Source organism: Agrococcus sp. ARC_14, assembly GCF_022436485.1.
In the GTDB taxonomy this organism is placed as follows: Bacteria; Actinomycetota; Actinomycetes; order Actinomycetales; family Microbacteriaceae; genus Agrococcus.
This window is the reverse complement of sequence record NZ_JAKUDO010000001.1, coordinates 1-223819: the sequence shown is the minus strand read 5'-3', so window position 1 is coordinate 223819 and position 223819 is coordinate 1. Positions and strand designations below refer to the sequence as shown.

At 70.2% G+C, this 223819-nt stretch carries 223 protein-coding genes and 1 pseudogene (1 of these 224 cut by a window edge); 142 read left to right on the top strand and 82 right to left on the bottom strand.

All coding sequences use genetic code 11. The features are described from left to right. The 10 genes from MKD51_RS01120 to MKD51_RS01075 all read left to right on the top strand — a co-directional run. Positions 1-474 carry the 3' end of a metal ABC transporter substrate-binding protein gene (locus tag MKD51_RS01120; protein ID WP_240237195.1) on the top strand. Its footprint begins 588 nt before the window's first position, so the window shows 474 of its 1062 coding nt (coding positions 589-1062); its start codon lies off the left edge, out of view; its stop codon occupies positions 472-474. Further along, positions 471-1286, top strand: a complete 816-nt coding sequence (locus MKD51_RS01115) for a metal ABC transporter ATP-binding protein (protein ID WP_240237193.1) — start codon at positions 471-473, stop codon at positions 1284-1286. The genes MKD51_RS01120 and MKD51_RS01115 overlap by 4 nt, the downstream gene beginning before the upstream one ends. Next, positions 1283-2176: a metal ABC transporter permease gene (locus MKD51_RS01110; protein ID WP_240237191.1), complete on the top strand. Its 894-nt coding sequence runs from the start codon at positions 1283-1285 to the stop codon at positions 2174-2176. The genes MKD51_RS01115 and MKD51_RS01110 overlap by 4 nt, the downstream gene beginning before the upstream one ends. After that, positions 2176-3045 (top strand): metal ABC transporter permease, encoded by an 870-nt coding sequence (locus MKD51_RS01105; RefSeq protein WP_240237189.1) that lies wholly within the window; start codon positions 2176-2178, stop codon positions 3043-3045. Before MKD51_RS01110 ends, MKD51_RS01105 begins: the two co-directional genes overlap by 1 nt. Further along, complete coding sequence (locus tag MKD51_RS01100; protein ID WP_240237187.1) at positions 3042-3452, top strand: transcriptional repressor; 411 nt, start codon at positions 3042-3044, stop codon at positions 3450-3452. Before MKD51_RS01105 ends, MKD51_RS01100 begins: the two co-directional genes overlap by 4 nt. Before the next feature lie 121 nt (positions 3453-3573). Then, positions 3574-4644, top strand: a complete 1071-nt coding sequence (locus MKD51_RS01095; RefSeq protein WP_240237185.1) for a hypothetical protein — start codon at positions 3574-3576, stop codon at positions 4642-4644. A 224-nt stretch (positions 4645-4868) separates the two neighbouring features. Further along, entirely contained in the window at positions 4869-5105 is a 237-nt protein-coding gene (gene rpmB / locus MKD51_RS01090) for a 50S ribosomal protein L28 (RefSeq protein WP_240237183.1), read from the top strand. Then, positions 5105-5275, top strand: coding sequence for a 50S ribosomal protein L33 (gene rpmG, locus MKD51_RS01085; RefSeq protein WP_072314797.1), 171 nt, complete (start codon positions 5105-5107; stop codon positions 5273-5275). Before rpmB ends, rpmG begins: the two co-directional genes overlap by 1 nt. Next, positions 5276-5581 carry a 30S ribosomal protein S14 gene (gene rpsN / locus MKD51_RS01080; RefSeq protein WP_240237178.1) on the top strand — a complete coding sequence of 102 codons (306 nt, stop codon included), beginning with the start codon at positions 5276-5278 and terminating at the stop codon, positions 5579-5581. A gap of 94 nt (positions 5582-5675) precedes the next feature. After that, positions 5676-5873 (top strand): hypothetical protein, encoded by a 198-nt coding sequence (locus tag MKD51_RS01075; protein ID WP_240237176.1) that lies wholly within the window; start codon positions 5676-5678, stop codon positions 5871-5873. 40 nt (positions 5874-5913) lie between these two features. Here MKD51_RS01075 and MKD51_RS01070 read toward each other — a convergent pair whose 3' ends face one another. From MKD51_RS01070 to MKD51_RS01060, 3 genes are read right to left on the bottom strand one after another with little or no spacing between them, the layout of a single operon-like run. Then, entirely contained in the window at positions 5914-7596 is a 1683-nt protein-coding gene (locus tag MKD51_RS01070; RefSeq protein ID WP_240237174.1) for an alpha-amylase family glycosyl hydrolase, read from the bottom strand. Next, positions 7593-8585 carry a TIGR03885 family FMN-dependent LLM class oxidoreductase gene (locus tag MKD51_RS01065; protein ID WP_240237172.1) on the bottom strand — a complete coding sequence of 331 codons (993 nt, stop codon included), beginning with the start codon at positions 8583-8585 and terminating at the stop codon, positions 7593-7595. The genes MKD51_RS01070 and MKD51_RS01065 overlap by 4 nt, the downstream gene beginning before the upstream one ends. A 55-nt stretch (positions 8586-8640) precedes the next feature. Continuing rightward, on the bottom strand, positions 8641-10062 hold the full coding sequence (locus MKD51_RS01060; protein WP_240237171.1) for a PLP-dependent aminotransferase family protein: 1422 nt from the start codon (positions 10060-10062) through the stop codon (positions 8641-8643). Positions 10063-10156: 94 nt separating this feature from the next. On the opposite strand from MKD51_RS01060, the gene MKD51_RS01055 reads away from it, so the two are divergent. From MKD51_RS01055 to MKD51_RS01035, 5 genes are all read left to right on the top strand, one after another. Continuing rightward, complete coding sequence (locus MKD51_RS01055; protein ID WP_240237169.1) at positions 10157-10849, top strand: hypothetical protein; 693 nt, start codon at positions 10157-10159, stop codon at positions 10847-10849. Positions 10850-11035: 186 nt separating this feature from the next. Then, the gene (locus tag MKD51_RS01050; RefSeq protein ID WP_146795563.1) at positions 11036-11320 is read left to right on the top strand and encodes an HU family DNA-binding protein; all 285 of its coding nucleotides are present in this window, start codon (positions 11036-11038) and stop codon (positions 11318-11320) included. A gap of 230 nt (positions 11321-11550) precedes the next feature. Beyond that, a complete protein-coding gene (locus MKD51_RS01045) occupies positions 11551-13569 on the top strand; it encodes a bifunctional copper resistance protein CopD/cytochrome c oxidase assembly protein (protein ID WP_240237167.1) in 2019 nt (672 codons plus the stop codon). Further along, complete coding sequence (locus MKD51_RS01040; RefSeq protein ID WP_240237165.1) at positions 13566-14387, top strand: histidine phosphatase family protein; 822 nt, start codon at positions 13566-13568, stop codon at positions 14385-14387. The genes MKD51_RS01045 and MKD51_RS01040 overlap by 4 nt, the downstream gene beginning before the upstream one ends. Positions 14388-14391: 4 nt before the next feature. Next, on the top strand, positions 14392-14805 hold the full coding sequence (locus MKD51_RS01035) for a PPOX class F420-dependent oxidoreductase (RefSeq protein ID WP_240237163.1): 414 nt from the start codon (positions 14392-14394) through the stop codon (positions 14803-14805). On the opposite strand, the gene MKD51_RS01030 is transcribed toward MKD51_RS01035, so the two are convergent. Together MKD51_RS01030 and MKD51_RS01025 are read right to left on the bottom strand one after the other, a co-directional pair. After that, a complete protein-coding gene (locus MKD51_RS01030) occupies positions 14806-15291 on the bottom strand; it encodes a GNAT family N-acetyltransferase (RefSeq protein ID WP_240237161.1) in 486 nt (161 codons plus the stop codon). Between the two features lie 108 nt (positions 15292-15399). Beyond that, entirely contained in the window at positions 15400-16263 is an 864-nt protein-coding gene (locus tag MKD51_RS01025; RefSeq protein ID WP_240237159.1) for a rhodanese-related sulfurtransferase, read from the bottom strand. Positions 16264-16328: 65 nt separating this feature from the next. On the opposite strand from MKD51_RS01025, the gene MKD51_RS01020 reads away from it, so the two are divergent. After that, positions 16329-16898 (top strand): acyl-CoA thioesterase, encoded by a 570-nt coding sequence (locus MKD51_RS01020; protein ID WP_240240788.1) that lies wholly within the window; start codon positions 16329-16331, stop codon positions 16896-16898. A gap of 211 nt (positions 16899-17109) precedes the next feature. On the opposite strand, the gene MKD51_RS01015 is transcribed toward MKD51_RS01020, so the two are convergent. After that, on the bottom strand, positions 17110-18702 hold the full coding sequence (locus MKD51_RS01015; RefSeq protein ID WP_240237157.1) for an NAD(P)/FAD-dependent oxidoreductase: 1593 nt from the start codon (positions 18700-18702) through the stop codon (positions 17110-17112). Positions 18703-18782: 80 nt separating this feature from the next. Between MKD51_RS01015 and MKD51_RS01010 the strand changes: the two genes are divergently transcribed. After that, the gene (locus MKD51_RS01010) at positions 18783-23012 is read left to right on the top strand and encodes a bifunctional proline dehydrogenase/L-glutamate gamma-semialdehyde dehydrogenase (RefSeq protein WP_240237155.1); all 4230 of its coding nucleotides are present in this window, start codon (positions 18783-18785) and stop codon (positions 23010-23012) included. A gap of 73 nt (positions 23013-23085) precedes the next feature. Continuing rightward, entirely contained in the window at positions 23086-24078 is a 993-nt protein-coding gene (gene fgd, locus MKD51_RS01005; protein WP_240237154.1) for a glucose-6-phosphate dehydrogenase (coenzyme-F420), read from the top strand. A gap of 107 nt (positions 24079-24185) precedes the next feature. Here the strand turns inward: fgd (MKD51_RS01005) and MKD51_RS01000 are convergent, their stop codons facing one another. Together MKD51_RS01000 and MKD51_RS00995 are read right to left on the bottom strand one after the other, a co-directional pair. After that, on the bottom strand, positions 24186-25493 hold the full coding sequence (locus MKD51_RS01000) for an FtsX-like permease family protein (RefSeq protein WP_240237152.1): 1308 nt from the start codon (positions 25491-25493) through the stop codon (positions 24186-24188). After that, entirely contained in the window at positions 25490-26482 is a 993-nt protein-coding gene (locus MKD51_RS00995) for an ABC transporter ATP-binding protein (protein WP_240237150.1), read from the bottom strand. Before MKD51_RS00995 ends, MKD51_RS01000 begins: the two co-directional genes overlap by 4 nt. A 139-nt stretch (positions 26483-26621) precedes the next feature. On the opposite strand from MKD51_RS00995, the gene MKD51_RS00990 reads away from it, so the two are divergent. Both MKD51_RS00990 and MKD51_RS00985 read left to right on the top strand, forming a co-directional pair. Continuing rightward, a complete protein-coding gene (locus MKD51_RS00990) occupies positions 26622-27455 on the top strand; it encodes a CPBP family glutamic-type intramembrane protease (protein WP_240237148.1) in 834 nt (277 codons plus the stop codon). Positions 27456-27556: 101 nt separating this feature from the next. After that, the gene (locus MKD51_RS00985; protein WP_240237146.1) at positions 27557-27934 is read left to right on the top strand and encodes a VOC family protein; all 378 of its coding nucleotides are present in this window, start codon (positions 27557-27559) and stop codon (positions 27932-27934) included. Positions 27935-27983: 49 nt separating this feature from the next. Here the strand turns inward: MKD51_RS00985 and MKD51_RS00980 are convergent, their stop codons facing one another. From MKD51_RS00980 to MKD51_RS00970, 3 genes are all read right to left on the bottom strand, one after another. Further along, complete coding sequence (locus MKD51_RS00980; RefSeq protein ID WP_240237144.1) at positions 27984-28532, bottom strand: VOC family protein; 549 nt, start codon at positions 28530-28532, stop codon at positions 27984-27986. Positions 28533-28596: 64 nt separating this feature from the next. Beyond that, on the bottom strand, positions 28597-29277 hold the full coding sequence (locus tag MKD51_RS16265) for an AraC family transcriptional regulator (protein WP_240237142.1): 681 nt from the start codon (positions 29275-29277) through the stop codon (positions 28597-28599). Between the two features lie 53 nt (positions 29278-29330). Next, entirely contained in the window at positions 29331-30029 is a 699-nt protein-coding gene (locus tag MKD51_RS00970; RefSeq protein WP_240237140.1) for a GNAT family N-acetyltransferase, read from the bottom strand. A gap of 62 nt (positions 30030-30091) precedes the next feature. On the opposite strand from MKD51_RS00970, the gene MKD51_RS00965 reads away from it, so the two are divergent. After that, the gene (locus MKD51_RS00965; RefSeq protein WP_240237139.1) at positions 30092-31069 is read left to right on the top strand and encodes a nucleoside hydrolase; all 978 of its coding nucleotides are present in this window, start codon (positions 30092-30094) and stop codon (positions 31067-31069) included. 37 nt (positions 31070-31106) lie between these two features. Here MKD51_RS00965 and MKD51_RS00960 read toward each other — a convergent pair whose 3' ends face one another. Both MKD51_RS00960 and MKD51_RS00955 read right to left on the bottom strand, forming a co-directional pair. Next, on the bottom strand, positions 31107-32276 hold the full coding sequence (locus MKD51_RS00960) for an aminotransferase class I/II-fold pyridoxal phosphate-dependent enzyme (RefSeq protein ID WP_240237137.1): 1170 nt from the start codon (positions 32274-32276) through the stop codon (positions 31107-31109). Positions 32277-32352: 76 nt separating this feature from the next. Continuing rightward, complete coding sequence (locus tag MKD51_RS00955; protein WP_240237135.1) at positions 32353-32850, bottom strand: carbonic anhydrase; 498 nt, start codon at positions 32848-32850, stop codon at positions 32353-32355. A 36-nt stretch (positions 32851-32886) separates the two neighbouring features. Between MKD51_RS00955 and MKD51_RS00950 the strand changes: the two genes are divergently transcribed. Both MKD51_RS00950 and MKD51_RS00945 read left to right on the top strand, forming a co-directional pair. Continuing rightward, positions 32887-33237: a hypothetical protein gene (locus MKD51_RS00950; protein ID WP_240237133.1), complete on the top strand. Its 351-nt coding sequence runs from the start codon at positions 32887-32889 to the stop codon at positions 33235-33237. 43 nt (positions 33238-33280) lie between these two features. After that, the gene (locus tag MKD51_RS00945) at positions 33281-34597 is read left to right on the top strand and encodes an FAD-dependent monooxygenase (RefSeq protein ID WP_240237131.1); all 1317 of its coding nucleotides are present in this window, start codon (positions 33281-33283) and stop codon (positions 34595-34597) included. Between the two features lie 278 nt (positions 34598-34875). Here the strand turns inward: MKD51_RS00945 and MKD51_RS00940 are convergent, their stop codons facing one another. Then, entirely contained in the window at positions 34876-35289 is a 414-nt protein-coding gene (locus MKD51_RS00940) for an NUDIX domain-containing protein (RefSeq protein WP_240237129.1), read from the bottom strand. Between the two features lie 159 nt (positions 35290-35448). Between MKD51_RS00940 and MKD51_RS00935 the strand changes: the two genes are divergently transcribed. The 7 genes from MKD51_RS00935 (at position 35449) to MKD51_RS00905 (ending at position 40000) form a co-directional block, all read left to right on the top strand. Further along, positions 35449-35736 carry a WXG100 family type VII secretion target gene (locus tag MKD51_RS00935; RefSeq protein ID WP_083587280.1) on the top strand — a complete coding sequence of 96 codons (288 nt, stop codon included), beginning with the start codon at positions 35449-35451 and terminating at the stop codon, positions 35734-35736. Positions 35737-35820: 84 nt separating this feature from the next. Next, a complete protein-coding gene (locus tag MKD51_RS00930; RefSeq protein ID WP_240237127.1) occupies positions 35821-36123 on the top strand; it encodes a hypothetical protein in 303 nt (100 codons plus the stop codon). A gap of 4 nt (positions 36124-36127) precedes the next feature. Then, on the top strand, positions 36128-37438 hold the full coding sequence (locus MKD51_RS00925; protein ID WP_240237126.1) for a hypothetical protein: 1311 nt from the start codon (positions 36128-36130) through the stop codon (positions 37436-37438). 44 nt (positions 37439-37482) lie between these two features. Beyond that, positions 37483-37929, top strand: a complete 447-nt coding sequence (locus MKD51_RS00920) for a hypothetical protein (protein ID WP_240237125.1) — start codon at positions 37483-37485, stop codon at positions 37927-37929. 31 nt (positions 37930-37960) lie between these two features. Next, a complete protein-coding gene (locus tag MKD51_RS00915) occupies positions 37961-38557 on the top strand; it encodes a hypothetical protein (protein WP_240237123.1) in 597 nt (198 codons plus the stop codon). Further along, positions 38548-39135 (top strand): hypothetical protein, encoded by a 588-nt coding sequence (locus MKD51_RS00910; RefSeq protein WP_240237121.1) that lies wholly within the window; start codon positions 38548-38550, stop codon positions 39133-39135. The genes MKD51_RS00915 and MKD51_RS00910 overlap by 10 nt, the downstream gene beginning before the upstream one ends. A gap of 10 nt (positions 39136-39145) precedes the next feature. Further along, on the top strand, positions 39146-40000 hold the full coding sequence (locus MKD51_RS00905) for a hypothetical protein (RefSeq protein WP_240237119.1): 855 nt from the start codon (positions 39146-39148) through the stop codon (positions 39998-40000). A gap of 163 nt (positions 40001-40163) precedes the next feature. Here MKD51_RS00905 and MKD51_RS00900 read toward each other — a convergent pair whose 3' ends face one another. Then, entirely contained in the window at positions 40164-40601 is a 438-nt protein-coding gene (locus MKD51_RS00900; RefSeq protein WP_240237117.1) for an Lrp/AsnC family transcriptional regulator, read from the bottom strand. Positions 40602-40746: 145 nt separating this feature from the next. Between MKD51_RS00900 and ddaH the strand changes: the two genes are divergently transcribed. Then, positions 40747-41580 (top strand): dimethylargininase, encoded by an 834-nt coding sequence (ddaH, locus tag MKD51_RS00895; protein ID WP_240240786.1) that lies wholly within the window; start codon positions 40747-40749, stop codon positions 41578-41580. Beyond that, the gene (rocD, locus tag MKD51_RS00890) at positions 41577-42893 is read left to right on the top strand and encodes an ornithine--oxo-acid transaminase (RefSeq protein ID WP_241428844.1); all 1317 of its coding nucleotides are present in this window, start codon (positions 41577-41579) and stop codon (positions 42891-42893) included. Before ddaH ends, rocD begins: the two co-directional genes overlap by 4 nt. 205 nt (positions 42894-43098) lie before the next feature. On the opposite strand, the gene MKD51_RS00885 is transcribed toward rocD, so the two are convergent. Next, a complete protein-coding gene (locus MKD51_RS00885; protein ID WP_240237115.1) occupies positions 43099-43389 on the bottom strand; it encodes a transcriptional regulator in 291 nt (96 codons plus the stop codon). A gap of 2 nt (positions 43390-43391) precedes the next feature. Further along, the gene (locus tag MKD51_RS00880) at positions 43392-44081 is read right to left on the bottom strand and encodes a hypothetical protein (RefSeq protein ID WP_240237113.1); all 690 of its coding nucleotides are present in this window, start codon (positions 44079-44081) and stop codon (positions 43392-43394) included. A gap of 45 nt (positions 44082-44126) precedes the next feature. Between MKD51_RS00880 and MKD51_RS00875 the strand changes: the two genes are divergently transcribed. The 6 genes from MKD51_RS00875 (at position 44127) to MKD51_RS00850 (ending at position 49629) form a co-directional block, all read left to right on the top strand. Then, positions 44127-44747 (top strand): hypothetical protein, encoded by a 621-nt coding sequence (locus MKD51_RS00875; RefSeq protein WP_240237111.1) that lies wholly within the window; start codon positions 44127-44129, stop codon positions 44745-44747. A gap of 170 nt (positions 44748-44917) precedes the next feature. Continuing rightward, positions 44918-46201, top strand: coding sequence for a histidine kinase (locus MKD51_RS00870; protein ID WP_240237109.1), 1284 nt, complete (start codon positions 44918-44920; stop codon positions 46199-46201). Beyond that, positions 46198-46941, top strand: a complete 744-nt coding sequence (locus MKD51_RS00865; RefSeq protein WP_346986678.1) for a response regulator transcription factor — start codon at positions 46198-46200, stop codon at positions 46939-46941. Before MKD51_RS00870 ends, MKD51_RS00865 begins: the two co-directional genes overlap by 4 nt. Before the next feature lie 204 nt (positions 46942-47145). Continuing rightward, positions 47146-48255 carry a hypothetical protein gene (locus MKD51_RS00860; RefSeq protein ID WP_240237107.1) on the top strand — a complete coding sequence of 370 codons (1110 nt, stop codon included), beginning with the start codon at positions 47146-47148 and terminating at the stop codon, positions 48253-48255. 22 nt (positions 48256-48277) lie between these two features. Then, positions 48278-48724 (top strand): SRPBCC family protein, encoded by a 447-nt coding sequence (locus MKD51_RS00855; protein WP_240237105.1) that lies wholly within the window; start codon positions 48278-48280, stop codon positions 48722-48724. A 65-nt stretch (positions 48725-48789) separates the two neighbouring features. After that, complete coding sequence (locus MKD51_RS00850) at positions 48790-49629, top strand: hypothetical protein (RefSeq protein ID WP_240237103.1); 840 nt, start codon at positions 48790-48792, stop codon at positions 49627-49629. A gap of 13 nt (positions 49630-49642) precedes the next feature. Here MKD51_RS00850 and MKD51_RS00845 read toward each other — a convergent pair whose 3' ends face one another. Beyond that, positions 49643-50554 carry a phosphodiesterase gene (locus tag MKD51_RS00845; RefSeq protein ID WP_346986677.1) on the bottom strand — a complete coding sequence of 304 codons (912 nt, stop codon included), beginning with the start codon at positions 50552-50554 and terminating at the stop codon, positions 49643-49645. 201 nt (positions 50555-50755) lie between these two features. On the opposite strand from MKD51_RS00845, the gene MKD51_RS00840 reads away from it, so the two are divergent. Beyond that, positions 50756-52432, top strand: coding sequence for a stealth conserved region 3 domain-containing protein (locus tag MKD51_RS00840; protein WP_346986676.1), 1677 nt, complete (start codon positions 50756-50758; stop codon positions 52430-52432). 51 nt (positions 52433-52483) lie between these two features. Here MKD51_RS00840 and MKD51_RS00835 read toward each other — a convergent pair whose 3' ends face one another. The 11 genes from MKD51_RS00835 to rhaI form a co-directional block, all read right to left on the bottom strand. Next, positions 52484-53437: a ribokinase gene (locus MKD51_RS00835; RefSeq protein WP_240237099.1), complete on the bottom strand. Its 954-nt coding sequence runs from the start codon at positions 53435-53437 to the stop codon at positions 52484-52486. A gap of 37 nt (positions 53438-53474) precedes the next feature. Beyond that, complete coding sequence (locus tag MKD51_RS00830; protein ID WP_240237097.1) at positions 53475-54230, bottom strand: glucose 1-dehydrogenase; 756 nt, start codon at positions 54228-54230, stop codon at positions 53475-53477. 87 nt (positions 54231-54317) lie between these two features. Beyond that, positions 54318-55553 carry an alpha-hydroxy acid oxidase gene (locus MKD51_RS00825; protein ID WP_240237095.1) on the bottom strand — a complete coding sequence of 412 codons (1236 nt, stop codon included), beginning with the start codon at positions 55551-55553 and terminating at the stop codon, positions 54318-54320. Between the two features lie 47 nt (positions 55554-55600). Continuing rightward, positions 55601-56455, bottom strand: coding sequence for a fumarylacetoacetate hydrolase family protein (locus MKD51_RS00820; RefSeq protein WP_240237093.1), 855 nt, complete (start codon positions 56453-56455; stop codon positions 55601-55603). A 66-nt stretch (positions 56456-56521) separates the two neighbouring features. Then, a complete protein-coding gene (rhmD, locus tag MKD51_RS00815) occupies positions 56522-57697 on the bottom strand; it encodes an L-rhamnonate dehydratase (protein ID WP_240237091.1) in 1176 nt (391 codons plus the stop codon). Next, a complete protein-coding gene (locus tag MKD51_RS00810) occupies positions 57694-58773 on the bottom strand; it encodes a zinc-binding dehydrogenase (RefSeq protein ID WP_240237089.1) in 1080 nt (359 codons plus the stop codon). Before MKD51_RS00810 ends, rhmD begins: the two co-directional genes overlap by 4 nt. Next, positions 58770-60110, bottom strand: coding sequence for an MFS transporter (locus tag MKD51_RS00805; RefSeq protein WP_240237087.1), 1341 nt, complete (start codon positions 60108-60110; stop codon positions 58770-58772). Before MKD51_RS00805 ends, MKD51_RS00810 begins: the two co-directional genes overlap by 4 nt. Before the next feature lie 126 nt (positions 60111-60236). Next, entirely contained in the window at positions 60237-61013 is a 777-nt protein-coding gene (locus MKD51_RS00800; RefSeq protein WP_240237085.1) for an IclR family transcriptional regulator, read from the bottom strand. A gap of 144 nt (positions 61014-61157) precedes the next feature. Next, entirely contained in the window at positions 61158-62588 is a 1431-nt protein-coding gene (locus MKD51_RS00795; protein WP_240237083.1) for a rhamnulokinase family protein, read from the bottom strand. After that, entirely contained in the window at positions 62585-64618 is a 2034-nt protein-coding gene (locus MKD51_RS00790; RefSeq protein WP_240237081.1) for a bifunctional aldolase/short-chain dehydrogenase, read from the bottom strand. The genes MKD51_RS00795 and MKD51_RS00790 overlap by 4 nt, the downstream gene beginning before the upstream one ends. 23 nt (positions 64619-64641) lie before the next feature. Further along, entirely contained in the window at positions 64642-65802 is a 1161-nt protein-coding gene (gene rhaI, locus MKD51_RS00785; protein ID WP_240237079.1) for an L-rhamnose isomerase, read from the bottom strand. Between the two features lie 184 nt (positions 65803-65986). On the opposite strand from rhaI, the gene MKD51_RS00780 reads away from it, so the two are divergent. From MKD51_RS00780 to MKD51_RS00740, 9 genes are all read left to right on the top strand, one after another. Next, positions 65987-66826, top strand: a complete 840-nt coding sequence (locus tag MKD51_RS00780; RefSeq protein WP_240237077.1) for a DeoR/GlpR family DNA-binding transcription regulator — start codon at positions 65987-65989, stop codon at positions 66824-66826. Next, complete coding sequence (locus MKD51_RS00775) at positions 66823-67866, top strand: autoinducer 2 ABC transporter substrate-binding protein (protein ID WP_240237075.1); 1044 nt, start codon at positions 66823-66825, stop codon at positions 67864-67866. The genes MKD51_RS00780 and MKD51_RS00775 overlap by 4 nt, the downstream gene beginning before the upstream one ends. A 123-nt stretch (positions 67867-67989) precedes the next feature. Next, positions 67990-69516 carry a sugar ABC transporter ATP-binding protein gene (locus MKD51_RS00770; RefSeq protein WP_240237073.1) on the top strand — a complete coding sequence of 509 codons (1527 nt, stop codon included), beginning with the start codon at positions 67990-67992 and terminating at the stop codon, positions 69514-69516. Continuing rightward, on the top strand, positions 69513-70550 hold the full coding sequence (locus MKD51_RS00765) for an ABC transporter permease (RefSeq protein WP_240237071.1): 1038 nt from the start codon (positions 69513-69515) through the stop codon (positions 70548-70550). The genes MKD51_RS00770 and MKD51_RS00765 overlap by 4 nt, the downstream gene beginning before the upstream one ends. After that, on the top strand, positions 70547-71683 hold the full coding sequence (locus MKD51_RS00760; protein ID WP_240237069.1) for an ABC transporter permease: 1137 nt from the start codon (positions 70547-70549) through the stop codon (positions 71681-71683). Before MKD51_RS00765 ends, MKD51_RS00760 begins: the two co-directional genes overlap by 4 nt. Beyond that, positions 71680-73320 (top strand): ribulokinase, encoded by a 1641-nt coding sequence (araB, locus tag MKD51_RS00755; protein WP_240237067.1) that lies wholly within the window; start codon positions 71680-71682, stop codon positions 73318-73320. The genes MKD51_RS00760 and araB overlap by 4 nt, the downstream gene beginning before the upstream one ends. A 31-nt stretch (positions 73321-73351) precedes the next feature. After that, complete coding sequence (locus MKD51_RS00750; protein ID WP_240237065.1) at positions 73352-74026, top strand: L-ribulose-5-phosphate 4-epimerase; 675 nt, start codon at positions 73352-73354, stop codon at positions 74024-74026. Further along, on the top strand, positions 74023-74895 hold the full coding sequence (locus MKD51_RS00745; protein ID WP_240237063.1) for a class II aldolase/adducin family protein: 873 nt from the start codon (positions 74023-74025) through the stop codon (positions 74893-74895). Before MKD51_RS00750 ends, MKD51_RS00745 begins: the two co-directional genes overlap by 4 nt. Positions 74896-74899: 4 nt before the next feature. Further along, positions 74900-75769, top strand: a complete 870-nt coding sequence (locus MKD51_RS00740; RefSeq protein WP_240237061.1) for a sugar phosphate isomerase/epimerase — start codon at positions 74900-74902, stop codon at positions 75767-75769. 97 nt (positions 75770-75866) lie between these two features. Here MKD51_RS00740 and MKD51_RS00735 read toward each other — a convergent pair whose 3' ends face one another. The 4 genes from MKD51_RS00735 to MKD51_RS00720 form a co-directional block, all read right to left on the bottom strand. Beyond that, positions 75867-77384, bottom strand: coding sequence for a prolyl oligopeptidase family serine peptidase (locus MKD51_RS00735; RefSeq protein WP_240237060.1), 1518 nt, complete (start codon positions 77382-77384; stop codon positions 75867-75869). 546 nt (positions 77385-77930) lie between these two features. Continuing rightward, the gene (locus MKD51_RS00730; RefSeq protein WP_240237058.1) at positions 77931-78455 is read right to left on the bottom strand and encodes an adenine phosphoribosyltransferase; all 525 of its coding nucleotides are present in this window, start codon (positions 78453-78455) and stop codon (positions 77931-77933) included. Positions 78456-78514: 59 nt separating this feature from the next. Next, positions 78515-79300, bottom strand: a complete 786-nt coding sequence (locus MKD51_RS00725) for an SDR family oxidoreductase (RefSeq protein WP_240237056.1) — start codon at positions 79298-79300, stop codon at positions 78515-78517. Next, a complete protein-coding gene (locus MKD51_RS00720; protein ID WP_240237054.1) occupies positions 79297-79875 on the bottom strand; it encodes a TetR/AcrR family transcriptional regulator in 579 nt (192 codons plus the stop codon). The genes MKD51_RS00725 and MKD51_RS00720 overlap by 4 nt, the downstream gene beginning before the upstream one ends. A gap of 101 nt (positions 79876-79976) precedes the next feature. On the opposite strand from MKD51_RS00720, the gene MKD51_RS00715 reads away from it, so the two are divergent. Then, positions 79977-80792 (top strand): endo alpha-1,4 polygalactosaminidase, encoded by an 816-nt coding sequence (locus MKD51_RS00715; RefSeq protein WP_240237052.1) that lies wholly within the window; start codon positions 79977-79979, stop codon positions 80790-80792. Positions 80793-80880: 88 nt separating this feature from the next. Here the strand turns inward: MKD51_RS00715 and MKD51_RS00710 are convergent, their stop codons facing one another. From MKD51_RS00710 to MKD51_RS00700, 3 genes are read right to left on the bottom strand one after another with little or no spacing between them, the layout of a single operon-like run. Then, the gene (locus MKD51_RS00710; RefSeq protein WP_240237050.1) at positions 80881-82326 is read right to left on the bottom strand and encodes a gluconate:H+ symporter; all 1446 of its coding nucleotides are present in this window, start codon (positions 82324-82326) and stop codon (positions 80881-80883) included. 2 nt (positions 82327-82328) lie between these two features. Continuing rightward, positions 82329-83228, bottom strand: coding sequence for a phosphogluconate dehydrogenase C-terminal domain-containing protein (locus MKD51_RS00705; protein WP_346986675.1), 900 nt, complete (start codon positions 83226-83228; stop codon positions 82329-82331). Positions 83229-83266: 38 nt separating this feature from the next. After that, on the bottom strand, positions 83267-84064 hold the full coding sequence (locus MKD51_RS00700; protein ID WP_240237048.1) for a sugar phosphate isomerase/epimerase family protein: 798 nt from the start codon (positions 84062-84064) through the stop codon (positions 83267-83269). Positions 84065-84199: 135 nt separating this feature from the next. On the opposite strand from MKD51_RS00700, the gene MKD51_RS00695 reads away from it, so the two are divergent. The 4 genes from MKD51_RS00695 (at position 84200) to MKD51_RS00680 (ending at position 88462) form a co-directional block, all read left to right on the top strand. Continuing rightward, entirely contained in the window at positions 84200-84922 is a 723-nt protein-coding gene (locus MKD51_RS00695; RefSeq protein WP_240237046.1) for an FCD domain-containing protein, read from the top strand. Between the two features lie 68 nt (positions 84923-84990). Beyond that, on the top strand, positions 84991-86691 hold the full coding sequence (locus MKD51_RS00690; protein WP_240237044.1) for a circularly permuted type 2 ATP-grasp protein: 1701 nt from the start codon (positions 84991-84993) through the stop codon (positions 86689-86691). Continuing rightward, on the top strand, positions 86691-87620 hold the full coding sequence (locus MKD51_RS00685) for an alpha-E domain-containing protein (protein WP_240240776.1): 930 nt from the start codon (positions 86691-86693) through the stop codon (positions 87618-87620). The genes MKD51_RS00690 and MKD51_RS00685 overlap by 1 nt, the downstream gene beginning before the upstream one ends. Continuing rightward, entirely contained in the window at positions 87617-88462 is an 846-nt protein-coding gene (locus MKD51_RS00680) for a transglutaminase family protein (RefSeq protein WP_240237042.1), read from the top strand. Before MKD51_RS00685 ends, MKD51_RS00680 begins: the two co-directional genes overlap by 4 nt. A gap of 177 nt (positions 88463-88639) precedes the next feature. On the opposite strand, the gene MKD51_RS00675 is transcribed toward MKD51_RS00680, so the two are convergent. Then, the gene (locus MKD51_RS00675) at positions 88640-90352 is read right to left on the bottom strand and encodes an HNH endonuclease signature motif containing protein (RefSeq protein WP_240237040.1); all 1713 of its coding nucleotides are present in this window, start codon (positions 90350-90352) and stop codon (positions 88640-88642) included. A gap of 236 nt (positions 90353-90588) precedes the next feature. Between MKD51_RS00675 and MKD51_RS00670 the strand changes: the two genes are divergently transcribed. Beyond that, positions 90589-90873 carry a DUF2277 domain-containing protein gene (locus tag MKD51_RS00670; protein WP_240237037.1) on the top strand — a complete coding sequence of 95 codons (285 nt, stop codon included), beginning with the start codon at positions 90589-90591 and terminating at the stop codon, positions 90871-90873. Positions 90874-90880: 7 nt separating this feature from the next. Here the strand turns inward: MKD51_RS00670 and MKD51_RS00665 are convergent, their stop codons facing one another. From MKD51_RS00665 to MKD51_RS00640, 6 genes are all read right to left on the bottom strand, one after another. After that, positions 90881-92614 carry a cell wall-binding repeat-containing protein gene (locus tag MKD51_RS00665; protein ID WP_240237035.1) on the bottom strand — a complete coding sequence of 578 codons (1734 nt, stop codon included), beginning with the start codon at positions 92612-92614 and terminating at the stop codon, positions 90881-90883. 118 nt (positions 92615-92732) lie between these two features. Next, positions 92733-92972 (bottom strand): helix-turn-helix domain-containing protein, encoded by a 240-nt coding sequence (locus MKD51_RS00660; protein ID WP_240237033.1) that lies wholly within the window; start codon positions 92970-92972, stop codon positions 92733-92735. Continuing rightward, positions 92972-93634 (bottom strand): hypothetical protein, encoded by a 663-nt coding sequence (locus MKD51_RS00655; protein ID WP_240237031.1) that lies wholly within the window; start codon positions 93632-93634, stop codon positions 92972-92974. The genes MKD51_RS00660 and MKD51_RS00655 overlap by 1 nt, the downstream gene beginning before the upstream one ends. 106 nt (positions 93635-93740) lie before the next feature. Further along, positions 93741-94718, bottom strand: a complete 978-nt coding sequence (locus MKD51_RS00650) for a Gfo/Idh/MocA family oxidoreductase (RefSeq protein ID WP_240237029.1) — start codon at positions 94716-94718, stop codon at positions 93741-93743. Positions 94719-94773: 55 nt separating this feature from the next. Then, the gene (locus tag MKD51_RS00645; RefSeq protein WP_240237026.1) at positions 94774-95280 is read right to left on the bottom strand and encodes a hypothetical protein; all 507 of its coding nucleotides are present in this window, start codon (positions 95278-95280) and stop codon (positions 94774-94776) included. A gap of 353 nt (positions 95281-95633) precedes the next feature. Continuing rightward, on the bottom strand, positions 95634-96125 hold the full coding sequence (locus MKD51_RS00640) for a hypothetical protein (RefSeq protein ID WP_240237024.1): 492 nt from the start codon (positions 96123-96125) through the stop codon (positions 95634-95636). Positions 96126-96652: 527 nt separating this feature from the next. On the opposite strand from MKD51_RS00640, the gene MKD51_RS00635 reads away from it, so the two are divergent. The 8 genes from MKD51_RS00635 to MKD51_RS16260 all read left to right on the top strand — a co-directional run bounded on the left by MKD51_RS00635 (position 96653) and on the right by MKD51_RS16260 (position 105004). Continuing rightward, positions 96653-96844: a hypothetical protein gene (locus MKD51_RS00635; protein ID WP_240237022.1), complete on the top strand. Its 192-nt coding sequence runs from the start codon at positions 96653-96655 to the stop codon at positions 96842-96844. 71 nt (positions 96845-96915) lie between these two features. Next, on the top strand, positions 96916-98097 hold the full coding sequence (locus tag MKD51_RS00630) for a hypothetical protein (protein ID WP_240237019.1): 1182 nt from the start codon (positions 96916-96918) through the stop codon (positions 98095-98097). A gap of 157 nt (positions 98098-98254) precedes the next feature. Beyond that, positions 98255-99616: a Gfo/Idh/MocA family oxidoreductase gene (locus MKD51_RS00625; protein WP_240237017.1), complete on the top strand. Its 1362-nt coding sequence runs from the start codon at positions 98255-98257 to the stop codon at positions 99614-99616. 86 nt (positions 99617-99702) lie between these two features. After that, the gene (locus MKD51_RS00620; protein ID WP_240237015.1) at positions 99703-100257 is read left to right on the top strand and encodes a TRAP transporter small permease; all 555 of its coding nucleotides are present in this window, start codon (positions 99703-99705) and stop codon (positions 100255-100257) included. Next, complete coding sequence (locus MKD51_RS00615; RefSeq protein WP_240237013.1) at positions 100257-101585, top strand: TRAP transporter large permease; 1329 nt, start codon at positions 100257-100259, stop codon at positions 101583-101585. Before MKD51_RS00620 ends, MKD51_RS00615 begins: the two co-directional genes overlap by 1 nt. 28 nt (positions 101586-101613) lie before the next feature. Further along, a complete protein-coding gene (locus MKD51_RS00610; protein WP_240237011.1) occupies positions 101614-102624 on the top strand; it encodes a TRAP transporter substrate-binding protein in 1011 nt (336 codons plus the stop codon). A 148-nt stretch (positions 102625-102772) separates the two neighbouring features. Beyond that, positions 102773-104116 carry a Gfo/Idh/MocA family oxidoreductase gene (locus MKD51_RS00605; RefSeq protein WP_240237009.1) on the top strand — a complete coding sequence of 448 codons (1344 nt, stop codon included), beginning with the start codon at positions 102773-102775 and terminating at the stop codon, positions 104114-104116. Between the two features lie 6 nt (positions 104117-104122). Then, complete coding sequence (locus tag MKD51_RS16260) at positions 104123-105004, top strand: NAD(P)-dependent oxidoreductase (protein ID WP_240237008.1); 882 nt, start codon at positions 104123-104125, stop codon at positions 105002-105004. 9 nt (positions 105005-105013) lie between these two features. On the opposite strand, the gene MKD51_RS00595 is transcribed toward MKD51_RS16260, so the two are convergent. From MKD51_RS00595 to MKD51_RS00525, 15 genes are all read right to left on the bottom strand, one after another. Continuing rightward, complete coding sequence (locus tag MKD51_RS00595; RefSeq protein ID WP_240237006.1) at positions 105014-105706, bottom strand: GntR family transcriptional regulator; 693 nt, start codon at positions 105704-105706, stop codon at positions 105014-105016. Positions 105707-105758: 52 nt separating this feature from the next. After that, positions 105759-106547, bottom strand: a complete 789-nt coding sequence (locus MKD51_RS00590) for an SDR family NAD(P)-dependent oxidoreductase (RefSeq protein WP_240237004.1) — start codon at positions 106545-106547, stop codon at positions 105759-105761. A 19-nt stretch (positions 106548-106566) separates the two neighbouring features. Next, positions 106567-107445: a sugar phosphate isomerase/epimerase gene (locus MKD51_RS00585; RefSeq protein ID WP_240237002.1), complete on the bottom strand. Its 879-nt coding sequence runs from the start codon at positions 107443-107445 to the stop codon at positions 106567-106569. 152 nt (positions 107446-107597) lie between these two features. Continuing rightward, entirely contained in the window at positions 107598-107936 is a 339-nt protein-coding gene (locus tag MKD51_RS00580) for an antibiotic biosynthesis monooxygenase (RefSeq protein WP_240236999.1), read from the bottom strand. Positions 107937-107950: 14 nt separating this feature from the next. After that, positions 107951-108961 carry a transketolase C-terminal domain-containing protein gene (locus tag MKD51_RS00575; RefSeq protein WP_240236997.1) on the bottom strand — a complete coding sequence of 337 codons (1011 nt, stop codon included), beginning with the start codon at positions 108959-108961 and terminating at the stop codon, positions 107951-107953. Continuing rightward, positions 108958-109869, bottom strand: coding sequence for a transketolase (locus MKD51_RS00570; RefSeq protein ID WP_240240774.1), 912 nt, complete (start codon positions 109867-109869; stop codon positions 108958-108960). Before MKD51_RS00570 ends, MKD51_RS00575 begins: the two co-directional genes overlap by 4 nt. 68 nt (positions 109870-109937) lie before the next feature. Further along, positions 109938-111299, bottom strand: coding sequence for an MFS transporter (locus tag MKD51_RS00565; RefSeq protein ID WP_240236995.1), 1362 nt, complete (start codon positions 111297-111299; stop codon positions 109938-109940). A 103-nt stretch (positions 111300-111402) separates the two neighbouring features. Then, a complete protein-coding gene (locus tag MKD51_RS00560; protein ID WP_240236993.1) occupies positions 111403-112281 on the bottom strand; it encodes an NAD(P)-dependent oxidoreductase in 879 nt (292 codons plus the stop codon). Further along, positions 112278-112991: an FCD domain-containing protein gene (locus MKD51_RS00555; RefSeq protein ID WP_240236991.1), complete on the bottom strand. Its 714-nt coding sequence runs from the start codon at positions 112989-112991 to the stop codon at positions 112278-112280. Before MKD51_RS00555 ends, MKD51_RS00560 begins: the two co-directional genes overlap by 4 nt. A gap of 125 nt (positions 112992-113116) precedes the next feature. Beyond that, a complete protein-coding gene (locus MKD51_RS00550) occupies positions 113117-114898 on the bottom strand; it encodes a cell wall-binding repeat-containing protein (protein ID WP_240236989.1) in 1782 nt (593 codons plus the stop codon). 177 nt (positions 114899-115075) lie between these two features. Beyond that, the gene (locus tag MKD51_RS00545) at positions 115076-115468 is read right to left on the bottom strand and encodes a DUF779 domain-containing protein (RefSeq protein ID WP_240236987.1); all 393 of its coding nucleotides are present in this window, start codon (positions 115466-115468) and stop codon (positions 115076-115078) included. 76 nt (positions 115469-115544) lie between these two features. Beyond that, a complete protein-coding gene (locus tag MKD51_RS00540) occupies positions 115545-117128 on the bottom strand; it encodes an aldehyde dehydrogenase family protein (protein WP_240236985.1) in 1584 nt (527 codons plus the stop codon). Positions 117129-117304: 176 nt separating this feature from the next. Continuing rightward, entirely contained in the window at positions 117305-118621 is a 1317-nt protein-coding gene (locus tag MKD51_RS00535) for a GAF domain-containing protein (RefSeq protein ID WP_240236983.1), read from the bottom strand. A 135-nt stretch (positions 118622-118756) separates the two neighbouring features. After that, positions 118757-119977 (bottom strand): hypothetical protein, encoded by a 1221-nt coding sequence (locus MKD51_RS00530; RefSeq protein ID WP_240236981.1) that lies wholly within the window; start codon positions 119975-119977, stop codon positions 118757-118759. Between the two features lie 8 nt (positions 119978-119985). Beyond that, a complete protein-coding gene (locus MKD51_RS00525) occupies positions 119986-120996 on the bottom strand; it encodes a helix-turn-helix domain-containing protein (protein ID WP_240236979.1) in 1011 nt (336 codons plus the stop codon). A 77-nt stretch (positions 120997-121073) separates the two neighbouring features. Between MKD51_RS00525 and MKD51_RS00520 the strand changes: the two genes are divergently transcribed. Continuing rightward, positions 121074-121718 carry an isochorismatase family protein gene (locus tag MKD51_RS00520; RefSeq protein ID WP_240236977.1) on the top strand — a complete coding sequence of 215 codons (645 nt, stop codon included), beginning with the start codon at positions 121074-121076 and terminating at the stop codon, positions 121716-121718. A gap of 38 nt (positions 121719-121756) precedes the next feature. Here the strand turns inward: MKD51_RS00520 and MKD51_RS00515 are convergent, their stop codons facing one another. From MKD51_RS00515 to MKD51_RS00500, 4 genes are all read right to left on the bottom strand, one after another. Further along, a complete protein-coding gene (locus MKD51_RS00515; RefSeq protein ID WP_240236975.1) occupies positions 121757-123220 on the bottom strand; it encodes a lipase maturation factor family protein in 1464 nt (487 codons plus the stop codon). Between the two features lie 360 nt (positions 123221-123580). Beyond that, entirely contained in the window at positions 123581-123799 is a 219-nt protein-coding gene (locus tag MKD51_RS00510) for an antitoxin (protein ID WP_240236973.1), read from the bottom strand. A 125-nt stretch (positions 123800-123924) separates the two neighbouring features. Beyond that, complete coding sequence (locus MKD51_RS00505; RefSeq protein ID WP_240236971.1) at positions 123925-125346, bottom strand: NAD(P)/FAD-dependent oxidoreductase; 1422 nt, start codon at positions 125344-125346, stop codon at positions 123925-123927. Continuing rightward, positions 125343-125855: a hypothetical protein gene (locus MKD51_RS00500; RefSeq protein ID WP_240236969.1), complete on the bottom strand. Its 513-nt coding sequence runs from the start codon at positions 125853-125855 to the stop codon at positions 125343-125345. Before MKD51_RS00500 ends, MKD51_RS00505 begins: the two co-directional genes overlap by 4 nt. Before the next feature lie 332 nt (positions 125856-126187). Here MKD51_RS00500 and MKD51_RS00495 point away from each other — a divergent pair, with 332 nt between their 5' ends. The 17 genes from MKD51_RS00495 (at position 126188) to MKD51_RS00415 (ending at position 146595) form a co-directional block, all read left to right on the top strand. After that, on the top strand, positions 126188-127231 hold the full coding sequence (locus MKD51_RS00495) for a galactitol-1-phosphate 5-dehydrogenase (RefSeq protein ID WP_240236967.1): 1044 nt from the start codon (positions 126188-126190) through the stop codon (positions 127229-127231). A gap of 168 nt (positions 127232-127399) precedes the next feature. Further along, entirely contained in the window at positions 127400-128350 is a 951-nt protein-coding gene (locus tag MKD51_RS00490; protein WP_240236965.1) for a sugar-binding domain-containing protein, read from the top strand. Between the two features lie 98 nt (positions 128351-128448). Beyond that, a complete protein-coding gene (gene deoC, locus MKD51_RS00485; RefSeq protein WP_240236964.1) occupies positions 128449-129456 on the top strand; it encodes a deoxyribose-phosphate aldolase in 1008 nt (335 codons plus the stop codon). 11 nt (positions 129457-129467) lie between these two features. Further along, entirely contained in the window at positions 129468-131015 is a 1548-nt protein-coding gene (locus tag MKD51_RS00480; RefSeq protein WP_240236962.1) for an aldehyde dehydrogenase family protein, read from the top strand. Next, complete coding sequence (locus MKD51_RS00475; RefSeq protein ID WP_240236960.1) at positions 131012-131872, top strand: aldehyde dehydrogenase family protein; 861 nt, start codon at positions 131012-131014, stop codon at positions 131870-131872. Before MKD51_RS00480 ends, MKD51_RS00475 begins: the two co-directional genes overlap by 4 nt. Before the next feature lie 195 nt (positions 131873-132067). Beyond that, a complete protein-coding gene (locus MKD51_RS00470; protein ID WP_240236958.1) occupies positions 132068-133078 on the top strand; it encodes an alcohol dehydrogenase catalytic domain-containing protein in 1011 nt (336 codons plus the stop codon). Then, entirely contained in the window at positions 133075-134613 is a 1539-nt protein-coding gene (locus MKD51_RS16255; RefSeq protein ID WP_240236956.1) for an FGGY family carbohydrate kinase, read from the top strand. Before MKD51_RS00470 ends, MKD51_RS16255 begins: the two co-directional genes overlap by 4 nt. Positions 134614-134653: 40 nt before the next feature. After that, the gene (locus MKD51_RS00460; protein ID WP_240236954.1) at positions 134654-135622 is read left to right on the top strand and encodes a substrate-binding domain-containing protein; all 969 of its coding nucleotides are present in this window, start codon (positions 134654-134656) and stop codon (positions 135620-135622) included. 4 nt (positions 135623-135626) lie between these two features. Further along, positions 135627-137216 (top strand): sugar ABC transporter ATP-binding protein, encoded by a 1590-nt coding sequence (locus MKD51_RS00455; RefSeq protein WP_240236952.1) that lies wholly within the window; start codon positions 135627-135629, stop codon positions 137214-137216. Next, a complete protein-coding gene (locus MKD51_RS00450) occupies positions 137213-138208 on the top strand; it encodes a ribose ABC transporter permease (protein WP_240236950.1) in 996 nt (331 codons plus the stop codon). Before MKD51_RS00455 ends, MKD51_RS00450 begins: the two co-directional genes overlap by 4 nt. Positions 138209-138259: 51 nt before the next feature. After that, positions 138260-139201: a sugar-binding domain-containing protein gene (locus MKD51_RS00445; RefSeq protein WP_240236948.1), complete on the top strand. Its 942-nt coding sequence runs from the start codon at positions 138260-138262 to the stop codon at positions 139199-139201. A 214-nt stretch (positions 139202-139415) separates the two neighbouring features. Next, positions 139416-140849 (top strand): MFS transporter, encoded by a 1434-nt coding sequence (locus MKD51_RS00440; RefSeq protein WP_240236946.1) that lies wholly within the window; start codon positions 139416-139418, stop codon positions 140847-140849. An 11-nt stretch (positions 140850-140860) separates the two neighbouring features. Next, entirely contained in the window at positions 140861-142396 is a 1536-nt protein-coding gene (locus MKD51_RS00435) for an FGGY family carbohydrate kinase (protein WP_240236944.1), read from the top strand. Position 142397: 1 nt separating this feature from the next. Further along, positions 142398-144158, top strand: coding sequence for a glycerol-3-phosphate dehydrogenase/oxidase (locus MKD51_RS00430; protein WP_240236942.1), 1761 nt, complete (start codon positions 142398-142400; stop codon positions 144156-144158). After that, on the top strand, positions 144155-145687 hold the full coding sequence (locus MKD51_RS00425) for an FAD-binding oxidoreductase (RefSeq protein ID WP_240236940.1): 1533 nt from the start codon (positions 144155-144157) through the stop codon (positions 145685-145687). Before MKD51_RS00430 ends, MKD51_RS00425 begins: the two co-directional genes overlap by 4 nt. A 9-nt stretch (positions 145688-145696) precedes the next feature. Beyond that, positions 145697-146293, top strand: a complete 597-nt coding sequence (locus tag MKD51_RS00420; RefSeq protein WP_240236938.1) for a glycerol-3-phosphate responsive antiterminator — start codon at positions 145697-145699, stop codon at positions 146291-146293. Then, positions 146290-146595 carry a putative quinol monooxygenase gene (locus MKD51_RS00415; protein ID WP_240236937.1) on the top strand — a complete coding sequence of 102 codons (306 nt, stop codon included), beginning with the start codon at positions 146290-146292 and terminating at the stop codon, positions 146593-146595. The genes MKD51_RS00420 and MKD51_RS00415 overlap by 4 nt, the downstream gene beginning before the upstream one ends. 130 nt (positions 146596-146725) lie before the next feature. Here the strand turns inward: MKD51_RS00415 and MKD51_RS00410 are convergent, their stop codons facing one another. Continuing rightward, entirely contained in the window at positions 146726-147583 is an 858-nt protein-coding gene (locus MKD51_RS00410; protein ID WP_240236936.1) for an LLM class F420-dependent oxidoreductase, read from the bottom strand. Between the two features lie 108 nt (positions 147584-147691). Between MKD51_RS00410 and MKD51_RS00405 the strand changes: the two genes are divergently transcribed. After that, positions 147692-148102, top strand: coding sequence for a nuclear transport factor 2 family protein (locus tag MKD51_RS00405; protein WP_240236935.1), 411 nt, complete (start codon positions 147692-147694; stop codon positions 148100-148102). Here MKD51_RS00405 and MKD51_RS00400 read toward each other — a convergent pair. Then, positions 148080-148784 carry a DUF4286 family protein gene (locus MKD51_RS00400; RefSeq protein WP_240236934.1) on the bottom strand — a complete coding sequence of 235 codons (705 nt, stop codon included), beginning with the start codon at positions 148782-148784 and terminating at the stop codon, positions 148080-148082. The genes MKD51_RS00405 and MKD51_RS00400 overlap by 23 nt on opposite strands. A 163-nt stretch (positions 148785-148947) precedes the next feature. Here MKD51_RS00400 and MKD51_RS00395 point away from each other — a divergent pair. Continuing rightward, positions 148948-150516, top strand: a pseudogene (locus MKD51_RS00395) (FAD-binding protein); the annotation flags it as partial. 135 nt (positions 150517-150651) lie between these two features. Next, positions 150652-151425 carry an FCD domain-containing protein gene (locus MKD51_RS00390; RefSeq protein WP_240236933.1) on the top strand — a complete coding sequence of 258 codons (774 nt, stop codon included), beginning with the start codon at positions 150652-150654 and terminating at the stop codon, positions 151423-151425. On the opposite strand, the gene MKD51_RS00385 is transcribed toward MKD51_RS00390, so the two are convergent. The 3 genes from MKD51_RS00385 to MKD51_RS00375 all read right to left on the bottom strand — a co-directional run bounded on the left by MKD51_RS00385 (position 151422) and on the right by MKD51_RS00375 (position 153795). Continuing rightward, positions 151422-152759, bottom strand: coding sequence for an FAD-dependent oxidoreductase (locus tag MKD51_RS00385; protein ID WP_240236932.1), 1338 nt, complete (start codon positions 152757-152759; stop codon positions 151422-151424). The genes MKD51_RS00390 and MKD51_RS00385 overlap by 4 nt on opposite strands. 14 nt (positions 152760-152773) lie before the next feature. Next, entirely contained in the window at positions 152774-153409 is a 636-nt protein-coding gene (locus MKD51_RS00380) for a hypothetical protein (RefSeq protein WP_240236931.1), read from the bottom strand. A 107-nt stretch (positions 153410-153516) separates the two neighbouring features. Further along, positions 153517-153795, bottom strand: a complete 279-nt coding sequence (locus tag MKD51_RS00375; RefSeq protein WP_240236930.1) for a hypothetical protein — start codon at positions 153793-153795, stop codon at positions 153517-153519. 168 nt (positions 153796-153963) lie between these two features. On the opposite strand from MKD51_RS00375, the gene MKD51_RS00370 reads away from it, so the two are divergent. The 21 genes from MKD51_RS00370 (at position 153964) to fgd (MKD51_RS00270) (ending at position 174245) form a co-directional block, all read left to right on the top strand. After that, complete coding sequence (locus MKD51_RS00370; protein ID WP_240236923.1) at positions 153964-155481, top strand: AMP-binding protein; 1518 nt, start codon at positions 153964-153966, stop codon at positions 155479-155481. Between the two features lie 77 nt (positions 155482-155558). Beyond that, positions 155559-156779, top strand: a complete 1221-nt coding sequence (locus tag MKD51_RS00365; RefSeq protein WP_240236921.1) for an ABC transporter substrate-binding protein — start codon at positions 155559-155561, stop codon at positions 156777-156779. After that, complete coding sequence (locus MKD51_RS00360; protein WP_240236919.1) at positions 156776-157567, top strand: ABC transporter ATP-binding protein; 792 nt, start codon at positions 156776-156778, stop codon at positions 157565-157567. Before MKD51_RS00365 ends, MKD51_RS00360 begins: the two co-directional genes overlap by 4 nt. A gap of 31 nt (positions 157568-157598) precedes the next feature. Next, a complete protein-coding gene (locus MKD51_RS00355; protein WP_240236917.1) occupies positions 157599-158276 on the top strand; it encodes an ABC transporter ATP-binding protein in 678 nt (225 codons plus the stop codon). Beyond that, positions 158277-159167: a branched-chain amino acid ABC transporter permease gene (locus MKD51_RS00350; RefSeq protein WP_240236915.1), complete on the top strand. Its 891-nt coding sequence runs from the start codon at positions 158277-158279 to the stop codon at positions 159165-159167. Further along, entirely contained in the window at positions 159164-160234 is a 1071-nt protein-coding gene (locus MKD51_RS00345) for a branched-chain amino acid ABC transporter permease (RefSeq protein WP_240236913.1), read from the top strand. Before MKD51_RS00350 ends, MKD51_RS00345 begins: the two co-directional genes overlap by 4 nt. Continuing rightward, positions 160231-160749 (top strand): thioesterase family protein, encoded by a 519-nt coding sequence (locus MKD51_RS00340; RefSeq protein ID WP_240236911.1) that lies wholly within the window; start codon positions 160231-160233, stop codon positions 160747-160749. Before MKD51_RS00345 ends, MKD51_RS00340 begins: the two co-directional genes overlap by 4 nt. Positions 160750-160848: 99 nt before the next feature. Continuing rightward, positions 160849-162003: an acyl-CoA dehydrogenase family protein gene (locus MKD51_RS00335; RefSeq protein WP_240236908.1), complete on the top strand. Its 1155-nt coding sequence runs from the start codon at positions 160849-160851 to the stop codon at positions 162001-162003. Further along, positions 162000-162767: an SDR family oxidoreductase gene (locus MKD51_RS00330; protein WP_240236906.1), complete on the top strand. Its 768-nt coding sequence runs from the start codon at positions 162000-162002 to the stop codon at positions 162765-162767. The genes MKD51_RS00335 and MKD51_RS00330 overlap by 4 nt, the downstream gene beginning before the upstream one ends. Then, positions 162764-163591, top strand: a complete 828-nt coding sequence (locus MKD51_RS00325; protein ID WP_240236904.1) for an SDR family NAD(P)-dependent oxidoreductase — start codon at positions 162764-162766, stop codon at positions 163589-163591. The genes MKD51_RS00330 and MKD51_RS00325 overlap by 4 nt, the downstream gene beginning before the upstream one ends. Next, positions 163588-164487, top strand: a complete 900-nt coding sequence (locus MKD51_RS00320) for a CoA-transferase (RefSeq protein WP_240236903.1) — start codon at positions 163588-163590, stop codon at positions 164485-164487. The genes MKD51_RS00325 and MKD51_RS00320 overlap by 4 nt, the downstream gene beginning before the upstream one ends. A 7-nt stretch (positions 164488-164494) precedes the next feature. Further along, positions 164495-165283: a CoA-transferase gene (locus tag MKD51_RS00315; protein ID WP_240236901.1), complete on the top strand. Its 789-nt coding sequence runs from the start codon at positions 164495-164497 to the stop codon at positions 165281-165283. Between the two features lie 35 nt (positions 165284-165318). After that, positions 165319-166851 carry an AMP-binding protein gene (locus MKD51_RS00310; RefSeq protein WP_240236899.1) on the top strand — a complete coding sequence of 511 codons (1533 nt, stop codon included), beginning with the start codon at positions 165319-165321 and terminating at the stop codon, positions 166849-166851. A gap of 1 nt (position 166852) precedes the next feature. Then, positions 166853-167644 carry a citryl-CoA lyase gene (locus MKD51_RS00305; RefSeq protein WP_240236897.1) on the top strand — a complete coding sequence of 264 codons (792 nt, stop codon included), beginning with the start codon at positions 166853-166855 and terminating at the stop codon, positions 167642-167644. Beyond that, a complete protein-coding gene (locus MKD51_RS00300; RefSeq protein ID WP_240236895.1) occupies positions 167641-168684 on the top strand; it encodes a 3-keto-5-aminohexanoate cleavage protein in 1044 nt (347 codons plus the stop codon). Before MKD51_RS00305 ends, MKD51_RS00300 begins: the two co-directional genes overlap by 4 nt. A gap of 18 nt (positions 168685-168702) precedes the next feature. Then, entirely contained in the window at positions 168703-169473 is a 771-nt protein-coding gene (locus tag MKD51_RS00295; RefSeq protein ID WP_240236893.1) for an electron transfer flavoprotein subunit beta/FixA family protein, read from the top strand. A gap of 10 nt (positions 169474-169483) precedes the next feature. Then, positions 169484-170458 carry an electron transfer flavoprotein subunit alpha/FixB family protein gene (locus MKD51_RS00290; RefSeq protein WP_240236891.1) on the top strand — a complete coding sequence of 325 codons (975 nt, stop codon included), beginning with the start codon at positions 169484-169486 and terminating at the stop codon, positions 170456-170458. Positions 170459-170730: 272 nt separating this feature from the next. After that, complete coding sequence (locus MKD51_RS00285) at positions 170731-171732, top strand: cytochrome b/b6 domain-containing protein (RefSeq protein ID WP_240236889.1); 1002 nt, start codon at positions 170731-170733, stop codon at positions 171730-171732. 44 nt (positions 171733-171776) lie between these two features. Next, positions 171777-172556 (top strand): CoA transferase subunit A, encoded by a 780-nt coding sequence (locus MKD51_RS00280; RefSeq protein WP_240236887.1) that lies wholly within the window; start codon positions 171777-171779, stop codon positions 172554-172556. Position 172557: 1 nt separating this feature from the next. Continuing rightward, positions 172558-173238, top strand: coding sequence for a CoA transferase subunit B (locus MKD51_RS00275; protein WP_240236885.1), 681 nt, complete (start codon positions 172558-172560; stop codon positions 173236-173238). Then, positions 173235-174245, top strand: coding sequence for a glucose-6-phosphate dehydrogenase (coenzyme-F420) (gene fgd / locus MKD51_RS00270; RefSeq protein ID WP_240236883.1), 1011 nt, complete (start codon positions 173235-173237; stop codon positions 174243-174245). The genes MKD51_RS00275 and fgd (MKD51_RS00270) overlap by 4 nt, the downstream gene beginning before the upstream one ends. A gap of 31 nt (positions 174246-174276) precedes the next feature. On the opposite strand, the gene MKD51_RS00265 is transcribed toward fgd (MKD51_RS00270), so the two are convergent. After that, on the bottom strand, positions 174277-174993 hold the full coding sequence (locus MKD51_RS00265) for an SDR family NAD(P)-dependent oxidoreductase (RefSeq protein ID WP_240236881.1): 717 nt from the start codon (positions 174991-174993) through the stop codon (positions 174277-174279). A gap of 44 nt (positions 174994-175037) precedes the next feature. Then, the gene (locus tag MKD51_RS00260; protein WP_240236879.1) at positions 175038-175841 is read right to left on the bottom strand and encodes an SDR family oxidoreductase; all 804 of its coding nucleotides are present in this window, start codon (positions 175839-175841) and stop codon (positions 175038-175040) included. A gap of 213 nt (positions 175842-176054) precedes the next feature. On the opposite strand from MKD51_RS00260, the gene MKD51_RS00255 reads away from it, so the two are divergent. The 5 genes from MKD51_RS00255 (at position 176055) to MKD51_RS00235 (ending at position 180709) form a co-directional block, all read left to right on the top strand. Then, on the top strand, positions 176055-176279 hold the full coding sequence (locus MKD51_RS00255; protein WP_346986718.1) for an antibiotic biosynthesis monooxygenase: 225 nt from the start codon (positions 176055-176057) through the stop codon (positions 176277-176279). 121 nt (positions 176280-176400) lie between these two features. Beyond that, positions 176401-177429 carry a 2-keto-3-deoxygluconate permease gene (locus tag MKD51_RS00250; protein ID WP_240236875.1) on the top strand — a complete coding sequence of 343 codons (1029 nt, stop codon included), beginning with the start codon at positions 176401-176403 and terminating at the stop codon, positions 177427-177429. Between the two features lie 3 nt (positions 177430-177432). Beyond that, positions 177433-178716, top strand: a complete 1284-nt coding sequence (locus MKD51_RS00245; RefSeq protein WP_240236873.1) for a four-carbon acid sugar kinase family protein — start codon at positions 177433-177435, stop codon at positions 178714-178716. Positions 178717-178768: 52 nt separating this feature from the next. Beyond that, positions 178769-179809, top strand: coding sequence for a 4-hydroxythreonine-4-phosphate dehydrogenase PdxA (gene pdxA, locus MKD51_RS00240; protein WP_240236871.1), 1041 nt, complete (start codon positions 178769-178771; stop codon positions 179807-179809). 51 nt (positions 179810-179860) lie between these two features. Beyond that, the gene (locus tag MKD51_RS00235; protein WP_240236868.1) at positions 179861-180709 is read left to right on the top strand and encodes a GntR family transcriptional regulator; all 849 of its coding nucleotides are present in this window, start codon (positions 179861-179863) and stop codon (positions 180707-180709) included. Here MKD51_RS00235 and MKD51_RS00230 read toward each other — a convergent pair. The 11 genes from MKD51_RS00230 to MKD51_RS00180 all read right to left on the bottom strand — a co-directional run bounded on the left by MKD51_RS00230 (position 180702) and on the right by MKD51_RS00180 (position 190627). Beyond that, positions 180702-181475, bottom strand: coding sequence for a carboxymuconolactone decarboxylase family protein (locus MKD51_RS00230; RefSeq protein ID WP_240236866.1), 774 nt, complete (start codon positions 181473-181475; stop codon positions 180702-180704). The two genes, MKD51_RS00235 and MKD51_RS00230, sit on opposite strands and share 8 nt — an antisense overlap. Before the next feature lie 64 nt (positions 181476-181539). Further along, the gene (locus tag MKD51_RS00225; RefSeq protein WP_240236864.1) at positions 181540-182235 is read right to left on the bottom strand and encodes a GntR family transcriptional regulator; all 696 of its coding nucleotides are present in this window, start codon (positions 182233-182235) and stop codon (positions 181540-181542) included. Between the two features lie 10 nt (positions 182236-182245). Next, positions 182246-183148 (bottom strand): NAD(P)-dependent oxidoreductase, encoded by a 903-nt coding sequence (locus MKD51_RS16250; protein ID WP_240236863.1) that lies wholly within the window; start codon positions 183146-183148, stop codon positions 182246-182248. Next, complete coding sequence (locus MKD51_RS00215) at positions 183145-183579, bottom strand: carboxymuconolactone decarboxylase family protein (protein ID WP_240236862.1); 435 nt, start codon at positions 183577-183579, stop codon at positions 183145-183147. The genes MKD51_RS16250 and MKD51_RS00215 overlap by 4 nt, the downstream gene beginning before the upstream one ends. Then, positions 183569-183982: a cupin domain-containing protein gene (locus MKD51_RS00210; protein ID WP_240236860.1), complete on the bottom strand. Its 414-nt coding sequence runs from the start codon at positions 183980-183982 to the stop codon at positions 183569-183571. Before MKD51_RS00210 ends, MKD51_RS00215 begins: the two co-directional genes overlap by 11 nt. Further along, positions 183979-184884: an NAD(P)-dependent oxidoreductase gene (locus tag MKD51_RS00205; protein WP_240236858.1), complete on the bottom strand. Its 906-nt coding sequence runs from the start codon at positions 184882-184884 to the stop codon at positions 183979-183981. The genes MKD51_RS00210 and MKD51_RS00205 overlap by 4 nt, the downstream gene beginning before the upstream one ends. Next, complete coding sequence (locus tag MKD51_RS00200; RefSeq protein WP_240236856.1) at positions 184877-185809, bottom strand: SDR family oxidoreductase; 933 nt, start codon at positions 185807-185809, stop codon at positions 184877-184879. Before MKD51_RS00200 ends, MKD51_RS00205 begins: the two co-directional genes overlap by 8 nt. A gap of 52 nt (positions 185810-185861) precedes the next feature. Beyond that, entirely contained in the window at positions 185862-186668 is an 807-nt protein-coding gene (locus tag MKD51_RS00195; RefSeq protein WP_240236853.1) for an N-acyl homoserine lactonase family protein, read from the bottom strand. A gap of 8 nt (positions 186669-186676) precedes the next feature. Next, positions 186677-188068 carry an MFS transporter gene (locus tag MKD51_RS00190; protein WP_240236851.1) on the bottom strand — a complete coding sequence of 464 codons (1392 nt, stop codon included), beginning with the start codon at positions 188066-188068 and terminating at the stop codon, positions 186677-186679. 91 nt (positions 188069-188159) lie between these two features. Beyond that, positions 188160-189305, bottom strand: coding sequence for a zinc-binding dehydrogenase (locus MKD51_RS00185; protein ID WP_240236849.1), 1146 nt, complete (start codon positions 189303-189305; stop codon positions 188160-188162). Further along, the gene (locus MKD51_RS00180; RefSeq protein ID WP_240236847.1) at positions 189302-190627 is read right to left on the bottom strand and encodes an MFS transporter; all 1326 of its coding nucleotides are present in this window, start codon (positions 190625-190627) and stop codon (positions 189302-189304) included. The genes MKD51_RS00185 and MKD51_RS00180 overlap by 4 nt, the downstream gene beginning before the upstream one ends. A gap of 285 nt (positions 190628-190912) precedes the next feature. On the opposite strand from MKD51_RS00180, the gene MKD51_RS00175 reads away from it, so the two are divergent. Then, positions 190913-192223 (top strand): MFS transporter, encoded by a 1311-nt coding sequence (locus MKD51_RS00175; protein WP_240236846.1) that lies wholly within the window; start codon positions 190913-190915, stop codon positions 192221-192223. A gap of 61 nt (positions 192224-192284) precedes the next feature. Here the strand turns inward: MKD51_RS00175 and MKD51_RS00170 are convergent, their stop codons facing one another. Further along, positions 192285-192800 (bottom strand): DoxX family protein, encoded by a 516-nt coding sequence (locus MKD51_RS00170; protein ID WP_240236844.1) that lies wholly within the window; start codon positions 192798-192800, stop codon positions 192285-192287. Positions 192801-192923: 123 nt separating this feature from the next. On the opposite strand from MKD51_RS00170, the gene MKD51_RS00165 reads away from it, so the two are divergent. The 29 genes from MKD51_RS00165 to MKD51_RS00025 all read left to right on the top strand — a co-directional run bounded on the left by MKD51_RS00165 (position 192924) and on the right by MKD51_RS00025 (position 220155). Next, a complete protein-coding gene (locus tag MKD51_RS00165) occupies positions 192924-193715 on the top strand; it encodes an IclR family transcriptional regulator C-terminal domain-containing protein (protein WP_240236842.1) in 792 nt (263 codons plus the stop codon). Between the two features lie 147 nt (positions 193716-193862). Further along, entirely contained in the window at positions 193863-195119 is a 1257-nt protein-coding gene (locus MKD51_RS00160) for an MFS transporter (RefSeq protein ID WP_240236840.1), read from the top strand. Next, positions 195116-196306 (top strand): CoA transferase, encoded by a 1191-nt coding sequence (locus tag MKD51_RS00155; protein WP_240236838.1) that lies wholly within the window; start codon positions 195116-195118, stop codon positions 196304-196306. The genes MKD51_RS00160 and MKD51_RS00155 overlap by 4 nt, the downstream gene beginning before the upstream one ends. Next, positions 196303-197097 (top strand): citryl-CoA lyase, encoded by a 795-nt coding sequence (locus MKD51_RS00150; RefSeq protein ID WP_240236836.1) that lies wholly within the window; start codon positions 196303-196305, stop codon positions 197095-197097. Before MKD51_RS00155 ends, MKD51_RS00150 begins: the two co-directional genes overlap by 4 nt. Positions 197098-197130: 33 nt before the next feature. Then, positions 197131-198006 (top strand): hypothetical protein, encoded by an 876-nt coding sequence (locus MKD51_RS00145; protein ID WP_240236834.1) that lies wholly within the window; start codon positions 197131-197133, stop codon positions 198004-198006. Then, a complete protein-coding gene (locus tag MKD51_RS00140) occupies positions 198006-198383 on the top strand; it encodes a hypothetical protein (protein ID WP_240236832.1) in 378 nt (125 codons plus the stop codon). Before MKD51_RS00145 ends, MKD51_RS00140 begins: the two co-directional genes overlap by 1 nt. A gap of 59 nt (positions 198384-198442) precedes the next feature. Further along, positions 198443-199939: an amidohydrolase family protein gene (locus tag MKD51_RS00135; RefSeq protein ID WP_240236830.1), complete on the top strand. Its 1497-nt coding sequence runs from the start codon at positions 198443-198445 to the stop codon at positions 199937-199939. A gap of 191 nt (positions 199940-200130) precedes the next feature. After that, the gene (locus MKD51_RS00130) at positions 200131-201039 is read left to right on the top strand and encodes a DUF6282 family protein (protein WP_240236828.1); all 909 of its coding nucleotides are present in this window, start codon (positions 200131-200133) and stop codon (positions 201037-201039) included. Beyond that, entirely contained in the window at positions 201036-201965 is a 930-nt protein-coding gene (locus MKD51_RS00125; RefSeq protein WP_240236826.1) for a hypothetical protein, read from the top strand. The genes MKD51_RS00130 and MKD51_RS00125 overlap by 4 nt, the downstream gene beginning before the upstream one ends. Beyond that, positions 201965-202717, top strand: coding sequence for an aldolase/citrate lyase family protein (locus MKD51_RS00120; protein ID WP_240236824.1), 753 nt, complete (start codon positions 201965-201967; stop codon positions 202715-202717). The genes MKD51_RS00125 and MKD51_RS00120 overlap by 1 nt, the downstream gene beginning before the upstream one ends. Further along, complete coding sequence (locus MKD51_RS00115; protein WP_240236822.1) at positions 202710-203498, top strand: ABC transporter ATP-binding protein; 789 nt, start codon at positions 202710-202712, stop codon at positions 203496-203498. The genes MKD51_RS00120 and MKD51_RS00115 overlap by 8 nt, the downstream gene beginning before the upstream one ends. Further along, complete coding sequence (locus MKD51_RS00110) at positions 203495-204361, top strand: ABC transporter permease (protein ID WP_240236820.1); 867 nt, start codon at positions 203495-203497, stop codon at positions 204359-204361. Before MKD51_RS00115 ends, MKD51_RS00110 begins: the two co-directional genes overlap by 4 nt. A gap of 162 nt (positions 204362-204523) precedes the next feature. After that, the gene (locus tag MKD51_RS00105) at positions 204524-205501 is read left to right on the top strand and encodes an ABC transporter substrate-binding protein (RefSeq protein WP_240236818.1); all 978 of its coding nucleotides are present in this window, start codon (positions 204524-204526) and stop codon (positions 205499-205501) included. Further along, positions 205491-206135 carry a flavin reductase family protein gene (locus MKD51_RS00100; protein ID WP_240236817.1) on the top strand — a complete coding sequence of 215 codons (645 nt, stop codon included), beginning with the start codon at positions 205491-205493 and terminating at the stop codon, positions 206133-206135. The genes MKD51_RS00105 and MKD51_RS00100 overlap by 11 nt, the downstream gene beginning before the upstream one ends. A gap of 30 nt (positions 206136-206165) precedes the next feature. Then, positions 206166-206906, top strand: coding sequence for a helix-turn-helix domain-containing protein (locus tag MKD51_RS00095; protein ID WP_240236815.1), 741 nt, complete (start codon positions 206166-206168; stop codon positions 206904-206906). A gap of 88 nt (positions 206907-206994) precedes the next feature. Further along, a complete protein-coding gene (locus MKD51_RS00090; RefSeq protein ID WP_240236813.1) occupies positions 206995-207744 on the top strand; it encodes a 3-oxoacid CoA-transferase subunit A in 750 nt (249 codons plus the stop codon). Further along, positions 207741-208415 carry a 3-oxoacid CoA-transferase subunit B gene (locus MKD51_RS00085; protein ID WP_240236811.1) on the top strand — a complete coding sequence of 225 codons (675 nt, stop codon included), beginning with the start codon at positions 207741-207743 and terminating at the stop codon, positions 208413-208415. Before MKD51_RS00090 ends, MKD51_RS00085 begins: the two co-directional genes overlap by 4 nt. Next, on the top strand, positions 208412-209581 hold the full coding sequence (locus MKD51_RS00080) for a thiolase family protein (RefSeq protein ID WP_240236809.1): 1170 nt from the start codon (positions 208412-208414) through the stop codon (positions 209579-209581). Before MKD51_RS00085 ends, MKD51_RS00080 begins: the two co-directional genes overlap by 4 nt. 142 nt (positions 209582-209723) lie before the next feature. Then, positions 209724-210527, top strand: coding sequence for a DUF1932 domain-containing protein (locus tag MKD51_RS00075; RefSeq protein ID WP_240236807.1), 804 nt, complete (start codon positions 209724-209726; stop codon positions 210525-210527). Positions 210528-210568: 41 nt separating this feature from the next. Further along, on the top strand, positions 210569-211285 hold the full coding sequence (locus MKD51_RS00070) for a PIG-L deacetylase family protein (protein ID WP_240236805.1): 717 nt from the start codon (positions 210569-210571) through the stop codon (positions 211283-211285). Next, on the top strand, positions 211282-211935 hold the full coding sequence (locus tag MKD51_RS00065) for a dimethylmenaquinone methyltransferase (protein ID WP_240236803.1): 654 nt from the start codon (positions 211282-211284) through the stop codon (positions 211933-211935). Before MKD51_RS00070 ends, MKD51_RS00065 begins: the two co-directional genes overlap by 4 nt. After that, positions 211935-213056: an ABC transporter ATP-binding protein gene (locus MKD51_RS00060; RefSeq protein WP_240236801.1), complete on the top strand. Its 1122-nt coding sequence runs from the start codon at positions 211935-211937 to the stop codon at positions 213054-213056. The genes MKD51_RS00065 and MKD51_RS00060 overlap by 1 nt, the downstream gene beginning before the upstream one ends. Next, complete coding sequence (locus MKD51_RS00055; protein ID WP_240236799.1) at positions 213056-214819, top strand: iron ABC transporter permease; 1764 nt, start codon at positions 213056-213058, stop codon at positions 214817-214819. Before MKD51_RS00060 ends, MKD51_RS00055 begins: the two co-directional genes overlap by 1 nt. 55 nt (positions 214820-214874) lie before the next feature. Continuing rightward, positions 214875-215978 carry an extracellular solute-binding protein gene (locus tag MKD51_RS00050; protein WP_240236798.1) on the top strand — a complete coding sequence of 368 codons (1104 nt, stop codon included), beginning with the start codon at positions 214875-214877 and terminating at the stop codon, positions 215976-215978. A gap of 73 nt (positions 215979-216051) precedes the next feature. Then, on the top strand, positions 216052-216711 hold the full coding sequence (locus MKD51_RS00045; protein WP_240236797.1) for a GntR family transcriptional regulator: 660 nt from the start codon (positions 216052-216054) through the stop codon (positions 216709-216711). A 29-nt stretch (positions 216712-216740) separates the two neighbouring features. After that, complete coding sequence (locus MKD51_RS00040; RefSeq protein ID WP_240236795.1) at positions 216741-217784, top strand: 4-oxalomesaconate tautomerase; 1044 nt, start codon at positions 216741-216743, stop codon at positions 217782-217784. 1 nt (position 217785) lies between these two features. Then, a complete protein-coding gene (locus MKD51_RS00035) occupies positions 217786-218970 on the top strand; it encodes an MFS transporter (protein ID WP_240236793.1) in 1185 nt (394 codons plus the stop codon). A gap of 106 nt (positions 218971-219076) precedes the next feature. Next, complete coding sequence (locus tag MKD51_RS00030; protein WP_240236791.1) at positions 219077-219577, top strand: helix-turn-helix domain-containing protein; 501 nt, start codon at positions 219077-219079, stop codon at positions 219575-219577. Continuing rightward, on the top strand, positions 219574-220155 hold the full coding sequence (locus MKD51_RS00025; RefSeq protein ID WP_240236789.1) for a DUF6036 family nucleotidyltransferase: 582 nt from the start codon (positions 219574-219576) through the stop codon (positions 220153-220155). The genes MKD51_RS00030 and MKD51_RS00025 overlap by 4 nt, the downstream gene beginning before the upstream one ends. A 205-nt stretch (positions 220156-220360) precedes the next feature. On the opposite strand, the gene denD is transcribed toward MKD51_RS00025, so the two are convergent. Continuing rightward, a complete protein-coding gene (gene denD / locus MKD51_RS00020) occupies positions 220361-221338 on the bottom strand; it encodes a D-erythronate dehydrogenase (protein ID WP_240236787.1) in 978 nt (325 codons plus the stop codon). Positions 221339-221430: 92 nt separating this feature from the next. Here denD and MKD51_RS00015 point away from each other — a divergent pair, with 92 nt between their 5' ends. Genes MKD51_RS00015 through MKD51_RS00005 form a run of 3 tightly spaced genes read left to right on the top strand, consistent with a single transcriptional unit; the run spans position 221431 to position 223627 of the window. Continuing rightward, a complete protein-coding gene (locus MKD51_RS00015; RefSeq protein WP_240236785.1) occupies positions 221431-222420 on the top strand; it encodes a DUF6282 family protein in 990 nt (329 codons plus the stop codon). Next, on the top strand, positions 222417-223202 hold the full coding sequence (locus tag MKD51_RS00010) for an ABC transporter ATP-binding protein (RefSeq protein ID WP_240236783.1): 786 nt from the start codon (positions 222417-222419) through the stop codon (positions 223200-223202). The genes MKD51_RS00015 and MKD51_RS00010 overlap by 4 nt, the downstream gene beginning before the upstream one ends. After that, positions 223199-223627, top strand: coding sequence for a hypothetical protein (locus MKD51_RS00005; protein WP_240236781.1), 429 nt, complete (start codon positions 223199-223201; stop codon positions 223625-223627). The genes MKD51_RS00010 and MKD51_RS00005 overlap by 4 nt, the downstream gene beginning before the upstream one ends. Positions 223628-223819 lie beyond the last annotated feature (192 nt).

Genomic DNA, 223819 nt, shown 5'->3' with positions numbered 1-223819 from the left:
GACATCGACGCATCCGCCACTGCCTACCTCGCGCAGCTCGCCGATCTGGACGAGTGGATGCGCGGATCGATCGACCAGGTGCCGGTCGAGGAGCGCCTGGTGGTCACGACGCACGACACCTTCGGCTACCTGGAGCGCGCCTTCGACGTGCAGGTGGTCGGCACCGTGCTGCCGAGCCTCGATGACAGCGCCGATGCGAGCGCAGCGCACATCGACGAGCTGGTCGCGGAGATCCGCGCGACGGGCACGCCGGTGGTCTTCAGCGAGAACGCCATCGACCCGCAGCTGGCAGCGACGATCGCCCGCGAGGCCGACGTCGAGCTGCGCCAGGGCGAGGATGCGCTCGCGGCCGACGCGCTCGGGCCGGACGGCAGCGCGACGAGCACCTACATCGGCGCGCAGATCCACAACACCACCGCGATCGTCACCGCGTGGGGGGCGGAGCCGCTGCAGGTGCCAGAATCGCTCTCGTGAGCGAGCAGCGGGACACGATCGTCGAGATCGGGGATGCCTCCTTCGGCTACGGGGGGGCACCCGTGCTCACCGACGTCTCCTTCACGGTGCGGCCGGGGGAGGCCGTCGCCCTGATCGGGCCGAACGGCGCGGGCAAGTCGACGCTGCTCTCCGGCATCCTCGGCATCGCGCAGCACGACGCCGCGGTCTTCCGCGTGCCGACCGGCAGGGGAGAGATCGGCACGCTGCCGCAGTCGAGCGAGATCGACCCGTCGTTCCCGGTCACGCTCGAGCAGGTGGTCTCGATGGGCCGCACGCCCAGGCTCGGCCTGCGCTGGCCGGGCGGCGGCGACCGCCGGATCATCGCCGACGCGCTCGAGGCCGTCGGGCTCGCGCAGCACCGTCGCACCCGCTTCGGCGACCTCTCCGGCGGGCAGCGACAGCGCGGCCTGCTGGCGCGGGCGCTCGCGAGCGAGCCGGTGCTGCTGCTGCTCGACGAGCCCTTCAACGGCCTCGACCAGGGCTCCCGCGACGCGCTCGTGGAGACCATCCGCACCCTGAAGGCGCGGGGCGTCGCCCTGCTCATCACCACCCACGACCTCGAGCTCGCCCGCGCCGTCTGCGATCGCACCCTGCTCGTCAACGAGCGGCAGATCGCGTTCGACGACACCGCCTGCGTGCTCACGCTCGAGCAGGTCGAGGCGGCGTTCGCGAGCCACGTGATGGAGATCGACGGGCACACGCTCGCCACCACCGAGCACCACGCGGTCGAGCACGCCGTGCACCACCACCTGCTCGCCGCCGACGATCCGGCCGAGCGCGACGCCGGATGACGCCGCTGCAGGCAGCGCTGCTCGACCCGTTCACGCCCTTCGCGGCGCCGTTCATGGGCCGGCCGCTGCTGCTGCTGATCGCGCTCGCCGTCGCCGCGGGCACCGTCGGCGTGCTCGTGCACCTGCGCCGACTCGAGTTCTCGACCGACGGCCTCACGCATGCTGTCTTCCCCGGGCTCGCGATCGGCGCGGCCCTCGGCGGCACCGCGGGCCTGCTGCCCGGCGCGGTCGGCGCGGCGCTCGCCGCCGCCGTCGTGCTCGCGCTCATCTCGCGCCGCGGTCAGCCGCGCGACACGGCCGTGGCGATCGTGCTCACCACCTTCTTCTCCTTCGGGGTCGTGCTCGTCTCGGTCTCGCGCGGCTCGGGCAGCAGCATCTCCGACTTCTTCTTCGGCCGCCTCCTCACGATCACCTGGAGCGATCTGGGCGTCGCGCTCACGCTCATCGCGGTCGCCGTTGCGCTCATCGTCGTGACCGGCAGGCAGCAGCTCTTCGCCGCCTTCGACCCCGCGGGCGCCCGCCGCGCCGGGCTGCCGGTGCTCGCGCTGGAGGTGGTCGGCACGGTCGCGATCGCCCTGGTCGTGGTCGCTGCCTCCGCTTCGGTCGGCACGCTCCTCGCGCTCGCCGTCGTCATCGTGCCGACGGCCGCGGCCCGCGCCCTCACTCGCTCGCTGCCCACCGCGATCGCGATCTCGATCCTGTTCGGCGCCGTCACCGGCTGGCTCGGCCTCTGGCTCGTGGTGCAGCTGGCGGAGGCGGGGGTGGATGCGGCCCCCGGCGCGACCGTGGCCCTCACGATGATCGCGGGGTATCTGGTGGCGCTCGGCGTCGGCGCCCTGCGGGGGCGCCCGACGCGGGCAGCCGAACCCGTCGTGGTTGGCGTGCGCTGATGGACTTCTTCCAGTCGGCCATGCTCGAGGTCGTGCTCGCCGGTGCCCTCGCGGGCGTCGTTGGCGTGCTGGTCGTGCTGCGCGAGCGCGCCTTCTTCACCATGTCGCTCACGCACGCGACGTTCCCCGGCGCCGTCGCGGCAGCGATCCTCGGCGTCTCGATCCCACTCGGCGCCGCGGCCGCCGCGATCGCGCTCATCGCCATCGCACTCGGCATCGGCCGCATCCGCTCCCAGGGCCCCGCCGTCGCATCCGGCGTCATGCTGACCGCCGGCTTCGCGCTCGGCGCATTCCTGCAGTCGGTGACGCCGCTCGCGATCGACGTCGAGTCGTTCCTGGTCGGGCAGGTGCTCGCCGTGACCGCGGCAGACCTCGCGCTCACCGCTGCGGTGCTCGCCGCAGCGATCGGCATCTGGGCGATCTTCGGCCGCCACCTGCTCTTCTCGAGCGCCGACGAGGCCGGCTATCGCCGTGCGGGGCTCGCGCCCTGGCTGCCGGAGGTGCTCTCGCTCGCGCTCATCGCCGGCACCGTGGTCGCGATCATGCCCGTGGTCGGCGCGATCCTCGGCGTCGCGCTCATCGTCGCTCCCGCAGCCGCGGCTCGACTCGTGGTGCGGGACTGGCGATGGATGCTGGTGCTGGCCCCCGCGGTCGGGATCGTCTCGGGGGTGCTCGGCCTGCTGGCATCGCGCTGGCTCGACATCGCCGCGGGCGGTGCGATCGCGCTCGTGGCCGCGTTCGCCTACGGCCTCGCGTGGCTCATCAACTCGTTGCGCGCCCGACCGGCGATCCGCAGTCGGCCGCCTGCGCAGCGCTCCGGCATGCACGCGGGCCACTCGCATGCCACCATCGAGGTGAGGACCCCATGACCGACACCGACACCGACGCCGCACCCCGCCGCACCACGCGCCAGCGCGAAGCTGTGCGCGAGGCGCTCTCGGCGAGCGACGAGTTCGTCTCGGCGCAGTCGCTGCACCAGTCGCTGCGCACCGGCGGCTCCACGGTCGGGCTGGCCACCGTCTACCGGGCGCTCGCGGCGCTCGCGGAGGACGGCGAGGCGGATGCGCTGCAGGCCGGCGGCGAGGTGCTCTACCGCGCCTGCACGCCCACCCACCACCATCACCTCATCTGCCGCAGCTGCGGCCGCACCGTCGAGCTCGAGGCCGCGGCGGTCGAGCGCTGGGCGAGGCAGGTCGCGGCCCAGCACGGGTTCGTCGAGCCCGAGCACGTGGTCGACATCTTCGGCCTCTGCGCCGAGTGTGCGGCCAAGCGCTGATCGTTCCCGCCCCGCCGGCCGGGCGCGCCGCTGCGCCCGCTCTCCACAGCCGACCGGCTGCTGGCGGCACACGCCCAGGCGCTGCTGTGAGACTGAGCTCACCCGACCGAGGAGGCCGTCCGTGACGAACCCGCCCAGCTCATACGGCGAGCAGCACACCAGCGTGCCTGACACGCAGACCGTGCGGCGCCCGCACGGCGACCCCGCGCAGCAGCCGGCTGCGGCAGGCACCCCGGCGCCGCGCCGCATCATGGGCATCCAGCCGGTGCTGTTCGTCGGCATGTGCCTGCTGGCGATCGTCTCGATCGTCACGGTCGTGCTCATCTTCATCGGCGACTTCGAGAGCCAGGCGCCGCGCGTGGTCTGGACGGTCGTCGTCTTCCTGGCGTTCACGGGCCTGCTGGCGCTCGACCTCGTGCTGGCGCGGCGCTCTGCCACGCCGCTGGTGATCGGGGTGGCGGCGAACACCTACCTGCTGGCCGTGCTGATGATCGCGATCTGGGTGCGCGGCGGCCGCTCGGGAGGTGAGGTCGACGACTATGACTTCGGCTCCGGCTGGCTGTTTGCCGAGCTGCTCGGCATCGTCCTGCTCACGCTGCTGGTCGTGCGCGCCGCGGCCGCCGGTTCCTGGGGCCTCATCACCCTGGGCAAGGCATCCGGCAGCCAGTTCGGGCGGGTGCTGGGGCTCGTCGCGGCCGGGCTGCTCGGGCTCGTCGGCGTGCTGCTGACCCTGCACTTCGCCATCGACGCCTTCGGCATAGACGTGGGCGAGTGGTACTGGCGCTCGACCGTCGCGGCGATCGTCGTCACCGCACTGGCCGCCTCGGTGACGGTGCTGCTGTTCTGGAACCGCCGCAACCTCGACTGGCAGGAGGCTGAGGCCCGCGGGGAGCACGTGCGACCGGCGGTCCAGCAGGGCGCCGTGCCGGCACCGTCGGCGCAGTGGCCGCAGGCCGCGGCGGGCTCGGCGTCGAACCCCGTCGCGCAGCAGTGGCCGGCGGCCCCGGCAGCGACGCAGGCCTCGACACAGTGGCCCGCAGCTCCCGCCGCCACGCAGTGGCCCGGCCAGCCGCCACAGCAGGCGGCGCAGCCCGACGCCAACGGCTTGCTGCCGTGGCCGACCCACGCAGACGGCACGCCCTACCCGGTGGGCCACGACGGGCAGCCGGTCTTCCCGCCCAACGCGCGCTGACGCATCCGCCACCTACCCGGCACGAGGCATGCGGTGACGCTTCCTCCACCCCGCCCGGAACTCGGGATTGCCGGGCGGGCCGCGCGTGCCGTACGATAGATCCTTGGTGCGGCTTCGGCCGCGCAGCACACGCCCCCTCCATCACCCGCAAGGGCACGGCAGCGGCGTGGGCAGGCAAGTGATCTTGGGTGGGCTCAGGCCCACGGTAACCATATGGAGGAACCATGGCAGCGGTATGCCAGGTGACCGGAGCCGTTCCCGGCTTCGGGCACGCTATCTCGCACTCGCACCGGCGCACGAAGCGACGCTTCGACCCGAACGTGCAGCGCAAGACCTATTTCGTCCCGTCGCTCAAGCGCAACGTGACGCTCAACGTCTCGGCCAAGGGCATGAAGGTCATCGATGCCCGTGGCATCGAGGCCGTCGTCCGTGACATGCAGACTCGGGGGGTGAAGCTCTGATGGCGAAGAAGTCCCAGGACGTCCGTCCGATCATCAAGCTGCGCTCGACTGCCGGCACCGGCTACACCTACGTGACGAAGAAGAACCGTCGCAACAACCCTGACCGCCTTGTGCTGAAGAAGTACGACCCCGTCGTCCGCCAGCACGTCGAGTTCCGAGAGGAGCGATAAATGGCTAAGAAGAGCATGATCGCCAAGAACGAGCAGCGGAAGGTCATCGTCGCGCGCTACGCCGAGAAGCGTCTTGTGCTGAAGAAGGCCCTCGTCGACCCGAAGAGCACCGACGAGGAGCGCGAGGCCGCCCGTCTCGGCCTGCAGAAGCTTCCCCGCAACGCTTCGCCGGTCCGCGTGCGCAAGCGCGACGCCATCGACGGCCGCCCCCGCGGCCACGTCGGTGCGTTCGGCGTCTCGCGTGTGCGCTTCCGCGACATGGCGCACCGAGGCGAGCTGCCCGGTGTGACCAAGTCGAGCTGGTAAGCACCCGCTTCGCACGAAGGCCCCGACCCTGTGGATCCGTCCACGGTGGTCGGGGCCTTCGTCGTCCGCCCTGCGGTCTGCCAGAGTGAGCGCCATGGACTTCGGATTCGGCCCCCACGTTCCCTTTCTGCTGCTCGGCGCGCTGCCGTGGCTGCTGCTGATCGCGGGTGCCGTGACCATCGCGGTGCTCGGCCTGCGCGCGCTCTTCAGCATCAGCCGCTCGCTCAAGCAGATCGTGGAGCAGGGCGTCGCCCGCGGCGAAGGCCCGTTCCTCACGCCCTCGACCTCGTAGGCGCGCGCCGCTCCGGTGCGGCGCACGGCACGCCGAGACGCTACACGCGCCGGATCGTCGCGTCCGGCGGCACGACCTGCAGCCAGCGCCAGCCGTAGGGATCCAGATCGAGCTCGAGCGTGCCGTCGATCGTCATCGACGAGTCGTCGAAGCGGTCGACGAGCGTGACGGGCCCGGCATCGGATCGCACCTCGAGCCGCACCGACTCGCGGCGGTCTCCGAGGTTGTGCAGCGCGAGCATCGCCCAGTCGTCTGCGCGGCAGACGTGCGCGAGCACCGCCTTCCGGCGCACCCCGACGACCTCCAGCGCCGACCACGCCAGCTCGGGCGCATCGTGGTACATCGTGGTCAACCGCTGGATGTGCCGCCACAGCGACATCGGGTCGCGCCGCTGATCGGCGACGTTCACCCGATCGGGACCCAGGTCGCCGCCCGGCAGCGGCCGCGACCAGCGTCCCCGCGGCGCCGTGGAGAAGCCGGCCGAGGCATCCGCCTCCCACTGCATCGGCGTGCGCACCGCGTAGCGGCCAGGCACCTCGAGCGCCTCGCCCATGCCGATCTCCTCGCCGTAGAACAGCACCGGGCAGCCCGGCAGCGAGAACATCAGCGTGTAGACGAGCCGCACCGCGCGGTCGTCGCCGAGCATCGTCGGCAGCCGACGCCGGATCCCGCGGCCGTAGAGCCGCATCCCCTCCTCCGGCGCGAACGCCTCGAAGACCTCCTCGAGCTCGGCGGGTGCGAGCTTGTCGAGCGTCAGCTCGTCGTGGTTGCGCACGAAGTTGGCCCACTGCGCCGTCGGCGGCAGCTGCGGGCGGTCGCGCAGCGCTGCGGCGAGCGGATGCGCGTCCTTGCGCGCGAGCGAGAGGAAGAGCTGCTGCATGGACACGAAGTCGAACTGCACCTGCAGCCCCGCCGCCTTCCCGTCGGCCGCGAACCACGCCAGCTGCTGCTCGTGCGGCAGGTTCACCTCGCCCAGCAGCATCGCCTCGCCCTGCCGCTGCGAGACGAACGTCTCGATCCAGCGGAGGTGCGCGGCGCCGTCGTAGTCGGTGCCGGCCGCCTCGGTCGAATGCGGGTCGGCACCGCTGAAGAGGAACGGCACGGCGTCGATGCGGAAGCCGGAGACACCCAGCTCGAGCCACAGGCCCAGGTTGCGCTCGATCTGCTGCTGCACGGGCGGATGCGCGATGTTGAGATCGGGCTGATGCGCGCGGAAGTGGTGCAGGTAGTACTGCCCCGTGCGCTCGTCCTTCGTCCAGGTGGAGTCCTCCTCGCCCGGGAAGACGGGCGGATCCGGGTACGCCGGCGGCTCGTCGCGCCACACGTACCAGTCGCGATGCGGAGACTCCTTCGACGAGCGCGATGACCGGAACCAGGGGTGCTCGGCAGAGGTGTGGTTCATGACGAAGTCGACGATCACGCGCATGCCGTTCGCCCGCGCGACGCGCACGAGCTCGACGAGATCCCCGAGGGTGCCGAGCCGGGGGTCGACGGCGAAGAAGTCGGTGATGTCGTAGCCGTCATCGCGATCGGCGGTGGGGAAGAAGGGCATCAGCCACAGGCACGTCACACCCAGGTCGGCGAGGTAGCGGATGCGGGAGATGAGGCCCTGGATGTCGCCGTCGCCATCGCCGTCGGAGTCCTGGAAGACCTGGATGTCGAGGCAGTAGTAGACGGCGTTGCGCCACCAGAGGTCGGCGGACTCGATCGGCCGCGGCGTCATGCGTCACCTGCTGCCGTCGTGCCGGGCAGCGTTCGATCCAGCGCGGGCAGCACCCGCTCGCCGAACGCGTCGATGAACGCCGACTGCTCCTGGCCGACGTGGTGGAGGTAGACGGCGTCGTAGCCGGCGTCGAGGATCTCGGCGACGCGCGCCACGTGCACGGCGAGATCGCTCGAGATCGTGACCGCCCGCCGGATCGCCTCCTCGTCGACGTCGACGCTGCGGCGATCGAACTCCGCAGGCGTCGCGATGTCCCAGGTCGCGGGCGGGCCGAGCGTGCCGTAGGCCCATTGGTCGAGCGCGATCGCCAGGGCGTCCCGCTCGTCGGGAGCCCACGACAGGTGCAGCTGCGCGGACACCGGCCCGCGCCCTCCGGCGTCGCGGTAGGCGGTGAGCACATCCCGCAGGGCCGGGCCGTCGGCGGCCACCGTGATCAGCCCATCCGCCCATCGCGCATGCGAGGCGGCCGAGACGGGCGAGACCGCCGCGCCGATCAGCGGCGGCGGCTCCGGGGGCCGCGACCAGACGCGCGCGCCGTCGACCACGATCTCGCCGCTGTGCGAGACCTCCTCGCCGGCCAGCAGCCGCCGCATCACGTCGGCGCTCTCGATCAGCCGCCGCTCGCGCGTCGCCTTGTCGGGCCACGGCTCTCCCGTGACGTGCTCGTTGACGTTCTCGCCCGAGCCGAGCGCCGCCCAGAATCGGCCGGGGAACATCTCGCCGAGCGTCGCGATCGCCTGCGCGACGACCGCCGGATGGGCGCGCTGGCCGGGTGCGGTGACCACCCCGAACGGCAGCGACGTCGATGCGAGCGCTGCCCCGAGCCATGCCCAGCTGTGGCCGCTGTGCCCCTGCCGCAGGCTCCAGGGTGCGAGGTGGTCGGAGCACATCGCGGCCGCGAAGCCCGCCTGCTCGGCGTGCTGCACGTGCTGCAGCAGCGCGCTCGGCGGGATCTGCTCGTGCGAGGCATGGAAGCCGATGATCGCCATGCCGCCAACGCAAGCGCGAAAGGCGCCCGCGCGCAAGGGTCCCTCGGCGCGCGAGTCAGACGACGGCGGATGCCGCCAGTCGCGTCGAGTCGGGCAGCTCACCAGCGTGCAGGGCGCGCCAGGCACTGCCGAGCCGCTCCAGCGCTGCGTTCGTGACCTCCGGCTCCCACGTGATCGGGATGCGCGCGTAGCGGTCGAGCACGCCAGAGGGCGAGAAGCGCGGCCCGGGCGGCAGCAGCAGCCCGCGGTCGCGCGCGCCGAGCGAGAGCGACGTCGACCACGGACCGCCGAGGTCGATCCAGGCGGCCAGGCCGCCCGGCACCCTCGGCATCGCGACACCCGGCAGGTGCGCGGCGAGCCCTGCCGCCACCGCCGCCCGCCCTGCTGACAACCGCTCGCGCGCCCGCTCGAGCAGCGCATCCATGTCGTCCAGCAGCTCGATCGCGATGCACTGCTCGAGCAGTGGCGTGCCGAGATCGATCGATGGCCGCGTCGCCAGCAGTCGTGCCGTCTGCTCGGCGCTCGTCGCCCGGATCCAGCCGATGCGCATGCCGCCCCATGCGATCTTCGACATCGAGCCGATCAGGATCGCCGGGCCGTGCGCCGCGAACGGCCTCGGGGTCCAGCCGCGGTCGATGTCGAGCTCCGCGCAGGTCTCGTCGACCACCAGCAGCGTGCCGGTCGAGCGCGCGACGGCCGCGAGCCTGGCGCGCTCGAGCTCCGGCATCGTCGCGCCGGTGGGGTTGTGGAAGTCGGCGATCAGGTAGGCGAGCGCCGGTCGTTGGCTGCGCAGCGTCTCGATCAGGTGCGCGGCGTCCCAGCCGGTCGAATCCTCATCCTCGGGCGAGACCGGCGTCGGCACGAGTCGGTGCCCGGTGCGGCGCAGCGCCTCGAGCGCGTGCGGGAACGATGGCTGCTCGACGAGCGCCGGCCTGCCGCGCTCGCCGAAGGCGGCGAGCACCAGCGTCAGCGCGTGCATGGCGCCGCTCGTCACGACGATCTGGTCGGGGTCGGTCGGCAGGCCGCGCGCCGCGAATCGCGCCGCGATGCGCTCGCGCAGCTCCGGCAGGCCGTCGAGCGAGTAACCGGGGGTGCCCAGCAGCCCCGCGACCCGGTCGAGCGCGCGCACGGTCGCCGCGTACATGCCCGGCGCCGAGCCGACGGAGGCCATCGTGAAGTCGATCACGCCCTCGCCGGCGGGCGCGGGTCGATGGATGCGCTGGGTCGGCAGCGCCGCCCGGGTGCCGGAGCCGTGCGTGCGGGTGACGTAGCCGCGCGTCTCGAGCAGCTCGTAGGCGCGCGCGATGGTGGCCCGGGAGCGGTCGAGCTCTGCGGCGAGGGCGCGCTCGCTCGGGAGCCGCTCGCCGACGGTGATGCGACCGTCGAGCAGCAGCATGCGGATGCGGTCGGCGAGCGACTGCGCGACGCCGCTCGTCGCCTGCCACTCGCCGAGCTGGGTGCCGAGCCGGGATGCCATGCTGCAATCCTGCCGCACAGTGGACTGCTTGTCGCGAGCCACTTCTGCAGGAGTGGCCCGTGCGCCCACCCGCGTGAGGCGATGGAATGGGGCTGTGCACCGCATCCGCCGCCTCTTCCTCCCCATCGACGCGCTCGGCCCCGCTGACACCGCCGCCCGCGTCGCGCAGCTGCTGGTCGGCCTCTTCCTCTACGGCATCTCGCTCTCGCTGCTCGTGCGCGCGACGCTCGGCGTCGGTCCGTGGGACGTGTTCTCGCTCGGCATCGCCAACCACCTGCCGATGAGCTACGGCACCGCGACCGTGGTGGTGTCGGGCATCGTGCTGCTGCTGTGGATCCCGCTGCGGCAGCGGCCGGGCATCGGCACGCTGCTCAATGCGCTGCTCGTGGGACCCGCCGCCGACCTGGGGCTGTGGCTCATCCCGGCGCCGACCGAGCTGTGGGCGCAGATCCTGATGCTCGTCGGCAGCATCGTGCTGCTCGCGATCGCGACCGGCATCTACATCGCGCCGCAGCTCGGGCCCGGCCCGCGCGACGGGCTCATGACCGGCCTGGTGCGCATCACCGGTTGGCGCATCTGGATCGTGCGCACCCTCATCGAGGGCACGGCGCTGCTGATCGGCTGGCTGCTGGGCGGCCCGGTGGGCGTCGGCACCGTCATCTTCGCCTTCGGCGTCGGCCCGCTGATCGGCGTCTTCCTTCCCTTCTTCGAGCGCCGCAGAGCGGCTCGCGCGTCGACGCTCCGTGCCCGACGGCTGGCCTCGGTGAGCGCCGCAGAGCGGCCCTGAACAGCGATTTGTCCCCCAAACCCGTTCGCGATCCGCGAAAAGACGCGGAAATCGCGGCGTGTCGGGGTGTTTCTCCAAAGGATTCGGGGCCTCGCGGCTACGTTCGGGGGTGGTCGGAGCCCCACCAGGCCCCGGCGAAATGCCCGCCCCTAGGCGGGACGGACATGCCACCACCAGGAGGACATCATGGCTGAGACCATCAACAAGACCACGCTCGCATCGAAGATCGCTGCGTCGACCGACCTCTCGCAGGCCAAGGTCAGCGCCGTGCTCGACGCGCTCTTCGACGAGGTCTCGACCGCCGTCGCCGCTGGCGACAAGGTCTCGATCCCCGGCTTCTTCAGCGCAGAGCGCACCGCGACTGCTGCCCGCACGGGCCGCAACCCGCAGACGGGCGCCGAGATCAAGATCGCTGCCGGCCACCGCGTCAAGCTGACCGCTGGCTCGAAGCTCAAGGCAGCCGTCAAGTAAGACCGCTCCACACAGCACGCGAGGGGCCCCGCCACGACGGCGGGGCCTTTTGCGTGTTCCAACCCCCATCCGCATCCCGATCCCCATCCTGCGCTCGGCGCACAGCGCAAGCTCGCGAACTGCAACCAGCGAGGAATCCGCCGTGGCGACGGATGCGCAGCGAGATCCGGGCAGAGAGCTTGCGTTGTGCGGCGGGGCGGGCCGGTGGCCACGGCGACTACCCTGAATGGGTGCAGCGCCTCCGTCTTCTCGCGCCAGCGCTCGCGATCCTCGCGGGGCTGGTGGCGCTCTGGGCGGCGCTCGATCTCGGCGGCGGCGCCGACCCGCTCGCGATCGAGGATCCCGGCGCTGCTGTGCGCTACGGCATCCCGATCGCCAGCATGCTGCGCAACCTCGCGATCGCCGCTGCCTTCGGTGGCCTGGTGCTCGCCTGCTTCGCGCTCCGCCCCGGCAGCCGCGACTGGCATCGCACGCTCGACATCGCCGCGGCCTCCACGGGCGTCGCCGCGGTCGCGCAGGGCTTCATGGCATGGGGCAACTTCCGCACCCTGGTGACCAACCCGGTCACGGCGACCAACGACTTCGGCCGTCTGCTGCAGTTCTTCTTCACCGAGGTCGAGACCGGCCGACTGCTGCTCGGCACGCTGCTGGCGCTCGCCGTCCTCACCGTCGTGCTGCTCGTCGCGCGCGGGCCGGTGGCGGCTGCGTGCAGCGTCGTCGCCTGGGCCGTGCCGTTCTGGTTCATCGCGTCCGGCGGCCACGCGGGCGGCACGGCGGGCCACGACGTCGCCGTCTCGGCGCTGCTGCTGCACCTGGTGTTCGTCTCGATCTGGCTCGGGGGCCTCTTCCACGTGGGGCTGCTGAGCGCGCGGTGGGGCTCAGAGAAGAGGCCCGTTCGGGCCTCTGCCGCGACCCCAGCGCCGACGCTCGTCTCGGAGGTCGGCAACGCCTCGTTGAGCGATGTGCTGCTGCGCTACTCGAGCCTCGCGGCCGCCAGCTTCGGCGTCGTCGCCTTCACCGGCATCGCCTCTTCCTGGGTGCGCATGGAGGGCGACTGGTTCAGCGACTACGGCGTGCTCTCGATCGCCAAGGCTGTGCTGCTCGTCGTGCTCGGCGGCTTCGGTGCGTGGCAGCGGATGCGTCTGCTCACGCCCGCGAAGACCCTCGGCCAGCGGTTGGGCGGCAGGGCGATCGCGACGGTGCTCACGCTCGAGCTCGTGGTGATGGGCGTCACGGCCGGCGTCGCAGCGGGCCTCGCGCGCACGGCGACGCCCGTGCCGGAGGTGCCGCCCGGTCTCGAGGCGACCCCTGCCGAGATCCTGACGGGCAAGCTGCTGCCGCCGCCGTTCGACATCGGCCGGCTGTTCACGACCTGGGCGCTCGACCCGCTCTGGACGGTCGTCTGCGCGCTGCTGCTGTTCTTCTACCTCGCCGCCGTGCGGCGGCTGGCGAAGCGCGGCGACCGCTGGCCGGTGCTGCGCACGGTCTCGTGGACGGCGGGCGTGCTGCTGCTGTGGTGGTGCACGAGCGGCGCGCTGAACCTCTATCAGGAGTTCCAGTTCTCGCTGCACATGCTCGTGCACATGCTGCTCGGCATGGCGGTGCCGGTGCTGCTGGTGCCGGGCGCGCCGATCACGCTCGCGATGCGCGCGATCGCCAAGCGTCGGGACGGCAGCCGCGGCGGCCGTGAGTGGATGCTCGCGATCGTGCACTCGAGGTACATGCAGGTGGTCGGGCATCCGATCGTCTCTGCCGGCATCTTCGTCGTCAGCCTGTGGGTGTTCTACTACACGCCGATCTTCGACTGGGCGATGCACGACCACCTCGGGCACATCTGGATGGTGCTGCACTTCGTGGGCTCCGGTTACCTGTTCGTGCAGGCGATCATCGGCACCGACCCGGGGCCAGCGCGCCCGCCGTATGCGCTGCGACTGCTGCTGCTGCTGGGCGCGATGGTGTTCCACGCCTTCTTCGGCCTCACGCTCATGACGGGCGAGGTGTTGCTGCTGGCCGACTGGTTCGGCGCGATGGGCAACGGCGTCGACGCGCTCGAGGATCAGCGGGTGGGCGGTGGCATCGCCTGGTCGATCGGCGAGATCCCGACGGTGATCCTGGCGATCATCACGACCGTCAAGTGGTCGCGCAGCGACAAGAAGGAGCAGGTGCGCACCGACCGCGCGGCCGCCCGCACCAACGACGCAGAGCTCGACGCGTACAACGACATGCTCGACAAGATGGGGAAGCGATGACCGACGACCAGCACACAGCGCAGGCCGACACCGCGCAGGCCGACGCAGCGCAGGCCGAGGCAGCCCAGGCCGACGCCGGGCAGCACCTGCCCGAGGAGCTCGCGGCCTTCGCGGCCGGCCGAGCCGTGCGGCTGCGCATCGTGCGGCACGCCGAGACCGAGCACAACATCAACCACCTCATGCAGGGCTGGTCAGACTCGCCGATCACCGAGCCCGGGCACCGGCAGATCGCGGCCGTCGCCCGGCACCTGGCGCAGCACCGCTTCGACCTCGCCTTCTCCTCCGACCTGCAGCGCACCCGCACGACGGCAGAGGGCATCCTCGCCGCCCTCGACCCCCAGCCGCCGATCGAGTACAGCGAGCTGCTGCGCGAGTGGAACTTCGGTGCCCACGAGGAGCGCCCCGCCGCCGACGTGTGGCAGGAGGTCATCGTCGAGCACGGCTTCGAGGTCGACCGCGAGCTCAGCGCGCTGCGCGCCATCGGCGAGCAGGTGGGCTGGCGCGGGCTGTTCGACACGATCGCGAAGCTCGACTCGTCGGGGCAGGCCGAGCAGGCAGCCGCCACGGTGATGCGGGCGGATGCGGCACTCGAGCACGTCATCCGCGCGGCCGGGTCGGCGGCGGGAGAGGGCGAGGTGGAGGTGCTGATCGTGTCGCACGGCGGCTTCATCACGTCGCTGCTGCGCCAGCTGGTGCCGGAGCTCACGCCCGACGTCATCCTGCCGAACTGCTCGATCTCGACCGTCTCGCTGCCCGCGGGCACGCTCGTGTGGCAGCTCGACGGCCTCGGCGAGGTCGCAGCCGACCTGGCAGGCTGAGGGCATGGCGACGATCCCCGAGCAGTACCGCTACCTCCTCGAGCAGCCGCTCTTCGCGCACCTCGCGACGCTGCGGCCCGACGGCACCCCGCAGGTGAACCCGATGTGGTTCGGCTACGACGGCGAGCACCTCCTCTTCACGCACACGAACACGCGGCAGAAGTTCAAGAATCTGCAGGCCAACCCGGCGATGGCGGTCTCGATGACCGACCCCGAGAAGCCCTACCTCTACGTCGAGGTGCGCGGCCACCTCGCCGAGGTGATCGACGACCCCACCGGCGCCTACTACGTCGAGCTGCAGCAGCGCTACGGCAGCACCTCGGCGACGCCGCCGCCGGATGCCGCCAGTCGCGTCATCCTGAAGATGGCGGTCGACAAGGTCTCCGGCCGGGTGGAGACGCCGCAGCACCTGGAGTAGCTACTGCCGCTTCGGCAGGTGCACTTCGATCTCGTACAGCGCTCGCGGGTCGGCCTCGTCGACGCGCTCGCCCGAGAGGCCGAGCTTCCGGTAGAACTCGGCGGCCACCTCGAGCGACTGCCACTCGAGCACGCGGATGCGCGTCTGCTGCTCGGCCCAGTCGCGCACCGCCTGGAACAGCGCGGTGCCCGCACCGCGGCCGCGAGCATCTGGAGTGACCCACAGGTCGTGCATGCGCGCGATCGACCAGTCGCGCTGCGGCGCGGGGCCGTAGTCCTGGGCGGCGGCGTAGCCGAGCAGCTGGCCGTCGGCCTCGGCGACCACGATGTGGTGGGCGTCGTTCATCACGAGGGCACCGAGGCGCTCGCGGTAGCGATCGACCTTCTCGTCTTCCTCGTCGGCGTGCCGATGGGCGGCGAGGAGCGACTGCAGCGCGACCGCGTCAGCGGGGGTCGCGCGTCGGGTGTGCATGTCGCCGTCGGCCATGCGGCCAGCGTAGCGGCGCGTCTGCTCGACAGATGTGCCGCTGAGCGACCCGCGAGCTGCAATGCGCAGCCGACCCCCCCTGGCGAGCACATCTGCCGAGCATCCGGCTCAGGCCGCCGCGACGTGCTCGGCGCAGGCCGGCTCGCACGCCTCGCACACCGGCACCTGCTTGCGGCACGACCAGAGCCGGCAGTTGCCCATGCCGCCCGTGGGGGCACCGCAGCTCGCGCACGCACCCAGCACCGCCGCATCCGCCCCGAAGTCGACCGTCTGCCGCTGGTCGAAGACGTAGAGCGAACCCTCCCACAGGCCCGTGTTGCCGAAGCTCTCGCCGTAGCGCACGATGCCGCCGTCGAGCTGGTAGACGTCCTGGAAGCCGCGCTTCTGCATGAGTGAGCTCAGCACCTCGCAGCGCACGCCGCCGGTGCAGTAGGTCACGATCGGCGTGTCCTTCAGGTGGTCGTAGGCGCCCGAGTCGAGCAGCTCGACGAAGTCGCGGGTGGTCTCGACGTCGGGCACGATGGCGCCCTTGAAGCGACCGACCTCCGCCTCGAAGCGGTTGCGGCCGTCGAAGAACACCACATCGGAGCGTTCCTCGACCAGCTCGTGCAGCTCGCCCGGCGTGAGGTGCCGGCCGCCGCCCACCACGCCATCCGCGTCGACCTCGAGCTCATCGGGCGCCCCGAACGTGACGATCTCGTCGCGCACCTTCACGCTCAGCCGCGGGAAGTCGGCACCGGTGCCGGTCGACCACTTGATGTCCATCCCCCGGAACCCCGAGTACTCCCGGGTCGCGCGCGCGTATCGCTTGCACGCATCCAGGTCGCCCCCGACCGTGCCGTTGATGCCGTGGGGCGAGATGAGGATGCGCCCGGTCAGCCCCAGCCGCTCGCAGAGCGCGCGCTGCCACAGCCGCACGGCCTCGGGGTCGGCGATGGGCGTGAAGCGGTAGTAGAGCAGCACCTTGTGCATTGTTCGATTCTCCCAAACGCGAGCGGATGCGGTGTGCACGTCGGGCAGGATGGCTCCTCGTGAACATGTGGTTGCAGTGGCTGATGGCGATGACGGTGAAGAGCAAGGGGCGCCCGGCGCTCGGGATCGATGGGGTGGCGCGGACGCCGTTCATGGTGCTGCCGACCGACATCGATCTGCTGGGCCACATGAACAACGGCCGCTACCTCTCGTACATGGATCTCGCGCGCGTCGACATGACCAATCGCACGGGCATGTCGGCGGTGCTCGACAAGGCCGGCATCTACGCGGTGGTGGGGCAATCGACGATGGTCTATCGGCGCAGCCTCGACCTGTGGCAGCGCTTCGACATCGAGACGGCGGTGCAGGGCGCCGACGAGCGGGCGATCTATCTGCAGCAGCGCTTCGTCGTCGACGGCGAGGTGCACGCCCGCGGCGTCGTGCAGGGCCGCTTCATCGAGCGGGGCGTCGGCACGGCGACGATCGCGCGCGTCGTCGAGGTGCTCGAGGCAGCAGGGCTGTCGGTGCCGCTGCCGGCGCTCGACCAGCGCGTGCACGACTGGGCCGAGATGAACCGGCTGCCGTCGAACCGCGTGTCGGCGCCCTCGACGTGGGGCAGCCGCACGCCGGTCTGAGCGCTGGTGCTCGGCGGTGCTGTTGCGCTCGCCGGCTCTTTGTCTTGCCGGTGCGCATGCCGGCGCGGGCGCTTGCGTGCACTCGGCGTGGCCGCTCGCGACGGGCGATCTTCAACCGGTCTTGCGGTGGGCCGCCGCGATTATCCCGCCGGCTGGCCACCTGGCCGGTTGACGGTGCGGGTGGGGTCGAGCGCGGGCAGGATGGGCCGGGCTACAGCCGGCCCGCCAGCAGCTCCAGCGCCGCGTGCGCCGCGTTGTGGCCGCCGACGCCAGAGACGGCGCCGCCGCGCCGGGCGCCCGCACCGGCCATCAGGATCCGAGCGTGCGACGTCTCGACGCCCCACGCCTCCGCTGGCCCGGTCGGCTCCGCCTCGAGCCACGGCCACGACAGCGGGCCGTGGAAGATGTTGCCGCCCGGCATCGCGAGCGCGTCCTCGATGTCGAGCGTCGTCTTGGTCTCGAGCGCCGGCCCGTCACGCCCCTCGAGCAGCAGCGGCTCGATCGGCTCGGCGAGCACCGAGTCGAGCGAGGCCAGCACGGCCCGCTCGAGCTCTCCGCGCATCCGTTCGTTCGTCTCCGGTGTCAGCAGCCGGTCGGGCACTTGCAGCCCGAAGACGGTGAGGGTGTGGGCGCCGGATGCGCGCAGCTCGTCACCGAGGATCGTCGGGTCGGTGAGCGAGTGGCAGTAGATCTCGCACGGCAGCGGCTCTGGCACGCTGCCGCCCGCCGCCGCGCGGAAGGCCGCGCCGAGCTGCGTGTAGGTCTCGTTGATGTGGAAGGTGCCGCCGAAGGCAGCCTCGGCAGCGACGCTGTCGCGCAGCCGAGGCAGGCGCCGCAGCAGCATGTTGACCTTCACCTGCGCGCCCTCGGGCCGAGGCGCCTCCTCGCCGAGCAGCCCCGCGAGCACGTGCGGCGCGACGGCCGAGAGCACCAGATCGAAGCCCGCGGTCAGCTCGATGCCGGTCGGCAGGCCGTCCGAGCCGGTCGGTAGGCCGCCGACGCGCTCCTCCCACGTCACCTCGCCATCGGGCGTCACCCGCGTCACGGTCACGCCCGTGAGGATCGTCGCTCCAGCAGCGCGCGCCGCCTGCTCGAGCCCGCCAGAGACGCGGCCCATGCCGCCGATCGGCACATCCCAGTCCCCGGTGCCGCCGCCGATCACGTGGTACAGCAGGCAGCGGTTCTGCTCGAGGCCCGGATCGTCGAGCGACGCGAAGGTGCCGATCAGCGCATCGGTCGCGATCACACCGCGCACGAGATCGTGCGCCGCGGCCGCCTCGACGGCCTCGGCGATCGGCGCATCGACGATCTCGGACCACGCGGATGCGGCGCCAGCGGCCGTGCGCGCGGACTCCGCCGTGGGGAGGGGCTGCGTGAGCGTCGGGAACAGCGCGCCCGCCAGTCGTGTCGTGCGCTGGTAGAAGCGGGCGAACCCATCCGCATCGTCCGCCGCCCCGATCGCCGCGAAGGAGGCGCGCGTGGCCGCCTCGTCGCCCGCGTCGATCAGCAGGCCGCGGTCGGTGCCCGGCTCCGGCGTGTAGGAGGAGTAGCGGCGGCGCGCGAGCCGCACGTCGAGCCCCAGGTCGCCGATGATCTGCTGCGGCAGCAGGCTCACCAGGTAGGAGTAGCGCGACAGGCTCGCGTCAAGCCCGACGAACCCGCTCGTCGACACGGCCGCGCCGCCCACGTGCGGCAGGCGCTCGAGCACCGTCACGTCGACGCCGGCGCGGGCGAGGTAGGCGGCGGCGGTCAGGCCGTTGTGGCCTCCGCCGATGATGACGACGCTGGCTCGGCCACTGGGCATGCGGTGCCTCCTCGTGCGGGATCCTTGGCCCGCCTCCACGCAACGTCGCGGGTGGGGCCTGCACGCATACGATATGCGGCATGACCGATCTGCCGAGGGATGACGATTTCGACGCCCTGATCAAGGAGGGCATCGAGCGGGCGGACCAGGAGCACCCGCTCATCGCACCCGATGCCGGGCAGCGGTTCGAGAGCGCAGAGGACATTCGGCAGCTCGGTCTCGACGAGCCGCTCGAGGTGGTCGATGAGCAGGATGCCGACGAGGCAGACGCCGACGCACCGGTGGCGTTCGAGCGGGTCCTCGACTCCGGCCCCGCGTTCGAGATCGACGATGCCACCTGGGCGGCCGCGGTCTCGCCCTACGAGCCGGTCGAGGTGCCGCGCATCCCGCGCTCGGCCGAGGAGCCGCCCGCTGCGGGCTGGTCGCTCTCGAGCGAGGTCGGCGACGTGCCGACGGTGCAGATGGATGCGCTGGCGCTGCAGGAGGAGCTGAAGGCGGCCTCGGTCGTCCCGGAGCGCGAGGACACGCCGACCGAGCTCATCGAGGCGGTCGTGGTGGCGCCGGCGGTTGCTGCTGCGCCCGACCCGGAGCCCGAGCCCGAGCCGGAGCCTGAGCCTGAGCCTGAGCCTGAGCCTGAGCCTGAGCCTGAGCCCGAGCCCGAGCCTGAGCCGGCGCCCGAGCCGGAGCCGGCGCCCGAGCCCGAGCCCGAGCCCGAGCCTGAGCCTGAGCCGGAGCCCGTACCGATCCCCGCATCCGCTGATCCGACGCCGCCCCTCGCCCAGCTCACCGCACCCGACAGCGACGACCCCTTCGCGCTCGCCGCGGTCGAGCGCGTGCGCGGCTGGGTCGCCCGCCCCATGGAGGGCAAGCGCGACAAGGCCGAGGAGCGCCTGGCCGGTCTGCTGAAGGACCCGCAGGGACTCGAGTTCGCGGTCGGCTTCGTCGACAAGGTCGTGCGGCCCGAGGATCCGAAGGTCAGCGCCCGCAACTTCGAGGAGCTCAGCCGCGATATCCCCGGCTTCCTGGACTGGTACCTCAAGCTCGGCGTCACCCTCGGCGGCGGCTTCGGCATCGTGACGCCGAAGCTCATCATCCCGATGGTCAAGAAGGCGATGCGCGAGATGGTCTCGCACCTCGTCATCGACGCATCCCCCGCCAAGCTCGCGAAGCCGCTCGCGAGGCTGCGCGAGGAGGGCAACCGCCTCAACATCAACCTGCTCGGCGAGGCCGTGCTGGGCGATCAGGAGGCCGCGGGTCGCCTCGAGGGCATCATGGAGCTGCTGCGTCGCGACGACGTCGACTACGTCTCGGTGAAGGTGTCGTCCATGGCGCCGCAGCTGCAGCTGTGGGCGTTCGACGAGACGGTCGACACGGTGGTCGAGCGGCTGCTGCCGCTGTTCCGCCTTGCCGCCGATCCTGCGCATCCGAAGTTCATCAACCTCGACATGGAGGAGTACCGCGACCTCGATCTCACGATCGCGGTCTTCGAGCGCCTCCTCACCAGGCCCGAGCTCGCGAAGCTCGAGGCCGGCATCGTGCTGCAGGCCTACCTGCCCGACGCCCTCGGCGCCTACCGCCGTCTCGCCGCGTTCGCCAAGGAGCGCCGGGCGCACGGCGGCGCCGGCATCAAGGTGCGGCTCGTCAAGGGCGCCAACATCGCCATGGAGCGCGTCGACGCAGCCCTGCACGGCTGGCCGCTCGCCGTGCTGCCCTCGAAGGAGTCGAGCGACGCCAACTACAAGCGCGTGCTGCGCGAGGCGCTGCTGCCCGAGAACGCCTTCGCGGTGCGCGTCGGCATCGCGAGCCACAACCTCTTCGACCTCGCCTATGCCGCCGAGCTCGCGCGCCACCACGGCACGCACCAGCGGGTCGACGCCGAGATGCTGCTCGGCATGGCCGCCGACCACCGCGCCGCGGTGCGCGAGCTCTTCCCCAACCTCGTGCTCTACACGCCGGTCGTGCGGCCCGAGCAGTTCGACGCCGCGGTCGCCTACCTGATCCGCCGACTCGAGGAGAACGCGGCGGGCACGAACTTCATGTCGAGCATGTTCGAGCTCGCCGACCCCGTGGCGCTGGAGCGCGAGCGCGACCGCTTCCTCGGCTCGCTCGAGCTGCTGCGCCGGGAGGACGCCGCCGCGGCCGGTGCCGCGCCGAAGCCCAACCGCACCCAGGATCGCCTCGGCGACCTGCAGGCGTCGATGACGCATCCGACCGCCTTCGCCAACGAGCCCGACACCGACCCATCGCTCGCGGCCAACCGCGACTGGGCGCGGCAGATCGTGCAGCGCGCCGCGAGCAGCGAGCTCGGCATCCGCACGCTCGAGATGAACCACATCGAGGACTGGCCGACCCTCGAGCGCCGCATCGACCGCGCGGCACAAGCGTCGGACGGATGGGCGGCTCGGGGTGCAGAGGCACGGGCGAAGGTGCTGCGCGACGCCGCAGAGACGCTCGGCGCCTATCGAGGCAGGCTCATCGAGGTCATGATGGCCGAGACCGGCAAGACCCTCGCGGAGGCCGACCCCGAGGTGTCGGAGGCGATCGACTTCGCGCGCGCCTATGCCGAGCAGGCGATCCTGCTCGAGCAGGTCGAGGACGCCACGCCGAGGCCCGTCGCGCTCACGGTCGTGACCCCGCCGTGGAACTTCCCGGTCGCCATCGCCACCGGTGGCGTGGCCGCGGCGCTCGCGACCGGCTCCGCCGTCATCCTCAAGCCCGCGCCGCAGGCCCGCCGCAGCGCTGCCGTGATGGCCGAGGCGCTCTGGGAGGCCGGCGTGCCGCGCGACGTGCTCGTGCTGTGCGACGTGCCGGAGGGCGAGGTCTCGCGGCAGCTCATCGCCCACCCGGCGGTCGGTCGCGTGATCCTCACCGGCTCCGCCGAGACGGCGGCGCTGTTCACCTCCTGGCGACCAGACCTGCCGCTGCTGGCCGAGACCAGCGGCAAGAACGCGATCATCGTCACACCCTCCGCCGACCTCGAGCTCGCGGCAGCCGACATCGTGCAGAGCGCCTTCGGCCACGCCGGTCAGAAGTGCTCCGCCGCATCCGTCGTCATCATGGTCGACACGGTGGGCGACTCGCAGCGCTTCCGCCGCCAGCTGATCGACGCCGCCACCACGCTGCGAGTGGGGTCGCCGCTCGACGCGCGCACGCACGTCGGTCCGCTCATCGAGCCCGCCCAGGGGACGCTGCTGCGCGCGCTGACGACCCTCGAGCAGGGGGAGGAGTGGCTGCTGGAGCCGAGGAAGCTGGATGCCTCGGGTCGGCTCTGGTCGCCCGGCATCCGCGACGCGGTCGAGCCGGGCTCGTTCACGCACCTCACCGAGTTCTTCGGGCCGCACCTCTCGCTCATCGAGGTCGACACGCTCGACGAGGCGATCGACGTGCAGAACGCCACCGAGTTCGGCCTGACGGCCGGCATCCACTCGCTCGATCCGGTCGAGGTGCGGCAGTGGCTCGACGAGGCGCGGGCCGGCAACCTGTACGTCAACCGCGGCATCACGGGGGCCATCGTGCGGCGGCAGCCGTTCGGCGGCTGGAAGCGCTCGCAGGTCGGCCCGGGCGCCAAGGCCGGCGGGCCGAACTACCTGGCGACGCTGGTCGACTGGGAGCCGGTCGAGCGCGGCCCGCGCGAGTCGGTGCGCCTGCACGGGCTCGACAAGCGCGTCTCCGAGCTCATCGAGGCGGCGACGCCCGCGCTCGACTTCCTCGCCTTCGACCGCGTGCGTGCCGGCGCCAACAGCGACCAGACCGTGTGGGAGGACGAGTTCGGCACCGCCCGCGACGTCTCCGGGCTCGGCGTCGAGCGCAACGTGCTGCGCTATCGCCCGGCCGACGTGCTCATCCGCGTGGCCGAGGACGGCACGGTCGGCGACCTGGTGCGGCTGCTCGCCGCCGCGGCCCGCACGCGCGCGATCGTGCGCATCTCCACCGCGACCGAGGTGCCGAGCGGCATCGTGAAGCTCTCGAGGCAGCCCATCCCGCACGTGCGGATCGAGGAGCTCGTGGAGGAGACGGATGCGGCGTTCCGCGCGCGCATCGCCGACGGCTCGGTGCTGCAATCGGTCGAGAACGAGGATGCGCTCGGGTTGACGCGCGTGACCGAGCCGCTCCGACGCATCCGTCTGATCGGCACCGACGATGGGCTGCGCGCGGCGCTCGCGGGCAACCCGGCGGTGGCGGTCTACGACGGGCCGATCACGACCGAGGGGCGCATCGAGCTGCTGCCGTTCCTGCGCGAGCAGGCGGTCTCGATCACGGCGCACCGCTTCGGCACGCCCGATGCGGCGATGCTGGGGCTGCCGCTGTAGCGGCGGGGCGCGTGCCGTGCCAGGCTCGCGCAGAGCCTCCTCCGTCGCATCGCGGAGTGCTTGACTGAGTGGCATGCGGTACGGATACAAGGCCAGCGCCGAGCAGTTCACCCCCGCCGAGCTGCTCGAGCTCGTGCAGCTCGCCGAGCAGGTGGGTCTCGACAGCGCGTTCATCAGCGATCACCTGCAGCCCTGGCGGCACGACCAGGGGCACGCGCCCAACGCCGTCGCCTGGCTCGGCATGGCGCTCGAGCGCACGGAGCGCATCACCCTCGGCACCTCGGTGCTCACCCCCACGCTGCGCTACCACCCGGCGGTCGTCGCGCAGCAGTTCGCGACGCTCGGGCAGGTTCACGCGGGGCGCCTGATCCTCGGCATCGGCACGGGCGAGGCGCTCAACGAGCAGATCATCGGCGTCGAGTGGCCAGAGCTCAAGGAGCGCTTCGCGCGGCTCCGCGAGGCGGTGCGGCTGATCCGCAGGCTCTGGACGGAGGAGCGCGTCGAGTTCGAGGGCGACTACTACTCGACCGCCGGCGCGACCATCTACGACCGGCCAGACCAGCCCATCCCCATCTACGTCGCCGGCGGCGGCCCCGCGACCACGCGCTACGCGGCGCGCTTCGCCGACGGCCACATCTGCACCTCGGGCAAGGGCGACGAGTACTACCGCGACACGATCGTCGCGAATCTCGAAGAGGGCCTCGCGAAGGCCGAGCGCGACTCTGGGGAGGTCGATCGCATGATCGAGATCAAGGTCTCCTACGACCGCGATGCCGATGCCGCGCTGCAGAACACCCGCTTCTGGGGCGCGCTGTCGCTCACGCAGGAGCAGAAGCACTCGGTGCACGACCCGATCGAGATGCAGCGCCTGGCCGACGAGCTGCCGATCGAGCAGGTCGCGAAGCGGTGGATCGTGGGCTCGGATGCGGCTGCGGTCGCGGGTGCGATCGGTCACTACGCAGAGCTCGGGTTCACGCACCTCGTGTTCCACGGCCCCGGAGGCGACCAGCGCCGCTTCCTGGAGCAGTTCTCGGAGGACGTGCTGCCGCTGCTGCCCGCGCGCTGACGCGGCCCGCCCTCCGTTCGCGGACCCGTTCCGCCCACCTGGACCCGGTACACCGGGTCTCCGACGGTGGAACGGGTCCGAAGCGTAGGTGCGCGTCAGCCCCCAGCTCAGGCGGGCACCGCCTCCGTCGCCACCCGCCGCACGAGCGGCAGCGCGCACGCGGTCGCGCCGAGCGTGACGACCACGGCGCCGACCGCCATCAGCATCCAGGTGAGCACCGACTCGGGGTTCCGCGCCCAGAGCATGATGCTCGGCAGGATGAGCAGCAGCGCCATGCCGGCGGCTCCGCCGACGCCGACCAGCAGCGGCAGCGCCACCTGTCGCACGATGGCCCCGCGCATCACCGGCAGGTCGACACCCATGCGGTGCATCGCCTGGTGCTCGCGGCGCTGGTCGAGCACCTTGGCCGACTGCGCGATGCCCGCGAGCACCGCGCCGAGCACACCGGCGATCGCGATCGTCAGCGCCGCCCCGGTGGCCATGTCGACGCTCATCGGGTCGTCGCCGCCTGCCATCGCCGGCGCGAGCGACGCGAAGCCGCCTGCCATCACCGCGATCGACATCGCGCCGACGATGTTGAACGCGCCGCGCGGGTCGTCGACCACACGCCGGGCGGCGAGCAGCGTCGCCGGGCTGCGCGCGCCCTTCGCGACCAGCCATGCGATCCCCTGGATCACGAGCGGTCCGATGAGGGCGTACGAGAGCACCACGATCGAGATGAGCGCGATCGAGACCGACAGCTCCACCGGGATGAGGTTCATCACCGAGATCGCGATGTAGGCCGCGACTGCGAGGCCGAAGCCGCCGATCCGCCAGAGCGAGAGCCGCTTGGCGCCCACCCGCTGCGCGACGCCGAGCGGTGTCACGTGCACGCGCTGCAGCGAGGCGAGCGCGGCGACGAGCGCGATGGCGACCACGGCGCCGGCGGCCGCGAGCCAGACCCACACGGGCGGCAGCAGCTCGGCCACCGTGAAGGGCAGGCCCTGGAACTCGATCTGCGCGATGCCCGGCGTCACGGCCAGCGCCAGCATCGCGCCGACGACCACGCCGACGAGCGCCTGCGAGACCGCGTCGAGCACGGCCATCGCGGTCACCTGGCTGCGGGTCGCGCCGGCCAGCCGCAAGGCGGCGAGCCGGTCGTCGCGGCGGGCGATCGCCAGCCGCACGGCAGCCTGCGCGAGCGTCCAGACGGCGGGCAGCAGCAGCGCGGCCGCCACGAACGCCAGGGTCAGCACGAAGCCGCCGCTCGCCGCGTCGACGGCGCCGGTCTCGAGCCGCAGCCGGAAGGCGTTCACGCCGCCCAGCACCGCCAGCAGCGCCGCGGTCGCGAAGGCGAAGGCGATCGCGCTCAGCACGTCGGTCGCGCGGGGGCCGGTGGCGCGCAGCAGGCGCGCCCAGAGTCGAATGGCGGTCATCGCGATGCCTCCCGGCTGCTCGAGTCGATCCACTGCTGCATGGGGTTCGCGACGCGCTGGTCGCCGCGGGCCGCGCCGTAGGAGCCGGGTGCCTCCTGCGGGACGACGGCGCCGGATGCGCTCTGCGGCGCCGCGTAGGACGGCGCACCGTAGGGCGCGGGGTGCGCGGGCACCGGTGCCGCGGCCCATCGCACGGGCTCGGCCGGCGCGATGGCCTGCGCGACGGGAGCGGGCCCGGCCATCTGCTCGACGAATCCCTGCCCACCAGCGTGCGCAGCGGCATCCGCCACCGGCTCGCTCGGGCCGTCGCTGACGACGCGGCCATCCTCGAGGCGGATGATGCGCGAGCAGGCGGCGGCGACCTCCGGGTCGTGCGTGACGACCACGAGCGAGGCGCCGTGGCCGAGGGTCGCGCCGATCAGCAGCGCCATGACGGCGGTGCCGGTGGAGCGGTCGAGCGCGCCGGTCGGCTCGTCGGCGAAGACGAGGCCGGGGTTGCCGACGAGTGAGCGGGCGATCGCCACGCGCTGCGCCTGGCCGCCCGAGAGCTCGCCGGGGCGGCGGTGCAGCATGCCTCCGAGGCCGAGCCGGTTGAGCAGGGCGCCCGCCTGGGCCTCAGCCGCCCCGCGGGCGCCGCCGCCGAGCATGAGCGGCAGGGCGACGTTCTCGATCGCCGGCAGCTCGGGCAGCAGCTGCCCCGACTGGAAGACGAAGCCGAAGTCGCTGCGGCGAAGCCGCGTGCGCTGGCCGTCGCGCATGGTGGCGAGATCCTGCCCGCGCCAGACGACGCGGCCGTCTGCGGGGGCGATGATGCCGGCGAGCACGTGGAGGAGCGTCGACTTGCCGGAGCCTGATGGCCCCATGATCGCGACGGCCTCCGGCCCCTCTGCGCCGATCGTCAGGTTGACGTTGGCGAGCGCCGGGGCCGCCGAGTTGCCCTCGCCGTAGGTGTGGGTGAGCTGGTGTGCGTCGAGTCGATTGGTCTGCATGCTCCCATCTGACCGGCAGCCGAGCCCCCGTGGGTGGCCTTTGCATCGCCCGGGGGAGGCACGATCATCCGCTCGGATGACGGCGTCCGCCTTCCCTGCATACGGCGGATGCGTCCGAGCCGTTCCGTAGGCTGGTCCCGTGACGATCGCAGCCGAGGGCACCGCAACCCGTCCGATCGCGATCGTGCCCGCGGCACTCGTCACGATCGGCGCGATCCTGCTGTTCTGGGTGCTGACCGACTGGGGCTATCTGCCGCTGGTCGCGGGCGTCATCGGCGGCATCCTCACCGACCGCGCCGGCGCCTCCCGCAAGCTGGGTCAGGATCTCGCGATCATCGCGATCGCTCTCACCTGGATCAGCTTCATCTCGCTCCACGCCGACATCTCGAACGCCGGCATCCTCCGCTTCACGGTCGCGCTCGGCGGCGCTGTGCTCATCCCGTACGCGATCACCCGCTGGGGGTTCAAGGATCACGCGATCCGCTTCCCCTGGAAGGGCGGCCGCTGGTCCCGTCGCATGTGGACCTACATCGTCATCGTCGTGCTCGCCGCCTACCTGATCCTGCCGTTCTACTTCCTCACCTCCGGCGTCTACCGCAATTGGCCGCCCGTCGAGGAGTGGGACATGATCGCGCGGCTGTTCCTCGGCGTGAACGCGGTGGGCCTGTGGGACGAGCTGTTCTTCATCTGCACCGTCTACACGCTGCTGCTGCGCCACTTCCGGCCCTGGCTGGCCAACATCCTGCAGGCGGGCATCTTCGTGTCGTTCCTGTGGGAGCTCGGCTACCAGTCGTGGGGCCCGCTGCTGACGATCCCGTTCGCGCTCGTGCAGGGCGCGATCTTCTCCTGGACGAAGAACCTCTTCTACGTCGTCACCGTGCACCTGCTCTTCGACGCGGTGGTCTTCCTCGTCATCGTGCACGCGCACCACCCCGCCGCGCTGCCGATCTTCCCGCTCATCCACGGCTTCTGACGCGGGCTCCCCGGTCGTCGAGCAGCCGCGCGGAGCACGGCATCGAGACGGGCGGATGTGTGGGGTTCCGTCGGTCGGCGGGCTCGCGTAGCGTGCGGGCCATGGCTATTGCACGCAACCCCATGACCGTGATCGACTGCCCAGATCCGCAGGCCCTCGCGCAGTTCTACGCCTCGCTGCTCGACTGGAAGGTCGACCCCGGCTCCGACGAGGGCTGGGCGACGATCGGCGACGGCGGTGGCCGAGAGCTCAGCTTCCAGCGCGTCGACGACGACTACCGTGCCCCCGACTGGCCCGGCCAGACGGTGCCGCAGCAGCTGCACATCGACGTCGACGTCGACGACCTCGACAAGGCTGAGGAGGCGGTGCTCGAGCTCGGCGCGACGAAGCACCAGCACCAGCCCGGCCAGTCGTTCCGCGTCTTCCTCGACCCGGCCGGGCATCCGTTCTGCCTCGTCAAGCCGAGCGAGCTCACGTAGGGCAGGCCACGCCTTCGACACGCTCTGCCGCCTGCGGCGCCGCAGCGGCTCAGGCAGCGCCCGCTTGCCGTGGGTCTCGCAGACCCGCCAGCGCGCTCACCAGGGTGTCGTGGATGTAGCCCAGCTCCGGCGTGACCTCCCACTGCTCGTCGCCCTGGCCGTCTGCCCAGTCGGCGTCGCCATCAGCGGCGTCGCCCTCGCCCCACGAGCCGGCGTCGTCGCTCGGAATGCTGAAGAGCCACCAGAGGTTGCCGGCCGGGTCGAGGAATCGCGCCAGCTGCGAGCCGAAGAACTCGGTCGGCGTCGTCACGACGGTCGCGCCCGCCGAGGCGGCGCGTTCGAGGGTTGCCGCGACGTCGTCGACGTAGACCTGCAACAGCGACGGCGTGAAGGGCCAGTCGGGCTTGCGCTCGGCGAGCTGCACGGTCGTGCCGCCGATCTGCAGCTCTGCCTGCAGCAGCAGCCCGTCCTGGTCGATCGTCCTGGCGTCGGGGTGCTCGACGCCGTCGAAGACGCCGGTCAGGAAGACGATCAGCTGCGCTGCGCCGTCGGTGACGATGAACGGGTTGATGGTCGAGAATCCAGGGGGGATCGGCATGGTGGGCTCCTTTGGTCGGGACCAGTCCACCAGCGGGCATCCGCGTCCGTCTTGAAGAAAAGCGTCAGTCTCGCGCCGGCCGCACCCGAGCCGCCGCCAGGATCGATGCGGGCGTGCGCCCGCGGATCAGTCGCAGGCTGCGCGTGAGGTGCGATTGGTCGGCGAAGCCGCAGGCGGCCGCAGCCTCGGCGGGGGTGCTGCCGGCCTGCAGCAGCGCGTAGGCCTGCTCTGCCCGCCGCACCTGCTCGACCTGCTTGCCGGTGAGTCCCACGCTGCTACGGAACCTGCGCTGCCAGGTGCGGCCAGAAGCGCCGACGCGCACACCGTCGGAGAGCGCCGCACGGATGTCGTCGTCGATGCGCAGCGCTTCCGAGTCGACGAGCCCCTGCACCCAGTCCTCCAGCTCGTCGAAGGCCGGCACGAGCACCGCACGCTCGCCGACCCGCACGCGCCCGGCGGCGACCCGCAACGGCTGCGTCTCGCCCAGCATCGTCTGCTTCGAGGCGCCGGGCACCACGACGAAGGGCGCAAGCTCGACGCCCCAGTACTCCTCGCCCTCGACGCTCACGACCGAGCGCGCGTCGAGCCGCGGGCCGTCGAGCTCCGCGCTGAGCGCACCCGCGCGGCGTACGAACGAGATGCCCCAATGCTCCGAGCCGGCCACCACATACGTGCTCGACTCCTCAACCCGCGCGCGCCAGACCGTGCGGACCGCCGCCCCTCGACCGTCCCGGCTCTCCCACACGGCGACAGGCTATGCCTGCCCTCTGACGCGCGATCGCTGTGGCTGCATCTGCGTCAGCCGTCGTGCAGCACCACCGCTGATTGCGTTCCGAGGCGAGTGAACCCAAGCCGGTCGGCCAGCCGCAGCGACGCCTCGTTGCCCACACGGCAGCGCCACTGCGCGACGAAGCCGGCGTCGATCGCGGCGCTCACGGCACCGGCTGCGGCGGAGGAGGCGTAGCCCCGCCTACGGTGCTCCGGCACCGCTGCGACGCCGACGTGCGCGATCGTGCCATGCCAGCGCTGGTAGCCGGCGACGGCCGCCGCATGCTGCTCATCGTGCACGGCCCAGCGGCGCTCCATCCCCTGCACGCCCGCCTCCGCCCACTCGTCCTCGTCCATCGCAGCTCCCACCGCGGCGACGTCGAGTGACGTGGCGGGCACGACGGCGTGCGCCGGATGCGCGGGGCGCGTCCCCGTGAACAGCAGGTGTGCGGTGCCGATCGCGCGCGAGCCGGGCAGCGCAGCCGCGATCGCCTCGACGTCGTGCAGCGCCGCCAGCGGCAGCGCCGCGATCGCGCGCTTGGCACTCGGCGGAGCCGCGACGACCGTCGCCGCTCCCAGCACCAGCACGATCACGGCTCCGAGGTCGGCCCGCTCGACGCGCGTGATGCCCGTGCCCTCCAGCGCCGACGGTGTCGCACCGAGCGCCTCGGCCCACGCGGAGCGCAGGCGCGCGCCCTCGCGCTGCGGCAGATCGGGATCGCCGAACATGCCCCCAGTGTCGTCCCCTCCCACTGCGCGCCGGGCTGCCACGCCAGCCCTAGGCTCGATCCGTGACCACCACATCCTCCCTGACGACCGTGCTCCTCGACGTCGACACGGGCATCGACGACGCTCTCGCCCTCTTCACCGCCGCGCTCTCGAACGAGATCGACCTCGTCGGCTGCACCATCGTGTGGGGCAACGTCGATGTCGAGCAGGGCGCCCGCAACACCTCAGAGGTGCTGCAGCTGGCGGGCCACGGCGACGTGCCCATCGCGCTCGGCGCGGCCGGCCCCCGCGACGGCTCGCGCGCGGTCTTCTCGCCGGAGGTGCACGGTGCAGACGGGCTGGGCGGATGCGCAGATCGGGCACACGCGCCGGTGCTGTCCCGCGACGGAGCCGCTGACGAGACTGCGGTCGAGATGATGCTGCGCCTCAGCCACGCGCACGCAGGCTCGCTCGAGATCGTCGCGGTCGGCCCGCTCACCAACCTCGCAGCGGCGCTGGACGCCGACCCGACGCTGCCGGAGCGCATCCGCCAGGTCACGATCATGGGCGGCGCAGCGCTCGCACCCGGCAACGTCAGCGAGACGGCGGAGGCCAACATCTGGCACGACCCTGAGGCCGCCCAGGTCGTCTTCGACGCCCCGTGGGAGCTCACGATGGTGGGGCTCGACGTGACGATGACCTCGCTCATCACCGACGAGCATCGTGCCCGACTGGCGGCAGGCGGAGCGATCGGTCGGTTCTCGTCGGCGATCCTCGACTACTACCTGGCCTACTACGAGAGCTTCTCGGGGGAGCGCGCCTCCGGCAACCACGACGCGCTCGCGCTCGCCGTGGCGACCGGGCTCGTCAAGACCACGTTCTCGCCGATCGTCGATGTGACGGTCGACTGCTCCGACGGCCCGGCGCGCGGCCGCACGGTCACGACCCTCGAGGGCGAGTGGGGGCAGTGGCCCGAGCGCGACGGCGCACGCCACCGGGTCGTGATGGAGGTCGAGCCCGGCTTCGAGGAGCGCATGATCGAGCTGCTCGCAACCGCGTAGCGGCTGCTCCTGTGCCGCTCGCCCTCCGCCGTCTCGCTCAGGCGACCGTGCCCATCCGCCGCACCGCATCCTCGATGACGTCTGGCCGGGTGCCGAGGTTGAAGCGCACGTGGTTCTCGCCGCCGGTGCCGAAGGCCTCGCCCGCGTTGAGCCCGACGCGCGCCCGCTCGAGGAACGCCTTCGAGGGGCCGGTCGAGAGACCGATGTAGCCGGCGTCGGCGCGCGAGCCGGGATCGGCGACGCGGGTGTCGCGACAGTCGAGCCAGGCGAGGAAGGTCGCCTCGCCCGGCTGCCAGCGGATGCGCGGCGCGTGCTCGGCGAGCATGCTGGCGAGCAGCGCGCGGTTGTCCCGCAGACCCTGCAGCACCTCGTCGAGCCACTCGCGGCCGTCGTCGAAGGCGGCGACGTGCGCGATCGACGCGATGTGCGAAGGGCCGTGGCTGACGACCTCCGCGATGCGGCCGAGATCCTCGCCGGCCTCGCTGCCGCCGACGATCAGGGCGGTGCGCAGGCCCGCGAGGTTCCATGCCTTCGACGCGCTCGCGAGCGAGAAGCCGCGCGGATCGACCGTCCAGTAGGGCGTGAACTCGGCATCGAAGATCAGCGGCGCGTGCACCTCGTCCGAGATCACGCGCACGTTGAAGCGGGCGGCGAGCTGCGCGACCGCCTCCAGCTCGGCGCGCGTGTGCACCGTGCCGGTCGGGTTGTGCGGGTTGCAGAGCAGCAGCACGGCGCCGGCGTCACCGACCCGCGCGCAGGCTTCCTCGACGGCGGCGAGGTCGAGCCGCAGGTCGGCGCCCAGCGCTGCCTCCACGACCTTGCGCTCCGCATGCCGCGAATACGCGTGGAACGGCGGGTAGACCGGGCTCGTCACGATCACCGAGCCGCTCGGCGGCGTGAGCAGGCGGATGAGCTCGAAGGCGCCCATCATCACGTCGCTCACCAGGGCGGTGCGCGGCACGTCGACCTGCGCGCCCCAGCGCGCCTCGGCGAAGCGCGCGAAGGCCTCCGCGTACGCATCGCCGTGGGGGTAGCCCGTGTCGCCGCGCGTCATCGCGTCGGTGACGGCACGCGTCACGGCCTCGGCAGGCACCACATCCATCTCTGCCACCCACATCGGCAGCACGTCGGGCTCGAAGAACCGCCACTTGATGCTGGTGCGCTGCCGCAGGTCGGCCAGGGGCACGCGCTCGAAGGGATTCGCCATGCCTTCATCCTGCCCGCCGCGGTCGCGGATGGCGAGGGGGTCGGATGCGGCACAGCCGCAGGTGGGCGGGCGGCGGTCAGGCGACCTGCTGCATGACGCCAGTGTCGACGTCGTAGAGGAAGCCGCCGACGCTCACCCGCTCGCCGATCAGGGGGTGCGAGAGCACGCGCTGCACGTCCTCCGCCAGGGCGACCCGCTGGTTGTCGATCGCGCCCAGGTCGAGCCACGACGCATCCGCCCCGTGCGAGCGCGAGATGTCGGCGAGCAGCTCGTGCTCCGACTTCGAGGCCATGGCGCAGCGCGTGTGCTCGACGACGAGCACCCGGTCGACGCCCAGCAGGTGCGCACCCAGCACGAGCGCGACGAGCACGCGGTCGGTGACGCGGCCGCCGGGATTGCGCAGGATCTTCGCGTCGCCGGGGGCCAGGCCGATCATGCCAAGGGGGTCGAGCCGCGAATCCATGCACGTCACCATCGCGACGCCCGCGCGTGCGACGCCGTCGAAGCCCTGCAGGTCGAACGAGGCGGCGAAGTCACGGTTGTGCGCGAGCAGGTCGTCGAAGGCGGTGTCCATGCCTCAAATCTACGTCGCTCTGCCAGCATGGGCGGCATGGAGATCCGCGCCACCGCCCAGCAGATCGATGCGATCTCGCGCCGCTACGCCGAGATCTACGGCTTCGAGCGCGACGCCGACTGGCTGGTGCTGAAGCTGCAGGAGGAGGTCGGCGAGCTCGTGCAGGCCTACCTCGCCAAGACCGGCAGGCAGCGCGACAAGGGCCACACCCCCGAGGAGATCGAGCGCCGCTTCGCGCTCGAGCTGGCGGATGCGCTGGGCATGATCCTGGCGCTGGCCGAGGCCACTGGGGTCGACATCGAGCAGGCGATCGACGACAAGTGGCTGGTGTGGGACCGGCGGGTCTCGCAGCGCGCCGGCGAGGCCGACGCCCCCGCTGCCGACTGACGGCGGGGTGTGCGCTCCAAGGCGCCACCGTTACCCTCGGGGCATGACGCAGACCGCCATCATCGTCGGAGCAGGACTCGGCGGGCTCGCCGCCGCTCGCGGGCTCGAGGCCGCAGGCTGGCAGGTGCGCGTGCTCGAGGCGGCACCGCAGGTGCGTGCGCTGGGCGCCGGCATCACCATCACCGAGAACGGCGTCGCCGCCCTCGACGAGCTCGGCGTGGGCGATGCGGTGCGCGCCGCCGCCGTGCGGGCGCTGCCGGAGGGCATCTTCACCGATCAGGGAACGCCGCTGCAGCAGGGCATCCGTGCCGACTCCAGCGCCGTCCACGCCATCCACCGCGCCACGTTGCTCGAGATCCTGCAGGGCGACCGCGAGGTCGAGACCGGCATGCGCGTCGTGAGCGCCTCCGACGCCACCGACGGCCGCCCGAGCGTCACGATCGAGCACGGCGCCGCCGACCCCGACTCATCCGATGCCCGCTCCGAGCGCGAGCGCCGCAAGGATCGCGGCCGCGGCACGAAGCTCGGTCGCCGCCTGCACCGCGTGCTCGAGCCCGGCGACGACCCCATCGACAGCAAGGCCGAGGCACGCGCCTCGAAGCAGCAGGTGCGCGCCGTCGAGGCCGCCCGCTTCGAGACCATCGAGGCCGACCTGATCGTCGGCGCCGACGGCATCGACTCGGCGGTCCGCGGGGCGCTCTGGCCCAAGGCCCGCACCGACTACTCGGGCGCCACCACGTGGTTCGGCGTCGTGCAGGCAGAGGCAGATTCGCCCGCCGGCCCGCGCATGTACCTCGGTCGCGGCGCCGAGTTCGGCATGGAGCCCATCGACGGCGGCCGCATCTACTGGTGGGGGATGGCCTTCGCCCGCATGGGTCGACGTGCCGACGACGAGATCCAGGCGGCGGTCGAGCAGTTCGACGACTGGGCGCCCGAGGTGCGCGACCACATCGCCGCGACCCCGCTGCAGGGCATCGTCCGCCGCGACCTCTGGTCGCTCGCGACCCGCCTGCGCTCCTACCACCGCCCCGGCGTCGTGCTCATCGGCGACGCCGCGCACGCCATGCTCCCCACGTTCGGCCAGGGAGGCAACAGCACCTTCGAGGATGCCGCGACGCTGGGCATCCTGCTCGAGGACCACTCGCTCGAGCAGGCGCTCGTCGAGTACGACCGTGAGCGCATCGGCCGCACGCAGCGCTTCCAGCGCATCTCGGAGCGGCTCGCCCGCACCAACACGCGCATGCGCAGCCCGCTGCTCGTCGCGGCGCGCAACGGCCTGCTCAACCTGACGCCGGCGCTCGCCAGCGAGATCGCGGGCGACTGGATGCTCGCCTGGCGCTCGCCCCGTCACACCAGCTGAGCCACGCGGGGCGGATGGGTCTGCCCCGACTGGGGGACAGATGCTGTCAGCAGATGGGGAGTTCTCCCCATCGACGGCACCTAGATTGTCGGCGTACCGTCATGGACAAGCCCGGCTGGGGCCCCGCAAGGGGAATCGGGCGTTTGACAGGGTTCCGACGCTTCGGCGGAGGGATGCAGAGGGAGTCCCGCTCCATGGACGGGACACATGCGCGGCACTTCGGTGCTGTCCTACTTGCAAGGTGGGCTCGACCGTCTGGTCGAGCCCCCTTCGCGTCTCTAGGCCCGGCGAGCCCGTTCGGCCAGCAGGAGCGGGAACACCAGCTCGCGATTCAGCGGCGCCTCCGCCGCGTCGTCGATGCCCACGGCGGGGTCGATCCAGCGCACCGCCTCGATCTCGGCCAGTGCCCGTGGCTCGATAGCGTCGCGCGTGCGGAACACGCTGGCGCGCAGGGCGAAGCCGGCCTCGTTCGCGGCGCGCGTGGAGAAGTCGCCCATCGGCTCGATCCGGTCGAGCGCGATCTCGACGCCCAGCTCCTCGTGCACCTCGCGCACGGCGCACTCCGCCGCCGTCTCGCCGCCCTCGGGCTTGCCCCCCGGCAGCATCCACGCCGTCGTGCCGCGCTTGCGGACCGTCAGCACGGCGCCGTCCTCACGCTCGAAGCAGATCGCCGACACGGTGATGACGTCCATGCCTCCAGGCTAGGCGTCGGCTGCCCAAGCAGTGCCGCTCCGCGCAGCACGTCGCGCGGGCGGGGCAGTTCTCCCCATCGCGCGCTCAGTGGAGCCGCCTTACGCTGATGACAGTGGTGCGGCATCGCTCACTGAGGATTTGACCAAGGGAGAGATCGCATGAGCGACTTCGGAGCTTCTTATTCTGAGATGGAGTCTGTGGCGGGCAAGCTCGACACGGGCAAGGAGGACATCTCGGGTGTGCTCAAGGACCTGAAGAGCCAGGTCGACACGCTGCTGGGTGAGGACTTCAAGACGCAGCACGCGTCTGGCAAGTTCGGTGAGGGCTATGAGGAGCTCACGACTGGTCTTGACCAGGCGATCGAGGGCATCTCTGACATGGGTGAGGCGCTGCGCGGCATGATGCAGGCCATCCAGTCGCTCGACGAGCAGCTCGCCGGCAGCTGATCAGCTGACGATCGAGCGAATGGCGGGCGCTGAGCGCCCGCCATTCGCTCTGCCATCTCCGCACCGAAGTTAGGAAGTCACGCAGTGGACATCATGCTCGACCTGCAGAGGCTGACGGCCGCTCGCACGAGCCTCAAGAGCGCGACCGACGGATTCAAGGCCGCGAGCTCGTTCAACAATGACCTGGAGCGCGCTGTCGCGAAGCCTGACGACCGCGACGAGCTGCGCGACAAGGTCGGCGACTTCGAGTCTGACTGGAACGACCGCCGCGAAGACCTCACCAAGGTGCTCGATGAGATCCACACGGGCATCGACAAGATCATCACGGAGTGGGAGCGATGGGATACCGAGACGGCCACCGAGCTCTCGGCACGCGAGGAAGGCTGACCCGATGACGTATCGATCCCCCGAGAAGGACTACGAGCTCCGCGAGCTCGAGGGCAACCCCGACAAGATCGCGGAGGACGCCGCGAGCTTCATCACGCTCGCCGCCGGCCTCGACGCGCTCTCGACGGAGCTCGCGGCCATCGGCGACTCCAGCATCCACAAGTCCAAGGGTACGGATGCGCTCGCCGAGGCCGCCAGGAAGGCGAAGCCCGAGGTCGACAAGGCCGCGAAGCGCTATCGAGGCACCGGCGAGACGCTCGAGATCTACGCGCCCGCCCTGCGGTCGGCGAAGACGTGGATCGATGACAACAAGGCGTCGATCGAGACTGCAGAGCGCGAGTACCAGGACGCCGTGGAGGCCGCAGAGAACGCGCGCGACGATCAGGGCGACCTCAACCGCGTGTGGCTGTGGGAGGAGGACCCGACCGACGAGCAGACGACCGCGGCAGCGACCGCTGTGTCTGAGGCGGAGTCCGCAGAGAGCTCGGCGAAGGCATTGCGGGATCGCAAGTGGCAGGCGTTCGAGACCACGTTCACGACCTGGTCGAACGCCTATGACGAAGCCGTCGCCGGCGTCGACGGCGCGATCGACGCGGCCGACAACAACGACGGATTCTGGGAGGGGCTTGCCGACTTCCTCGACATCCTCGGCTGGATCGTGACCGTGCTCGCCGTCGTCGCGCTGTTTGTCTCCGGCCCGATCGGCGCGCTGATCATGGCGCTCGTCATCATCGGCTCGCTCGTGATCCTCGCGGGCAAGATCGCGCAGTACTCGACGGGCAGGACCACGCTGATGGACCTCGGGCTCGCGATCTTCTCGGTGGTCACGCTCGGCGCCGGCGGTGCGATCGCGCGCGTCGCGAGCAAGGGCGCGCCCACGCTGAGCGCTGCCATCAGCACCACGCGCTCGACGGCCAGCACCGCGATCCGGGGCACGATGCGCGGGCCGACGCTGAACCCGTTCACCTGGCACCGGCCGCTGTCGAACCGGATCAGCTCCTGGTCGCAGGCCCGCGGAGCGACGCCCAAGCCGGGCTGGGTGGGGTCGCAGGGCTTCTTCGGCACGGCCGGCAACTCGATCCGCTTCGGTGGCGCCGACACCGGTCGCACGCTGACCTTCCTCAACACGGCGAGGGGCAATCTCGGCCAGTATCCTGCTGTGGTGACCCACATCGACGACATGATCGCCAGGGTGACCCCCGGTGTCGGCTCGCAGATCGCCCAGACCACGCTCTGGGGCGCAGGAACCGCAGCAGACGTGGGGGACAAGCTCGGCCTCATCCCGAAGTCGTCGCCCCTCGTGCCCAACCTGTGAGCATCGCGCCCCAGCGTCCCGGTCCTCGCACACTCTGGCGCACGGTGTTCCGCGCCGCAGCGATGGTCGGGGCCGCGCAGCTCGTCTGGGTGTTCGCCATGGGGCTCATCGCCGGCGGCCAGTTCCTTGAAGACGAGTGGCCGGATTGGGATCCGCTCGTGGCGTGGCCGGTGCTCGCGATCCCGGCGTGGGTGTCCATCCTGATCTCCGCCGTCGGCGCGGTCGGTGCCGTCGGCACCGCGATCGAGCGGCCGCGGCCGCAGGAGCTGCCCGTCATCGTCAGCGACATCGCGATCGCGATCATCGTGCTCGGCGTGATCCCGGTCGGGCTCGCTCGGGTCTACAGCGATCCGACCGGCCTGCCTGCCCCCGCGTTCGGCCCGGATGCGCACTTCGGCTGGCATTGGCTGGCGGCGCTGACGCTTGTGGTCACGCTCGCCGCATTCGCGGTCAGACTCGTGCGTGAACGACGCGCGAGCCGGACGGCGTGAGCGGATGCGCAGCGTGCGAGAGGATGGCGGCATGAGCTTGCGCGAAGAGCTGGGCGGCGGCGCACCGCGCGGCTTCCGGATCGCATTCCCGCCCGGCTGGCGGCACTACTCCGTCGACGATCGCGGCCAGGCTGCGATGCTGCGCGACGTTTCCGAGCGCTCGAAGGCGGCGGGGCGGCCCGACCTCGATGCCGCGCTGCGGCGCAAGGTCAAGGATCAGTTCGCCGCCCTGCGCCGCACCCGAGGGGTCGCCATGTACCTGCCGGGCGAGGAGGCGTCGACCGAGAGCGGCATGCCGATGTCGGTCGTCGCCTCGCGCTGGCACACCGAGGGCGGCCGCGCGTTCGAAGAGGACGTGCGTCAGCGCGCTGGCGTCGAGGTGCTGCGCATCGAGATGCCGCACGGCACGGTGCTGCGATGGGTGCAGGAGCGCGACGCGGAGAGCACCCGAGAGGGTGTCCTCACCCGCACGGTCTCATACGTCTATCCGGAGCCGGGCGAGGAGCCGCGCCGTGGCATGCTGCTGACTGCCGGCATCCTGCACCAGGGCACGGAGGTGACCGAGCCGGCGACCGCCGGCATGGTCGAGCTGGCCGATGCGATCGTGGAGACGTTCCGATGGAGCTGAGTGCTGGTGAGGCCGCCTTCGACGCGGATGTCGACCGCTGGGTGCCGGTGCCGCTCGCGTTCCCGGCGGGCGACTGGCCGACCGCGAGCTCGTGGGCGGAGGACGTGACGGCGGAGCTCGCGCCGTACTGGAGTCTCTCCGATCTGCAGCGCGCGGATCTCGCGCATACGGCTCTCACCGTCGCGTCGACCGAGCCGCCGCTGCCCGGCGCGATCGCACGTTTCTGGCACCTGCCGGTCGTGCCTGATGTCTCGCGCGTCGTGCATGCCTACGCTGAGCCGCTCGAGCCGGGCTGGTCTGAACGGCTCGAGGAATGGGCGACCGACGGCTATGAGGGCGCCGTCTTCCAGCGCGCCGAGGCGGTCGAGTCGTCGGTGTACGCGCGGCTGTTCCGCACCTCGGCGCTCTGGCCGCTCCCTGGCGCGGCCGACGGCGGCGCCGCGGCGGTGCTGCGGGTGCTCGGAGAGATCGAGGACATGATCGTCGTGATCGAGATCATCGACATGGACATCAGGATCGCCGCACGACTGTTCGACGCCGCCGTCGAGCTGGCGGAATCCGTCCGACTCGGGCGGTGAGCGCCGCACCGTGAGCGCGGTCGTGCGTCTCCACGGCGAGGACTGCAGGGTCGTCGCGGTCGCGGATGCGGCGCTCCGGTCGATCGGCACGGAGCACGCGAAGTGGATGGCCGACGCTCGTCGTCTGCACCTCGCGCGTCGTGCGCTGATGTCTCAGCTCGGTTCGCGGCCGTCCTCCGCTCGCGTGCGGGAGCCGAGCGGGAAGGCGAGGCCCACCGCGTGGTCACGCATCTGGTGGATCGGGCTCTCGATCGGCACCGCGGCGTCGTTCGTGGGCAGCGCGCCGATGCTGCCGCCGCGACATCCGCAGGACCCCGAGCTGACCATGATGATCACGCCGCCGGCGATCTTCGCGGCCGCAGTGCTGCTGCTGGTCGCAGCCGCCACCGTGCCGCGCAGCGGCCGCAGCCCCACGGCGGTCGGGCTCGCGGCGATGAGCGGCGTCATTGTGCTGGCTGCTCTGCTGTTCAGCCTGTTCCGCGCCGACGTCCTCACCGATGCGGGCGGACCGATGGGCGTGGCGGCGTGGGCCGTCGGCGCTGCCGGTGCGCTCGTGGGCAGCACCGTGCTCGTGCTGCGGACGCGCTCGCGAACGCGCGGCTCGCGTGCCGATCGGGCCGCTGCCGAGACCGGCAAGGCCTGGCGCCGCGCTGCGGTCGAGCTGCGCGGCGAGGCGAAGCGGCTGCTGCGGCGCGCGCCCGCCGACGCGGCGGTGCTCGAGCGATGGGCGGACGAGCTCGCATGGCTGGAAGGCGAGGTGTCTGCCGAACAGCTCGCGCAGGCTCGCGAGCTCGGCCCCTGGGGATGGCTGGTCTGGAGCGCCTACGACGGCGAGACTGCGCTGCCGGCGCTGCTCGCCCGCTGAGTCGACGCCCCGCGACGAGCTGCAGGTTCGATCACGGCTGCGACCCGCTCCTGCGCCGACCGGGGCGCTTGCGCCCGACTGGGGCTCGCACGCGGGTCCCAGTCGTGCGGAACTGCCCCAGTGGAACGGGTGAGTCGGCGGAGCGCAGCGTCGCGACGGCCCGCTACCCCGCGTGCCGGCTGATGAGCTTCGAGAGCAGGATCGCCGAGGTCGTGTGGTCGACCGAGGCGGCCGCGCGCACCTTCTCGAGCGCCTCCTCGAAGGCGATCACATCGCGCGCGCGCATCATGACGATCGCGTCGGCCGTGCCGGTGACGGTGCTCGCCTCGATCACCTCGGGCACGCCGGAGAGCATGCGCTTGAGGTCGGAGGGAGAGACGGTGCCGCGGCAGAACAGCTCGACGTACGCCTCCGTGGCGAGCCCCTCGACCTTGGGGTCGATCTGCACGGTGAAGCCGCGGATGACGCCGTCGGCGATGAGCCGATCGATGCGGCGCTTCACCGCGGAGGCCGACAGGCCGACCTCCGCCCCGATGTCGGCGTAGCCCGCGCGGGCATTGAGGCGCAGCTGATCGATGATGCCGTGGTCGATGCGGTCCATATGCACGAATCTACGGTCAGTCCCGAGCGATCTGCAAGAAATCCGCGTTCCGGCCCGCGCAATTGCGTCGATTCGTTGCGACCATCGAAGCATGCAGCAAGAGACGACCGCCGCGCGCCCCGAGACCACGGCCCACACTGAGACCATGGCGAGCACCGTGACAGCGACCGATTCGAACCGCACCGCACAGCACCAGACCGTGCTGATGTGCCGCCCAGAGCACTTCACCGTCACCTCCACCATCAACGTGTGGATGGATCCGACGAAGCCGACGCGCACCGACGTCGCCATCGCGCAGTGGCAGACGCTGCACGACGCCTATGTCGAGCTCGGCTACGACGTCGAGCTGATCGACCCGATCGACGGCCTCGACGACATGGTCTATGCGGCCAACGGCGGCTTCACGCTCGATGGCAAGGCCTACGGCGCCAAGTTCACCTACGACGAGCGCATCCCCGAGGGACCCGCCTACATGGCGTGGTTCGGCGCGAACGGCTTCGAGGTGCACGAGCCCGAGCATGTCAACGAGGGCGAGGGCGACATGCTGCTCTCGCGTGGCGCGATCCTGGCCGGCCACGGCTTCCGCACCAGCCTCGAGTCGCACGACGAGCTGCGCGGCATCTTCGATCGCGAGGTCGTCAGCCTGCGCCTGGTCGACCCGCGCTTCTACCACCTCGACACCGCGATGGCGATCCTCGACGACGAGAGCATCGCCTACATGCCCGCCGCCTTCGACCAAGCGGGTCAGGCCGAGCTCGCGCGCCGCTATCCCGACGCCATCCTCGTCGACGAGGCCGACGCATCCGTCTTGGGCCTCAACTCCTTCGGCGACGGCCGCACCATGGTGATCGCGCAGCGCGCCACCGGCTTCGAGCGCCAGCTGCGATCGCGCGGCTACGAGACGATCGGCCTCGACCTGTCTGAGCTGCTGCTGGGCGGCGGCGGCATCAAGTGCTGCACCCTGGAGCTGCGCCGATGACGAACCGCACCGACGCCGGCACCGAGACGACCGTGGAGGCGAGCATGAACCAGAGCGAGACCGATGTGGGGACCGATGTGACCACGGATGCGTCGGCGCACGAGGGCGTGTCGGCGACGACCGCCGCTGCGATCGAGCAGGTCGAGGCGCACGCAGCGCACAACTATCACCCGCTGCCGGTGGTGGTGGAGACGGCGGAGGGCGCGTGGGTGACCGACGTCGACGGCCGCCGCTACCTCGACTGCCTGGCTGCCTACTCTGCGGTCAACTTCGGGCACAGCAACCGCCGCCTGCTCGACGCGGCCCACGCGCAGCTCGATCGGGTCACGCTCACGAGCCGCGCCTTCCACTCGGCGGCGCTCGGTCCCTTCGTGGAGGCGCTCGCGGCGCTCGCGAAGAAGGACATGGTGCTGCCGATGAACACCGGCGCCGAGGCGGTCGAGTCGGCCATCAAGGTGGCCCGCCGCTGGGGCTACCAGGTGGGCGGCGTGCCAGAGGGCAAGGCCGAGATCATCGTGATGGAGGGCAACTTCCACGGTCGCACGACGACGATCGTCTCGTTCTCGGACGACCCGGATGCGCGCGAGGGCTACGCGCCCTTCACGCCGGGCTTCGTGCGCGTGCCCTACGGCGACATCGCTGCCCTCGAGGCCGCGATCGGGCCCAACACGGCCGCCGTGCTGCTCGAGCCCATCCAGGGAGAGGCCGGCATCAACGTGCCGCCGGCCGGCTACCTGCAGGCGGTGCGCGAGCTGACCGAGCGCGAGCACGTGCTCTTCATCGCCGACGAGATCCAGTCGGGCCTGGGCCGCACGGGCGCCACCTTCCAGTGCGACAACGAGGGCGTCGTGCCCGACATGTACCTGCTGGGCAAGGCGCTCGGCGGCGGCGTCGTGCCGGTGTCTGCCGTGGTCGCGAACGCCGACGTGCTCGGCGTGCTGACGCCTGGCTCGCACGGCTCGACCTTCGGCGGCAACCCGCTCGCGGCGGCCGTCGGGCTCGAGGTCGTGCGGATGCTGGAGGAGGGTGAGATGCAGGCTCGCGCCCGCGAGCTCGGCGCCCGCCTGCACGAGGGCCTTCGCGCGCTCATCGGCAACGGGGTCACCGCGGTGCGCGGCGTGGGGCTGTGGGCCGGCATCGACATCGATCCTGCCGTGGGCACCGCCCGCGACGTCTGCCTGCGACTGCTGGAGCGCGGCATCCTGGCGAAGGACACGCACGGCCAGACGGTGCGCCTCGCCCCGCCGATCGTGATCGACGAGGCCGACCTCGACATGCTGGTGCGCAGCTTCCGCGAGGCGGTCGGCGCGTAGCGCCGAGCACCGAGCGGGTCGAGGAGCCGGCCCTTCCGGCCGGCGTCGCGAGACCAGAGGCGGTCGGCGCGTAGCGTTGGCGCGCCGCGGATCCGCTCGTGGACCCGTTCCACCCACGTGGACCCGGTGTACCAGGTCCACGTCGGTGGAAAGGGTCCACCTGCCGCTGCGGGCCGCGGGCCGCGGTGCAGGCGGTCAGAGGCGCTCAGCCCAGCAGCTCCAGCAGCGCCCTGCGGTAGTCGCGGAACGCCGCCCTGCCTTCGAGCGTGATGCCGATCGAGGTCACGGGCCGCTTGCCCTCGAACGCCTTCGCGACCGTCACGTAGCCGGCGGCCTCGAGCTTCGCGAGGTGCGTGGTCAGGTTGCCGGCGGTCATCGCCAGCAGCTCCTGCAGCCGCGGGAAGGTGACGGTGTCGCCGTCGTCGAGCAGGTCGTTGAGCGTCGTCACGATGCGCAGCCGACTGGGGGCGTGGATGACGGGGTCGAGCTCGGCCATCGTCATGCCTCGCGCCGGTGCTCGGCGTCGATCGATCGGCCGATGACCCAGGTGTAGGCAAGCATGAGCCCGCCGCCGACGATCGCGTAGGCCAGCAGGTGGTGCGGTGCGCCGAGCAGCGTCGCACCGATCGCGAGCACCATGATCGCGAGCCCGAAGAAGAACTGCGTGTGCGAGCCGTGCATCGCCGAACCCGTGGCGTAGACGACGCCGACCACGAAGACGAAGGCGCCAACGTAGAGCAGCGCCGCGGTCGACCCGTCGATCTCGACGTGCACGCGCAGGGCGCTCAGCAGCAGCCACATGCCGACGAACGCAGCCGCGGCAGACAGGCCGAACAGCTTGCCGGCGGTCGTCGACCTGCCCTGCACGCCCCGACCCATCCGCACCCCCGTGATGGTGGAGACGACGACGCCGGCGGCCATGGCTGCGGCGAAGACCCACCACGCGAGCGCGCCCGGCAGGGTGAAGAAGGGGTTGCCGCCGCCCTCGCCGCTCCAGAGCGCGAGGAAGCCGACGATCCAGGCGAGTGCCCAGCCGCCGAGGATGATGCGGATGCCCCCGACCTGCGAGCGCTGGACGGTGGTGCGCTGCGCCGACATGAGGTCGGCCATGCCGCGCGGGTCGAGGGGCTGCTCGTCGTCGGGGAGCCCGTCGCCTGAGGAGGTGGTGCGATCCTGGTTGGTGCTCATGCAGGTTAGTTTGCAACGCAAAGTAGTTTGTGTCAAGGTCGGGGCATGAGCACCGACGGAACGACCGCCCAGGAGCCCGCATGGCTCCAGCGCCTGCCGGCGGCTCAGCGCCGCAGCATGGCAGCGGGCAGGCACCGCGCCGACCCCCGCCGCATCGGCTCGATGATCGCCGTCATCGGCGGCCTCGTCTTCGTCTTCTCCTCCGGCGATGGCGCACTGCCGCTGCCGTGGCTGCTCGCCGCACGCATCGTGGCGGTGGCGCTCGCGGCGCTCTGCGTCTGGTGCCTGCTCGTTGCACCCCGAGCGCTCGGCGCGCCAGCGACGCCGCATCGCTTCGCCTGGCTGCTCTATCTGGGCTCGGTCGCCGCGATGCTCGGCGCGATCGCGCTCGGCCGCGCGCTGCTGGTGAGCGCGGGAGCCGCGCAGGCCGGGCCTTCGTGGATCGCCGTGTGCGTCGGCCTGCACTTCATCCCCTTCGCGCTCGCGTTCGGCGAGCGGATGCTCACCCGGCTCGGGCTCACGGTGACCGTCGCGGGGGTGGCCGGCGTGGTGCTCGCGCTCGTCATCGGCGAGCCGTGGGGTGAGCTGGGCGCGATCGTCGCCGGGCTGGCGCAGCTGACGACGCTCGCGGTCTGGGCGGTGCGCGCGCGTCCGACGCACGCGTGAGCTGCTGGGCGTGACGGCGGTGCGCGCGCGGCCGACGCGCGCGTGAGCTGCTGGGCGTGACGACCACGCGCCGGTGAGCCGGGCGTAGGTGACCACGCGCTCGTGAGACCGCTGCGGCCTCGCTCGATCGGGTGATGCCGCCTCCAGCGGGCCGTGCCACGCTGGGGCGCATGCCCACTCGTGCCGCCCGCAGCCTCGCGCTCACCGCGCCTGGGCGCGCGCCGGCCGGCGAGCGCCCGGCGACCGGCGAGCGCATGCAGGCCGCCGAGCGCCGACCGCCGGAGCGCCCCCGCAGGCTCGGCCTCGTGCTCGCGCTGCTCGTCGCCGTCACGATGCTGCCGGTGTCGGTGGTGGCGCTCCTGCAGCCAGCCGCGGGGCTCACTCCGAGCCCGGCGATCCTGGCCGCCGTGCTGGTGGCGCTCGCGGTGCTGCACACCGCATCCGTCGCCGCCCACCGCGTGCCGCGCACCGCCTTCGCGGTGGGCACCGCGGCGATGCTCGCCCTCGCCCTGCTGCCGCTCGCCGGTGGTGTGGCGGCGGCGATGCTGCCGTCGTCGCTCGCGTTCCTGCTGCTCATCGCGCACGCCGCGGGGTCTCCGAATGCGGCCGCCGGCTGGGGGAGGCTCTTGCGGTGGGGCGCGCTGGCCGTCGGCCTCGCCGGCAGTGCGCTGATCACCGCGGTGCACCTGCTGCGCGCCGGTCGCGACGATCCGCTCGTGTCGCTCGGCGAGCTGCTGGGCCTCGCGGCGATGGTCAGCGCGGCCTGGCTCGTCGGCGCGCTCGACCGCGCCCGCCGCGAGCAGGCGGCCGAGGCGGAGGACGTGCGGCTGCGGCACGCGATCGACGCGGAGCGCACGCGCATCGGCCGCGACCTGCACGACGTGGTCTCGCACTCGCTCACGGTGATGGTCGCGCAGGCCGAGGCGGCGCGGCTGCTGGCCGAGACGGAGCCTGCCCGCAGCATCGCGGCGATCGAGCGCGTCGCCAGCACCGGCCGCGACGCGATGCACGGGCTGCGCGGCATGGTGCGGCTGCTCGACGACGGCGGGCCTGCCGAGCGCGAGCCGACGCCGGGCCTCGCCGGGCTCGCCGCACTCGTCGCCGGCACCGCGAGCCCGCAGCACGACACCGCCTTCGCCGAGCGCGGGCAGCGCAGGCCGCTGCCGCCCGACGCCGAGCTCGCGCTCTACCGCGCGGTGCAGGAGGCGCTCACGAACGCCGTGCGGCACGTCGCCCCGCCCGTGCGCATCCGCGTCGAGCTCGTGTGGGGCGAGGCGGATGTGGTGGTGACGGTGCTCGACGACGGTGGCGGCGGGCGCGCGAGCACGCGCGAGGGAGCCGGCACCGGTCTCATCGGGCTCGCCGAGCGGCTGCGCCAGGCAGGCGGAGACCTCGCCATCTGGCGCGACCGCGGCTGGAGCGTGCGCGCCTCCCTGCCCATCGAGGCGCCGTGACTGGCGCCACCGATCGAGGCGGCGAGACCGACGCCGCCGAAGGAGGCATCGTGACCGGCGCCGCCGATCGATCGATGACGGGCGGCGTCGCCGCGCGCGTGCGCGTGTTGGTCGTCGACGACCAGGAGCTGATGCGCGACGCCCTCGCGACCGTGATCGAGACGGATGCGCGCCTCGAGCTCGCCGGCACCGCATCCGACGGAGCGCAGGCCGTCGAGGCCGTGCGGCGCGGGCTCGTCGATGTGGTGCTGATGGACATCCGCATGCCGGTGCTCGACGGCATCGCCGCCACCGAGCAGGTGCTGCGGATGCGTACGGGCGTCAGGGTGCTGGTGCTGACCACCTTCGACCTCGACGAGTACGTGCTGGCAGCCGTGCGAGCGGGCGCGAGCGGCTTCCTGACGAAGGACGCGCGCCCCGCAGCGCTGGTGGACGCGATCCTCGCGGTCGCGGCCGGCGATGCGGCGGTCTCGCCACGAGCGACGCGCACGCTGCTGCGGCACGTGCACGAGCAGCCGGTCGCCGACGCCGACGAGGCGCTCGCGCCGCTGAGCCCGCGCGAGCGCGACGTGGTGCGCGAGCTCGCCGCCGGTGCCTCGAATGACGAGATCGGCCGCCGGCTCTACCTGACGACGAACACGGTCAAGACGCACGTGAAGGCGATCCTCGCGAAGCTCGGGCTGCCCGACCGCATCCATGTGGTCATCTGGGCGTACGAGCACGGCGTCGCCGGCCGCTGAGTCGCCTGGCGAGCCCGGCGTCGCCACTGCGGGCGACCGGGCGGGCCGGGCTCGGCAGATGTGCACCTGAGCGGGCCCTCGGCTGCAGAGTGCAAGCGAGCCCGCGCTCAGCGGTACATCTGCCGACCAGGTCACCCGCGCGGGCGATGCCAGCCGCCCCGTCGGGCGAGGCGGCGCCCGACGGGGCGAACCTAGCGTCGGGGCATGATCACCGAACCCCGCCAGACACCCATCCACCTGCCGCGACTCGCGGGCGCTGCCGACCCGCGCATCCGCCGCCTCGCCCTGCCGGCAGCCGCCGTCGGCGCGGCAGCCGTCGCCGGTGCAGGCCTCCTCGCGCTGCTGCTGCCGCAGCTCTCGCCCTTCGACAGCGACATGCCGGGCCTGCTCGGCTTCCTCGGGCAGCAGGCCGCGCTCGCCGAGATCGGCATCGGCTTGCTCGCGCTGCTGGTCGTGGCGCTGCACCGGGTGCTGCCGGCCGGCCCCGCGCACCTCGCGGCCGGCCTGCTCGGGCTCGCGGCCGCGATCACCATGCCGGGCTCGGCCATCGCGGGCGCCGGCTATGTGCTGGCGATGACGGTGCTCGTCGCGGTGCCGCTGCTGCTCGTGGTGCTCTCGTTCCGCCGCCCCGCCGTCGGCATCCCGCTGCTCGGTGTCGTCGCAGCCGGCCTGGCGGCGGGCGAGCTCTCCGGTGCCTTCGCCGTCAGCCGATTCGTCGCGATCTTCGCCGACGGCATGGGTGGTGTGTGGCTGACGCTGCTGGCGACCTTCGCCCACGCGCTCGCAGGCCTCGCCATGCTCGCGCTCGCGGTGCCCGGCGCGAGCAGCAGGGTGGCGGATGCCGTGCGTCGTGCCCGCGTGCCCGTCACGATCGCCGCGGCCGCCTGCGCGCTGCCGTACCTGGTCGCGCGCGCCTCGTGGCTGACCCCATGGCCGCTGCTCGGTCCTGGTCGCGAGGTGCTCGACGCCTCGCCCGACACCGTCGTGACGGGGCTGCTGCTCGGCACCGCGATGCTGGTCGGTGCGCTGCTGACGCTCGGGCTGATCCTGCCGTGGGGCGAGCGCTTCCCGCGCTGGGTGCCGCGCGTCGGCGGCAGGCCGGTGCCGGTGCAGCTCGCGGTCGTGCCCGCGCTGCTCGTGGCGGTGCTGTTCACGGTCGGCGGCATCGGCATCATGGGGCTCGGCAGCGTCGACCGGGAGGGCGTCCCGGCGCTCGACCAGCTGACGCTGGGGCTCGTGCTGCCGTTCTGGCTCTGGGGTCCGCTGCTGGCGATCGCCGCCTGGGGCTACGCGCTGCACCGGCGGTCCGCATAGCCGGCATCGGCAGAATGGCGGCATGCGCACCCACTACCGCTTCGGCCACCAGTGGCAGGTGCAGGCGTCGGCGGATGCGGTGCGTGCGCTGCTCGAGGACGTCCGGGGCTACGGCGACTGGTGGCCGGGCGTGCGCGTCGTCGCCGACGCGTCGACGCCCGGCCGCCGCGCCGCCGACCTGGAGGTGCGCGCCCCGCTCGGATACCGCATCCGCATCACCATCACCGAGGCGCCCGGCAGGCCCGATGCGCTGCGGGCGCGCATCACCGGAGACCTCGAGGGCTGGTGCACGTGGCGCATCGCCGCGACGCCGACCGGCAGCCGGATCGTGTTCGGGCAGCAGGTCGAGGCGCGCTCGCGGCTGCTGCGGCTGCTGAGCCCGCTGCTGCACCACCGGCTGAGCGGCCAGCACGCCCGTGTCATGCGGGGCGCCGCCGACGGCATGCGTCGCGCGCTGCTGGTGCGCTGAACTCCCAGCCAGCGTGTCGCGGGCGCTGGCTGGACTCTTGGCAGAACCAGCGTAGGCTCGCGGGCGTGGCTGAAAGCATCCTCCTCGGGCACGCACCCAGGCCGACCTCCGGTTCACAGCTGGAGAAGCGCATCCGCACCCTCGTGGTGGCGGCTGAGCCGGCTGGCATCGCATGCACCTCCATGATCGACGCAGAGCTCGACGGTCCAGACGTCCAGCACCTGCATCTCGATCTCACCGACTTCACGCTCGCCGGCGAGCATGACCGCGATCGCGCGCGGCTCGAGCCGCAGGGGGCACCGGTCTCTGCGGAGGACGCCGTGCTGCGTGAGCTGCGGGTGAAGGCCGACCCGATGTTCATCTCGGGCGCGGCCGTGCGGCTCGACGCGCAGCTGATGGATGTGCCGTTCCGCTGGATCGAGACCGACAACCGCGAGCTGGCCGTCGAGCTCTCGCCTCCCGACGACGAGCATCCGCTGCACGGGCACGCCCGCGTCGCGGTGCCGAAGGAGCAGCTGGGCAAGGCCGTGCTCGGGCTCGCCGAGTCGGCGCTGCTCGACCGCGGCATCACGGTCTCGCGCTTCGACCTCGACGTCGAGCAGGCTGGGCCGAAGCAGCTGCGCGTGGCGTTCGACGCCAAGGTGCGCAAGGGGCTGCTGGGCGCGCACGTCACCGGCTCTGCCGACGCCTCGATCGACGACACCATGGGCGTGACGCTCTCGGGCATCCGGGTCGAGAGCGGCAACCCGCTGCTCTCGGCGATGCTCGGTGCGATCCGCGGCAAGATCGCGCGCTTCGAGGGCAGGCGCATCGACCTCGCGTCGGAGCTGCCGCCGGGGATCCGCGTCGCCGACGTGCAGGTGGAGGTCACCGACGAGGTGACCATCGAGGCGCGCCTGGTCTGACGCCGCCGCGTCCCTACGCGCCGATGAGCTGCGTCGCTACGCGCGCGCTCGCCGCGATCGCCACGCCGGCGCGCTCGAGGCGACGGGCCGACTCCTCGGCGTCGATCCAATCGAGCGATGCGAAGCTGCCCAGCGGCACGACCGAGTGCAGCACCGTCGTCGGGTAGACGTGCACGAGGTTGAAGGCTCGCGCGCCGTCGCGCCCGCGGGTGCCGCCGACAGGCACGTTGAGATCCTGCGTGTAGCAGGTGGCCGATGCGACCGAGACGGGGATGCCGGCGAAGGTCGCGGTCGACGAGTAGTGCAGGTGGCCGGCGAGGATCGCACGCACATCGGTGCCGACGAGCGCCTCGGCGAGGCTCGCCTGGTCGCGCAGCTCGACGCTCACCGCGAGGTCGAGCACGCTCGGCACCGGCGGATGGTGCATCGCCAGGATCGTGCCGTGCGGCGCGGGGGTGGCGAGCACCGCGCGCAGCCAGTCGCGCTGCTCGGCGCTCACCATGCCGTGGTGGTGGCCGGGCACCGTCGAGTCGAGCGTGATGATGCGCAGCCCGTCGAGGTCGAGCACGGCGTCGACGGGCGCGTTGGAGGCGGGCTCGTCGAGGAGCGCCGTGCGGAAGGCGCTGCGGTCGTCGTGATTGCCCATCACCCACACGACGCGGGAGCACAGCTCGGCCGCGACCGGGTCGACGATCTCGCGCAGCCGCCGGTAGGCATCCGGCTCGCCGCGGTCGGCGAGGTCGCCGGTGAACACGATCGCGTCGGGCCGGGCGCCGGATGCCTCGAACTCGGCGAACAGCCGGCGCAGGTGCTCCTCGCTCGGCACGCGGTCGTAGAGCCGCCCGCCGCCCGCGAGCAGATGGGTGTCGGAGATGTGGAGGAGGAAGTGATCCGGCCGGGGATGCTCGGCCGAGCGGGTCGTCACGATTCGTCCCATCCGATCTCTCGGGGCGTGCACGGTACCGGGCACTGCTCGAACGCTAGCCCAGCAGGTGCGCGCGAACGCGCCGTGAACTCGGCGTGTACTCAGGCCGAACGCCAGCAGTGGCCGAGCGATCTCGCCCCGGCTGGTGCGGGTTACCATGGGGCGACACCCAGCACCCCGCAGGCAGGAGCCGACCCAGCAGTGAGCGACGTTCGAGAGCATGGCATCGACGGCCAGCGCAGCGCGTTCGCGCCAGCGCGCCAGGAGCCGCCCGGCATCCGGGTCTCCGACGCCCACGAACCGGTGCTGGTGCCCTCCGGTGGCCGCTTCAACCGCTTCGATCGCCCCGACGTCGTGCTGCGCAACGGCCGCTACTCGCTCACGAACGGCCACATGACCCCGCGCGAGTCGATGGTCGAGGATCTGCTGGCGATCGGGGGCGCGATCGAGCGAGCGGGCATCCCCTGCCTGCTGGTGCGCGACGACCGGGGCTGGCCGATCATCGCCGTGGATCGCGCCCGTCGCAAGGAGCTCGCGGCGGCGCTCGCGGCGGCGTTCGCGGACGAGCCCTTCTACGCCGAGGCGGTCGCGCCGGAGAAGGCGGCTCGCCGAGGTCCCATCCTGCTGGCCGACGGCGAGCTCGCCGGCCACAAGAAGGCATCGGTGATGCGCATCCACCGACCTCGCGTCGAGCCCGCCGGGCGGCTGCGCTACGGCCCGGAGACGGCAGTGCAGCTCGAGCTGTGGCGCTTCGGCGAGGAGACCCTCGTCGCTCCGCTGCCGAACGCCCTCATGCGCGCATCCATGCCGCGGCACGAGGCGGTGCGCGAGACCGTCGTGCGCTACGGCCGCGAGTGGCAGACGATCCAGCACATGTGGGAGCCGCTCGCCAGCGACGTCACCTTCGAGATCGACATGGTCTTCTCCTGGGTCGACGGCTCGGCCAGCGAGTTCCAGCGCGAGCGGGCAGAGCAGATGCGCTCCTACGTCGTGGGCGAGGGCGACGACTCCGAGGCCCGCTACCGGCAGATCGACGAGCTGAAGTACGCGCTCCGCTCCGTGCACATGTACGCGCCCTGGGTGCGCCGCATCTTCATCGCGACCGACTCGCCGGCGCCCGCCTGGCTCGCCGCGCATCCGAAGGTGACGATCGTGCGCGCGGAGGACATGTTCGCGGACCGCTCGGCGCTCCCCACCTACAACTCGCACGCGGTCGAGGCGCAGCTGCACAACATCGAGGGGCTCAGCGAGCACTTCCTCTACTCGAACGACGACATGTTCTTCGGCAGGCAGCTCGAGCCCGACCTGTTCTTCTCGGCGGGCGGGGTGACGAAGTTCGTCGAGGCGACGACGCGCATCGGGCTGGGCGAGACCGACCCGGCGCGCTCCGGTCACGACAACGCCGCCCGCTACAACCGGCGACTGCTGCGCGAGCGCTTCGGCGCGGTCACGACGCGGCACCTCGAGCACTGCGCCGCCCCGCTGCGCCGCAGCGTCATCGCCGAGCTCGAGACGGCGTTCCCCGAGGACTTCCGCCGCACCGCGGCCGCCCGCTTCCGCTCGGCGACCGACATCTCGGTGACGAACTCGCTCTACCACTACTACGCGCTCATGACCGGGCGCGCGGTGCAGCAGACGACCGCCAAGGTGCAGTACGTCGAGACCACGCTGCGCAAGTCGCTGCCGGCGATGGAGCGGCTGCTGCGCAAGCGCGACCAGGACATGTTCTGCCTCAACGACGGCAGCCAGCCGGAGCTCACGACTGAGGAGCGCAACCGCGCGGTCACCGACTTCCTCGAGGCCTACTTCCCGATCCCTGCGCCATGGGAGCGGGTGCCGACCGGCCAGGCTCGCCCTCGGCGACCGCGACCGGCCTGAGCCGCTGCTCGCCTGAGCAGCGCTCCGGCTGTGCGCTCGACCTGAGCCGCCTCAGCCCTGCAGCAGCGCGTCGACCTCTGCGGCGCTCGCGAGGCTCGCGGATGCGCCGCGACGCGTGACGGTCACCGCGCCGGCAGCGCTCGCGCGCCGGATGGCCTCGTCGATGCCGAGGCCGGCGGCGATGGATGCGGCCAGGTGCCCCGCGTAGGCGTCTCCCGCAGCCGTCGTGTCGACGACCTCGACCGCGATGGGCGCGTGCTCGCTGACACCCTCCGCGGTGACGAGCACGCTGCCGGCGCCGGCCATCGTGATGATGGCTGCGTCCACGCCGCGCTCGACGAACCAGCGACCGGCCACGGCAGCTGATGCCGCGGAGTCGACCGCGAGGCCGGTGAGCAGCGCCGCCTCGGTCTCGTTGGGCTTGATGATGTCGACGAGCGGCCAGATCTCCTCGGGGAGCGCCCGTGCGGGGGCCGGGTCGAGGATCACCGTGATCCCCGCGTCGTGCGCGCGCCGCACCGCGGCGAGCGTGATCTCGAGCGGCGTCTCCAGCTGCGTCAGCATGACGGCGACGCGATCGCCGAGCGCCGCGAACGCCGCGTCGAGCTGCGCCTCGTCGAGCGACGCGTTGGCGCCGGCCACGATGACGATGTCGTTCTCACCGCCCGCGACGCGGATGTGGGCGATGCCGGTGTGCGTGCTGCCAGCGTCGCCATCGGCGCTGTCGCCAGCCACCGTGCGCACGTGCTCGAGCCGCACCCCGTGCTCACCGAGGCTCGACGTGACGAGACTGCCGAACCGGTCGTCGCCGACGCATCCGACCATGTGCGCCGCTGCTCCTGCCTTCGCCACGGCGACGGCCTGGTTGGCCCCCTTGCCGCCGAGGCCGAGCGCGAAGGCGTCACCCGTGAAGGTCTCGCCGGGCTGCGGGAGGCGGCTGGAGTAGGCGGTGAGGTCGGCGTTGATCGATCCGACGATCAACACGCCGTCGCGCGGTGCTGGCATGCGTCGAGGCTAACGCGCCTGCTCGCCAGCAGCGCCGTCAGACCGCCGTGTAGCCGCCGTCCACCAGGTGGTACGAGCCGGTGATGAAGCTCGCGTCGTCCGAGAGCAGGAACACGGTGAGCGCCGCGACCTCCTCCGGCGTGCCGAGGCGGCCGAGCACGTGCTTGGCGGCGATGGCGTCGCGGGCGTCCTGGTCGAGGTTGTCCTCGAGCAGCGGTGTGAGGATGTAGCCGGGGCCGACCGCGTTGATGCGCAGGCCCTCGGGGCCATACTCGGCGGCAGCGTTCTTGGTGAGGCCGACGACCGCGTGCTTGGTCGCCGTGTAGGCGCTCGACATGGGCGCGGCGACCGATCCGTGGACCGACGCCATGTTGACGATCGCCGACTCCTTCGGGTGCTCGAGCATCGCTGCGATCTGCTCCCGCATGCCGTGGAGCACGCCCGTGAGGTTGACGTCGATGACCTGCTGCCACGCATCCGGCTCGATGTCGCCGGTGCGGGCGGGAGCGCCGCCGATCCCCGCGTTGTTGACCGCGAGGTGCAGGGCGCCGTAGGTCTCCTTGGCCGCGGCCACGACGCGCGCGGCATCCTCGGCCGAGGCGACATCCTGCTGCACGGCGAGCGCGGTGCCGCCCGCGGCCTCGATCTCGCCGACGACGCGCTGCGCGGCATCGAGTGCGATGTCGGTGACGACGACCTTCGCGCCCTCGCTCGCGAGCCGCTTGCTCACTGCTTCGCCGATGCCGGAGCCGCCGCCCGTCACCAGTGCCACCTTGCCGTCGAACCGTGCCATCGTCTGCTCCTCCGCATCGTGTCGAGGAGCCGTCGGCGCCTCCACGAGGTCCAACGCTACGCCGCGGCCAGGCTTCCCGCTCTCCGCCTAGCCCTGCAGCGCTCGCGGTGCGAGGCGCTGCAGCTGCGTGACGTGCTGCGGTCCGAGCTCCTCGAGCGAGGCGACGCCCAGCAGGCGCATCGTGCGCTGCACCTCGCCGGTCAGGATCGACAGCGCGCGGTTGACGCCTGCACGGCCGCCGGCCATCAGCCCATAGAGGTAGGCCCGGCCGACCATCGTCGTGCGGGCGCCGAGGGCCACCGCCGCCACGATGTCGGTGCCCGACATGATGCCCGTGTCGAGGTGGATCTCGAGATCCTTGCCGACCTCGCGCGCGACCTCCGGCAGCAGCAGGAACGGCACGGGCGCACGGTCGAGCTGGCGACCGCCGTGGTTCGACAGCGTGATCGCGTCGACGCCCAGGTCGGCGAGCGTGCGGGCGTCGGCGACCGACTGCACGCCCTTCACGATGAGCTTGCCCGGCCAGGCTGCGCGCACCTCGGCCAACGCCTCGTAGTCGACGGAGGGGTCGAACATCGAGTCGAGCAGCTCGCCGACCGTGCCGTCCCACTTCGAGATCGCGGCGAACGTGACGGGCTCGGTGGTGAGGAAGTTCCACCACCACTCGACCTTCGGCGCCGCGTCGACGAGGGTCGACAGCGACAGCTGCGGCGGGAACGCCATGCCGTTGCGGGCGTCCCGGTGGCGAGCGCCGGCGACGGGCGTGTCCACCGTGATCATGAGGGTGTCGTAGCCGGCCTTCCGCGCGCGCTCGACGAGCTCGAGCGAGCGGTGCCGCTCCTTCATCATGTAGAGCTGCATCCACAGCCGGCCGTCGGGCGATGCCTCGCGCACCCGCTCGATCGAGGTGGTGCCGAGCGTCGAGAGGGTGAAGGGGATGTCGTAGGCCGCGGCCGCCTGCGCCCCAGCGGTCTCGCCCGCGGCATGCATCAGCCGGGTGAAGCCCGTCGGCGCGATGGCAAGCGGGAACGCGCTCGGCGTGCCCAGCACATCCCACGACGTGGAGACATCCGTCACATCCTTCAGCACCGCGGGGTGCAGCTCGACATCCTCGAACGCCTGCCGCGCGCGGGCGATGCCGATCTCGCCCTCGGCGGCGCCGTCGGTGTAGTCGAACGGTCCCTTCGGCGTGCGCGCCTTCGCGATCGTGCGCAGATCCCCGATCGTCTGCGCGAGCCCGAGCCGCATGGCCGCCGGGTTGCCCGGCTTGCGGAAGTTCAGGGTCGCGCGCAGATCGGTCAGGGTGGGGATGCGTCGTTCCACGGTGTCGTGCTCCTCAGGTCGGATGCGTGCGGGCGGTGCTGGTGCGTTCAGATCACGGCGGGGACGAGGCGCTGCCGCTGCTGGCCGAGGCCCTCGATGCCGATCTCCATCACATCACCTGCGACGAGATACGGGAAGCGGCCGGAGAGCGCCACGCCCTGCGGCGTGCCCGTGTTGATGAGGTCGCCCGGCTCGAGCACGAGGTACTGCGAGAGGTGCCGCACGATCTCTGCGACGGGGAAGATCATGTCGGCGGTCGAGGAGTCCTGGCGGGGCTCGCCGTTGACCTTCGACCACAGGCGCAGCGACTGCACCTCGACCTCGTCGGCCGTCACGAGCTCCGGGCCGAGCGGGTTGAAGGTCTCGGCGCACTTGCCCTTCGACCACTGGCCGCCCGAGTGCTTGGTCTGGAACTCGCGCTCGGAGACGTCGTTCGAGACGACGAAGCCGGCGATCGACGCGAGCGCCTCCTCGTCGGAGGCCAGGTAGCGGGCGCGCGTGCCGATCACGATGCCCAGCTCGACCTCCCAGTCGACGGTCGCGGCGTTCGGCGGGATGGCGACGTCGTCCTCGGGGCCGACCACCGTGTTCGGGTGCTTGAAGAACAGGATCGGCACCTCTGGAGCCGCGTCGCCCGACTCGGCGGCGTGCGCGGCGTAGTTCTGGCCGATGCACAGCACCGCCGTCGGGCGGGCGATGGGGGCGCCGACGCGCATCGCGGCCGCGCCCTCGAGCTCGGGCAGCTCGCCGGTCGCGAGCGCTGCCTTCGCGCGCTCGACGCCGCCGCCCGCGAGGAAGGTGCCGTCGATGTCGGTCGTGATGCCGCGCAGGTCGAGGCGGCGCTCGCCGTCGACGAGCACCGGGATCTCGGCACCCGGCTCACCAAGTCGCTGGAATCGCATGGGGTTCTCCTGTTCGTGGATGCGTGAGGTCGGCGGATGCGCCGGTCGTCGGTGGGCGCCCGTCGGTCAGTGGGTGAACGGCCGGTCGCGCGGGACCTCGGGGTTGAGCTCGACGCCGAAGCCGGGCGTCTCGGGCACGACGAGCCGGCCGTTGACCGGCACCGGCTCGTTCAGCAGCAGCGGCGAGAACATCGGCACGACCTCCTCGGCGGTCTCGTGCATCATCAGGAACTCGGCGAACGGGCTGTTCGTGCGGGTGACGACGAAGTGGTACGAGTACACCGAGGAGCCGTGCGGGACGACCATGGTGCCGTGGCTGTCGGCGAGCGCCGAGATCTTGATGAGCTCCGTGATGCCGCCGCACCAGCCGACGTCGGGCTGGATGATGTCGACGCCGGTCTCGAGCAGCTGGCGGAAGCCCCAGCGGGTGGCCTCGTGCTCGCCGGTGGTGATGAGCATGCCTGCGGGCGCCTGCTGCTTGAGCTGCGCGTAGCCCCAGTAGTCGTCGGGGATGAGCGCCTCCTCCATCCACTTGAGGCCGTGCTCGTTCGCGGCGTGCGCGAGGCGTGTGGCGTACTCGACGTCGAGCGACATCCAGCAGTCCCACATGAGCCAGAAGTCGTCGCCGACCCGCTCGCGCATCTCGGCGAGCTCTGCGATGTTCTTGTTGAAGCCCTCCTGGCCCTCCGAGGGGCTGAAGTGCAGCGGCATCTTGCCGCCGATGAAGCCGAGCTCCTTGGCGCGATCCGGCCGGGCGCCGGTGGCGTAGAACTGCAGCTCGTCGCGCACCGTGCCGCCCAGCAGCGCGTAGACGGGCTCGCCGCGCAGGCGGCCGAGCAGGTCATAGAGCGCCAGGTCGATGCCGCTGATGGTGTTGAGCACGACGCCGCGGCGGCCGTAGTAGAGGGTCGAGCGGTACATCTGATCCCAGATGCGCTCGATGTCGGTGACGGGGCGGCCCTCGAGGAAGCGCGCGAGGTGCTTCTCGACGATCCAGGCGCCGATCTCACCCGCGGTGGTGACCGCGAAGCCCACGGTGCCGTCATCGGCCTCGATCTCGACCACGAGCGTGCCGAGCACGTTGATGCCGAACGACTGGCGCGACTGCCGGAACTCCGGGTAGACCGACATCGGCGTCGCGATGTGGTCATCGATCCAGTGGTAGCCGTCCTGGTCGTGGTAGTCGGCGCCCTTGCCGCGAACGGTGTAGGCGCGGACCTCCTTGATGGTGCGCTGCGTCATCGCTGCTCCTCGTCGGTGTCTCGGCTCGGGTCGGGGGTGCGGATGGGCTCAGTCTCGTCGATGCGGATGAGGACCTTGCCGGGTATGTCGGCGTGCGCCGCCAGCTCGGCGAAGGCCGCGTGGCCCTCGGCGAGCGGCACGGTCTTGGTGATGAGCGCCGCCGCCTGCGCCGGCGCCTGCCCGATCCACGCCGCCGCGTCGCGGAAGTCCTGCGCGGAGTAGGTGAAGCTGCCGACGATCGTGCGCTCCTGCGTCGAGACCAGGAAGGCGTCGAGGCCCAGCTTCGGCGCACCCATGCCGACGAGGCAGACGGTGCCGCCGATGCGGGTCGCCTGGAGGCTCGTGCGCAGCGTCGGCTCGACGCCGACCGCGTCGATCGCGACATCGGCCTCGCCGCCGAGCGCGGCGTGGATGCGCTCGACGACGTCGTCGCCCGCGGCATCGAGCGCCGTCGCGCCCAGCTGGGAGACGAGCTCGCGGCGCGAGGCGCTCAGCTCGGTGACGGCGATGCGCTCGACGCCCGCCATCTGCAGCGCCAGCACGACCGACTGGCCGATCGGGCCGCCGCCGGCGACGAGCACGCGGTCTCCGGCCCCGACGCCCGAGCGGCGCACCGCATGCACCGAGACCGCGAGCGGCTCGATGAGCGCGCCGAGCTCGACCGGCATCGACGCCGGCAGCGGCACCACGTTGCGCGCAGGCACGACGATGAGCTGCGCGAACGAGGAGACCACCTCGCGGGCCACACCGATCACGTGCTTGCCGGGGGCCATCTGCTCGCGCCCCCGGAATGCATCCGCCTCTGCCTCCGGCACGACGACGGGATTGAAGGTGGCGATGTCGCCGAGCGTGAGCCCTTCGACCCCGGCGCCGAGCGCGTCGATGCGGGCGACGCTCTCGTGGCCCATCACCTGCCCGGGGAAGCGGCGGCCGTTCTCACCCGTGAAGCCGTGGATGTCGGAGCCGCAGATGCCGGTGGCGATGATGCGCAGGCGCACCTCGCCGGCACCGGGCTCGGGGTCCGGCAGGTCGACGACCTCGAGCCGGCCAAGCTCCTCGAGTCGCAGCGCCTTCATCGAGCCTCCTCCGCGACGACGGCGCTCGCCTCGGTGCGCTCGCCGATCGTGCGCACGGCACGCGAGACCAGGTGGCTGCACGCGATGAGGATCGCGCCGGCTGCGGCGATCGCGGCGAGCGCGTACGAGCCGCCCGCTGCGCCGAAGGCCTCGTCTGCGGCGTTCTTCACGATCGGTGCCAGGAAGCCGCCGAGGCTGCCGATGGAGTTGATGAGCGCGATGCCGGATGCTGCGGCGCCGCCCACGAGGAAGGAGGTCGGGAGCGTCCAGAACACCGGCTGCACCGCGATGAAGCCGGCCGCGCCGAGGGCGAGTGCGAGGAGCACGAGCACCGGCTGCTCGACGAGGACGGAGAGCAGGATGCCGATGGCCGACAGTCCCAGCGTGACCGCTGCCACGACCCGCCGCTGCCCTGTGCGATCGGCGATGCGAGTCGCGATGATCACGCCGACGATCGCGAAGCTCCAGACGGCAGCGGTGAGCAGGCCCACCATGAGTCCGACGTCTTCGCCGACGACCGTGCCGATGGTCGACGGCAGATAGAAGGTGATGCCGTAGACGGCCATCTGGATCGTCAGGTAGGCGACCGCGAAGTAGAGCACGGCGGGGTTCGCCAGCGCTCGCAGGGCACCTCGGGGCGAGTGGTCGGCCTTCGAGGCGTCCTCGCGCTCGAGCGCGGCGATCAGCAGGTCCTTCTGCTGTTGCGTGAGCCACTTCGCGTCGCGCGGGCCGTTGTCGAGGTAGCCGATGCACACCAATCCGACGATCACGGTGAGCACACCGGTGACGAGGAACATGATCTGCCAGCCGTGCATGCCGCCGAGGCCGTCGAGGTCGAGCAGCAGGCCGGAGAGCGGGCCGCCGAAGATGAAGGCGAGCGGGGCGCCGAAGTAGAACAGGCCGTTGACGCGGGCGCGGTGCTCGACCGGGATCCACTTCGTCAGGTACCAGATGACACCGGGGAAGAAGCCGGCCTCGGCGATGCCCAGCAGCACGCGCAGCAGGTAGAACATCGGCTCGTTGACGGCGAACATCATGAGGGCCGAGACGATGCCCCAGCTGATCATGATGCGGGCGAGCCAGACCTTGGCACCCACGCGCTGCATGAGCATGTTGCTCGGCACCTCGAAGACGGCGTAGCCGAGGAAGAAGATGCCGGCGCCGAGCGCATAGGCGGCGTTGGAGATGCCGGTGTCGGCCTGGAAGGCATCCTTCGCGAACCCGAGGTTCGAGCGGTCGAGGAACGCCAGGATGTACATGAGCAGCAGGATCGGGATGAGTCGCGCGGTGACCTTGCGGATCACCGGTGCCAGGGCTGCGGAGCGAGTGTCGGTCAAGGGAATCTCCATCGATCACCAGAGTCGTTCACGTATGTGAATCGGGGTTCACGTGTGTGAAGCCGCCAGATGATGCCACGGACCTCCCGGCGGCGCAACCCGTGCGGGGCGCGGGACCACGCGCGATCACGGGGAGAGCGCGCCGCGCAGCCCCATCTCGCCCCGGATGGCCTGGGCGGCGTCGCGCAGCGGCCCGTAGAGCGCGTGCTGCCAGCCCTCGGCGGTGCGGCTCTTGGGCATCGTGATGCTCATCGCCGCAGCGATCCCCGTCTCGGCGACGGTCGTGAGCGGCACCGCGACGCAGCGGCAGCCGGCGACGAACTCCTCGTCGTCGGTCGCGAAGCCGAGCTGCTTGGCGCGCGAGACGATGCGCATGATCTGCGGCACATCCGTCACGGTGCGGGGCGTGAGCTGCGGCAGCACGACCGAGTCCAGGCGCGTGCGCGCCTCCCCCTCTTCGAGCACGCTCAGCAGCGCCTTGCCGATCCCGGTCGCGTGCGCGTGCAGCCGCATGCCGACCGTCGAGGCCATGCGCATCGGGTTGGGGGAGAGGCTGATGCCGATGTACACGTTCTCGATGCCGTCGAGGCGCGCGAGCTGCACCGTCTCGCCCGTCGCCTGCACGAGCCGATCCATGTGCGGCTTCGCGGTCTCGAGCAGCAGCCGGTGCCCGTCGTACCGCTGCCCCAGCTGCCACACGTGCAGGCCCAGCCGGTAGCGGCGGTCGGAGAGCTCGAGCCAGCCGGCGGCGACGAGCGTGGCGAGGAGTCCGTGGGCGCTCGAGCGCGGCATCGCGAGCGACTCGGAGATCTCGGCGAAGGTCGCGGCGCCGCGCTCGCCGACGAGGTCGATCACGGCGAGCGCGCGCTCGGCCGACTTCACCGGACCCCGTGCCTGACTCATGCGCGCTCCCTCGGTCGTGCTCGCGCATCCATCTTCTCGTGACCGGCAGCGACTGGGGCACCTGCGCGCGACTGGGGCTTGCGCGCCGGCCCCGGTCGTGCGCAGCTGCCCCAGTCGCGCGCTGGGTGCCGAGCGAGCGCACCGCTATCGGGCTGATGGGCGCGGCCGATACTCCACCAGCTCGTGCGTCGCGCGCACGAGCGCCCGCAGCTCCTCGAGCGTCTCCGGCGCCGCACCGAGCGTGCGCGCCTGCACGAGCACGTTGCCGATCGCGGTCGCCTCCACCGGGCCAGCCACCACCGGCAGCCCCGTGCGGTCGGCCGTCAGCTGGCACAGCAGCGCGTTGCGCGAGCCGCCGCCGACGATGTGCACGCGCTCGATGCGCTGGCCGCTGATGCGCTCGGCGTCGCGCAGCGTCACCGCGTAGCCCTCGGCGAGCGACTCGAGGATGCAGCGCACCACCTCAGCGTGCCCCTGCGGCGCGCGCAGCCCGCGCTCGCCCAGCCAGGTGGCGATGCGCGCCGGCATGTCGCCCGGCGGGTAGAAGACGTCGTCGACCGGGTCGAAGACCGGCACCGGCCAGTCGACGCGGGCCGCTGCCTCGAGCAGCTCCGGCAGGCCGAGGCGCTCGCCGCCCGCCTCCCAGCTGCGCTGCGTCTCCGACAGGATCCACAGGCCCATGACGTTCTTCAGGAAGCGGTTGCGGCCGTCCACGCCGCCCTCGTTCGTGAACTGCGCCTCGAGCGCCTCCGTCGTCGCGATCGGCGCGGCCGTCTCGATGCCGACGAGCGACCACGTGCCGCTGGAGATGTAGGCGGCGTCGGGCTCCATCGGCACGCCGACGACGGCGGATGCGGTGTCGTGCGATCCGACGGCGAGCACCTCGGGCGCGCCCTCGATGCCGAAGTGGCTGCGGGTCGGCTCGTCGATCGCGCCGATCCGCGTGCCGGGCTCGACGACCTCGGCCATCAGCGTCTCAGGGATGCCGAACATCGCCATCAGCTCGGTGTCCCAGCTGCCGTCCAGCCGCATGAACCCGGTGGTCGAGGCGTTCGTCGCCTCGGCGACCATGCGGCCGGTCATCCAGTAGCCGAACAGATCGGGCAGCATCAGCAGCCGGTCTGCCGCCTCGAGCAGCCCGCGCTCGCGATCGACGGCGAGCTGGTTGATGGTGGTGAACGGCATGCGCTGCAGCCCGCAGCGCGCGTAGAGCTCGGGCTGCGAGATCACAGCGTCGACCAGCTCGAGACCGCGCGCGGTGCGGCTGTCGCGGTAGGAGTAGGGGATGCCGAGCAGGCTGCCGCGCCGAAGCAGGCCGTAGTCCTCCGCCCACGAGTCGACGGCGACGGAGGCGAGCGCGGCCCCGCCCGACGGACCCCGCGACGCGACGGCGACGCCCCGCATCGCCTGGTCATAGAGCCCGAGCACCGACCAGTGCAGCCCGTCGCCCACGCGCACCGGCCGGTTCTCGAAGCGCGCGATCTCCTCGAGCCGCAGCGACGTGTGGCCGACCTCGGCGCGCACGACGCGCCCGCTGGTCGCGCCGAGGTCGATCGCGGCGACGGTGGCAGTCATCGCAGGAATGCCGCCGCGACGCCCGAGTCGACGGGCACGTGCAGGCCGGTCGTGTGGCTGAGCTCCGGCCCCGTGAGCGCGGCGACCGCGTTGGCCACGTGCTCGGGCAGCACCTCGAGCCCCAGCAGCGTGCGGCCGGCGTAGTACTTGCCGAGCTCTGCCTCGCTCACCCCGTAGACCTTTGCGCGCGATGCGCCCCAGCCGCCGGCGAAGATGCCGGAGCCGCGCACGACGCCGTCGGGGTTGATGCCGTTCACGCGCACGCCGTGCTGGCCGAGCTCGGCCGCCAGCAGCCGCACCTGGTGCGCCTGATCGGCCTTCGTCGCCGAGTAGGCGATGTTGTTGGGCCCGGCGAACACCGCGTTCTTGGACGAGATGTAGACGATGTCGCCGCCCAGCCCCTGGTCGATGAGCGCTCGCGCTGCCGCGCGCGAGACGAGGAACGACCCCTTCGCCATCACGTCGTGCTGCAGATCCCAGTCGGCCTCGCTCGTCTCGAGCAGCGAGCGCGAGAGCGACAGCCCCGCGTTGTTCACGACCAGGTCGAGGCCGCCGAAGGCCAGCAGCGTCGCGTCGACCGCCGCCTGCACCTGCGCCGCCTGCGTCACGTCGCACTGCACGCCGATCGCCACGTCGGTCGAGCCGAGCTCCGCGGCGGCAGCCTGCGCCTTCTCGAGCGAGAGGTCGGCGATCACGACGCACGCGCCGTCGGCGGCGAGCCGGGTGGCGATGGCCTTGCCGATGCCGGATGCGGCACCCGTCACGAGCGCGACGCGGCCGGCATGCGAGCGCGGCTTCGGCTGCCGCTGCAGCTTGGCCTCCTCGAGCGCCCAGTACTCGATGCGGAACTTCTCGGCATCCGAGATCGGCGTGTACGTCGAGATCGACTCGGCGCCGCGCATGACGTTGATCGCGTTGATGTAGAACTCGCCGGCCACCCTGGCCGTCTGCTTGTCCTTGCCGAAGGAGAACATGCCGACGCCCGGCACCAGCACGATCGCCGGGTCGGCACCGCGCATCGCGGGGGACTCCTTGGTCGCGTGGGCGTCGTAGTACGCGGCGTAGTCGGCCCGGTACTGCTCGTGCAGCTCGCCGAGTCGCTTGACGACCTTCTCGACCGGCGCATCGGCCGGCAGGTCGAGCACGAGCGGCTTGACCTTCGTGCGCAGGAAGTGATCGGGGCAGGAGGTGCCGAGCGCGGTGAGCCTGCGGTGGCCGGCGCGCTCCAGGAAGTCGGTGACGACCTTCGCGTCGCTGAAGTGACCGACCATCGGTCGGTCGGCCGAGGCGATCGCGCGCACGTGGGCGGCGATGGCCGCAGCCTTGGCCCGCCGCTTGGCGGGCGTCAGGGCGCCATAGCCCTTGAGCGCCCTCCCGAAGGGCTCGGCCTTGCCGTGCTCCTTGAGGAAGGCGGATGCGGTGCGGATGATCCACTTCGAGCTGCGCTCGGCCTCCGCGCTCGTGTCGCCCCACGCGGTGATGCCGTGCCCGCCCAGGATGCAGCCGAGGGCATCCGGATTCGCACGCTGGATCTCGCGGATGTCGAGCCCGAGCTGGAAGCCCGGTCGGCGCCACGGCACCCACACGACCTTGTCGCCGAAGATGCGCTCGGTGAGCTCGGGTCCGTCGGCGGCGGTCGCGATGGCGATGCCCGCGTCGGGGTGCAGGTGGTCGACGTGCGGCTTCTCGACCAGCGCGTGCATCGCCGTGTCGATCGAGGGTGCAGCGCCTCCCGCGCCGTGCAGGCAGTAGTCGAACGCGGCCACCATCTCGTCCTCGCGCTCGACGCCTGCGTAGACCGCCTCGAGGCCGCGCACGCGGTCGAGGCGCAGCGCCGCGAGGCCCGATGCGGTGAGCGTGCCGAGGTCGCCGCCGGAGCCCTTCACCCAGATGAGCTCCACGAGCTCGCCGGAGGCGGGATCCTTCGCACGCCCCTTCGCCGAGGTGTTGCCGCCCGCATAGTTGGTGTTGCGCGGGTCGGATCCGAGCCGGTTGCTGCGCTCGATGAGCTGCTCGACTGCCTTCGTCATGCCCGTCTCCCTGTGCATCCCGCTCACGCTCCCCAGCTGGCCTGGGCGCCGCCGACGCGCTCGTCGGCGATCCGCTCCTGGTAGCCGGATGCCAGGAAGTGTCGCATCGGGTCTTCCGGGAGGCCCTGCGACGCCCGGAACTCGGCGAGCAGCGGGCGCACGTCGGTCTGGAACGCATCCATCACGATCTCGTTGGCCAGCAGCACGTCGGTGTCGGCGCGAGCGGCGGCGAGCGCCTCGGTGTCGAGCGAGAGCACCCTCGCGACCGCCTCCTGCACGTTGAGCACGCTGCGGATCTGTCCGGGGATCTTGGCCTCGATGTTGTGGCACTGGTCGAGCACGAGCTGCACGTCGGGATCGCCGTAGCCGCCACCCGAGACCAGCTCCATGACGATGCGGAAGAGCTGGAACGGGTCGGCGAGCCCGACGATCAGGTCGTCGTCGGCGTAGAAGCGCGAGTTGAGGTCGAAGGCGCCGAGCTTCCCGAGCCGCAGCAGCTGCGCGACGATGAACTCGATGTTGGTGCCGGGCGCGTGGTGGCCGGTGTCGAGCACCACCTTCGCCTGCTCGCCGAGCGCGATCGTGTGGGCGAAGCTCGTCCCCCAGTCGGGCACATCCGTGTGGTAGAACGCCGGCTCGAAGAACTTGTACTCGAGCAGCAGCCGCTGGTCGGCGTCGAGCTCGGCGTAGATCGCGGCGAGGCCCGCTGCCAGGCGGTCCTGGCGCTCGCGGATGGAATCCTGGCCGGGATAGTTCGTGCCGTCGGCGAGCCAGATCTTCAGATCGCGCACCCCGGTCGCCCGCATGATGTCGAGGCATTCGAGGTGATGGTCGACCGCCTTGCGCCGCACGCGCGCATCGGGGTGGCAGAGCGAGCCGAACTTGTAGTCCTCCTCCTGGAAGGTGTTCGAGTTCACGGTGCCGACCTCGACGCCCAGATCCTCCGCGTGGCGGCGGAGCGCGCCGTAGTCGTCGACCCGATCCCAGGGGATGTGGATGGCGACGCGGGGCGCGAGCCCGGTGGCGGCGTGCACCTGCGCGGCGTCGGCGATCTTCTCGAACGGGTCGCGCGGGGTGCCGGGCGTGCCGAACACGCGGAATCGGGTGCCGGAGTTCCCGTATGCCCAGCTGGGCACTTCGATCTGCAGCTTCGCGAGCTGCTCCTGCGAGGGCGCGATGGCCATGGTCGCTCCTGTCGTCATCGACATCTGGCGGTCCCCGCGCATCGATCGACGGGGAGCTCGTGCCTGCCAGCATGCCGGTCGATGGTTTCGAACGCAAGCGCAAATGTTGCGTTTCGGTATCGAAGGCTTGCGTTAGGGGTTTCGGATGCGTACTGTCGCCAGCAACACCGACGAAGGAGTCCACGTGGTCACTCGCGATTCGCGCATCCTCGATGCGCTGGATCAGCACGGCGCCGTCCAGGTCGCCGACCTGGCCAGGGATCTCGGTGTCTCGGAGGTCACGATCCGCAAGGATCTCGACGCGCTCGCCGAGCGCGACCTGCTCCGCAGGACCCGTGGCGGCGCGCTGCCGCCCGTGCGCGGCGACGAGGGCGCCTTCGCCGACCGCATGCGTCGCGAGGCCGAGGCCAAGCGACTCGTCGCCGAGCACGCCGCGTCGCTCGTCGACGACGGCGACGTCATCGCGCTCGACACCTCGAGCACCGCGCACTTCCTCGCGCTCGAGCTCGTGCACCGCACGGGGCTCGTCGTGGTGACGCAGTCGCTGCGCACCGCCGTCGTGCTCATGGAGCGCTCCGACGCCCGCGTCATCATCCCCGGCGGCACCCTGCGCCGCGAGAGCTCGGGCCTCGTCGGCCCGATCACGGACGCGCTCGTCGGTCGGGGTCGCATCGACAAGGCCTTCGTCGGCGTCGTGGGCCTCTCGCCGGAGCGCGGCCTGCTCGAGCTCGCCACCGACGAGGCCATCTCGAAGCAGGGCCTGGTCGACGCCAGCGACGAGGTCCACGCGCTGTTCGACAGCAGCAAGACCACCGGCTTCGCGCTGCACTCGTTCGCGAGCGCCGGGCAGGTGACGAGCCTCATCACCGATGAGCGCGCATCCGACGACTTCGTCGAGCAGTGGGAAGCGGCCGGCGTCAGCGTCGCGCGCGTCCCCCTCGGCACCCAGACGACCGGCACCGAGCCGGTCCCGGCGCGGGCGGGAAGGGCCTCCCGTCGCCTCATCCAGAAGGAGCATCGATGAAGATCTCACGCAGGATCACGGGCGCACTGGCGCTCACGGCGGCCGCTGCCGTCGTGCTCGCCGGCTGCACCTCGCGAAACGACACCGGCTCGACCCCCGAGCCGGGTGCCACGGAAGGCGGCGACGAGCAGATCACGATCGCCTTCGTGCCCAAGCTGCAGGGCATCCCCTACTTCGAGGCCATGAACACCGGCGGCCAGCAGGCCGCAGAGGAGCTCGGCTTCGAGTGGCTCTACCAGGGGCCCACGACCGCCGACGCCGCCGCGCAGGCCGACATCGTGCGCTCGTTCATCCAGCAGGGCGTCGACGTGCTGTTCGTGGCACCGAACGACCCGAACTCCATGGCGCCGCTGCTGCAGGAGGCGCAGGACGCCGGCATCCACGTCGCCACCACCGACACCGATGCACCGGACTCGGTGCGCGAGCTCTTCGTCAGCCAGGCATCCGTGCAGGGCATCGGCGAGCAGCTCACCGACTCGCTGCTCGAGGCGATGGGCGGCTCCGGCCAGTACGCGATCGTCTCGTGCGGCGAGACGGCGGCGAACCTCAACGCCTGGATCGAGGTGCAGGAGGCCCACACCGCGTCCGAGTACCCGGACGCCGAGATCGTCGACATCGTCTACGCGGGTGAGGATCAGGCCGCTGCGACGCAGATGGCGCTCGACCTCATGAACTCCAACCCGGAGCTCACCGGCCTCATCGGCGAGTGCACCTCGAGCGCCCCGGGCGTCGCGCAGGCGGTCGAGGATGCGGGCCGCACCGGCGAGGTCTTCACGGTGGGCCTCGGCACGCCGCGGGCGATGCTGCCCTACCTGGAGTCGGGCTCGTCGAGCGCCTCGATCCTGTGGGACGTCGAGGGCCTCGGCTGGCTGACCGGCTGGGCAGGCATGCAGCTGGCGAACGACGGCGACCTCGCCGACACCTCCAGCATCACCAACGAGGCGATCCCGGATGTGTCGTACGACGAGGCGACGGCAGAGCTGCTGCTCGGCCCGCCGACCATCTTCACCGCTGAGAACGCCGGCGACTACGACTACTGATCGCCCCCTGGGCGGGTCGCGCGCGTCGTGACCCGCCCTCGCCGGGGCGCGGCCCAGCCGTGCCCCGGCACCCCACACACCCCATCCGTCGACCACACGGCAGCGACGCCGTTCGGGAGCACCATGACCGACACCGCACCGGCCAGCGACACCGCACCCAGGCTCGAGATGCGCGACCTCTCGAAGCGCTACGGCGGCGTCCGCGCCATCCGCCACGCAGACCTCACCGTCATGCCGGGCACCGTGCACGCCCTGGTGGGCGAGAACGGCGCAGGCAAGTCCACGCTCATCAAGATCCTCGCGGGCGCCGAGCAGCCCGACACCGGCACCATCACCATCGACGGCCAGCAGGTCTCCATCGGCTCCACCTCCGACGCCATCGCGCTCGGCGTGCAGACCGTCTACCAGGAGCCGCAGCTCTTCCCAGAGCTCACCGTCGCCGAGAACTTCTTCGTGGGCCGCGAGATCACCCGCGGCCCCGCCATCGACTGGCGCGCGCAGGCGCCGCGCATGCTCGAGCTGCTCGACACCGTCGGCCTCGACCGCGGTCTCGCCTCGCAGCCGCTCGGCACGCTCTCGATCGCCAAGCAGCAGCAGGTCTCGATCGCGAAGGCGCTGCTCGAGCGGGCGAGCGTGCTCATCCTCGACGAGCCCAGCGCCATCCTCACCGACAGCGAGATCGAGGTGCTCTTCGGGGTGGTGCGGCGGCTGGCCGCCGAGGGCGTCTCCATCATCTACATCAGCCACCGCCTCGACGAGCTGTTCCGCATCGCCGACGAGGTGACGATCATGCGCGACGGCGAGACCGTCTCGTCGCAGCCGATCGGCGAGCTGACGGTGCGCGAGATCGCCGAGCGCATGGTCGGCGGCACCCTCGCGGAGGGCGTGCGAGCGGCCAGCGAGCCCGGCGCGCCGGTGCTCGAGCTCGAGGGGCTCTCGCTCGCCGGCGCCTTCGACGACGTCTCGTTCAGCGTGCGCGAGGGCGAGATCGTCGGGCTCTACGGCCTGGTCGGCTGCGGCGCGGCAGAGGTGGGCGAGGTCGTCTACGGCATGCGCCGCGCGACCGGGGGGCGGATGCGCTCCGTCGGCTCCGACAGGCACGTCACGAATCCCTCGGCAGCCAAGCGCCGCGGCATCCGCATGCTGCCTGCCAACCGCGCGTCGCAGGGCGCGTTCGCCTTCCAGCCGATCGCCTTCAACATCACGATCGGCTCGCTCTCGCTGCTGGGGAAGGTGCCCGGCTGGGTCTCCCCGAAGGTCGAGCAGCGCATCGCGCGCGATCTCATCACGAAGCTCTCGGTGAAGACCCCGTCCGAGCGGCAGCCGATCGGCGCCATGTCGGGCGGCAACGCGCAGAAGGTGGTGCTCGCGCGTCAGATCGTCGAGCACCCGAAGCTGCTGGTGCTCGCCGAGCCGACCCAGGGCGTCGACGTCGGCGCCAAGGAGGAGATCCACGGCATCGTCGCCGACCTCGCCGACAAGGGCGCTGCCGTGCTCGTCATCACGACCGACCTGGCGGAGGTGCTGCGCGTCTCGGATCGCATCCTCGTGTTCCGCGCCGGCCGCCTCGCCAAGGAGTTCCCGCCCACCGCCAGCCAGGCGTCGCTGCTCGCGGCCGCCGCCGGCGCGATCGAGGAGGACGCCGCATGAGCGTCGACACCGCACCGGGCGGCCCGGCACCCGGCCCCGCACCCGCGAAGCTCGCGCAGCTCAGCATGCGCCGCATCCTGCCGCCGGTGGTGACCGGCCAGGAGATCGTGCTGCTCGCCGTCATCGTCGTGCTGTGGGTGCTGCTGGGCGTGTTCACGCCCGCGTTCCTGACACCCGGCTCGATCGGGCCCCTGCTCGTGCAGGTGGCGCCCATCGCGCTCGTCGGCGTCGGCATGACCTTCGTCATCATCACCGCGGGCATCGACGTCTCGGTCGCGGCGATGATCATGGTCTCCGCCGTCGTGACGGCGCGCATGATGGTGAGCCTCGACATCCCGGCACCGCTCGCGGTGCTCGTCGCGATCGCCATCGGCCTGGCCCTCGGCGCGCTCAACGGCCTGCTCATCGCCTACGGCCGCGTGCATCCGATCATCATCACCTTCGGCACCGCCAACGTGTTCCAGTGGCTGGGGCTGCGGGTCTTCGACTCGTCGACCGTGAACGGCATCCCCGGCACGCTCGACTTCCTCGGTCGCGGCAGCGGCGGCTCGACGCTCGGCGTGCCCCACTCGTTCGCCATCGCGGTCGTCGCGGTCGCCGCCGCCTGGTGGTTCCTGCGCTACGCGAAGGCCGGCCGCAGCCTGTACGCGATCGGCGGCAACGCGAACGCCGCGCGGCTCGCGGGCATCAAGGTGCAGCCGCGGCTCGTCTGGGTCTACGCGATCACCGGAGCGCTCGCCGGGCTCGCCGCGTGCATCATGATCGCCACCGGAACCTCGTCGCTCGACCAGTCGGTCGGCTCCGGCAAGGAGCTGCAGGTCATCGCAGCCGTCGTCATCGGCGGCACCTCGATCCTGGGTGGCCGCGGCAGCGTCGTCGGCACCCTGCTCGGCGCCATCCTCGTGCAGACGGTGGTCTCGGGCGTCACGCAGCTCGGCTGGCCCACCCAGCTGGGCTTCCTGTTCGTCGGCATCTTCATCGTGATCGCCGTCGGCACCGATCTCATCCGCGAGCGAGCGAGGAGGCGCGCATGACCGCCGTCAAGCCGGGTGTCCGGCACCAGACCGATGCCTCCGTCGGCCCCATGGATCGCGTGCGCGACTGGTTCGCGAACGGCGGCCTCAAGGATCGCGCGGTGCTGCTGCTGACGCTCATCATCCTGCTCGTCGTCGTGCTGTCGATCCTCGACGCCGCGGGCCAGACGAGCGGCGAGTTCAACAGCGACTACCTCGCATCGACACTCATCGCCTACGTGCCGCTGGCGCTGCTGGCGATCGCCGAGCTGTTCGTCATCACCTCCGGCCGCGGCGGCATCGACCTCTCGGTCGGCTCGATGGTGTCGCTCTCCGGCATCGTCTTCGCGATGCTCTTCCAGCAGGCGGGGCTGCCGATGGTCGTCTCGATCGTGCTGGCCGTGGTCTTCGGGGCGCTGCTGGGCGCCGTCAACGGCTTCCTCTCGGCCTACCTCGGCTTCCCACCGCTCATCGCGACGCTCGCGACCTTCTACGGCTACCGCTCGATCGCGCTGGTCGTGAGCGAGCAGCGCCCGATCTCGGGCCCCGAGATCTCCGAGTTCTACAACGCGGCCAAGGCGATCGAGCTGCCCCTCATCGGGCAGTCGCTGCCGCTCGTGCCGCTGGGCGTGTTCACCTTCCTGCTGCCGGTCGCGGTGGTGGCGTGGTTCGTGCTGAACCGCACCGCCTACGGCCGCTCGCTCTACGCGATCGGCACGAACGACACGGCTGCGCAGTGGGCGGGCATCGACACCCGTCGCACCAGGATGGGCGCGTTCGTCGCCGCTGGTGCCATCTCGGGCCTCGTGGGCGTCTACACCGTCGCGCAGTTCGCCTCGGCCCGGCCGGATGCGGGCACGAGCGGCAGCGGCATGGCGCTGCCCGCGATCACGATCGCGGTGCTCGGCGGCGTCGCCATCACCGGCGGCATCGGCAAGCTCAGCGGCGTGCTGCTCGCGGCGCTGCTGATCGTCTGGCTCAACGCGTCGATCCTGCTCGTGGTGCCCGGCAACGACGGAGCCCAGGCGCAGCTGCTGGCGCTCGGCCTCGTGCTGCTGGGGGCCGCGCTCTTCGGCCAGCTCTCGCTGCGCAGGCGACGATTGACGCCCGTGCCACCGGTCACCGGTGCTGTGCCAGCGGTGCGGTCGCAGTGAGCGTCGTCATCGGCATCGACTTCGGCACGCTCAGCGGTCGCGCGCTCGTCGTGCGCACCTCGGATGGCGCAGAGCTCGGCACCGCCGTGCACGACTACGGCCACGGCGTCATCGACGAGCAGCTCGGCGAGACGCGGCTGCCGCCGGAGTGGGCGCTGCAGCACCCGCTCGACTGGCTCGAGGTGCTGCGCATCGCGGTGCCCGCGGCGCTGGCCGACGCCGGTGTGGACGCGCACGACGTGATCGGCATCGGCTGCGACTTCACCGCATCCACCCCCCTGCCCGCACTCGCCGACGGCACCCCGCTGTGCCTCGTCGACGGCTGGCAGCAGCGCCCGCACGCCTACCCGAAGCTGTGGAAGCATCACGCCGCGCAGGAGCAGGCCGACCGCATCAACGCCGTCGCCGCCGAGCGCGGCGAGCCCTGGCTCGCGCGCTATGGCGGCGCCATCTCGAGCGAGTGGCAGGTCGCCAAGGCGCTGCAGGTGTTCGAGGAGGATCGCGCGGCCTTCGACGCCGCCGAGCGCTGGATCGAGGCGAGCGACTGGATCGTGCAGCAGCTCAGCGGCGTCCACCTGCGCAACGCCTCTGCGGCCGGCTACAAGGGGATGCTGCAGGACGGCGCGCTGCCGTCGGCGGCGTACTTCGAGGCGCTCGCCCCCGGCTTCTCGGCCGTCGCGGCGAAGCTCGAGGGGCCGGTCGGCGAGCTCGGCGCGGCCGCCGGCGGCCTCACCGCCGCGATGGCCGTCGTGACCGGGCTGCCGGAGGGCATCGCGGTGGCCGTCGGCAACGTCGACGCGCACGTCACGGCGCCCGCGGTCAAGGCGACCGGCACCGGCTCGCTGGTCGCGATCATGGGCACCAGCACGTGCCACATCCTCAACGCCGAGCGGCTCGTCGACGTCGCCGGCATGTGCGGTGCGGTCGACGGCGGCATCACCGCAGGCCTGTGGGGCTACGAGGCGGGGCAGTCCGGCGTGGGCGACATCCTCGCCTGGTTCGTCGAGCACCAGGTGCCCGCGAGCGTGCAGCGCGAAGCCTCGGAGCGCGGCGTGAGCGTGCACGCGCTGCTCACCGAGCGAGGCTGGGCGAAGCCCATCGGCGCGCACGGCCTCGTGGCGCTCGACTGGCACGGCGGCAATCGCTCGGTGCTCGTCGACGCCCGGCTGTCGGGGCTCGTGGTCGGCATGACGCTCGCCACCAGGGCAGACGACATCTACCGAGCGCTGGTCGAGGCCACGGCCTACGGCGCCCGTCGCATCGTCGAGGCGTTCCGCGAGGCGGGCGTGCCGGTCGAGCGCTTCGTGGCGGCCGGCGGCCTGCTGCGCAACGAGCACCTCATGCAGACCTACGCCGACGTGCTCGGCATGCCCATCGACGTCGCGGTGAGCGAGCAGGCTCCGGCGCTCGGCGCCGCGATCCACGCTGCCGTCGCCGCGGGCGCGCATCCCGACATCACGGTCGCGGCGGATGCCATGGGTGCCGTCGAGCGCGACCGGTACCGGCCGGCGGCGGCCGCGGTCGCCGCCTACGACGAGGGCTACCGCGACTACCTGGCGCTGCACGACGCCTTCGGTCGCGGCGACGACCTGCTCATGCATCGGCTCAAGCGCCGCCGCGCAGAGGCCCTCGCATGAGCGCGATCGAGCGCCGCGTCGAGGTCTCCGCATGAGCGCCGTCGACCGCATCCGCGCCGAGGTCTGCGCCCTGCACGCCTGGCTCACGCGCGCCGGCCTCGTGCAGTGGACCGGCGGCAACGTCTCGGCCAGGGTGCCGGGGGAGGAGCTGTTCGTGATCAAGCCCAGCGGCGTCGACTACGACGACCTGACGCCCGAGCGCATGGTGCTGTGCACGCTCGACGGCGAGGTCGTGCCGGGCTCCGGCGAGCTGCGACCGTCGAGCGACACGGCCGCGCACGCCTACGTCTACCGGCACATGCCGCAGGTGGGCGGCGTCGTGCACACCCACTCGCCCTACGCGACCGCGTGGGCGGCGCGCGGGGAGCCCATCCCCTGCCACCTCACGGCGATGGCCGACGAGTTCGGCGGGCCGATCCCGGTGGGACCCTTCGCCCGCATCGGCGACGACGCGATCGGCCGCGGCATCGTCGAGACGCTGCAGGGCCATCGCTCGCGCGCCGTGCTCATGCGCAGCCACGGCCCGTTCACGATCGGGGCGGATGCGCGGGAGGCCGTGCAGGCGGCCGTGATGCTCGAGGATGTCGCGCGCACGATGCATCTCGCGCGGCAGCTCGGCCCGACCGTGCCGATCGACCAGGCCGACGTCGATGCGCTCTTCGCCCGGTATCAGGGTGTCTACGGCCAGCAGGAGGGCGAGGCATGAGCGCCGCCGACGCGCAGCAGGCGCGCGACGCGCTGCTGGCGCTGTGCCACGCCCTCGGTGAGCCGCATCGCGAGCTCGCCATCCTCGGCGAGGGGAACGTGAGCGTCGCGCTCGGCGGGGCTGACGCCAGCCCTGACGACAGCGCCACCGCCAGCGCCGACACGAGCGCCGACCGAGGCGCCCGGATGCTCGTGAAGGCCTCGGGCTCGACGCTCGGGTCTGCGGGCGCCGACGACCTCGTCGAGTGCGAGCTCGCGCCCATCCTCGCGGTGCTCGACGCGCCGGTCGCTGACGGGCACGGCACCGACGGGCACGGCACCGACGGGCTGGACGCGGATGATGCGGTGACCGCAGCGCTCATGGCCAGTCGCGTCGACCCGCAGGCGAAGCGGCCGAGCGTCGAGGCGCTGCTGCACGCGGTCGTGCTCTCCGCCGGCGCGGGCGCCGCGTGCCATACGCATCCGGTCGCCGCCAACGGCATCCTCTGCTCCGATCGGGCCGAGCTCATCGCCGCAGGGGCGCTGTTCCCCGACCATGTCGTCGTGCTCGGCCAGCACGCGCTGTTCGTGCCCTACCTCGACCCCGGCCTGCAGCTTGCGCTGCACATGCGCGATGCGCTGCGGGCCTTCGCCGAGGAGCACGGGCGGCTGCCGAAGATCGCCTATCTGCAGAACCACGGCATCTTCGCCATCGGTGATGACCCGGCCGAGTGCCTGCGGATCACCGAGATGGCCGACAAGCACGCCCGGATCCTGACCGCGGCGCTCGCGATCGGGGAGCCGGCCTTCCTCGACGAGGCCGTGCTCGATCGGATCGAGAATCGCGCGGACGAGCACCACCGCCGCCGCGTCCTGCAAGGAAAGAGGTAACACCATGCGCATCGGCTGCCACGGCTTCGTGTTCTCCGGCACCTTCGACGAGGCGGGCATCCGCACCGCCATCGAGGGGGTGCAGCGCGCGGGCTTCGACTTCATCGAGATGCCGCTGATGGATCCGCACTCCTTCGACGAGCAGGTCGCGGCACAGGTTCTCGCCGACACGGGCATCACCATGACCTCCTCGCTCGGCCTCACCGCCGAGACCGACATCTCGAGCGAGGATCCCGCGGTCGTCCAGCGCGGTGAAGACCTGCTCATGCGCGCCATCGACATCGTCGCCCACGTCGAGGGCACCGATCTCTGCGGCGTCATCTACTCGGCGCTGCAGAAGTACGCGCAGGTCGCGAGCGAGTCCAGCCGCGAGCACAGCGCGGCCGCCTTGCGCAGGCTGGGCGACTACGCGGCAGAGCGCAACGTGCAGCTCTCGCTCGAGGTCGTCAACCGCTACGAGACCAACATCGCCAACACCGCGCGCGAGGGCCTGCGGTTCCTCGACCTGGTCGGCCACGACAACGTGCACCTGCACCTCGACACGTACCACATGAACATCGAGGAGTCGGGGATGCTCGAGCCGGTGCTCGACGCCGGCGACCGGCTGCGCTACGTGCACATCGGCGAGAGCCACCGCGGCTATCTGGGCTCCGGCTCCGTCGACTTCGACGGGCTGTTCCGCGGCCTCGCGCGGGCGAAGTACGACGGTCCGGTGGTCTTCGAGTCGTTCTCGAGCGCCGTCGTCGACGAGCAGCTGACGCGCTCGCTCGGCATCTGGCGCAACCTCTGGGATGACTCCGACGACCTCGCCGCGCACGCCAACCGCTTCATCCGCGACGGCCTGCGCGCGGTCGAGACCATCGCGATGCACTGAGCCTCACCAGGGGCCGCGCGCTCGGCATCGAGTGGGGCACTTCCGCACGACCGGGGCCGGCACGCGGGCCCCGGTCGTGCGCAACCGCCCCACTGGGCTACCAGGGCAGGGCGTCCGGCACCGGGTCCGCGCCGAGCACGTGCTGATCGCAGAACGCCAGCACCGTCTCGTTCCATGTGCGAGCGTTCGACGGCCGCAGCACCCAGTGGTTCTCATCGGTGAGCTGCAGGAATCGGTGCGGCATCGTGCCCGGCGCGCCCGGCCAGGCCGAGACGAGATCCCACCACGCGCGCAGCGCCTCGCTCACCGGCACGCGGTAGTCGCGGTTGCCGTGCGTGATGAGCATCGGGGTGGTGATGGCGGATGCGTGGTGGTGCGGCGAGTACGAGCGGTACCAGTCGGGCAGCAGGTCGGGGTGGCCGTGCACGCGCACCTTCTGCGCGGCGGCGTCGGTCGTCGCGTGCTGCTGGTCGAGCGCCCAGAGGCCGGCGTGGGTGACGATCGCGCCGAAGCGGTCGGAGTGCCCGGCGATCCAGTTGGTCATGTAGCCGCCGAAGGAGGCGCCCAGCAGCGCCGTGCGGCCGCCGTCGAGCGTGCCCCGCTCGAGCACGCGGTCGAGCAGCGCCTCGCACTCGCGCCAGACCACATCGGCCAGGCGCGGCCAGCCGCGGTTGAGCCCCGCGTGGCCGTAGCCGGTCGACATCGCGGGGTCGGGCAGCAGCACCGCGTAGCCGCGCGCGACCGCCAGCCACGGGTTCCAGCGCCAGCTCCACGAGTTGTAGGAGCCGTGCGGGCCGCCGTGGATCCACAGCATCACCGGCGCGGGCGCCTTCGTGCTCGCCGACCTCGGCGTGCACAGCCAGCCGCCCACCGTCACGCCGTCGATCTCGGTCTCGACCCACTCGAGCCTGCCTGGCAGCGCGCCGACCGCGCCGGGCGCGGGCAGCTCGAGCGGCTCGGCACGGCCGCGCTTCCGCAGCGGGATCCGCACCGGTCGGGCAGGCGTCGTCATGTCGGAGCGCAGCGCGAAGAGCACCGTGCCGTCCGCGGCGGGCGCGAGCGCGCCGTAGGGCGCGTCGTCGACGAGGGTCCGCACCGCGCCCGTGCGCGCATCCACCACCAGCACCGCTCCACGCGAGTGCAGGTCGCCGGCGACGAGCAGGGTGTCGGCGTCGAGCCAGCGGTAGTCGCCGATGGTCACGTCGCCCACGTCGACCGTCACAGGCTCGCCGCTGCCGAGCGGGTGGATCTCGAGGAAGTCGTAGCTCGTGTCGGTGGGGGTGGATGCCGTCACGCGCGTCACCGCGATGCGGTCGCCGTCGGGCGAGAAGCGCGGCGCCGCCCACTGGTGGCCGGCGACGGCGCGCAGCAGCGTGCGCCGGCGGCGCGGCTGCACGTCGATGAGGGCGATCGCGGTGCGGGTCTCACCGCCGGTGACGCGGGTGGTCCAGGTGGTGACGACGCGGCGGCCGTCGGGCGAGAGGTCGGCGGATGCGTTGAGCAGGCTCACGGTGTCGGCACCCGGGGTGAGCTCGCGCAGCGCGCCGTCGGGCGCGACGAGCACGAGCCGCGGGCTGACATCCGAGACCTCGTGATCCCAATAGCGGATCGGCATGCCGGTGTGCCAGATGGCGGTGCGCTTCTCGCGCTTGCGCGCGGCGCGCGCCTCCGCGTCGGCCTCGAGCGGTGAGCGCGAGGAGCGTGCCGTCGGCGGCGATGCCGGTGACGGTCAGCCCGCCGGGCGCCGAGGCGAGCACGTGCGCCTCGCCGCGCTCGGGCAGCCGCCAGATCGCGGCCACATCCTCATCGGCACCGCCCGTCGGATCGGGGCGGGCGGAGGTGAACAGCAGCGAGCCGTCTGGCGAGAAGCGCGGAGCGCTCTCACCCTTCTCCGAGTGCGTCAGTCGCTGCGCGTCGCGCTCGCCTGCCGGGTCGAGCTCCCAGAGCGATGAGACCATGCGCGAGCCGTGCTCGTCGGCCTGCTGGAAGGCCGCGACCAGCCGCCCGCCCGGCGAGGCGGCCAGGCTCGCGAGCCGCGGCACCCGCAGCAGGCCGTCGATGTCGGTGAAGTCGTCGAATCGCGCGTCGTCGGGCATGCCCCGACGCTATCGGCCGGAGCCACCGCCGTGCGGCGGTCGCGGCGGCCGGGTCGAGCGCGAGCTCAGGCCACGAAGACCGCATGCGTCGCGGGCACCTTCGCGCGGCCACCGAGCTCGGCGAGCTCGAGCACGACGGCGACGCCGGCGACGGTCCCGCCGAGCTGCTCGACGAGCGAGATGGCCGCGGCGAGCGTGCCGCCGGTCGCGAGCACGTCGTCGACGAGCAGCACGCGACGGCCGGTGAGATCGCCCGATGCCTCGATCGTGGCGATGCCGTACTCGAGCGCGTAGTCGACAGCAGCCGTCGGCCGCGGCGTCTTGCCCGCCTTGCGGATCGGCAGCAGGCCGGTTCCCGACGTCGCGGCGACGGTGCCCGCGAGCAGGAAGCCGCGCGCCTCGACGCCGGCGACGAGGTCGAAGCCGTCGTCGAACGGCGCTGCCAGTGCCTGCGTGACCGCGCGCAGCGCATCCGCGTCGGTCAGCATCGGCCCGATGTCGCGGAACAGCACCCCGGGCTGCGGGAAGTCGGCCGTGTCCGTGATGAGCGACTCGGCGCGCGAGAGCGCTGCGGGGGTGGGTGTCGGCACCGGTCAACCCTACGCGCGGTGGGGTCGGAGCCCGGCGTCTGCGCACCGGGCTCCGACGCTCAGACGAGCGCTGGCCGACGGATGCTCTCGGCGCCGCCGTCGATGAAGATCACCTGGCCGGTCACGTAGAGGTTCTCCTCGCTGGTCAGCCAGGCCAGCAGGTTCGCCACCGCGCTCGGGTCGGCGGCCGGCCCGCCGTAGGGTGCGGGAGCTCCGGCATCGAGCGCGGCTCGACCCTCCTCGGTCTCGAGCGCGGCCGCGGTCATCGGCGTGAGGATGACGCCCGGAGCGACGGCGTTCAGCGCGATGCCGGCCTTCGCCCAGTCGGCGCTCGGCGCGTGCGTGCGCACCCAGCGCGCCACCGACAGCTTCGAGGTCGTGTAGAGCACGCTCGAGCCCGCGGCGTTCGCGGTCGCGCCGAGCGACTCGGCGTGGGCGAGCGCGGCGGCCTCGTCGCCCGACTCGATCAGCTCGAGCAGTCGCGCGTCGACCTCCTCCAGCGCAGCGAGCGAGGCGACGACCGCTGCTCGCGGCCGCTCCGCCGCTGCCAGCAGCGGGCGAAGGCCCTCGAGGGTGGCCACCGCTCCGAAGTGGTTGACGGCGACGGTGACCGGAGCGGGCACGACGAGCCCGGCGATGGCCAGCACGCCGTCGAGGCTGCCGCCGCTCAACCGGGTCGCCTCCTCGACCAGGCGGGTGCGGCCCTCTGCGGTGGTCAGGTCGACGTCGATGTCGGCATCCCGCAGATCGACGCCGATCACTCGGTGGCCGTCTGCGCGCAGTCGTGCTGCGGTCGCCTTGCCGATGCCGGATGCTGATCCGGTCACGAGGTAGGTGCGAGTCATGCTGTGTGGTCCCTTTCGTCGATGAGCATCCAGGAGGGCAGGAGTGCGAGCAGCTGACGCTGCACATGCTCGGTGGTCGCGGGTTCGTCGCTGAGGAGCCAGGCCGTGATGACCGCGAGCGAGCCGCCTGCGATGTAGTCGGCGGCGACCTCCGGGTCGACGCCACCGGGTGCCGTCGCGCGCATCGTCTCGAGCGCTTCTGCTGCGAAGGCGTCCTGCACCGCGCGGTGCGCCTCGGTGGTCGTCCGGCTCCCGAGCACGCCGGCATAGAGCGATCGTCGGCGTGCGAACTCTGCGACCAGTCGCGCGGTGGTGGCCCGCGCGGTCTCGACGGGGCTCGTCGTCTGACGGAGCGAGAGGTCGAGGGCCTCGACCTCTCGGAAGGCGTCGCTGAGGATCGCGACGGCGAGCGCATCGAGGTCGCGGTACTGGGTGTAGAAGGTCGAGCGGCTGATGCCGGCCTCGGCGACGATCGACAGCACGGTGACATCGTCATCCCGCTCGCTGAGCGAGGCGACGGCCGCCAGGATCGCGGCCCGGGTGCGGGCTGGGCGAGGGTCCTCGGCGCGGCTCATGCTGGCACGCTAGCAGGGATTCTGGACGACTGTCCGAAATATTCCGACAGAGGATGGTGGCCGCGCGATCGCCGACACCGGCGGTGCGGGAAGATGCACCCGTGCGATCGATCCTGCTGCTGGCGGCACTCCTGCTCGGCCTCACCGCCTGCCAGGCGGCACCCGTCGACGAGACTGACTGGCGGCTGCCGAGCACCGACGGGGCCGTCGACTACCAGCTCGGCGGCGCCTCCGAGCCGCCGCAGGGCGTGACGATCGTCGTGCGCGACAGCACCGCCCTGCCGGCAGCGGGCCGCTACAGCATCTGCTACATCAACGGCTTCCAGACGCAGCCGGCAGAGCGCGGGCTGTGGCTCGAGGAGCATCCGGATGCGGTGCTGACGGGAGACGGCGGCGTGCCGGTCGTGGATCCCGGCTGGCCGGACGAGCTCGTGCTCGACACCCGCACCGAGGCGGCGCGCGCCGAGATCGCCGGCGTGCTGGCCGCATCGATCGACCGCTGCGCGGAGGTCGGCTTCGATGCGGTCGAGCTCGACAACCTCGACACCTGGACGCGCTTCGACGCCCTCACGGTGGAGGGCAATCTGGCGCTGGCCGCTCTGCTCGTCGAGCACGCGCACGTCGCGGGGCTCGCGGTGGCGCAGAAGAACGCGCCGGAGCTCGCGGAGCGGGGGCCGGCGGTCGGCTTCGATCTCGCGATCAGCGAGGAGTGCGCGGCGTGGGCCGAGTGCGGCGCCTACGCCGAGCAGTACGGCGAGCTGCACATCGACATCGAGTACGAGGGGGCCCTGCCGGAGGGCACCACCTTCCAGGAGCTCTGCGAGCGGCCGGAGTCGCCGCACCTGATGGTGCTGCGCGACCTGCAGCTGGTCGCGCCGACCGAGCCCGGCTACGTCTTCGAGCGCTGCGCAGGGTGACGAGCAGGGGCTCCGGCGCCGTGTGGCGAGCCGGAGCCCCTGCTTGATCAAGGCTGCTCGATCAGGCAGCCAGGTCAGTCGAGCGCGATCAGAACAGCCCTGCCGTGGCGAACCAGGCGATCGCGATGATGGCCATGCCCAGGAATCCGACGATCGTGCACATCAGCGTCCAGGTCTTGAGGCCGCCGCCGACCGAGAGGCCGAGGAACTTCGTGGCGATCCAGAAGCCCGAGTCGTTGATGTGCGAGAGCGAGACGGAGCCCATGGCGATCGCGAGGATGATGAGCGCCACCTGGAAGTCGGCGTAGCCGGCGGCGACGACGGTCGACTGCACGAGTCCTGCGGCGGTGAGCGTCGCGACGGTGCCGGAGCCCTGCGCCACCTTGAAGATGAGCGCGAGCAGGAAGGCGAGCAGCACGATCGGCACACCGGCCGAGACGAGCATGCCGGAGACCGCGTCGCCGATGCCCGACTCCGTCATCACACGGGCGAACACGCCGCCCGCACCGGTCACGAAGACGACGATCGCGGCGGGCGCGAGCGCCGAGTCCATGATGTCGCCCATGTCCTGCTTGCCCCAGCCGTGGCGGATGCCGAGGATGTACATCGCGAGGATGCACGCCACGAGCAGCGCGAAGCCGGGTGCACCGATGAAGGCGAGCACGTTTGCCACCGGGGTCTCGGGCTCGACGATCAGCTTGCCGACCGTGCCGATCGCGATCATCAGGATCGGCAGCAGGATGAGCGCGATCACGGTGCCTGCGCTGGGCTTCGTGATCTGCCGGGTGCCCGTGGCCGTGGTCGTGGCGGTCGAGGTGGCTGCGCCGCCGCCCCCGGCAGTCGGCCTTCCCTCCTCGAAGTCGGCAGCGCCGGCCTCGTTGTACTTCTCGGCGATCTCGGGCGACATCTCCCAGACGCCGCTGGCCATCAGGCGCTGGTTCACGAACCAGACGACGAAGCCCATCGGCACCGAGAGCGCGAGCCCCAGGATCGTGACGAGACCCATGACATCCGGGTTCAGCAGCGTCGTCGAGCCGACGATGCCCGGGTGCGGCGGCACCGAGTTGTGGATGAACACCATGAAGACGGCCACGGGGGCACCGAAGGCGATGGGGCTCTTGTGGCCGGCCGCCTTCGCGAAGCTGAAGATGATCGGCACGAGGATGATGAACGCGACGTCGAAGAAGATCGGGATCGCGACGAGCCCGGATGCGATGAGCAGAGCGGGCCCGAGCCGGTGCTTGCCAAGCAGCTTCGCCGCGCGATTGGCGATGAGCGCTGCGCCGCCGGTCTTCTCGATGATGCCGCCGAGCATGGCGCCGAGCCCGACCAGCAGCGCGACGCTGCCGAGCGTGCCGCCCATGCCGGCGATGACGGTCGGGATGACCTCCTGCACCGGGATGCCGCCGAAGAGCGCGGTGAGCACCGCGACGGCGAGCAGCGCGAGGTAGGCGGGCCACTTGAGCTTCATCACCAGGAACAGCAGGACGGCGATCGAGACGACCGCCAGGATGATCAGGTAGACGGGATCCATGGTCAGCTCCGCTCGATCTTCTCGAGCTTCAGCATCTTGGCGAGCACGACGTCGAGGTCCTCGTCATCCCAGATGCGCTTCCAGTCATCCTTGATGATGGCGTCGCGGCCGTAGTCCATCGCCTCGAGGCAGGCCTCCGAGAACGGGTTCGATCCGCGCAGCGCGTTGGTGAGCGCGATGCCGATGTGGCCGTAGAAGAGCGCCTTGACGGCACCCTCGGGGATGCCGACCTCGGTGATCGCGTGATCCATCGAGTCCTTCAGGAACTGCCCGATCATGCACGCGGTGGTCTCGACCAGCGTCGGCTCGAGCTGCGCGAGCTGCTTGACGGTGACCCAGTGCACGTCGATCACGGGCGCGTAGATCGCGCGCACGACAGCCTCGACGCGCGCCTTGGCGGCCTCGTCGTCGCCCTCGAAGGCCGCGACGACCTCCTGCTCGGCCGCGATGCCGCCGAAGGTGTCTGCATACTCCTCGACCGTGGTGCGCTCGAGGAAGATCGACGGGTGCGCCGGGTGCGCGCAGGCCTGGTGCACGTCGTCGCGCGAGGCGAGCAGGCCGGCGTAGGCGGCCGCCGGGTCGAGCGTCAGCAGCACGGCGCCCGACTGCATGAGCGGCACCACCTGCTCCGAGACCGTGCCGAGCACCACATCCGGCACCGCCAGGATCACGACGTCAGCGGCGGGGACGGCGTCGTCCACGGTCGATGCCACGCGGCCGAGCTCCTGCAGGCGGGCCTGACCGGCCTCGGATGCCTCGGTGTAGAACACCGTCGCGTCGGTCAGGTTCAGATTGTTGGACACGCGCATGCCCATCTTGCCCGCGGCGCCGATGACGGCGACGGTGAGGCTCGCGTCGAGCTCGACGCGCTTGCCGAACAGCGGATTGAGTTCCTTGCTCACTGAGTGCTCCTTTGCTGGATGTGTCGGGGGAGGAAGAGTCAGGCGGCGGATGCGCGCAGGGCCGCGAGCGTCGCGTCGGTCCAGTCGCGCTCGAGGCCGACCGTCGTCTCGCTGTCGCCCTGCCAGGGCAGCCAGTGCTCGACGATCGCGGCGGGGGAGCGGCCGTCGGCGTAGACGGCGGCGAGCTCGTGCTCGAGGTCGAGCAGGCCGTCGCCCATGCGAGCGCCGGAGAGCGTGAAGCCCACCCATCCCTGCTGGCGGGCGAACGCGAAGTCCTTCACGTGCAGGTCGACCGTGTGCCTCGCGGCGGCGGCGATGGCGTCGACGGGGAGCTCGAGCGCGGCGACGACGTTCGCGGGGTCGAGGCAGATGCCGACCTGGGGCGTGTCGAGCAGCTCGACCGCCTCGACGAGCATCGTCGTCGGGATCTGCTCGTAGGTCTCGAGCGCGAGCGTCACGCCGGCGGCGGCGAGCGCGGGGGTCGACTGCCGCAGCCGGCCGACGACGTGGTCGAGGCCTCGGTCGGCGTCGTCGCGCTCGACCATCGAGCGCAGCACGCGCGCCTCGAGCGCCTGCGCGATCACGATCGAGCGGGCGAGGTGGTCGGGTGCGATGCCGCGCGTGCCGAGCTGCAGCTGCACGCCCTGGTCGTGGGCGCGATCGCGGAGGCTGCGGAGCGCGCTCGCGTCGTAGGCGAGGATGCGTGGGTCGTCGCAGATCTCGAAGACGTCGCAGCCGAGCTCGGCCGCGCGGTCGATCATCGCGTCGATCGGCAGCGGCTGCGGATGCTCGTGCCACTCCCAGAACAGCGCGTAGGAGCCGATCCCGATGTCCATGTCGAAAACCTCGTCGTCCAGAGATGGAGCGGGCGCCTGCATCGTCGTCCGCCGTTCGCGAAACGCTAGCGCGCAGGAACCCAATTGCGCAACCGGTTGACCAATTATTGCGGTGCGGCGGGCTACGCTCATCTCGTGAACCACGACTCGCTGCTCGACTCGCTGCGCAAGGCAGAGGTGGTGCCGTCCGTCAGCGGTTCGGTCGCGCAACAGCTGCTGGGCATGCTGCTGGGCGAGCACATGAGCGCCGGCGACCGGCTGCCGTCGGAGCGCAAGCTCACCGAGGCGCTGGGCGTCGGCCGCTCTGCTGTGCGCGAGGCGATCGCGGCGCTCGAGGTGCTCGGCATCGTGGTGACGAGGGCGGGCTCCGGCACCTACCTGCGCTCCTCCACCTCCGAGCTGCTGCCGCAGACCCTCTCCTGGTCGATGCTGATCGATCAGGATCAGATGGAGGAGCTGGCCGTCGTGCGCTCAGTGCTCGAGCGGGCTGCGGCCGAGCGCGCCGCGGAGGTCGCCACCGTGAAGGACGCCGATCGGCTGCACGCGATCCTGCAGGCGCAGCGCGACACCGCCAGCTCTCGTGCCTATGTCGACCACGACATCGCCTTCCATCAGCACATCGCGAGCCTGGCGCAGAACCCCATCCTCGACGATCTGCTCTCGACGACGCGCGCGCTGCTGCGCGTCTGGTTCGAGCACGCGGTCGACCGCGCCGAGGATGTCGAGACGGCCATCCGCGAGCACACCGAGATCGCGGATGCGATCGCTGCGGGCGATGCGGTCGCTGCCGAGGGTGCGATGCGGCGCCACATGGCGACCGCGACCGCGCGCATCCTGCGTGTCGCCGGCGACCGCTGAGCCGCGCACGGGGACTGCGCAGACCGGTCGACACGGCCGGGGAACGAACCGCCACTAGGCTCGCCCCCATGGGCGATCTGTTCGAGGACTACGACAAGCCCTTCGAGAATCCGCGCAAGCGCCAGGGGGAACCCTGGGATGAGATGTTCGAAGAGCACGGGGCGCCCCGCGCCTCATACAAGCCGCTCCACGACGCGCTCTCGGAGCTGACGAAGGACGACCTGCGCGCTCGCGCCGACGCGCTCGCCACCTCCTATCTTGCGCAGGGCGTCACCTTCGACTTCGCCGGCGAGGAGCGCCCGTTCCCGCTCGACGCGATCCCGCGCATCATCACCGCGGATGATTGGAAGCACGTGGAGTCCGGCGTGCAGCAGCGCGTGCGCGCCCTCGAGGCCTTCCTGGCCGACATGTACGGCCCGCAGCGCGCCGTCGAAGACGGCATCATCCCCGCCAAGCTGATCAGCACATCCACCCACTTCCATCGCCAGGCAGCCGGCGTGGTGGGCGCGAACGGCGTGCGGATCCACGTCTCGGGCATCGACCTGATCCGCGATCAGGAGGGCGAGTGGCGGGTGCTCGAGGACAACGTGCGCGTGCCATCGGGCGTCTCCTACGTGATGTCGAACCGACGCGTGATCGCGCAGACGCTGCCCGAGATGTTCTCGTCGATGCGCGTGCGCCCCGTCGGCGACTACTGCGACAAGCTGCTGCATGCGCTGCGCGCCGCCGCCCCCGCGGGCGTCGACGACCCGCGCGTCGTGGTGCTCACGCCCGGCGTCTACAACTCGGCCTACTTCGAGCACACGCTGCTGGCGCGCCTGATGGGTGTCGAGCTCGTCGAGGGCCGCGACCTGTTCACGAGTGGCGGCCGCGTCTACATGCGCACCACCGAGGGTCCGGCGCGCGTCGACGTCATCTACCGCCGCGTCGACGACGACTACCTCGACCCGCTGCAGTTCCGCGCCGACTCGATGCTCGGCAGCCCCGGGCTCATGCTCGCTGCGCGGCTCGGCAACGTCACCATCGCGAACGCGGTCGGCAACGGCATCGCCGACGACAAGCTCGTCTACACCTACGTGCCAGAGCTCATCCGCTACTACCTGGCGGAGGAGCCGATCCTCAAGAACGTCGACACCTGGCGGCTCGAGGAGCCCGGTGTGCTCGAGGAGGTGCTGCCGCGGCTCAACGAGCTGGTGGTCAAGCCCGTCGACGGCTCTGGCGGCAAGGGCCTCGTCGTGGGCCCCGACGCCACGGCGGAGGAGCTCACGGCGCTCGAGCAGCGGTTGCGCGACGACCCGCGCGGCTGGATCGCGCAGCCCGTGGTGCAGCTGAGCACCATCCCGACCCTCGTCGAGGACGGCGTGCGCCCCCGCCACGTCGATCTGCGCCCCTTCGCCGTCAACGACGGCAAGGATGTGTGGGTGCTCCCGGGCGGGCTCACCCGCGTCGCGCTCCCTGAGGGGCAGCTGGTCGTGAACTCCTCGCAGGGCGGCGGGTCGAAGGACACCTGGGTGCTCGCGGGCGCTCGCGAGCAGATCCCGGTGGTCGACCACGACGCCGAGTTCGGCGCGTCCGGTGAGCCGCAGACCCGTCCCGTCAGCATCGTCACCGGCAGCGAGCATCCGCAGGACCAGTCGCCGCAGGACGCCCCGAGGCGCAGCGGCCAGGCGGAGCAGCAGCAGCAGCAGCAGAGCTCGCTCGTCGGTCGAGGAGTCGCCGAAGGCGGCGTCACGAGACCAGCGAGCGCAGCGAGGGAGGGCGCAGCATGATGCTCAGCCGCATCGCCGAGAGCCTGTTCTGGATCGGCCGCTACATCGAGCGCGCAGACGGCACCGCCCGCATCCTCGACGTCTACCTCCAGCTGCTGCTCGAGGATGTCGCGGTCGACGAGGACACCGCATGCCGCGCCCTGCTGGGCGTCATGGGCCACGAGGCGCCGCCTGAGCGCACGCTGACCCGCAACGACGTCGTCAACATCCTCGCGATCGACCGCACCAACACCGCATCCATCGCCTACTCGGTCAACGCGGCCCGCGAGAACGCCCGCCGTGCTCGCGAGACCATCTCGACCGAGCTGTGGGAGGTGCTCAACGCCACCTACGCCAACATGCCCCGGCGCGTGAACAACGAGCAGGTGCACCAGATGTTCGGCTGGGTGCGTGAGCGTGCGGCGCTCGCGAGCGGCATGGCCGACGCCACCTCGAGCCGCGACGACGCGTGGAGCTTCTTCACGCTCGGCCGCTACATCGAGCGCGCCGACATGGTCGCGCGGCTGCTGGCCACCAGGGCGTTGACCGAGGCTTCCGGCCCCTCGTGGACCACGATCCTCCGTTCGGTGGGCGCCTACGAGGCCTACCTCCGCACCTACCGCGGCGTGCCATCCAGCACGAACGCGGCCGAGTTCCTGCTGCTCGACCGGCTCTTCCCGCGATCGATCCTGTTCTCGGTGCGGGGGGCAGAGCAGTGCCTCGACGACATCGAGCCGCGACGCGAACGCGTTGGCTACGTCGGGGCGGCAGAGCGGATGCTGGGCCAGATCCGCGCGGAGCTCGAGTTCCGGCCGATCCAGGAGATCATCGACGACCTGCCGACGGTCATGGACAAGGTCCAGACGACCACCACCGCCGTCTCGCATGCGGTCAGGGAGCGCTACTTCCCGACCCACAACATGCCCGCTTGGACCAGGGAGGCATCGTGAGCCGCATCCGCATCCGTCACACCACCGGGTACCGGTACGAGCAGCCGGCGGTCGCGAGCTACAACGAGTCGCGCATGCTGCCGTCGACGAGCGACGGCCAGTTCGTCATCTACTCGAACCTGGACATCCGCCCGAACACCTCGGTGAACACCTACGAGGACTACTGGGGCACGACGGTCGTCTCGTTCGACGTGCTCGCCCCGCACACCGAGCTGCAGCTCACCGCGACGAGCCTCGTCGAGGTGCGGCCCAGGCTCACCGGCGGGCGCGATCTCACCTGGGAGCAGCTCGAGAAGGTGTCGCTGCGCGCGACGCAGTACGTCGAGCAGCTCGGCCAGACCCTGCGCACCCGCCCGACCGACGATCTCGTGCGCGCGGCGCAGGAGATCAAGGATGCGTCGGAGTCGCCGGGCACCGCCGCGGCGGCCATCGCACGCATGGTCGGCGAGGAGATGGAGTACATGTCGGGCGTCACGCACGTGCACACGCTCGCCTCGGAGGCCTGGCCGAATCGCAAGGGCGTCTGCCAGGACATCGCGCACATCACCATCGGCGCGCTGCGCGCTGTGGGGATCCCGGCGCGCTACGCCTCCGGCTATCTGCACCCGAAGGCGGATGCGCAGATCGGCGAGACGATCCGCGGGGAGTCGCATGCGTGGGTCGAGTGGTTCACCGGCGAGTGGAACGCGTGGGACCCGACGAACCTCATCGACATCGGCGAGCGGCACGTGAAGGTCGGCCTCGGGCGCGACTACAACGATGTCCCACCGCTGCGCGGCGTCTACGCGGGTGCGGGCAAGAGCCAGCTCTTCGTGTCGGTGGAGATCACGAAGGAGAGCTGAGCGCGCGCGGCCCCGGCTCGCGCCGCTGCCCGCGGCAGGTGTGCGCGGTGGCAACTGGCAGGCGGCCGGTGTGCGCGTTGACGGGTGGTCGGCCGCACTTACGTGCGCCGACGGATGGCAGCTTGCAGGTGCGGGCGCCGGCCGGAGTGCGCCATGGCGCGTCACGACCCGCGCCCCTCAGGTTCGCAGCACGACCTGCTGCAGGGGTCGTCGGTCGACGGCGGGCGGGCGGCATCGCGGTCGCCGGCGGGCGGGGAACCGCTGCCGCAGTCGGGCTTCAATCGGCCCCGTCGTGCGGGGTGTCCGGCGCAGGTGGGGCACGAGCTGCCCGTCGGGCGGCTCGATATCGCGGACCGCTGGCGGTGGCGAGGGGTCTGGCAGTCTCACCGCGAGCGCGGCGGGTGCGGCATGTGCGAGCGCGGCGGATGCGGACGCGGCGGGTGCGGCATGCGCGAGCGCGGCGGGCGCGGATGCGGGTGCGGCATCTGCGGCCGCAGTGCTCGCGACGACCCCGGTGCGGCGGTTGCGCGCGTACCGGTCAGCCGGGCGCAGCTGTGCGATGACGCGCCAGGCCCCGGGTGTGCCGACGACGAGCAGCCGCCGGGCATGCACTTCGTGGTGGCAGTAGCTGCAGAGCAGGATGCCGTTCTCGACATCGGTGGGGCCTCCGTGCCGCCACCAGACCGCGTGATGCGCTTCGGTCCAGGCGACCGGCATGCTGCAGCCGGGGGTGGCGCAGCCGCCGTACTGCACGGCGAGCGCGCGGCGCTGGGCCCGGTTGAACGTGCGCTGCTCGCGGCCCAGCTGGAGCACGTGCCCCTCGTCATCGACGACCGCACGCTGCACGACGCCGTCGCACAGCAGTCGGTCGGCTGTCTCAATCGGCACGACTGAGCCGGTGTGCTCGATCGTCAGCGAGCGGTCACGGTGGTCGTCGCCTCGCAGATAGGCGCTGAAGGCCTCCATCGTGCCGGTCAGCACCAGCCGGGGGACCTCGCTGCCCGCGATGGGAGCGTCGCCGGATGCAGCGTGCGCCTCGACGAGCGCGATCAGCACGTCGTGCCGCTTCTGCTCGGGCGTGCGGTCGTCCGCATCGACCTCGACCTCGACCTCAACCGCCGCGTCGCTCTCGGCGTCGTCGTCGTCGTCGGTGAACGCCACCGGCCTGCGCGGCGAGGTGTACGCATCGAGCAGTGCCTTGAGCGCCGAGCCCTTCTCCGGCGGGCTGCACCCATCGAATCGCCAGATGCCGTCGGGCCGCTGCCACAGGCGCAGCGACCGCATCGCGTGCTGGCGCTCGCTGTTCGGCAGCACTCCGTCGGGATCGAGCACGGCTACGTAGGCGCGGGCCTGCATCACCAGCAGCTCGGGTGCCAGCGGCGCTTCCGGAGCGGTCGCGGCATCGACCAGACAGCCTTCCGCCCAGGCCAGCTGGGACAGGTCTGCGCGTGGTGCGGCGGGCGCGAGGGTGGTCACGATCGCGCGCGCCTGCGCGAGAGACAGCTCACCCTCGTCGAGTGCTGCCGCGACCCGTGGGTACTTGATCGCGATGTCCTGCCCGGTGAGGCCGACCGCGGCGGCCGTGGCGGTGGCCAACGAGAGCAGCTCGCCCGCGTCACGGCCGCGGATCCCGAAGGCGGAGGCGACCGCCTCCTTCGGATTCCGCGCACCGAGCAGGCGGCAGACCGACTCGTCGTCTGCGCCGGTCGAGCGCTCGGCGATGGCACCCGCCAGCCGCACCTGCTGCGCATCCACCACTCGGGCGAGCTCTGCCGTGAGCGCGAGCAGGTCGACGATGTCCTGGCGGGAGGCGGTGGCGAGCGAGTCGGCGTCGGCGTACGCCGCGCGGGCAGCGGCGACGACCGCTGCTGCCTGCTCGATCTTCGTCACCGTCGACTCCTCACCGTGCGACCACGGTAGGTGGGGCCACCCACACGCGATCGAATCTCTGTTGGGAAAGAATATGCGATGCCGCCCACACGCCGTCGACCGATCGGGCGACCTGTGGAGAACCGGCACCGCGGCCGTTTTCGGCATCGCGCGCCGCGGGCGCGCGAGCGCAGCGCGCACCAGTCCCGGCTCTCCGGCTCTAGCGCGTGTCGCCGGTCAGGCCTACCGTGGCTGGCATGTGCAGGAACATCACCATCCTCCGCGGCCTCGAGCCCGCGGCCGACGAGACCGAGGTCGAAGCCGCAGCGCGTCAGTACGTGCGGAAGGTCTCCGGCATCACGCATCCGACCGAGCGCACCCACGACGCCTTCGAGCGCGCCGTCGCAGAGATCGCGCACATCACGCGGCACCTGCTCGACGACCTGCCGGAGCGACGGCAGCCGCCGAAGACGGTGCCGCCGCTGCGCAGGCCAGAGGTGCAGGCGCGCATCACGGCGCGTGAGGCTGCCGCCGCCAGCTGAGACCCGACTACGGCGTCAAGATGAGATCGAAGTTCCAGGTCGGACGCTCGGTGCCCGGCTGGATCACGACGAGCTGTGGACCAGGCGGGATGTTGGCGCTCGCGTAGCCGTGCGCAACCTCTGTGCGACGTGCGGGTGAGGTCGTCCACAGCCACTGGTGCTGCACCGAGAGCACCATGCCGGGGCGGTCGCGGAACGCGAGCATCGCATACGTCCGTCCGTCCCAGAGCGCGACGTGGTCGCCGGCGCCGCTGCCTGCTCGCAGGAGGGGCAGGTGCCTGGCGTCGCGCACCTCGAGGGACCAGGGACCGGATGCGCGCACCTCGAGGTAGACGATCGGCTCGTTTGCGGTCACGAATCCGGTGCCGCGATAGTCGCCGATGCCCTGTGTCACCTGCCCGATGCGCTCACCGTCTCCGTTGAACGCCGTCACCCTGAACCAGCCACCCCCAGCGTTTGACTGACCACCCGTGACGACGGCGCGGTACACGCCCATCGGAAGCCCGACCATCGCGTTCGACGTGCCGCTGCCGGGACCTGAGGCACGCACGTTCGGGAACGTGCCGAAGCGGCGACCCGCGTCCTGCTGGATCGAGGCGAAGTTGCTGTTCGGCGCGATCCGCTCTGCGATCACGGTTCCCGGCGCGTACTCGAACTGCCAGTCCTCCCAGTACCCGCCGCCGCACATCCGCAACCGCAGCGCATCCGCCGTGATCCAGAACTTCGTGCCGATGCCGATCACGCGGGATGCCTCGAACCAGTCGACCTGCGAGGGGATGGCCTCGTGGTCGTGGCAGTAGCGGCCCGAGAGCATCATGATCGAGTCCTGCCGCGCGGCCAGCACCGATGCGCCGACCGTGTCACCGTGCCCGTTGCCGGCCACGAGGTAGACGTGCTCGGCGCTGATGCCGCCGACGAACGCCTCGATCACGCGTGCGTTGGTCGCGTAGCGGTCGGGCCCCGCGATGCGATCCATCGCCACGTTGAGGCCGAGGACGCGGTCGAGCGCCGTCCAGTACGACTGCGACAGCACGCTCGTGGCGCCCACGAAGACGACCTCACGGGTGCTGTTGAGCAGCGGCGCGACGCGCCTGGCCCAGGCGTTCGCGTCGCCCATCGCGGGCACGATCGCGCCGCCGATGCGCGCGGCGACGTTGCCGCTGGCGAGGCCGTCGGAGTAGCCGTTGCGGCCGATGACGAACACGGTGTCGAGGCGGCCGTTGTCGCGCTTGATGTGGGCGGCCAGCGCGAGCGCGCTGTCGACACGATCACCGGCGTTCGGGCCGACGCGGTAGATGGATGCGCGCGGCAGGATGCTGCGCACGTCGCGCCAGAGGGCATCGCTCAGCACGGTGCGCGCGCCGACGACGTTCACGTAGCGCGGGTTGAGCTGGCGCAGCCGCGCCTCGACCACGCCGGGCACGGAGTCGCGGCGCACCATGAGCACGTGCGCGCCGGCCGCGACGGCTGCCGGCGGCACGGCGAGGGCGTCGCCGCCGGATTCGCCGGACGTCAGGTAGACGGTGCTGCTGCGCGGCAGCTGCTGCGACATGAGCGCGCTCGTCGCATAGTGATCCTTGCCGCCGATCCACGACGGGGCGGCGGTCACCGCGGCCTGCGCGGCCTCCGGCGGAGCGAGCACGACGCCGGTGACGGCCGTCGCGAGCGCGGCGACGCCGGCGAGCAGAGCGCGCGCGATGCGAGTGGAGCGGGGGCGTGCAGAGCGGGATGCGGTGGTCATCATCGACACCTCGTGGACAGATCCGGGGATGCTGGGGACGACCGCCGGCCGGATCCGTCGATGGACGTCGTCGGGCTGAGAGTAGCAAGCCTTCAACTTCAAGTTGAGACTTCTTTGGTCACGATTCGGTATCGGGACGCAGCACCAGCAGCTCGCCGATCTCGCAGCCGAGCGCCTGGCAGATCGCCGTCAGCGTCGAGAAGCGGATCGCTCGGCCACGGTCGTTCTTCAGCGCCGACAGGTTCGCGAACGTGATGTCGACGGTGCGGCTGAGCTCTGTCAGCGTCATCCCGCGAGCTTCGAGCAGCTCATCGAGCCGACAGTGCACCCCGGTGGGTGCTTCTGACTTCTTCGCCATCAGATGAGACCCTCTGCCTCGTCCTGCAGCTTCGAGGCGCGCCTCAGCAGCAGCGAGCAGAAGCCGGTGACGACGCCGAGCGCGAGCAGCGAGAAGTCGAAGCCCTGCCAGTGCGGTGTCGGTGGGATGACCCAGGTCTCGTCGGATTCCCCGAACGTCGGCGTCGACGGCTCCGTCGGCAAGCCGGCCGCCTCGACTGCGAGCGCGACGGCCTGTGCCTCGAGCATCGGCGAGATGATCGCGACCGCGAGCATGCCGGCGGCGAGCACTCCGAGCATCACCGCAGTGCCGATGCCGAAGCTGCGCTTGCGCAGCAGCTGCACCGCCAGCCAGATGATCATCAGGCCCGCGAGCATCCCCACGGCGTATCGGGAGCCGACGCCCACCGACTCGAGCAGCACGGCGGTCGCGTCGGGGATGGCCGGCACGAAGTTGATCGTCGCGTACTGGATCTCGGCATCGGCGACGAGATCCGGGCGCACGTCGAGCGGGCTGGCGACCAGCACGTCGTAAGCGGCGTGGTTGCCGATCGAGATGTTCACGTGCAGCGCCGCGATCGCGAGCGTCCACACCAGTCCGATCGCGGTGGCGACGATCACGGCGATGAGGCCGCCGCGACCGAGCACCAGCCCGGCAGTGCGGCCGAGATCAACCTTGCTCATGCTTGCCCCTATCGTTCATCGCTATATCGAATAACGAGAGGCTATGTCACTGTGACGGCCTGCGCAAGCATCAGTTCGGCCATCCACCGGCGGTCGGCCGCAGGCGTCAGTCGCGCATCCGCTCCGCGATCTCGTCCATCACCCGCAGGATCGCCACCGACTCGTCGAGCCGCAGCAGCGCGCTCTCGAGCAGGCCGGCCGCGATGCAGCGCTCGACCTCGGCTGCCTGGAACTGCATCCCGCGGCCGTCCACCTGAGGCTCGTACGCCTCCACCACGGTCTGTCGTTCGGCGTTGGAGCGTCGCGAGAAGCCGATCCACTGGTAGAACGACGGGCTCAGCTCGATGACGCCCTCGGTGCCCGCGATCACGGCGCGGTTGGAGCCGAGCGCCTCCATCGAGAACGTCAGCGAGGAGATCCCGCCGCCCGCGTGCTCGAGGATCGCCGCGCCACGATGGTCGACACCGGCGTCGTCGACGACGCCAGAGGCCTGGATGCGCGCGACCGGCCCGAGGAACGCATGCGCGAGCGAGACGCAGTAGACGCCGAGGTCGAGCAGCGCGCCGCCGCCGAGCGAGGGCTCGATGAGCCGGCTGCCGGGGGAGAGGTCGAGCACCTGCGAGTGGTCGGCGGTGATGCTGACGATCTCGCCCAGCTCGCCCGCGGCGATGCGCTCGCGCACGGCCACCATGGTGGGCAGGAAGCGCGTCCACATCGCCTCCATCACGAACACGCCCTTCGCCCTCGCCGCGTCGACGAGCGTCTGGGCGTCGTCGCCGGAGGTCGTGAAGGCCTTCTCGATCAGCAGGTGCTTGCCTGCCTCGATCGCCAGCAGCGCGTGCTCGAGGTGGTGCGAGTGCGGGGTGGCGATGTAGATGATGTCGACCTCGGGGTCGGCGACGAGCGCCTCGTAGCCCTCGTGCACGTTCGGGATGCTGTGCTCGCCGGCGAAGGCGCGGGCGCGGCCCCCGTCGCGGCTGCCGACGGCGGCGATGCGGTGCCCGCCGGTGGCGAGGTCGCTGGCGAACATGTGGGCGATGCGGCCGGCGCCGAGGATGCCCCAGCCGAGGGAGGAGGTCGTCATGCCGAGACTCTACGGCGATCGCCTGTCGCAGAGATGCAGCCGGCTCGAGGCTTGATCAGCCGCACCCTGCCGCACTCGGATTGGCCATGCAGTCCCCGTTTGTCAGCACGGTGTCGACCTCGAACACCTTCACGCTCACCTCTGGCGCCTGCACTGGCAGCGAGCCAGGCACGGCGAACCAGCCGCTGCCGGCGTTGACCTCGGCGGTGAAGACGACAGTGACGGATGCGGTCACATCCTCCGTCGACGCATACGTGTGGCTCGTGGCGGTCTCCATCCAGGACTCCTCGGTGCCGCGCCATGCAGAGCCGGAGGCCTCGGTCTCCTCGACCGTGCCGTCGCCGTAGTCGAAGCGGTACGCGCTGGGAGTCCAGCGCACTTGGATCGCGGTGTCGAACAGCTCGCCGTCCATCGTGTGCGACTCCGCGGTCGCGTAGAAGTTCGTCGGCGTGCCAACGACACCCCACCCGTCGGGCTCGACCACGAGCTCTCCGACGATGGGCGTGAACCGCGCGACGTCGTCGATGGTGATCGGGCGGGTCTCCTCTGCAGGCGCCGCCACTGCAGCAGGATCTGCAGGCTCTGCAGGGTCTGCAGGGGCCACGCCGGGCTCGTCGATCGACGTCTGAAAGCAGAGCCCGGCAACGTCAGTCCACCGCTGGCACCCGTCACCGAGGGTCGGGGTCGCGCCGACACCGCTGATCGGGCGGTACTCGTCCTCAGGGCGCGAGCCCCCGCTTGGTGGCGACGGTGCTGCGACGCCTGCGGACGACGATCCAGCAACCACCAGTTCACCGGTCGCGGCGTTCAGCTCGCAGAGGTTCAGGCGCAGATGTGCTGCGGTGCAGAGTCCGCCGCCCTGCGCAGCCGGCACATTTAGACACGCGTAGGCGACGAACAAGCCAAGTGCGACTGCTATGCGCCACATACGGACCTATCTGGGATGGGATCAAGCGAACTCATTAGGAGGGGCGCGTCCGGTGATGTGCGTATGAAGCCTGCCTGCCATGCCGTCAGCCCAACCGGTTCGAGCTCAGTCCCGTCAGCATTGATCGTCACGATCTGGCTCTGGTCCGTGCAAAGCTGCAGCCGGACGTTGTCGGCTGTGTATTCCTGCAGCTCGGAGTTGGTGATGACTGGCACGCCTGAGCTCGAAACGCCTGAATCGAGGATGGGCTGTAGGTCGGCCACCCATGTTCTCGCCAGCTCCGGGGTTGCAAACTCCTCGAGCTCGCTCGCGCGAACTTCTCCGCGCGCAACCTGCTGATCTATCACTCGTTGGAACGCGTTGAACGTCGTCCGCGCTTCAGTCGTCAACTCCTCCTCGCTCGGCTCAGGCGCGCAGCCGACGAGCACCAGCACCGCCGACGCAGCGAGCGCGACACCTGATCCGAGCCTCCCGAGCATGGGGGCAGGTTACGCGACCGATCCGGATGCGCTCCGGCGCTCTCCACAGGAGCAGCCATCGGGGTACATATCGACACATCTCGAAACTCGTCGAAGAAATCTTGTGGATCGGCTTGCAATTCGCTCGGCGTTCGATATACCTTCGTGACTGCGAACTTCCGCGCCACGAGAAAGGAGGAGCTCGCAATGATGACGAAGATCACCAAGACTGCTGGAGCCCTTCTTCCGGGCGGGGTCTCCTAGCGGCAGAACGCAGCGGCTGAACGTCGGCGGTGCTCACGCAGCACCGCTACTGCCGGGCCAGGACTGGCTTGCACCCCCTGCGTTGTCCACCACCGCCACTCGCTGACACGCGACTCGCGCTCGCTCCGACCTGACTGCAGGTCGTGACGACCGCACTCGTCGCAATTCGCGCATCCGCGCCCATTCCATTGGGCCGCTGAGCGCGCAATCAATTCGCAATTCATTCAGCGATATCGCACGCCCAAATGCAGGGGCGATATCGCCATGCCAGAAAGCAGAACTCCATGTCTTCCATGACACTCGCGCTGCCGGCTCCTCGCCGGCTCGCCCTGAGTGCATCGCGGATGCTCGAGCGTTGGGCCATGCAGGCTCACCTCGACGAGCAGAAGCGTCGCGAGGCACGCGCCTACGAAGCGGCCGTTGAGGCTCGCGAGCAGCGCAGCCTCGATGTGCTCGCCCGACACATGCTGCCGTGATGCGCGCAGCACGAGCGGGGCCGCCCCATCGCGGGGCGGCCCCGCTTTGCGCGTCGGGCTATCTTGGTGCCGTGGACCGACCCCAGGAACCACCCGAGCCTGCCGCCCGCGCTGACGATTCCAGCGCATCCGGCGACCGCGCCCGACGTGTGATCGGCTCGATCACACCTCAGGCGAAGGAGGGGGCGAAGGTCGCAAAGAGCGAGGTCAAGCGGGCGCTGCCGCTGTACCGCGTCGCGATCGCCGTGCGCACCGCGCTCGCCGCGATGCTCGCCTGGCTGATCGGCAACCAGATGGGCGGCGAGCTCCCGAACTACGCCTACGCCGCGCCGCTCGGCGCCTTCGTCGCGGTCGGCACCACCGTCTTCACGATCGGGCGCACGGCGCTGCAGCAGGTGATCGGCATGACCGGTGGCGCGGCGCTGGGCCTGCTGACGATCGCGCTCGAGTGGAACGGCATCCTCGAGATCGGCCTGATCGGCGTCGTCGCGGTGCTGCTGCAGGGCGTGCCGCGCTTCAGCCAGGGCGCGTCGGTGGTGCCGGTGGTGGCGGTGCTCGTGATCCTCTTCGGCGGCGCGAACCCCGACGGCTACGCGATCGGGTACGTCGGCCAGTTCGCACTCGGCATGGGCGTCGGCGTGGCCGTGAATGCGCTCGTGCTGCCGGCGCTCTACGACCGCGAGACCCGCCGGGAGATCCGCGCGGCGGTCGCCGATCTTGCCGCGCGCGTGGACGTGCTCGCCGAGACCATGCGGGGCGACTGGCCACCGGAGCGCGAGGACTGGGCCGGCTGGGGCCCCGAGCTGCAGGCAGAGGTCGATCGGCTCGATCACCAGGTGGTCGAGGCGCGCGAGGCTCGACGCTTCAACGTGCGAATGCTGTGGCATCGACACGACCTCGACGTCGATGAGCGCGCGATGACGGCGCTGCGCGCGGTCGTGCATCGGATGGAGGATGTGCTCTCGGCAGTCGCGAGCACAGCGTGGGAGCGCCCCGTCGGCATCAGCATCGAGCACGACGAGCGGCAGCTCGCTGCCGACGCGATGGGCGCCTTGGCCGCCCACATGCACGCGTGGCACGCCCGCGGCGACGCGCCTGCCGCATCCGCCGCCTCGGGCGAGGCGATCGACGCGCTCTACCGGCGGGTGATCGACGCGGATGAGCCGCAGTCCGGGCTCGCGTCGGTGGTCTTCGCGCTGCGCGCGATTCGCGAGCGGATCGACTGGGCGGTGAGTCAGGACCCCGAGGCCTGAGGCAGCGCTGGCTCGGCTGCGAGGGGGCTCCAGACGGTCGCCCATATGGCTTGACCTCACGCGGCTTGCACACGGTGTGGCTTGACAGGCGCGCGTCGCCGTTCTACTGTCAACAATCAAACACCAGGTCGTTTCGCCCACTGCAAAGGAGCAGTCCATGAACCTGCACTCGCTGCTGCAGCGCCGCGCCGCAGACGCCGGCCCCATCCGCGTCGGTGTGATCGGGGCGGGCAAGTTCGCCTCGATGTTCTTGACCCAGGCATCGGTCACGCCCGAGCTTCACGTCATCGGCGTCGCCGACATCAACGTGCCCAAGGCGAAGGACGCGCTCGAGCGCACCGGCTGGAGTGCCGAGCGCTACGCCGCGACGAGCCTCGACGAGGCCGCCCGCACCGGGCTCACGGCCGTCGTCGACGACTCGATGGCGCTCATCGCGCACCCGTCTGTCGAGGTCATCCTCGAGATCACCGGCAACCCGCTCGTCGGCACCGACCATGCGATCGCCGCCATCGACAACGGCAAGCACGTGATCATGGTCAACGTCGAGGCAGACTGCATGGTGGGGCCGCTGCTGCAGCGCCGCGCCGCCGCGGCCGGCGTCGTCTACTCGATGGCCTACGGCGATCAGCCCGCTCTGATCTCCGAGCTGGTCGACTGGTGCCGCACGGTCGGCTTCGAGGTCGTCGGCGCGGGCAAGGGCACGAAGTACCTCCCCGAGTACCACTACTCGACCCCCGACACCGTGTGGGACCACTACGGCTTCAGTGACGAGCAGCTCGCCTCCGGCGACTTCAACCCCAAGATGTTCAACTCCTTCCTCGACGGCACGAAGTCGGCCATCGAGATGGCCGCGGTCGCCAACGGCGCCGGCCTCACGCCGCAGCTCGACGGGCTGGCGTTCCCGCCCGCCGGCGTCGACGACCTGCCGCACATCTTCCGTCCGCACGCCATCGGCGGCTCGCTCGACCATGCCGGCACGGTCGAGATCGCCTCGAGCCTTCACCGCGACGGCAGCGAGGTCGAGCGCGACCTGCGCTGGGGCGTCTGGGTCACCTTCGAGGCGAAGACCGACTACGCGGTGCAGTGCTTCGCCGAGTACGGCGTCAAGACCGACGAGACCGGCCGCTTCGGCTCCCTCTACCGGCCGTACCACATGATCGGCCTCGAGCTCGGGGTCTCGATCGCCAGCGCCGTGCTGCGCGGCGAGGCCACAGGAGCGCCAACGGGCTTCCGCGGCGACGTCGTGACGACCGCCAAGCGCGACCTTCGAGCCGGCGAGACGCTCGACGGCGAAGGGGGCTTCACCGTCTTCGGCAAGCTGCGCCCCGCCCGCTTCTCGCTCGAGCACCATGCCCTTCCCCTCGGTCTCGCACACGGCGCCAAGCTCATCCGCGATGTGCCCAAGGACCGCTCGGTCACCTGGGACGACGTCGAGACGGATGCGTCGCTGTCGGCAGTGCGGGTCCGTCGCGAGCTCGAGGCGGAGTTCCGCGCGGAGCACGCCGCAACGATCCCGTAACTGGTGACAGTCCGACTGTTGACAGTAGCAGTCCCCGCTTGCTTCACTCTCCACGACCCAGCCGTCCACTTCGCAAAGGAGCGAACATGCCAGCACTGCTCGAGCGCGTACTGACGCTGCTCGACCGCATCGTCCAATGGGCATGCGTCATCGCACTGGTCGTGATCACGGGTTCCGTGAGCTGGCAGGTGCTCACCCGCTACGTCACCCGCGACTCCGCGTCGTGGACCGTCGAGCTCGCCTCGCTCGCCTTCGTCTGGCTGTCCATGCTGGCGATCGCGCTGGGCGTGCGCCAGGGCCGCCACATGGTGCTCGACATCTGGGAGTACGTGCCTGAGCGTCGCTGGCTCCGCATCACGATCACGACGATCGCGAGCGTGCTCGTGCTCGCGACGCTCGTCGCGCTGACCGTCTTCGGCATGGAGGCGCTGCCCAGCGCGATGCGGCGCACCATGCCGGGCATGGATCTGCCGTTCGGCTTCATCTCGCTCGCGGTGCCGGTCGGCAGTGCGATCGCCGCGATCTTCGCGGTCGAGGCCTGGTGGAAGCTCGTGCGCGAGCCAGACCCCGAGGTCGACCCGCTGCCCTCGGCAGTGCTGTTCCAGTCCGAGGAGGACACCATGGTGAAGGGCGAGATCTGATGGGGCCGCTGCTGCTCGGAAACTTCGCCGGAGCGATGCTCCTGCGCGTGCCCATCGGCTTCGCGCTGGCCATCGCCTCCATGCTGACGATCTGGATCGTCACCGACACCCCGCTCGCGATCGGTGCGCAGCGCATCGTCGCCGGCATCACGCCGTTCGCGCTGCTGGCCATTCCGCTGTTCATCCTTGCCGGCGGCATCATGAACGCCGGCGGCATCACCAAGCGCCTGCTCAACCTCGCCGATTCGATCGTCGGTGGGATGCGCGGCGGCCTGGCGCAGACGAACGTGCTCTCCGCCCTCTTCTTCGGCGGCATCTCGGGTTCGGCCGTCGCCGACATCTCGAGCCTCGGCCGCATCCTCATCCCCGCGATGAAGGCACGCGACTACCGGGCCGCCTACTCGGCAGCGGTGACCGCCGCTGCCCCGATCGTGGCGCCCATCATGCCGCCGTCGATCACGATGATCGTCTACGGCGTGGTCTCTGGCACGTCGATCGGGCAGCTCTTCTTCGCCGGCATCGTGCCCGCGATCCTCTACATCGCGATGGTGATGGTCACGGTGCACCTGACGGTGCGCAAGCGCGGCTTCACCGAGGACCTCCAGGCCAACACCGCGAACATCGACCTCATCGGCAAGACGCCGAAGGAGGAGCGCCCGCCGTTCTGGAAGTCGCTGTGGGGCGCCACGCCCGCGCTGCTGCTGCCGCTGCTCATCCTCGGCGGCATCCGCTTCGGCTGGTTCACCGCCACCGAGGCATCCGCGGTCGCCGTGGTCTACGCGCTGCTCGTCGGCGTCTTCATCTACCGCGAGCTGACGCTGAAGAAGCTCATCTCCTCGCTCGCGGAGTCCTCGCTCATGGTCGGGTTGATCATGCTGGTGCTCGCCGCAGCGCAGCTCTACTCCTGGGCGCTCACCTCTGGCGGCGTGCCGCAGGCTGCTGCCGACGCGATCTTCGGGTTCAGCGACAGCCTCGTGGTGCTGCTGATCCTCGTGAACGTGCTGCTGCTGATCGCAGGCATGTTCATCGAGGCGAACGCGGCGCTCATCATCATCACGCCCATCCTCTACCCGGTGCTCACCGAGCTCGGCGTCGACCCCGTGCACCTGGGCATCATCATCGTCGTCAACCTGGGCATCGGCCTCATCACGCCGCCCGTCGGCATCGCTCTGATGCTGTCGTCCGAGATCGCGAAGGTGAAGTTCATCTCGGCGATCCGCGCCTCGTGGCCGTTCCTGCTGTGCGGCCTCGTCTACATGATCCTCATCACCTACATCCCGCAGATCTCACTCTGGCTGCCGTCGCTGCTGTCGGTCAGCGCCGAGTGACGACTGCAAGCCCCTAGGAAGGAACACCATGCGCAACTCCATCAAGGCTCTCGCGGGCGTGGGCATCGTCGCCCTCGCTCTCACCGGCTGCTCATCTGCAGGCGACCCCGCCGGCGGCGACGCCGGCAACGGCGACGGCACCTACTCGCTCGTGCTCGGCCACGCCGGCTCCACCGAGGATCCGCGCCAGTGGGCTGCGGAGCAGTTCGCCGAGCGGATCGAGGTGGCCACCGACGGTCGCGTCACCGTCGAGGTGCACTCCGACTCCACCCTCGGCACCTGGGAGGAGATGATCGACGGGCTGCAGATCGGCAGCACCGACATCGTCATCGAGTCGATGCTCTCCGTCGAGGCCTACACCGACCTCGCCTCGATCGAGACGGCCCCGTTCCTCTATGACAGCGACGAGCAGTTCTTCGAGGTCTGGGAGGGCGAGCTCGGCCAGGAGATCCACGGCGCTGTGACCGAGGCATCGGGCTACGCGCTGCTGGGCAACATGTATCGCGGATCGCGCGAGCTCACCACCAAGGATCCGGTGACCTCGCTCGCCGACGTCGAGGGCCTCACCATCCGCACGCCCAGCGCGCAGACGATGATGGACACCTGGAACGCGCTCGGCGCCCGCGCAGAGGCGCTGCCGTTCAACGAGGTCTACTCCGCGCTCGAGTCGGGTGTGCTCGACGGCCAGGAGAACCCGCTCGACGCGATCCTGTTCAACTCGATCCATGAGGTCGCGCCCAACGTCACGATGAGCGACCACATGTACGCGAACTACCACTTCCTCATGTGGGACGAAGCGCTGCAGGGCTACCCGGAGGACATCCGCACGGCCATCCAGGAGGTCTCGGCAGAGGTGGGCCAGGAGTACACGGAGAACACCGTGACGAACCTGGAGGACTACCGCACGCAGCTCGAGGAGGGCGGCGCCGTCTTCCACGAGCTCGAGGATCGCGAGGCCTGGATCGACGCGACGCAGCCGGTCGTCGAGGGACTGCCCGACCAGGTGCAGACCTGGGTCGAGCAGATCCGGACCATGTGACGCATCCGTCTGCCCTGACGAGCTGACGGTGGCGGGGCTTGCCCCGAGCGGGCCCCGCCACCACACCCCACTCCGCGCCGCACACCCAGGCTGCGCGGCCCACCAACCCCACGCTGCGCGCCAGCGTGCCCACTCCAAGGAGACACCCATGAACCTGCACGAGCTGCTCAAGGAGCGCGAAGCACAGGGCAAGCCGATCACGGTCGGGCTGATCGGCTCCGGCCGCTTCGGCACCATGTACCTGGCACAGGCGCGCAACATCCCCGGTGTGCGCGTCGCCGCGATCGCCGACATCAACACCGCAAGAGCCCGTGAGTCGTTGGCCCGAGTCGACTGGCCGGAGGACGCCATCGTCGACTCGGTCGATGAGCTCGCCGAAGGCAAGACGGCGGTCATCGCCGACGCCATGGAGCTGTTCCGCACCGACATCGACGTGATCGTCGAGGCGACCGGCAACCCGATCGTCGGCATCAAGCACGCGCTCGCCGCGATCGAGACCGGCAAGCACGTGATGATGGTCACGGTCGAGGCGGATGCGCTGGCTGGCCCCGCGCTCGCGCAGCGCGCCAAGCAGGCCGGGGTCGTCTACTCGATGGCCTTCGGCGATCAGCCGGCGCTCATCTGGGAGCTCATCGACTGGGCGCGCACCTCGGGCTTCGAGGTGGTCTGCGCCGGCAAGGGCGCGAAGTACCTGCCCGGCTACAACCAGATGAACCCCGACAACGTGTGGGACCACTGGGAGTTCTCGGACGAGCTGAAGCAGTCGGGCCAGCTCAACCCATACATGCACACCTCGTTCCGCGACGGCACGAAGGCCGCGATCGAGATGGCCGCCGTCGCCAACGCCTCAGCGCTCGTGCCGAGCGATGAGGGCATCTCGTTCACGCCCGGCAACCTCGAGGAGATCGCGACCGTCTGCCGTCCGAAGGAGGTGGGTGGCGTGCTCGCGCACAAGGGCACCGTCGACGTGATGTCGAGCTACACCCGCGAGGGCGACTGGATTCCCCACAACACGCAGGAGGGCGTCTTCGTCGTGGTCAAGGCCACGAACGCCTACGTCGCCGAGTGCTTCCAGGAGTACCCGTGGCATCCAGACCCCACGGGGCAGTACGCGGCGCTCTACCGGCCGTACCACTACGTCGGGCTCGAGCTGAACGTCTCGATCGCCAATGCTGTGCTGCGCGGCGTCGCGACGGGCACGGCTGTGGGGTTCACGGCGGATGTGGTGGCGACGGCCAAGAAGGATCTGGCCGCGGGCGACACGCTCGACGGCGAGGGCGGCTTCGCGGTCTACGGCAAGCTCGTCTCGGCCCGCACCTCGGTGGCCGAGGGCTACCTGCCGGTGGCGCTCGCGCACCACGTGCCGCTCAAGCGCGACATCGCACAGGGCGAGAGCGTGCGCTGGTCCGACGTCGAGGTCGACGACTCGCTCGCCCAGGCGATCGAGCTGCGGCGCGAGACCGAGGCGCTCGCGGCAGCCGTCGCGCACTAGGCGCCAGTGACGACGCGCTCGCTCAGCCTCATCGGGCTGGGGGCGATGGGCCTGCCGATGGCCCGTCTGCTGGCCGCTCGCGGCGCGCTCACGGTGCACAACCGGAGCGTGCCGCGGGCGCACGCGCTGGCTGCGGAGGCCGCCTCGATCACGGTCGCACCGACGCCCGCTGGCGCGGCCGCCGAGGTGGTGCTGACCGTGCTGCCCGATCTGCCGGAGGTGCGCGCGATCCTCGCAGGCCCCGACGGCCTGCTCGCGGGCTGGCGTGACGCATCCGTCGCCCGCCCGATGCTCGTCGTCATGGGCACGGTCTCTGCGGTGGCGCTGCGGGAGCTGGCGGCGGAGCTGGCCGAGCAGGGAGTAGAGGTCGTGGATGCGCCCATGTCGGGCGGCGTGCTGGGCGCGGCAGCGGGGCGGCTGAGCATCTTCGTCGGCGGCACCGACGCGCAGGCGGCCGAGGTGGCCGCCGTGCTCGAGCCGTGCGCCAGCCGGGTCACGCGCATGGGACCGGTCGGCGCAGGCGCGACCGCGAAGCTCTGCAACCAGCTGGTCGTGGCGGAGTCGGTGACGGCGCTGTCGGAGGCCTTCGCGCTCGCGCGCGCGAGCGGCATCGACGCCGCGGTGCTCGCCGACGCGCTTGGCTCGGGCCTGGCCGGCAGCGAGGTGCTGCGGCAGAAGCGCCACCACTGGATCGACGAGGCGTTCGAGGCCGGCGGCACGATCGACTACCAGGTGAAGGATCTGCGCTACGCGCAGCAGGCGGCGGCTGCCGCGGGCCTGCGCCTGCGTGCTGCTGAGACGGCGCTCGCGATGTTCGAGGCGGCCTCTGCTGCCGGCGACGGCGGCCTCGATCACAGCGGCGTCTACCGGCAGGTGCTGAGGGATTGAGCGTGCGCGTCAGGCGCGCGCTTCGGCGTCCTCGAGCCTGCCGACGATCGCCTCGCGGGCCGAGCTGTTGTGCTCGCGCAGCACGGCCCGCGCCGCGTCGGCATCGCCCGTGGCGATTGCGTCGACGATCGGAGCGTGGCGCTCGGCAGCCATGTTGGCGATGGCGGTGTCGCGGCCGGCGGCAGTGATGACCGCGCGGGCGAGGCCGCTCACTCGGCGCCACGACTCGACGAGCGTGTGATTGCCGCTGGCGATGCAGATGGACTCATGGAACGCGAGGTCGGCGGCCACCTGGTCGGCGATCGGGCCCCGCTCGCTCTGGACCATGCGCTCGAGAGCCGCGCGGAGCGTCTCGATCACGGTGTCGAGATCGTCGCGCTGGCACACGGCATCGATGGCGAGGGCCTCGAGGGCGAAGCGCACGTCGAAGATGTCGCGCACCTCAGCGGTCGTGACGACCCGCACCGAGAGCCGGCCGCGCGCATCCTTCGTCAGCAGCCCCTCCTCCTCGAGGTGCCGCAGCGCCTCGCGCAGCGTGCCGCGGGAGACACCGAGCGACGCGCTGAGCTCGGTCTCGCCCAAGTGGGTGCCCTGGGCGAGCTCGCCGGTCGTCACCGCCTCGCGGAGCCGGTCGAGGATGAGCTCGCGCCGGGTGACGCGCTCGATGGCGCCGAGCGAGGAGAACTGGGCGTCGATAGCCATGGCTGTCACCGTACCTGAACGATCGTCGAGTTCATGTGCATGCTCCGGGCCATCAGTGGAGGTGGCTTGCGCCGTTGATGTCGATGTTCGTGCCCTGGAGGTAGGAGGCATCGGCGCTGGAGAGGAAGCTGAAGACTGCAGCGATCTCGTCGGTGGTCGCGACCCGGCCGATCGGGATGTCGGCGGCGAGCCGAGCCTCGGATTCCGCCGTCGAGCCGACGCGGATGTTGGTGTCGGCCGCGCCCGGCGTGACGGAGTTGATCGTCACGCCCGAGTCGGCGATCTCGCGCGCGAGCGCCTTGGTGAAGCCCAGGATCGCTGCCTTCGCAGCCGAATAGGGCACCTTGCCGAACACGCCGCCGCCGCGCTGCGCCGAGACCGACGACATGGTGACGATGCGGCCCCAGCCGGCGTCAAGCATCCCCGGCAGGAACGCCTTCGTCACGAGGTAGGTGCCGGTGGCGTTGACGGCCATCACGGTGTTCCAGAGCGCGAGCGTGGTCTCGAGGAAGGGCACGGGGGATGTGATGCCGGCGATGTTGGCGAGCGCGCCGACCAGCGGCAGGCGGCCTGCGTCGACCTCGGCCTGCACGGCAGCATGGGCGGCGAGCACCTTGGCCTCGTCGGCGACGTCGACGACGGTGCCGAACGCGGGCACGCCGTGCCGTGCGCCGATCTCGGCGGCGACCTGCGCGGAGCGCTCGCCGTCGAGGTCGAGGATCACGACCGCCCAGCCCTCGCGGGCGTAGCGGTCGGCCACGGCCATGCCGATGCCGCGCTCTGAGGCGGCACCGGTGACGACAGCAGTGCGCTGCGGGGCGGATGCGGTGGGGTCGGTCATGGAAGCTCCTTCAGTCTCGTCACTGGTGCAGCGACGCGGCCATCGCGTCGCGCAGGCGGGTGAGGGATCGGTCGGCGATGGAGGCGAGCTCGACGCGGCGATCGTCGCCGGCGACGGCGGTGGCGTCATCGACGTAGGCGCGGGTGGGCTGCTCGAGGGAGAAGCCGCCCGAGTAGCCGATCTCCGTCAGGGCGTCGAAGGCGGCGGCGAAGTCGACCTCGCCCTCGCCGATGCGGCGACTGAAGTCGCCGCGTACCGCGTCGCGCAGGTGCACGTGGGTGATGCGGCCCTGCCAGTCGGCGACGGTCTGGGCGATGCTGTCGCCAGCTGCGGTGACGTGGGCGACGTCGAGCACGATGCCGACCCGGGCGCCGGCGGCGTCGAGCCGCGCGTGCAGGGCGTCGGCGCGCTCGCGGCTCCAGCTGAAGCGCAGGAAGTGCAGCGACTCGATCCAGAGCTCGACACCGCGGAGGTGTGCGGCATCGGCGGCGGTGGCGAGAGCGTAGGCGACGCGATCGAGATCGGATCGCTCGTCGGTGATCGGCGCGTGGTCGAGCGCGCCGCAGGGGAGCACGAGCGCGTCGGCGCCGATCGCCGCCGACAGCCGCAGCAAGCGGTCGAGGTGCTGCGCGCGGGCGAGCTCGTCGGCAGCCGGGTCGTTGAGATCGCCGATGTCGCCGTTGACGCTGCGGACGCGCAGGCCGGAGGCGGTGACCGCTGCGACGACGCGAGCGATGGCGGCATCGTCGAGGTCGAAGGGCACGTGATCGCAGACGCCGGGCAGCGCGCCGAGGTCGATCTCGGTCGCGCCGAGTGCGGCGATCTCGACGAGCGCGTCCGCCAGCGACAGGTGCTGGAACGTGATCGTCGAGCACCCCAGCCTGCTGGGTAGCGACATCGATGTCTCCTCCCGCGCCGTCGCGACTCGGCGGCGCCGCCACCAGTGTATGACGTTGAACTGTTGACAATCAACAGGAAAAGTTCCCGTGCGTGGGCCACGCACGCGAAGAGGGGCCGCCCGCAGGCAGCCCCTCTTCGCGCAGCGCAGCGTCAGCCCAGCACGACGCCCTTGCGCCCGCCGATCGGGATCGGCGTGTAGCGCGTCACCTCGACGGGGCTGGCGAGCAGCCCCTCGAGCTCTGCGTTGAACTCCGCGACCGGCACGCCGGCGCCGTGCTCGTCGAGCAGGGCGGCGGAATCCCAATGCTCGATCATGATGATCGTGCCGTCCTCGGCCTCCTGGATCGCGTAGAGGTTGCAGCCCGCCTCCTCGTGCACACGCGGGATGACGCGCTCCATGGCGGCGAGCACACGCTCGCGCGCGCCCTCCACCGGCCGGAAGGTCGCCGTGACGACGAGCGCCTCGTCGGGTGTGATGGGTTCGGTCATGTCGTCGCTCCTGTTCAGCCGAGCTCGCGCAGGACGGTCTCGACGATGCGGTCCTTCGTCAGACCGTAGCGGTCGTGCAGCGTGGGCAGCGCGCCCGCGTCCAGGAACGCATCCGGGAGCCCGATCGGCACGATCCGCCGGCCGAGGCCCCTGCGGGCGGCCGCAGCCGCCACCGTCTCGAACAGCCCGCCGACCACCGTGTGGTTCTCGAGCGTCACCGCCAGGCGCGGGGTGTCGAGCTCTGCGAGCACGGTCTCGGCGTCGAACGGCTTGATGGTGGGAGCGTGCACGACCGCCACGTCGACCTTGTGGGCCGCCAGCGCATCCGCCGCCTGCAGCGCACGCATGGTCATGAGGCCCGACGACACGAAGACGACGTCGGCGCCGCCGCGCAGCACCTTGGCCTTGCCGAGCTCGAACGTGTAGTCGTACTCGTCGAGCACCGTCGGCACCTTGCCGCGCAGCAGGCGCAGGTAGGTCGGGCCCTCGTGGGCCGCGAGCTGCGGCACGGCCTGCGCGATGTCGATCGCGTCGCACGGGTCGACGATCGTCAAGTTCGGCAGGCCGCGGAAGATCGCCACGTCCTCGGTCGCCTGGTGGCTCGGGCCGTAGCCGGTCGTGAGGCCCGGCAGGCCGCCGACCACGTTGACGTTGAGGTTCGGCTCGGCGATGTCGAGCGCGATGAAGTCGTACGCACGGCGGGCGGCGAAGACCGAGTAGGTCGAGGCGAAGGGCACGAGGCCCGTCTCAGCCATGCCGGCGGCCGCGCCGAAGAGCAGCTGCTCGCTCATGCCCATCTGGAAGAACCGCTCGGGGTGGGCCTTCGCGAAGATGTGCATGTCGGTGTACTTGCCGAGGTCGGCGGTGAGCCCGACCACGCGCTGGTCGGTCTCGGCCAGCTGCGCGAGCGCGTGTCCGAAGGGGGCAGCGGTGGTGCGCTGGTCGGGATCGGCGATGGACGCGATCATCGCGCTCGTGCTCGGACCCTTGCGCTCGAAGCGGGGCGGGGTGGTGGTGGTCGTCATCGTGCGGCCTCCTCGGCGCTTGGTGACTGCTCGGCGCTTGCTGACTGCTCGGCACCTGCTGACTGCTCGGTGTCTCCGGCAGGCTCGTGGCCAGCGGTGAGCTGCGCGCGGCAGATCGGCCACTCCTGCTCCTCGATGCGCATGAAGTGCGCCTTCTCGCGCTCCTCCAGCAGCGGCACGCCCTTGCCGACCTTCGTGTCGCAGATGATCACCTGCGGCTGACCCTCGGGCGCGACGTGCGCTCGGCACGCGTCGAACGCATCCGCCAGCGCGCCCGCGTCGTTGCCGTCGATGCGCACGACGTGCCAGCCGAACGCGCGCCACTTCGCCTCGACGGGCTCGATGCGCAGCACGGTGCTGGTCGGGCCGTCGGCCTGCAGCGCGTTCATGTCGACGAGCGCGGTGAGGTTGCCGAGCCTGTGGTGGGCGGCTCCCATCGCTGCCTCCCAGGTGGAGCCCTCGTCGAGCTCGCCGTCGGAGAGGAAGTTGATCACGCGCTGCTCGGTCTGCCCCTGCAGTCGCATGCCGAGCGCCATGCCGACCGCGACCGTCAGGCCGTGGCCGAGCGAGCCGCCTGAGATCTCCATGCCCGGGGTGTACGAGGCCATGCCCGACATCGGCAGCCGCGAGTCGTCAGACGCATAGGTGACGAGCTCGTCGACGGGCACGATGCCTGCCTCTGCGAGCGCCGCGTACAGGCCGATCGCGTAGTGACCGGTCGAGAGCAGGAAGCGGTCGCGCCCCGCCCACTCGGGGTCGGCTGGGTCGTAGCGCAGCTGGTCGGCGTAGACGGCCGCCATCATGTCGGCCGCACCGAGCGCCTGCCCGACGTAGCCCTGCCCCTGCACCTCGCCCATGTCGATGGCGTGGTGGCGGGCGCGGTAGGCCGCCTCGGAGATGGCTCGGATGCGCTCGGCGCGGGTGCGGCCGACGTGGCCGGCCGTGCGGGGTGCGGTCGTCGCAGGCTGTGCGAGGCTCACGTGAGCACCTCCTGCTGCTCTGCCGGGGTGACGATCGCGGCGCGCTCGTCGGTCGCGGTGCCGATCACCCGCGGGGCGGTCTCGCGCACGGTGAGCCCCACGAGCGTCGAGATGACGCCGAGCGCCGAGAACAGCAGTCCGACGCCGATCCATCCGACCCATCCGTAGACCGCCGTGGCGATGAAGGGCAGGCAGCCGGCGACGATCGCGGCGCCGTTGTAGCCGAGCGAGATGCCGGAGGTGCGTCGGTTCGCGGGGAAGAGCTCCGAGAACCAGCTCGACTCGACGGCGAAGATCGGGTCGTGGCTGAGCACGAGCGAGAGCGCGATCGCGACCACGATCATCACGAGCGAGCCGGTGTTGATCATCAGGAACATCGGGATGCCGAACGCGATCGTGAAGATCGAGCCGATCAGGAACACCTTCTTGCGGCCGATGCGGTCGCTGAGCGCGCCGAACGCGAGGTGGCTGACGAGGCCGATCGCGCTGCCGACCAACGTGCCGATCAGCACGTTCGAGCTCTCGCTGATCACGGCGAGGCCGACGTAGGTGACGGTGAACGCGGTCGTGACGTAGTAGCCGCCGGTCTCTGCCAGACGGAGGCCGATGATGCGCAGGATGATCGGCCAATCCTTCTTGAGGGTCTCGAGCGCGGGCTGCTTGAGCACACCGTCCTGCTGCTGCACGGTCTCGAACTCGGGGCTCTCGGCGACGCGCAGGCGGATGAACAGGCCGATGATGACCATGACGCTCGCGAGCAGGAACGGCACCCGCCACGCCCAGTCGCCGGGCAGTCCGGCGGTCAGGAGGATCACGCCGTTGGCCAGCAGCAGGCCCGCGGGGATGCCGATCTGGGGCAGCGCGCCGAAGAAGCCGCGGCGGCGCGCAGGGGCGTGCTCGACGGCCATCAGCACGGCACCGCCCCACTCCGCGCCGTAGGCGACGCCCTGCACGATGCGCAGCATGATGAGCAGGATCGGTGCAAGGATGCCGACCATCGCGAAGGTCGGCAGGATGCCGATGGCGGTGGTCACGATGCCCATCACCACGAGCGACCAGATGAGGATGCGCTTGCGGCCGATGCGGTCGCCGAAGTGGCCGGCGAGATAGCCGCCGAGCGGGCGGAAGAGGAAGCCGATCGCGAGCGTCGCGAACGAGGCGAGCGCGCCGACGATCGGGTCGTCGGTGGCGAAGAACACGGTGCCGAAGTAGGTGGCCGACGCGGTCGCGTAGATGAAGAAGTCGTACGACTCGACGGCCGTGCCGATCATCGACGCGAGCGAGACCTTGACCGGATTGTCCTTCTTGGTCTCGAGCTGCTCGGCGCCCTGGGCGGGCGCGGGGCTGGTGGTGGACATGCTTCCTCCTCGAAGCGCGGGTGGGACGGCCGCGGGCGCGGTCGATCGGTGCGGCGCGTCAGAGCCGCGCCGGCAGGGGAGCTGTGGGGTCTCGTCCCGGGGTCTAGCCCTGTGGGGCCTCGTGTTGGTAGGTCTCGATGACCCGGCTGTCGTCGCGGCGCTCGAGGCCGGCGGCTGCTGCCAGCAGGTAGCGCTCGCGGGCTGCGGCGAGCACCGGCACGTCAGCGCCGACGGATGCGGCGGCATCGGCGACGAGGCCGGAATCCTTCACGAAGATGCCGACGGTGCTGGTGACGGGCGCGTCGGTGCCCAGCAGCATGCGCGGACCGCGGTCGGCGAGCATCCACGAGCCGGCAGCGCCGCCGCCGACGAGGTCGAGCACGTCGGCCTTGTCGAGGCCGAGCGACTCGCCCAGCGCGAGCGCCTCGGCGGCCGCCACGATGTGCACCGAGCACAGGTGCTGGTTGACGACCTTGATCGCCTGGCCCTGACCGAGCTCGGCGCCGACGGTGCGCACGGCGCCGAGCGGTGCGAGCACCTCGGCGACGCCCTCGAGGTCGGCCTGCGCGCCCGACGCGAAGATGATCAGCTCGCCCGTGGCCGCCCGCGCGACGCCTCCCGTGACCGGGGCGTCCACGACGGTGGCGCCCTGGGAGGTGAGGCGCTCGCCTGCGCGACGCACCGCATCCGGGCCCACGGTCGACATGATGAGCCAGGTGCGGCCGGCGACGACGGATGCGGCGCTCGCCTCGTCGACGAGCGCGTCGAGCTGGTCGGGGGTGGCGACCATGACGACCACGGTGCCGTCGGCTGGCGCCTGGGCGATCGAGGCCACGGCCGCGATGCCCGCCTCGGCGGCGCGCTCGCGGGCGGCCTCGAAGGGGTCGACGCCGGTCACGGCGAAGCCGGCTGCTGCGATGCGCTGCGACATGGGGGTGCCGATGGCGCCCAGGCCGATGAAGGTGACGGATGCGTGGCTCACGCGGAGCCCTCCTTGGTGGTCTCGAGGGTGATGAGGGAGTGGATCTCGAAGTGGCGGCGGATCGCGGCGCGGGCAGCGTCGGGGTCGTTCGCGGCGATGGCGTCGACGATCGGGTAGTGCACGACGTCGGTCTCCATGCGGCCGTGGGCGTCGGGGAGCTCTGCGGCGAGCGCGGCGGCACGGCGCTCGTGCATGGCCTGCTGCAGCGCGTAGGCGAGCCCCGACTGCATCATCGTGAAGACGGGGTTGTCCACGATGCGGAACAGGCCCGCGTGGAAGGCGAGGTCGGCCTCGCTGGCGGCATCGTGCTCGCCGGCGGTGGTGCAGGCGACCATCTCGTCGACGAGGGTGCGCAGGCGCTCGGCGTCGGCGGGGGTGGCGCGGCGGGCCGCCTGCACGGTGACGACGGTCTCGAGCATCTCGCGGGCCTCGGCGATCTCGCTCGAGTCGAGGAAGCCGAGCGCGCGCATGGTCGTGAAGTAGGTGCGGATGACGTCGGGGCCGGGGGACTGCAGGTAGGTGCCGTGGCCTTGGCGGCGATCGAGGATGCCGATCGACTCGAGCTGCGAGAGGCGTTCGCGGAGCGCGCCACGGCTGACGTCGAGTCGGGCGCAGAGCTCGCGCTCGGGGATGAGCCGCCGGGAGCCGTCGGGCTCGGGATGCGAGAGGTCGATCAGCTGGACGGCGAACGCCTCGAGCGTCTCGTGCATGCTGGCCCCTCACCGTTGAGCAGTCGGACCAGATTGGTTCGACCAATGCTCGGCACGCTACGGCACGAGGGCGCTGCTTGTCAATATTGGTTCGACCAATATGGGAGAGGGCACCGCGCGGACGCTCAGGGTGACGGGGCAGGGAGCACGGTGAAGGGGATGGTGCTCTCGCCGACGCCCACGAACTCCACGACGACGGAGTACTCGCCACCGGTCGTGGGACCGCTCGCGATGCCCATCACCTCGACGAGCACGGTCTCGCCCGGTGCGATCGGCGGCAGCGTGTAGCCGACCTGGGACGACCGCCAGTAGTCGCCGTTGAAGCGCAGCATCGGCTGCACGAGCTCGGCGGGGTAGCGGATGCGCACACTCGGCCTGCCGGTGGCGTCGCCGACGTTCGTCACGGCCGCTGCCATCCCGACGACCTGGCTGCCGTGCATGCCCTCGCCGGGCGTCGTGCCGAGGAGCACGTGCTCCGAGCGCGGCTGATCGACCTCGGTGTAGTCGACATACCGGTACTCATCAAAGATGACGTCGATCGACACCCGCCGCGAATAGGCGTCCGCAGGCACCTCGGCGCGGCCGCTGGCGGTGAACTCGAGCGTCTCGCCTGGCCACAGGCCGATCATGAGCTCGCCCGACCCTCGCGCGATCGTGCGTCCTCTGGCCTCCAGCCGGTTGTCGAACAGGTTGGTGCCGAAGTGCATCTCGAGCGGCACCTCGACGCCGAAGTTCGCATGGTTCCTGAGCGTGAAGGTCGTCGTGGTCCGCTCACCCCAGGCGACGTGCCCGGTCGCGCCGTCCGTCTGTATCGTGACGTGCGCATCTGGAGCCTGATCGCAGACCGTGAGCCGCAGGGCGTCGAGCGTGATCCAGAACTTTGTGCCGATCCCCGTCACGTTCCGGACGCCGAGACGCTGCAGCTGCTCGGGCACGCGTGTGTGCTCATGACAGAAGCGGCCCGAGAGCATCAGCACCGAGCCGACCTCTGCGGCGTAGACGGATGCGCCGATCGTGTCGCCGTGGCCGTTGCCGGCGACGAGGATGGCGCGGTTGCCAACGATGGAGGGCACGAACCGCTGGATCATCAGCGCGTTCGTCGCATAGCGGTCGGGGCCGCCGATGCGTGAGAACTCCGCACCCTTGCGCGCGAGGCCGGCGCCTTGCAGCGCCCGCAGGTAGTCGTCAGGGAGGACCGAGGTCGAGCCGACGAAGACAATGTTGCGCGGGCCCTGGATGTGCGGCAGCAGTCGTTGCGCCCAGGCCCGCGGGTCGCCGATGGCGGGGAACACCGCCGCCCCCATCCGCGCGGCGACATTGCCGGCCGCCAGGCCGTCGGAGTAGCCGTTGCGTCCGATGATGAAGACATCGCCGAGCCGCCCGTTCGCGTGCCGGATCTGCTGCGAGAGCTCGATGGCAGAGTCGACGCGGTCGCCCGCGTTCGTGCCCACTCGATTGATGCGCGCACCCGGCAGCAGTTGGCGCGTCGCCGCCCACAGACGGTCGCTGAGCACGCTGCGGCTGCCGACGATGTGCACGTAGCGTGGGTTCAGCCGTCGGATCTCGGTGGCGACGGTCGAAGGGATCGAATCTCGGCGCACCATGAGCACGTGCGCACCCTCGGCTCGCGCGGCGGGCGGCACCGAGAGCGCGTCGCCGCCCGACTCGCCGGAGACCAGGTAGAGCACGCGGGCTCCGCCCATCTGCTGAGACATGAGCACGCTCGTCGCGTACAGATCCTTGCCGCCGATCCAGTTGGCGCGGACGACGGCGCTGCTCGAGGCGGCAGCGACGGTGGGAGCCACCACGATCCCCAGCATTGTGGCGACGACGATGACGATGGCAAGGGTGGCAGTGCGCAGCCTGCCCGGCGGGGTGCGCTGCGCAGAGAGCAGGGGAGTCGGCATGGTGACCTGTCGCGGGGCCCGAGAGCAGAGGACGGCGCGATCGGGAGAAGCCGCTGGGGTGCCGTACCTCGGATCCTAGGGGGCCGCTCGCCGCGGAAGAAGGTGCTGTTGCGGAAACGTTATCGACGCAGCTGCATCCGTACACCGGCCGGTCGGCGCGCGGGTGCGGCAGACACCTCACACCGCCAGCCCGAAGTGCATCAGCTCGTCGTCGGTGAGCATCCGTGACCGGATGAGGAAGCGCATCCCCGTCGGGCCTTCGACCGAGAAGCCGGCGCCGCGGCCGGGCACGATGTCGATCGTGAGGTGCGTGAACTTCCAGTACTCGAACTGCGAGGTCGACATGTAGATCTCGATCGGGTCGTCGAGCCCGGCGTCGACGGCGCCGAGCAGCACGTCGCCGGGGCCGGTGATGAACATGCCGATCGGGTAGCACATGGGCGACGAGCCGTCGCAGCATCCGCCCGACTGGTGGAACATGAGCGGTCCGTGCTGGGCAGTGAGCTGGCGCACCATGGCTGCTGCGTCGGCGGTGATCGCGACGCGTGATCGGGTGGCGGATGCGGTCATGGCGCGCTCCTCTTGGCTGCCGCGGCGGGTGGTTCGGCCCGGGCGAGACGGGGCGTCGATCGCCCGGGCCGGCTGATCAGAAGAAGCCCATGGGCCTTTCTGCGTAGGAGACCAGCAGGTTCTTCGTCTGCTGGTAGTGCTCGAGCATCTTCAGGTGGTTCTCGCGCCCGATGCCCGACTGCTTGTAGCCGCCGAAGGCCGCGTGCGCCGGGTATTGGTGGTAGGTGTTCGTCCACACGCGACCCGCCTCGATCGCGCGGCCCGCCCGGTAGGCGATGTCGCCAGAGCGGCTCCAGACACCGGCACCCAGGCCGTAGAGCGTGTCGTTCGCGATCGAGATGGCATCGTCGAAGTCGGTGAACTTCGTGACCGACAGCACCGGCCCGAAGATCTCCTCCTGGAAGATGCGCATGTCGTTCGTGCCCTCGAAGACGGTCGGCTCGATGTAGTAGCCGCCGGAGAGGTCACCGCCGAGGTCGACGCGCTCGCCGCCCGTGAGCAGCTTCGCGCCACCCTCCTTGCCGATGTCGATGTAGCTGAGGATCTTCTCGAGCTGGTCGTTCGACGCCTGTGCGCCGATCATCGTGGTCGGGTCGAGCGGGTTGCCCTGCGTGATCTTCGCGACGCGGTCGAGGCCATCGCCCAGCAGCTGGTCGTAGATCGAGCCCTGGATGAGCGCGCGGCTCGGGCACGTGCAGACCTCGCCGTTGTTGAGCGCGAAGAGCGTGAACCCCTCGAGCGCCTTGTCGTAGTAGCTGTCGCCCGTGTCGCGCGCGACATCCTCGAAGAACAGGTTGGGGCTCTTGCCGCCGAGCTCGAGCGTGACGGGGATGAGGTTCTGCGAGGCGTACTGCATGATGAGCCGCCCGGTCGTCGTCTCACCGGTGAAGGCGACCTTGCGGATGCGGGGGTGCTGCGCGAGCGGTGCCCCGGCCTCGATGCCGAAGCCGTTCACGACGTTCACGACGCCAGGCGGGATGAGGTCGCCGATGAGCTCCATGAGCAGCAGGATCGACGCCGGCGTCTGCTCGGCAGGCTTCAGCACGACGCAGTTGCCGGCGGCGAGCGCGGGGGCGAGCTTCCAGGTGGCCATGAGGATCGGGAAGTTCCAGGGGATGATCTGGCCGACCACGCCGAGCGGCTCGTGGAAGTGGTAGGCCACGGTGTCGCCGTCGAGCTGGCTGAGCGAGCCCTCCTGCGCGCGCAGCACGCCCGCGAAGTAGCGGAAGTGGTCGGCGGCGAGCGGAATGTCGGCCGCCAGCGTCTCGCGCACCGGCTTGCCGTTCTCCCACGTCTCGGCGACGGCGATCTGCTCGAGATTGGCCTCGATGCGGTCCGCGATCTTGTTGAGGATGTTCGCGCGCTCGGTGGGGCTGGTGTGCTTCCAGCTCTCGAACGCCTTCCAGGCGGTCTCGACGGCGCGATCGATGTCCTCGCTGGTGCCGCGGCCGACTTCGCAGAAGGGCTTGCCGGTGACGGGGGTGATGTTCTCGAAGTACTGCCCCTTTGCCGGGTCGACGAACTCGCCGCCGATGTAGTGGCCGTAGCGCGAGCGGTAGGTGGCGACGGAGCCCTGCTGGCCCGGCGCGGCGTAGACGGCGGGGCCCTGGGCTCCGGTGCCGTCGGACGGGGTCTGGATGTCGTCCTCGACGATGGTCATCGCGGTCTCCTTCGACTCGGCATGACGCGTCGCGACGGGGAGCCGCGACGGTGCGGTGCTGCGCACGCTACGCAGGGGCACGTTGCATCCCGTTGCGCGGTGGAGCTGAGGGCGGAGGCCCTTTCGGGCCTCTGCCGCGACCCCAGCGCCGAGGCCCGTCCCGGGCCTCGGTCTCCCTAGAGCTCCAGCCGCTCCAGCCTCGCCACCAGCCCCGCCCGCCGCGGTGAGCGCGCCGGCAGCATCCGCAAGCACTGCCGCAGCAGCTCGACATCGTCGCTGCCGGCGGCCGTGTCGGCGAACGCGAGCAGCACATCCACCCCCGCCTCCGTCATGAGCGACTCGCGCAGCGCGGCGAGCGCCGTCTCCCGCAGCTCCTCGACGCCGGGCGCGCGCGAGCCGGGCAGCGCGTCGCCGGGGTAGGCAGCCAGCGCCACGCGGTGCGCGCCGCGGTCGAGCAGCGAGAGCATCTGCTGCAGGTCGGTCTCGAGCGGGGCCTCGAGCCGATAGGGGCGAGAGGCGGGCACGAGGTGTGGGGCGGCCTCCGCGAGCACGCGCTTGAGGCGCACCATCTCCGGCCGCAGCGACTCGGAGCCCGGGTCGCCGTAGACCAGCTCGGCGAGGCGATCGCCCGCGAGGCCCTGCCGGTGGGTCGCGAGCATGAGCAGCAGCTCTGCATGGCGCTCGCTGAGCTCGACCGAGCGCTCGCCCTCGTCGCCGCGCAGCTCGAGCATCGCGAGGTCGCGGCCGAGCACGCGCAGGGTGGAGGTCGGCACGCGCGGGGTCGAGCGGCGGGCCGGGCGGGGAGCCGAGCGCCTCGGCTGCTCGCCGCGGGCGCGCAGCCTCGCGACCAGCAGCTCGCCCTCGACGGCCCGCGCGGTGGCGTCGACGAGCAGCTGCGCCTGGGCGGTCGCCGCCTCGGGCCCGCCCGTCACGTCGAGCACGCCCAGGATGCGGCGCGTCTCGGGGTCGCGCACGGGTGCCGCGGTGCACGACCACGGCTGCACGAGCCGGTTGTAGTGCTCCGGGCCGTGGATCTGCACCGAGCGGTCGAGCGCGAGAGCAGTGCCGGGCGCGGAGGTGCCGACGACGTCCTCCGACCAGTTCGCGCCCTCGACGAAGCCCATGTCGCCGGTGAGGGCCCGCACGCGCCGATCGCCCTCGACCCACAGGAGGCGACCGGAGGCATCCCCGAGTGCCACGACGACGCCCGAGTCGAGCGCGTCGCCGGGCAGCAGCAGCGAGCGGATCAGCTCGAGCGCGCCGGCGAGCGGATGCGCGCTGCGGTAGGCGGCGAGGGCCTCGGCGTCGAGATCGAGGGTCGGGGCACCCTCGACGCCGGCGAGGCTCGCGAGCGAGCGGCTCCAGCTGTCGCGCACGAGCGGGCGGATGGCGGCGAGGCGCGGATCGTCCGCGTTGCCGGCGACGAGCTCGTCGTGGGCGCGCTCGACCAGCAGTCGGGAGGCGCCGTCGCGCGGCTCTGTCCATGTGGGCATGGGGCTCCGTTCGCCATCGGGGAGCGTGTCGATCAGTGTAGCTGCGGGCGCTCGCGACGTGCCGGGCGATCGGGGCGGCCGGTGGTGGGCGCGCACGCGAACCACGGCGGTCGGCTTGGCGGACCGGCCCGATCCCTACCGGGCGGGCAGCTCAGCCGCGATCACGTGCTGCGGCCTGCCCTCCAGTGGGATCTCGCGCACGGCGCCGGATGCCGGATCGATGAGCGTCAGTCCGTCCCACCAGCCGTCGCGCGTGAAGCCGCCGGCGAGCACGGCCTGCCAGGCGGCGTCGTCGGCCGGCTGCCAGATGGCGACCGTCTCGTGCGGATGCTCGAGCGCCACGACCTCCTCCTCGCCGGTCGCCGGGTCGAGGAAGGAGGCGTTCGGCTGGCCGGTCGCGGTGCCGAATGGGCCCGTGCCGGCCGCGACGAGCGTGCCGTCGGGCGCCGTCGCGATGCCGTGCTGGTGCGAGTTCGCGGTCGTCTCGATGCGCTCGGTCTCGCCGGTCGCGGGATCCAGCAGCACCGTGACGAGCCCCTGGTAGGGCAGCGCCATGCGGCCGTCGGCCGTGATCGAGGCGTAGTGCGGCTTCTCCCAGCCGGCGAAGCCCAGGTTGCCGAAGGGTGCGATCTCGACCTGCCGCACCTCGAGGTCCTGCGGGTCGAACCCCGACGCAGTGTCGACGATCGAGACCGTGTAGCTGTCGTGGTCGATCGTCGCCACCCACTCGCCGGCAGGGTCGGCGAGCACGTCGAACGGCCGGATCCCCACGTCGACGCTCCCTGTGAAGCGCTCCTCGTCGACGTCGTAGACCTCGAGCCAGGCCGGGTCGGGCCAGCGGTGCACGGCGACGTAGACGTGCTCGCCGTCGGGCGCGACCGCGATGCCGAGCCCGCCGTCGCGATACTCGCCGAAGCCGACCTCGCTGGGCTGGTGCTCATAGGACACGAGCGCCGTGCGGCTGCGGGTGGCGAGGTCGACGACAGCGAGGCCCTCCGCCGTCGAGACGTAGGCGGTGCCGTCATGCGCGGCGACGCCCCACGGTGCCTGGCCGACCTCGACGACGTCGAGCAGCGCATCCGCTGCCTCGGGGTCGAGGATGGCGAGGCCGTCGGATGCGGCGAGCGTCACGAGCAGCGCCGGACTGGCGTCGGATGCGTCAACGGGCTCCGACGTCGGTGTCGCGGAGGGCTCGCCGACCGCGGGCGCTGTGGTCGACGGCTCCGGCATGGGTGCGAGCGCGCCGGGCGTGCAGCCGGCGAGCGCAGCGACGAGGAGCAGCGCGAGCGCGGGCAGGGTGGCGGATCTCGCCGGTCTGCGGCGCCGACCGCGGGCGCGTTCGGTCGAGGAGCGCACGACCAGCCTCATCGCACCGGAGCCCCAGCGGTCACGCCGCCGACGCTGAACCGGCGACGATACGAGGTGGGCGTCGTCGAGTACGCGCGCACGAAGCGCTGCCGGAGCGTCACCGGGCTGCCGAAGCCGCACGCCTCGGCGACCTGCGTCACCGAGAGCTCTGTGGTCTCCAGCAGCCGACGCGCCTCGTCGAGGCGTCGCGCGAGCACCCAGCTCGCCGGGCTCGTGCCCGTCGTCTCGCGGAAGCGGCGGGTGAAGCTCCTCGGACTCATGTGCGCCTGTGCAGCGAGTGACGCCACCGCGATCGGCTGGTCGAGATTGCCGATCGCCCACTCGAGTGCCTCGGTGATCGCGCCCTGGCCGGCCTGCTCGGGCAGCGGGCGCTCGACGTACTGCGCCTGGTCGCCGTCGCGGTGCGGAGCGACGACGAGCGCGCGGGCGACGGTCGCCGCGGCGGCCGCGCCGAGCTGCTCGCGCACGATGTGCAGACAGGCGTCGAGGGCGGATGCGGTGCCGGCGGAGGTGAGCACGTCGCCGTGGTCGATGGAGAGCGCGGCGGGCCGCACGTCGACGGCGGGATGCCGTCGCGCGAGCTCGTCGGCGCGTGCCCAATGGGTGACGGCGGCGCGCCCGTCGAGCAGCCCGCTCGCGGCGACGGGGAAGGCGCCGAGGCACAGCCCAGCGATGCGCGCGCCGCGCGCGTGGGCATCGCGCATCAGGGTGATCAGCGCCTCGGGAACGGGCGGCAGCGCATCAGGCCACGACGGCCAGATGAGCAGATCCGCATCCATCGCCGCCTGCGCATCCGCGAGCCCGGCGACCAGTAGTCCCTCGGTCGTGCGCACGTTGGCACCGTCGTCGCTCCAGACGACGGTGCTCCAATCGGCGAGGCCGGCGCGGGCCACCTCGCCGAAGACGAGCAGCGGCGTCGACAGGTGGAAGGCGGTGATGTCGTCGAAGGCGTGGATGGCGATGCGCAGGATTGGCCCGATCTCATCGAAACTGTGCGTTTGCGCCACTCACGATACCTGAGCAGTGGAGGCCACGATGGATGCAGGCGGGCCGATCGGCCGCCGACCGGCTTCGAGGAGGACCCATGCCGAACCGCGCCCTGATCATCATCGACGTGCAGAACGAGTACTTCGATGGGCCGGTGCTGCCCATCCAGCACCCCGCTCGCGACGGCTCGCTCGCGAAGATCGTCGATGCGATCGACGCGGCCGAGCGTGCCCGCATGCCGATCGTCGCCGTGCAGCACGAGCTGCCCGAGGATGCGCCGGTGTTCGCCAAGGGCTCGGCGGCGCACGCGGTGCACGACGCCGTCGAGGCTCGGGCGACCGACGCCTGGCTGCGCTCCAGCAAGGCCGTCGCGAGCGTGCTCGCCGACGACGCGCTCGTCGCCCGGCTGCGCGAGCAGCAGGTCGACACGCTCACGCTCGTCGGCTACATGACCAACAACTGCGTCCTCGGCACCGCCGCCGCAGCCGAGCCGATGGGCTTCGCCGTCGAGGTGCTCTCCGACGCGACGGGAGCCATCCACCTCGCGAACGAGGCCGGGAGCGCCTCGGCACAGCAGGTGCACGAGACGCTCATGGTGCTGCTGCACTCGAACTTCGCGGCGGTCGCGACGACCGCCGCGTGGACCGATGCGGTGCAGGCGGATGCGGTGCTCCCGAAGAGCGACCTGGGCACCTCGGCCGCGCAAGGGCGTGCGGCCTTCGGCGAAGCAGCCGCCGCCTGATTCGCGCGCGGGCGCTGCTCCAAGCGCGCCCGCTCGCGTCAGTGCCGCATCGGCCCCACCAGCAGCCCACGGTCCTCGCGCATCCACACCTGACCGGTTGCGCGGTGCTCGGCGCGCGTCGCGAAGCGGTAGCGATAGATGCGCGCTCGCACCCACCGCGGCCGCTCGCCGTCGAAGGGGTCGTGCCCGAGCAGCCGCAGCGTCGGCGCATCGGCCTCGAGCAGCCGCTCGAGCAGCACCGTGAACCACGCTCCGCGCATCCCCAGCGCCAGGAACCACATGAGCCAGTCGAGCCGCAGATGGTACGGCGCGAACCAGCCGGGCACCCGCCGCACGTCTCCCGGCTTGCCCCGGAAGCCGTACTCGACCCACTCGGCGTCACCTGACGCATCCGACCCGAGGTCTTCAGCCATCGTGCCCTCGATCACGATCTCCTCGCGCACCCTCGTGACGGTGCCGAACGCGCCGTAGGCGTTCGCGAGCCGCACCCGGTTGAAGGATGCGTTCATGAGCTGGCGGCGCGAGGCGAGATTGCGCACGGTCGGGATCGACAGCCAGACGGAGGCGAGGAAGACGAGGGCCACGAGGATGCTCCACCACGCGGGCGTCGGCGCGTGCTCGCGGGCGGTCCAGGCGGGGACGAGCCACGCGACCGCGCGGTCGTCGACGGCGGCGAAGGCGAGCACGATCGTGATCCAGTTGAGCCAGGCGAAGTTGCCGGTGATCACCAGCCAGAGCTGCGTGAGGATGACGACCGCTGCGGCGGCGCTCGCGATCGCGGCGGACACCGGGTGCGGGATGACGATCGCGAACAGCAGCCACGGCACGGCCAGCTGCGCCACGTGGTTGGCGACCACCTCGCCCTGGTGGAACCAGCGCGGCAGCAGGTGCGCGGTGCGGCTGAGCGGCCCCGGCATCGGCTGCGTCTCGTGGTGGAAGGTGAGCGCCGTGAGGTCGCGCCACTCGCGACCGCCGCGGATCTTGATCATGCCGGCGCCGAACTCCAGCCGGAACACCAGCCACACGACCAACAGCAGCGTCAAGGTCGGGGGTGCCGACGCATCCGACCCCAGGAACGCCACGAGGAAGCCCGCCTCGCAGAGCAGCAGCTCCCAGCCGAAGCCGTAGAAGGTCTGACCGAGCGGCAGGATCGAGAGGTAGACGATCCAGAGCGCGAGGAAGGCGAGCATCGGCAGCCAGGGCGGGCCGAGCTGGGGGAGGCCGGCGACGAGGGTGAGCGCGATCGAGATCGAGATGAGGCAGAGGATGCGCAGCAGCCGGTCGGAGTAGTGCCAGCGGAAGATGCTGGGCTGGCCGTCGAGGGCGCCGGCGGCGATCACGCGCGGGGCGGGGAGCAGCCCGCGCTCGCCGCAGAGCGCCGGGAACTGCAGCAGCGTCGAGACGAATGCGATCGCGAAGACGGCCGCGGTGCCGCGCTGCAGCACCTGTCGGGCGAGCTCGGCGTATGGGGCGTCGAGCCAGGTGAGCGCTGCCCAATCCATGGCTCACCTCCTCCGACCCACTGGTCGAGCAGCCGGGCGAGGCCCGGCGTCTCGGCACCCTTCCCGTCAGCGTTGCGCGCCACTTGGCGCGGGACAAGCCCCGTCAGCCCGGCAGCACGCGCACGCCGCGCTGCCGGGGCGACCTCGGCGAGATGGCGACGTCGGGTGGGGCGAGTGCGTCCGGAACTCTTCTGGCTGTGGGTGCACTCGATCGGACTATCCAACTGGAGCGCCGCTCTGACCGAATTGCTCCGGCGCACCGCCGCGTGTCAGCCGTGTGCGCCGTGCACGCCGCGCAGCCCGCCGCCCAGCAGGGGCGACGGGCTGCGCGATCACCGGCGCGAGCCGATGGCGGCTGTCCTACTGGTTGCCGAGCTTGCCGTCGATCGAGGTGCGCACGTCTTCGATCTTCTCCGCGTGCTGCCCGCCGGTGACCTCGTTCGCCTTCTCGGCGACGGCGCCGAGCACCGAGTCGCTGATCTCCTCGGCCTTCTCGCTCTTCAGAGCCGAGTCGATCTGGTCCTTGTTCTCAGCGACGAAGTTCTTCGCTGCGTTGGTCAGGTCATCCAGTGCGCCCATGGGTTTCCTCTCGTGCGCGGCCCCGCGCGTCACGTGACGTGCCGTCAGCCTCGCTCGAAACCTAGCCTCCGGGCTTCGCTGGCGTCCAGCATCCGACCGATCTCGCCATCGACCGGCGGTGAGGCTCACCCCGCCCTGAGCTCCTTGAGCGCCGCGTGCGCCGCGTGCCATCCGCTCATGCCGTGCACGCCGCCGCCGGGCGGGGCCGACGAGGAGCAGAGGTAGAACTGCCCGTCGATCGGCACGCGATAGGGCTTGAACGGGCGTGGTCGCATGAGCTGCTGCGTGCCGGCGAGCGAACCGCCGCCGATCGAGCCGCCGACCAGGTTGGGGTTCCAGCGCTCGAGCGCGGCAGGAGGCGTCGACCGCCGGTCGAGGATGCGCTCGCGGAAGCCGGGCGCGAAGCGCGCGATCTGCGCCTCGATGGCGTCGGATGCGTCACCCGGCCAGGCGTTCGGCACATGCGCGTAGGCCCATACGACGTGCTTGCCGCTGGGCGCGCGCCCCGGGTCAGCGGCAGTCGGCTGGGTGAGCAGCACGAAGGGCCGCTCTGGCATCTGCCTGCGCGCGACGGCCGACTCGGCTTCGACGATCTCTCGCAGCGTGCCGCCCACGTGCACGGTGCCGGCACCGGCGACGCGCTCGTCCTCCCAGGGGATCGGACCGTCGAGCAGCAGGTCGAGCTTCGAGACCGCGGGGCCGTAGTGCCAGTCGGCCATCCGGCGCGCATAGCGGCGAGGCAGTCGGTCGCCCGCGAGCCCGAGCAGCTGGCGCGGGGTGACGTCGAGCAGCACCAGATCCGCGCCGTCGAGCTGCCGCAGGTCGGTGATCTCGACGCCCGTCTCGATGCGAGCGCCGGCCGCCTGTGCGACGCGAGCCAGGGCATCCGGGATCGCCTGCGAGCCGCCCTTGGCGAACGGCCAGCCGGTCGCGTGGCCGACGCCGCCGAACGCGACGCCGAAGGCGCTGGTCAGCGGCGCGCCCAGCGGCAGCGTCGCGTGCGTTGCCGAGCCGGCGAAGAGCGCCTGCGCGGCCCCCGAGCGGAAGATCGTGCGTGCCAGCAGGTTCGCGGGCAGGGCGCCGCGCAGCCCGATGCGCGCCAGCAGCAGCGGGTCGTCGGGCACGCGGATGAGGGGCGAGAGGATGCTCGCGGCCGTCGCATAGGGATGCTCGGTCGCGGGCGCGTGGAGCCGCAGCCAGGCGTCGCGATCGACGCCGAGCTCGCGGGCGGTCTGCTCGGCGTCGCGGTGCAGGATGGCCGCGCGGCCGCCGGGCAGCGGATGCGCCATGGGGGACGCGGCGTGCACCCACTCGAGCCCGTGCTGCTCGAGCTTGAGCGCGCGGAAGGCGGGGCTCGTGGCGCCGAACGGGTGGCCGGCGGCGCCCAGGTCGATCGTCGCCTGGTCGTCGAAGGCGGTGGCGCTCGCGGCCGCGCCGCCGATGCCGTCGAGCCGCTCGACCACGGTCACCTCGAGCCCTGCGCGGGCCAGCACCGCGGCGGCCGTGAGCCCGTTGGGGCCCGCGCCGACGATGACGGCGGTGGTCACGCGCCTCCCTCGACGAAGCGCTCGCGCACCGACTCGCGGCTGATGCGCTGCAGCTCGATGATCTGGCCTTCAGCGCGGCCCTGCAGGTCGGTCAGCAGCGCGCGGTCGAAGCGGTCATCCCGCTCGGCCAGCTCGAGCAGCGCATCCCACATCGACAGCTTCGCGCGCACCATGCCGGTCAGCACGTCGAGCTCGAGCTGCGCCATGGAGCCGCGCCGGATGCGCAGCAGGTTGACCGGATTGATCGAGCCGACCGTCTGGAAGGCCAGCGTGAGCAGACGCTTCCAGCCGGCCGGCCGGAAGCCGAGGTGCTGGATGAGTCGGGCGAGGTCGCGTCGGTCGCGCGCGATGTCCTCGGCGAGGGCGAGCAGCGCAGGCTCGTGACGTGTGCCCTCGAAGGTGCGGGCGGCTGCCTGGAACGCTTGCAGACCGCCCTCGCTCGCCAGCAGATGCTCGTTGAGGTAGGTGGCGAGGTGCTCGTCGGCGTCGCTACGAGAGCTCCCGCTCATCGCTGCCTCCTTCGGGTCGGGGTACACGGACAGCCTTGCGCGTCGTCGTGGCGAGGGCAACCCGGACACCGCGGCAACGCCGCCCTCGATCATCGCCGCGATTTCGACGACTCCTGCAGCGTGGCCGACCGCCAGCAGGGCACTGGCCCAGCCTCGTTGGTCACTGCTCGCGGATGCTGCTCAGATGTAGACATGGAGCAATAGGTTGTGCTCATGTGAGCAAGAGAGGCAACATCCGCAGATTTTGGTGATCGCTGGTCATACCGTGAGGTTCACGAAGCACTGCCTGACGGAGCACCAGTGCGACCGCGCTGAGAACCAGGAGTCGACGGATGACCAACAAGATGACCGCAGTCCAGATGTACGCGCCGGGCGACCTCCGGGTCGAGGAGGTCGAGGTGCCGGTGCCGGGTGCCGGTGAGATGCTCGTCGCCGTCGCCGCGTGCGGCGTCTGCGGCTCCGACATCCCGCGCATGAACGTCAACGGCGCCTACCGTGCCCCGATCATCTGCGGCCACGAGTTCTCCGGCCACGTCGTCAGCGTCGCCGCCGACGTCACCGCGTTTGCCGTCGGTGACCTGATCTCCGTCCCCCCGCTGCTGCCGTGCCGCCAGTGCGAGAGCTGCGAGGCGGGCCACTTCAGCCTCTGCGAGGACTACGACTACTTCGGCAGCCGCCGCGATGGCGCCTATGCGCAGTACGTCACCGTGCCCCAGGACAACGCTCTGAGGATGCCTGAAGGGCTTGACCCGCGTGCCGCCGCGATGATCGATCCCAGTGCCATCGCCCTGCACGCCCTGCTGCGCACGAGCATCGGCGAGGGATCGCGGGTCGCCGTCATCGGGGCCGGTCCGATTGGCCTGTTCGCAGTGCAGTGGGCACGCATCATGGGGGCCACCGAGGTGCTCGCAGTCGATCTCAACGAGCAGAAGACAGCCATGGCCGTCGAAGCCGGCGCGACGCACACCGCGGTCAACGATGACCAGGCTCGCGGCCACGCAGGCAAGGGCTACGACGCGGTCATCGAATCGGCCGGCGTGCCGCCCACCATCGCGCTTGCGGTCTCTCTGGTCGCTCGACGGGGTCACGCGGCATTCATCGGCATCCCGAATGCCACCGTCGAGTTGGAGAAGAAGGTGTTCAGCCACTTCCTCAGGAACGAGGTGACGCTGCATGGCAGCTGGAACTCGTTCTCGGCGCCGTTCCCGGGCCGCGAGTGGACCGAGTCGGCCGAGCGCCTCGCGAGCGGAGAGCTGCGCTGGGAGTTCATGATCACGCACGAGCTCGGTCTCGATGAGCTGCCGGACACCATGAGGCAACTGTTCGATCGCTCGATCTTCAGCTCGAAGGTGCTGTTCCTCCCCAACCAGGGGTGAGCTCATGACCATCGCCATCGCCATCGCCATCGCCATCGCCATCGACGGTGACACGGTCGACAGCGGGCGACGGAGGCGACCCCCGACATCCATCACCACGTCCACTCGCTGGTCACGTCGACCCAGCAGTAGGGCCCCCACGACCGCATCGACTGCAGGAGCGCACGCATGAAGGCAGAGACCGAGCTGCTAGCCGTCCGGGCCGCCGAGCTCTATTACGAGGATGGCAAGACGCAGGATGAGATCGGAGCGATCCTGCGGCTGACGCGCTGGAAAGTCGGCCGATTGCTGACGCAAGCCAAGGAGGCCGGCTTCATCCGCATCGAGATCGTGCACCCGCGCGCGCGGCGCCTGCCCTTGGAGCGCGCATTGAAGGAGCGGTTCGGGCTGCTGGACGCCGTCGTCGTGCCTGAGGCCGGTGCCGAGACTGAGCCAGAGCTGCGCCGCCGAGTCGCCGCTGGCGCCGCCGAGTACCTCACGGGACTGCGGCCGGTGCCGCGCACCCTTGGCCTGAGCTGGGGACGCACGATGCACGACATCGCCGACCAGCTGGTCGAGGGGTGGGCGAACAACGTCAATGTGGTGCAGGTCAACGGCGGTGTCAGCCTCAACCGACGTGCCTCCAATGCAGCCAACACCGCCGTGACGATCGCCCAGAAGGCGGGCGGCAGCGCGACCCTGCTGCCTAGCCCGGCGATCCTCGAGGAGCGCGCGACACGAGAGGTGATCGAGGGCGATCGCACGGTCGCAGGCGTGCTGGAGCTCGGCCGAGGCGCCAGCGCCTACGTGTTCAGCGCGGGTGCGGTCGACAGCCGCTCCGTGCTCGTCGAGAGCGGCTATCTGTCGACCGACGACGTGGCCGAGCTGGTGCGCAAGGGCGCGGTGGCCGATGTGCTCGGCCGCTTCATCGACGCCGACGGCAACATCATCGACCCCTCGCTCGACGCGAGGACGCTCGGGATCTCGATCGAGACGATCCGGCAGGCGAAGGTCGCCATCGCCGTCCTCGCTGGCGAGGCGAAGCACGACATCTGCCGCACCATCGTCGCCAGCGGTCTCTGCACCGTGCTCGTCACCGACGACGAGACCGCGAGATATCTGCTCGAGGGCGAGCAGTGATCCCGGATGCCGCCCACGGCACGACCACGGACGCGTCACGCGCACCTGAGCACGCTGATCGACGCGCACGCGCGCGCGATCTGAGAGGACGAAACGACATGAGCATCGTGAGAGCAATGGCACCCGCGCAGCGCGCGGTCGACATGCTCGGGCCAGACGTCAGTGAGTCCGCACTGCGCGGATTCCTCGAGGGGCTGCCGGGCGTCGACGCCGTCGGCCTCGAGCAGCGCGCCGCAGGCTTGGGCACGCGATCGATCAAGACCACCTCGAAGCGATGGGCGCTCGACCGCATCATCGAGCTCATCGACCTGACGACGCTCGAGGGCTCGGACACGCCGGGCAAGGTGCGCTCGCTCGCGAGCAAGGCAGTCACGACGGATGCGTCCGACGCGTCGGCGCCGCGCGTCGCGGCTGTGTGCGTCTACGGCGACATGGTCGGGGCGGCGGTCGAAGCGCTCGGCGCCGCCCACGGCGACCCGGACGACGGCAAGATCGCGGTCGCCGCCGTCGCGACCGCCTTCCCGAGTGGTCGCGCATCGCGCGCCGTCAAGCTCGCCGACACCGCCGAGGCGGTCGCGGCCGGCGCCGACGAGATCGACATGGTCATCGACCGCGGTGCCTTCCTCGCGGGGCGCTACGGGCACGTCTTCGAGGAGATCGTCGCGGTCAAGCAGGCCTGCCGCCGCCCCGACGGCTCCGCGGCATCCCTCAAGGTCATCCTGGAGACCGGCGAGCTCACCACCTACGACAACGTGCGCCGGGCCTCCTGGCTCTCGATCCTCGCCGGCGGCGACTTCATCAAGACCTCCACCGGCAAGGTGAGCCCGGCGGCGACGCTGCCGGTGACACTGCTGATGCTCGAGGCCGTGCGCGACTGGCACCGCATCACGGGCGAGCGCATCGGCGTCAAGCCTGCCGGCGGCATCCGCACCTCGAAGGACGCGATCAAGTACCTCGTCACCGTCGCCGAGACGGTCGGCGAGGACTGGCTCCAGCCGCACCTGTTCCGCTTCGGCGCGTCTTCGCTGCTGAACGACGTGCTGCTGCAGCGCCAGAAGCTGACCACCGGCAGCTACTCCGGCCCCGACTACGTCACCATCGACTAAGGATCATCGCCATGAGCTTCCTCGAGTACGCCCCGGCTCCGGAGTCGACCTCGATCCTGCGGCTGCAGGATCAGTACGGCCTGTTCATCGACGGCGAGTTCGTCGAAGGCGGTGGCACACCCTTCGACACCATCGCCCCGTCCACCGGCAAGAAGCTGGCCACCATGTCGTGCGCTGACGGCCACGACGTCGAGCGTGCCGTCACGGCGGCCCGTCGCGCCTACGACACGACCTGGTCGAAGCTCTCCGGGCGCGACCGTGGCAAGTACCTGTTCCGCATCGCGAGGCTCGTGCAGGAGCGCGGCCGCGAGCTGGCCGTTGCGGAGAGTCTCGACAACGGCAAGCCGATCAAGGAGACCCGCGACTTCGACATCCCGACGGTCGCCGCGTGGTTCTTCTACTACGCCGGATGGGCCGACAAGCTCGAGCACGCGGGGCTCGGACCGAACCCGAGGTCGCTGGGCGTCGCCGCGCAGGTCATCCCTTGGAACTTCCCACTGATGATGCTGGCGTGGAAGATCGCACCCGCGCTCGCGGCCGGCAACACCGTGGTGCTCAAGCCGGCCTCCACCACTCCGTTGACAGCGATCCTGTTCGCCGAGATCCTGCAGCAGGCCGATCTGCCCCGTGGCGTCGTCAACATCCTGACAGGGCCCGGCTCGATGGGCGGCCAGCTGGTTGCACATCCCGGCGTCGACAAGGTCGCGTTCACGGGCTCGACCGGAGTGGGCCAGACGATCGCTCGATCGATCGCGGGTCAGCGCAAGAGGCTCACCTTGGAGCTCGGCGGCAAGGGCGCGAACCTCGTCTTCGACGACGCGCCCATCGACCAGGCGATCGAGGGCGTGGTCAACGGCATCTTCTTCAACCAGGGCCAGGTCTGCTGCGCAGGATCCCGGCTGCTCGTGCAGGAGAGCATCCACGACGAGTTCGTCGACCGGCTCAAGGCGCGCATGCAGACGCTGCGCGTGGGAGACCCGCTCGACAAGAACACCGACGTCGGCGCCATCAACTCGGCCGCGCAGCTCGCGACCATCGCCGAGCTGGCCGACGCAGGCGAGGCCGAGGGCGCCGAGAAGTGGAGTCCGGACTGCGTGCTGCCGAGCGAGGGGTTCTGGTACGCGCCGACGATCTTCACGAACGTGCAGACCAGCCACCGCATCGCGCGGGAGGAGGTCTTCGGACCGGTGCTCTCCATCCTCACCTTCCGCACCCCGGCCGAGGCCATCGCGAAGGCCAACAACACGCCATACGGGCTGTCCGCTGGCATCTGGAGCGACAAGGGGTCGCGGGTCCTGGCGCTCGCCGATCAGCTGAGGGCCGGCGTGGTTTGGGCGAACACGTTCAACAAGTTCGATCCCACCTCACCATTCGGTGGCTACAAGGAGTCGGGCTACGGCCGAGAGGGCGGGCGCCAGGGCATCGGCGCCTACCTGCAGGCCTCCGAGGCTCAGCAGTCCACCTCGACTCCGCGCGGTGCGAGCCGCCGATCCATCACCGCCGCGACGCCCGCCGCGCTGCCTGCCAAGACCTCGTCCCGGAAGAAGGCCGCCAAGTGAATCGACTTGCCGTTCCCAAGACTTACAAGCTGTTCATCGGAGGCGCGTTCCCGCGCTCCGAGTCAGGGCGCAGCTACGTCGTCCAGTCGCCGAAGGGCCGCTTTCTGGCGAACTCGTCGCTCGCTTCGCGCAAGGACGCGAGGGATGCGGTGCGTGCAGCCCGCGCCGCGTTCGGCGGCTGGGCAGGGGCGAGCGCGTACAACCGCGGCCAGGTGCTGTACCGCGTCGCGGAGGTGCTGGATGGCCGGCACGGCCAGTTCGTCGATGAGATCGTGGCGCAGGAGGGCGGTTCGCGAGCGGCGGCCGCCGCGCAGGTGGACGAGGCCATCGACCGCTGGGTCTGGTACGCCGGCTGGGCAGACAAGTTCGCGCAGGTCGCGGGCAATGCGAACCCCGTCGCCGGCCCCTACTTCAACATCTCGGTGCCGGAGCCGACGGGCGTTGTCGCGATCATCGCGCCACAGGACTCCTCGCTGCTGGGCCTCGTGAGCGCCATTGCGCCGGCACTCGTGACGGGCAACACGGTGGTCGTGATCGCGAGCGAGCGGTTCCCGCTCTCGGCGATCAGCCTCGCAGAGGCGGTTGCGACCAGCGATCTGCCGGGTGGCGTGCTCAACGTGCTCACGGGCTCCCCGGCCGAGATCGCGCCCTGGCTCGCGTCGCACGCCGACGTCAACGCGCTCGACCTGGTCGGAGCGGGCGAGCTCGACTGGATCGCGCTCGAGACAGCGGCCGTCGGCACCGTGAAGCGCGTGCGTTGGCCCGAGACCGGGGCAGCGGCGGTCGCGCCATCGCTCGAACGCATCCGCGCGTTCACCGAGACGAAGACCGTCTGGCACACCAAGAGCATGATCTGAGCGATGGTTTCTGCTCACATGAGCAGAAACCATCCACCAATGCGCGAATCCGTTGCTCGCGTTGACACCACACGTCGACGAGAGCCACGCTCGACGAACTGCACTTGTGAAGAGCGAGTGCGCATTTGTTCACCGCGACATCCAATGAGGTATCGAACGGTCATGCTTGCCTACGAATTTTCCCCAGGAGCGACGATGACGCTCGTCGAGCGCCCCACGCCGCAGGCCGAGCCGGGCGGCGTGCTGCTCGAGGTGGTCGTGGCGGGCATCTGCGGCACCGACCTCAAGATCGCCCGCGGCGAGCATCGCCTCTTCCCGGAGGGCACCGTGCGCGTGCCGGGCCACGAGTTCGTCGGCCGCGTCCGCGAGAACCGCTCCGATCGCTCCGACCTCGTCCCTGGCTCACTCGTCGCCATCGCCCCCAATGTCGGGTGCGGCACCTGCGTCGCGTGCACGGGCGGGCGCAGCAACCTCTGCACCGCATACCAGTCGGTCGGGCTCACCTTCGATGGCGCCTTCGCCGAGACCGTCGCGATGCCCGCCCGGGCCGTAGAGCAGGGCAACCTGCTGCTGCTGCCGTCGGGCACCGACCCCGTCGTGGGCGCACTCGTCGAGCCGGTCGCGGCCGTGCTCCGCGGGATCCGCGCCATCGGCCTCACCGCATCCGACACCCTACTGATCAGCGGTGCGGGCCCGATCGGACTGATTGCGGTCCTCATCGCACGCCAGTTCGGCGTCGAGCAGATCCTGGTCAGCCAGACCTCCGAGCTGCGGCGACGGCTGGCGCTCGAGTTCGGGGCCACCAGCACCATCGACCCGCGAGCCGAGCAGCTGCCCGAGCGGGTGTACGCCGAGACCGGCGGTCGCGGCGCCGACTGCGTGCTGGTGTGCACGCCCGCGCCGAGCGCGTTCCGTGAGGCGCTGCCGTCGGCAGCGCTGGGCGGCCGCATCAACTTCTTCGCCGGGCTGCCGAGCGGGCGCGGCGGCGTCGAGCTCGACGCAAACCTCGTGCACTACCGAGAGCTGATCGTGACTGGCTCGACCGCCAACACCACGCAGGACTGCGTCGACGCGCTCGAGCTGCTGCTCGCCGACCCCGAGCCCTACCTGCGGATCGTCTCGAAGACCTATCCCCTCCGCGAGATCGCTGCCGCCATGGCCGCGATGGCCGGCGGAGAGGCATTGAAAGCGATGGTGCAGCCGTGACCTCATCTCCCGTCTTCGTCGCCTGTGACGCCGGTACGACGCTCGTCAAGGCAGCCGTGATCGATCTGGATGGCACCATCCTGGCGAGCGCGTCCGTGCCCGCCCGGCTGCGCACGCCTCGCCCGGGCGTGGTCGACCAGGATCTGCTCGAGATCGAGCAGCACGCACACACGGCGATCGGTCGCGCGGTCGCGGAGTCGGGGCGAGCCGCCGACATCGTCGGCGTGTCGTTCTCGAGCCAGATGGCAGGCATCGGGGCCGTGGGTGCTGACTTCGACCCGGTCTTCCCGTTCGACTCGTGGCTCGACTCCCGGTGCAGCGGCGACATCCGCGAGCTCAGCGATGTGGCCGAGACCGTCACCCGCATCTCGGGCGCACCACCCACCTACACGCACGGCACCAAGGAGCGGTGGCTGAAGCGCACACAGCCCGAGGCATATCGCGCCACTGCGCGCTTCCAGGTGCCTGGGCCGTTCCTCGCCGCGCGGCTCGCGGGCCTCGGTGTCGAGGACGCCTACATCGACTCCTCCTACCTGGGATTCTCCAGCCTCGCCGACACGGCGGCTCGCCAGTGGTCGCCCGAGCTCGTCGATCTGTTCGGGCTCGACATCGAGAAGCTGCCGCGCATCGTCGAACCCACCGACATCATCGGCACCGTCAGCGCAGCCGCGAGCCGGGCGACCGGAATCCCGGTCGGCACGCCGATCTCGGCCGGCGGCGGCGACCAGCCGGTCGGCGGCCTGGGCGCTGGCATCGTCGAACCAGGTCAGGCCTCTGACTCCGCAGGCACCGCGAGCCTGCTGTTGATGGCACTCGACCGCTGGGCGCCAGACACCGAACGGATGTCGCTCGTCACCGGCCCGTCGATCGTGCCGGGGCAGTACGTCAGCGCCGCGTTCGTCAATGGCGGCGGCCTCGCCAACGAGTGGCTGCGCCGCGACATCCTGCAGCACCCCGGCACCCCCGACGAGGCGTTCGCCGAGCTCGAGACGCTCGCCGCGGCCGCGCCCGTCGGCTCCGGCGCGCTGCTGTGGCTGCCCCACATCCAGGGTGGCGTGACCCCCGCGCGACCCCATCTGCGCAGCGGCTGGGTCGGCATCACCGCGAGCCACGGGCGCGGCCACCTCTACCGCTCGATCCTCGAGGGCATCGCCTTTCAGTACGCCGAGTGGGCAGAGCGGGCGCCGGCGGTCACGGGGCATCCGCTCACCGAGGTGCGCGCGCTCGGTGGTGGCTCGAAGTCCGACCTGTGGGTCTCGATCAAGGCCGACGTGCTCGGCGTTCCCTTCGTGCGCATGTCGAGTGCCGAGTGCGCGCTGCTGGGCAACGCGCTGATCGCGGCGACGGCCACGGGCCACATCACCGACATCGCCGCCGCTGCGACGAGCTGGCACGAGCTGCCCGCGGCGACCGAGCCCGACCCTGCCCGCCATGCCCGTTACCGCGAGCTGCGCGGCATCTTCGACGAGCTGACCGAGCGCGTCGATCCCGTCTTCCAGCGGCTCGAGCAGTTCTCCGCCGGCGACACCGACTGATCCACCTTCACCCCCGATGTCAGAAAGAAACGAGAATCCCATGGCCAACGAAGTCCAATCGACCCGCGTCCGCAGTCGCCGACGCCTCCTGACCGCACCCGTGCTCATCGCAGGTGCCGCGATTGCATTGAGCGGCTGTGCCGCAGCAGGGGGCGGCGGTGGGGAGGACGAGGTCGTCGTCGGCATCACCGTCTCGAACAGCACCAACCCGTTCTACGTCGCGGAGTCTCAGACTGCGCAGGCGACGGCGGAGGAGATGGGCGCGCGCGTCATCTCGCAGGAGGCGGGCGAGGACGTGCAGGTGCAGTCCAACCAGATCGATCAGCTGATCACCTCGCAGGTCGACTTCATCGTGATCGATCCCGTCGACTCCGAGGGCGTCGGCCCCGCCGTGCAGCGCGCGATCGACGCCGGCATCGCCGTCATCGGCATCGACTCGGTGGTGACCAACGCGACCGTCTCGGTCACCACCAACAACATGCAGGCGGGCGAGATCTCCTGCACCTCGCTTGCAGAGCAGCTCGGCGGCGAGGGCCGCATCGCGATCGTCGACGGCACACCCATCTCCGCTGTCGCCGACCGCGTGATCGGCTGCAAGGCAGCGCTCGAGAACTACCCGGAGATCGAGATTGTCGCGGAGCAGCGCGGTGACAACAGCCGCGATCAGGCACTGCCCGTGGCGACCGACATCTTGACCGCGAACCCTGACATCGATGGGGTGTTCGCCATCAACGACCCGACGGCGGCTGGCGTGATGCTCGCAGCCGAACAGCGCGGCATCGACATCATCATCACCTCGGTCGACGGGGCGAGCAGCGCGGTCGACGTCATCCTCGCCGGCGGCATGATCACCGCCACCGCGGCGCAGGATCCGGCGGCGCTAGCCCGCCAGGGTGTCGAGATCGGCTTCGGGATCCTCGAGGGCGAGCAGCCTGAGCAGACCGTGATCGAGCTGCCAACCGAGCTGATCGACGTCGAGTCTGCCCCCGACTACACGCCCTGGGGCTAATGCAATGACGGTCGAGATCGCACCCCGCACGGTGGTCCGCATGCGGGGGATCGTCAAGAGCTTCGCGGGCACGACCGTCGTCGACGGGGTCGATCTGGACCTGCTCGCCGGCCAGGTGCACGTGCTGGCCGGCGAGAACGGGGCGGGCAAGTCGACGCTCATGAAGGTGCTCGCAGGCATCCACCGAGCCGACAGCGGCACCATCGAGCTCGAGGGGGAGGAAGTGTCCTTCGATGTGCGCGGTGCGCAGGAGGCGGGCATCGCGCTCGTGCACCAGGAGCTCCTCATGGCGCCGAATCTCTCGGTCGCCGATAACCTGGCGCTCGGCCGGGAGCACCGCACCGCAAGCCGGCTGCTCGACCGGCGCACCACGCGCATCCGTGCTCGGGAGCACCTCGACCGTGTCAAGGCGACGTTCTCCGAGCTCCAGCGGGTGGAGCACCTGAGCACCGGGCAGCAGCAGCTCGTGGAGATCGCGAGGGCGCTGTCGATGCACCCGAAGGTGATCATCTTCGACGAGCCGACGGCGTCGCTCTCCCAGCGCGAGACGGTCAACTTGTTCCGTATCGTCCGTGAGCTGCGTGATCAGGGCGTCGCGATCGTCTACATCACTCACCGGATGGATGAGATCTCTGAGCTCGCCGACACGGTCACCGTGCTCCGCGACGGTCGCCACGTCGAGACGCTGCCGGCTGCCGAAGCCACGCCCGACGCGATCGTCACCCGTATGGTCGGGCGCTCCATCGAGAGCCTCTTCACAGATCAGCGCGGTGAGCCCGGCGACGTCGTCCTCGACGTTCGCGGGTTGGGCGATGGCAAGGAGATCGGGCCGATCGACCTGACCGCCCGGGCCGGCGAGGTCGTCGGCATCGCCGGACTCGTCGGCTCCGGACGGTCGGAGTTCGCGCGTCTCGTGTTCGGAGCCGATCGCCACACCACGGGCACCGTGTCCGTCGACGGCACGGTGGTCCGCGCCAGCTCCCCTGGGCGAGCGATGCGCAGCGGCATCGCGCTCGTGCCAGAGAGCCGCAAGGACCAGGGCCTCGTGCTCGGTCGCAGCGTGGCCGAGAACGTGGTGCTTGCGAGCCTCGGCCGCGTCGCACGCGGCGGCATCGTCAGCGGCCGTGCGGTCGCCAAGACGGCGGTCGCCGCTCGTGACCGCCTTGGGATCCGTGGCGCATCCATCCATCAGCCTGTTCGGGAGCTCTCGGGCGGCAATCAGCAGAAGGTGCTGCTCTCCAAGTGGCTCGGCACTGAGCCGATGGTGCTGATCCTCGACGAGCCGACCCGCGGCGTCGACGTCGGCGCGAAGGCGGACATCTATCGCATCATCGACGACTGCGCCGCGCGCGGGATGGCGATCGTCGTCATCTCGTCGGAGCTGCCTGAGCTGCTGGGGCTCGCCGATCGGATCGTCGTCATGCGCGAGGGCCAGCTCGTCGCAGACCTTGCCAATGCAGACCTCGCCGAGGAGACCGTCATGGCGCACGCCTTCGGTCTCGCCGAGGGATCCGCGTTCACCGGTGCTCACCAGATCGCACCCACATCCGCGTCCGCCGGCACGGACGACATCGCTACAGGAGCACGATCATGACCACTTCGACGCTCGAGAAGGAGACGCAGGGCTCGTCGAGGGCCGGCGCGCTCAAGAGCTTCTTCGATCGCAACGATCAACTGGGTGTCGGCATCGCGCTCATCGCACTGATCGCCCTGATGGCGGCGATCGCGCCGTACTTCTGGACGGTGAGCAACCTCATCGAGGTCACGCGACAGGTCTCGGCGATCGCGATCCTCGCGGCCGGCGGCACGTTCGTGATCCTGACGGCGGGCATCGACCTGTCGGTCGGTTCAGCGCTCGGCGTCGCTGCGATGGTCGCGATCGTGGCCGCGAACAGCTCGCTGCCCGCGATCGCGGCGATCCTGCTCGCGCTGATCGCTGGCGCCGCGGTCGGCGCGATCAACGGGGTGTTCGTCGCGCGGTTCGCACTTCCCGCATTCATCGTGACCCTGGCGGCACTGACCTACCTGCGCGGCGTGGTCTACGTGGGCACCGGTGGCACCACGGTCGTGCCGGCCGACGTCGAGTTCTCCTGGATCGGGCAGGCGAGCCTGCTGGGGGTTCCGTACGCCGTGATCATCATGGCCATCGTCTACGTGGGCGGCTGGTTCCTGCTCAACCGCACGGTGTTCGGGCGACAGCTCTACGCGATCGGCGGGAACGCCGAGGCCGCTCGTCTGAGTGGCATCCCGGTGCGACGCGTCATCATGGCGACCTACGTCATCTCGGGGCTGTGCGCTGGCATCGCGGGCTTGATCGTTGCCGCGCGGCTCGAAAGCGCCGTACCCGACCTGGGCTCTGGCTACGAGCTGAACGCCATCGCGGCGATCGTCCTTGGCGGCACGTCGCTCATGGGAGGTCGCGGCTCGCTCATCGGCACGCTCATCGGCGCGCTGTTCATCGCCGTGCTCTCCAACGGGATGACGCTGATGAATGTGGCGTCGTTCTACCAGCAGATCATCATGGGTGTCGTGATCCTCGCGGCTGTGCTGATCGATCGGCTGCGTCGTCGCGGGGCGCCGGCGTGAGCCGGCCCTCGACCTGAGCCTGTTGCACGGCCGCTACACATGATGGGGATGATGGAAGACCGACTGACGCTGCGCGCGGCCTACCTCTACTATCGCTCCGAGCTGACGCAGGCGCAGGTCGCGGCGAAGCTGGGCGTCAGCCGCGTCAAGGTGGGCAGGCTGCTCGCGTCGGCCGAGCGCCGAGGCATCGTGCACATCGACATCCGTCATCCGCTGAGCCGCTTGACCGATGCAGAAGTCGCGCTCGAGCAGCGCTTCGGGCTGCGAGAGGCCGTCGTCGTCGCATCGGCAGCCGAGCACGGCGACGAGTCGGAGCTTCGCACCTTCGCGGTCGCGTCGGCGGGGGCGTTCTACCTCGCCTCGCTCGAGCTGACGGGCGGTTCGATCGCCGTTGGGTGGGGCACCACGATGCATGCGGTCAGCGAGGTGCTCGCCGACCGCTGGGCGCGCGACGTGCAGGTCTTCCAGCTCAACGGCGCGATTCCCGTGAGTGGCTACGCGAACAGCGCTGGCGAGATGATGACCCGTTTCGCGCAGCGGGGGCACGGTCGGGCGCACATCCTGCAGGTGCCGGCGATCGTCGACAGCGCCGAGGTTCGCGTGGCGCTGGAGACGGATCGGAGCGTGCGCGCGGCGCTCGAGGGCGCAGCGCGCGCGCCCATCGCGATGTTCTCCCTCGGCCGGCTCACGCGCGAGTCGGTGCTGGTCTCCTCCGGCTACATCCAGTCGAGCGGCATCGATGCGCTGCAGGCCGAGGGCGCCATGGGCGACGTGATCTCTCGGTTCATCGGTGCCGACGGTGAGGTTGTCGACGCGCTGCTCGATGCACGCACCATGGGCGTCGATCTCGCCACCCTGCGCGAGCGCGAGCGGTCGATCGGCATCGCCGCGGGCGCTGCGAAGGCGAGCGCGGCGCGCGCCGCGATCGCCGGAGGCTACGTCGACACCGTCATCGTCGACGACTCCTTGGCTGACGAGCTGTTGCGAGGCTGAAGGGATTCCGGCAGCCGCACAGTCAGGTTGCGCGGTCAGCCCTGTGCATCGCAGTGGCGAGGGCAAGCCGAGGCGCCGCTCGTTGCCGGTGCATCGGGGCTCGTGTAGTGTCGCGGTGAACAGGGCAATACGAAGACTCCTGACAGGAGTTCTTCGTGTGCCCTTTTCTCATGTTGACGTTGCACCTGTCGGGGCTGACAGAGAGGTCAATCCCATGGCAACGAACATCCTTCGCGGCGTCCACGACGTCGTGAGCTACATCGACTCGCGCCCCGGCATCCGTGGTCGCGCCGGCGTCATCTGGTGGCTGGCCCTCGGCGGCCTGTTCCTCGACGCGTTCTCCAACTCCGCACTGAGCGCCGGTCTCGGGCCGATGACGCGCGACCTCGAGCTCTCGCCCACCCAGATCGCCCTGCTCACGTCGATGGCGTCGTGGGTCGCATTGGTGTTCAACCCGATCGGCGGCTGGATGGCCGACCGCTGGGGCCGCATCCCGCCGCTGCTGATCGCCAAGGTGCTCGCACTCGCGGGCGCCGGCATCGCGGCATTCGCCCCCACCTTCGAGCTCGTCGTCGCCGGCCGCTTCTTCGTGGGCGCCGCCTATGGCATCGACTTCGCGATCGCGATGGCGCTGCTCGCCGAGTTCACGCCCGCCCGCTTCAAGAGCCGCCTGAACACCTGGCAGGGCATCTGGTACACCGCCGTCTCCAGCAACCTGCTGCTGGCGATCATGTTCTACAACATGGATGTCGGCGACGCCATCTGGCGCTGGGCCGTCGGAGCCGCCGGCGCCGTCGCGCTCGTGCTGTTCATCGCCCAGGCGACGTTCATGGTCGAGAGCCCAACCTGGCTCGCCCGCAAGGAGCGCCTCGAGCGCGCCGCGCAGTCGATGTCCAAGATCTACAAGGAGCGCTTCGAGGCAGCGCCGCTCGAAGATCGCGTTCCGGTGCGTAACCTCGCGACCAAGGGCATCCGGAACGTCGCACTGATCTTCCGCGGCACCTACCTGCAGCGCACGATCCTCGCCTCCACGGTGCAGATGGGCCAGTCGATCCAGTACTTCGCCGTCGGCTGGTATCTGCCGATCATCTCCATCGCGCTGTTCGGCGAAGGCGACTTCGTGCTCGCGACGGTCGGGGCGCTCATCTTCAACCTGTTCGGCATCGTCGGCGGCTTCTCGTCGTCGTTCATCGCCGGCAAGCTCGGCCTGCGCCGCGCCTCGGCCATCGGCTTCGGTCTGGTGTTCGCGATGCTCGTCATCATGGGCTTCTTCTTCGAGACCATGCCGTTGTGGTTGGCCTTCGTCGTGCCGAGCCTGTTCATCCTGTTCCACTCCGGCGGCCCCGGTGCCAACGGCAAGAGCCTGTCGACGCTGTCGTTCCGCAGCGAGCTGCGGGCCGGTGCCAACGGCATCATCGGTGCGATCGGCTCCCTCGGCGCAGCGCTGGGCCTGATGGTCTTCCCGCTGCTCAAGGAGCAGCTGGGCCTGGGCCCGACCTTCCTGATCCTGGCGCTCGTGCCGCTGACCGCGTGCATCATCTGCTCGATCATCAAGTGGGAGCCCGGCCGTGCAGCGGTCAGCCCCGACGAGGAGCTCGACGCACCGCAGTTCGCCGACGCCGAGGCCGCCCCGGTCGCGGCTCGCTGAGAGGCAGCCGCATGAGCATTCGCAACGGCATCCTCGCCATCGACGAGGGCACCACCGGCACCCGTGCCGCGTGGGTCGCAGGCGACGGCACGGTCGGGGGCCTCCACTACGAGCGCCTCACCGTGTCGGCCCCGCGACCCCGCGTGGTCGAGCAGGACCCTGCCGAGATCCTCCGCAAGACGATCGAGGCCGTGCAGCACGCCGTCGCCGATGCTCGGCGCGAGGGGGTGGCGATCGTCGGCTGCGCGATCGCCACCCAGCGCGCCACCACCGTGCTGTGGGACACCGCCACAGGCGAGCCGCTCACCCCGGCCATCGTCTGGCAGGACACCCGGCATGCCGATGAGCTCGCGGCCATCGCCCCCGAGTGGGATGCGCGACTGATCCCCGCCGTCGGCCGCCCGGTGGGCGTGCGCTCGCCGTACCTCACCGCGATGCGGTTGATCGAGACGGATGCGCGGGTGCGGCAGGCGCATCAGCGCGGCACGCTGGGGTTCGGCACCGTCGACACCTGGCTGCTCTGGAACCTGGTGCAGGGCCGACCGCTGCTCACCACCGCGACGAACGCCACCAGCTGCGGCGCCTACGTGATCGCCGAGCACCGCTACGAGACCGACTACCTCGACGCGCTCGGCTTCCCTCGCGAGCTGCTGCCAGCGCTGCGCGACGACCAGGACGACTTCGGCATCACCGACCCGGCGCTGCTCGGCATCGAGGTGCCGGTGTGGGCAGTGCTCGGCGACCAGCACGCCGGGATGCTGGGCCTCGGCGCCCTCGAGCCGGGCGACGCCATGTGCGTGCACGGCACGGGCTCCTTCGTCGACCTCAACTTGGGCTCGTCGACGCCCGCGAACCCCGGCCGCTACGAGGGCACGCTGTCGCTCGTCGCCTGGCGTGCGCAGCAGCGCTCCCGCTTCACGGTCGAGACCTTCACCGCCGCCACCGGCAGCGCGATCGACTGGCTGTGCGGCACGCTCGGCTGGTTCGACGACGCGCGTGCCATCTCTGCCGCCGCGGCCAGCGCATCCGCTCGCCGCCAGGTGCGATTCCTGCCGGCGATGACGGGGGTGCGGATGCCTGTCGTCGAGCCGGGCGTGCGCTCGGCCCTCACCGGCTTCGACTTCTCGACCACCAAGGCCGATGTGGCCGCCGCGGTGCTCGAGGGCATCGCGCACTCGATGGCGTGGAGCCTCGAGGCGGACGCGGAGGTCGCCGGCGTCGACGTGGCGAGCGTGCTCGTCGGCGGTGGCCTGTCGCTGAGCGACCCGCTGCTGCAGATGCAGGCCGATCTGACGCAGGTGCCGCAGCGCCGGCTGCGCACGACCGACGTGGCGAGCATCCGCGGCGCCGCATTCCTTGCGGGCAGCGGCTCCGTCTGGCCAGACATGGAGGCCGCCACGGCGACGCTCGTGCAGGAGGCCGTGTTCGAGCCCGCCATCGACCGCGCCGAGCGCGACGAACGAGTCGGCGTCTGGCGTGAGCGCGTCAACGAGGAGGTGCGCCGAGTGCGCGAGACGACCGTGACCGAGAACGACGAGGAGAGCTGAGATGGCCAAGCTGATGGGCCTGCCGGCCCGCAAGACCGACCGGGCGCGAGAGCGCATGACGATCACCGAGCCGCTGCAGCTCACCCGTGCGCAGCAGGTCGAGCAGCTGCGCACCGAGCGCTACGACATCGTGATCGTGGGCGGCGGCATCACCGGCGCCTACGCCGCGATGGATGCGGCGCTGCGCGGCTACATGGTGGCGCTGCTCGAGAAGGACGACTTCGCCTCCGGCACGTCGTCGAAGTCGTCGAAGATGATCCACGGCGGCCTGCGCTACATCGAGCAGGGCAACCTGCCACTCGTGCGGCATTCGCTGCTCGAGCGCCAGCGGCTGCGCAAGAACGCCCGCCACCTCGTGCAGCGGCTGCCGTTCCTCTTCCCCGTCATGAGCGTGGACGGCGTCTTCGACCGCCGTCTGGCGGCTGGCTTCGAGTCGCTGCTGTGGACGTACGACCTGGCCGGCGGCTGGCGCGAGGGCATCCTGCACCAGAAGCTCTCCAAGAACGAGGTGCTCGCCCACTGCCCGACCTTCAAGACCGACAACCTCGACGGCGGCTTCCTCTACTTCGACGCGCGCGCCGACGACGCCCGTCTCACACTTGCGATCGCGCGCACGGCCGCCTTCCACGGTGCGACGGTGCTCAACGGCGCGAAGGTGACGGATGTCCGCCGTCACGCCGGCAAGGTCGCTGGCGTCGTCGCCGAGGTCGACGGCGAGCAGATCGACGTGCACGGCCGCTCGGTCGTGATCGCGGTCGGTTCGTGGCTGCGCGACTGGAACGGTGCAGCGAAGGACGCCGATGTGCCCAGCATCCGACCTGCCAAGGGCGTGCACGTGGCCGTGCCGTGGTTGAAGATCCAGAACGACTGCACCGTGACGATCCCGGTGCCGGGCCGCAATCGCCGCGCCACCATCACCCGCTGGGGCGACACCTCCTATCTCGGCACCACCGACGAGGACTACCGCGGCGACCTCGACGACGTGCACTGCACGCGCGAGGAGCTCGACTTCCTGCTCGATGGCGCCCGCACCGCGCTCAACATGGAGATCGAGCCCGAGGAGGTGCTCGGCTCGATCGCCGGCACCCGCCCGCTCGTCGCCCCGCCGGGCGGCAAGACCATCGAGGTCAAGCGCAACCACGAGATCCGCACCGACCACGACGGCCTCGTGACGGTCGTGGGCGGCAAGCTCACCACATCCCGCCACATGGCAGAGCAGACGATCGACGCCGCGCAGAAGGTGCTGGGCGAGCGCCGCCGCGTGCAGACGAAGGACGCCTACGTGCTGGGCGCGGCTGGCTACGACCCCGAGGCGGTCGTCGCCTCCGGCGGGCTGGCCTCGCACCTGGGCGAGCGCTACGGCACCGAGTCGGCGTTCGTCAGCCAGATCCTGGCCGCCGACACGTCGCTGGCTGCGCCGATCGTTGCGGGCCTGCCCTACCTCGAGGCGGAGGTCGTCTACTCGGCCCGCCACGAGCTGGCTCGCAGCGTCGACGACATCCTCAGCCGCCGCACGCGCAGCCGCATCCAGGCGCGCGACGCCTCGGCTGCCGCCGCCCCCCGAGTGGCCGCGCTGCTCCAGCGCGAGCTCGGCTTCAGCGATGCCGAGCGTGAGCGCCAGGTGCAGGAGTATCGCGCCGCGACCGCCAAGGAGAAGGCGATCCTGCTCGGCACCGCGATCCCCGCCGCCACGTCCACCGACCCCGCCGGCACCACCGGCGCATCCGCGAACCAGCCAGCACAGATGGGAACGTCAGCATGATCAGCAAGGAAGCAGTGAAGCGTGGGTACAACCGCGGCAACTACACCGTCGGCGCGCCGAGCCAACCGGGCTGGGCACCGGCCAATGCGGCTCCGGCGGAGCGCGCATCGCTCGCCATCGGCACCACCGACGTCTCCGAGGCCGTGCTCGCCGAGCTGCGTGACGCATCCGACACCGTCATCACCGAGCAGGCGGAGGTCATCGCCGGCACGCGCGACTGGTGGGCGCGCACGATGGTCGCTGAGACCAGCGGCGCACCGGCGATCACGGACGCGGTGATCGTGAAGGTCTCGACCGAGGAGCAGGTGCAGGCGGTGTGCCGCATCGCCTCGGCGAACGCGATCCCCCTCACCGTCTCGGCGGGCCGCTCGAACGTGACGGGCGCCGCACTGCCGCTCAAGGGCGGCATCGTGCTCGACGTGTGCGGGCTCGACAGGTTCGTCTCGTTCGACGAGCAGAGCCAGATCATCGACGTGGAGGCCGGCATGTTCGGCGATCTGTTCGAAGAGATGGTGCAGCGCGACTTCGGCATGACCTCCGGCCACTGGCCCTCGAGCTATGCGATCTCGACGGTCGGCGGCTGGGTCGCGTGCCGCGGCGCAGGCCAGCTCTCGACCCGCTACGGCAAGATCGAAGACATGGTCGTCGGCATCGACGTCGTGCTCGCCGACGGCGAGAGGGTGTCGTTCGGCGGCACCGCTCGCGCGGCCGTCGGGCCGGATCTCATGCAGCTGTTCATCGGCTCGGAGGGCACGCTCGGCGTCATCACGCGCGTGCGGCTGAAGCTCGAGCGCCTGCCGGACTACGGTCGTGCGATCGCCTACGGCTTCGACTCGTTCGCCGATGGGCTTGAGGCATGCCGCCGCATCATGCAGGAGGGTGCGACGCCTGCGGCGCTGCGCCTCTATGACGCGCTCGAGAGCGGCCTGCAGTTCGACGAGCCCGAGCGCCACGTGCTGCTCGTCGCCGACGAGGGCGCGCCAGGTCTGGTGGATGCGGGCCTCGAGATCGCGGAGCGAGTCTGCCGCGAGGTGGGCGGCACCCCGCTGGACAGCGACGTGATCTTCGAGCGCTGGCTCGACACTCGCTACCTCACAGGTAAGAGCGCCGAGGGATTCAAGAAGAGCCCGGGCCTCGTCGCCGACACGCTCGAGATGATCGGCGTCTGGAAGGATCTGCCGGCCATCTACGATGAGGTCGTCGAGGCGCTGCAGGGCGTGCCCGGCACGCTCGCGGGCTCTGCGCACCAGTCGCACGCCTACGTCGACAGTGCCTGCCTCTACTTCTCGCTCCGCGGCGACGTCGCGGTCGAGGAGCGTGCCGACTGGTACGAGGCGGCCTGGAACGCGGCGAACGAGGTGATCATCCGCCACGGTGCGACGCTCAGCCACCATCACGGCGTCGGTCTGTTGCGCTCTCGCTTCATGGAGCGCTCGCTCGGCGGGGCATTCGGGGTGCTCGAGACGGTCAAGCGCGTGCTTGACCCGAAGAACATCCTGAACCCCGGCAAGCTGGGGCTGCGCGGGTAGCATCAGCCGATGGATGCGCTCACACGGCGTCGTGGCTGGCTCACCACCAAGCTCCGCACGCGGCCGGTGATCCCGGCGATGTTCACGCGAGACGACGTGAGCGCGTTCCTCGACGCCGATGCGCCGATCGGCATCGTCGCCAACCTCGACCTGCTCGACCTCGAGCCGGCGCTGGCGAACCTGGCGGCGCATGAGCGCTTCGGGTTCGTGAACGCCGACAGCGTCGCAGGACTCGTCGTCGACCGCGGCGGCATCGACTTCCTCGCGAAGATCGGTGCCGCCGGCATCGTCACCACCCGGGCGAGCGCCGTGGGCCGCATCGAGTCGACCGGCATGGTGGCGATGCAGAAGCTCTTCGTCACCGATCGGCTGAACCTGCCGCGCTCGACCCACGGGCTGGAGGGGTCGCATCCCAGCTTCGTGCAGATCATGCCGGCTCCCGTGCTGCCCTATGTGATGGATGAGCCGGTGATGAACATCTCGCCCGTGATCGCGGGTGGGTTCGTGACCAACGAGCGCTCGCTGCTCGCGGCGCTGGCGTGCGGTGCCGCCGGCGTCTCGACGAGCCAGCGCTCGCTCTGGAACTACCGGAAGGAAGACGTGTGAGCAGCAACTACCTGGTCGTCGCGACCTACACCGCCAAGCCCGACACTGCCGATCGGGTGGCGGAGCTGCTGCCCACGCTGGCAGCCGCGAGCCGGCAGGAACCGGGCAACCTCTCGTATGAGATCGCTCGCGACCTCGAGCGCCCGCACGTGTTCACGATCGTCGAGGTCTATGAGGGCCGGGATGCGTTCACCGCGCATCGCGAGAGCGCCCACTTCGCCTCGATCGGCAAGATGCAGATCATCCCGCTGCTGGAGAGCCGCGTGGTCGTCGGCTACGAGGGCGACGGCGTCATCGGCTGAGTTTGCACGCGACGCGGCGGCGCTCGCACGCCGTCGGCCGCGGGCCGAGCGATTCGGGGTCGAGCTTGCGCACTTCGCCGTCAGACGTGCTGCCACGGCAGGGGTGCCAAGCCCCGCCCCCGCAGCGTGGTCAAGTAGAAACAGCGGGGAACACCTCGTCGCGATACATCTGGAGTCGGGCCAGCAGATCGGCCGGCGTCTCGATCGAGTTGAGCACGACTTGGTCGACTCCGGCGGCGGCCAGCGAGCGCAGACGGTTGATGGCTTTCTCTGCTGTGCGAGGCATGCCTGTCGACGTGCTGAGGATCTTGCCGGGACCGAGCTCGTCGAGCCTGGTGCGCATCTCGGTGAGTGCGTCGAAGTCGGCGCCGAGCACCTGCCAGCCGTCGCCGTGACGCTTGATGCGACGGAACGCGGTCGGGCCGAGTCCCCCGATCAGCAGTGGTGGACCGCTCGGCTGCACGGGCAGCGGCAGGCAGGCGAGCTCTGGGAAGTCGTAGAACTCGCCGGAGTAAGCGAAAATCCCCTTGGTCCACGCGAGCCGCATGATCTCGATCTGCTCGTCCATGCGGCGCCCGCGCGCATCGAAACGCTGGTCAAGCGCGTCGAACTCCTCGCGCATCCAGCCTGCGCCGACCGCGAGCTGCAGTCTGCCGTCGGACAGCAGGTCGATCGTGCTTGCGATCTTCGCGACCTCGAGCGGGTGCCGCATGGGCAGCACGAGCACGCTCGTACCCAGGCCGACCTTCGTGGTCGCGCCTGCGACCGCGGCGAGCATCGTGAGACCTTCGAGGAATCCGTCCTCCGGCGCGAACGGCGTACCGCTGCCGCGATACGGATAGTCGGAGTTCGACTCGACGGGCAGCACGATGTGGTCGGCGACCCAGACCGAGTCGAAGCCGCTCTCCTCCGCGGCCTGCGCGAGATCGATCACGGCCGAGCGATTCGCTCCGGCGCCCCACTGGGGAAGGTGGACTCCGACTCTCATGACTACCGTCTCTCTTCGTTGATGCTGACAGTCCGTGCCTCCGGCGTCGACAGATGAAGCGCGACGCGTCAATTGTAAGGCAAGCCTATTCTGTCCATTGTTAGCAATTTGATCAAGGTCGTGACCTGCACTGCCGGGCCAGCCAGTCGGGAACAGCGCGAGATGACGAGACCGTCCGCGGAGGCCTCAGTCGCGATCCGCTACACACTGCAGCGCGGCGTGGTGTGCATCGACGTGGGGGATTGGGAATGCTTCTCCCCGGAGGCGCAAAGTGTCTACAACGGTGACGCCCAAGTGCTGGTCGGCGGTGCAGGTGTTGCCGCCTTCGTGCAGCGCGCGACCGCACAGTACGCGTCCACCGTCCACGACCTAGCGGGGTGTCACGTCGAACTGACCGGCGACGGGGTCGAGGCCGGCGGCACCTGGCTGATCGTTCGGCGCCAGCACGTCGCGCTGTGGCAGTCGGATGTGACGACCATCCCGCCATGGCTTCGGATCACGGAGCCGAAGGGGTTGTAGCCGCCTGGCCAAAGGCGGCGAAGATCGGTAGGTAGCTCGCAGCGGTGACCTCCGACGCCGTCCGATCCGCGCACAGAGCGACCAGCGGCTCCTGGGGGTCGCTCTCAGCATCGAGAGCGCAGACGATCAGCAGCTGTGCCGCCTCTGCGCGGTCTCGCATGCCCGCGATCCGCGGTGAGCCTGCTGCGAGGGCGAGGCTGCGGTATCCGCGAACACCGGCTTGTGCTCGCAGGCTCGGAAGGTGCTCGTCGAGCCACGACTCCTGTGCGGCACCGCTTGCCAACCCGATCAGCAGCAGTCGCGGTGCCGGCAGCACCGGCTGCGTCGCCGGCCGCTGCCACGCGTCGCGCACGTGGTACATCCCGCCGGCTGCGTACGTGACCTCACCGAGCATCCGCTGCGTCCAGTGACGGCGCATCCCCTCACCGAGCGAGGAGCGGTTCGAGCGGTAGCTCTCCGACTCCAGCACGTCGAGGTCGTCGAGCTCATACGAGGCGAGATAGCGCGGCGGTGTCACGCCGGCCAATGTGCGCTCGAGTCGGTAGCGAGCGCCGTTGAGGAAGCCCGGCACACGCATGAGCGCCGCCACATGCTCGGTGTCGTACCACTCGTTCCACTCGTCCTCGACGGTGTCGTCGGGCTGCAGCATCCAGAGCAGTTGGCCGGTGCCGAGATGCAGCATCGTCGCCTCCGTGGGGTGATCGTCGGGCTTGCTGTCGTTTTGCGTCTGATAGTACATTGTCAGTCAAGCGGAGCAAGATTCGCAGTGAGGCGGAGGAAGTGATGACGATGGAGTCGCATCTTGATGTTGCAGTGATCGGCGCTGGCGGAGCGGGTCTGGCGGCAGCGGTCTATGCGCGCAAGCGCAACTCTCCGTCGCCGTCCTCGAGGCATCCGGGTCGGTGGGCGGAACCTACGCCTACTCGACCGGCTTGACGTGGGTGCCGGGGTCAGCGCGCGCCGGGGCCGAGGGGTACGTCGACAGCGTCGAGGATGCGATCGCCCACGTCGACCACCTCGCCGCTGGCCACAACGACATCACCATCACACGGGCCTTCATGGAAGCGGTGGCGCCGTCGGTCGATGAGCTCGCCGACGCGTGCGACGTGCCGTACGAGGTCATCTCGAACTACCCCGACTACTACGCCGAGTCACCGTTTGGCACTGCCGCGGGCCGCTACATCGCATCACCGGTCTTCGACACGAAGACGCTTCCTGGTGAGTGGGCGGATGCGTTGCTCCGGTCGCCGATCTACGAACGGATTCCGACGTCCTGGGCCGAGGTCCAGCGGTGGGGCGGCTATGGAACGGTCGACCGGTGGGATCACGAACTCCTCGCATCCCGCCGTGAGGACGGCTGGGTCGGGTTTGGATCGGCAACGGCCGGCTACCTGCTCCGCTCGGCTCTGGCGAGTGGCGCGACCGTTGCCCTCGAGCACCGGCTGGTCGGCCTGCGTCGCGAGCGGGACCACTGGAGGCTCGAGTTTGAGACGCCCGACGGGCCCGTCGAACTCACCGCCAGCAACGTCGTCCTCGCGGCCGGTGCGTACGACTGGAACAAGCGGATGCAGCAGATGTTCGATCCGCACCCGCCCGCGAACCCCGCGGGCATCCCGACGGTCGACGGCGAGGCGATCACGCTCGCCCTCGAGGCAGGCGCCTCGTTCTCCCCGATCAGCGGTGAGATCCTCGTGCCAGCCGTCAACATCCCGGGCGAGGTCTTCAACGGTCGACCGCTGTGGCGCCTGTTCGTGCGCGAGCCTGCGTTCCCGGGTGGGATGGTCGTGAACGACAAGGGTGTGCGGTTCGCCGACGAGTCGTTCTACCGCGATGTCGTCTCGGCCATGAACCGTATCGACGCCAAGACGCAGCAGTATCCGAATCGCACGGCGTACTTCGTCTTCGACCAGGCATGGAAGGACAAGTACTGGCTGGGCTCTGTCGCCCCGGGGGAGGTTCCCGATTGGCTCGTTCGTGCCGACGATGCTTCCTCGCTTGCCGACGCTCTCGGCCTCGCCGCGGCCGCCTTCGAGGCTACGCTCGCGAGGTTCAACGAGCATGCAGCGAGCGGTGAGGACCCTGAGTTCGGGCGCGGAACGATGGCGTATGGGCGCAACAACGGTGACCGCGACGTGACGCCGAACCCGAACCTGCGCCCGCTCGAGGGCAAGCTCTACGCGTTCAAGATGGAGCAGGCAACGCTTGGCGGGCGAGGCGGTCTTCGATTCGACACCAATGCGCGCGTGCTCGACTGGCGAGATCGGCCCATCGACGGCCTCTACTGCACCGGCAACTCCGGCGCCGCCCTGGTCGAGGGGTATTGGTACAACAGCGGCATTGCGAACGCCCGAGCGACGGCGTTCAGCTGGCTTGCGGCCCGCCACATCGCAGGCGAGACCGGGATCTGGCATTGAACCCGTGGCATTGCTCTAGTCCCACGGCCGACTGTCCGGCAGTGGGCGCGACTTACAGAATGCTTGTCTGACCATGTCATATGCTGGCGGCGTAGGCCGCGCTGGTCAAGGTGACCTGAGCAAGGGAGAGTTCGTATGACGAATCTAAAAGTTGCAGCCGAGTTGGGCTTCGCAGCCATCCCGGTGCAGCGCCCGCGGCAGCAGGTCGAGACGCAGCTCAGGCGCGCGATCCTTGAGGGCGAACTTGCTGAGGGCGATCGCATCCCCAGCGAGAACGCACTGGCGCAGTCCTTCAACGTCAGCCGGGCAACGATCCGGGAAGCGCTCCGCTCACTCTCTGAAGCGGGACTGCTGGCTAAGGGTCACGGCACGACGAGCGGCATGTACGTGCAAAGCGTGGATCACAACGCGCTGTCACGCATCGTCGCGGAGCGGTTGGGGGCGATCCTCGATCTGGGCTCGGTCACTCCGGCCGAGGTGTCGAATTTCCGCGATCTACTCGAGGTGCCGAGCGCGAGGCTTGCTGCGCAGCATCGTTCCGAGGCCAGTCTGGCCGTGCTGAGCGAGATCATCGATCAAGAGCGCAGCACGACCTTCGACGATCCCGCGGTTCCGGAGTTCAACGCGCGGTTCCACTCGGAGATCGCCAATGCCTCGGGAAACCGGGTGCTTGCGGCATTTGTCGCCGCGTTGCACTCCACGGCACGACCGCTGGCCTTCGTCTATATCGATGAGGAGTTCGGGCGCGTGGCAGTCGGCCACCACATCGCGCTGCACCACGCGATCCGCGATGAGGACAGCGAAGCTGCGGCGCTCGCAATGCGCAACCACCTCGACTATCTGCGCGAGCACATCAACGCTAAGGCGGGCCCCGAGGCTCTGGAGCAGCAGACAGCGGCGCGAAACTAGCGCTCGTCGCGCTGCAGCGCGGCGTCGATCGCACGAGCGGTGATGCGACCGAGAACCAGCCCACGCACGAGGCCTCCTGTATAGCCGCGGACGTTCAACCCTCCGGCGTCCACGCCGGCGGCCCAGAGCCCAGGAACGGTGCCGCCAGCCTCATTCAGAACCTGGCCGTGCACGCCCGTGCTGAGGCCTCCGAGGGTGAAGGTGATCGCGGACTGCACCTCCATCAGGGCAAATGGGGGCTGCCGAAGCGCGCTGCCTCGCGGGCCGGTCGCCGTACGCTGCACTTCAGTCAGCGAGGCGAGCGTCGCGTCGGCGTCGAATCCCCATGATGCGACGGGCGCGACGAGCTCGGCGAGGTTGTCCGCGACCGAAACATGCGCGCCGATCTCGACGGCATCCCTGACCTTGTCCAGCGCGGGCATCCCGGGGATGAAGACAGCTGCCCCACGCCTCTGCCACAACTCATCGTCGATGAACAGCAGCGCTCGGCCGACCTTCGCGACTTCCTGCGCGTTGACATGGTCGCCGTGCGCCTCGTCGGCGAAGCGTTGACCCTCGCGCGAGAGCAAGACGCCTTCATCGCTGTGGTACTGCGACAGCGCTGTGTAGTTCGAGGGGTCCCAGCGATCGAGCGGATACGGAACAAGGTGGCCGTAGAAACCGTCGCCACCGAGTGAAAGGGCTGCGCCCACGCTCCGGCCCAGCTCGACTCCGCCACCGATGCTCGCGGGGTTGGCACGCAGCAGCAGATCACTTGCCCACGGGCCGATGAACTCCGAGCGCAGTTGGGGGCTGCCCTGGAACCCGCCGGTGGCGATCACCACTGCCCGTGCAGCGATCGGCTCGGTCGCACCCTCGGGATCCCGGACGACGACTCCGGTCACGGCCCCCGACCGCGTCACGAGCGACTCGACCTCATGCTCGAGCAGCACCCATCCGCCCGCACTCTCGACGACGCGCGTGCAGTGATCGATGTAGCGCCCGATGTCCAGCTGGCGACCGGTTCCGAAGCCGAGGACGTTCTCGAGCACCGGACCGACCTCGATGCCTCTCCCTTCGAGCTCCGCGAGGGCTTCGAACAGCTCGGCGCGCATCGCAAGGAACTTGGAGGCATCCCCGTCCGGATCCTCATTGAGGAACGCATCCTCGTCGAGTGCGGTCCAGACGTACCCCTCGGAGAGCACGGCCGATCCTCCGACGTGATCGCCGATCTCGACGACGCCAACCTCATAGCCGCGGCGCGCGAGCTCGGACGCGATCGTCAGGCCGCCTATTCCCGCGCCGATGACGATGACGTCGACGGCGAAGCTATCGTCAGCAGTCTCTGCAGGCATGTGTGCTCCTCGCACTAGTCACGTGGCGCTCGGCAGGTGGTTCGAGCGAGCAGTCGACCGAATCCCTCCAGCGTCACATCGGATCCGACGGTCTGCAGCATGGCCCACAGGCTCGCGGTGGTGGCGGTCACCACCGGTGCCCCAATCAACTGCTCCAGCTGCGCGGCGACCCGATGGGAGTGCAGGTTCATGCACCCGATGAAGAGCCCTTCGGCGCGCCCTTCGGCGGCCCCCCACGCATCCAGACCCAGATGCACGATCTCGGCATCCGTCGGAAGCGCAAGTTCGAAGCTGCCGGCTATCCCCAGATGCGCTTCACCGGCGACGTCCAGCCCACACGAGCGCAGGAATGCCCCTTCCGCGCTCGCGAGCTTGCCCGCATACGGTGACGCAGCCGCGATGGTGCCGATCTCGAGCTCGTCCAGGGCGCGCAGCACGCACTCCGTCGTGGTCAACGTGGTCACGCCTGTGGCAGCGCTGATCCGGCGCATCAGCTCGAGGTCGTACGCACGACCGGCAAGCAGGCTCGACGCCGTGCAGGCGTAGAGGATCGCCGATGGTCTGCTGCCCGAGAGCGTGATCGCGGCTTCGATGCCGAACTCGTCCATCGCCTCGATCGCCTGCGGCGTCGCCTCCGCGCCGAGCGGCATCCGTGCAGATGCCATCCGGATGTGTTCCGGGAGCGCGTAGGGGAACCACGACTCGAGCACCGTGTTGACGCTCGGCATCACGACACCGACTCGCATAGCTGCGGCGTTCACCCGGCCAGGCTTTCGACGGCAGTCGCGCGGGAGCGCGTGCGCGCGACAGTGTCTCCCCATCTGGAGGTGAAGTGGGTGATCAGGAACGAGATCGGCTCGCCCTGCAGCGCTGCCTCGAGATGCTCGTTGGTGTCGAAGTCGTAGCGGGCGTAGTGGACGAGTCCGTCGGCCTCGTCCAGACTCCACAACCGGCTTGCAGTGCGTGCGCCGAGCTGGACTGCAGCCTGCGGCAGATGCTCCTCGCGATACCAGGCATCGAACTCGTCCTCCGACACGGCCGGGGTGAGGACTGCACGGACGAGAATCGACGTCGGCGGTGGCGTCGGCCTCGGAGTCACGAGCGTTCCCTTCGTCGGGATATGCAGTCATGCGATTGTCCATCAACGTAGCAGACCGCTATTGTCAGTCAAGAGGGACCATTGACAGGTTGCAAAGGAGCCACGGTGGATGACCTGAGGATTCGGCACATCCTCTGGCGGTTGGCGCATGCAGCGCCACACAGCCAGATCACTTGGGCGCACGATGGGCAGCGCCAGGCCGTGACCCAGCGGGCGGTCGCCGAAGCGACGCTGCGACTCGTCGAAGGGTTGCGGGCGATCGGCGTCACCAGGGGGTCGAGGGTCGTCGGGCTCGGTTGGAACAGCATCGAGTACCTGCAGTGCATGCTCGCCGTGCCAGTGCTGGGCGCAACCCTGGACAACATCAACTTCCGGCTGGCAGGCGACGACATCGGGCGGCTGATGGCCGAAGCCCCGGTGGCTGCCGCCATCGTCGACGTCGAACTGCTCAGCACCCCCGATCTCGAGCAGACAATTCTGCCGATCGTGCGAAAGCTGGAAGCCGACGGCGTGACGATCATCGTGATCGGGAGTCACGTGGCCGCTGATGCTGCCGGCTGGGTCGCGTTCGAAGCATTGACGGAGCGGGAGCCCGCGTGCCTCGAGCAACTGCCAACTCATCCTGAGACCGACGTGGCCTATGTCTTCCACACAGGGGGCACGACGGGGGCGCCGAAATCCTTCCCCGTCAGCCACCGTCGTGTGCTGCTGCATGCATTGGTGCAGGGCAACGCGAACGCGATGGGCATTCGCAGCTCGGACCGAGTGATGCCGCTCCCGCAGTTCTTCCACGCGAACGCGTGGAACATGCCGTTCGTCGCCATCCTGGCGGGAGCGGATGTGGTGCTGCCCGGTCGTGACACGAGGGGGGCGGCTATCGCGGCGCTGTTGCGTGATGCAGCGGTTACGCTGGCCGGCGGTGTTCCGACCCTGTGGCACGACATCTGTGCGAGCGTCGAGGCCGATCCGAGCCTACGGCCACGCCATCTCAGGGAAATCATCTGCAGCGGATCCGTGCTCGAACCCGGGCTGCGGGCACGAATCCGCGATCAGCTCGGTGCCGAGCCCGTGACCGGCTGGGGCATGACGGAGTCGATGGGCACCGGCACCTATCAGCGGTCGTCGGATGCTGACGACATGGGCCGGCCCGTGCCATTGCTAGAGATCCGCAGCTTGGTCGAGAGTGACGACGCGAGCCCTCGACTCCAGATTCGCGGCCCTTTCGTGCTCGCTGGCGATGGTGACTGGTACGCGACCGGAGACATCGCAGCGATCGGGGAGGCCGAAGAGCTGACCCTTCTCGACCGGGAGAAGGACGCCGTGAAATCCGGTGGCGAGTGGATCTCGACGCTGCGACTCGAGCGCGCGCTGTTGGACATGGCAGATGTCGAAGCAGCAGCCGTCGTCGCGCGTGCGGATGATCGATGGGGTGAACGCCCGATCGCCTATGTCGTGATGCGAACTGGTGTGCAGCTTCCCTCGGCCGCCGCGGTTCGAGCTCATGTCACAAATACATTGCCGAAGTGGTGGGCGCCCGATGACGTCATCGAGCTCGCCGGGCTTCCCTTGACGCGTCTAGGCAAGCCCGATAAGGCCGCCCTAAGGCTCCGAGACGCCAGGTAGCGCGCAGTTGCACTTGCCTGACAAGTTCCGTACAGTCATCTTCATCGTAAGTCTTTGTAGGACAAGGAGGTCCTGACATGCATTCATCTCGCAAACTGAGGTCAGGGGCAGCGGTTGCTGCTCTGGCCACGACGGCACTGCTCATCAGTGCGTGCAGCGGGCCGGCGACAGGGGGAACGGGCAGTGACGACGCTGGCCCCATCGTCCTCGGCATCCATTCAACCTCGTCCGGCTCACTCGCAGCGCTCGGCCCCGACTTCGAGTACGGCGTGCGTGCAGGCGTCTCGCTCGCGACCGACGGCACGAACGAGATTGACGGCCGGGAGATTCAGTTCGTCGTTCTCGACGACGGCTCCGACGCAGGCGCCGTGCCAGCGCAGGCTCGCGGTCTCCTGCAGCAGGATCAGCCCGACCTCGTATTCGGTCCGATGTCGTCGGCAAGCGCCGTCTCGGCTGCGCCGATCTTTGCCGACGCGCAGGTTCCTGCTATTTTCTCGATCTCTGCGACGAGCGATCTCACCGGCTTCAGCCCCTATACGTTCCGCACATCGCGCGATGCGCTGCAGGAGGCGCAGATGGGTGCCGCAGTCGCGGATATCCAGGCGGGCGAGAGCTTCCTCGTGCTCGCTCCCGACTACGCCTACGGGCAGTCGGCCGCGGCAGCCTGGCAGGAGAACCTCACCGCAGCTGGCGGTGAGTCAGTGAGCGAGCCCATCTTCGCTCCGCTCGATTCCCGTGACTACACGGCAGTGGCGGAGCGCATCCGAAACGCGAGTCCCGATGTCCTCGTCGTCGTCACCTTCGCCGGATCGGGAGGTCCGACGCTCTGGCAGAACCTGGGCGATGCGGGCATCCCCGACTCCTCTGAGGTTGTCACGCTGCTGCCGCAGCGCGACACGATCGAAGCGATGGGTGGCGTCGCACCGAAGCTCAAGTACTTCGCGATCTACTCCGCGTCCGTTCCGGGCGATCTGAATGCGCAGTTCGTCGAGACCTTCACAGAGCTCAGCGGCGGCATCGAACCCGACGTCTACGCGGGAGACTCGGGTGTCGCCGGCATGATCGCGGTGCAGGCGATTCGGGAAGCGGGGACCACTGACAGCGAATCTGTCACGGCTGCGCTTTCGAATCTCACCGGCGAATCGATCAAGGGCGAGTTCGAGGTGCGAGCAGAGGATCACACCTTCCTGCAGAGCTTCTATGAAGCGACGGTCGGCGCCGATGGCGCTGTGACGATCGTCGACACCTTCACGCTTGAAGACAGCGCAACTCCGGTCATCAGCCCGATCGAGCAGTGACGGGCCGCACCATGACGACTGCCTCGCCCCCAGCGGTGATAGAGACTCACGAAGTTTCGGTGACATTCGGCGGCATCCGAGCGCTCCAGGACGTGTCGATCGACGTGAAGGACGGTGAAGTCGTCGGGCTCATCGGGCCGAATGGCGCAGGCAAGAGCACGCTGCTCAACATCATCAGCGGCCAGAGCAAGCCGGACGCGGGGTCGGTGTCGTTCTTTGGGAACGACATCACCCGCGTGCCGGTGTATCAGCGAGCGCGATCCGGGCTGGCGCGCAGCTTCCAGTCGACGACGGTGTTTCCGACCATGACAGTTGGGGAGAACATCCGCTACGCCGCACTTGCCAGCCGAGGGGGACAGTTCTCCTGGTGGATGGGCCGGGTGCGCGGGGACCGAGTTTCGGTCGCCGTTCGCGAGGCGCTGTCTGCAACGCGACTTGAGGGTTCAGAAGACCGACCGGCGAGCACGCTTGGGCACGGACAGGCGCGAGGCCTTGAGGTCGCGATGCTCCTGGCGGCCGGTGGCCGGGTGATGCTCCTCGACGAGCCGAGCGCGGGCATGGCTGCCGGCGACGTTGCGGGCCTCACGGAAACAATCGCACGTGCCCGCGAGCGAACGGGAGCGAGCATGGTGATCGTCGAGCACAAGATCTCGCTAATCTTCGAGATCTCCGATCGGGTCGCGGTGCTCGACCGCGGGACGCTCATCGCGTTCGACACGCCCGCGGCGGTCGCCGGTGACGCTGCAGTGAAGAAGGCATATCTCGGAGAGGACCCGTCCCTTGGTTGACAACCGACTGCTCGAAGTGCGGAAGATCGATGTGTCGATCGGGCCGTTCCACATCCTTACCGACGTATCGGTCGATCTACCCGAGGGCGATGTCACGGTCATCCTGGGTCGCAATGGCGCAGGCAAGACCACGACGCTGCAAGCGATCCTCGGCTTCCTGCCACTGACGAGCGGCACGGTGGAGTTCGACGGCGAATCTCTTGTGGGTCTCGCGCCCTACGAAGTCAGCCGGCGCGGCATCGGCTACGTGCCGGAGCGCCGCGGGATGTTTCCGACGCTCACGGTCGAAGAGAACCTGCGAATGGTCGAAGCTCGTGGCTCGCTGTCGCGGGACACGATCCTGGACATGTTCCCGATCCTTCGGGAGCGCCTGAAGCAGCCATCGGGCGCGCTCTCGGGCGGCCAGCAGCAGATGCTCGCAATCGGTCGCGCGCTGCTGCAAGACCCGAAGCTGCTCGTGCTCGATGAGCCGACGAAGGGGCTTGCTCCGCTGGCCATCGACGAGCTCGTCGCAGCGCTTCGGGCGCTGAAGGGAGAGATCTCGATCCTGCTGGTCGAGCAGAATCTCGACGCCGCTCGGCGTCTCAGCCAGCACTTCATGGTGATCGACGACGGAGTCACCGTTGCTGAGGGCCCGGCAAGTGAGCTCACCAGCGAAAGCACGGTCACTGAGAAGTACCTCACGATCTCCACCCATAAGGAGCGGTAAATGGATCTCGCTACAACCGCCACGCTCCTCGTGAACGGGCTCGCGCTCGCGGCCATCCTCTTCCTCGTGTCGTCGGGCCTGACCATGATCTTCGGGCTCCTCGACGTGCCCAACTTTGCACACGGAGCGTTCTTCCTCGTCGGCTCATACATCGCCCTGAGCGTCGCGGCTGTCTCGAACATCTTCGTGGCGTTCGTGGCAGCGACCGTCGGCGTGGGTGTCCTCGGGTTTGTCGTGGAGCGGCTGCTGATCCGCCGCTTCTACAGGGCGCAAGATCAGCTCACCGCGCACCTCCGGCAGTTGCTGCTGACCCTCGGCGTCGCACTGATCCTCACGGAACTCGTGCACATCGGGTTCGGGCCCAACTTCGCAACGGTCGCACCGACTCCGGGGATCGGCGACACCGTCCCCTTCTTGGGCGGCTACGTGCAGATCTTCCGGCTGATCCTGATCGGACTCGGCGTGCTCGTATTCGTTGGCGCGTACCTGCTGATGAACAAGTCGAAGATCGGCCTGCTCATCCGCGCGGGAGTTCAGGACCCCGACATGGTGCAGTCGCTGCGCATCAATGTGAACTCGGTGTTCATGTGGGTGTTCACCATCGGTGCTGCCATGGCCGGATTCGCGGGCGCAGCCGGTCTCTACTTCTACCAAGGCACGTATCCCCTGCTTGGCGACGAGCTGCTGATCCTCGCATTCGGCATCGTCGTGGTTGGCGGATTGGGCTCCTATGTGGGTTCGGCCGTCGGAGCGATCCTGATCGGCGTGCTCTCCTCCTTCGTCTCGTACTTCTGGCTCGGCGCGCAGAACTTCGTGGTCGTCGGCCTGCTGATCATCGTCCTGCTGCTGAGGCCGCAAGGGCTGTTCTCGAAGGAAGTGTCACGAACGTGAGCCGCACAACATTGCTCCCCGAGTTCTCTCGGCAGACCTGGATCCGGATCGCCATCGGGGCAGTCGCGGTGCTCGCGATCTTGACGCTGCCGCTGTGGCTCGCCAACGAGTACTGGGTGCTCGTCGCAGCAGACATCTGCATCTTCGCGATCTTCGGGATGTCGTATAACGTGCTGCTCGGCCAGATGGGGCTGTTCTCGCTTGGGCAGGCGCTCTTCTTCGGCTTCGCGAGCTACACGGTGGCCAACCTGACCAAGCTCGGCGTCGACATCGTCACCGCCATCCTGCTGGCAATCGCAATGACGGCGGCTGTCGGCTTCGTGCTCGGATTGATGACCTCGCACATCCGCGGGATCTTCTTCGGGATCGTCACCCTCGCGATTGCGCAGGCGGCCTTCACGGCAGCCGGCACCGACATCCTCGGGCTGACGGGTGGCGAGAACGGCCTGCGCGTCACGGGACTGCCAGATGCGCTCAACGTGAACTTCGGCTCGACCGGCTTCTACATGCTGACCGCCGTGCTGATGCTCGTGGTCCTCGGCATCATGACGGTGCTGAAGCGGGCTCCCATAGGGTCACTGTGGGCTGGCATTCGTGACAACCGCGTGCGCGCGCAATCACTGGGTGTCAACATCGCCGGTCAGAAGCTTGTCGCGCTCACCGTGTCGGGGGCGATCGCAGGCCTTGCCGGCGCGCTGAACGCCGTGCTGCTGCAGATCGCTTCGCCGGAGCAGCTCGGCCTGCACATCCAGGTGCAGGTGCTGCTCATCGTCATCATCGGTGGCCCCGGAACCCTGCTCGGCCCGATCCTGGGTGCGTTCCTGGTGCGGCTGAGCGGCCCGATGCTGGACCAGCTCGATCGCCAGGCGTGGGTGCATGAGCTGCCCACCTACCTCGAGCGCGCCGTGACCTCGCACGACCTTGTGCTCGGCATCGTCTACATCCTGCTCGTGCTGTTCGTGCCGGGCGGGCTGATCTCGCTCGTCCGTCGTCGGCGGTCGCGCGTGAAGCCAGTGGCAGGGCTCGATGAGCCGGCCGTCCCGGCGCCGAGCGGTGCGCGGACATGAGCCTCCGTGCCCCCGCGTTCGACGATCTGGCCGGCGTGCCGATCGTAAGCGAAGGATCCGTTGAGCCGGAGCAACTGGATGTCATGGGCCACATGACCGTGCTGGAGTACCTGAACGTGCAGACGAGGGCGACGATAGCCGGATGCGGTGCGTTCGGCCTCGACCTGGAGTACCCGGTGCGGACGGGCATGGGCCTGTTCTCGATCGAGCACCGCGCGCGCTACCTGCGGGAGGTGCGATTGGGCACCCGATTTACCTGCAGGATGCGCTTGGTCGATGCGACGGAGACCGCCGTGCAGACGATGACGTACCTCGTCGACGAGGATCGGGGCTTGCTCTCCAGCAGCCTGGAGACCGTGCTGCTGAATGTGAGCCTTGAGACCAGGCGCGTCGTGCGATTCGCCGGCGACACCGTGGCGCTACTGACCAAGGGCTTGGCTCGAGACGCGGAGTTCGCTGCCTGGGATTCCTTGGCCAGCTCGGCCCTGAGCAGCCGCATGTCCCACGTCTCGTAGTACTGACCCACGCAGGTCGAGGACATTTTTCTTGTCGACTTGACACTTGTAGGACAAGCATGATTACCTACAAACGTAGGCAAGCGAGAAGGAAATGTGATGGCAATCTCGAGCACGCTCAGTGAAGAGCAGCAGATGATGATCGACGCGATCGATCAGATCTGCGCGAGCATCGTCACCGACGAGTACTCCGCGATGCTCGATCGTGAGGCGCGGTACCCGCAAGAGGTCATGGACGCGCTCGCGAGCGCAGGATGGTCGGCACTCCCCATCTCGGAGGAGGCCGGCGGTGCCGGCGCGAGCGCTCAGGATCTCGTGCTCGTGCACGAGGCGCTCGCCCGCCACAACCTCGTCGTCGGCCAGGCGTACTTCTCCCTCTGGGTGCTGGGCGCCGAGGCGATTGATCGCTTGGGCACCGACGAGCAGAAGGCCGTGTGGATGCCGCGCATCCTCGACGGCGACAACGTTGCCTTCGCGCTCACGGAGCCGGGTTCCGGATCCGACGCTGCCGCGCTGCGGACGACGGCGGTCCTCGACGGCGACGACTACATCGTGAACGGATCGAAGGTCTTCATCACGGGCGCCGCGGTCTCCGATGTCATCGTGACCGGAGTGCGCACCTCCACCGGAGGCGGCAAGCGTGACGGGATCACGACGCTGATGATCGATCCGTCGCTCACCGGCGTCTCCGTCCGCAAGCTCTCGAAGATGGGGCTCAAGGGTCTCGACCTCTGCGAGGTGTTCTTCGCCGATGTGCGGGTGCCCGCGAATGAGGTGCTGGGGGAAGTGGGGCAGGGCTGGAACGGCGTCCTGCCGGGCCTGGCGAATGAGCGCCTCCTGCTTGCAGCGCTCAGTGTCGGTGCGCTCCGGGACCTCCTCGATCGCTGCCTCGCGTATGCGAAGGAGCGCCAGACGTTCGGCAAGCCCATCGGCGGTCACCAGCTGATCGCAGACAAGCTCGTCGAGATGCGGGTCGCGATCGAAGCGAACCACGCGCTCACGATGCACGCCGCCACCCTGGTCGACGCTGGCGACCCGGATGCGGTCAACGTGGCGTCGATCGCCAAGCTTTCGGCCACCCGCGACTACGTCTCCGCGACACGCGAGGCCGTGCAGATCTTCGGCGGCTACGGATTCTGCGACGAGTACCCCGTGTCGCGGCACTACCGCGACTGCAAATACCTCGAGATCGGCGGCGGCACCAGCGAGATCCAGAAGATCGTGATCGCACGGGGCATGGGGATCCGACTGTGAGCGTGCTCGACACCTTCCGGCTCGACGGCCGCGTCGTCATCGTGACGGGGGCATCGGCCGGCCTCGGAGCGGCAGCTGCCGCCGCCATGGCGCAGGCCGGCGCGCACGTGATCCTCACCGGCCGACGCGAGCACCTGCTCGTCGAGCAGGCAGCAGTCATCCGCGCAGCCGGGGGGCAGGCAACGCCCCGCGCCCTCGACGCCACCGATGCCGAGGCGGTCGCGGCAGCCTTCGCCGAGCTGGCAGCCGAGGTCGGGCCGTTCGACGCCATCGTCAACAACGCGGCGCAGGCACATCAAGCCGACGTCCTCGACGTCTCCGTCGAGGACTGGCAGCGCATCGTCGACGTGAATCTCAACGGAACGTTCTTCGCGATCCAGTCCTTCCTGCAGCATCGCACGCGTGAGCGCAGCACATCCATCGTCAACATCGCCTCGCTGGCCGCTTCCGTCGGCGTTCGCGGGCAGGCGGCCTATGCCGCCAGCAAGGCGGGTGTCGTGGGTCTCACCCGCGCGCTCGCCGTCGAGCTCGCTCGCGAAGAGGTGCGGGTCAACGCCCTCTCGCCCGGCTACTTCGCCACGGACATGCCTGGCGATGTGCTGGCGGATGAGGCGGCCACGACGGCGCTGCTGCGGAAGATCCCGCAGAAGCGAATCGCTGATCCCAGCGAGATCGGCGCACCGCTGGTGTTCATGGTCTCCGACGCCTCCCGTTTCATGACGGGGGCCGTCATCAACTTCGACGGAGGGTATACCGCAGTATGAGCGAGCAACTAGGCGCCGCACTCGTCACCGGCGCAGCCGGTGACATCGGCCAGACAACGGCAGTCGGATTCGCGAAGGCCGGCCGCGACGTTGCGGTCTTCGACCGCAAGGTCGAGCTGCTCGCCGAGACCGTCGCCCTGTGCGAGGCCGAGGGCGTGAAGGTGCACGCCGCGGCAGTCGACCAGACCGACCACGATGCAGTCGAGGCGGGGGTCGCAGGGGCGATCGCAGCACTCGGGCCGATCACCGCGCTCTTCGCGAACGCTGGCTACGGCAAGTTCTCGTCGCTGATCGACCAGCCGCTCAAGGAGTGGCACCGTCACGTCGACGTGAACTTCACCGGCACCTTCGCCATCTGCCAGGCGGTCGCGCGCTCGATGATCGACGCGCGACTCGGTGGATCGATCGTGATCAACGCGTCGTCGGGCGCATCGCAGTACTCCGATCTGCTGGGTGCCTACTGCGCCACGAAGGCGGGGGTGAAGATGCTCGCGACCGGGCTGGCATCCGAGCTCGGCAACCACCGCATCCGTGTGAACTGCGTCGAGCCCGGTGTGATCGAGACCGGCATGACCGGCCCGATGCTCACGGGGGAGAACGGGGATGCGCACCGAGAGATCCTGCTGTCGGATACGCCCTCCGGCCGACTCGGCATCCCCGAGGACGTCGCATCCGTGGTGCTCTTCCTGAGCTCGCCCGAGAACTCGTTCCTCACCGGCGTCTCGGTGCCGGTCGACGGCGGGCAGACCATCCACGGGCACCCGCGCTGGTATCGCACCGACTACCGCGTCGAGCACACGACGGAGTGGGAAGTGACCCGATGAGCGGCGAGCGCGCATCCAAGATCATCGAGGTCGCCGAGGCTGCAGCTGCGGTCGATGACGGCATGACCATCTCCATCGGCGGCTTCATCAATTCGGGCCACCCGATGGCGATCGTGCGACAGCTGATCAAGGACGGCCGTCGCAACCTCACCGTCGTGGGGGCCGCATCCTCAGGGCTCGAGACTGACCTGCTCATCGCCGCGGGCGTCGCAAGCCACGTCATCTCGCCCTACGTCGGCGCAGAGGGCTTCGCGGGCATCGGGCCCGCCTTCCGCAAGGCGGCGCAGGATGGCAGCCTCGACATCTTCGAGCTCGACGAGGCGCACTTCTACGCGGGCCTGCGTGCCTCGGCGCAGCGCGTGCCGTACAACCCCTGGCGGGCGGGCGTCGGCACCGACCTGCCGAAGGTCAACCCGAAGCTCAAGCAGTACCGCGACCCGATCAACGACGAGCTGCTTATCGCGGTGCCGGCGATCGAGATCGATGTTTGCTTCCTCCATGCGTCGGTGAGTGACATCTACGGCAACGTGCAGCACAACGGAACGCGCTACGGCGACATCGCGATGTACAACGCAGCGAGCGCCACCTACGTGTCGGTCGAGAAGGTGGTGTCGCCGGAGCAGATCCGAGCGGATCCGCTGAAGACGAGCATCCCGGGAGCGACGGGCATCATCCGCGCACCGTTCGGGTCGCACCCGTACTCCGCGGATGGCTACTACGTTCCCGACGCAGAGCACATCAAGCAGTACCTCGCTGTCGCGACGACCTGGCTGAAGAGCGGTGACCGCACCGACCTTGACGCCTACATCGAGGAGTACATCGTCGGCCCCGCTGACCACGCCGAATACCTCGAGCGCATCGGCATCCGCACGCTGCTCTCCATCAACGAGTACTGAGGACGACATGAACGAGACGGCATCTCCCAAGGAGGTCATGGCGGCGGTCATCGCCCACGGGCTCGAAGACGGCCAGTGGGTCGAGGTCGGCGCGAACCTGCCAGTGCCTCGCGCCGGCGCGCTGCTGGGTCACATGACGCACGGGCCGAACATGACGGTCATGATCGCCATGACGAAGGCGTATCTGCGCGACACCCCGGTGATCGACGAGTTCGAGTTCATCACCGACGTGGGCGCGATGCGGTGGGCGGAGGCCTACTACCAGCACGACCAACTGCTCAACAATCAGCGGCACCGTGCCAACGGCGTCTTCTTCTGCGGCGGCATCCAGATCGATCGCTACGGCAACTCGAACATGATCGGCATCGGTGACGACTACTCGAAGCTGAAGTTCCGCGGCCCGGGCCCTATCGGCACGACCAACGCCGCCGCGCAGAACGGCACCTGGCACCTCGTGACGAACTCGCACGATGCTCGCGTGCTCGTCGACCGCGTCGACTACGTCTCGGCTGTTGGCTACGGCCGCGGCGAACCCAACCTGCGCCAGGATCTGGGTCTGCCAAACGGCGGCCCCTCGTCGATCATCACCCCCATGGCCGTGTTCGGCTTCGACGAGGAGACGCGCAGTGCGCGACTCAAGTCGGTGCACGCCGGCTTCACCGTGGACGACGTCGTGGCCAACACTGGCTTCGAGATCATCATCCCGTCTGAGGTGCCCGTCACCGACGGCCCGACGGACGAAGAGCTCACGCTGCTGCGCACCCGCATCGACGCACAGGGGGCGCTGCGGGCATGAGCATGGTCGGGACGGAATTGCGAACCCTGCCGGCGTTGCTCGCACGCAACGCGGCAGAGGATGCTGACCGCCCCTTCCTGCGGGATCGGGAGCGAGTGCTCAACCGCGGGGAGGTGTGGACGCAGGCGCAGCGCACTGCGGCCGGCTTCCTCGGACTCGGGCTGCGCAAGGGTGATCGCGTCGCGATCATGCTCGACAACAGCCTCGAGTTCGTGCACGCGTGGTTCGGGCTTGCGACGGCGAACCTCGTCGAGGTGCCGCTCAACCCCGCGCTGATCGGCGACCGCCTGATCCACGCGATGACGCACTCTGAGGCGACCGTCGTGGTCGTCGACGCCCGGTATGCCCATCAGTTCGAGGAGCACCTGGATGCGTACCCGACGCTCCACACGATCGTCGCGGTGGGTGGCGAGGTCGACTCGCAGCTGCCCGTCGTGCGGTTCGAGGAGATTCTGGCGGCAGCAGCGGCAGCGGTGCCGGTGGTCACGCTCGCCGACACAGCGGCGATCCTCTACACATCCGGCTCGACGGGACCCGCCAAGGGCGTGATCGTGCCGCACGGCCAGCACTACACGAACGGCTGGCAGGCAGTGCGCCAGGCGGAGATCACTGCTGACGACCGCGTCTTCGTGGCGTTGCCGCTGCACCACAACATGGGGCAGGGCTACGGCGTCATGGCCGGCGTCGTCGCGGGTGCGGAGATCTACATCTCCCACGGGTTCAAGCGCGCCACCTTCTGGGACGAGATCAACCAGGCGCAGGCGACCGTGTTCACCTTCGTGGGCTCGATCCTCGCCCTGCTCGCGGCGCAGGATGGCGACCGAGAGAACACACTGCGGGTGGCCTACGGCGTCCCGGTGCCTCCGACCCTGCACGAAGACTTCGAGCGCAGGTTCGGCCTGCGGCTACTGGATGGCTACGGCTCCACAGAGGGCACGATCCCTGCCTGGGGAAGCCTGCGAGGAGAGCGGAAGATCGGCTCATCCGGCGGGATCGTCCCCGAGTTCGAGGTCCAGGTCGTCGGAGACGACGACCTGCCGCTGCGCGCGAGCGTCATCGGCGAGATTGTCATCCGCGCACGCGAGCCCTATTCGATGTTCCAAGGGTACTTCCGCGACCCTGCCCGAACCGAGCAGGCGATGCGCAACTCCTGGTACCACACGGGCGACCGGGGCAGGTTCGACGACGACGGCAACCTCTGGTTCGAGGGCCGCATCGACGACGTCATCCGCCGCTTCGGCGAGTTCATCTCGGCCAAGGAGGTCGAGGAGGCCGTCGTGCAGCACGACGCCGTCGAGCTCGTCGCGGCCTACGGCATCGACTCCGAGATCGCAGGCCAGGAGATCATGACCGCGGTCGTCCTCAAGCAGGGGCGATCGCTCAGCGCCGAGGAGCTGCGCGAGGCATGCGGTCTGCAGCTGCCTTCGTTCGCGGTGCCGCGGTTCGTAGAGTTCGTCGACGAACTGCCCACGACTCCGACCGGGAAGGTCGAGAAGCACAGGCTCCGCGCACGCGGAGTCACCGACGCGACATTCGACGCGCGTCGACACCTGATCAAGGAGGATTGAGATGTACTTCAGCACTGCAGTGAGCGAGGTGGTCGAGGGCGAGGTCAACCTCCGCGGCTATGCGCTCAGCGACCTGATGCGCAATGTGACCTACACGGAAGGCGCGTTCCTCTCGATCACGGGCCGTCTGCCCTCGGCGGCGGAGAGCCGGCTCGTCGACGCCGTGCTCACGAGCCTGCTCGACCACGGGTTCGTCGCATCGACGATCACCTCGGCTCGGTACATCGCCTCGGGTAATCCGCAGTTCATCCCCGCGGTCGCGGGCGGGATCCTCGCAGCCGGCGGCAACACGCTCTCGCCCGAGCACTCCTATCAGCTGCTCGAGCGTGCGCAGGAGCTACGCGACGGGGGAACGCTCGAGGATGGCGCGGAGCGCATCGTCGACGAGTTCGTCGCCGCGAAGAAACGGCTTCCGGGCTTCGGCCACCCCATCCACAAGTCGAGCGACTTCCGGGCAGACATCCTGTTCGAGCTTGCACACGAGCTCGGCCTGGCAGGCGAGTCGATCCAGCTCTTCCAGGCGATCCACGCGGCGTTCGTGCGCAAGACCGGACGCACCGGCATCCCCATCAACATCGACGGGGCACTCGCTGCCGTCGGCAGCGACCTCGGTTGGTCTGCGAACCAGACGGTCGCATTCGCGGTGCTCTCAGTGCTGCCGGGCCTTATGGCGCACGTCGTCGAAGAGATCGATCAGAACCGACCGCTCCGCTACATCCAGGACGGCGAATACGTCGGCCAGCCAATGACGCATCGCGCGCCAGCACTCAACACCGCATCGATTGGAGCATGACCATGGGACTCAACGACAACACCGTCGACTGGGATGCCGTCAACGAGAGCTTTGCTCGCACCGGCGGACGGATGATCTGGAAGCCGTATGGCATGCCGGAGATCATCGACCCCGAGAACTCGAAGTTCCACGCCGGCGGGATCCAGCCTCGCTGGGACGTCTCCGACACGATCGTCGTCGAGGCCGCGATCACCGGTGCGTTCTACACGAAGAAGGCGAACCCTGCGCAGCCGATCACGGTTGAGGAGATCCTGACCTCCGCGCAAGAGTGCGCCCGTGCCGGCGCGAGCGCCATCCACCTGCACGTCCGCGGCGACAACGGCTACAACTCGCTCGATCGTGAGCGCTTTAAGGCCGTGGTCGACCCCCTCCGGGCCGAGTTCCCGGGCATCGCCGTCGACGGCTGCTACGTCACCGCGCTCGACGGCGAGTGGGACGAGATGAAGATCGCGCTGGGCGAGAACATCCTCGACGGCGTCCCCGTCAACACCACGGCTCTCTACAACGGAGATGCACTGTTCGCCAAGCCCGTGCCGATGATGATCGAGAAGACTCGCCTCATCCTCGAGTCGGGAGCAGCGCCGATCGTGGCGGTCTACACCGACGCCGACGTCAACAACGCCGATCGCTTCCTCTTCCGCAGCGGTCTGCTCGGCCCCGGCCAGGTGTGGTGCGTGCTGCCGTCCATCCCCGGCGCCAGCCCGATGGAGAACCCGCGCCAGATGTTCGAGGGCCTCACTCGTTTCGTCGGTCTGATCCGCGACGTGGACCCGGAGGCCAAGATCCTCGTCTGCGCCGCCGGTCGCGCATCCGTCTTCCTCGCCACCGCTGCCGCGCTGCTCGGCCTGCACGTGCGCGTGGGCATGGAGGACACGGTGTGGAAGTACCCGCACAAGGACGAGAAGGTCACCTCGAACCTCGAGTCCTTCCTGCAGATCAAGACCATCGTCGAGGCGCTCGGCCGGCGCGTTGCGACGCCCGCCGAGTACCGCGAGATCATGGGCGTGAAGCCGCTGGTCGACGCGACGCACTCGCACTGATCGGCGCTAGCGACTCCAATGCAGATCATCGTTCTGGTGAAGGTCGTTCCCGACACCTACGGGGAGCGCACGCTCGACCTCGACACGGGCCTTATGGTTCGAGCCGGCTCCGACCGGGTCGTCGATGAGATCGATGAGCGCGCATTGGAACTCGCGCTGGCGTACAAAGACGAGGTCGGCGCCGAGGTGATCCTGCTCTCGATGGCGCCGGCCGACGCGGCGGCACCCATTCGCAAGGCTCTTGCGATGGGTGCCGACCGTGCCGTGCATGTCGTCGACGACGAGCTTGTCGGCGCCGACCTCGGCACCACTGCAGAGGCACTGGCCTCTGCGATCACGCGCACCGGGTTCGACCTGGTGATCGCGGGCAACACATCAACGGATGGATCTGGTGGCGTGGTGCCAGCGATGCTCGCGGAGCTGCTGTCGGTGCCGATGGCCACAGCGTTGAGCGCCGCGACCATCGGGGCCGACAGCGTGACGGGTCGGCGTGTGACGGACGCGGGCACGGTAACGGTCACTGCGGATCTGCCAGCAGTCGTGTCGGTGACCGAGGCGCTGCCCGAGGGCCGCTTTCCGAACTTCAAGGGGATCATGGCGGCCAAGAAGAAGCCGCTCGAGGTCTTGTCTCTCGCTGACCTCGGTGTGACGGTGCTGGGTGACACTCCCCGGGTGATCATGACCGAGGTGGTGCAGTCGCCGCCACGCGGGGCCGGTGTGAAGATCACAGACGAGGGGGATGCGGGTGCACAGCTGGCCGAGTTCCTCGTGTCGCAGCGACTGATCTGAGGTGTCGACGATGAGTGCAAGCATTCTTGTCTTGCTGGACACATCCCCGAACGGCGAGATCGCCAGTTCTGCTGACGGCCTGCTCGGTGCCGCGGAGAGCCTCGGGGTTCCCGTGGCGCTGCTCGTCACGGGGCTCGGACGCGGCGAGGCCGCGGCCGCGCGTGCAGCAGAGCTCGGTGCCGCCCGGGTGCTCGTCGTTGAGACGTCGCGCGTGGAGACAGAGGTCGTGACACCGGCGGTGGATGCGCTCGTCGCAGCGTTCGCACTCGTGCAGCCCACGGTCGTGCTGGCTTCGCACTCCATCGACGGGCGCGAGACCGCTGCGCGCTTCGCGGCTCGCCAGAAGCTCGGCATCATCGTGGACGCGACAGGCGTGACCCGTGATGCAGAGGGCATCGTGGCCCACCACTCGGTGCTCGGCGGCTCCTTCACGAGCGTCGGCGCGGTGACGTTCGGCGTGCCGGTGGTCACGGTGCGTGTCGGCTCCATCGACGCGCGAGCAACTGCCGCCGATCCGCGCTCCGAGTCGCTTGAGATGGCGGATGCGGGCGCTCCCGTCGCGCAGGCGAGAGACTTCGAGCCACTCGTCGTGTCGTCGTCGCGGCCCGATCTGCACAGTGCCGCCAAGGTCGTCTCGGGCGGTCGAGGACTCGGATCCACCGAAGGCTTCCAGCTGGTGGGCACGCTCGCCGACGCGCTCGGCGCAGCCGTCGGCGCATCGCGTGCCGCAGTCGACGCAGGGTATGTCCCGTCCGAGCTCCAGGTCGGGCAGACCGGGGCCTCAGTGTCGCCGCAGCTCTACATGGCCCTCGGCATCTCGGGTGCGATCCAGCACCGCGCCGGCATGCAGACCGCCAAGACGATCGTCGCGATTAACAAGGATCCCGACGCTCCGATCTTCGACGTCTCGGACTTCGGTGTCGTCGGTGATGTGTTCACCGTGGTGCCGCGGCTGATCGAGGCGATCGAGGAACGGCAGCGGTGAGCACACGTCGCGGCCTCCCTCGCGTGCGGGGCGGCGAGGCATGGCCGCCGACTGGTGCGGCGAGACTCTTGGCGCCCCCGGTTTCTGAAGTGGCTCCGCATTCGATGCCCGCAGCGATATCGGCCGGCGGTGGCCCGACACTTCGCCGCGGCCTGCCGCGGGCCGCGGGCGGGCAGCAGTGGCCGGCAGCAGGCTTCGCGCCGGCCACTGTGTCCGGGGTGGCCGCTCCGGCTGCGTTCGCACTCGTTGAGCCAGCTCCGCCCGCACCGGTCGTGCCTGCAGTCGGCGATGACACCAGCCAGCTGACGGAACTGACGGTCACCTCGGCCGCGCTCACGGGCATAGACCGAGGGTCGCATTCGTCACCTGCGGCCGAGCCGGGGTCGTCGAAGAAGCCCTGGGCTCGCCCGCTCGTCGTGCTCGCCGGTCTCGCGGCACTGAGCGCGCTCGCGCTCGCGCTCATCCTGCTCGTCCGCCTCCTCCTGGGTACCGGTCCTGCGCAGGAGTTCCTCGCCGCCTACCCTGGCGAGTACCAGCCCGCCGTCGCGGTCGACAAGGGGTTCCCTGCGTGGGCGCGCTGGACGCACTTCCTCAACGTCTTCTTCATCGTGCTCATCGTGCGCTCCGGACTGCAGGTGCGGCACCAGAAGAAGCCGCCGGCGTACTGGGCCTCCAAGAACGGCCAAAAGATCTCGATCAACCTGTGGCTGCACCAGGCGCTCGATATCCTCTGGCTCGCGAACGGCGTGCTCTTCGTGGTGCTGCTGTTCGCGACGGGGCAGTGGGCCCGCATCGTGCCGACCTCGTGGGAGGTGTTCCCCAACGCGCTGTCCGCGCTGCTGCAGTACCTCTCGCTCGACTGGCCGGTCGAGAACGGCTGGGTCAACTACAACGCGCTGCAGCAGCTGGCCTACTTCGTGACCGTCTTCGTCGCGGCGCCGCTCGCGACCGCAACGGGTGTGCGCATGTCCGGCAGCTGGCCCAAGCAGGCGCCGACTCTCAACCGGCTGTATCCGATCGGACTGGCGCGGGCGATCCACTTCCCGACGATGCTCTACTTCGTCGTGTTCGTGATCTTCCACGTCGGCCTGGTCTTCGCCACGGGTGCACTGCGCAATCTCAACCATATGTATGCGGGGCAGGACGAGGTGAACTGGGTTGGCTTCGCGATCTTCGTGCTGTCGCTCGCCGCGATCGTCGCGGCCTGGCTCGCTGCGCGCCCGTTGGTGCTGACGGCGATCGCGGCCAGGTTCGGCCGCGTCAGCGAGCGCTAGCCGGACCCCGTTTCCATGCACGCAGTTCGACGAAGGAGTCACCCATGATCGACAAGACGGTCCGCGACGCACGTGAGGCGGTGGCGGATATTCCGGACGGTGCGAGCATCGCCGCGGGAGGATTCGGACTCTCGGGCAACCCGATCGAGCTCATCGAGGCGATCCTCGAGCAGGGCACGAGCGATCTCTCGGTGGTGTCGAACAACTGCGGCGTGGAGGACTGGGGTCTCGGCGTCCTGCTGTCGGCCGGCCGCATCCGCAAGGTGACGGCATCGTACGTGGGGGAGAACAAGGAGTTCGAGCGACGATTCCTCTCGGGCGAACTCGAACTGGAGCTGACGCCGCAGGGCACCCTTGCCGAGAAGCTGCGGGCTGGCGGATCGGGCATCGCAGCGTTCTACACGCCGACGGGAGTCGGATCGCAGGTTGCGGAGGGTGGACTGCCGCGCAGGTATGCGCCCGACGGCAGCGTCGCGATCGCGAGCGAGCCCAAGGACCAGCGCAAGTTCACGGCCGGTGGAGCCACCCGGCAGTACGTGCTCGAAGAGGCCATCGTGACCGATTTCGCGATCGTGCACGCCTGGAAGGGCGACAAGCACGGCAACCTGATCTTCAACAAGGCCGCGCGCAACTTCAACCCCTTGGCGGCGATGGCGGGCAAGGTCTGCATCGCTCAGGTCGAGGAGCTCGTCGAGCCCGGCGAGCTCGACCCAGATCAGGTGCACCTGCCCGGGGTCTTCGTGCACCGCATCCTCGAAGTCGGCTCCGACATCGAGAAGCGGATCGAGAAGCGCACGGTGACCGAGCGAGAAGAGGAGGCCTGAAATGGCTATGACACGTCTGGAGATGGCCGCCCGCGCGGCCCGTGAACTGCCCGATGGCGCATACGCCAACCTCGGCATCGGTCTGCCCACGCTGGTTCCGAACTACATTCCCGCCGGCAGTACCGTGGTGCTCCAGAGCGAGAACGGCATTCTGGGGGTGGGCCCCTATCCGCTCGACGAGGATGTGGATCCCGACCTCATCAACGCAGGCAAGGAGACCGTGACGGTGCTCGCTGGCGCGAGCTACTTCGACTCTGCACTGAGCTTCGGCATGATCCGCGGGGGCAAGATCGACGCTGCGATCCTTGGTGCCATGCAGGTCTCGGCAGCCGGCGACCTCGCGAACTGGATGATCCCGGGGAAGATGGTCAAGGGCCCTGGAGGGGCGATGGACCTCGTGCACGGTGCGGGCCGCGTGATCGTCCTCATGGAGCACACCGCGAAGGACGGCACGACGAAGATTGTGCGCGAGTGCACGCTGCCGCTGACAGGCCGCGGTGTGGTCGATCGGATCATCACCGACCTCGCCGTCATCGACGTCACATCCGAGGGTCTGGTGCTCATCGAGACCGCTCCCGGGGTCTCGGTCGAGGAAGTCGTCGAGAAGTCCGAGCCCGATCTGATCGTGCGCCTCGAGTCCCAGCCCCCGAACCTCGCGAACGCTGAAGGAGCGCTGTCATGATTGTCCCATTCCGATTCGGCTACAAAGCCTCTGCCGAGCAGTTCGCACCGCGCGAGCTGCTCGACTACGCTGTCGGCGCCGAGGAGTCCGGGTTCGACTCCGTCTTCCTCAGCGATCATCTGCAGCCGTGGATGCACGACGGCGGGCACGCTCCGGCGGCCCTCCCGTGGCTCGGCTCGGTCGGCGAGGCGACGAAGCGGGTGCTCCTCGGTACATCCGTCCTCACGCCGACCTTCCGCTATCACCCCGGCGTGATCGCGCAGGCGTTCGGCACGCTCGGCTCGCTGTATCCGGGGCGCATGATCCTCGGCGTCGGCACCGGTGAGGCGCTCAACGAGGTCACGCTCGGCCAGGAGTGGCCGGCGCCGCCCGAGCGATTCCAGCGCATGAAGGAGGCCATCACGCTGATCCGTGGGCTGTGGCGCAGCGAGCGGGTCGATTTCGAGGGCACCTACTACTCGACCAAGGGCGCGACCATCTATGACCTGCCCGAGCAGGAGGTGCCGATCTACATCGGCGCATCCGGGCCCGCAGCCACGCGTCTCGCTGGCCGCATCGCTGACGGCTGGATCACGACCAGCGGCAAAGCGCCGGAGCTCTACACCGACAACCTCATCCCTGCGTTCGACGAGGGTGTCACGAAGGCGGGACGCGACAAGAACGACATCGACCGGATGATCGAGGTGAAGGTGTCGCTGCGTCCCGATAAGGCCAAGGCGCTCGAGAACACGCGCTTCTGGGCGCCACTCGCCTTGAAGGCAGAGGAGAAAATGGGCGTCGAGGACCCGATGGAGATGCAGCGCCTCGCCGAGCAGCTGCCCATTGAGCGCGCCGCTTCCCGCTTCATAGTCTCCGATGACCCAGATGAGCACGTCGCCAGGATCAAGGGCTACCTCGACCTCGGCTTCACACACCTCGTCTTCCACGACCCGGGCTTCGACCAGGCTGACTTCCTCGAGATCTACGGCCGCGAGGTGCTGCCGAAGCTGCGAAAGCTCGTCAGTTGATGCGCTGACGGCTCTCCGGCAGGCGCGCGCCTCAGTAGCTCGCGCGTCCGCCGGAGAGGTCGTAGACGAAGCCAGTGGTGAACGAAGCCTCGCGCGACACCACGTACTCCACGAGAGCCGCGACTTCGCCGACCGTGCCCATCCGCCCCATGGGGATGATGGCCGCACGCTCTGCGCGCTGCTCGTCGGAGAGCCCGGCGAGGAGTGGCGTGTCGATGGCGGCTGGGGCGATCGCGTTGATGGTCACCCCGCTGTCGGCGTACTCCTTGCCGACTGCCTTCACCATGCCGATCACGCCGGCCTTCGACGCGGAGTAGGCGGCCATCTCCGGGTTGCCCTCCTTACCGGCGATGGATGCGATGTGCACGATGCGTCCGTAACCGGTCGGCAGCAGGTGCGCGAGCGCGGCTTGCGTGACGGCGAACGCCCCGCCGAGGTTGACCGCGAGGATGCGCTGGATCGTCTCGGGCGCAGCAGCGAGCGTTGGCTCGACCGGTCCGAGGGTGCCAGCACAATTGATGACGACATCAAGGCCGCCGAGGTTCGCGGTGGCCGCATCGATGGCTGCGCGCACCGAACCATGGTCGGCGACGTCGACCGCGAACCGTGTCACCGGCGCGTCGTCGGGCCAGCGCGCGTCGGCGAGATCCAGGCCGACGACTGCGGCTCCGCCCGCGCGCAGTCGTGCGAAGATCGCGGCGCCCATACCGCTGGCCGCACCGACGATAGCGATTCTGTCTCCGGTCACGATGTCCTTCTTCTTGTCGGGGCTCGACCACGGGTCCTCGTGGCTCAGCAGGTGAGCATGCCGCCGTTGATGTCGAGGCTGGCACCGGTGATGTAGGCCGCCTTGGGCGAGAGGAGGAACTCGATCGCATCGGCGATCTCGTCAGGCTGACCGAATCGTGCCATCGGGATCTGCGCTGTCATCGTGCGCGTCTGCTCGTCGGGCATGCCGCCCGTCATCGTCGTTGCGACGAATCCCGGGGCTACGCCGTTGACGCGGATGCGGCGGCTCGCGAACTCACGGCCGAGCGACGCCGTCATGTTCTGCAGTGCCGCTTTCGAGGCCGCGTAGGCGACGGAGGAGGGCAGCAAGGGTGGGAAGGTGTCTTCACGACGCCCTCCGGTGCCGAGCTTCGATGTGATGGAGAGCAGGTTGACGATGCTCGCTGTTCCGTCGACGGGCAGGTGGGCAAGCGCCTCCTGCACGAGCAGCATCGGCGCCTTCACGTTGACCGCCATGATGAGATCCCACTCGTCCTCTGAGATGTCCTGGAACTCTCGTTTCATCCCGGCATCCTTCGGGGCGATGCCCACCGCATTCACGATCGCGCCGAGCGGCGCGAGATCGATGGCAGCGTCGACAGCGCGCCTGTTCACTGCGCGGAGCGTGAGGTCGCCCGCGACGACCGCGTGCCCGGCGGCGCCGTCCTCGATGTGCAGCGATGCTGCAACCCGCGCTGCGGCTTCTTCGCTGGTGTCTGCAACGACGACGGCGTAGCCGGTCTCAGCGAGGCGGCGTGCGATGACGCTTCCGATTCCCCCGCCGCCGCCCGTGACGATCGCTGACCGGAGTGGTGGAGTGTTCGTCATGTCGGCTCATTCCTGCCTCGGCAGCCTCGACTGCAGGCGACAACCGAATACCGGTCATCGTCAGGTTAGGTCTAAAATCATACAGACCTGGCTCTTGCGCACTGTCAGACAAATGGACACCAAGGGACGCCTCGCAAACGAGAGCCGTTTCGCTGGGATCGTGGAGAGAGGTCGCTCCCGCTGTGGAGGCGACGGTGACCATCGGGAGGACTCATTGCTGCGCGAGCCGCCAGGAGTCGAGGCAACATCTCGCTCGAGGTCGCTCGCGACCTCGAGCGCCCGCACGTGTTCACGATCGTCGAGGTCTATGAGGGCCGGGATGCGTTCACCGCGCATCGCGAGAGCGCCCACTTCGCCTCGATCGGCAAGATGCAGATCATCCCGCTGCTGGAGAGCCGCGTGGTCGTCGGCTACGAGGGGGACGGCGTCATCGGCTGAGACGCCCTAACGCTGCGGTTGACAGCGGCGATGCAGGAAGTACTCTATGTAGGTACTCTATGTAGGTACACATCCAGCACGTCAATGGGCCAGTGTCGCCCCAACCCCGAGGAGATTCGTCATGGCAGCCGAATCGCGCATCAAGAGTCGCGTCCCCCTGTTCGACGGCATGAACAAGATCCCGGGCGGGCTAATGCTGATCCCGCTGATCCTCGGCTCGATCGTGGGCACCTTCTTCCCCGGCTTCCTGGAGATGGGCAACTTCACCACCGCGCTGTTCAAGGACAGCGCGCTGCCGCTCATCGGTGTGCTGATCTTCGCGACCGGCATGCAGATCACGCTGCGCACGTCGGGGCCCGTGCTCGCGACGACCGGCACGATCCTGCTGACGAAGTCGATCATCCCGGCGACGCTCGTCGTGCTCCTCGGTAGCTTCACCGGTCTCGACGGCGTGCTCGGGGTGTCGATCCTCGCGCTGATCGTCATCATGGACAACAGCAATGGCGGCCTGTGGCTCGCGTTCACGGGTCGCTACGGCAACTCCTCCGACCGCGGTGCCTACATGGCATCGGCCATGAACGACGGACCGTTCTTCTCCATGCTGTTCCTCGGCGCCGCCGGCCTCGCCGACATCCCCGTCACGCTGCTGATCGCGGCGATCATCCCGCTGCTCGCGGGCGTCATCGTCGGCAACCTCGACGCGCGCTGGACCGAGATCATGCGCCCGGTGCCGAACATCGTCATCCCCTTCTTCGCCTTCGCGCTCGGTACGGGCATCAACCTCGGCAACGTGGTCAGCGGCGGCCTGTCGGGCATCCTGGTCGGCGTCGTCGCCGTGCTGATCACCGGCACCTTCGCCTACTTCGGCTACCGCTGGATCCTGCGCCGCGGCAAGCAGTCGGGCATCGGCATCGCATCGGCGACCACGGCGGGCAACGCCATCGCCACGCCCGCGATCATCGCTGGTGCCGATCCCAGCTTCGCGCCATACATGGAGGTGGCGACCGCGCAGGTCGCCTCGGCGGTGCTGGTCTCCGCGGTGTTCGCACCGCTGTTGGCCGCGTGGGTGCTCAAGCGGCAGGCCGGGCTGCAGGAGAACGAACCGGATGCAGGCTCGGGCGACGAGATCGCCGAGTCGAAGACGGTCTGAGGGATGCCGCAGCTCTCCACCGCATCGACGGCCGCCCCTGTGGGGATCGTCGCCGACGATCTGACCGGTGCAACCGATTCTGCGGTGCAGTTCGCACGCGACGGCTGGCAGGCGCGGCTCGCGCTCACGGCTGCGTCGCGGGTGGCGATCGATCCCGGATCGGTCGCAGCGGTGGTCACGGATGCGCGTGCACAGGACGCGGCGGATGCGCGAGCGTCGACCGCGCAGGCCGTGACGGCGCTACGAGACGGCGGTGCGCAGCGCCTCTTCGTGAAGATCGACTCCACGATGCGTGGATCGGTGAGCGCTCAAGCCCGCGGCGCGATCGAAGCGTGGTCCGTGGAGCATCCGGGCGCCTTCGCAATCGTGTGCTCGGCGTATCCGGCAATGGGCCGCACCGTCGAGCACGGTCGTCTGCTCGTGCACGGCGAGGGCGTCCACACCACAGCGGTGGGCACCGACCCGGTCACGCCTGTCTCCACGAGCGACCTTGCTGTGCTGCTGCCCGGCAGCTCGGCCCTGCACCTGCCGCACGGCTCGGCGGCGGAAGGCGCGCTGCTGCTCGAGCAGGCTGCGGGCAGCAGCGACGAGGGGGTCGTGGTGGTCGATGCGGCCACGGATGACGACCTCGCGCGGCTCGCCGAGTCGATCGCCCTTGTCGGGCCGCACGCCATCCCGGTGGGTGCGGCGGGGCTTGCCTCCGCGATGTCGCACGCGTGGTCGTCGTCGCAGCCGCCCGCCGTCGAGCGGCCCCAGCACGCGAATCGCGTCGTGGTGGTCGTCAGCTCGCTCCACGACGTCTCTCGCGCGCAGGCCGACCACCTCGTGCATTCGCTGCCCTCCGAACGCATCCGAGTGCTCGCCCCGAGCCTCGACGAGATCCTCGGGCCGGATGCGGTCAGCACATGGGCTGAGCGCGAGCTCGCGCAGTCACCGATGCTGCCCGAGGTGGTGGTGATCGCTTCGCCGACCGCGCGTCCCGCGCAGGCGCCGGGCGCGCCGTCCTCCACCGCGCTCGTCGCCGAGAGCCTGGCCACGATCACCGAGCTGGTGTTCGAGCAGGTCGAGGTCGACGCGATGCTGCTGCTCGGTGGCGAGGGGGCCCGCACCGTGCTGGGCCGACTCGGCACCGCGTCGCTCCTCATCCGCGCCGCCATTCGCGAAGGCATCCCGATCGGGAGCCTCGAGGGCGGTGCGGCCGATGGCATCACCGTGGTGACGAAGGCCGGCGGCTTCGGCGACGAAGCATCCGTCACCGACATCGTCCTGGAGCTCCTCCAACCATGACCACGTATCCCCGCGGCGCACGCTCCGCCGCCCAAGCAGCAAGGAACGAAGCATGACCCTTCCCAGACTCGCCCTCACCCTCGGTGACGTCGCCGGCATCGGCCCGGAGATCACCGCCAAGTCGCTGCTCGGCCACGACGAGCTGCGCGCACGCTGCATCCCGGTCGTCATCGGCGACGAGGCAGCGATGCGCCGAGGGGTCGCCGATGTCGGCGGAGACCCGGATGTGGTGCGGGTCATCGCGTCGGTCGCCGACGCCACGAACACCCCCGGCACGATCGAGCTGATCCAGGTCGGCCCGTCGCTCGAGGCCGTGGAGCAGGGCGTGCTGAGCGCCGAGGCAGGCGACGGCGCGTACCGCTTCGTCGTGGAAGCATGCCGACTCGCCCGCGACGGCGAGATCGACGGCATCGTGACGGCCCCGCTCAACAAGGCGGCGATGCATGCGGGCGGCCACAGCTTCCCCGGCCACACCGAGCTGCTCGCCCATGAGTTCGGCGTCAAGAACTACTCGCTCGTGCTCTCGGCTGGCGAGCTCTACTTCTTCCACCTCACGACCCATGTGTCGATGCGCCAGGCGATCGAGGACATCACGTTCGAGCGCACGCTCAGCGTGCTGCGGCTCGCCGGCGCCTTCGCGCGATCGATGGGCAAGCCGAACGAGCGGATCGGCCTCGCGGGCCTCAACCCGCACGCCGGCGAGAATCGCATCTTCGGCGATGAGGATGCCGACATCCTGCAGCCCGCTGTCGAAGCGGCGCGGGACGAGGGCCTGAACGCGGTCGGTCCGCTGCCCGGTGACGCGCTCATCCCGGCAGCGGTGCGCGGCCAGTACAACCTCGCGGTGGTCTGCTACCACGACCAGGGCCACGCTCCCTTCAAGGCCGTCTACGGCGACGACGGCGTGAACATCACGGTGGGCCTGCCCGTCGTGCGGGTCTCCGTCGACCACGGCACGGCATTCGACATCGCAGGCAAGGGCATCGCGCGCGAAGCGAGCCTGGTGCTGTCGCTGGAGCGCGCTGCGACGCTCGCTCCCGGCTGGGAGCACGTCTGGCGTGCGGCCCAGGAGTCGCCGAATCCGACTGCCTGAACGGTACGCTGACGCGGGCGAACGGAGCGGGCTGGAGGCCAACCGATGTGGATGGACGAGGTTGCTGACGGAGCGGTCGATCCGTCGAGCGGATCGCCTCTCCATGCCCAGCTGAGCGAGCTGCTCCGCTCGGGCATCGCGAACGGCTCCCTGCCGCCCGGCTCGCAGCTCCCGACCGAAGCCACGCTGCAGGAGAAGTTCGGCATCTCGCGCTCCGTGGTGCGACAGGCGATGGCGGCACTCGCGGCCGATGGGCTCGTGCTGCGTGGCAGGGGGCGCGGGAGTGTGGTCGCGCCCCATCACGAGCATCACCGCCAGGTGCAGCGGATGACCGGGCTCTCGGCGCAGCTGTCGCCCGTCGCGGGCCCGGTCGCCACCGAGGTCCTGTCGCTCTCGGATGTCGGCGATGCGCGGGCTGAGCAGGCGCTGGGCACGTCGGAGCTCGTGTCGCTCCGGCGTCGACGCTTCGCCGAGGGCGAGGCGATCGCCATCATCCAGACCTGGCTGCCCCGGGCGCTCGCAGCGGCGTTGACCGCCGACGATCTGACCGACGCATCGCTGCACAGGCTCCTCGCCGATCGTTTCGGGGTACCCGTCACCGCCGGCCACCGACAGATCCGGGCAGTCCCCGCGTCGGAGCAGCTCGCCGACGAGCTCGCACTGTCTCCGGGCGCACCGCTGCTGCTGCTGGAGGGCACCAGCGTCGACGATCAGGGGAACCCGGTCGAGTACTTCTCCACCTGGCACCGCGCTGATCGCGTGGTGTTCGACATCGACGCGCGTGCAGGCGAGACGGTCGCATCGAACCCGGCCCTCGCGAACCGTGTCGAAGCGCTCGCGCAGGAGCTCCAAGCGCTCTCGAGTCAGCTGGCCGTGGGGCGCGGGACCACGCTCAGCTGAGCGGCTTCCCCGCCGCCTCGGCCTCCTCGACCAGGATCGGCACCGCGCTGGTCGCAGCGTGGATGCCGATGACGCTCGCGATCTCCATCACCTCGAGGATCTCGCCCACGGTCGCGCCGTAGCCGATCGCGTTCTCGATGTGCAGCTTGAGCCCCGGCTTGTAGAGGTGCGTCGCGGCAGTGTCGAAGGCGATGTAGACGAACTCCTTCACCTTCGGCTCCAGCGTGCCCGTGCGCCACGGCACGCTCGAGAACGCCGTGTACGCCTCGAACATCTCAGGGTCGAGCTCGAGGATCTCGTTCCAGAAGTCGTGCCAGTAGCCGCGAGTGGCGGTGAAGTCGTCCTTCAGCGCCTGCTGGTGCGCGTCGAGCTCCGCAGGTCCGGTGCGCAGACCCTGCTCCTCGAGCACCTCGACCAGGATCGGCACGCCGATGTTCATCGCGTGGATGCCGAGCGTCGACGCGCACTCGATCACCTCCATGATCTCCTGCACCGTCGCGCCCTGTCGGAAGGCGGCCTGGATGTGCTGGCGCACCCCGGGCAGGTACATGTGCGTCGCGTTCGCATCCACGGCGACGTAGATGAGCTCCTTCGTCTTGGCGTCGAGGTGCGTCTTGCGCCACGGCACCATCGACAGCTCGCGGTAGGCATCGAGGAACTCCGGGTCGATCGTGGCGATCGACTCCCAGAGCGGACTCCATGCGCCTGCGCCGCGCTGCTCGATGAAGGCTTCCTTCGACTGCTGCTGGCGGGTGGTGAGATCCATTGCGTGCTCCTTTGCGGGTGCGTCGACGACCGCGCCGAGGGCGCGGTGACGAGCGGATGGGTGGCTAGGCCTGGGCGCGCAGGGCGCTGAGCGCCAGGCGCGATGCCATGTGGATGTGCTCGGCCATCAGCCGAGCCGCGCGATCGGGGTTGCGGCCCTCGATCGCCTCGACGATCTCCCGCATCTCGCGCACGACGTGCGGGAGGCGGTCGGCGGTCGAGAGGGAGGTGACGCGCAGCAGCCGCACGCGCGCCTGGATGCTGCCGAGCAGCTGCGTGAGCGATGACGAGCGGGCGCCGGCGAGCAGCACGTCGTAGAACTCGTCCTTCGCCTTCAGGAAGTCGATGATGGTCGGCGGCACGTCGAGCCGCTCCGCCATCCGGTCGACGGTGCCCACGAGCCGCGCGACATCCTCGTCGGTGGCGCGGTCGATGAAGCGCCGCACCACGAGCGACTCGAGCGACGCGCGCACCTCATAGAGATCCTCGGCGTCCTCGAGCGACGGCGCCGTCACGTGCGCGCCCTTCTGCGGCACGATCGTCACGAGGCCCTCGCTGGCCAGCACGCTGATCGCCTCGCGCACGGTGGCGCGGGAGACCTCCATCGACTCGATGATCTCGCGCTCCACCAGCCGGTCGCCGGGGCGCAGCTTGAAGTCGAGGATGGCGTCGCGGATGGCCGTGACCACCTGCTCCTTGACGGGCGCGGCGATGCGGCCGATGGGGGTGCCACCCCAGCGCTGCGCTGCCGTCTCCGTCACATCCGTGATGCTACTCATCGCGCACCTGCCCTCCCTGTCCGTCGGCGGCGCGGGCGGCGATCCACTCGGCCACGCGCGTGTGGTCGGCGTCCGGTGCGAGCCCGCTGGCCGCCTCCGCCCACAGCTCGACGGCGTCCTCGCCCAGCCTCGAGGGCAGCCCCACCTGCTCGGCGAGCCCGGTGGCGATGCGCATGTCCTTCAGCATCAGCCGCAGCCCGAAGCCCGAGTCGAAGCTGCCCGGCAGCACGAAGTTCGGCCACTTGTTCTCGGTGGAGCCCGACTTGCCGCTCGAGCCGTTGAAGACCGAGAGCATCACCTCCGGGTCGAGCCCGAAGCGCCTGCCTGCCTCGATGGCCTCGCTCGTCGCCCACAGGTGCGTGGCCGAGAGCAGGTTGTTGAGCGCCTTGAGCGCGTGCCCGGCGCCGACGTCGCCGCAGTCGACCACGCGGCCGAGTGGCGCGAGCAGCTCGTGCGAGCGTTCGCGGTCGGCCTCGCGGGCGCCCAGCATGATGGTGAGCGAGCCGCGCTCTGCACCTCGCACCCCGCCCGAGACGGGGGCGTCGGCGAAGGCGACCCCCGCATCCGCCACCCTGGTCGCGAGCGCCTGCGTGCGGGTGGGCTCCGACGACGACATGTCGACCAGCAGCGTGCCCTCGCCGATCGCGTCGGCCTCGAGCAGCTCCTCGACCACTGCATCCACCACGTCGGAGCTGGGGAGCATGAGGATGACGGCGGTCGCCTCGCGCGCGGCCTCCGGTGCGGTCTCGGCGGGAGTGCCGCCGCCGTCGCGCAGCCGCTCGCGCGCCTCCGGCACCAGATCGAAGCCGCGCACCGAGCTGCCCGCGTCGACGAGCCGGCGCGACATCGGCGTGCCCATGTTGCCGAGCCCGATGAGGGCGACGTTGGGGCTCACGGCTGCCCGGCCCCTTCGTGCAGCTCGTCGACCGCCGCATCACCGAGCTCATCGCGCAGCACCTTCTCGGCGATGCGGAACGACTCGAGCGCTGCGGGCGCGCCCACGTACATCGCGGTCTGCAGCAGCACCTCCTGGATCTGGTGCACCGTCACGCCGTTGCGCACGGCGCCGCGGATGTGCACGCCCAGCTCGTGCGAGCGGTTGAGGGCGGTGAGGATGCCGATGTTCACGAGGCTGCGCTCGGCGCGCTCGAGCCCGCCGCGCGACCAGATGCCGCCCCAGCAGAACTCGGTCACGTAATCCTGGATGGGCTGGGAGAACGGGCTCACCTTCGCCAGCGACCGCTCGACGTGCTCGCTGCCGAGCACCTCCTTGCGGATGGCGAGGCCCTCGTCGTAGGTCTCCTGGTGCGTTCCCTCAGCGAACATCGGTCGCGTCCTCTCCATCGATGGGCTGCTGTGCGTATTCCGCGTCGGTCACGGCCTCGGCCCACACCGTCTCGCCGAGCGAGATGGCGGTGTGCACGAGATACGAATCGGGGGCGGCGCCGTGCCAGTGGCGCTCGCCGGGCGGGCACCAGACGGTGTCGCCGGCGCGGATCACGTGCACCTCGCCCTCGGCGCACACGAGGCCGCGGCCCGCGAGCACCTGCAGGATCTGGCCGCGCTCGTGGTGGTGCCAGAAGGTGCGGGCGCCGGGCGTGAAGTCGACGGTGTTGATGGTGACGCCGTCGGTCTGCGCCATCGTGACGAAGGGGTGCACGTCGCCGGTGAACTGCGAGCCGGGCTTGCCGCTCGTGCCGTCGTAGTCGCGGGGGTGCTTGATCTTCATGCGCGGTCCTCCTGGTCGTGGAGGCGCACGCCTCCGGAGACGTCGCCGATCGCGTCGACGACGGTGTTCGAGATCTCGTCGGCGTAGCCGAGCGCCCTGGCGAGCCCGAAGGCGGCCACGGGGCCGGGCGCGTTGAGGCTCGGCACGCCCAGCTCGGCAAGCAGCTCGAGGTAGAGCGTGACGTCCTTGAGCATGAGCGAGTTCGTGAGGCCGCCCTTGAGGTAGTCGCCGGTGATGATCTTCGGGAACCGGTTGAGGGTCGCGAAGTTCACGCCCGAGGAGGCGTTCAGCACGTCGAGCACGGTGGCGAGGTCGAGATCGGCCTTCTTCGCAGCCACCATCACCTCTGCCGTGGCGGAGAGGGCGGATGCGTTGAGGAAGTTGTTGAGCAGCTTCACCGTGTGCCCGGCACCGGAGGCACCGCACAGGAACACCTGCGCCGAGAAGCGATCCAGCACCGGCCGCACGCGCTCGAGCGCGTCGGCGTCCCCGCCGACCATGAGCGTCAGCGTGCCCCGCTCGGCGGCGGCCGCGCCGCCCGAGATGCCGGCGTCGAGGTAGGTCGCGCCGCGCGCCGCGAGGTCGGCAGCGATGCGCCGGGTCGACTCGGGGGCGGCGGTCGAGAGGTCGACGATCAGCTGGCCTTCGCGCACCGACGCCAGGAACGCAGGGTCGCCGTTGACGACCGCCTCGACGACCTTCGAGTCGGGCAGCGAGAGCAGCACGACGTCGCTGCCGGCGACGACCGCGGCTGCAGTCTCGGCCGGGATGGCGCCCGCCTCGTCGATCGCGGCGGCGCGCGGGTCGAACCCGAGCAGCGCATCGCCCGCACCGGTGATGCAGCGGGCCATGCGCCCGCCCATGTTGCCGAGGCCGATGAAGCCGATCCGAGTCTCAGCCACGAGCGGCCTCCTGCGTGGTGATGCCCTCAGTGTCGCTGCCCTGCGTGCCGAAGCCGGGCGAGCCGAAGCCCTGCCAGTCGGCATAGAGCGGTGCGTCGACGGGGCTCGGATCCCACGCACCGGCACCGCCTGCGGGTCGCACCGTGTTCACGATCGAGGCCCCGCCGTCGGCCGAGACGATCTCGCCGGTCGTGTACGAGCTGTCATCGGAGAGCAGGAACGCGACGGCGCCGGCGATCTCGTCCGCACCGCCCGCGCGGCGCAGCGGGGTCGTCGAGGCGCGCTGCACCATGTCGTTCCCGCCGCCCTTCTGGCTCGCGGCCGCGGCGAAGAGCTGCGTGGGCACGATGCCCGGCGCGACGCCGTTCACACGGATGCCGAGCGGACCGCCGTAGACCGCGGCGCCGTGCACGAGGCCCACGACCGCGTGCTTCGAGGTCTGGTAGGGCAGCAGGTCGGCCGAGCCGCGGTGCCCCGCGATCGAGGCGGTGACGGCGATCGCGCCCCCCGCGAAGGTGCCGGCCGCCGCCTGCTCGCGGTAGTGGCGGAACGCGGCGCGCAGACCCAAGAACTGGCCGGTCACGTTCACCCGCATCACCTGCTCGAAGTCGTCCACGCCGAGGTCGGGGATCGACGCGAACGAGCCGAAGATTCCGGCGTTGAGGTGGAAGCGGTCGATGCGCCCGAAGACCTCGAGCCCTGCCGCCATGTACGCGTCGACCGCGGCCTCGTCGGTGATGTCGGCGACGACGCCGATCGCCTCACCGGGCAGCTGCGCGGCCGCCTCGACGATGCGCTCGTCGCGGTCGACGGCGATGATGCGCGCGCCCTCGGCGGCGAGACGCTGCGCGGAGGCGGCGCCGAGGCCGCCCGCGGCGCCGGTGACGACGGCGACGAGTCCCTCGAACCTCTTCGATGCGGTCATGGGATGGGCTCCTTGCGTGTCGGGGGTCATGGAAGTCGCTGCGGTGCGCGGCTCAGCCGATGCGGGCCGTCAGGCCCGGCAGCGGGCCGTCGGCGATGCGACCGAAGCGGTCGAGCGTCGACGGGTCGTGCCCGGAGACGAGGTGCCGAACGCGGCCGTCGGCGACCATCTGGTGCAGCAGGTCGAAGCCCGCATACATCGCCGGCAGCTCGGCGACCGACGAGAACGGCACGTCGTCGTCGTGCTCCTCGTAGTAGTGGATGGCGTCGGATGCGATGGCGACCGTGCCGTCGGCGGTGTCGACCAGCACGATCGACTGGCCGGGCGTGTGCCCGCCGACCCGCAGCATCCGCACGCCCGGTGCGATCTCGAGCTCATCCTCGAAGGTGCGCAGGCGCCCCTCCGACTCGATGCGGCGCAGGGTCTCGAGCTCGGCATCCTCCACCGAGTGGTGGAACTGCGCGCGCCGCTCCATGCCGCTCGACCAGAAGTCGCGCTCTGCGCGGGCGATGGTGATGCGAGATGCGCCGAAGGCGTCGAGGTTGCCGATGTGGTCGTAGTGCGCGTGCGTGACGAGCACCTCCGGCGCCGTCTCGGGGGCGACGCCCATGGCGCGGAACGCCTCGACGGGATGCACGAGGAAGGTGCGGTCGCGGTTCGCGCCGCCCGCGGTGGAGAACCCGGTGTCGACGACGATCGTGCCCGCTGCTGTCTCGATGAGCCAGAAGAAGTAGTCCATGCCGATCGGCTCGTCGGGCCTGCCGTAGATGCCCCAGTTGAGGTACACCTCCGACTTGCGGCCCTGACGCGTGCCGTACTGCACGATCGTGACGCGATTGCTCGACACCGGGTTGCTCATCCGTGCTCCTACTTCTGCTCTGTCGTGACGGAGTCGGCCGCCACGTGATCCTCGAGGTGGTCGAGGTCGAGCCCGAGCACGTCACCGCGCTCGGCCTGGTGGTCAGACGAGATGTCGCGGCCGGCCGTCTCGGGCAGCCACTTCCAGATGAAGGGCAGCGCGATCAGGGCGAGCGCGACCAGGTACCAGGCGGGCGAGACCGGGTCACCCGTCGCGCCGGCCAGCCAGATGCCGATGTAGGAGGAGGGGCCGGCGATGAACGCGAGCGCGAAGTTGAAGCCGATCGCGCTGGCGCTCGAGCGGTTCGAGGCCGGGAAGAGCTCGACCAGCATCACGACGGTCGTGACGCTCACGAGCGCCTGCGTCATCGTGAGCAGGATCATGCCGAAGACGACGGGCGCGAACGAGCCGCCCGACATGAGCATGAAGACCGGGATCGGCAGCACCACATAGCCGATCGTGCCGATGATGTTGAGCCGCCTGCGGCCGAAGCGATCCGAGAGCGCGCCGGCGATCGGGCACAGGATCATGTAGACGGTGAGCCCGATGGCGCTCATGGCCAGCGCTGCGGGGCGCTCGATGCCGACGGTCGTCATGAGGTAGTTCACGATGAACGTCGCCAGGTAGTAGAAGCCGGTGCCCTGCACTGCCGCGATCGCGACCGTGAGCAGGATCGGGCGCCAGTTCTCCTTGAAGGAGCGCAGGATGGGCGACTTCTCCTTGGCACCGCTGTCGGCGACCTGCTTGTAGACCGGCGTCTCGCCGAGCTTCATGCGGATGTAGAGGCCGATGAGCGCCAGCGGCGCGGCCATCAGGAACGGCACCCGCCAGCCCCAGCTGAGCAGATCCTCCTCGGAGAGGATGCTGTTCAGCATGAGCGCGAAGAGGCTGCCGACGATGGTGGCGAGCGCCGCCGTCGCCGAGATGACGCTGCCGAACTTGCCGCGGTGCGCGGTGGGCGTCGACTCGATCAGGTAGGCGGCGGAGCCGGTCCACTCGCCGCCGGCCGAGAGGCCCTGGATGCAGCGGCAGATGACCAGCAGGATCGGGGCGAGGATGCCGACGGCGGCATAGGTGGGCAGCAGGCCGATGATCGTGGTGGCGATGCCCATCGCCAGGATCGAGATGGCGAGCGCCGTGCGGCGGCCGTACTTGTCGCCGATCGGGCCGAGGATGAAGCCGCCGAGCGGCCGCATGAAGAAGCCGACGGCGAAGACCGCGAGCGACGACAGGATCGCGACGAACTCCGAGGTTTCGGCGGGGAAGAACAGCTGCCCGATGATGACGGCGAAGAAGCCGTAGACGGCGAAGTCGAACCATTCCATGAAGTTGCCGACCGCGACCGCGACCGCCACCTTCGCCTTCGACGGCGCTGGGGCCGTTGCAGAGCTGGTGCTCACGAGTACCTCCTTGTACTGGCGCGCAGTCGCGCGCGGAGCAACAATGACTGATTGTCGGACAATCTGTCAAGTCGTGGAGCAATGCGTCTGCTCATCCCATCACGATCGCAGCCCGCGTGACGCGTCGCTCCGCCGAGGCGACGAGCGCCTCCTCGATGCGCTCGAAGGGGAACTCCGCGTCGACCAGGGTGTCGAAGGGGTAGCGGTCGCGGTGGTCGGTGAGGAACCGCAGCGCCTGCCACAGGTAGCGCCCGTCGTAGCGGTCGACGTGGCGCACGGTGAGCGCCTTCCGGGTGATGAGGCCCGGGTCGTAGGGCACCGTCGTGCCGGGGGAGAGGTTGCCCATCACCAGGTAGCGGCCGCCGCGGCGCACGAGCTGCAGGCCGTCGGCGAAGGCAGCTGGCACGCCGGCGACCTCGATCGCGACGTCCGGCTGCGCACCGCCGAAGGCAGCGCGCACCGCTTCGGTGAGCGCCTCGATGCCGTCGTGGTCCTGCAGGCGGATGACGGCATCCGCCCCGAACCGCGTGGCCTGCTCGAGCCGCGCGTCGACGCCGTCGACCACGACCACGCGGGCAGCGCCGCGCTCCTTCGCCACCGCGATGGCGCTGAGCCCGAGGCCGCCGGCGCCCTGCACCAGCACCGTCTCGCCGTAGGCGATGCCCACCTGGTCGATGCCGAACAGCACCTGGCTGAGGCCGCAGTTGGCGCCCGCTGCCGAGACGTCCGGCAGCGCCTCCGGCACGACGTAGACGTGCTGGTCGGGCTGCACGACGCAGTGGGTGCCGAATGCCGCGTGGAAGTGCGGCGCCTCGTCGGGCTGCTTGCCGAAGTGCTCGTAGGCGTTGTCGCAGAGGTTCAGCTGCCCCCGCAGGCACTGCGCGCAGCGCCGGCAGGTCTGGAAGTAGGTGTAGGCGACGCGGGCGCCGACCACGAGTGGCTCGCCGCGGTTGTCGGTGGGCCTGCCCGCGCCGATCGCGAGCACCTCGCCGAGCATCTCGTGCCCGAGCCCGCCCGACTTCTTCACCGGGTGCTTGCCGCGCCAGGTGTGCAGGTCGGAGCCGCACACGTTGGCGCGCAGCACCCGCACGAGCAGTGCGCCGGGACCGGGCTCGGGCAGCGGGTAGTCGACGTACTCCAGCCGCCCGGGCTCCACCATGTTCGCCAGCCGGCCGAAGCCGGGTGCGAGCTCTGCAGCCCGATCGGCGGTGCCTGCGACGGTCAGCCCGGCCGTCATCGGCGGGCCTCGCTGTCGTAGCTCCGTTCGACCGACGCATCCGACCCATCCGCAGTGCTCGGCGCGGTGCTGGTGTCGCGGGCGAGCTGCTCCTCGAGGATCTTTGGCGCGAGCGCCACGGCGACGAGACCGCCCAGGCCCGCGACGATCACGTAGATCGAGACGCCCACGGTCGAGCCGCCGGAGGCGAACAGGGTCGCGAGGATCGGCACCGGTGCCGACGAGATGATCTGGCCCAGCTGGTAGGAGAGCGCCGTGCCGCTGTAGCGCACCTCCGCCGGGTAGAGGCTCGCCATGAACGAGGCGAGGACGCCGTAGTAGAGGTTGTGCAGCACGGCGATGCCGAGCGCCATGGCGAAGGTGATGGCCCAGAAGTTGCCGGTCTCGAACAGCCAGAAGAGCGGGAACCCGTAGGCGGCGATGAGGGCAGCGCCGATCATCAGGATGCGCCGCACCCCGAAGCGATCGGCGAGCGTCGCGAACATCGGCAGCAGCGGTGCCGCGATGCCCGCGGAGATCATCAGCGCGATGAACAGCTGCTGCGAGGTGATGCCGACGTTGTCGGGGCCCCAGGAGATGAGGAACACCGTGAGCAGGTAGAAGACGATCGAGTTCGGCAGCAGGCTGAGCATGCCGGTGATGAGCGAGCGCTTGTGCTTCTTGAGGATCTCGAGCGCAGGCACCCGCTGCTCGCGCTTGTCCTGCTGCACGTCGAGGAACTCCGGCGTCTCGGTGACCTGCAGTCGGATCCACAGGGCGACGAAGACGAGGGCGACGGAGGCGAAGAAGGGGATGCGCCATGCCCACGTCTGGACATCCTCGGCGGGCAGCATGGTGATGAGCGCGAAGGTGCCGGCGGAGAGGAAGGTGCCGAGCGGCACGCCCACCTGCGGGAAGCTGGCGTAGAAGGCGCGCTGCCTCGCCGGAGCGTGCTCGAGCGCGACGAGCACGGCGCCGCCCCACTCGCCGCCGACCGCGAAGCCCTGCAGGAAGCGGAAGAGCACCAGCAGGATTGGGGCGAGGATGCCGATGGCGTTGTAGTCGGGCAGCAGGCCCACTGCGAGGGTCGCGGCGCCCATCAGGAGCACCGAGAGCACGAGCATCTTCTTGCGGCCGAGCTTGTCGCCGAAGTGGCCGAAGAGGGCGCCGCCGAGGGGGCGCGCGATGTAAGCCACCGAGAAGGTGGCGAGGGCCGCGAGCGTGGCGGCGGTCGGGTCGAGCGACGGGAAGAACTGGTGGTTGAAGACCAGCACCGTCGCGGTGCCGTAGATGTAGTAGTCGTACCACTCGATGGTGGTGCCGACCAGGCTGGCCGTGGCCACCCGACGTGGGCTGGCGGGGCGTTTGGGCGTGGACGCCATGGGCTCGAAGCCTCCTTGATCCGAGTTCGACTGCAGTGTCGTGCGTCAGATTGTCTGACGAACCGACCCTCGCAGACGACTCCGGTGTTGTCAAAGCGCGGCAGATGCTGGCAATTCGTGGGCTCGCAGATCGCCGTTGCCCATTCACGAGCACGAACGTATGATTGCCCGACAATCGTGCGTTCGGTGCAGCTGCGCTGTGCGGTCGTGCGAGCCGAAGGATTCGCAACGACGCGGAGGAACGCCATGACCAGGACCGTCAGCCCGGACGCAGTCTCTGACAACCCATCCGGCCGTGGACTCTCACCCAAGGGCGTGATGGTCGCGAGCGTTGTCGGCAACACGCTCGAGTTCTATGACTTCCTGGTCTACGGGACGATCTCGGCGCTGGTCTTCCCGATGCTGTTCTTCCCCGGCAACGACCCGGCGATCGGCCTGCTGCTGTCGTTGTCGACCTTCGCGGTCGGCTTCTTCGCGCGGCCCGTCGGTGCTGCCGTGTTCGGTCACCTGGGCGATCGCATCGGTCGCCGCAAGGCGCTGATGGCGACGCTCGTGATCATGGGCGTCGCGACCATCGCCATCGGCCTGCTGCCGACCTTCGGCGCGATCGGCATCGTGGCGCCGGTGCTGCTCGTCGTGCTGCGGCTGGTGCAGGGCTTCGCCGTCGGTGGCGAGTGGGGCGGCGCGGTGCTCATGATCTCCGAGAACGGAGACCCCAAGCTCGCCGGCCGCGGCACGAGCTTCGTGCAGCTCGGCTCTCCCTTCGGTCTGCTGCTGGCCAACGGCGCGGTGCTGCTGACGGTGACTGCCACGACCGACGAGCAGTTCCTCGACTGGGGCTGGCGCCTGCCGTTCATCGCCAGCGCCGTGCTGCTGATCGTCGGCATCTACATCCGCCTGCGACTCGAGGAGACGCCGGTGTTCAAGGCGCTCGAGGCCGCCGGCAACGTCGCGAAGGTGCCGGTCGCCGATGTCTTCCGCTTCGAGTGGAAGGCGCTGCTGCTGGGCATGGGCGCCTCGGCCGTCGTCTTCAGCGGCTATTACGTCTTCACGATCGTGAGCGTCACTTACCTGGGCCAGATCGGCGTCGACACCTCGATCGTGCTCAGTGGCCTCGTCATCGGCAGCGCGCTGTCGATCCCGGTCATCCTCTACACGGGCCGGCTCTCCGACCGGGTCGGGCGCCGGCCGCTCTACATCCTCGGCGCGATCGCGACCGCGGTCTGGGGCTTCGTCTTCTTCCCGCTGCTCGACACCGCGTCGGCCCCCATTATCGTGATCGCGGTGGCCGTCGGCATCCTCACGTGGGCGATCATGTACGGCGTGCAGGGCGCCTTCCTGCCGGAGCTCTTCCCGCGCAACCTGCGCTACACCGGATCGTCGCTCGCCTTCCAGCTGACCAGCGCGCTCGGCGGCCTCGTGCCGGTCGCCTCGATCGCGCTGCTGACGGCGTTCGACACGACGCTCGCGATCGGTGTCTTCGTGCTCGTCACCGCGCTGGTGTCGCTGGTGTCGGCGTGGCTGGCGCCGGAGACGGCGCCTGGCAAGCGGGTCTGACATGCGATGGAGGAGGGCTGAGCGCCCCCCTTCGCGCCTGCATCGCGTCGCAGCGGACTCCTCAACGAACCGATCCGTCTGCTGCCCGACGGTGCCGGGCCACCCGCAGCAGCAGGGGAGCGGCCAGCGCCAGAGCGAGCGCCGCAGCGCCGATCGCCCAGAGCGGGCCGTGCAGCTGCCAGGGGAGCAGGGCGTCGATCGACACGGCGCCGGGGCCGGTGCAGGCGAGCACGAAGGCGACGATCGCATAGGTGAGCGGCACCTCGAAGCCGCCGAGGTGCGCCCACAGGCCCTTCGGCCAGAGCGTTGCCATCGCGGCCGCCATCGCGCCGATCACCATCGCCGCGGCCAGCGGCATCGCGAGGCCGAGCACCAGCAGCCCTGCCGCACCCACTTCCGTCAGCCCGGCGAAGGTCACCATCACGGTTCCTGGGCGCAGCCCGTCCGCCTCGAACAGCGGCGCGGTGCCGCGGATGCCGCGACCGCGGAACCAACCGAAGAGCTTCTGGCAGGCGTGGCCTGCGAGCAGCGCCGCCAGCGCGAGCCTGAGCAGCAGCAGGCCAAGATCCGTCTCCATCGAGCATCCTTCATCGCAAGGTTGTACGCATAGCGTACGTTCGTCCGCAGAGTAGCCGCCGCTTGTTGCCTCGTCAACCAGCCGACGGCGGCGACTACACTGAGCCGACCAGAGAGGACTGCGATGCGCGAGAGGACAAGCCCCGACTTCATCGAGGCGATCGCACGCGGCTTCGACGTCGTGCGCACGTTCGACGGCGCGCAATCGCAGACGCTCGCCGAGGTGGCGCAGAGCTCCGGCCTCGCGCGACCCACCGCCCGCCGCATCCTCATCACGCTCCAGCAGGTCGGCTACGTCGTGGTCGACGGAGGCCGCTTCGAGCTGACTCCGCGCGTGCTGGAGCTGGGCGTCGCCTATTTCAGCGGCGTCGACTTCTGGCAGGCGGCGATGCCGCGCCTGCGCGCGCTGGTGCATCACACCAACGAGTCGTCGTCGATCGCCCAGCTGGACGGCTCGGATGTGGTCTACGTCGCACGTGTCGCCGTGCCCAAGCTCGTCACCCTCTCCGTGGCCGTGGGAACCCGATTCCCCGCAGCGCAGACCTCGTTGGGCAAGGTGCTGCTCTCGAGCCTCTCGCACGAGGAGGTCGACGCCGTGCTCGCGACGCCGTCGCGGTCGGGCGTGGAACCCACCTGGCACCCGAGTCGCGACGAGCTCGATGCCGTGCTCGCGCAGGTGCGCTCGCAGGGGTGGGCGATCTCCGACCAGCAGCTCGCGCCCGCGATCCGTTCCGTCGCGGCGCCCATCCGGCGTGCGGACGGCACGGTCTTCGCGGCGATGAACGTGAATGCCCACGCCGCCGAGACGAGCATCGAGCGGCTGCAGGACGAGCACCTGCCGCACCTCCTGCGCGCCGCGGCCGACCTCAGCGTCGACCACGCGCTGCGCTCGCGCATCCCAGCGGAGATCGCGTAGCCCGACCCTCGGCGCGCCTCGCTGGGGTGCGTGTCTGATGCCTCGTTGACACTCCGCCGCGCGCAGGGCTACGATCGCCATGGTCGCGCACTGTCCGTATGACGGCGCAATGTCCGACTAGCGGACACGGTTCAAAGGAGAACACGCATGACGACTGTCACAGACGCCTCGGAGAGCGCCAGCACGCAGGTGAAGAAGCTCTCGCCGTTGCTCATCGGCGTGGGCTTCGCCGTGCTCTGCGCATCATGGATGCTGAACGCGATGGACCGGCAGGTCTTCTATCCGCTCCTCCCACAGATCCGTGAAGAGCTCGGGCTCACCCTCGTCGAGTCCGGCTTCCTGGCCACGAGCTTCACGCTCGGCCTGGCCATCGCCGGGTTCCTGGCCGGCTTCCTCGTCGATCGCTTCTCGCGCAAGTCGATCGTGCTCGGCAGCGTCATCGTCTTCTCGGTCGGCACCGGCCTCGTCGCTGTCTCGCAGGGCTTCTGGGACATGGCCGCCTACCGCCTGCTCTCCGGCATCGGCGAGGGCGTGCAGGCCACGGCGCTCTACGCGATCATCGGCGCGTTCTTCTTCCACCGCCGAGCGTTCGCTGCGGGCTTCGTCGGAGTGGCCTTCGGTGCAGGAATCTTCCTTGGACCGCTCATCGGCGTCCCCTTCGCGACCGATCTGGGCACCTGGCGCGCGCCGTTCATCCTCTTCGCGCTGCTCGGCGTCGTGATGGCGCTGCTCATCTCGATCTTCGTCAAGCGGGACATGTCCGAGGCCGCCGCGGGTCGAGGTGGCATCGAGGCCGCCGACGCCTTCGACTTCGTGCCCGCCGCGCTGCTCAACCGCAACACCGTGGTGCTCGGGTTCGGCGCCGCGCTCGCCGGCGTCGTCTTCTACGGCTACCTCGGGCTGTACCCGACGTACCTCACCGAGTCGCTCGGCTTCGACCCGGGTCAGTCGAGCGTCGCGGTCGCCATGGGTGGCCTCGGCGCCATGCTCGCGCTGCTCTTCGGATACCTCGGCGACCGCTTCCCGCAGAAGTGGGTGCTGCTCGTCAGCTTCGCCGGCACGGCTCTGGTCGCCTGGCCGATGTACACGACCGCGACGGAGCCGGTCACGCAGTACGTGCTCTCGTTCCTCATCGGCGCCTTCGCCAGCGGCGGTCTGTTCACGAACATCTCGACCGCGCTCCAACGCTCGGTGCGACCCGAGCGGGTCGGCCGCGGCCAGGGCATCTTCGTGCTCACCTACTACGTCGCCGCCGCGTTCTCGGGCACGATCTTCGGCGCACTCGTCGGCGGCCTCGGCTGGTCGGGCGCGGGCCTCGTGCAGGTCGTGGGCGTCTCGATCGTTGGGGCGCTGCTGATGCTGCTGGTGCGCACCGACCAGATGATCAGGAGGATCAAGGCGTGACCGACCCCATCGATGCAAACCACACATCCGCCGGGCCGCTCGACGGCCTGCTCGTGGCCGACTTCTCGAGGGTGCTCGCAGGTCCCTTCGCGACGCAGATCCTCGGCGACTTCGGTGCTGATGTCATCAAGGTCGAGGCGCCGATCGGCGATGAGACACGCGGATGGCGTCCACCGGAGCGTGACGGGGTCTCGACCTACTACCTCGGCATCAACCGCAACAAGCGCGACCTCATCCTCGACTTCCGCGACGCGGACGACCGCGCGCTGGCGCAGGAGCTCGCGCGTCGCGCAGACGTCGTGATCGAGAACTTCAAGCCCGGCGGGCTCGACAAGTTCGGCCTCGACTACGACACCGTCGCGAAGGACAACCCCTCGGTCGTCTATGCGTCGATCACGGGATTCGGCGGCGCTGGCGGCGCCGGCCTGCCCGGCTACGACCTCATCGTGCAGGCGATGTCGGGGCTCATGAGCCTCACGGGCGAGGCCGACGGCCCCGCGTACCGCTCGGGCGTCTCGGTGTTCGACATCATGAGCGGCCTGCAGTCGGTCATCGGCATCCTCTCGGCGCTGCGCCACCGCGACCGCACGGGCGAGGGGCAGCGGGTCGAGGTGAACCTGCTCTCGACCGCGCTCGCCGGCATGGCGAACCACTCGTCCACGTATGTCGCCGGCGACGCCGTGCCGTTCCGCATGGGCAATGCGCACCCGAGCCTGTTCCCCTACGAGCCGCTGCCCGCTTCCGACGGCGAGATCATCGTCGTCGCTGCGAACGACCGGCAGTTCGCGACACTCGCGCAGACGCTCGGCATCCCAGAGGTGCTCGACGACGAGCGGTTCCAGACCACCGACGGCCGCAACGTCAACCGCGATGCCCTGCGACCCATCCTCGTGGAGGCGCTGAGTCACGCGACCATCTCCGAGTGGTTCGACCGCCTCACCGAGGCGGGCATCGCGTGCGGCCCGATCCAGACGATCGACGGCGGCGTGCAGCTCGCCGAGCGACTCGGCCTGAACCCCGTCGTGACGGTGGGGGAGGGTGATCGCGCGGTGCCGATGATCCGCAACGCCATCACGTTCTCGAAGACCGAGCCGCAGTACAGGCTGCCGCCGCCCACGCTGGGCGAGCACGCCGACGAGCTGCGCGCCTGGCTGACGGCACCAGCAGAGGGAGAGACTGAGGCATGAGCGACGAGCGTTCCTACCCGACCGGCATCGGCACATCCACCACCGACCGCATCCAGCTGCTGGGGCTCGACCTGGCAGACGACGTGCTGGGCAAGGTGAGCTTCGGCGAGCTGGCCTACTGGCTGGCCACGAAGCGTCGCCCGACGCCCGGTCAGCTGCGCGTGTTCGAAGCAGCGCTCGTCTCGCTCGCCGACCACGGCTACACGCCGACGGCGATCGCGGCGCGGATGACCTACTACTCGGCGCCCGAGTCGATCCAGGGTGCGATCGCCGCGGGTCTGCTGGGTGGCGGCTCGCGCTTCCTCGGCGTGACCGAGGACTGCGGGCAGTTCCTCGCCGCCAACCTCGTCGACCTGGGCGACACGAGCGGGTACACGCAGGACGAGTGGGATGCGCTGGCTCGCGACGTGCTGACGAAGGCCAAGTCCGAGGGCCGCATGGTTCCCGGTCTCGGCCACCCGGTGCACAAGCAGGGCGACCCGCGCACGCCGGTGATGTTCGAGATCGCCCGCGAGGCGGAGGTCTTCGGACCGCACCTGTCGCTGTTCGAGGCCATCGGCCGCGTGCACCCCGAGGTGCTCGGCCGCACGCTGCCGCTCAACGGCGCGGGCGTCGCTGGCGCATCGTTCGCCGACGCGGGCCTCCCGCTCGGGCTGTTGCGCGGCTTCGCCCTGCTGGCCCGCACCGCTGGGCTCATCGGCCACCTCGCCGAGGAGCAGCAGAACCCGGTCGGCCCGGCGATCTACGCCGAGGTCGACCGCAACGCCACCTACGTTCCGCCGGCGCAGTAGCCGACGCATCCACGAACCTCGAAGGAGAGAAGCATGGCCACCCTGTCTGCGGTGCTCGCGACGACGCACCACCCGTTCTTCTACAAGGCCACAGAGCTGACGCCGCCCGAGGAGCAGATGCCCCAGGCCGCAGAGTGGAAGTCGAAGGTCGAGCAGTATCGCGAGACCCTCACCGCTGCGGAGCCAGAGCTGCTGGTGATGGTCGGCTCCGACCACTTCCACCAGTTCTTCTACGACAACTACCCGACCTTCCTGATCGGCAAGCAGCCGCGCTACGACGCGACGTTCCAGAACGAGATCCGCGAGTTCGGCATGCCGACCTACGAGCTCGAGGGGCACGAGGAGCTCTCCGGCTTCATGTTCCAGGGGCTGCTCGACCGCGGCTTCGACTTCTCGGTCTCGAACGAGCTGAAGATCGACCACTCGATCATCTGCCCGATCATCACGACGCGACCCGAGGGCGACCTGCCCATCGTGCCGATCTACACGAACATCTTCGCGCCCCCGCTGCCCAGCCCGAAGCGCTTCTACGATCTGGGCCGAGCCATCCGGGAGATCATCGACGAGTTCCCGAGCGACAAGCGCGTCGCGGCGATCGGCAGCGGTCACCTCTCGCTCGAGCTGGGCGGGCCGCGCATGTTCGAGGAGCACGGGCCCGACCCCGAGTGGGACCTGCAGGCCATCGAGTGGCTCGCGACCGGCGACATCGAGGCGATCCTCGAGAACGTCACGTGGGAGTCGATGTCGGCCTCTGGCAATGCCACGCCCGGCTTCCTCGATCTCGTCCTGATGCTCGGCATCGCCGGCCCCGAGCGGGCCGCCTATGTCGATCAGCTCGACCTCTATCACACGCGTGAGATGTACATGACCTGGTACCCGGATGGCGACCCCCGGAAGGCGGTGGCGTGATGAGCAAGTACGCCGTGAACAAGTTCCTGTTCCAGGTCGACCGCGACGCCGAGCTGCTGGCGGTCTACAAGGCCGACCCGGAGGCGATGGTCGCGCGGTGGGAGGCGGAGCTCGCTCCCTTCCTCGGTCCGTGGGGGCAGCAGGTGGAGCGCTCGAGCGTCGTCTCCCTCACGCCCGAGGAGCGCAGGGCGCTCGTCGAGCACGACTACGTCGCCCTGTTCGAGATGGGCGCGCACTACTTCCTCACGTTGACGATCTACATCGGCGTCTACGAGATGGACTACATGGAGCGCAGCGGCCCGCTGTCGTTCCAGAAGGAGTACCGCGACAAGCTCTCGCACTGGATCGGCAAGCAGTACCCCTCCGTCGCGCTCTGACCCCAACCCATCCGGATCGCCTTCGATCCACGGCAGACATTCTCAAAGAGGAGCATGTGATGACCACCACCCAGGTGCCCGAAGCGGGCCGCCCGATCGTCTTCCGCGGCGGCACCGTCGTGACGATGGACGACGCCCGCACCGTCCACGACGCATCCGATGTGCTCTTGGTCGACGGCACGATCGCTGCGATCGGCGCCGACCTCACCGTGCCGGACGGCACGTTCGAGATCGACGCGACCGGCGGCATCGTCATGCCAGGCATGATCGACTCGCACCGCCACATGTGGCAGACGGCGATGCGCGCCTACGGATCGGACTGGACGCTGACGCAGTACTTCGTCTGGTACTACCTCGAGCACGGCAAGGCCTTCCGGCCGCAGGACTACTGGGCGGGCAACGCGCTCAGCACCCTCGACGCGATCGAGTCGGGCATCACCACGACCGTCGACTGGTCGCACGGCCTGCAGACGGTCGAGCACGCGGAGGCGGCGATCGACGCGCTCGTGAACGCGCCCGGCCGCTACGTGATGGGCTTCGGCAACATCTTCGCCGGCCCGTGGGAGTGGACGGCCGACCCGGCATATCGCCGGGTGGTCGAGCAGGCGATCGGCGACTCGCGCCTGGCGGGCGTGCAGCTGGCGTTCGACGTCACGGGCGATCCGGCCTTCCCCGAGAAGCCGGCCTTCGAGGTGGCGCGCGAGCTCGACGTGCGCGTCACGACCCACGCGGGTGTGTGGGGCGCGACGAACGACGACGGCATCCGTCTCATGCACGAGCACGGGTTCATGGAGCCGGGCACGGTCTACGTGCACGCAGCGACCCTGGGGCAGGATTCGTACCAGCGCATCGCGGCGACCGGCGGCATCGTGTCGCTGTCGACCGAGAGCGAGCAGAGCTGCGGCCAGGGCTACCCGCCATCGCACGCGCTGCGCGAGCACGACATCCCGGTCTCGCTGTCGGTCGACACGAGCGCCTGGTTCAGCGCCGACCTCTTCTCGGCGATGCGCACGACCCTTGGCGCCGACCGCTCGTGGGAGCACCTGTCGGCGCACGAGAAGGGCGAGACGATCACGCACTCGCACCTGCGCTCACAGCACGTCGTCGAGTGGGCGACCCGTGGCGGCGCGAAGGCGGTGGGGATGGATGCGGAGCTCGGCTCGCTCGAGGTCGGCAAGCTGGCCGACGTGGTGCTGCTGAAGAACGACAGCTCGCCGACGATGTTCCCGATGGTCAACCCCTACGGCCACATCGCGATGCAGGCGGGGCGCGGCGACGTGCACACCGTGCTCGTCGGCGGCGACGTGAAGAAGCACGAGGGCAAGCTGGTCGACGCCGACCTCCCGGCGCTGCGCGCGAAGCTCGCGGACACCGTGGAGCACCTGCGCTCGACGCTCGGCGAGGAGACCTGGCGCGCGGGCATGAACCCGGACATCCCGGAGACGAAGGTGCTCGACAACCCCTACATGTACACCGACTACCGCGACAGCTCGACGCACGATGCCTACGAGACGCAGGCCCCGCAGTCGAGCGGAGCGGGTGTGCAGGAGGGCTGAGCTCACAGCTGCGCTGGATCAGGCGCCGCCTCTCCTTCGGGGAGGCGGCGCCTCGTTCGTGTTCGGGCTGCGCGCCTGTGGGCGCGACAGGGGCTCATCAGCCGGGGGAATTGACTCTGGGCGGTCACCATGTGAACATGGATGCGGTAGTCCGAACACGGACGCCGCAATGACGTCGAAGGAGACGATGCGTGAGCACCCACCCGCCGATCGCCGAGGTGCTCGATGGAGCGGTGGATCTCCACTGCCACTCGGGCCCGAACCCGTTCGCCCGTGAGTTCGATCACGTCGAGGCAGCGAGAGACGCGCAACGGCTGAACATGCGCGGAATCCTCGTGAAGTCGCATCACCACAACACCGTGATGGACCTGCTGGCGATGCGACGCGAGCTCGCCGACATCACCACGCCAGTCTTCGGCGGCGTTGCGATGAACGCGCAGATCGGCGGCATCAATCCATACGCCGTGGCGATGAGTCTGCGGATGGGGGGACGGGCGGTCTGGTTTCCGACGTTCTCGAGCCGACAGCATGTCGAGAACGAGCATCACGGATTCCCCGAGTCCGATATCGAGATCCCCAACCGCATCGTCGACGTCGTGGACGACGCGGGCGAGCTCCTCCCCGAGGTCTTCGAGGTCATCGAGCTCGTCCAGGAGAGCGACGCCATGCTGTCGGTCGGGCACCTCGAGCCTCGCGAGAGCCTGCGCGTCGCGACCGAGGCTCGCGCTCGTGGCGTGCGGAGGATGGTGATGAGCCACCCCGACTTCGTGGTGGACGCCGCCCCGGAGCTCTGCGAGTCGATGGCCGACCTCGGGGTCTACATCGAGCACGAGATCGGAATGTACGACCCGGAGGGGTACCGCAAGTGGGATCCGGATGCGCTCGTCGAGTGGATCCGCCGGATCGGTCCTGACCGCACGGTGCTGTCTTCGGATCTCGGTCAGCGCGGCCGCCCGATGCCGGTGGACGCGTTCCAGCGAGTGGGACTCGAGCTCCTCGCCCGAGGCATCTCCGTGCCCGAGCTGCAGCAGCTGATGTGCCACAACGCCGCGTTCGTGCTCGGCCTGGACGCGGCCCGACCGGCACCGGTGGCGTCGTGACCGCCGTCTACGCCGCGGACGATCCGCGATCGCAGCTCGGGGTCGACGCGGCTGCGACTCGCGCGGTGGGGGACGATGTGCTGCCCTTCCAGCACTACGAGCTCGACCGCAGCGCACACGCCGCCAGCACCGATAGAGGGTCGCGCACCTGGGTCGTGCGCGCCCAGAACGTCGTCGTGGCGTGGACCGAACTGGTCGCCGGCGATGCTCTCGAACGACAGGACGTCGACGAGGTCATGCTGCTGGTGCTCTCGGCTGCCGGCCCTGTCGAAGTCGAGACGGACGACGAGCGCGTCGCGGTGGAAGCAATGGGAATCGTGATCGTGCCGCCCGGCCGCTGGCGGATCAGCACCGCGGGCGACGCTCGCGTCCTCCGGCTGCACGCCACGAGCGCATCCGACCTGCTCGAGCTGGCCGTCAATCGAGAGCTGTACGAGCCGGCGCCCGCCTCGATCGCGAAGCAAGCGCCGTGGCCGCCGCCCCGAGGTGGCGACCGGTTGCGCGTCTATGCCGACCTGGAGGACATCGAGCAGTCACCGGATCGCATGGGTCGCATCTTCCGCAACCGCCATGTGATGGTGAACGTCCTCTATCCACGCGTCGGTCCTCGCGATCCGCGAGCCCTGTCGCCCCACGACCACGACGACTTCGAGCAGCTGAGCATCGCGTACGAGGGCACCTATGTGCACCACATCCGCGCCCACTGGGGCAAGGACCGCACCCAGTGGCGAGCGGATGAGCACGTCGTCAGCGCAAGCCCTTCGATCGCGGTGATCCCGCCACCGCTCGTGCACACGAGCGAGGCCGTGGGCGATGCGGCCAACTGCATGGTCGACGTCTTCGCAGGCCCGCGAGCCGACTTCTCCGCGCGACCGGGCTGGGTGCTGAATGCCGCTGACTATCCCGAGCCCGAGGCTGGCGAGTGATGCTCCTGCGTGAGGGGGTCGCCGAGCGGACGGCGTTCGGCGCGTGGATCAAGCTCGCCGCGATCGAGAGCGTCGAGATCCTTGACGCGGCCGGGTTCGACTTCGCCGTCGTCGACATGGAGCACACGCTGCTCGACACGGCATCCGTCCAGCAGCACCTCGTGGTCGGCCGCGCACTCGGGATGCCCATGCTCGTGCGCGTCCCCGACGCCAACCCATCCCGCATCCAGCGTCTGCTCGATGGCGGTGCCGCAGGAATCCTCGCCCCGCACGTCGATGACGTCGCGACGGCGAAGGGCCTGGTCGCCAGCAGCCACTTCCCACCCCGTGGCACACGAGGCTCGGGCGGAACGTCGCGGTCCGGTGGGTTCGGGCTGCGCGAGCGCGATGCCTACCTCGGAGGGGGCGGCGGCGTCGTCGCGCAGATCGAGAGCGTCGCAGCTGTGCGCGATGCCTCCGCCATCGCCAGCGTCGAAGGGCTGGCCGCGCTCATGCTCGGACCCGCCGACCTCGAGCTCGACCCGCGCCGCAGCGAGCTCCCGAACGCGGCCGACGTCGCGGCCGGCGTCATCGCTGCCGCGCGAGGGGCCGGAGTGCTCGCCGGAACCGCGTGCACGGCCGCCGCCGCCCTCGCTCGGGCTGCCGCCGGCTTCGACTTCGTCATCTGTGCGAGCGACGTCACGATGCTCGCAACCGCTGCCCACGACGTCGTGCGCAGCCTCCATGCCCGAGAGGAGCCATCCGATGGCTGACCGTACCGACACCCTCGACCCTGCGATCGCCATGCGGTTCGACGGTGTCTCGAAGCAGTACCCCAACGGCACGATCGCTGTCGAAGACTTCGACCTCGAGGTTCGCGACGGCGAGTTCGTGTCGCTCGTTGGCCCCAGCGGCTGCGGCAAGAGCACCATGCTCAAGCTCATCATGGGGCTCGAGCCGCTGACCGGCGGCGACCTCGAGTACACCGCGCAGGCGCGCTCTGCGGCGAGCGCCACGGGCATGGTGTTCCAGCAAGCGTTGCTGCTGCCGTGGCACACCGTCTTGGACAACGTGCTCGTTCCCTCTGCACTCGAAGGTCGAGCGCAGCGGCGACGCGACACGCAGCGCGCTCGGGAGCTGCTCGAGGTGATGGGCCTCACCGAGTTCGCGGACAAGCACCCGTTCGAGCTCTCCGGAGGCATGCAGCAACGAGTCGGCATCGCTCGCGCGCTCCTGCACGACCCACGCATCCTGCTCATGGACGAGCCGTTCGGTGCGCTCGACGCGATGACGCGCGACCAGCTCACCATGGAGCTGCTCGACATCTGGGACCGCGACCGCAAGACCGTGCTGTTCGTGACGCACAGCATCTCGGAGGCCGTCGTGCTCTCTGACCGCGTCGTCGTCATGACACCACGTCCGGGCCGGATCGCGGCGGTCGTCGACGTCGATCTGCCGCGTCCACGGTCGCTCGACACCATCAACACCCCGGAGTTCGGGCGGATCGCCCACCACATCCGGCAGGTCCTCGACGGCACGGAGGTGTCCGCATGACAACGCAGCAGCAGGCTGGCGCGCAGGCGCGGACCGCCATCGTCGTCCGACGGACGCCCGGAAGCCAGATTCGGCGTCGACAGCTGTCAGACCTGCCTGGCGCGCTGCTGTCCAGCATCGCGGTCGTCGCGCTGCTGGTCATCTGGGAAGTAGTGGTCCGCGTCATGTCGGTGTCGTCGATCGTCCTGCCCGCCCCCTCGCGGGTCGCACAGGCACTCTGGTCCGGCTATGCCTCGGGCACCCTCTGGCGGCACACCTGGGTCACGCTGCAGGAGATCTTGCTCGGATTCGCCATCGCCGTCGTGCTCGGACTCCTCGTCGCGATCATCATCAGCTCATCGAAGCTGGCCGAGAAGACCTTCCTGCCGATCATCGTCGTGCTGCAGACAGTGCCGAAGGTCGCACTCGCCCCACTCTTCCTCGTGTGGTTCGGGTTCGGCATCGAGTCGAAGATCCTCACGACGGCATTGATCGCCTTCTTCCCGATCCTCATCAACTCCACGCTCGGATTCAACTCGACCAGCAGCGATCAGATCGCGATGATGCGATCGTTCGGTGCGTCGCGCCTGCAGATCCTGACGAAGCTGCGCTTCCCGACCGCCGTGCCCAGCATCATCGCTGGGCTCGACGTCGCCGTCGTGCTCGCGGTCATCGGTGCGATCGTCGCCGAGTTCGTCGGTGCACAGGCGGGTCTCGGCTACGTCATCCTCGCGTCGAACACCTCGCTCGACGTCGCCACGATGTTCGCCGTGCTCGTCGTGCTCTCCGTCATCGGGCTCGTCCTGCACTACGCGGTCGTGTTCCTCGGCAAGCGACTCGCGTTCTGGTCGGAGGAGCAGCGCAGCCGCTCCGCCGGAGCCTGACGGCCCCCATCCTGTCCCCGCAACGAATCACACAGAGAGGTGTGCATCATGCACCAGAATCCCGCACGACGCCGCAGCCTTGCGGTCAGCGCCGCACTCGCTTCGCTCGTCCTCGCCGCTTGTTCGAGCGGCGGCGCCGAAGGGGGGCCCGAGAGCGTCTCCATGACGCTCGCCACTCCGACCTGGAATGCCGGCGTCGCCTCCATAGCCGTCTCAGAGGGGATGGGCTACTTCGAGGAGGAGGGCCTCGACATGGAGGTCTTGCTCACGGACTCGGCGACGACCCAGCTGACCCAGATCGCGACGGGCAACGCGACGACGGGAGCCGTGAGCCCCGAGCCGATCATCCTCGGGCACGAGCAGGACAGCGGTGTCGACCTCAGCTATTACATGTACTACTACGCCACGAACATCTACGGCGTCATGGTCCCTGAGGACTCGCCCGTCCAGAGCGTCGCAGATCTGGAAGGCGCGACGGTCGGCGCGATCTCTCTTGCGAGCAACTCGGTGACGCAGCTGCAGGTCGCGATGGAGCAGCAGGGCCTCGACGCGGACTCTGTCGAGTTCGTCGCCATCGGCACCGGCGGACAGCAGGCGGCCGCGATCGAGAACGGCCAGGTCGACGCGGTCGCGCTGCTCGACACCTCGTTCCAGGTGCTGGCCAACGCTGGCGTCGACCTCCGACCGATCGAAGTGCCGGGCGCCGCCGAGCTCACAGCTGGCGGTCTCGCGGCGTCCACGCAGGCGCTCGAGAGCGATCCGGAGCTGTACGAGCGCATCGGTCGCGCTGTTGCGAAGGGCGTGGTCTTCGCGCAGGCGAATCCCGAGGCAGCCATCCGCATCCTGTTCGAGACCCATCCCGAGGCGATGCCGCAGGGCGTTCCCGAGGATCAGGCGATCGCAAACGGCGTGACGGTCCTCGAAGCGCGGCTCGCGAACCTCGGCATCGACGCCGAGACGAGCGAGTACGGACGGTTCGACGATGCCGCGCTCCAGGCGAATGTCGACTTCCTGCTGAGTGCCGGTGAGATCGCCAGCGCCATCCCGGTCGACGAGTTCTGGGACGCCGGTCGTATCGAGGCGATCAACGAGTTCGACTTCGACGCCGTGCGGCAGCAGGCCCAGTCCTATGGGGGCTGACTCCCATGCGGTGATCGACGCCTCCGAGCTGAGCGCGTCGGAGGCCTACCGGCTGCTCACGGGGGTCATCGTCCCGCGGCCCATCGCGTGGATCACGAGTCGATCGGCAGACGGGGTGCTGAACCTTGCGCCGTTCAGCGCCTTCACGCTCGTCGCGAACGATCCTCCGATGGTGGGCGTCAACATCGGCCTCCGGGCCGGGACGCCGAAAGACACCGCGGCGAACATCGAGGCCACCGGCGAATACGTCATCCACATACCGTCGTGGTCCATGCAGCACGCGGTGCATGAGAGCTCGGAGGTGCACCCGCCTCACGTCGACGAAGCCGAGCACCTCGGCCTGGCGACAGTGCCCAGCGATGTCGTGGGCGTGCCGAGGTTGCGCGATGCGCCCATCGCGCTCGAGTGCCGACTCGACCGCGTCGTGAGCTTTGGCAGGGCGGGGGCTCGATTCACGGTCGGTGAGGTGCTGCGCTTCCACATCCGTGCCGATCTGCTGGTGGACGGCAAGATCGACACGGTCGCGCTCGACCCTGTCGCTCGCATCGCGGGCCCCACGTACGCGCGGGTCGGGGAGACCGAGCGGCTGCGACCGATCGTGATGGCCATCACCAACGCGCCGACGCATGGATAGGCCGGGGGACTGCGACTATGGAGCATGGGCATGAGCGGTGGAATCGACATCCAGGCGGTCGAGCGAGTGGGGCGCATCCTCGCGCTCTTCGGACCGGGTCGCGAGGGCGTCACCTCTACCGAGGCGGCGGAGCTCATCGACCTCAACCGCACGACGACCTATCGCTATCTCGCTTCGCTTGTCGCGGCCGGCGTGCTCGAGCTGCGTGGCGATCGCACGTATGGCCCCGGGCCAACGCTGCTGCAGCTCGGAGCTTTCGCGATCGGTCGCCGATCGGTCATGTTGCACGCACCGGAGCCGATGGCGGCACTCGCGCAGCGGACTGGCATCACGGCAGTGCTGTCGCAGTGGGGCACGAACTCGCCGGTTGTCTCGCACGTGGAGGAGAGCCCCGGGCGGGAGATCGTCGTGACCGTCCGTGTCGGTATGCATCTGAGCACTCAGGCGGCGCAGGCCGTCGTGTTCCAGGCGTTCCGGTCGGAGGACCCAAACGTGCAAGGGACACTGCGTCGCATGGCTGCTGCCGAGCAGCGTCGGGTGCAGCGCGAGGTCGAGGTGATTCGCGAGCAGGGCTTCGCGGGGCGAGTGAGCGAGCGCGGCATCGCGGTGCTCGCGGTGCCGATCCACGACGATCGGCAGATGGTCGCGTCGCTGGGGCTCCTCGCCACGCGCGACGTCCTCGATGTGTCCTCGGCCTCGCCGGAGCTGACGTCGCTGCAGGAGACCGCCGCCGGCATCTCGACGGCACTCGGGTTCACCGCCGAGGCCTGAGAGCCCGAACGTCTCGCTGGGACGGGCTGGCTGATCGGTGCATCGCGCGAACCACCGTTCGAACCGCAGGCACAGCAGGAGGCTCGTCATGATCGACGTGACGGTCAACACCCCCATGGACGCGGTCGTCGGCGTGGCCGACGGCTCGACGATCATGATCGGTGGGTTCGGCAGGGCAGGCCAGCCCGTGGAGCTCATCGACGCACTCATCGCCCACGGTGCCAGCGACCTCACCATCGTCAGCAACAATGCTGGCAACGGCGAGACGGGGATCGCTGCGCTGCTCGCTGCGGGCCGCGTGCGCAAGATCGTCTGCTCGTTCCCCCGGCAGCACGATTCGTACGTGTTCGATCGGCTCTATCGTGCTGGCGAGGTCGAGCTCGAGCTCGTGCCGCAGGGCAACCTGGCCGAGCGCATGCGGGCCGCCGGTGCCGGCATCGGCGGGTTCTTCACACCGACGGGTGCGGGCACGGTGCTGGCTCAGGGCAAAGAGACCCGCATGCTCGATGGGCGGGAGCAGGTCTTCGAGCTGCCGCTGCACGCGGACGTCGCGCTGATCTCGGCGCTGCGAGGCGACCGCTGGGGCAATCTCGTCTACCGAAAGACCTCCCGCAACTTCGGCCCGGTCATGGCGACGGCTGCGGCTGTGACGGTTGCGCAGGTCGACGAGATCGTCGAGCTCGGGGATCTGGACCCCGAGACGGTCGTCACGCCGGGTCTCTTCGTCGACCGCCTCGTCGCGGTAGGTCAGCGAGCGTGGCTCGACGGCGATCGATTCGTGGGCGGCGTCGACGTCGCAGGGGCGCCGTTGCGCGCAGAAGAGGGAGGCTCGCGATGAGCGGCATCGACGTTCTGGCTACTCGCCTCGATCGCACCGAGCTCGCTGCGCGCGTGGCGCACGACATCCCCGACGGTGCGGTCGTGAACCTGGGGATCGGCGCGCCGACGCTGGTCGCCGACGTGCTCCCGGTCGATCGCGAGATCGTGCTGCACACCGAGAACGGGATGCTCGGAATGGGTGGCGCGCCCGGGCATGGCGGCATCGATCCTGACGTCATCAATGCCGGCAAGCAAGCCGTGACGGCGCGACGAGGTGCCTCGTACTTCCACCACGCAGACTCGTTCGCGATGATGCGCGGCGGGCATCTCGACGTGTGCGTGCTCGGCGCACTGCAGGTCTCGCAGGCGGGCGACCTCGCCAACTGGTCGACGGGTGCGGAGGGCGCCATTCCAGCGGTCGGAGGCGCGATGGATCTCGCGCTCGGAGCCAAGCGGGTCGTCGTGATGACCGACCTCCTCTCGCGGACTGGCGAGTCCAAGCTCGTCGTCGCCTGCACCTACCCGCTCACCGCCGCTGCGTGTGTGAGCCGCGTCTACACAGACCTGGCGGTGTTCGACATCGTCGACGGCCGGTTCGCGGTCGTCGAGACGATGGGTGCGGCGACGGTGGGCTGGCTCGAGGACGTCATGCGCCTTGAGCTCATCGATGCGCAGGGTGATCGCTCGTGACCGTCGCGGTGATTCACGATGCCGTCCGCACGCCGTTCGGCCGTGCGGGTGGTGCGCTCGCAGGCGTGAGGCCCGACGACCTCGCTGCTGTCGTGATGCGGGAGGTCGTCGAACGCTCGAATCTGGAACCGTCGCGCATCGGCGACGTGATCTTCGGCGCTGCCAACCAGTCCGGGGAAGACAATCGCAACGTCGCACGGTTCGGCGCCCTGCTCGCCGGGTTCCCGACGTCCGTCACCGGCGTCACGGTCAATCGCCTGTGCGCCTCCTCGCTCGAGGCCGTGGTGCAGGGCTCTCGGGCGATCGAAGCCGGCGATGCGGATGTCGTGCTGGCCGGCGGCGTCGAGTCGATGAGTCGCGCTCCCTACGTCGTCGAGAAGTCGGCCCGACCGTGGCACGCAGTCGGTGACAAGACGATGTGGAACACGGCCATCGGCTGGCGGATGGTGAATCCGATGATGCCGACGCATTGGACGGTCGCGAACGGGGAGGCGGCTGAGCTCACGGCGCGCGACCACGGCATCGGCCGCGAGGAACAAGATGCGTTCGCGCTGCGGTCACATCGCCTCGCCGCTGAGGCGTGGGCGACCGGTGTGCTGGACCGCGAGGTCGTGGCGGTGCCGGGCGTCGACCTCACGCGCGACGAAGGCATCCGCACCGAGACGACGATGGAGCGGCTCGCGGGCCTGCCCGCTCTGTTCGCCGACGACGGCAGCGTCACTGCCGGCAACGCATCCTCGATCAACGACGGAGCGTCGGCCGTCCTGCTCGCGCGCGATGGTCTCCTCGACGGAGAACCGCTGGCGCGCATCACCGGCCGTGCTGCGTACGGCGTCGACCCGCAGCGGTTTCCCATCGCGCCCATCGAGGCGGCCAACGCGGCGTTGGCGCGAGCGGGAAGGACCTGGGCGCAGGTAGATCTCGTGGAGCTGAACGAGGCATTCGCCTCGCAAGCGCTCGCGTGCATTCGCGGATGGCCAGACCTCGATCCGGAGCGCGTCAACATCCACGGCGGAGCACTGGCCATGGGGCACCCGCTCGGAGCTTCCGGCGGTCGGGTGCTCGGCCACGCAGCGCACGAGCTCGCTCGTCGCGGGCATGGCATCGCAGTCGTGGCGATCTGCATCGGTGTCGGGCAAGGTCTCGCGGTCGTGATCGAGCGCTGAGCGGCGCTCGGGCTCGAGCTGCGACTCGCGCCCGTCTTCAAGCAGCAGAACTGACCGCGCGATTGTCATACAAAATCATTTGACAAGATTGGCGACAGTGTTCTAGCGTCGATCCCGCACGGCAATGACGGCGGGAGGCAGCGTGGCGACAGCGACGGTCATCGGACTCGGTGAGGCAGGGGCGCTCTACGCGCGCGGCCTGGCCGAGGCGGGCTTCGAGGTGCACGGCTACGACCCGTTCGCGCAGCTCGACGACCGCCGGGTCACGCAGCACGCCGATCTCGCCGAGGCCCTCCGCCCGGCCGACCTCGTCATCACGCTCGTCGGTGCCCGTGCAGCCCGCGCCGTCACCGAGCAGGTGCTCGCCGCGCTCGAGCACACACCGCTGCTCGCCGACCTCAACACCGGCTCGCCGGCGCTCAAGCGCGAGCTCGGCGCGCTCGCTGGCGCGCAGGGCGTGCCCTTCGTCGACATCGCCGTGCTCGCCCCGGTGCCGCGTGCTGGCGCGCAGACGCCGCTCATGGTCAGCGGGCCCGACGCCGAGGCGTTCGTGGCGCTCTTCGCCCCCGTCGGCGCCGAGGTCGAGTCGATCGGCGGCGAGGCCGGCGATGCCGCTGCGCGCAAGCTCATCCGCAGCGCCTTCATGAAGGGGCTGGCCGGCGTGATCCTCGAGAGCGTCGGCGCCGGCGAGGCCGCCGGCTGCGGCGACTGGATCCGCGAGCAGATCGTCGCAGAGCTCAGCGGCGACGCCTCCGCCTTCGTCGAGCGCCTCATCGTCGGCTCCAAGCAGCATGCCGAGCGCCGCGTCCACGAGGTCGAGGACGCCGCCGACTACCTGCGCTCGATCGGCCAGCCCAGCTGGTCGACCGACGCCGCCGGCGACTGGCTTCGCCGCCTTCGCGACGAGCACGCGACGACCGCGACGAACCCGGCGGACGCGGCATGACCGCATCCGCCCCCACACCCCTTCGGGAAGGAACTGCAGAGATGGAAGCACGACGGATGCTCGTGGTCGGTGCGCACAGCGCCGACTTCGTCTGGCGCGCCGCTGGCGTGATCGCGAAGCACACCGCGGCCGGGGGTGAGGCGCGCGTGGTCGCCCTCAGCTACGGCGAGCGCGGCGAGAGCGGCGAGCTCTGGAAGGTGCCGGGCCAGACGGTCGAGAACGTGAAGCGGCACCGCCACGCAGAGGCCGAGCAGGCCGCTGCCGCCGTGGGCGCGAGCTTCGAAGGCTTCGACTGCGGCGACTACCCGCTGAACCCGGGCGAGGACGTCGTCGATCGGCTGGCCGAGCTGATGCGCGACTTCAAGCCGCACGTCGTGCTCACGCATCCCGACAAGGATCCCTTCAACCCCGATCACCCGGTCGCCAACGTCGTCGTGTCGAAGGCGCGACTGCTCACCGCGGGCGCCGTCGTCGAGGCAGGATTCCGCACGGCGCCGCCGAGCGAGTACCTGGTCTTCGAGCCCCACCAGCCGGAGCTGTGCGGCTTCGTGCCGTCGGTGTTCGTCGACATCACGGATGTGTTCGAGCAGAAGAAGACGGCGATGGCCGCCATGCAGGCGCAGTCGTACCTGCAGCAGTACTACGCCGAGCGCGCCGAGCACCGCGGCAATCACGCCCGCAAGGTGACCGGCAACAAGGAGATCCGGCAGGCGGAGGCATTCCAGCGACTGATCCCGAACGTGGTGGGTGCGCTGTGAGCACGAGCACGAGCACGACGCCCACCAGCCCTGCCGTCGAGACGCTCGCCGCAGCCGGCGCCGCCACGGTCTACGAAGCGCGCGGCCGCCAGGGTCTCGTCGACGTCGACCTGATCCAGCTGGTGCCCGGCAGTCGGGTCGCCGGCCCCGCCCGCACGGTGCTGTGCGCGCAGGACGACAACCGCGGCGTGCACGAGCTGTGCGCGCACATCCAGCCCGGCGACATCGCCGTGCTCGCCATGCCCGAGGCGCGGCCGGTCGCCCTCATCGGCGACCTGCTCGTGACGCAGCTGCAGGTCGCCGGGGCCGTCGGCATCCTGTGCGATGCGAGCGTGCGCGACGTCGAGGAGCTGCGCGGCATGGGCATCCCGATCTGGACCCGCTGGGTGCGTGCCCACGGCGCCGGCAAGTCGACCAGGGGAGTGGTGGGAGCGGCGGTCGAGATCGGCGGCGCCACCATCCGCACCGGCGACATCGTCGTGCTCGACGCCGACGGCGCAGCGGTGGTGCCGGCCGAGGCCGTCGACGAGGCGGTCGAGCTCGTGCGCGCCCGCGAGCAGAAGGAGGCGGGCCTGCGCGAGCGCTGGCGCGCCGGCGAGCAGTCCTACGACGCGTATGGCTTCCGCAGCGAAGACGAAGGAGCCGACTGATGGAGATCACGGTCGAGGGCCTCACCCTCAAGTACGGCGACAACACGGCCGTGCGCGATCTCGACCTCACCATCGGCGAGGGCGAGTCGGTCGTGCTGCTGGGGCAGTCGGGCTGCGGCAAGACCAGCACCATGCGCTGCATCGCGGGCCTCGAGACCCCCACCACCGGGCGCATCACCGTGGGCGACCGCGTGCTGTTCGACGCCGCGAAGGGCATCAACCGCCCCTCGCACAAGCGCAACATCGGCATGGTCTTCCAGTCCTACGCGATCTGGCCGCACATGACGGTCTTCGAGAACGTCGCCTTCCCGCTGCAGATGCAGCGCACGGGCAAGGCGGATGCGCGGCGTCGCGTCATGGAGACGCTCGAGCTCGTGGGCCTGGCCGAGTTCGCAGACCGCGGCGCGAGCATGCTCTCCGGCGGCCAGATGCAGCGCGTCGCGCTCGCCCGCAGCGTCGTCATGCAGCCGTCGATCATGCTGCTCGACGAGCCGCTCTCCAACCTCGACGCTCGCCTGCGGCACCGCCTGCGCGGCGACCTGCGCGAGCTGCAGCAGCAGCTCGGCCTCACCTCGGTCTACGTCACGCACGACCAGGAGGAGGCGCTCGCGCTCGCCGACCGCATCGCGATGATGCAGCACGGCCGCATCGTGCAGTTCGGCACGCCCGACGAGATCTACAACCGGCCCAAGAGCGCCTCGATCGCCGACTTCCTCGGCGTCAGCAACATCATCGAGGTCGAGCCCGTCGACACCACCCACGTGCAGATCACCGGCACCGACGTCGTGCTGCAGGTGCCCGCCTACGAGCGTGCTCAGCAGCTGCGCGCCTGCATCCGCGGCGAGGACATCCTGATGGCCGAGGAGTCGACCGACGGCAACCTCGTCACCGGGCACGTGCTGACCCGCGAGTTCCTCGGCGCCAGCGCGATCTACCGGGTCGAGCTGCCCGGCGGCGCGCACCTCGAGGTCAGCGGCAGCAAGCACCGCCCGCTCGGCGGCGGCCAGGGTCGGGAGGTGCAGCTGCGCATCGCGGTCGACGCCATCCAGGTGCTGCCGCTCGACGTCGATGACGCACCGCGCGCCGACGTGCCGACCGTCGCCCACCAGGCGGTCGCCTGATGCCCACCGACACGCTCGAGCGCGAGCAGCGCCGGCCGGAGAGCCCGCGGGCCACCCCGCAGGTGGCCGCGATCTCCGGCATCCGCCGGGCGACGCTGCCGATCGTGCTCTACGCGGTGCTCGCGATCCTCATCCTGATCCCGGTCGCGCTCGTGGTGCTCTCCGCGTTCACGACCACCACGCCGCGGCCCGGCAACATCTCGCTCACGGGCCTCACGCTCGAGAACTTCGCCACCGTGTTCGGCCCGGGCGCCGGCCAGGCAGCCGCGAACTCGCTCATGGTGGGCGTCGGCGCTTCGATCCTGGCGCTCGCGATCGGCGGCTTCCTCGCCTTCGTCGCCGCGCGCACGAACGCCTACGCCAAGGGCTTCCTCTACTTCATCGGCCTGCTGCCGATGTTCCTGCCCTCCTACGTCGGCGCGCTCGCGTGGGCGGTGCTGGGCGGGCCGAACGCGGGCCTGCTCAACATCCTCGCCCGCGACCTCGGCATGCCGCAGATGGTCGACATCTTCAACCTTGCAGGCCTCATCTTCGTGCTGGCGCTCTATTACGCGCCCTACGCGTTCCTGCTGATCCACGCATCCCTCAGCCTCATGAACCCCGACCTCGAAGAGGCCGCGCGCATCCACGGCGCGACACCCGCGACGGTGCTCCGCAAGGTCACCTTCCCGCTCGCGACCCCTGCCATCCTCGGCGCCGGCATCCTCATCTTCGTCCTCACCGTCGAGAACTTCCCGGTCTCGCAGATCATCGGCTCGGCTGGCGGCCTCGACACCCTGCCGACCTACATCTACCGGCTCATGAACTCCTCGCCCTCGCGCGGCAACGAAGCCGCGGCGGTGGCGATCACGCTCGTCGTGATCGTGCTGGCGGTGACGGCCGTGCAGCGCTGGGTGGTCTCGAAGCGCAGCTACACGACCGTCTCGGGCAAGGGCCTCAAGCTCGGCGTGCTCGACCTCGGCTGGTTCCGCGCCCCGGCGCTCATCATCGGGCTCGTCTACTTCGTGCTCTCGACGGTGCTGCCGATCCTGGCGCTGCTGTTCGTGGTGCTGCACGACTCGCCCTACGTCGGCAGCATCACGCAGGCGATCAGCGAGGGGCGGATGTCGCTGGCGCAGTTCGGCGAGACGCTCACGAACCCGGTGGTGCATCAGGCGACGCTCAACTCGGTCATCGTCGCGATCGTGGCGGCGGCGGGCGGCACGCTGCTGGCGTTCATCGTCTCCTACGTCGTGAACCGCACGAAGCTGCCGGGCCGCGAGGGCCTCGGCTACATCTCGATGCTGCCGCTTGCGGTGCCGTCGATCGTGCTGGGGCTCGGCCTGCTCTGGACCTGGCTGCTGCTGCCGGTGCCCATCTACGGCACGCTCGTGGTGATGATGATCGCCTTCGTGGCGGCGCAGATGCCCCAGGGCTACCAGGGCGCGAGCTCGTCGATCCTGCAGATCCACGCCGATCTCGAGGACAGCGCCGTCATGCACGGCGCGAGCCGCGCCCGCGCGGTCTGGCGCATCACCATGCCGCTGCTGCGGGTGCCGCTGACGTCGACCTTCCTGCTGCTGCTCATGCTCTCGATGCGCGAGCTGACGGTGCCGCTGTTCCTCTTCACGACCGACACCCGGCTGCTCTCGATCGTCATCTTCGACGACTTCGAGAACGGCGTGCTGCAGCGCAGCGCGGCGACCAGCCTCGTCTACTGCGTCGTGATCTTCGTGCTCGCCTACCTGGCCCGCCGCCTCGGTGCCCAGCAGGGCAAGCAGTGACGACCCATCCATGACCACATTCCCTGCCCAGATTCGATCCAATGGAGGACGAACCATGCACAAGTCCATGAAGGGCGCGCTCGTCGGCGCCACGATCGTCGCGTTCGCGCTGACCGGCTGCGCAGCCGGCGGCACGCCATCCGAGGCGCCCGCCGCCGGTGAGGATCTGGTCGTCGACGACCAGCTGCTCGCCTCGGCCGAGGTGCTCGCGGCCGCCCAGGAGGAAGAGCCCATTGTCTTCTACACCGGCGGCAGCGAGGTCTCCGAGCAGCAGGCCGCCGATGCCTTCACCGAGGCCACGGGGCTGCAGGTCGAGATCGTGCGCCTCGCGCCCAACAAGCTCAACGAGCGCATCCTCGCCGAGCAGGCCGCGGGCCAGCTGGCGGCCGACGTCATCCGCATCTCGGGCGAGGATCTCATCGCCGGCATCGCCGACGCGGGCACCTTCACGCCCGTCGAGCTGACCGACGACATCGCCGGCGGCCTCATCCCCGAGGCCACCTACGACGACGGCCTCTACTACTCCAGCTTCGACCGGGTCTACAGCTTCGGCTACAACAACCAGATCGTCGAGGAGGCGGATGCGCCGCAGGACTGGGCAGACCTGCTCGACCCGCGCTGGGCCGGCCAGGTCGGCATCGTGCAGGTGGGCGCGGGCGGCAGCACCGCTGCGCTGACGCGCTTCCAGTTCGACCGGCTCGGCGAGGACTACCTGCGCGAGTTCGCGGCGAACAGCCCGCGCATCTTCGACTCCTCGGCGGCGCTCACCGATGCGCTCGCGCGCGGCGAGATCACGGTCGGGCCGATGCCGATCGCGACGGCCTACTCGGCGACCCTCGACGGCGCGCCCATCACGATCGCGACGCCCGAGGAGGGCGCGGCGGCCTACCCGTTCTACCTCGGCGCGACCGAGTCGGCCGGCAGCCCCAACTCGGCCTCGATCTTCGTCAACTGGCTGCTCTCGACGCAGGGCCAGACGCTCGCGGCCGAGCTCGGCGACTACCCGGTGATCGAGCAGGCGCCCAACCCGACGATCGGCGAGATCGAGCTGCCTGCGGCCGACAGCGACTTCGTCTTCCGCTCGACGCTCGAGGAGTCGCTCGACAACCTGCAGGCCGATTCCGAGCTGTGGTCCGAGATCTTCGGCTACACGGGATGATGTGTGGCAGCGGGGTGGCGCCGGTCGCCGCCCCGCTCCCCACCAGAGCGCGAGACGACGACGGGAGCGGAGCATGGACCTGGCAGCACGGATCCGAGAGATGATCCTGCGTGGAGAGCTGGTGCCGAACCAGCGGCTGGTCGAGCTCGACCTCTCTGACGAGTTCGGCGCATCGCGTCCCGCGGTGCGCGAGGCGCTCAGGGAGCTCACCGGCGAGGGGCTCGTGGAGCGGGTCGCGAATCGCGGCGCGCGTGTGCGCGCCGTCGGCTTCGAGGAGGCGATCGAGATCGCCGAGGCCAGGCGTGCGCTCGAGAGCCTGTGCGCCGGCAAGGCGGCGGAGGTCGTCACCGACGACGAGATCGCCGAGCTCCAGGCGCTCGGCGTCGCCATGGAGGAGGCCGTCGCGGGCGGCGACAGGGAGCGCTACGCCGCAAAGAACCGCGAGATGCACGACCGCGTGCACGAGATCTCCGGTCAGCAGACCGCGATCAACCTGATCCGCCGGCTGCGCGACCAGAATGTGCGCCAGCAGTTCCGGCTGGCGCAGAAGCCCGGCCGACCCAACGTCTCGATCGTCGAGCACCTCGCCATCATCGACGCGATCGCCCAGCGCGACCGCACGGCGGCCGAGCGCGCCATGGCCCTCCACCTCGACAGCGTCATCGCCGCCATGCACGAGGTGTACGAGCAGACCGGCCTCGAGCGCGCCGCGCGCGACGCCGCGGCCTCGTGAGCGGCGCTGCCACGGCAGGCGTGCGCTGCATGCTCATGCGCGGCGGCACCTCCAAGGGCGCCTACTTCCTCGCCGACGACCTGCCGACCGACCCCGCAGAGCGCGACGCGCTGCTGCTGCGCATCATGGGCTCGCCCGACGCGCGCCAGATCGACGGACTCGGCGGCGGCCATCCGCTCACGAGCAAGGTCGCGATCGTGCGCCGGCTGCCGAACGACGCGTCGGCGGATGCGGTGGAGTACCTGTTCCTGCAGGTCTCGGTCGACGAGGCGCTCGTGAGCGACCGGCAGAACTGCGGCAACCTGCTGGCGGGCGTCGGCCCCTTCGCCATCGAGCGCGGGCTCGTCGCCGCGGCCGAGGGCGAGACGCTCGTGACGATCCGCATGGCCAACACCGGAGGCACCGCCGTCGCGCACGTGCCGACGCCCGGCGGCGCCGTCGACTACGACGGCGAGACCGCGATCGACGGCGTGCCCGGCACGGCCGGCGCCGTGGTGCTCGACTTCGAGGGCACCGCGGGCTCGAGCTGCGGCGCGCTGCTGCCGACCGGCAACGCGATCGACGAGGTCGCGGGCTTCCCCGCCACCCTCATCGACAACGGCATGCCCACGGTCGTGCTGCGCGCATCCGACCTCGGCATCACCGGCGACGAGACGCCGGCCGAGCTCGAGGCCGACGCGGCGCTGCGCGAGCGGCTCGAGCGCATCCGGCTGGAGGCGGGCCCGCGCATGGGCCTCGGCGACGTGCGGGAGGCGACGGTGCCGAAGCTGACGATGGTGTCGGTGCCGACGGCCGGGGGAGCGCTGTCGACGCGCACCTTCATCCCGCATCGCTGCCACACTTCGATCGGCGTGCTGGGCGCCGCGAGCGTCGCGGTCGCGGCGCTGCTGCCCGGCTCCACCGCCGACGGCCTGGCGGTGCGGCCGGACGGCTCGCGGCTGCGCATCGAGCACCCGACCGGCGCGCTCGAGGTCGAGGTGGAGCTCGACGGCCGCGACGTGGGCCGCACGGCGATCGTGCGCACCGCCCGCCCGATCATGGACGGCACGGTCTACCCGCGACCGCGACGCTGAGGTGGCTCGCGGCTGGCTGACGCCCGCGCTGGCGCTGCTGCTGGTGCATGCGGTGCTCGTGCAGGCCGTCAGCTATGCGCTGCGGCCGGCCATCAGCTACGCGATCCTCGATCTCGGCCACAGCTCTGCCTGGCTGGGCGTCGCGACGGCGGCCTTCGCGGTGCCGCCGCTGCTGCTCGCCGTGCCCTCCGGCCGGCTCACCGATCGGCTGGGCGAGCGGGTGCCGCTGCTCATGGGCGCGTGCTGCTTCGTCGGTGCGGTCGTCGTCGCGCTGCTGTGGGGCACGACGCTCGTCGGCCTCATCGTCGCGACCGTGCTGCTCGGGCTCGGCGTGCTCTGGTCGGTCGTCGGCGAGCAGGCGTGGGTGATGCGCGATGCGCCCGCCGGCCGCCTCGACGCCGTCTTCGGCATCTACACCTTCGCCACCTCGAGCGGCCAGATGCTCGGGCCGGGCCTGCTCGCGCTGCCGAACGACGCATCCGCCTCACCGCCCTTCGAGCTCATCGCCTGGTGCTGCCTGGGTGCGGCCATCGCGATGCTGACGCTGTCGTTCCTGATCCGCTCGACGACGCGCGTCATCATCGGGGAGGGGGATGCGCCGCTCGAGCGGATGCTGCCAGCGGCGTGGCGACTGCTGCGGGTGCGGGGCGTCGTGCCGGCGCTGCTGACGAGCAGCCTGGTGCTCTCGTCGCTCGACATCGCGCTCGCCTACCTGCCGCTGCTCGCGCAGGAGCGGATGCTCGCGCCCTGGGTGCTCACCGCGCTGCTGGTGGCTCGCGGGCTCGCGACCATGCTGTCGCGGCTCAGCCTCGGTCACCTCACGCGCGCCTTCGGCAGGCGGAGGGTGCTCGTGGTCGGCGGCCTCGCCTCGGCCGTCGGGCTCGCGGCGCTGGCACTGCCGGTCGACCCGTGGGTGCTGCTGCTGGCGATGGTCGTCTACGGGCTCGCGGCCGGCACGGCGCAGCCGCTGACGATGTCGTGGATGACGCTCGTGACCCCCAGGCGCGACCGCGGCATCGGCGCCTCGATGCGGCTGGTCGGCAATCGTGCGGGGCAGACCGGCATCCCGCTCGCGGTCGCCGGGCTCTCGGTGCTGGGCGGCGCGACGGTGGTCTTCGCCGCGACCGGCGCGAGCCTGGTGATCTCGGCCTGGCTGTCGCGCTGGGCGCCGAACGACGACGACTGAGTGACTGGCGGCCCCCTCCGAGCAGGTGTATGGTTTCTCCCATACGGCACCCGGAGTCGCATCGTGGGGCGCCGTGCGAGCAACCAGGAAGCAGCCGGTCGAGATCATGAGCACCCTCAGGGAGTTGCGCCAGCAGCGGGGCATGAGCCTGGGCGACGTCGCGCATCGCCTCGGCGTCACCCGCGCGACCGTGCAGGACTACGAGCGCACCGACGAGCGCGGCTCGATCCGCACCACGACGAAGCAGAGAGCGCTCGCCGCTCTCGGCGTCATCGAACGGAGACCGACGCCCGACCAGGCGCGGTCGTTGCTGATGCACACCATCGTCGCGTCGAAGCTGCTCACCGAGCCGGAGAAGGTTCTGGAGACCGCGAAGCGGAACCTCGAGCGGTGGGCGGACGACGGTCGGCACGACGAGTACTGGCTCCGCCGATGGTCGCGCGTGCTCGAGCATTCCCCGGCTGACATCGCGATGCTCATCACCGAGCGCAGCCAGGACGCCTCCGACATGCGGCAGGGCACTCCGTTCGCCGGCGTGCTGGACGTCGATGAGCGCACGGCAGCGATCGAGAGGGCGCGCGAGCTCGACATCGCGCTGGCGGCGTGAAGCGGCAGGAGCTCTCGCGGCTGCTGCGGATGGCGAGCCAGATCACCGAGGATGACCAGATCGTCGTGGTCGGCTCGCAGGCCATCTTGGGTTCTGTCGATGAGGCGCGTCTGCCGTCGCGCGCGACGCTGTCGCAGGAGGTCGACCTGATGTTCCTCCACGACGGTGATCGCAGGAAGGCGGATCTCGTCAATGTCCACATCGGAGAGATGTCACCGGTGCAGGAAGAGCTCGGGATCTACGCCGAGGGTGTCCACCGAGAGACGATCGTGCTGCCGACCGGCTGGCGGAAGCGGACGATCGCGTGGCACCTCGAGCCAGGCGCGACGCGCTTCTTGGAGCGCCATGACCTGTGCGCCTCAAAGCTCGCGCGCGGCGAGATGAAGGACCTGGCGTTCGTCGGCGCGCTCGTCGGAGCAGGGCTGATCGAGACCGCGGTGATGGTGGCACGCTGCCGCATGCTGCAGGCGGAGCCAGCGGTGGTCCAGGCCGCGGTGACGAGAGCAAGCGCCTTCGTCGGCCAGGGGCCCGCGCAGCCGACTGCGCGCTCTGCGCGAATCGATCCGCGCAGACCGTAGTCGAGGCTGGGGCGGTCGCCGGGCTCTCGGTGCTGGGCGGCGCGACGGTGGTCTTCGCCGCGACCGGCGCGAGCCTGGTGATCTCGGCCTGGCTGTCGCGCTGGGCGCCGAACGACGACGACTGAGCGGGCGCGGTCGCTCGTCAGGTGACTGCCGACCTGGGATGCGTCACGGCCGTGGGGCCGGTGCGGCGCTCGCGCACGCCTCAGCCGACGACCGGCCGGCCCACGAGCTCGAGGTACTCACGAATGACGTCCTCCACCGACGCGGGCGCCGTGATGCCGAGCGACAGCGCACGCTGCGCGTCGAACGTGGCCGGCCAGGTCTCGACGATCGCCGCGATCGTCGGGTCGACCACGACGTCGACGAGGTCGCTGAGCGGCTCGCCAGCGAGGCGGTCGAGGGTGTCGAGCATCGCGCGGGGCGTCGTTGTGAGGCCGGGCAGGATGACGGCGGTGCGACTGCCCCACTCTTCATCGGTGGCCGTGGCGGCGCGAACGAGCGCATCCACCGTCTTGCCGGGCGATGAGAGGGCGACGGGGATGTCGTCGGGCACGGGGCAGACGGCGCGCACGCCGTCGACGGGTTCGCGGACGATGCCCGAGACGAAGCTCGAAGCGGCGGCGTTCGGCTTGCCGGGGCGCACGGCGACGGTCTGCAGGCGCACGGTGCGGGCGGTGATGAGACCCCGGCGCCCGTAGTCGGCGACGAGCAGCTCACCGATGAGCTTCTGCGTGCCGTAGCTCGACTGCGGGCGCGGCAGCGTGTCATCGGTGATGACGTCGGGTGCTCCGAGGCTCGGGTCGACGCCGAACACCGCCAGCGTGCTCGTGAAGATGACCTTCGTGGGCGTCGCTCGGTCGGCGGAGCGAAGGTGGTCGAGGAGCGCGCGGGTGTCGTCGACGTTCGTCTGCATGCCGAGGTCGAGGTCTGCCTCCGCCGCGCCGCTCACGACGCCGGCGAGGTGGAAGACCACGTCGACGCCGCCGATGTCGCCCAGCACCTCGCCCAGCTGCCCGGCGATGGCGCGGACGCGCGAGTCCTGCAGCATCTCGGGCCGCGGCTCGACGATGTCGAGGAGCGTCAGCTGTTCGATCTCGCCGATCGGGGCGTCGGACTCGAGGATGCGCTGGGCCAACTGGGTGCCGACGAAGCCTGAACCACCGGTGATGAGGATGCGCATGGGTCCATACTCGCGCAGCGAGACACACCGTTGCGTATCGTCACCAAAATTGTTTACAATCGCATTAACGATCTTGATCGCAAAGGAGCGAGATGACCGCCGAGCAGACCCCGGCCACCCACCGGCAGCCCAGTGCACGAGCGCGCGAGCTGGTGCGCGGGTCGTATGACCTGCACGTGCACATCGCGCCCGACGTGATGCGGCGGCGCATCACCGATCTCGAGCTCGCTGAGCGCTACGAGCAGCTCGGCCTCGCGGGCTTCGTGCTGAAGTCGCACTACGTGCCCACCCAGGAGCGCGCCGAGCTCGTGCGCGCGCTGCACCCGGGGGTGGATGCGCTGGGTGCGATCACGCTCAACGCCTCAGTCGGCGGCATGAACCCGGTGGCGGTCGAGATCGCCGCCCGCGGCGGCGCCCAGTTCGTCTGGCTGCCGACGGTCGACAGCCACAACCAGCGCACCTGCGCGAGCGAGGAGCCCGACGGCGCGAAGCCGCCGATGTGGGCGCAGCTGCAGCAGGATCTGCGCGACGCCGGCATCGACAGCCCGGCCATCCCCGTGCTGGATGCAGCCGGCGAGGTCGACGAGCGCACCGGCCAGGTGCTCGACGTGATCGCGAAGCACGACATGACACTCGCGACCGGCCACCTGCACGGCGACGAGTCGGCCGTGGTGGTCGCCGCGGCGCGAGCGCGCGGCGTCCGTCGCATCGTGGTGACGCATCCCGAGTTCACCTCCCAGCGCATCCCGGTCGAGCAGCAGCGGGCGCTCGTGCCGCACGGTGCGTTGCTCGAGCGGTGCCTGACGACGCCGCTCACCGGCAAGGTCGACTGGGAGACGTGGCTCGGCAACATCCGCGGCGCCGGCCCCGAGCATTCGGTGATCAGCAGCGATCTGGGCCAGCCCTTCAACCCGCCGGTCGAGGACGGCCTGGCGCTCGCGGCAGACATCCTGCTCGAGCACGGCTTCACGGAGGACGAGGTGCGGCTCATGGCCGTGCACAACTCGCGCTTCCTGGCCGGGGCTGAGCCGCTCGCCGATGCACCCGCGCACCACACCCCGAAGGGAGGGGTCGCAGCATGAGCAGTGTCCTCGAGATCGAGCAGCTCACCAAGGAATTCCAGCGCGACGACGTCGCCACCGTCGCCCTGCGCGACTTCAGCCTGACGATCGAGCGCGGCTCGTTCGTGACCGTGCTGGGCCGCTCGGGCTGCGGCAAATCGACCATGCTCAACCTGCTCTCCGGGCTCTCGAAGCCCACCGCAGGCCGGGTGCTGCACAACGGCAAGGCCCACACCGGCCCCACGGCCGACATCGGCTACCTCACCCAGAGCGACACCGTGATGCCCTGGCGCACGGTGCAGCGCAACGTCGAGATGCCGCTCGAGATCGCCGGCAAGCCGAAGGAGGAGCGCACCCGGATCGCCGCCGACCTCATCGAGCGCGTCGGCCTCGGCGGCTTCGAGGAGAGCTACCCGCGCGAGCTCTCCGGCGGCATGCGGCGGCGCGCGAGCCTCGCCCGCATGCTCGCCTCCGGCGCCGACACGGTGCTCATGGATGAGCCCTTCGGCGCGCTCGACGCGCAGCTGCGGCACGAGCTGCAGGGCGAGCTGCTGCGCCTGTGGCAGCAGAGCAAGCAGACCGTGGTGTTCGTCACGCACGACATCGACGAGGCACTGCTGTTGGGCGACCGGGTCGTGGTGCTCGGCGGACTCGGGCGGATCCTGCTCGACCAGGAGGTCGACATCCCCCGCCCCCGGGACCCCGATCTGACGACCGTCGACCCGCGCTTCATCGAGCTGCACCGCACGCTCGCGGAAGCCCTCAAGCAGGGCGCGAGCGCCCAGGAAGGGGCCGAGGCATGAACGTCGACGCCCCCGTCGCCGAGCGCGCCGGCGCCCCCGCACCCGCACCCATGGGCCCCGTCAAGGAAGACCGGCAGCGCAGCTGGTGGGGCAGGCACGGCCGCCGGACCACCGTCTGGTCGCTGCGCGTCGCCCTGCTGCTCGCGTTCCTCGGTCTCTGGCAGCTCGCGCACGGCTTCGTCTCGAACCCGATGTTCATCTCGAACCCGATCGCGATCGGCGACCAGCTGGGCGTCTGGCTCGGTGATGGCACGCTGGTGTTCCACACCTGGATCACGGTGCAAGAGGTCGCCGCCGGCTACACCATCGGTGTCGTCACCGGCGCGCTGCTGGGCTTCGCGCTCGCCTCGGTGCACCTCATCTATGACGTGTTCGAGCCGTTCATGATGGCGCTCGGGTCTGCTGCACGGACAGGTGACACCTGATCTGTGGTGCCGTGAGGTGCCGCTGGGAGGATGTCATCATGCCCAAGCCCTACCCGCGCGAGTTCGGGGCTGCTGCACGAGTAGGTGACAGTTTCGGTTAGGCCGCAAGGGCCAGGTTCTTGGTCATGATGGTCTCGTACTCGACGGGCGTCAAACGGCCAAGGCGTGGCTGCCGGCGGCGTCGGTGGTAGG

Excerpts from the sequence above, each read along its gene's own strand:
- MKD51_RS01110 (WP_240237191.1), top strand. The coding sequence starts at position 1,283 with ATGACGCCGCTGCAGGCAGCGCTGCTCGACCCGTTCACGCCCTTCGCG.
- MKD51_RS01105 (WP_240237189.1), top strand. The coding sequence starts at position 2,176 with ATGGACTTCTTCCAGTCGGCCATGCTCGAGGTCGTGCTCGCCGGTGCC.
- MKD51_RS01100 (WP_240237187.1), top strand. The coding sequence starts at position 3,042 with ATGACCGACACCGACACCGACGCCGCACCCCGCCGCACCACGCGCCAG.
- rpmB (WP_240237183.1), top strand. The coding sequence starts at position 4,869 with ATGGCAGCGGTATGCCAGGTGACCGGAGCCGTTCCCGGCTTCGGGCAC.
- rpmG (WP_072314797.1), top strand. The coding sequence starts at position 5,105 with ATGGCGAAGAAGTCCCAGGACGTCCGTCCGATCATCAAGCTGCGCTCG.
- rpsN (WP_240237178.1), top strand. The coding sequence starts at position 5,276 with ATGGCTAAGAAGAGCATGATCGCCAAGAACGAGCAGCGGAAGGTCATC.
- MKD51_RS01075 (WP_240237176.1), top strand. The coding sequence starts at position 5,676 with ATGGACTTCGGATTCGGCCCCCACGTTCCCTTTCTGCTGCTCGGCGCG.
- MKD51_RS01070 (WP_240237174.1), bottom strand. The coding sequence starts at position 7,596 with ATGACGCCGCGGCCGATCGAGTCCGCCGACCTCTGGTGGCGCAACGCC.
- MKD51_RS01065 (WP_240237172.1), bottom strand. The coding sequence starts at position 8,585 with ATGGCGATCATCGGCTTCCATGCCTCGCACGAGCAGATCCCGCCGAGC.
- MKD51_RS01060 (WP_240237171.1), bottom strand. The coding sequence starts at position 10,062 with ATGGCATCCCGGCTCGGCACCCAGCTCGGCGAGTGGCAGGCGACGAGC.
- MKD51_RS01050 (WP_146795563.1), top strand. The coding sequence starts at position 11,036 with ATGGCTGAGACCATCAACAAGACCACGCTCGCATCGAAGATCGCTGCG.
- MKD51_RS01040 (WP_240237165.1), top strand. The coding sequence starts at position 13,566 with ATGACCGACGACCAGCACACAGCGCAGGCCGACACCGCGCAGGCCGAC.
- MKD51_RS01035 (WP_240237163.1), top strand. The coding sequence starts at position 14,392 with ATGGCGACGATCCCCGAGCAGTACCGCTACCTCCTCGAGCAGCCGCTC.
- MKD51_RS01030 (WP_240237161.1), bottom strand. The coding sequence starts at position 15,291 with ATGGCCGACGGCGACATGCACACCCGACGCGCGACCCCCGCTGACGCG.
- MKD51_RS01025 (WP_240237159.1), bottom strand. The coding sequence starts at position 16,263 with ATGCACAAGGTGCTGCTCTACTACCGCTTCACGCCCATCGCCGACCCC.
- MKD51_RS01020 (WP_240240788.1), top strand. The coding sequence starts at position 16,329 with ATGTGGTTGCAGTGGCTGATGGCGATGACGGTGAAGAGCAAGGGGCGC.
- MKD51_RS01015 (WP_240237157.1), bottom strand. The coding sequence starts at position 18,702 with ATGCCCAGTGGCCGAGCCAGCGTCGTCATCATCGGCGGAGGCCACAAC.
- MKD51_RS01010 (WP_240237155.1), top strand. The coding sequence starts at position 18,783 with ATGACCGATCTGCCGAGGGATGACGATTTCGACGCCCTGATCAAGGAG.
- fgd (WP_240237154.1), top strand. The coding sequence starts at position 23,086 with ATGCGGTACGGATACAAGGCCAGCGCCGAGCAGTTCACCCCCGCCGAG.
- MKD51_RS01000 (WP_240237152.1), bottom strand. The coding sequence starts at position 25,493 with ATGACCGCCATTCGACTCTGGGCGCGCCTGCTGCGCGCCACCGGCCCC.
- MKD51_RS00995 (WP_240237150.1), bottom strand. The coding sequence starts at position 26,482 with ATGCAGACCAATCGACTCGACGCACACCAGCTCACCCACACCTACGGC.
- MKD51_RS00985 (WP_240237146.1), top strand. The coding sequence starts at position 27,557 with ATGGCTATTGCACGCAACCCCATGACCGTGATCGACTGCCCAGATCCG.
- MKD51_RS00980 (WP_240237144.1), bottom strand. The coding sequence starts at position 28,532 with ATGCCGATCCCCCCTGGATTCTCGACCATCAACCCGTTCATCGTCACC.
- MKD51_RS00970 (WP_240237140.1), bottom strand. The coding sequence starts at position 30,029 with ATGTTCGGCGATCCCGATCTGCCGCAGCGCGAGGGCGCGCGCCTGCGC.
- MKD51_RS00960 (WP_240237137.1), bottom strand. The coding sequence starts at position 32,276 with ATGGCGAATCCCTTCGAGCGCGTGCCCCTGGCCGACCTGCGGCAGCGC.
- MKD51_RS00955 (WP_240237135.1), bottom strand. The coding sequence starts at position 32,850 with ATGGACACCGCCTTCGACGACCTGCTCGCGCACAACCGTGACTTCGCC.
- MKD51_RS00950 (WP_240237133.1), top strand. The coding sequence starts at position 32,887 with ATGGAGATCCGCGCCACCGCCCAGCAGATCGATGCGATCTCGCGCCGC.
- MKD51_RS00945 (WP_240237131.1), top strand. The coding sequence starts at position 33,281 with ATGACGCAGACCGCCATCATCGTCGGAGCAGGACTCGGCGGGCTCGCC.
- MKD51_RS00940 (WP_240237129.1), bottom strand. The coding sequence starts at position 35,289 with ATGGACGTCATCACCGTGTCGGCGATCTGCTTCGAGCGTGAGGACGGC.
- MKD51_RS00935 (WP_083587280.1), top strand. The coding sequence starts at position 35,449 with ATGAGCGACTTCGGAGCTTCTTATTCTGAGATGGAGTCTGTGGCGGGC.
- MKD51_RS00925 (WP_240237126.1), top strand. The coding sequence starts at position 36,128 with ATGACGTATCGATCCCCCGAGAAGGACTACGAGCTCCGCGAGCTCGAG.
- MKD51_RS00915 (WP_240237123.1), top strand. The coding sequence starts at position 37,961 with ATGAGCTTGCGCGAAGAGCTGGGCGGCGGCGCACCGCGCGGCTTCCGG.
- MKD51_RS00910 (WP_240237121.1), top strand. The coding sequence starts at position 38,548 with ATGGAGCTGAGTGCTGGTGAGGCCGCCTTCGACGCGGATGTCGACCGC.
- MKD51_RS00900 (WP_240237117.1), bottom strand. The coding sequence starts at position 40,601 with ATGGACCGCATCGACCACGGCATCATCGATCAGCTGCGCCTCAATGCC.
- ddaH (WP_240240786.1), top strand. The coding sequence starts at position 40,747 with ATGGCGAGCACCGTGACAGCGACCGATTCGAACCGCACCGCACAGCAC.
- rocD (WP_241428844.1), top strand. The coding sequence starts at position 41,577 with ATGACGAACCGCACCGACGCCGGCACCGAGACGACCGTGGAGGCGAGC.
- MKD51_RS00885 (WP_240237115.1), bottom strand. The coding sequence starts at position 43,389 with ATGGCCGAGCTCGACCCCGTCATCCACGCCCCCAGTCGGCTGCGCATC.
- MKD51_RS00880 (WP_240237113.1), bottom strand. The coding sequence starts at position 44,081 with ATGAGCACCAACCAGGATCGCACCACCTCCTCAGGCGACGGGCTCCCC.
- MKD51_RS00875 (WP_240237111.1), top strand. The coding sequence starts at position 44,127 with ATGAGCACCGACGGAACGACCGCCCAGGAGCCCGCATGGCTCCAGCGC.
- MKD51_RS00870 (WP_240237109.1), top strand. The coding sequence starts at position 44,918 with ATGCCCACTCGTGCCGCCCGCAGCCTCGCGCTCACCGCGCCTGGGCGC.
- MKD51_RS00860 (WP_240237107.1), top strand. The coding sequence starts at position 47,146 with ATGATCACCGAACCCCGCCAGACACCCATCCACCTGCCGCGACTCGCG.
- MKD51_RS00855 (WP_240237105.1), top strand. The coding sequence starts at position 48,278 with ATGCGCACCCACTACCGCTTCGGCCACCAGTGGCAGGTGCAGGCGTCG.
- MKD51_RS00835 (WP_240237099.1), bottom strand. The coding sequence starts at position 53,437 with ATGCCAGCACCGCGCGACGGCGTGTTGATCGTCGGATCGATCAACGCC.
- MKD51_RS00830 (WP_240237097.1), bottom strand. The coding sequence starts at position 54,230 with ATGGCACGGTTCGACGGCAAGGTGGCACTGGTGACGGGCGGCGGCTCC.
- MKD51_RS00820 (WP_240237093.1), bottom strand. The coding sequence starts at position 56,455 with ATGCGATTCCAGCGACTTGGTGAGCCGGGTGCCGAGATCCCGGTGCTC.
- rhmD (WP_240237091.1), bottom strand. The coding sequence starts at position 57,697 with ATGACGCAGCGCACCATCAAGGAGGTCCGCGCCTACACCGTTCGCGGC.
- MKD51_RS00810 (WP_240237089.1), bottom strand. The coding sequence starts at position 58,773 with ATGAAGGCGCTGCGACTCGAGGAGCTTGGCCGGCTCGAGGTCGTCGAC.
- MKD51_RS00800 (WP_240237085.1), bottom strand. The coding sequence starts at position 61,013 with ATGAGTCAGGCACGGGGTCCGGTGAAGTCGGCCGAGCGCGCGCTCGCC.
- MKD51_RS00795 (WP_240237083.1), bottom strand. The coding sequence starts at position 62,588 with ATGACTGCCACCGTCGCCGCGATCGACCTCGGCGCGACCAGCGGGCGC.
- MKD51_RS00790 (WP_240237081.1), bottom strand. The coding sequence starts at position 64,618 with ATGACGAAGGCAGTCGAGCAGCTCATCGAGCGCAGCAACCGGCTCGGA.
- rhaI (WP_240237079.1), bottom strand. The coding sequence starts at position 65,802 with ATGGCCATCGCGCCCTCGCAGGAGCAGCTCGCGAAGCTGCAGATCGAA.
- MKD51_RS00775 (WP_240237075.1), top strand. The coding sequence starts at position 66,823 with ATGAAGATCTCACGCAGGATCACGGGCGCACTGGCGCTCACGGCGGCC.
- MKD51_RS00770 (WP_240237073.1), top strand. The coding sequence starts at position 67,990 with ATGACCGACACCGCACCGGCCAGCGACACCGCACCCAGGCTCGAGATG.
- MKD51_RS00765 (WP_240237071.1), top strand. The coding sequence starts at position 69,513 with ATGAGCGTCGACACCGCACCGGGCGGCCCGGCACCCGGCCCCGCACCC.
- MKD51_RS00760 (WP_240237069.1), top strand. The coding sequence starts at position 70,547 with ATGACCGCCGTCAAGCCGGGTGTCCGGCACCAGACCGATGCCTCCGTC.
- MKD51_RS00750 (WP_240237065.1), top strand. The coding sequence starts at position 73,352 with ATGAGCGCCGTCGACCGCATCCGCGCCGAGGTCTGCGCCCTGCACGCC.
- MKD51_RS00745 (WP_240237063.1), top strand. The coding sequence starts at position 74,023 with ATGAGCGCCGCCGACGCGCAGCAGGCGCGCGACGCGCTGCTGGCGCTG.
- MKD51_RS00740 (WP_240237061.1), top strand. The coding sequence starts at position 74,900 with ATGCGCATCGGCTGCCACGGCTTCGTGTTCTCCGGCACCTTCGACGAG.
- MKD51_RS00735 (WP_240237060.1), bottom strand. The coding sequence starts at position 77,384 with ATGCCGATCCGCTATTGGGATCACGAGGTCTCGGATGTCAGCCCGCGG.
- MKD51_RS00725 (WP_240237056.1), bottom strand. The coding sequence starts at position 79,300 with ATGACTCGCACCTACCTCGTGACCGGATCAGCATCCGGCATCGGCAAG.
- MKD51_RS00720 (WP_240237054.1), bottom strand. The coding sequence starts at position 79,875 with ATGAGCCGCGCCGAGGACCCTCGCCCAGCCCGCACCCGGGCCGCGATC.
- MKD51_RS00710 (WP_240237050.1), bottom strand. The coding sequence starts at position 82,326 with ATGGATCCCGTCTACCTGATCATCCTGGCGGTCGTCTCGATCGCCGTC.
- MKD51_RS00700 (WP_240237048.1), bottom strand. The coding sequence starts at position 84,064 with ATGGACATCGGGATCGGCTCCTACGCGCTGTTCTGGGAGTGGCACGAG.
- MKD51_RS00690 (WP_240237044.1), top strand. The coding sequence starts at position 84,991 with ATGGGCGATCTGTTCGAGGACTACGACAAGCCCTTCGAGAATCCGCGC.
- MKD51_RS00685 (WP_240240776.1), top strand. The coding sequence starts at position 86,691 with ATGCTCAGCCGCATCGCCGAGAGCCTGTTCTGGATCGGCCGCTACATC.
- MKD51_RS00670 (WP_240237037.1), top strand. The coding sequence starts at position 90,589 with ATGTGCAGGAACATCACCATCCTCCGCGGCCTCGAGCCCGCGGCCGAC.
- MKD51_RS00665 (WP_240237035.1), bottom strand. The coding sequence starts at position 92,614 with ATGACCACCGCATCCCGCTCTGCACGCCCCCGCTCCACTCGCATCGCG.
- MKD51_RS00660 (WP_240237033.1), bottom strand. The coding sequence starts at position 92,972 with ATGGCGAAGAAGTCAGAAGCACCCACCGGGGTGCACTGTCGGCTCGAT.
- MKD51_RS00655 (WP_240237031.1), bottom strand. The coding sequence starts at position 93,634 with ATGAGCAAGGTTGATCTCGGCCGCACTGCCGGGCTGGTGCTCGGTCGC.
- MKD51_RS00650 (WP_240237029.1), bottom strand. The coding sequence starts at position 94,718 with ATGACGACCTCCTCCCTCGGCTGGGGCATCCTCGGCGCCGGCCGCATC.
- MKD51_RS00640 (WP_240237024.1), bottom strand. The coding sequence starts at position 96,125 with ATGCTCGGGAGGCTCGGATCAGGTGTCGCGCTCGCTGCGTCGGCGGTG.
- MKD51_RS00635 (WP_240237022.1), top strand. The coding sequence starts at position 96,653 with ATGTCTTCCATGACACTCGCGCTGCCGGCTCCTCGCCGGCTCGCCCTG.
- MKD51_RS00625 (WP_240237017.1), top strand. The coding sequence starts at position 98,255 with ATGAACCTGCACTCGCTGCTGCAGCGCCGCGCCGCAGACGCCGGCCCC.
- MKD51_RS00620 (WP_240237015.1), top strand. The coding sequence starts at position 99,703 with ATGCCAGCACTGCTCGAGCGCGTACTGACGCTGCTCGACCGCATCGTC.
- MKD51_RS00615 (WP_240237013.1), top strand. The coding sequence starts at position 100,257 with ATGGGGCCGCTGCTGCTCGGAAACTTCGCCGGAGCGATGCTCCTGCGC.
- MKD51_RS00610 (WP_240237011.1), top strand. The coding sequence starts at position 101,614 with ATGCGCAACTCCATCAAGGCTCTCGCGGGCGTGGGCATCGTCGCCCTC.
- MKD51_RS00605 (WP_240237009.1), top strand. The coding sequence starts at position 102,773 with ATGAACCTGCACGAGCTGCTCAAGGAGCGCGAAGCACAGGGCAAGCCG.
- MKD51_RS00595 (WP_240237006.1), bottom strand. The coding sequence starts at position 105,706 with ATGGCTATCGACGCCCAGTTCTCCTCGCTCGGCGCCATCGAGCGCGTC.
- MKD51_RS00590 (WP_240237004.1), bottom strand. The coding sequence starts at position 106,547 with ATGACCGACCCCACCGCATCCGCCCCGCAGCGCACTGCTGTCGTCACC.
- MKD51_RS00585 (WP_240237002.1), bottom strand. The coding sequence starts at position 107,445 with ATGTCGCTACCCAGCAGGCTGGGGTGCTCGACGATCACGTTCCAGCAC.
- MKD51_RS00580 (WP_240236999.1), bottom strand. The coding sequence starts at position 107,936 with ATGACCGAACCCATCACACCCGACGAGGCGCTCGTCGTCACGGCGACC.
- MKD51_RS00575 (WP_240236997.1), bottom strand. The coding sequence starts at position 108,961 with ATGACGACCACCACCACCCCGCCCCGCTTCGAGCGCAAGGGTCCGAGC.
- MKD51_RS00565 (WP_240236995.1), bottom strand. The coding sequence starts at position 111,299 with ATGTCCACCACCAGCCCCGCGCCCGCCCAGGGCGCCGAGCAGCTCGAG.
- MKD51_RS00555 (WP_240236991.1), bottom strand. The coding sequence starts at position 112,991 with ATGCACGAGACGCTCGAGGCGTTCGCCGTCCAGCTGATCGACCTCTCG.
- MKD51_RS00550 (WP_240236989.1), bottom strand. The coding sequence starts at position 114,898 with ATGCCGACTCCCCTGCTCTCTGCGCAGCGCACCCCGCCGGGCAGGCTG.
- MKD51_RS00545 (WP_240236987.1), bottom strand. The coding sequence starts at position 115,468 with ATGACCGCATCCGCCACCCGATCACGCGTCGCGATCACCGCCGACGCA.
- MKD51_RS00540 (WP_240236985.1), bottom strand. The coding sequence starts at position 117,128 with ATGACCATCGTCGAGGACGACATCCAGACCCCGTCCGACGGCACCGGA.
- MKD51_RS00535 (WP_240236983.1), bottom strand. The coding sequence starts at position 118,621 with ATGCCCACATGGACAGAGCCGCGCGACGGCGCCTCCCGACTGCTGGTC.
- MKD51_RS00520 (WP_240236977.1), top strand. The coding sequence starts at position 121,074 with ATGCCGAACCGCGCCCTGATCATCATCGACGTGCAGAACGAGTACTTC.
- MKD51_RS00515 (WP_240236975.1), bottom strand. The coding sequence starts at position 123,220 with ATGGATTGGGCAGCGCTCACCTGGCTCGACGCCCCATACGCCGAGCTC.
- MKD51_RS00510 (WP_240236973.1), bottom strand. The coding sequence starts at position 123,799 with ATGGGCGCACTGGATGACCTGACCAACGCAGCGAAGAACTTCGTCGCT.
- MKD51_RS00500 (WP_240236969.1), bottom strand. The coding sequence starts at position 125,855 with ATGAGCGGGAGCTCTCGTAGCGACGCCGACGAGCACCTCGCCACCTAC.
- MKD51_RS00495 (WP_240236967.1), top strand. The coding sequence starts at position 126,188 with ATGACCAACAAGATGACCGCAGTCCAGATGTACGCGCCGGGCGACCTC.
- MKD51_RS00490 (WP_240236965.1), top strand. The coding sequence starts at position 127,400 with ATGAAGGCAGAGACCGAGCTGCTAGCCGTCCGGGCCGCCGAGCTCTAT.
- deoC (WP_240236964.1), top strand. The coding sequence starts at position 128,449 with ATGAGCATCGTGAGAGCAATGGCACCCGCGCAGCGCGCGGTCGACATG.
- MKD51_RS00480 (WP_240236962.1), top strand. The coding sequence starts at position 129,468 with ATGAGCTTCCTCGAGTACGCCCCGGCTCCGGAGTCGACCTCGATCCTG.
- MKD51_RS00470 (WP_240236958.1), top strand. The coding sequence starts at position 132,068 with ATGACGCTCGTCGAGCGCCCCACGCCGCAGGCCGAGCCGGGCGGCGTG.
- MKD51_RS00460 (WP_240236954.1), top strand. The coding sequence starts at position 134,654 with ATGGCCAACGAAGTCCAATCGACCCGCGTCCGCAGTCGCCGACGCCTC.
- MKD51_RS00455 (WP_240236952.1), top strand. The coding sequence starts at position 135,627 with ATGACGGTCGAGATCGCACCCCGCACGGTGGTCCGCATGCGGGGGATC.
- MKD51_RS00450 (WP_240236950.1), top strand. The coding sequence starts at position 137,213 with ATGACCACTTCGACGCTCGAGAAGGAGACGCAGGGCTCGTCGAGGGCC.
- MKD51_RS00445 (WP_240236948.1), top strand. The coding sequence starts at position 138,260 with ATGGAAGACCGACTGACGCTGCGCGCGGCCTACCTCTACTATCGCTCC.
- MKD51_RS00440 (WP_240236946.1), top strand. The coding sequence starts at position 139,416 with ATGGCAACGAACATCCTTCGCGGCGTCCACGACGTCGTGAGCTACATC.
- MKD51_RS00435 (WP_240236944.1), top strand. The coding sequence starts at position 140,861 with ATGAGCATTCGCAACGGCATCCTCGCCATCGACGAGGGCACCACCGGC.
- MKD51_RS00430 (WP_240236942.1), top strand. The coding sequence starts at position 142,398 with ATGGCCAAGCTGATGGGCCTGCCGGCCCGCAAGACCGACCGGGCGCGA.
- MKD51_RS00425 (WP_240236940.1), top strand. The coding sequence starts at position 144,155 with ATGATCAGCAAGGAAGCAGTGAAGCGTGGGTACAACCGCGGCAACTAC.
- MKD51_RS00420 (WP_240236938.1), top strand. The coding sequence starts at position 145,697 with ATGGATGCGCTCACACGGCGTCGTGGCTGGCTCACCACCAAGCTCCGC.
- MKD51_RS00410 (WP_240236936.1), bottom strand. The coding sequence starts at position 147,583 with ATGAGAGTCGGAGTCCACCTTCCCCAGTGGGGCGCCGGAGCGAATCGC.
- MKD51_RS00400 (WP_240236934.1), bottom strand. The coding sequence starts at position 148,784 with ATGCTGCATCTCGGCACCGGCCAACTGCTCTGGATGCTGCAGCCCGAC.
- MKD51_RS00390 (WP_240236933.1), top strand. The coding sequence starts at position 150,652 with ATGACGAATCTAAAAGTTGCAGCCGAGTTGGGCTTCGCAGCCATCCCG.
- MKD51_RS00385 (WP_240236932.1), bottom strand. The coding sequence starts at position 152,759 with ATGCCTGCAGAGACTGCTGACGATAGCTTCGCCGTCGACGTCATCGTC.
- MKD51_RS00380 (WP_240236931.1), bottom strand. The coding sequence starts at position 153,409 with ATGCCGCTCGGCGCGGAGGCGACGCCGCAGGCGATCGAGGCGATGGAC.
- MKD51_RS00365 (WP_240236921.1), top strand. The coding sequence starts at position 155,559 with ATGCATTCATCTCGCAAACTGAGGTCAGGGGCAGCGGTTGCTGCTCTG.
- MKD51_RS00350 (WP_240236915.1), top strand. The coding sequence starts at position 158,277 with ATGGATCTCGCTACAACCGCCACGCTCCTCGTGAACGGGCTCGCGCTC.
- MKD51_RS00340 (WP_240236911.1), top strand. The coding sequence starts at position 160,231 with ATGAGCCTCCGTGCCCCCGCGTTCGACGATCTGGCCGGCGTGCCGATC.
- MKD51_RS00335 (WP_240236908.1), top strand. The coding sequence starts at position 160,849 with ATGGCAATCTCGAGCACGCTCAGTGAAGAGCAGCAGATGATGATCGAC.
- MKD51_RS00325 (WP_240236904.1), top strand. The coding sequence starts at position 162,764 with ATGAGCGAGCAACTAGGCGCCGCACTCGTCACCGGCGCAGCCGGTGAC.
- MKD51_RS00320 (WP_240236903.1), top strand. The coding sequence starts at position 163,588 with ATGAGCGGCGAGCGCGCATCCAAGATCATCGAGGTCGCCGAGGCTGCA.
- MKD51_RS00315 (WP_240236901.1), top strand. The coding sequence starts at position 164,495 with ATGAACGAGACGGCATCTCCCAAGGAGGTCATGGCGGCGGTCATCGCC.
- MKD51_RS00305 (WP_240236897.1), top strand. The coding sequence starts at position 166,853 with ATGTACTTCAGCACTGCAGTGAGCGAGGTGGTCGAGGGCGAGGTCAAC.
- MKD51_RS00300 (WP_240236895.1), top strand. The coding sequence starts at position 167,641 with ATGACCATGGGACTCAACGACAACACCGTCGACTGGGATGCCGTCAAC.
- MKD51_RS00295 (WP_240236893.1), top strand. The coding sequence starts at position 168,703 with ATGCAGATCATCGTTCTGGTGAAGGTCGTTCCCGACACCTACGGGGAG.
- MKD51_RS00290 (WP_240236891.1), top strand. The coding sequence starts at position 169,484 with ATGAGTGCAAGCATTCTTGTCTTGCTGGACACATCCCCGAACGGCGAG.
- MKD51_RS00280 (WP_240236887.1), top strand. The coding sequence starts at position 171,777 with ATGATCGACAAGACGGTCCGCGACGCACGTGAGGCGGTGGCGGATATT.
- MKD51_RS00275 (WP_240236885.1), top strand. The coding sequence starts at position 172,558 with ATGGCTATGACACGTCTGGAGATGGCCGCCCGCGCGGCCCGTGAACTG.
- fgd (WP_240236883.1), top strand. The coding sequence starts at position 173,235 with ATGATTGTCCCATTCCGATTCGGCTACAAAGCCTCTGCCGAGCAGTTC.
- MKD51_RS00260 (WP_240236879.1), bottom strand. The coding sequence starts at position 175,841 with ATGACGAACACTCCACCACTCCGGTCAGCGATCGTCACGGGCGGCGGC.
- MKD51_RS00250 (WP_240236875.1), top strand. The coding sequence starts at position 176,401 with ATGGCAGCCGAATCGCGCATCAAGAGTCGCGTCCCCCTGTTCGACGGC.
- MKD51_RS00245 (WP_240236873.1), top strand. The coding sequence starts at position 177,433 with ATGCCGCAGCTCTCCACCGCATCGACGGCCGCCCCTGTGGGGATCGTC.
- pdxA (WP_240236871.1), top strand. The coding sequence starts at position 178,769 with ATGACCCTTCCCAGACTCGCCCTCACCCTCGGTGACGTCGCCGGCATC.
- MKD51_RS00235 (WP_240236868.1), top strand. The coding sequence starts at position 179,861 with ATGGACGAGGTTGCTGACGGAGCGGTCGATCCGTCGAGCGGATCGCCT.
- MKD51_RS00230 (WP_240236866.1), bottom strand. The coding sequence starts at position 181,475 with ATGGATCTCACCACCCGCCAGCAGCAGTCGAAGGAAGCCTTCATCGAG.
- MKD51_RS00215 (WP_240236862.1), bottom strand. The coding sequence starts at position 183,579 with ATGTTCGCTGAGGGAACGCACCAGGAGACCTACGACGAGGGCCTCGCC.
- MKD51_RS00210 (WP_240236860.1), bottom strand. The coding sequence starts at position 183,982 with ATGAAGATCAAGCACCCCCGCGACTACGACGGCACGAGCGGCAAGCCC.
- MKD51_RS00200 (WP_240236856.1), bottom strand. The coding sequence starts at position 185,809 with ATGACCGCATCGAAGAGGTTCGAGGGACTCGTCGCCGTCGTCACCGGC.
- MKD51_RS00195 (WP_240236853.1), bottom strand. The coding sequence starts at position 186,668 with ATGAGCAACCCGGTGTCGAGCAATCGCGTCACGATCGTGCAGTACGGC.
- MKD51_RS00185 (WP_240236849.1), bottom strand. The coding sequence starts at position 189,305 with ATGACGGCCGGGCTGACCGTCGCAGGCACCGCCGATCGGGCTGCAGAG.
- MKD51_RS00175 (WP_240236846.1), top strand. The coding sequence starts at position 190,913 with ATGACCAGGACCGTCAGCCCGGACGCAGTCTCTGACAACCCATCCGGC.
- MKD51_RS00170 (WP_240236844.1), bottom strand. The coding sequence starts at position 192,800 with ATGGAGACGGATCTTGGCCTGCTGCTGCTCAGGCTCGCGCTGGCGGCG.
- MKD51_RS00165 (WP_240236842.1), top strand. The coding sequence starts at position 192,924 with ATGCGCGAGAGGACAAGCCCCGACTTCATCGAGGCGATCGCACGCGGC.
- MKD51_RS00160 (WP_240236840.1), top strand. The coding sequence starts at position 193,863 with ATGACGACTGTCACAGACGCCTCGGAGAGCGCCAGCACGCAGGTGAAG.
- MKD51_RS00150 (WP_240236836.1), top strand. The coding sequence starts at position 196,303 with ATGAGCGACGAGCGTTCCTACCCGACCGGCATCGGCACATCCACCACC.
- MKD51_RS00145 (WP_240236834.1), top strand. The coding sequence starts at position 197,131 with ATGGCCACCCTGTCTGCGGTGCTCGCGACGACGCACCACCCGTTCTTC.
- MKD51_RS00140 (WP_240236832.1), top strand. The coding sequence starts at position 198,006 with ATGAGCAAGTACGCCGTGAACAAGTTCCTGTTCCAGGTCGACCGCGAC.
- MKD51_RS00135 (WP_240236830.1), top strand. The coding sequence starts at position 198,443 with ATGACCACCACCCAGGTGCCCGAAGCGGGCCGCCCGATCGTCTTCCGC.
- MKD51_RS00120 (WP_240236824.1), top strand. The coding sequence starts at position 201,965 with ATGCTCCTGCGTGAGGGGGTCGCCGAGCGGACGGCGTTCGGCGCGTGG.
- MKD51_RS00115 (WP_240236822.1), top strand. The coding sequence starts at position 202,710 with ATGGCTGACCGTACCGACACCCTCGACCCTGCGATCGCCATGCGGTTC.
- MKD51_RS00110 (WP_240236820.1), top strand. The coding sequence starts at position 203,495 with ATGACAACGCAGCAGCAGGCTGGCGCGCAGGCGCGGACCGCCATCGTC.
- MKD51_RS00105 (WP_240236818.1), top strand. The coding sequence starts at position 204,524 with ATGACGCTCGCCACTCCGACCTGGAATGCCGGCGTCGCCTCCATAGCC.
- MKD51_RS00100 (WP_240236817.1), top strand. The coding sequence starts at position 205,491 with ATGGGGGCTGACTCCCATGCGGTGATCGACGCCTCCGAGCTGAGCGCG.
- MKD51_RS00095 (WP_240236815.1), top strand. The coding sequence starts at position 206,166 with ATGAGCGGTGGAATCGACATCCAGGCGGTCGAGCGAGTGGGGCGCATC.
- MKD51_RS00090 (WP_240236813.1), top strand. The coding sequence starts at position 206,995 with ATGATCGACGTGACGGTCAACACCCCCATGGACGCGGTCGTCGGCGTG.
- MKD51_RS00085 (WP_240236811.1), top strand. The coding sequence starts at position 207,741 with ATGAGCGGCATCGACGTTCTGGCTACTCGCCTCGATCGCACCGAGCTC.
- MKD51_RS00070 (WP_240236805.1), top strand. The coding sequence starts at position 210,569 with ATGGAAGCACGACGGATGCTCGTGGTCGGTGCGCACAGCGCCGACTTC.
- MKD51_RS00060 (WP_240236801.1), top strand. The coding sequence starts at position 211,935 with ATGGAGATCACGGTCGAGGGCCTCACCCTCAAGTACGGCGACAACACG.
- MKD51_RS00055 (WP_240236799.1), top strand. The coding sequence starts at position 213,056 with ATGCCCACCGACACGCTCGAGCGCGAGCAGCGCCGGCCGGAGAGCCCG.
- MKD51_RS00050 (WP_240236798.1), top strand. The coding sequence starts at position 214,875 with ATGCACAAGTCCATGAAGGGCGCGCTCGTCGGCGCCACGATCGTCGCG.
- MKD51_RS00045 (WP_240236797.1), top strand. The coding sequence starts at position 216,052 with ATGGACCTGGCAGCACGGATCCGAGAGATGATCCTGCGTGGAGAGCTG.
- MKD51_RS00040 (WP_240236795.1), top strand. The coding sequence starts at position 216,741 with ATGCTCATGCGCGGCGGCACCTCCAAGGGCGCCTACTTCCTCGCCGAC.
- MKD51_RS00030 (WP_240236791.1), top strand. The coding sequence starts at position 219,077 with ATGAGCACCCTCAGGGAGTTGCGCCAGCAGCGGGGCATGAGCCTGGGC.
- denD (WP_240236787.1), bottom strand. The coding sequence starts at position 221,338 with ATGCGCATCCTCATCACCGGTGGTTCAGGCTTCGTCGGCACCCAGTTG.
- MKD51_RS00015 (WP_240236785.1), top strand. The coding sequence starts at position 221,431 with ATGACCGCCGAGCAGACCCCGGCCACCCACCGGCAGCCCAGTGCACGA.
- MKD51_RS00010 (WP_240236783.1), top strand. The coding sequence starts at position 222,417 with ATGAGCAGTGTCCTCGAGATCGAGCAGCTCACCAAGGAATTCCAGCGC.
- MKD51_RS00005 (WP_240236781.1), top strand. The coding sequence starts at position 223,199 with ATGAACGTCGACGCCCCCGTCGCCGAGCGCGCCGGCGCCCCCGCACCC.